General features: G+C 41.2%; 244 protein-coding genes, 22 tRNA genes, 3 rRNA genes, 2 pseudogenes and 2 riboswitches (1 of these 273 running past the window's edge). Of the genes and pseudogenes, 196 read left to right on the top strand and 75 right to left on the bottom strand.

All coding sequences use genetic code 11. From position 1 onward, the window contains the following. Positions 1 to 103: 103 nt before the first annotated feature. The 3 genes from NST09_RS15275 to NST09_RS15265 all read left to right on the top strand — a co-directional run bounded on the left by NST09_RS15275 (position 104) and on the right by NST09_RS15265 (position 3,317). Entirely contained in the window at positions 104 to 607 is a 504-nt protein-coding gene (locus tag NST09_RS15275; protein ID WP_265582767.1) for a hypothetical protein, read from the top strand. Positions 608 to 823: 216 nt separating this feature from the next. Beyond that, positions 824 to 1,390 carry a TetR/AcrR family transcriptional regulator gene (locus NST09_RS15270; protein ID WP_046526624.1) on the top strand — a complete coding sequence of 189 codons (567 nt, stop codon included), beginning with the start codon at positions 824 to 826 and terminating at the stop codon, positions 1,388 to 1,390. Between the two features lie 58 nt (positions 1,391 to 1,448). Beyond that, a complete protein-coding gene (locus NST09_RS15265) occupies positions 1,449 to 3,317 on the top strand; it encodes an alpha/beta fold hydrolase (protein ID WP_342493085.1) in 1,869 nt (622 codons plus the stop codon). Positions 3,318 to 4,688: 1,371 nt separating this feature from the next. On the opposite strand, the gene NST09_RS15260 is transcribed toward NST09_RS15265, so the two are convergent. After that, a complete protein-coding gene (locus tag NST09_RS15260; RefSeq protein WP_116306178.1) occupies positions 4,689 to 5,333 on the bottom strand; it encodes an NAD(P)H-dependent oxidoreductase in 645 nt (214 codons plus the stop codon). Between the two features lie 83 nt (positions 5,334 to 5,416). On the opposite strand from NST09_RS15260, the gene NST09_RS15255 reads away from it, so the two are divergent. Both NST09_RS15255 and NST09_RS15250 read left to right on the top strand, forming a co-directional pair. Next, the gene (locus NST09_RS15255; protein WP_342493084.1) at positions 5,417 to 6,349 is read left to right on the top strand and encodes a WYL domain-containing protein; all 933 of its coding nucleotides are present in this window, start codon (positions 5,417 to 5,419) and stop codon (positions 6,347 to 6,349) included. 183 nt (positions 6,350 to 6,532) lie between these two features. Continuing rightward, positions 6,533 to 8,539, top strand: coding sequence for a DUF6270 domain-containing protein (locus tag NST09_RS15250; RefSeq protein WP_342493083.1), 2,007 nt, complete (start codon positions 6,533 to 6,535; stop codon positions 8,537 to 8,539). 123 nt (positions 8,540 to 8,662) lie between these two features. Here the strand turns inward: NST09_RS15250 and NST09_RS15245 are convergent, their stop codons facing one another. Next, on the bottom strand, positions 8,663 to 9,877 hold the full coding sequence (locus NST09_RS15245) for a DUF418 domain-containing protein (RefSeq protein WP_116306172.1): 1,215 nt from the start codon (positions 9,875 to 9,877) through the stop codon (positions 8,663 to 8,665). A gap of 236 nt (positions 9,878 to 10,113) precedes the next feature. Here NST09_RS15245 and NST09_RS15240 point away from each other — a divergent pair, with 236 nt between their 5' ends. The 10 genes from NST09_RS15240 (at position 10,114) to NST09_RS15195 (ending at position 19,481) form a co-directional block, all read left to right on the top strand. Next, positions 10,114 to 10,809 carry a response regulator transcription factor gene (locus tag NST09_RS15240; protein ID WP_008347003.1) on the top strand — a complete coding sequence of 232 codons (696 nt, stop codon included), beginning with the start codon at positions 10,114 to 10,116 and terminating at the stop codon, positions 10,807 to 10,809. Beyond that, on the top strand, positions 10,796 to 12,103 hold the full coding sequence (locus NST09_RS15235) for a HAMP domain-containing sensor histidine kinase (RefSeq protein WP_135226253.1): 1,308 nt from the start codon (positions 10,796 to 10,798) through the stop codon (positions 12,101 to 12,103). Before NST09_RS15240 ends, NST09_RS15235 begins: the two co-directional genes overlap by 14 nt. Before the next feature lie 38 nt (positions 12,104 to 12,141). Further along, positions 12,142 to 12,570, top strand: coding sequence for a phosphate-starvation-inducible protein PsiE (psiE, locus tag NST09_RS15230; protein ID WP_041091858.1), 429 nt, complete (start codon positions 12,142 to 12,144; stop codon positions 12,568 to 12,570). Positions 12,571 to 13,060: 490 nt separating this feature from the next. Then, positions 13,061 to 13,972 (top strand): alpha/beta hydrolase, encoded by a 912-nt coding sequence (locus tag NST09_RS15225; protein ID WP_116306166.1) that lies wholly within the window; start codon positions 13,061 to 13,063, stop codon positions 13,970 to 13,972. Between the two features lie 71 nt (positions 13,973 to 14,043). Then, positions 14,044 to 14,946, top strand: coding sequence for an alpha/beta fold hydrolase (locus tag NST09_RS15220; RefSeq protein ID WP_116306163.1), 903 nt, complete (start codon positions 14,044 to 14,046; stop codon positions 14,944 to 14,946). 139 nt (positions 14,947 to 15,085) lie between these two features. Continuing rightward, positions 15,086 to 16,039, top strand: a complete 954-nt coding sequence (locus NST09_RS15215; protein WP_007500381.1) for an iron-siderophore ABC transporter substrate-binding protein — start codon at positions 15,086 to 15,088, stop codon at positions 16,037 to 16,039. A 70-nt stretch (positions 16,040 to 16,109) separates the two neighbouring features. Continuing rightward, positions 16,110 to 17,126 (top strand): iron ABC transporter permease, encoded by a 1,017-nt coding sequence (locus tag NST09_RS15210; RefSeq protein WP_007500383.1) that lies wholly within the window; start codon positions 16,110 to 16,112, stop codon positions 17,124 to 17,126. After that, a complete protein-coding gene (locus NST09_RS15205; RefSeq protein ID WP_035389316.1) occupies positions 17,119 to 18,156 on the top strand; it encodes an iron ABC transporter permease in 1,038 nt (345 codons plus the stop codon). Before NST09_RS15210 ends, NST09_RS15205 begins: the two co-directional genes overlap by 8 nt. Positions 18,157 to 18,177: 21 nt before the next feature. Next, entirely contained in the window at positions 18,178 to 18,897 is a 720-nt protein-coding gene (locus NST09_RS15200; protein ID WP_136944527.1) for an IucA/IucC family C-terminal-domain containing protein, read from the top strand. A 125-nt stretch (positions 18,898 to 19,022) separates the two neighbouring features. Next, entirely contained in the window at positions 19,023 to 19,481 is a 459-nt protein-coding gene (locus tag NST09_RS15195; RefSeq protein ID WP_025207927.1) for a hypothetical protein, read from the top strand. 120 nt (positions 19,482 to 19,601) lie between these two features. Here the strand turns inward: NST09_RS15195 and NST09_RS15190 are convergent, their stop codons facing one another. Then, complete coding sequence (locus NST09_RS15190) at positions 19,602 to 20,480, bottom strand: endonuclease (RefSeq protein WP_017367997.1); 879 nt, start codon at positions 20,478 to 20,480, stop codon at positions 19,602 to 19,604. A gap of 173 nt (positions 20,481 to 20,653) precedes the next feature. Between NST09_RS15190 and NST09_RS15185 the strand changes: the two genes are divergently transcribed. Continuing rightward, positions 20,654 to 21,889 (top strand): alanine--glyoxylate aminotransferase family protein, encoded by a 1,236-nt coding sequence (locus tag NST09_RS15185; RefSeq protein ID WP_029575456.1) that lies wholly within the window; start codon positions 20,654 to 20,656, stop codon positions 21,887 to 21,889. Positions 21,890 to 22,052: 163 nt separating this feature from the next. Continuing rightward, entirely contained in the window at positions 22,053 to 23,246 is a 1,194-nt protein-coding gene (locus NST09_RS15180) for an MFS transporter (protein WP_342493082.1), read from the top strand. A gap of 48 nt (positions 23,247 to 23,294) precedes the next feature. Here NST09_RS15180 and NST09_RS15175 read toward each other — a convergent pair whose 3' ends face one another. Both NST09_RS15175 and NST09_RS15170 read right to left on the bottom strand, forming a co-directional pair. Then, positions 23,295 to 24,452, bottom strand: coding sequence for an oxalate decarboxylase family bicupin (locus NST09_RS15175; RefSeq protein WP_046526534.1), 1,158 nt, complete (start codon positions 24,450 to 24,452; stop codon positions 23,295 to 23,297). 64 nt (positions 24,453 to 24,516) lie between these two features. Continuing rightward, entirely contained in the window at positions 24,517 to 25,689 is a 1,173-nt protein-coding gene (locus NST09_RS15170) for a helix-turn-helix domain-containing protein (RefSeq protein ID WP_342493081.1), read from the bottom strand. A 317-nt stretch (positions 25,690 to 26,006) separates the two neighbouring features. Between NST09_RS15170 and NST09_RS15165 the strand changes: the two genes are divergently transcribed. From NST09_RS15165 to yunB, 4 genes are all read left to right on the top strand, one after another. Then, complete coding sequence (locus NST09_RS15165) at positions 26,007 to 26,858, top strand: DUF72 domain-containing protein (RefSeq protein ID WP_007500400.1); 852 nt, start codon at positions 26,007 to 26,009, stop codon at positions 26,856 to 26,858. 63 nt (positions 26,859 to 26,921) lie between these two features. Then, positions 26,922 to 28,295: a bifunctional UDP-sugar hydrolase/5'-nucleotidase gene (locus NST09_RS15160; protein WP_017358910.1), complete on the top strand. Its 1,374-nt coding sequence runs from the start codon at positions 26,922 to 26,924 to the stop codon at positions 28,293 to 28,295. A gap of 67 nt (positions 28,296 to 28,362) precedes the next feature. Beyond that, entirely contained in the window at positions 28,363 to 28,668 is a 306-nt protein-coding gene (locus NST09_RS15155; RefSeq protein WP_007500404.1) for a DUF1805 domain-containing protein, read from the top strand. A gap of 69 nt (positions 28,669 to 28,737) precedes the next feature. Further along, positions 28,738 to 29,508: a sporulation protein YunB gene (gene yunB / locus NST09_RS15150; protein WP_017367991.1), complete on the top strand. Its 771-nt coding sequence runs from the start codon at positions 28,738 to 28,740 to the stop codon at positions 29,506 to 29,508. 78 nt (positions 29,509 to 29,586) lie between these two features. Here the strand turns inward: yunB and NST09_RS15145 are convergent, their stop codons facing one another. Next, complete coding sequence (locus NST09_RS15145; RefSeq protein ID WP_008346848.1) at positions 29,587 to 30,051, bottom strand: DUF2691 family protein; 465 nt, start codon at positions 30,049 to 30,051, stop codon at positions 29,587 to 29,589. A 223-nt stretch (positions 30,052 to 30,274) separates the two neighbouring features. Between NST09_RS15145 and NST09_RS15140 the strand changes: the two genes are divergently transcribed. Beyond that, the gene (locus NST09_RS15140) at positions 30,275 to 30,505 is read left to right on the top strand and encodes a hypothetical protein (protein WP_008346846.1); all 231 of its coding nucleotides are present in this window, start codon (positions 30,275 to 30,277) and stop codon (positions 30,503 to 30,505) included. Positions 30,506 to 30,586: 81 nt separating this feature from the next. On the opposite strand, the gene NST09_RS15135 is transcribed toward NST09_RS15140, so the two are convergent. Beyond that, complete coding sequence (locus NST09_RS15135; protein WP_234805353.1) at positions 30,587 to 31,531, bottom strand: M23 family metallopeptidase; 945 nt, start codon at positions 31,529 to 31,531, stop codon at positions 30,587 to 30,589. Positions 31,532 to 31,854: 323 nt separating this feature from the next. Here NST09_RS15135 and lipA point away from each other — a divergent pair, with 323 nt between their 5' ends. After that, positions 31,855 to 32,751 (top strand): lipoyl synthase, encoded by an 897-nt coding sequence (gene lipA / locus NST09_RS15130; protein ID WP_008360456.1) that lies wholly within the window; start codon positions 31,855 to 31,857, stop codon positions 32,749 to 32,751. Between the two features lie 39 nt (positions 32,752 to 32,790). Here lipA and NST09_RS15125 read toward each other — a convergent pair whose 3' ends face one another. Then, complete coding sequence (locus NST09_RS15125; protein WP_007500413.1) at positions 32,791 to 33,426, bottom strand: YhcN/YlaJ family sporulation lipoprotein; 636 nt, start codon at positions 33,424 to 33,426, stop codon at positions 32,791 to 32,793. A 120-nt stretch (positions 33,427 to 33,546) separates the two neighbouring features. Between NST09_RS15125 and NST09_RS15120 the strand changes: the two genes are divergently transcribed. The 3 genes from NST09_RS15120 to NST09_RS15110 are packed head-to-tail and all read left to right on the top strand — an operon-like array spanning position 33,547 to position 35,068. Then, positions 33,547 to 33,822, top strand: coding sequence for a YutD family protein (locus tag NST09_RS15120; protein ID WP_003213192.1), 276 nt, complete (start codon positions 33,547 to 33,549; stop codon positions 33,820 to 33,822). A gap of 19 nt (positions 33,823 to 33,841) precedes the next feature. After that, positions 33,842 to 34,276 (top strand): DUF86 domain-containing protein, encoded by a 435-nt coding sequence (locus NST09_RS15115; protein WP_017358913.1) that lies wholly within the window; start codon positions 33,842 to 33,844, stop codon positions 34,274 to 34,276. 21 nt (positions 34,277 to 34,297) lie between these two features. After that, positions 34,298 to 35,068 carry a TIGR01457 family HAD-type hydrolase gene (locus NST09_RS15110; RefSeq protein ID WP_008346835.1) on the top strand — a complete coding sequence of 257 codons (771 nt, stop codon included), beginning with the start codon at positions 34,298 to 34,300 and terminating at the stop codon, positions 35,066 to 35,068. Positions 35,069 to 35,110: 42 nt separating this feature from the next. Here NST09_RS15110 and NST09_RS15105 read toward each other — a convergent pair whose 3' ends face one another. Beyond that, positions 35,111 to 35,611, bottom strand: a complete 501-nt coding sequence (locus NST09_RS15105) for a phosphatidylglycerophosphatase A (RefSeq protein WP_024719755.1) — start codon at positions 35,609 to 35,611, stop codon at positions 35,111 to 35,113. A 113-nt stretch (positions 35,612 to 35,724) separates the two neighbouring features. Between NST09_RS15105 and yutH the strand changes: the two genes are divergently transcribed. The 6 genes from yutH to NST09_RS15075 all read left to right on the top strand — a co-directional run bounded on the left by yutH (position 35,725) and on the right by NST09_RS15075 (position 43,395). Beyond that, positions 35,725 to 36,765 (top strand): spore coat putative kinase YutH, encoded by a 1,041-nt coding sequence (yutH, locus tag NST09_RS15100; RefSeq protein ID WP_035389301.1) that lies wholly within the window; start codon positions 35,725 to 35,727, stop codon positions 36,763 to 36,765. A 74-nt stretch (positions 36,766 to 36,839) separates the two neighbouring features. After that, positions 36,840 to 37,808: a D-glycerate dehydrogenase gene (locus tag NST09_RS15095; protein WP_079920602.1), complete on the top strand. Its 969-nt coding sequence runs from the start codon at positions 36,840 to 36,842 to the stop codon at positions 37,806 to 37,808. A 222-nt stretch (positions 37,809 to 38,030) separates the two neighbouring features. Further along, positions 38,031 to 39,332, top strand: coding sequence for a homoserine dehydrogenase (locus NST09_RS15090; RefSeq protein WP_039963829.1), 1,302 nt, complete (start codon positions 38,031 to 38,033; stop codon positions 39,330 to 39,332). Then, a complete protein-coding gene (gene thrC / locus NST09_RS15085) occupies positions 39,332 to 40,393 on the top strand; it encodes a threonine synthase (protein ID WP_008346825.1) in 1,062 nt (353 codons plus the stop codon). The genes NST09_RS15090 and thrC overlap by 1 nt, the downstream gene beginning before the upstream one ends. Further along, on the top strand, positions 40,390 to 41,322 hold the full coding sequence (thrB, locus tag NST09_RS15080; RefSeq protein ID WP_336750283.1) for a homoserine kinase: 933 nt from the start codon (positions 40,390 to 40,392) through the stop codon (positions 41,320 to 41,322). The genes thrC and thrB overlap by 4 nt, the downstream gene beginning before the upstream one ends. 102 nt (positions 41,323 to 41,424) lie before the next feature. Continuing rightward, entirely contained in the window at positions 41,425 to 43,395 is a 1,971-nt protein-coding gene (locus NST09_RS15075) for a S9 family peptidase (protein ID WP_342493080.1), read from the top strand. Between the two features lie 44 nt (positions 43,396 to 43,439). Here the strand turns inward: NST09_RS15075 and NST09_RS15070 are convergent. Then, a pseudogene (locus NST09_RS15070) lies at positions 43,440 to 43,739 on the bottom strand (NifU family protein). A 121-nt stretch (positions 43,740 to 43,860) separates the two neighbouring features. Between NST09_RS15070 and NST09_RS15065 the strand changes: the two are divergent. Together NST09_RS15065 and NST09_RS15060 are read left to right on the top strand one after the other, a co-directional pair. Further along, on the top strand, positions 43,861 to 44,190 hold the full coding sequence (locus NST09_RS15065) for a YuzD family protein (RefSeq protein ID WP_008346819.1): 330 nt from the start codon (positions 43,861 to 43,863) through the stop codon (positions 44,188 to 44,190). A 100-nt stretch (positions 44,191 to 44,290) separates the two neighbouring features. After that, a complete protein-coding gene (locus NST09_RS15060; protein WP_017367979.1) occupies positions 44,291 to 44,521 on the top strand; it encodes a hypothetical protein in 231 nt (76 codons plus the stop codon). A gap of 48 nt (positions 44,522 to 44,569) precedes the next feature. Here NST09_RS15060 and NST09_RS15055 read toward each other — a convergent pair whose 3' ends face one another. After that, positions 44,570 to 45,637: an NAD(P)/FAD-dependent oxidoreductase gene (locus tag NST09_RS15055; RefSeq protein ID WP_342493079.1), complete on the bottom strand. Its 1,068-nt coding sequence runs from the start codon at positions 45,635 to 45,637 to the stop codon at positions 44,570 to 44,572. 255 nt (positions 45,638 to 45,892) lie between these two features. On the opposite strand from NST09_RS15055, the gene NST09_RS15050 reads away from it, so the two are divergent. The 3 genes from NST09_RS15050 to erpA all read left to right on the top strand — a co-directional run bounded on the left by NST09_RS15050 (position 45,893) and on the right by erpA (position 47,690). Then, complete coding sequence (locus NST09_RS15050) at positions 45,893 to 46,129, top strand: YuzB family protein (protein ID WP_008346813.1); 237 nt, start codon at positions 45,893 to 45,895, stop codon at positions 46,127 to 46,129. A 270-nt stretch (positions 46,130 to 46,399) separates the two neighbouring features. Further along, positions 46,400 to 47,254: a diaminopimelate epimerase gene (gene dapF, locus NST09_RS15045; protein ID WP_007500427.1), complete on the top strand. Its 855-nt coding sequence runs from the start codon at positions 46,400 to 46,402 to the stop codon at positions 47,252 to 47,254. A 73-nt stretch (positions 47,255 to 47,327) separates the two neighbouring features. Beyond that, positions 47,328 to 47,690 (top strand): iron-sulfur cluster insertion protein ErpA, encoded by a 363-nt coding sequence (gene erpA, locus NST09_RS15040; RefSeq protein ID WP_008357254.1) that lies wholly within the window; start codon positions 47,328 to 47,330, stop codon positions 47,688 to 47,690. A 117-nt stretch (positions 47,691 to 47,807) separates the two neighbouring features. Here erpA and NST09_RS15035 read toward each other — a convergent pair whose 3' ends face one another. Continuing rightward, a complete protein-coding gene (locus NST09_RS15035; RefSeq protein WP_217816343.1) occupies positions 47,808 to 48,224 on the bottom strand; it encodes a hypothetical protein in 417 nt (138 codons plus the stop codon). Positions 48,225 to 48,426: 202 nt separating this feature from the next. On the opposite strand from NST09_RS15035, the gene NST09_RS15030 reads away from it, so the two are divergent. Continuing rightward, positions 48,427 to 48,633 (top strand): hypothetical protein, encoded by a 207-nt coding sequence (locus tag NST09_RS15030; protein WP_008346803.1) that lies wholly within the window; start codon positions 48,427 to 48,429, stop codon positions 48,631 to 48,633. A 46-nt stretch (positions 48,634 to 48,679) separates the two neighbouring features. Here NST09_RS15030 and yumC read toward each other — a convergent pair whose 3' ends face one another. Next, positions 48,680 to 49,678, bottom strand: coding sequence for a ferredoxin--NADP reductase 2 (yumC, locus tag NST09_RS15025; protein WP_008357239.1), 999 nt, complete (start codon positions 49,676 to 49,678; stop codon positions 48,680 to 48,682). 390 nt (positions 49,679 to 50,068) lie between these two features. Here yumC and NST09_RS15020 point away from each other — a divergent pair, with 390 nt between their 5' ends. From NST09_RS15020 to NST09_RS15005, 4 genes are all read left to right on the top strand, one after another. Beyond that, positions 50,069 to 51,286: an NAD(P)/FAD-dependent oxidoreductase gene (locus NST09_RS15020; RefSeq protein WP_162149727.1), complete on the top strand. Its 1,218-nt coding sequence runs from the start codon at positions 50,069 to 50,071 to the stop codon at positions 51,284 to 51,286. 135 nt (positions 51,287 to 51,421) lie between these two features. Further along, the gene (locus tag NST09_RS15015; protein ID WP_008346797.1) at positions 51,422 to 51,547 is read left to right on the top strand and encodes a YuiA family protein; all 126 of its coding nucleotides are present in this window, start codon (positions 51,422 to 51,424) and stop codon (positions 51,545 to 51,547) included. An 81-nt stretch (positions 51,548 to 51,628) separates the two neighbouring features. Further along, positions 51,629 to 51,949, top strand: coding sequence for a YuiB family protein (locus NST09_RS15010; protein ID WP_003212933.1), 321 nt, complete (start codon positions 51,629 to 51,631; stop codon positions 51,947 to 51,949). Between the two features lie 99 nt (positions 51,950 to 52,048). Next, positions 52,049 to 52,693, top strand: coding sequence for a 3D domain-containing protein (locus tag NST09_RS15005; RefSeq protein ID WP_017358926.1), 645 nt, complete (start codon positions 52,049 to 52,051; stop codon positions 52,691 to 52,693). Positions 52,694 to 52,733: 40 nt separating this feature from the next. Here NST09_RS15005 and NST09_RS15000 read toward each other — a convergent pair whose 3' ends face one another. Further along, positions 52,734 to 53,210, bottom strand: coding sequence for a divergent PAP2 family protein (locus NST09_RS15000; RefSeq protein WP_008346791.1), 477 nt, complete (start codon positions 53,208 to 53,210; stop codon positions 52,734 to 52,736). 326 nt (positions 53,211 to 53,536) lie between these two features. Between NST09_RS15000 and NST09_RS14995 the strand changes: the two genes are divergently transcribed. Both NST09_RS14995 and NST09_RS14990 read left to right on the top strand, forming a co-directional pair. Next, positions 53,537 to 55,027, top strand: a complete 1,491-nt coding sequence (locus NST09_RS14995) for a leucyl aminopeptidase (RefSeq protein ID WP_008346787.1) — start codon at positions 53,537 to 53,539, stop codon at positions 55,025 to 55,027. A gap of 139 nt (positions 55,028 to 55,166) precedes the next feature. Then, entirely contained in the window at positions 55,167 to 56,495 is a 1,329-nt protein-coding gene (locus NST09_RS14990) for a Na+/H+ antiporter family protein (RefSeq protein ID WP_008345907.1), read from the top strand. Positions 56,496 to 56,542: 47 nt separating this feature from the next. Here the strand turns inward: NST09_RS14990 and NST09_RS14985 are convergent, their stop codons facing one another. From NST09_RS14985 to NST09_RS14975, 3 genes are all read right to left on the bottom strand, one after another. After that, positions 56,543 to 57,139 (bottom strand): biotin transporter BioY, encoded by a 597-nt coding sequence (locus tag NST09_RS14985; RefSeq protein WP_041091835.1) that lies wholly within the window; start codon positions 57,137 to 57,139, stop codon positions 56,543 to 56,545. Positions 57,140 to 57,255: 116 nt separating this feature from the next. Next, positions 57,256 to 58,392 carry an alanine dehydrogenase gene (gene ald, locus NST09_RS14980; RefSeq protein ID WP_008345903.1) on the bottom strand — a complete coding sequence of 379 codons (1,137 nt, stop codon included), beginning with the start codon at positions 58,390 to 58,392 and terminating at the stop codon, positions 57,256 to 57,258. A 110-nt stretch (positions 58,393 to 58,502) separates the two neighbouring features. Further along, a complete protein-coding gene (locus NST09_RS14975) occupies positions 58,503 to 59,732 on the bottom strand; it encodes a PucR family transcriptional regulator (protein ID WP_007500450.1) in 1,230 nt (409 codons plus the stop codon). A gap of 407 nt (positions 59,733 to 60,139) precedes the next feature. On the opposite strand from NST09_RS14975, the gene NST09_RS14970 reads away from it, so the two are divergent. The 8 genes from NST09_RS14970 (at position 60,140) to NST09_RS14935 (ending at position 71,514) form a co-directional block, all read left to right on the top strand. After that, entirely contained in the window at positions 60,140 to 60,433 is a 294-nt protein-coding gene (locus NST09_RS14970; protein ID WP_003213769.1) for a WXG100 family type VII secretion target, read from the top strand. Positions 60,434 to 60,528: 95 nt separating this feature from the next. Beyond that, complete coding sequence (locus NST09_RS14965) at positions 60,529 to 60,768, top strand: EsaB/YukD family protein (RefSeq protein WP_008345897.1); 240 nt, start codon at positions 60,529 to 60,531, stop codon at positions 60,766 to 60,768. Positions 60,769 to 60,782: 14 nt separating this feature from the next. Further along, entirely contained in the window at positions 60,783 to 62,096 is a 1,314-nt protein-coding gene (gene essB, locus NST09_RS14960; RefSeq protein ID WP_007500453.1) for a type VII secretion protein EssB, read from the top strand. Between the two features lie 51 nt (positions 62,097 to 62,147). After that, positions 62,148 to 66,623 (top strand): type VII secretion protein EssC, encoded by a 4,476-nt coding sequence (essC, locus tag NST09_RS14955; protein WP_342493078.1) that lies wholly within the window; start codon positions 62,148 to 62,150, stop codon positions 66,621 to 66,623. Further along, positions 66,620 to 69,517 (top strand): type VII secretion protein EsaA, encoded by a 2,898-nt coding sequence (gene esaA / locus NST09_RS14950; protein ID WP_008345891.1) that lies wholly within the window; start codon positions 66,620 to 66,622, stop codon positions 69,515 to 69,517. Before essC ends, esaA begins: the two co-directional genes overlap by 4 nt. Beyond that, positions 69,498 to 69,995 carry a type VII secretion protein EssA gene (gene essA / locus NST09_RS14945; RefSeq protein WP_017367967.1) on the top strand — a complete coding sequence of 166 codons (498 nt, stop codon included), beginning with the start codon at positions 69,498 to 69,500 and terminating at the stop codon, positions 69,993 to 69,995. Before esaA ends, essA begins: the two co-directional genes overlap by 20 nt. Positions 69,996 to 70,092: 97 nt before the next feature. Beyond that, complete coding sequence (locus NST09_RS14940) at positions 70,093 to 70,836, top strand: (S)-benzoin forming benzil reductase (RefSeq protein WP_342493555.1); 744 nt, start codon at positions 70,093 to 70,095, stop codon at positions 70,834 to 70,836. A gap of 144 nt (positions 70,837 to 70,980) precedes the next feature. Continuing rightward, the gene (locus NST09_RS14935; RefSeq protein ID WP_216099122.1) at positions 70,981 to 71,514 is read left to right on the top strand and encodes an HD domain-containing protein; all 534 of its coding nucleotides are present in this window, start codon (positions 70,981 to 70,983) and stop codon (positions 71,512 to 71,514) included. Here NST09_RS14935 and NST09_RS14930 read toward each other — a convergent pair. After that, positions 71,511 to 72,995, bottom strand: coding sequence for an alpha/beta hydrolase (locus NST09_RS14930; protein ID WP_216099121.1), 1,485 nt, complete (start codon positions 72,993 to 72,995; stop codon positions 71,511 to 71,513). The two genes, NST09_RS14935 and NST09_RS14930, sit on opposite strands and share 4 nt — an antisense overlap. Before the next feature lie 180 nt (positions 72,996 to 73,175). Here NST09_RS14930 and NST09_RS14925 point away from each other — a divergent pair, with 180 nt between their 5' ends. From NST09_RS14925 to NST09_RS14885, 9 genes are all read left to right on the top strand, one after another. After that, on the top strand, positions 73,176 to 73,412 hold the full coding sequence (locus NST09_RS14925) for a YuzF family protein (RefSeq protein WP_003213721.1): 237 nt from the start codon (positions 73,176 to 73,178) through the stop codon (positions 73,410 to 73,412). A 184-nt stretch (positions 73,413 to 73,596) separates the two neighbouring features. Further along, entirely contained in the window at positions 73,597 to 74,700 is a 1,104-nt protein-coding gene (locus tag NST09_RS14920; protein ID WP_008345881.1) for an AI-2E family transporter, read from the top strand. Between the two features lie 68 nt (positions 74,701 to 74,768). Further along, the gene (locus NST09_RS14915; protein WP_008345880.1) at positions 74,769 to 74,990 is read left to right on the top strand and encodes a spore germination protein; all 222 of its coding nucleotides are present in this window, start codon (positions 74,769 to 74,771) and stop codon (positions 74,988 to 74,990) included. 101 nt (positions 74,991 to 75,091) lie between these two features. After that, on the top strand, positions 75,092 to 75,313 hold the full coding sequence (locus NST09_RS14910) for a spore germination protein (RefSeq protein WP_008345878.1): 222 nt from the start codon (positions 75,092 to 75,094) through the stop codon (positions 75,311 to 75,313). A 94-nt stretch (positions 75,314 to 75,407) separates the two neighbouring features. Further along, the gene (locus NST09_RS14905) at positions 75,408 to 75,656 is read left to right on the top strand and encodes a YueH family protein (RefSeq protein ID WP_008345876.1); all 249 of its coding nucleotides are present in this window, start codon (positions 75,408 to 75,410) and stop codon (positions 75,654 to 75,656) included. Positions 75,657 to 75,683: 27 nt separating this feature from the next. Continuing rightward, complete coding sequence (locus tag NST09_RS14900; protein ID WP_007500468.1) at positions 75,684 to 76,091, top strand: YueI family protein; 408 nt, start codon at positions 75,684 to 75,686, stop codon at positions 76,089 to 76,091. A 60-nt stretch (positions 76,092 to 76,151) separates the two neighbouring features. Beyond that, positions 76,152 to 76,703, top strand: a complete 552-nt coding sequence (locus NST09_RS14895; RefSeq protein WP_008345872.1) for an isochorismatase family cysteine hydrolase — start codon at positions 76,152 to 76,154, stop codon at positions 76,701 to 76,703. Between the two features lie 17 nt (positions 76,704 to 76,720). Next, entirely contained in the window at positions 76,721 to 78,190 is a 1,470-nt protein-coding gene (locus NST09_RS14890; protein ID WP_007500472.1) for a nicotinate phosphoribosyltransferase, read from the top strand. A 140-nt stretch (positions 78,191 to 78,330) separates the two neighbouring features. Further along, positions 78,331 to 79,557 carry an HDOD domain-containing protein gene (locus tag NST09_RS14885; protein WP_017358938.1) on the top strand — a complete coding sequence of 409 codons (1,227 nt, stop codon included), beginning with the start codon at positions 78,331 to 78,333 and terminating at the stop codon, positions 79,555 to 79,557. Between the two features lie 36 nt (positions 79,558 to 79,593). Here NST09_RS14885 and NST09_RS14880 read toward each other — a convergent pair whose 3' ends face one another. Beyond that, entirely contained in the window at positions 79,594 to 79,947 is a 354-nt protein-coding gene (locus tag NST09_RS14880; RefSeq protein ID WP_019744042.1) for a hypothetical protein, read from the bottom strand. 505 nt (positions 79,948 to 80,452) lie between these two features. On the opposite strand from NST09_RS14880, the gene degQ reads away from it, so the two are divergent. From degQ to NST09_RS14850, 6 genes are all read left to right on the top strand, one after another. Next, positions 80,453 to 80,593 carry a degradation enzyme regulation protein DegQ gene (gene degQ, locus NST09_RS14875; RefSeq protein WP_003213123.1) on the top strand — a complete coding sequence of 47 codons (141 nt, stop codon included), beginning with the start codon at positions 80,453 to 80,455 and terminating at the stop codon, positions 80,591 to 80,593. A gap of 151 nt (positions 80,594 to 80,744) precedes the next feature. Then, positions 80,745 to 81,668 (top strand): polyprenyl synthetase family protein, encoded by a 924-nt coding sequence (locus NST09_RS14870; RefSeq protein ID WP_017367962.1) that lies wholly within the window; start codon positions 80,745 to 80,747, stop codon positions 81,666 to 81,668. Further along, a complete protein-coding gene (gene comX / locus NST09_RS14865) occupies positions 81,646 to 81,816 on the top strand; it encodes a competence pheromone ComX (RefSeq protein WP_017358941.1) in 171 nt (56 codons plus the stop codon). Before NST09_RS14870 ends, comX begins: the two co-directional genes overlap by 23 nt. A gap of 13 nt (positions 81,817 to 81,829) precedes the next feature. After that, positions 81,830 to 84,136, top strand: a complete 2,307-nt coding sequence (locus NST09_RS14860) for an ATP-binding protein (RefSeq protein ID WP_035389261.1) — start codon at positions 81,830 to 81,832, stop codon at positions 84,134 to 84,136. Positions 84,137 to 84,216: 80 nt separating this feature from the next. Then, the gene (locus NST09_RS14855; protein WP_007500477.1) at positions 84,217 to 84,858 is read left to right on the top strand and encodes a response regulator transcription factor; all 642 of its coding nucleotides are present in this window, start codon (positions 84,217 to 84,219) and stop codon (positions 84,856 to 84,858) included. Positions 84,859 to 84,881: 23 nt separating this feature from the next. Next, positions 84,882 to 85,271, top strand: coding sequence for a hotdog fold thioesterase (locus NST09_RS14850; RefSeq protein ID WP_008345855.1), 390 nt, complete (start codon positions 84,882 to 84,884; stop codon positions 85,269 to 85,271). Between the two features lie 90 nt (positions 85,272 to 85,361). On the opposite strand, the gene mnhG is transcribed toward NST09_RS14850, so the two are convergent. Genes mnhG through NST09_RS14815 form a run of 7 tightly spaced genes read right to left on the bottom strand, consistent with a single transcriptional unit; the run spans position 85,362 to position 91,138 of the window. Further along, the gene (gene mnhG / locus NST09_RS14845) at positions 85,362 to 85,736 is read right to left on the bottom strand and encodes a monovalent cation/H(+) antiporter subunit G (protein WP_003213369.1); all 375 of its coding nucleotides are present in this window, start codon (positions 85,734 to 85,736) and stop codon (positions 85,362 to 85,364) included. Further along, entirely contained in the window at positions 85,720 to 86,001 is a 282-nt protein-coding gene (locus NST09_RS14840; protein ID WP_008345849.1) for a Na(+)/H(+) antiporter subunit F1, read from the bottom strand. The genes mnhG and NST09_RS14840 overlap by 17 nt, the downstream gene beginning before the upstream one ends. Then, complete coding sequence (locus NST09_RS14835) at positions 86,001 to 86,480, bottom strand: Na+/H+ antiporter subunit E (RefSeq protein ID WP_008345848.1); 480 nt, start codon at positions 86,478 to 86,480, stop codon at positions 86,001 to 86,003. The genes NST09_RS14840 and NST09_RS14835 overlap by 1 nt, the downstream gene beginning before the upstream one ends. Positions 86,481 to 86,486: 6 nt before the next feature. Beyond that, positions 86,487 to 87,965 (bottom strand): Na+/H+ antiporter subunit D, encoded by a 1,479-nt coding sequence (locus NST09_RS14830; RefSeq protein ID WP_265786131.1) that lies wholly within the window; start codon positions 87,963 to 87,965, stop codon positions 86,487 to 86,489. Next, positions 87,958 to 88,299, bottom strand: a complete 342-nt coding sequence (locus tag NST09_RS14825) for a Na(+)/H(+) antiporter subunit C (RefSeq protein WP_003213576.1) — start codon at positions 88,297 to 88,299, stop codon at positions 87,958 to 87,960. The genes NST09_RS14830 and NST09_RS14825 overlap by 8 nt, the downstream gene beginning before the upstream one ends. After that, positions 88,299 to 88,730, bottom strand: a complete 432-nt coding sequence (locus tag NST09_RS14820) for a Na(+)/H(+) antiporter subunit B (protein ID WP_008345843.1) — start codon at positions 88,728 to 88,730, stop codon at positions 88,299 to 88,301. Before NST09_RS14820 ends, NST09_RS14825 begins: the two co-directional genes overlap by 1 nt. Continuing rightward, on the bottom strand, positions 88,727 to 91,138 hold the full coding sequence (locus NST09_RS14815) for a Na+/H+ antiporter subunit A (RefSeq protein ID WP_342493077.1): 2,412 nt from the start codon (positions 91,136 to 91,138) through the stop codon (positions 88,727 to 88,729). Before NST09_RS14815 ends, NST09_RS14820 begins: the two co-directional genes overlap by 4 nt. A 219-nt stretch (positions 91,139 to 91,357) precedes the next feature. Here NST09_RS14815 and NST09_RS14810 point away from each other — a divergent pair, with 219 nt between their 5' ends. Continuing rightward, a complete protein-coding gene (locus NST09_RS14810) occupies positions 91,358 to 91,567 on the top strand; it encodes a hypothetical protein (protein ID WP_019744044.1) in 210 nt (69 codons plus the stop codon). A 70-nt stretch (positions 91,568 to 91,637) separates the two neighbouring features. Here the strand turns inward: NST09_RS14810 and NST09_RS14805 are convergent, their stop codons facing one another. The 7 genes from NST09_RS14805 to malK all read right to left on the bottom strand — a co-directional run bounded on the left by NST09_RS14805 (position 91,638) and on the right by malK (position 100,628). Then, complete coding sequence (locus tag NST09_RS14805; RefSeq protein WP_008345838.1) at positions 91,638 to 92,975, bottom strand: 2-hydroxycarboxylate transporter family protein; 1,338 nt, start codon at positions 92,973 to 92,975, stop codon at positions 91,638 to 91,640. Between the two features lie 179 nt (positions 92,976 to 93,154). Then, positions 93,155 to 94,114 (bottom strand): ABC transporter permease, encoded by a 960-nt coding sequence (locus tag NST09_RS14800; protein ID WP_008345835.1) that lies wholly within the window; start codon positions 94,112 to 94,114, stop codon positions 93,155 to 93,157. Beyond that, positions 94,115 to 95,161: an ABC transporter permease gene (locus NST09_RS14795; RefSeq protein WP_331832597.1), complete on the bottom strand. Its 1,047-nt coding sequence runs from the start codon at positions 95,159 to 95,161 to the stop codon at positions 94,115 to 94,117. After that, a complete protein-coding gene (locus tag NST09_RS14790; RefSeq protein ID WP_024719725.1) occupies positions 95,154 to 96,689 on the bottom strand; it encodes an ABC transporter ATP-binding protein in 1,536 nt (511 codons plus the stop codon). Before NST09_RS14790 ends, NST09_RS14795 begins: the two co-directional genes overlap by 8 nt. A 159-nt stretch (positions 96,690 to 96,848) precedes the next feature. Further along, complete coding sequence (locus NST09_RS14785; RefSeq protein ID WP_342493076.1) at positions 96,849 to 97,931, bottom strand: BMP family protein; 1,083 nt, start codon at positions 97,929 to 97,931, stop codon at positions 96,849 to 96,851. Between the two features lie 395 nt (positions 97,932 to 98,326). Further along, the gene (locus NST09_RS14780; protein ID WP_035389249.1) at positions 98,327 to 99,034 is read right to left on the bottom strand and encodes a response regulator; all 708 of its coding nucleotides are present in this window, start codon (positions 99,032 to 99,034) and stop codon (positions 98,327 to 98,329) included. Continuing rightward, positions 99,027 to 100,628: a malate sensor histidine kinase MalK gene (gene malK, locus NST09_RS14775; RefSeq protein WP_342493075.1), complete on the bottom strand. Its 1,602-nt coding sequence runs from the start codon at positions 100,626 to 100,628 to the stop codon at positions 99,027 to 99,029. Before malK ends, NST09_RS14780 begins: the two co-directional genes overlap by 8 nt. 185 nt (positions 100,629 to 100,813) lie before the next feature. Between malK and NST09_RS14770 the strand changes: the two genes are divergently transcribed. After that, entirely contained in the window at positions 100,814 to 101,371 is a 558-nt protein-coding gene (locus NST09_RS14770) for a YufK family protein (protein WP_017367952.1), read from the top strand. A 43-nt stretch (positions 101,372 to 101,414) separates the two neighbouring features. On the opposite strand, the gene NST09_RS14765 is transcribed toward NST09_RS14770, so the two are convergent. The 3 genes from NST09_RS14765 to NST09_RS14755 form a co-directional block, all read right to left on the bottom strand. Next, positions 101,415 to 101,825, bottom strand: a complete 411-nt coding sequence (locus NST09_RS14765; RefSeq protein ID WP_057079135.1) for a thiol-disulfide oxidoreductase DCC family protein — start codon at positions 101,823 to 101,825, stop codon at positions 101,415 to 101,417. 18 nt (positions 101,826 to 101,843) lie between these two features. Then, entirely contained in the window at positions 101,844 to 103,745 is a 1,902-nt protein-coding gene (locus NST09_RS14760; RefSeq protein WP_342493074.1) for a transglycosylase domain-containing protein, read from the bottom strand. A 108-nt stretch (positions 103,746 to 103,853) separates the two neighbouring features. Continuing rightward, positions 103,854 to 105,032, bottom strand: a complete 1,179-nt coding sequence (locus tag NST09_RS14755) for an MFS transporter (protein WP_342493554.1) — start codon at positions 105,030 to 105,032, stop codon at positions 103,854 to 103,856. 218 nt (positions 105,033 to 105,250) lie between these two features. Between NST09_RS14755 and kapD the strand changes: the two genes are divergently transcribed. Further along, a complete protein-coding gene (kapD, locus tag NST09_RS14750; RefSeq protein ID WP_025207898.1) occupies positions 105,251 to 105,868 on the top strand; it encodes a 3'-5' exonuclease KapD in 618 nt (205 codons plus the stop codon). Here the strand turns inward: kapD and NST09_RS14745 are convergent. After that, a complete protein-coding gene (locus NST09_RS14745) occupies positions 105,865 to 106,257 on the bottom strand; it encodes a kinase-associated lipoprotein B (protein WP_017358956.1) in 393 nt (130 codons plus the stop codon). The two genes, kapD and NST09_RS14745, sit on opposite strands and share 4 nt — an antisense overlap. 93 nt (positions 106,258 to 106,350) lie before the next feature. On the opposite strand from NST09_RS14745, the gene NST09_RS14740 reads away from it, so the two are divergent. Further along, on the top strand, positions 106,351 to 106,527 hold the full coding sequence (locus NST09_RS14740; protein WP_008345810.1) for a hypothetical protein: 177 nt from the start codon (positions 106,351 to 106,353) through the stop codon (positions 106,525 to 106,527). Here the strand turns inward: NST09_RS14740 and NST09_RS14735 are convergent, their stop codons facing one another. Next, positions 106,528 to 107,820, bottom strand: coding sequence for a HAMP domain-containing sensor histidine kinase (locus NST09_RS14735; protein ID WP_057079139.1), 1,293 nt, complete (start codon positions 107,818 to 107,820; stop codon positions 106,528 to 106,530). A 133-nt stretch (positions 107,821 to 107,953) separates the two neighbouring features. Beyond that, positions 107,954 to 109,129: a MalY/PatB family protein gene (locus tag NST09_RS14730; protein WP_342493073.1), complete on the bottom strand. Its 1,176-nt coding sequence runs from the start codon at positions 109,127 to 109,129 to the stop codon at positions 107,954 to 107,956. Positions 109,130 to 109,212: 83 nt separating this feature from the next. Here NST09_RS14730 and NST09_RS14725 point away from each other — a divergent pair, with 83 nt between their 5' ends. Further along, positions 109,213 to 109,473, top strand: a complete 261-nt coding sequence (locus tag NST09_RS14725) for a DUF1871 family protein (RefSeq protein WP_025207895.1) — start codon at positions 109,213 to 109,215, stop codon at positions 109,471 to 109,473. On the opposite strand, the gene NST09_RS14720 is transcribed toward NST09_RS14725, so the two are convergent. Then, entirely contained in the window at positions 109,470 to 110,294 is an 825-nt protein-coding gene (locus NST09_RS14720; RefSeq protein WP_148779653.1) for an alpha/beta hydrolase, read from the bottom strand. The genes NST09_RS14725 and NST09_RS14720 overlap by 4 nt on opposite strands. A gap of 178 nt (positions 110,295 to 110,472) precedes the next feature. Between NST09_RS14720 and NST09_RS14715 the strand changes: the two genes are divergently transcribed. The 3 genes from NST09_RS14715 to yugI all read left to right on the top strand — a co-directional run bounded on the left by NST09_RS14715 (position 110,473) and on the right by yugI (position 112,759). Then, positions 110,473 to 110,973 (top strand): Lrp/AsnC family transcriptional regulator, encoded by a 501-nt coding sequence (locus NST09_RS14715; protein WP_007500517.1) that lies wholly within the window; start codon positions 110,473 to 110,475, stop codon positions 110,971 to 110,973. After that, positions 110,974 to 112,167 (top strand): aminotransferase, encoded by a 1,194-nt coding sequence (locus NST09_RS14710; protein ID WP_035389238.1) that lies wholly within the window; start codon positions 110,974 to 110,976, stop codon positions 112,165 to 112,167. 199 nt (positions 112,168 to 112,366) lie between these two features. Further along, positions 112,367 to 112,759, top strand: coding sequence for a S1 domain-containing post-transcriptional regulator GSP13 (gene yugI, locus NST09_RS14705; protein ID WP_008345795.1), 393 nt, complete (start codon positions 112,367 to 112,369; stop codon positions 112,757 to 112,759). A 69-nt stretch (positions 112,760 to 112,828) separates the two neighbouring features. On the opposite strand, the gene NST09_RS14700 is transcribed toward yugI, so the two are convergent. Then, positions 112,829 to 113,065 carry a DUF378 domain-containing protein gene (locus tag NST09_RS14700; RefSeq protein ID WP_008345792.1) on the bottom strand — a complete coding sequence of 79 codons (237 nt, stop codon included), beginning with the start codon at positions 113,063 to 113,065 and terminating at the stop codon, positions 112,829 to 112,831. 144 nt (positions 113,066 to 113,209) lie between these two features. Between NST09_RS14700 and NST09_RS14695 the strand changes: the two genes are divergently transcribed. From NST09_RS14695 to NST09_RS14675, 5 genes are all read left to right on the top strand, one after another. Further along, a complete protein-coding gene (locus NST09_RS14695; RefSeq protein WP_017358962.1) occupies positions 113,210 to 114,373 on the top strand; it encodes an iron-containing alcohol dehydrogenase in 1,164 nt (387 codons plus the stop codon). Between the two features lie 119 nt (positions 114,374 to 114,492). Beyond that, positions 114,493 to 115,665: an iron-containing alcohol dehydrogenase gene (locus NST09_RS14690; RefSeq protein WP_008345787.1), complete on the top strand. Its 1,173-nt coding sequence runs from the start codon at positions 114,493 to 114,495 to the stop codon at positions 115,663 to 115,665. 126 nt (positions 115,666 to 115,791) lie between these two features. Continuing rightward, positions 115,792 to 117,147: a glucose-6-phosphate isomerase gene (locus NST09_RS14685; RefSeq protein WP_041091820.1), complete on the top strand. Its 1,356-nt coding sequence runs from the start codon at positions 115,792 to 115,794 to the stop codon at positions 117,145 to 117,147. 115 nt (positions 117,148 to 117,262) lie between these two features. Further along, positions 117,263 to 117,481: a spore germination protein gene (locus NST09_RS14680; protein ID WP_008345782.1), complete on the top strand. Its 219-nt coding sequence runs from the start codon at positions 117,263 to 117,265 to the stop codon at positions 117,479 to 117,481. Positions 117,482 to 117,510: 29 nt separating this feature from the next. Continuing rightward, on the top strand, positions 117,511 to 117,912 hold the full coding sequence (locus tag NST09_RS14675) for a YugN-like family protein (protein WP_008345780.1): 402 nt from the start codon (positions 117,511 to 117,513) through the stop codon (positions 117,910 to 117,912). Here the strand turns inward: NST09_RS14675 and NST09_RS14670 are convergent. Next, positions 117,909 to 118,895, bottom strand: a complete 987-nt coding sequence (locus tag NST09_RS14670) for a potassium channel family protein (protein ID WP_224558664.1) — start codon at positions 118,893 to 118,895, stop codon at positions 117,909 to 117,911. The two genes, NST09_RS14675 and NST09_RS14670, sit on opposite strands and share 4 nt — an antisense overlap. A gap of 126 nt (positions 118,896 to 119,021) precedes the next feature. Here NST09_RS14670 and NST09_RS14665 point away from each other — a divergent pair, with 126 nt between their 5' ends. From NST09_RS14665 to NST09_RS14640, 6 genes are all read left to right on the top strand, one after another. After that, positions 119,022 to 119,246, top strand: coding sequence for a hypothetical protein (locus NST09_RS14665; RefSeq protein ID WP_008345775.1), 225 nt, complete (start codon positions 119,022 to 119,024; stop codon positions 119,244 to 119,246). Positions 119,247 to 119,327: 81 nt separating this feature from the next. Continuing rightward, a complete protein-coding gene (locus NST09_RS14660; RefSeq protein WP_024719711.1) occupies positions 119,328 to 120,002 on the top strand; it encodes a zinc metallopeptidase in 675 nt (224 codons plus the stop codon). 48 nt (positions 120,003 to 120,050) lie between these two features. Next, positions 120,051 to 121,343 (top strand): hemolysin family protein, encoded by a 1,293-nt coding sequence (locus tag NST09_RS14655; protein WP_007500537.1) that lies wholly within the window; start codon positions 120,051 to 120,053, stop codon positions 121,341 to 121,343. 135 nt (positions 121,344 to 121,478) lie between these two features. Further along, complete coding sequence (locus NST09_RS14650; protein ID WP_025207889.1) at positions 121,479 to 121,880, top strand: secondary thiamine-phosphate synthase enzyme YjbQ; 402 nt, start codon at positions 121,479 to 121,481, stop codon at positions 121,878 to 121,880. Positions 121,881 to 121,894: 14 nt separating this feature from the next. Further along, positions 121,895 to 122,926, top strand: coding sequence for a nitronate monooxygenase (locus NST09_RS14645; protein ID WP_224558663.1), 1,032 nt, complete (start codon positions 121,895 to 121,897; stop codon positions 122,924 to 122,926). 24 nt (positions 122,927 to 122,950) lie between these two features. Next, positions 122,951 to 123,199 (top strand): hypothetical protein, encoded by a 249-nt coding sequence (locus tag NST09_RS14640; RefSeq protein WP_017358966.1) that lies wholly within the window; start codon positions 122,951 to 122,953, stop codon positions 123,197 to 123,199. 21 nt (positions 123,200 to 123,220) lie between these two features. Here NST09_RS14640 and NST09_RS14635 read toward each other — a convergent pair whose 3' ends face one another. Further along, positions 123,221 to 123,961, bottom strand: coding sequence for a protein-glutamine gamma-glutamyltransferase (locus tag NST09_RS14635; RefSeq protein WP_008345763.1), 741 nt, complete (start codon positions 123,959 to 123,961; stop codon positions 123,221 to 123,223). Positions 123,962 to 124,117: 156 nt separating this feature from the next. On the opposite strand from NST09_RS14635, the gene NST09_RS14630 reads away from it, so the two are divergent. The 5 genes from NST09_RS14630 (at position 124,118) to NST09_RS14610 (ending at position 133,350) form a co-directional block, all read left to right on the top strand. Then, the gene (locus tag NST09_RS14630) at positions 124,118 to 126,109 is read left to right on the top strand and encodes a methyl-accepting chemotaxis protein (protein WP_008345759.1); all 1,992 of its coding nucleotides are present in this window, start codon (positions 124,118 to 124,120) and stop codon (positions 126,107 to 126,109) included. Positions 126,110 to 126,235: 126 nt separating this feature from the next. Next, a complete protein-coding gene (locus tag NST09_RS14625; protein ID WP_008345758.1) occupies positions 126,236 to 128,224 on the top strand; it encodes a methyl-accepting chemotaxis protein in 1,989 nt (662 codons plus the stop codon). A 176-nt stretch (positions 128,225 to 128,400) separates the two neighbouring features. Then, positions 128,401 to 130,377, top strand: a complete 1,977-nt coding sequence (locus tag NST09_RS14620; protein ID WP_007500548.1) for a methyl-accepting chemotaxis protein — start codon at positions 128,401 to 128,403, stop codon at positions 130,375 to 130,377. A 369-nt stretch (positions 130,378 to 130,746) separates the two neighbouring features. Next, the gene (locus NST09_RS14615; protein WP_017367940.1) at positions 130,747 to 132,735 is read left to right on the top strand and encodes a methyl-accepting chemotaxis protein; all 1,989 of its coding nucleotides are present in this window, start codon (positions 130,747 to 130,749) and stop codon (positions 132,733 to 132,735) included. Positions 132,736 to 132,825: 90 nt separating this feature from the next. After that, positions 132,826 to 133,350: a type 1 glutamine amidotransferase domain-containing protein gene (locus NST09_RS14610; protein WP_008344162.1), complete on the top strand. Its 525-nt coding sequence runs from the start codon at positions 132,826 to 132,828 to the stop codon at positions 133,348 to 133,350. A 55-nt stretch (positions 133,351 to 133,405) separates the two neighbouring features. Here the strand turns inward: NST09_RS14610 and NST09_RS14605 are convergent, their stop codons facing one another. Continuing rightward, a complete protein-coding gene (locus NST09_RS14605) occupies positions 133,406 to 134,395 on the bottom strand; it encodes a Gfo/Idh/MocA family oxidoreductase (RefSeq protein ID WP_008344161.1) in 990 nt (329 codons plus the stop codon). A gap of 200 nt (positions 134,396 to 134,595) precedes the next feature. Between NST09_RS14605 and NST09_RS14600 the strand changes: the two genes are divergently transcribed. From NST09_RS14600 to NST09_RS14585, 4 genes are all read left to right on the top strand, one after another. Next, positions 134,596 to 134,988 (top strand): DoxX family protein, encoded by a 393-nt coding sequence (locus NST09_RS14600; RefSeq protein WP_008344160.1) that lies wholly within the window; start codon positions 134,596 to 134,598, stop codon positions 134,986 to 134,988. 65 nt (positions 134,989 to 135,053) lie between these two features. Next, positions 135,054 to 136,196 carry an AI-2E family transporter gene (locus NST09_RS14595; protein ID WP_007500555.1) on the top strand — a complete coding sequence of 381 codons (1,143 nt, stop codon included), beginning with the start codon at positions 135,054 to 135,056 and terminating at the stop codon, positions 136,194 to 136,196. Between the two features lie 127 nt (positions 136,197 to 136,323). After that, on the top strand, positions 136,324 to 137,157 hold the full coding sequence (locus NST09_RS14590; protein ID WP_024719699.1) for an undecaprenyl-diphosphate phosphatase: 834 nt from the start codon (positions 136,324 to 136,326) through the stop codon (positions 137,155 to 137,157). A 171-nt stretch (positions 137,158 to 137,328) separates the two neighbouring features. Further along, entirely contained in the window at positions 137,329 to 137,802 is a 474-nt protein-coding gene (locus NST09_RS14585) for a hypothetical protein (RefSeq protein WP_008344156.1), read from the top strand. A gap of 40 nt (positions 137,803 to 137,842) precedes the next feature. Here the strand turns inward: NST09_RS14585 and bioB are convergent, their stop codons facing one another. From bioB to NST09_RS14570, 3 genes are all read right to left on the bottom strand, one after another. After that, on the bottom strand, positions 137,843 to 138,838 hold the full coding sequence (bioB, locus tag NST09_RS14580) for a biotin synthase BioB (protein ID WP_052320649.1): 996 nt from the start codon (positions 138,836 to 138,838) through the stop codon (positions 137,843 to 137,845). Positions 138,839 to 138,986: 148 nt separating this feature from the next. Beyond that, complete coding sequence (locus NST09_RS14575) at positions 138,987 to 139,337, bottom strand: hypothetical protein (RefSeq protein WP_003213146.1); 351 nt, start codon at positions 139,335 to 139,337, stop codon at positions 138,987 to 138,989. A 243-nt stretch (positions 139,338 to 139,580) separates the two neighbouring features. Then, complete coding sequence (locus tag NST09_RS14570; RefSeq protein WP_007500560.1) at positions 139,581 to 139,958, bottom strand: helix-turn-helix transcriptional regulator; 378 nt, start codon at positions 139,956 to 139,958, stop codon at positions 139,581 to 139,583. Between the two features lie 160 nt (positions 139,959 to 140,118). Between NST09_RS14570 and NST09_RS14565 the strand changes: the two genes are divergently transcribed. The 18 genes from NST09_RS14565 (at position 140,119) to NST09_RS14480 (ending at position 151,389) form a co-directional block, all read left to right on the top strand. Further along, positions 140,119 to 140,358 (top strand): helix-turn-helix transcriptional regulator, encoded by a 240-nt coding sequence (locus NST09_RS14565; protein ID WP_035389219.1) that lies wholly within the window; start codon positions 140,119 to 140,121, stop codon positions 140,356 to 140,358. Positions 140,359 to 140,376: 18 nt separating this feature from the next. Beyond that, on the top strand, positions 140,377 to 140,529 hold the full coding sequence (locus tag NST09_RS14560; protein WP_008344135.1) for a hypothetical protein: 153 nt from the start codon (positions 140,377 to 140,379) through the stop codon (positions 140,527 to 140,529). Continuing rightward, positions 140,507 to 140,701, top strand: a complete 195-nt coding sequence (locus tag NST09_RS14555; protein ID WP_234717158.1) for a hypothetical protein — start codon at positions 140,507 to 140,509, stop codon at positions 140,699 to 140,701. The genes NST09_RS14560 and NST09_RS14555 overlap by 23 nt, the downstream gene beginning before the upstream one ends. Positions 140,702 to 140,803: 102 nt before the next feature. Beyond that, on the top strand, positions 140,804 to 141,208 hold the full coding sequence (locus NST09_RS14550) for a RusA family crossover junction endodeoxyribonuclease (protein WP_216942723.1): 405 nt from the start codon (positions 140,804 to 140,806) through the stop codon (positions 141,206 to 141,208). Then, positions 141,205 to 141,411, top strand: coding sequence for an XtrA/YqaO family protein (locus tag NST09_RS14545; RefSeq protein WP_216942721.1), 207 nt, complete (start codon positions 141,205 to 141,207; stop codon positions 141,409 to 141,411). Before NST09_RS14550 ends, NST09_RS14545 begins: the two co-directional genes overlap by 4 nt. A 124-nt stretch (positions 141,412 to 141,535) precedes the next feature. Beyond that, positions 141,536 to 142,054: a sigma-70 family RNA polymerase sigma factor gene (locus tag NST09_RS14540; protein ID WP_216942718.1), complete on the top strand. Its 519-nt coding sequence runs from the start codon at positions 141,536 to 141,538 to the stop codon at positions 142,052 to 142,054. A 152-nt stretch (positions 142,055 to 142,206) separates the two neighbouring features. Beyond that, entirely contained in the window at positions 142,207 to 142,854 is a 648-nt protein-coding gene (gene terS / locus NST09_RS14535; protein ID WP_007500563.1) for a phage terminase small subunit, read from the top strand. Positions 142,855 to 142,862: 8 nt separating this feature from the next. Then, positions 142,863 to 144,164 carry a PBSX family phage terminase large subunit gene (locus tag NST09_RS14530; RefSeq protein WP_161630747.1) on the top strand — a complete coding sequence of 434 codons (1,302 nt, stop codon included), beginning with the start codon at positions 142,863 to 142,865 and terminating at the stop codon, positions 144,162 to 144,164. Continuing rightward, the gene (locus NST09_RS14525) at positions 144,161 to 145,618 is read left to right on the top strand and encodes a phage portal protein (RefSeq protein WP_213406959.1); all 1,458 of its coding nucleotides are present in this window, start codon (positions 144,161 to 144,163) and stop codon (positions 145,616 to 145,618) included. The genes NST09_RS14530 and NST09_RS14525 overlap by 4 nt, the downstream gene beginning before the upstream one ends. 35 nt (positions 145,619 to 145,653) lie before the next feature. Further along, a complete protein-coding gene (locus tag NST09_RS14520; RefSeq protein WP_046344355.1) occupies positions 145,654 to 146,745 on the top strand; it encodes an XkdF-like putative serine protease domain-containing protein in 1,092 nt (363 codons plus the stop codon). 22 nt (positions 146,746 to 146,767) lie between these two features. Then, positions 146,768 to 147,691 (top strand): phage major capsid protein, encoded by a 924-nt coding sequence (locus tag NST09_RS14515; RefSeq protein WP_008344119.1) that lies wholly within the window; start codon positions 146,768 to 146,770, stop codon positions 147,689 to 147,691. Positions 147,692 to 147,704: 13 nt separating this feature from the next. Next, positions 147,705 to 148,088 (top strand): DUF3199 family protein, encoded by a 384-nt coding sequence (locus tag NST09_RS14510; RefSeq protein ID WP_007500574.1) that lies wholly within the window; start codon positions 147,705 to 147,707, stop codon positions 148,086 to 148,088. Further along, complete coding sequence (locus NST09_RS14505) at positions 148,085 to 148,441, top strand: YqbH/XkdH family protein (RefSeq protein ID WP_017367938.1); 357 nt, start codon at positions 148,085 to 148,087, stop codon at positions 148,439 to 148,441. The genes NST09_RS14510 and NST09_RS14505 overlap by 4 nt, the downstream gene beginning before the upstream one ends. After that, complete coding sequence (locus tag NST09_RS14500; RefSeq protein WP_050826548.1) at positions 148,438 to 148,935, top strand: HK97 gp10 family phage protein; 498 nt, start codon at positions 148,438 to 148,440, stop codon at positions 148,933 to 148,935. The genes NST09_RS14505 and NST09_RS14500 overlap by 4 nt, the downstream gene beginning before the upstream one ends. A gap of 4 nt (positions 148,936 to 148,939) precedes the next feature. Continuing rightward, positions 148,940 to 149,395: a DUF6838 family protein gene (locus NST09_RS14495; RefSeq protein ID WP_041091933.1), complete on the top strand. Its 456-nt coding sequence runs from the start codon at positions 148,940 to 148,942 to the stop codon at positions 149,393 to 149,395. Then, entirely contained in the window at positions 149,382 to 149,594 is a 213-nt protein-coding gene (locus NST09_RS14490) for a hypothetical protein (protein ID WP_008344108.1), read from the top strand. Before NST09_RS14495 ends, NST09_RS14490 begins: the two co-directional genes overlap by 14 nt. A gap of 3 nt (positions 149,595 to 149,597) precedes the next feature. Further along, positions 149,598 to 150,944, top strand: a complete 1,347-nt coding sequence (locus NST09_RS14485) for a phage tail sheath family protein (protein WP_041091932.1) — start codon at positions 149,598 to 149,600, stop codon at positions 150,942 to 150,944. Position 150,945: 1 nt separating this feature from the next. Further along, complete coding sequence (locus tag NST09_RS14480; RefSeq protein ID WP_003213309.1) at positions 150,946 to 151,389, top strand: phage tail tube protein; 444 nt, start codon at positions 150,946 to 150,948, stop codon at positions 151,387 to 151,389. Positions 151,390 to 151,666: 277 nt separating this feature from the next. Here the strand turns inward: NST09_RS14480 and NST09_RS14475 are convergent, their stop codons facing one another. After that, on the bottom strand, positions 151,667 to 151,723 hold the full coding sequence (locus NST09_RS14475) for a putative holin-like toxin (RefSeq protein WP_229200408.1): 57 nt from the start codon (positions 151,721 to 151,723) through the stop codon (positions 151,667 to 151,669). Between the two features lie 184 nt (positions 151,724 to 151,907). Between NST09_RS14475 and NST09_RS14470 the strand changes: the two genes are divergently transcribed. The 21 genes from NST09_RS14470 (at position 151,908) to NST09_RS14370 (ending at position 168,359) form a co-directional block, all read left to right on the top strand. After that, entirely contained in the window at positions 151,908 to 152,348 is a 441-nt protein-coding gene (locus tag NST09_RS14470) for a phage portal protein (RefSeq protein ID WP_008344099.1), read from the top strand. 41 nt (positions 152,349 to 152,389) lie between these two features. Then, entirely contained in the window at positions 152,390 to 152,527 is a 138-nt protein-coding gene (locus tag NST09_RS14465; protein WP_138826864.1) for a hypothetical protein, read from the top strand. 55 nt (positions 152,528 to 152,582) lie between these two features. Then, positions 152,583 to 156,587: a transglycosylase SLT domain-containing protein gene (locus tag NST09_RS14460; RefSeq protein ID WP_342493072.1), complete on the top strand. Its 4,005-nt coding sequence runs from the start codon at positions 152,583 to 152,585 to the stop codon at positions 156,585 to 156,587. Further along, on the top strand, positions 156,580 to 157,248 hold the full coding sequence (locus NST09_RS14455) for a LysM peptidoglycan-binding domain-containing protein (RefSeq protein WP_008344093.1): 669 nt from the start codon (positions 156,580 to 156,582) through the stop codon (positions 157,246 to 157,248). Before NST09_RS14460 ends, NST09_RS14455 begins: the two co-directional genes overlap by 8 nt. 11 nt (positions 157,249 to 157,259) lie before the next feature. Then, positions 157,260 to 158,270: a hypothetical protein gene (locus NST09_RS14450; protein ID WP_060781339.1), complete on the top strand. Its 1,011-nt coding sequence runs from the start codon at positions 157,260 to 157,262 to the stop codon at positions 158,268 to 158,270. Further along, complete coding sequence (locus tag NST09_RS14445; protein ID WP_017358996.1) at positions 158,267 to 158,533, top strand: DUF2577 family protein; 267 nt, start codon at positions 158,267 to 158,269, stop codon at positions 158,531 to 158,533. Before NST09_RS14450 ends, NST09_RS14445 begins: the two co-directional genes overlap by 4 nt. 14 nt (positions 158,534 to 158,547) lie before the next feature. Further along, complete coding sequence (locus NST09_RS14440; protein ID WP_024719684.1) at positions 158,548 to 158,970, top strand: DUF2634 domain-containing protein; 423 nt, start codon at positions 158,548 to 158,550, stop codon at positions 158,968 to 158,970. Continuing rightward, positions 158,963 to 160,009 (top strand): baseplate J/gp47 family protein, encoded by a 1,047-nt coding sequence (locus NST09_RS14435; protein WP_060781338.1) that lies wholly within the window; start codon positions 158,963 to 158,965, stop codon positions 160,007 to 160,009. Before NST09_RS14440 ends, NST09_RS14435 begins: the two co-directional genes overlap by 8 nt. After that, complete coding sequence (locus tag NST09_RS14430; RefSeq protein WP_116306111.1) at positions 159,996 to 160,919, top strand: YmfQ family protein; 924 nt, start codon at positions 159,996 to 159,998, stop codon at positions 160,917 to 160,919. Before NST09_RS14435 ends, NST09_RS14430 begins: the two co-directional genes overlap by 14 nt. Before the next feature lie 11 nt (positions 160,920 to 160,930). Then, the gene (locus NST09_RS14425; RefSeq protein ID WP_116306108.1) at positions 160,931 to 161,314 is read left to right on the top strand and encodes a phage tail protein; all 384 of its coding nucleotides are present in this window, start codon (positions 160,931 to 160,933) and stop codon (positions 161,312 to 161,314) included. A gap of 15 nt (positions 161,315 to 161,329) precedes the next feature. Further along, positions 161,330 to 162,208, top strand: a complete 879-nt coding sequence (locus tag NST09_RS14420) for a hypothetical protein (protein ID WP_342493071.1) — start codon at positions 161,330 to 161,332, stop codon at positions 162,206 to 162,208. A gap of 10 nt (positions 162,209 to 162,218) precedes the next feature. Beyond that, a complete protein-coding gene (locus NST09_RS14415; RefSeq protein ID WP_017367928.1) occupies positions 162,219 to 162,548 on the top strand; it encodes an XkdW family protein in 330 nt (109 codons plus the stop codon). Further along, positions 162,545 to 162,721, top strand: coding sequence for a phage portal protein (locus NST09_RS14410; RefSeq protein ID WP_017367927.1), 177 nt, complete (start codon positions 162,545 to 162,547; stop codon positions 162,719 to 162,721). Before NST09_RS14415 ends, NST09_RS14410 begins: the two co-directional genes overlap by 4 nt. Before the next feature lie 209 nt (positions 162,722 to 162,930). Continuing rightward, the gene (locus tag NST09_RS14405) at positions 162,931 to 164,136 is read left to right on the top strand and encodes a hypothetical protein (RefSeq protein ID WP_342493070.1); all 1,206 of its coding nucleotides are present in this window, start codon (positions 162,931 to 162,933) and stop codon (positions 164,134 to 164,136) included. Positions 164,137 to 164,657: 521 nt separating this feature from the next. Further along, positions 164,658 to 165,974, top strand: coding sequence for a hypothetical protein (locus NST09_RS14400; RefSeq protein WP_223255587.1), 1,317 nt, complete (start codon positions 164,658 to 164,660; stop codon positions 165,972 to 165,974). A 13-nt stretch (positions 165,975 to 165,987) separates the two neighbouring features. After that, on the top strand, positions 165,988 to 166,308 hold the full coding sequence (locus NST09_RS14395; RefSeq protein ID WP_136944509.1) for a hypothetical protein: 321 nt from the start codon (positions 165,988 to 165,990) through the stop codon (positions 166,306 to 166,308). Next, a complete protein-coding gene (locus NST09_RS14390; protein ID WP_039170001.1) occupies positions 166,308 to 166,448 on the top strand; it encodes an XkdX family protein in 141 nt (46 codons plus the stop codon). Before NST09_RS14395 ends, NST09_RS14390 begins: the two co-directional genes overlap by 1 nt. Positions 166,449 to 166,484: 36 nt before the next feature. Next, positions 166,485 to 166,697, top strand: a complete 213-nt coding sequence (locus NST09_RS14385) for a BhlA/UviB family holin-like peptide (RefSeq protein WP_017367922.1) — start codon at positions 166,485 to 166,487, stop codon at positions 166,695 to 166,697. Between the two features lie 12 nt (positions 166,698 to 166,709). Beyond that, a complete protein-coding gene (locus NST09_RS14380) occupies positions 166,710 to 166,973 on the top strand; it encodes a phage holin (RefSeq protein WP_116306105.1) in 264 nt (87 codons plus the stop codon). Between the two features lie 19 nt (positions 166,974 to 166,992). Continuing rightward, on the top strand, positions 166,993 to 167,811 hold the full coding sequence (locus tag NST09_RS14375; protein WP_116306103.1) for an N-acetylmuramoyl-L-alanine amidase: 819 nt from the start codon (positions 166,993 to 166,995) through the stop codon (positions 167,809 to 167,811). A gap of 101 nt (positions 167,812 to 167,912) precedes the next feature. Further along, complete coding sequence (locus tag NST09_RS14370) at positions 167,913 to 168,359, top strand: biofilm-forming protein (RefSeq protein WP_116306101.1); 447 nt, start codon at positions 167,913 to 167,915, stop codon at positions 168,357 to 168,359. A 59-nt stretch (positions 168,360 to 168,418) separates the two neighbouring features. Here the strand turns inward: NST09_RS14370 and NST09_RS14365 are convergent. Together NST09_RS14365 and NST09_RS14360 are read right to left on the bottom strand one after the other, a co-directional pair. Beyond that, positions 168,419 to 168,491, bottom strand: a tRNA-Ala gene (locus NST09_RS14365). A gap of 72 nt (positions 168,492 to 168,563) precedes the next feature. After that, a complete protein-coding gene (locus tag NST09_RS14360) occupies positions 168,564 to 169,121 on the bottom strand; it encodes a GbsR/MarR family transcriptional regulator (protein WP_008344054.1) in 558 nt (185 codons plus the stop codon). 207 nt (positions 169,122 to 169,328) lie between these two features. Between NST09_RS14360 and betB the strand changes: the two genes are divergently transcribed. Together betB and NST09_RS14350 are read left to right on the top strand one after the other, a co-directional pair. Beyond that, on the top strand, positions 169,329 to 170,798 hold the full coding sequence (gene betB / locus NST09_RS14355) for a betaine-aldehyde dehydrogenase (protein WP_041507663.1): 1,470 nt from the start codon (positions 169,329 to 169,331) through the stop codon (positions 170,796 to 170,798). Between the two features lie 27 nt (positions 170,799 to 170,825). Continuing rightward, a complete protein-coding gene (locus tag NST09_RS14350) occupies positions 170,826 to 172,034 on the top strand; it encodes an iron-containing alcohol dehydrogenase (protein WP_008344050.1) in 1,209 nt (402 codons plus the stop codon). A gap of 40 nt (positions 172,035 to 172,074) precedes the next feature. On the opposite strand, the gene NST09_RS14345 is transcribed toward NST09_RS14350, so the two are convergent. Beyond that, positions 172,075 to 172,554: a DinB family protein gene (locus NST09_RS14345; protein ID WP_035701118.1), complete on the bottom strand. Its 480-nt coding sequence runs from the start codon at positions 172,552 to 172,554 to the stop codon at positions 172,075 to 172,077. Positions 172,555 to 172,759: 205 nt separating this feature from the next. Between NST09_RS14345 and NST09_RS14340 the strand changes: the two genes are divergently transcribed. Continuing rightward, positions 172,760 to 173,290, top strand: coding sequence for a hypothetical protein (locus tag NST09_RS14340; RefSeq protein ID WP_017359006.1), 531 nt, complete (start codon positions 172,760 to 172,762; stop codon positions 173,288 to 173,290). Between the two features lie 11 nt (positions 173,291 to 173,301). Then, on the top strand, positions 173,302 to 174,849 hold the full coding sequence (locus NST09_RS14335) for a flotillin family protein (RefSeq protein WP_007500611.1): 1,548 nt from the start codon (positions 173,302 to 173,304) through the stop codon (positions 174,847 to 174,849). A gap of 31 nt (positions 174,850 to 174,880) precedes the next feature. Here the strand turns inward: NST09_RS14335 and ftsW are convergent, their stop codons facing one another. The 3 genes from ftsW to NST09_RS14320 are packed head-to-tail and all read right to left on the bottom strand — an operon-like array spanning position 174,881 to position 177,848. After that, positions 174,881 to 176,023: a putative lipid II flippase FtsW gene (gene ftsW / locus NST09_RS14330; RefSeq protein WP_342493069.1), complete on the bottom strand. Its 1,143-nt coding sequence runs from the start codon at positions 176,021 to 176,023 to the stop codon at positions 174,881 to 174,883. Further along, positions 176,020 to 177,174, bottom strand: a complete 1,155-nt coding sequence (rodA, locus tag NST09_RS14325; protein ID WP_342493068.1) for a rod shape-determining protein RodA — start codon at positions 177,172 to 177,174, stop codon at positions 176,020 to 176,022. The genes ftsW and rodA overlap by 4 nt, the downstream gene beginning before the upstream one ends. Positions 177,175 to 177,188: 14 nt before the next feature. Further along, positions 177,189 to 177,848, bottom strand: a complete 660-nt coding sequence (locus tag NST09_RS14320; protein ID WP_281215768.1) for a DUF1232 domain-containing protein — start codon at positions 177,846 to 177,848, stop codon at positions 177,189 to 177,191. Between the two features lie 149 nt (positions 177,849 to 177,997). Between NST09_RS14320 and NST09_RS14315 the strand changes: the two genes are divergently transcribed. Beyond that, on the top strand, positions 177,998 to 178,552 hold the full coding sequence (locus tag NST09_RS14315) for a GNAT family N-acetyltransferase (protein ID WP_210552188.1): 555 nt from the start codon (positions 177,998 to 178,000) through the stop codon (positions 178,550 to 178,552). Positions 178,553 to 178,792: 240 nt separating this feature from the next. Here NST09_RS14315 and thiT read toward each other — a convergent pair whose 3' ends face one another. Next, positions 178,793 to 179,368, bottom strand: coding sequence for an energy-coupled thiamine transporter ThiT (gene thiT / locus NST09_RS14310; protein ID WP_210552187.1), 576 nt, complete (start codon positions 179,366 to 179,368; stop codon positions 178,793 to 178,795). Between the two features lie 97 nt (positions 179,369 to 179,465). After that, a riboswitch (TPP riboswitch) is annotated at positions 179,466 to 179,568 on the bottom strand. A gap of 391 nt (positions 179,569 to 179,959) precedes the next feature. On the opposite strand from thiT, the gene NST09_RS14305 reads away from it, so the two are divergent. The 24 genes from NST09_RS14305 to NST09_RS14190 all read left to right on the top strand — a co-directional run bounded on the left by NST09_RS14305 (position 179,960) and on the right by NST09_RS14190 (position 187,294). Continuing rightward, positions 179,960 to 181,508: ribosomal RNA gene (locus tag NST09_RS14305) — 16S ribosomal RNA — on the top strand. A gap of 182 nt (positions 181,509 to 181,690) precedes the next feature. After that, positions 181,691 to 184,621: ribosomal RNA gene (locus NST09_RS14300) — 23S ribosomal RNA — on the top strand. A gap of 61 nt (positions 184,622 to 184,682) precedes the next feature. Further along, positions 184,683 to 184,798, top strand: a 5S ribosomal RNA gene (gene rrf, locus NST09_RS14295). Together the 16S, 23S and 5S rRNA genes form the textbook arrangement of a ribosomal RNA operon. A gap of 562 nt (positions 184,799 to 185,360) precedes the next feature. Further along, positions 185,361 to 185,436: transfer RNA gene (locus NST09_RS14290), tRNA-Val, on the top strand. A gap of 33 nt (positions 185,437 to 185,469) precedes the next feature. Further along, positions 185,470 to 185,545 (top strand) — tRNA-Thr (locus tag NST09_RS14285). A 37-nt stretch (positions 185,546 to 185,582) separates the two neighbouring features. Continuing rightward, positions 185,583 to 185,658, top strand: a tRNA-Lys gene (locus NST09_RS14280). A gap of 7 nt (positions 185,659 to 185,665) precedes the next feature. After that, positions 185,666 to 185,748, top strand: a tRNA-Leu gene (locus NST09_RS14275). Between the two features lie 30 nt (positions 185,749 to 185,778). After that, a tRNA-Gly gene (locus tag NST09_RS14270) sits at positions 185,779 to 185,850 on the top strand. Between the two features lie 12 nt (positions 185,851 to 185,862). Further along, a tRNA-Leu gene (locus NST09_RS14265) sits at positions 185,863 to 185,948 on the top strand. Positions 185,949 to 185,959: 11 nt separating this feature from the next. After that, a tRNA-Arg gene (locus NST09_RS14260) sits at positions 185,960 to 186,036 on the top strand. Positions 186,037 to 186,043: 7 nt separating this feature from the next. Then, positions 186,044 to 186,120: transfer RNA gene (locus NST09_RS14255), tRNA-Pro, on the top strand. Between the two features lie 8 nt (positions 186,121 to 186,128). Then, positions 186,129 to 186,201 (top strand) — tRNA-Ala (locus tag NST09_RS14250). A gap of 26 nt (positions 186,202 to 186,227) precedes the next feature. Next, a tRNA-Met gene (locus NST09_RS14245) sits at positions 186,228 to 186,301 on the top strand. 4 nt (positions 186,302 to 186,305) lie between these two features. Then, a tRNA-Ile gene (locus NST09_RS14240) sits at positions 186,306 to 186,382 on the top strand. A gap of 7 nt (positions 186,383 to 186,389) precedes the next feature. Beyond that, positions 186,390 to 186,482 (top strand) — tRNA-Ser (locus NST09_RS14235). A gap of 22 nt (positions 186,483 to 186,504) precedes the next feature. After that, positions 186,505 to 186,581, top strand: a tRNA-Met gene (locus tag NST09_RS14230). Positions 186,582 to 186,596: 15 nt separating this feature from the next. Beyond that, positions 186,597 to 186,673: transfer RNA gene (locus tag NST09_RS14225), tRNA-Asp, on the top strand. Positions 186,674 to 186,689: 16 nt separating this feature from the next. After that, positions 186,690 to 186,762, top strand: a tRNA-Phe gene (locus NST09_RS14220). 24 nt (positions 186,763 to 186,786) lie between these two features. Further along, positions 186,787 to 186,862, top strand: a tRNA-His gene (locus tag NST09_RS14215). Positions 186,863 to 186,873: 11 nt separating this feature from the next. Beyond that, a tRNA-Gly gene (locus NST09_RS14210) sits at positions 186,874 to 186,947 on the top strand. Positions 186,948 to 186,963: 16 nt separating this feature from the next. Continuing rightward, positions 186,964 to 187,040, top strand: a tRNA-Ile gene (locus tag NST09_RS14205). Between the two features lie 6 nt (positions 187,041 to 187,046). Then, positions 187,047 to 187,121 (top strand) — tRNA-Asn (locus NST09_RS14200). A 3-nt stretch (positions 187,122 to 187,124) separates the two neighbouring features. Beyond that, positions 187,125 to 187,215: transfer RNA gene (locus tag NST09_RS14195), tRNA-Ser, on the top strand. Positions 187,216 to 187,222: 7 nt separating this feature from the next. Then, a tRNA-Glu gene (locus NST09_RS14190) sits at positions 187,223 to 187,294 on the top strand. Between the two features lie 76 nt (positions 187,295 to 187,370). On the opposite strand, the gene NST09_RS14185 is transcribed toward NST09_RS14190, so the two are convergent. The 3 genes from NST09_RS14185 to NST09_RS14175 all read right to left on the bottom strand — a co-directional run bounded on the left by NST09_RS14185 (position 187,371) and on the right by NST09_RS14175 (position 189,725). Further along, on the bottom strand, positions 187,371 to 187,847 hold the full coding sequence (locus tag NST09_RS14185) for a tryptophan-rich sensory protein (protein ID WP_008342900.1): 477 nt from the start codon (positions 187,845 to 187,847) through the stop codon (positions 187,371 to 187,373). An 87-nt stretch (positions 187,848 to 187,934) separates the two neighbouring features. Next, positions 187,935 to 188,669 carry a TraR/DksA C4-type zinc finger protein gene (locus tag NST09_RS14180; RefSeq protein ID WP_116307311.1) on the bottom strand — a complete coding sequence of 245 codons (735 nt, stop codon included), beginning with the start codon at positions 188,667 to 188,669 and terminating at the stop codon, positions 187,935 to 187,937. A 117-nt stretch (positions 188,670 to 188,786) separates the two neighbouring features. Continuing rightward, positions 188,787 to 189,725, bottom strand: a complete 939-nt coding sequence (locus NST09_RS14175; protein WP_116307309.1) for a 1,4-dihydroxy-2-naphthoate polyprenyltransferase — start codon at positions 189,723 to 189,725, stop codon at positions 188,787 to 188,789. 383 nt (positions 189,726 to 190,108) lie between these two features. On the opposite strand from NST09_RS14175, the gene NST09_RS14170 reads away from it, so the two are divergent. From NST09_RS14170 to menC, 6 genes are all read left to right on the top strand, one after another. Continuing rightward, entirely contained in the window at positions 190,109 to 191,527 is a 1,419-nt protein-coding gene (locus NST09_RS14170) for an isochorismate synthase (protein ID WP_116307307.1), read from the top strand. Further along, positions 191,520 to 193,262, top strand: a complete 1,743-nt coding sequence (menD, locus tag NST09_RS14165; protein WP_217816455.1) for a 2-succinyl-5-enolpyruvyl-6-hydroxy-3-cyclohexene-1-carboxylic-acid synthase — start codon at positions 191,520 to 191,522, stop codon at positions 193,260 to 193,262. The genes NST09_RS14170 and menD overlap by 8 nt, the downstream gene beginning before the upstream one ends. Next, the gene (menH, locus tag NST09_RS14160) at positions 193,247 to 194,077 is read left to right on the top strand and encodes a 2-succinyl-6-hydroxy-2,4-cyclohexadiene-1-carboxylate synthase (RefSeq protein ID WP_217816456.1); all 831 of its coding nucleotides are present in this window, start codon (positions 193,247 to 193,249) and stop codon (positions 194,075 to 194,077) included. The genes menD and menH overlap by 16 nt, the downstream gene beginning before the upstream one ends. 14 nt (positions 194,078 to 194,091) lie before the next feature. After that, positions 194,092 to 194,910 (top strand): 1,4-dihydroxy-2-naphthoyl-CoA synthase, encoded by an 819-nt coding sequence (menB, locus tag NST09_RS14155; protein ID WP_008342913.1) that lies wholly within the window; start codon positions 194,092 to 194,094, stop codon positions 194,908 to 194,910. 70 nt (positions 194,911 to 194,980) lie between these two features. After that, the gene (locus NST09_RS14150; protein ID WP_336750553.1) at positions 194,981 to 196,441 is read left to right on the top strand and encodes an o-succinylbenzoate--CoA ligase; all 1,461 of its coding nucleotides are present in this window, start codon (positions 194,981 to 194,983) and stop codon (positions 196,439 to 196,441) included. Next, complete coding sequence (gene menC / locus NST09_RS14145; RefSeq protein ID WP_008342917.1) at positions 196,428 to 197,552, top strand: o-succinylbenzoate synthase; 1,125 nt, start codon at positions 196,428 to 196,430, stop codon at positions 197,550 to 197,552. Before NST09_RS14150 ends, menC begins: the two co-directional genes overlap by 14 nt. Before the next feature lie 105 nt (positions 197,553 to 197,657). On the opposite strand, the gene NST09_RS14140 is transcribed toward menC, so the two are convergent. The 4 genes from NST09_RS14140 to NST09_RS14125 form a co-directional block, all read right to left on the bottom strand. After that, the gene (locus NST09_RS14140) at positions 197,658 to 197,849 is read right to left on the bottom strand and encodes a hypothetical protein (protein ID WP_008342920.1); all 192 of its coding nucleotides are present in this window, start codon (positions 197,847 to 197,849) and stop codon (positions 197,658 to 197,660) included. A 25-nt stretch (positions 197,850 to 197,874) separates the two neighbouring features. Then, positions 197,875 to 198,033 carry a DUF1540 domain-containing protein gene (locus NST09_RS14135; RefSeq protein WP_008360682.1) on the bottom strand — a complete coding sequence of 53 codons (159 nt, stop codon included), beginning with the start codon at positions 198,031 to 198,033 and terminating at the stop codon, positions 197,875 to 197,877. Between the two features lie 68 nt (positions 198,034 to 198,101). Next, on the bottom strand, positions 198,102 to 199,148 hold the full coding sequence (locus NST09_RS14130; protein ID WP_169476099.1) for a cytochrome d ubiquinol oxidase subunit II: 1,047 nt from the start codon (positions 199,146 to 199,148) through the stop codon (positions 198,102 to 198,104). 22 nt (positions 199,149 to 199,170) lie between these two features. Next, positions 199,171 to 200,502, bottom strand: coding sequence for a cytochrome ubiquinol oxidase subunit I (locus NST09_RS14125; protein WP_035391038.1), 1,332 nt, complete (start codon positions 200,500 to 200,502; stop codon positions 199,171 to 199,173). A 175-nt stretch (positions 200,503 to 200,677) separates the two neighbouring features. Between NST09_RS14125 and NST09_RS14120 the strand changes: the two genes are divergently transcribed. Continuing rightward, positions 200,678 to 200,920 carry a type B 50S ribosomal protein L31 gene (locus tag NST09_RS14120; protein ID WP_017358374.1) on the top strand — a complete coding sequence of 81 codons (243 nt, stop codon included), beginning with the start codon at positions 200,678 to 200,680 and terminating at the stop codon, positions 200,918 to 200,920. A gap of 77 nt (positions 200,921 to 200,997) precedes the next feature. On the opposite strand, the gene NST09_RS14115 is transcribed toward NST09_RS14120, so the two are convergent. Continuing rightward, positions 200,998 to 201,990: a zinc ABC transporter substrate-binding protein gene (locus tag NST09_RS14115; protein ID WP_025207846.1), complete on the bottom strand. Its 993-nt coding sequence runs from the start codon at positions 201,988 to 201,990 to the stop codon at positions 200,998 to 201,000. Between the two features lie 213 nt (positions 201,991 to 202,203). Here NST09_RS14115 and NST09_RS14110 point away from each other — a divergent pair, with 213 nt between their 5' ends. After that, the gene (locus NST09_RS14110; protein WP_019743673.1) at positions 202,204 to 202,770 is read left to right on the top strand and encodes a carbonic anhydrase; all 567 of its coding nucleotides are present in this window, start codon (positions 202,204 to 202,206) and stop codon (positions 202,768 to 202,770) included. A 1-nt stretch (position 202,771) separates the two neighbouring features. Here the strand turns inward: NST09_RS14110 and yidD are convergent, their stop codons facing one another. Then, entirely contained in the window at positions 202,772 to 202,996 is a 225-nt protein-coding gene (yidD, locus tag NST09_RS14105; RefSeq protein WP_008342933.1) for a membrane protein insertion efficiency factor YidD, read from the bottom strand. Positions 202,997 to 203,124: 128 nt separating this feature from the next. Between yidD and NST09_RS14100 the strand changes: the two genes are divergently transcribed. Both NST09_RS14100 and NST09_RS14095 read left to right on the top strand, forming a co-directional pair. Next, positions 203,125 to 203,598 carry an S-ribosylhomocysteine lyase gene (locus NST09_RS14100; protein ID WP_008342935.1) on the top strand — a complete coding sequence of 158 codons (474 nt, stop codon included), beginning with the start codon at positions 203,125 to 203,127 and terminating at the stop codon, positions 203,596 to 203,598. A gap of 123 nt (positions 203,599 to 203,721) precedes the next feature. Then, positions 203,722 to 204,159, top strand: coding sequence for a FixH family protein (locus NST09_RS14095; protein ID WP_008342936.1), 438 nt, complete (start codon positions 203,722 to 203,724; stop codon positions 204,157 to 204,159). Between the two features lie 8 nt (positions 204,160 to 204,167). Here NST09_RS14095 and ytzI read toward each other — a convergent pair whose 3' ends face one another. Next, positions 204,168 to 204,314, bottom strand: a complete 147-nt coding sequence (gene ytzI, locus NST09_RS14090; RefSeq protein ID WP_017358370.1) for a YtzI protein — start codon at positions 204,312 to 204,314, stop codon at positions 204,168 to 204,170. 131 nt (positions 204,315 to 204,445) lie between these two features. Between ytzI and NST09_RS14085 the strand changes: the two genes are divergently transcribed. The 4 genes from NST09_RS14085 (at position 204,446) to NST09_RS14070 (ending at position 206,113) form a co-directional block, all read left to right on the top strand. After that, positions 204,446 to 204,883 carry a Dps family protein gene (locus NST09_RS14085; RefSeq protein ID WP_007501934.1) on the top strand — a complete coding sequence of 146 codons (438 nt, stop codon included), beginning with the start codon at positions 204,446 to 204,448 and terminating at the stop codon, positions 204,881 to 204,883. Between the two features lie 124 nt (positions 204,884 to 205,007). Further along, positions 205,008 to 205,199, top strand: a complete 192-nt coding sequence (locus NST09_RS14080) for a hypothetical protein (RefSeq protein WP_008342942.1) — start codon at positions 205,008 to 205,010, stop codon at positions 205,197 to 205,199. Between the two features lie 157 nt (positions 205,200 to 205,356). After that, the gene (locus NST09_RS14075) at positions 205,357 to 205,761 is read left to right on the top strand and encodes a phage holin family protein (protein WP_039964161.1); all 405 of its coding nucleotides are present in this window, start codon (positions 205,357 to 205,359) and stop codon (positions 205,759 to 205,761) included. Positions 205,762 to 205,804: 43 nt separating this feature from the next. Continuing rightward, positions 205,805 to 206,113, top strand: coding sequence for a hydrolase (locus NST09_RS14070; RefSeq protein ID WP_342493067.1), 309 nt, complete (start codon positions 205,805 to 205,807; stop codon positions 206,111 to 206,113). 29 nt (positions 206,114 to 206,142) lie between these two features. Here the strand turns inward: NST09_RS14070 and NST09_RS14065 are convergent, their stop codons facing one another. Next, entirely contained in the window at positions 206,143 to 206,925 is a 783-nt protein-coding gene (locus NST09_RS14065) for an AIM24 family protein (protein WP_008342947.1), read from the bottom strand. Positions 206,926 to 206,947: 22 nt separating this feature from the next. Next, a complete protein-coding gene (locus NST09_RS14060; protein ID WP_342493066.1) occupies positions 206,948 to 207,601 on the bottom strand; it encodes a TerD family protein in 654 nt (217 codons plus the stop codon). Positions 207,602 to 207,847: 246 nt separating this feature from the next. On the opposite strand from NST09_RS14060, the gene ytkD reads away from it, so the two are divergent. Continuing rightward, positions 207,848 to 208,324, top strand: a complete 477-nt coding sequence (gene ytkD / locus NST09_RS14055) for an RNA deprotection pyrophosphohydrolase (RefSeq protein ID WP_008342951.1) — start codon at positions 207,848 to 207,850, stop codon at positions 208,322 to 208,324. Between the two features lie 30 nt (positions 208,325 to 208,354). Here ytkD and NST09_RS14050 read toward each other — a convergent pair whose 3' ends face one another. From NST09_RS14050 to NST09_RS14040, 3 genes are read right to left on the bottom strand one after another with little or no spacing between them, the layout of a single operon-like run. After that, complete coding sequence (locus tag NST09_RS14050) at positions 208,355 to 209,149, bottom strand: ABC transporter permease (protein WP_342493065.1); 795 nt, start codon at positions 209,147 to 209,149, stop codon at positions 208,355 to 208,357. After that, positions 209,136 to 209,906: an ABC transporter ATP-binding protein gene (locus NST09_RS14045; protein ID WP_017367905.1), complete on the bottom strand. Its 771-nt coding sequence runs from the start codon at positions 209,904 to 209,906 to the stop codon at positions 209,136 to 209,138. Before NST09_RS14045 ends, NST09_RS14050 begins: the two co-directional genes overlap by 14 nt. Positions 209,907 to 209,921: 15 nt before the next feature. Next, positions 209,922 to 210,923: an ABC transporter substrate-binding protein gene (locus tag NST09_RS14040; protein ID WP_081114384.1), complete on the bottom strand. Its 1,002-nt coding sequence runs from the start codon at positions 210,921 to 210,923 to the stop codon at positions 209,922 to 209,924. A gap of 173 nt (positions 210,924 to 211,096) precedes the next feature. On the opposite strand from NST09_RS14040, the gene NST09_RS14035 reads away from it, so the two are divergent. From NST09_RS14035 to NST09_RS14010, 6 genes are read left to right on the top strand one after another with little or no spacing between them, the layout of a single operon-like run. Next, a complete protein-coding gene (locus NST09_RS14035) occupies positions 211,097 to 211,825 on the top strand; it encodes a carotenoid biosynthesis protein (RefSeq protein WP_017358367.1) in 729 nt (242 codons plus the stop codon). Continuing rightward, on the top strand, positions 211,794 to 212,540 hold the full coding sequence (locus tag NST09_RS14030) for a lysophospholipid acyltransferase family protein (RefSeq protein ID WP_017367904.1): 747 nt from the start codon (positions 211,794 to 211,796) through the stop codon (positions 212,538 to 212,540). Before NST09_RS14035 ends, NST09_RS14030 begins: the two co-directional genes overlap by 32 nt. Then, a complete protein-coding gene (locus tag NST09_RS14025; RefSeq protein ID WP_265785005.1) occupies positions 212,525 to 213,652 on the top strand; it encodes a glycosyltransferase in 1,128 nt (375 codons plus the stop codon). The genes NST09_RS14030 and NST09_RS14025 overlap by 16 nt, the downstream gene beginning before the upstream one ends. After that, a complete protein-coding gene (crtI, locus tag NST09_RS14020) occupies positions 213,649 to 215,130 on the top strand; it encodes a phytoene desaturase family protein (protein WP_342493064.1) in 1,482 nt (493 codons plus the stop codon). Before NST09_RS14025 ends, crtI begins: the two co-directional genes overlap by 4 nt. Positions 215,131 to 215,156: 26 nt before the next feature. After that, positions 215,157 to 215,951, top strand: a complete 795-nt coding sequence (locus NST09_RS14015; protein ID WP_144624987.1) for a prolyl oligopeptidase family serine peptidase — start codon at positions 215,157 to 215,159, stop codon at positions 215,949 to 215,951. 39 nt (positions 215,952 to 215,990) lie between these two features. Beyond that, positions 215,991 to 216,233, top strand: coding sequence for a DUF2584 domain-containing protein (locus NST09_RS14010; RefSeq protein WP_017358362.1), 243 nt, complete (start codon positions 215,991 to 215,993; stop codon positions 216,231 to 216,233). A 40-nt stretch (positions 216,234 to 216,273) separates the two neighbouring features. On the opposite strand, the gene pckA is transcribed toward NST09_RS14010, so the two are convergent. Continuing rightward, positions 216,274 to 217,860, bottom strand: a complete 1,587-nt coding sequence (gene pckA / locus NST09_RS14005; RefSeq protein ID WP_019743681.1) for a phosphoenolpyruvate carboxykinase (ATP) — start codon at positions 217,858 to 217,860, stop codon at positions 216,274 to 216,276. Between the two features lie 226 nt (positions 217,861 to 218,086). Next, positions 218,087 to 218,221, top strand: a riboswitch (SAM riboswitch). A 195-nt stretch (positions 218,222 to 218,416) separates the two neighbouring features. Between pckA and metK the strand changes: the two genes are divergently transcribed. Beyond that, positions 218,417 to 219,619: a methionine adenosyltransferase gene (metK, locus tag NST09_RS14000; RefSeq protein ID WP_008342973.1), complete on the top strand. Its 1,203-nt coding sequence runs from the start codon at positions 218,417 to 218,419 to the stop codon at positions 219,617 to 219,619. Between the two features lie 148 nt (positions 219,620 to 219,767). Continuing rightward, a complete protein-coding gene (gene asnB / locus NST09_RS13995; RefSeq protein ID WP_017358361.1) occupies positions 219,768 to 221,666 on the top strand; it encodes an asparagine synthase (glutamine-hydrolyzing) in 1,899 nt (632 codons plus the stop codon). Positions 221,667 to 221,807: 141 nt separating this feature from the next. Here asnB and NST09_RS13990 read toward each other — a convergent pair whose 3' ends face one another. Further along, positions 221,808 to 222,323 carry a gamma carbonic anhydrase family protein gene (locus tag NST09_RS13990; RefSeq protein WP_008342977.1) on the bottom strand — a complete coding sequence of 172 codons (516 nt, stop codon included), beginning with the start codon at positions 222,321 to 222,323 and terminating at the stop codon, positions 221,808 to 221,810. Between the two features lie 45 nt (positions 222,324 to 222,368). On the opposite strand from NST09_RS13990, the gene NST09_RS13985 reads away from it, so the two are divergent. The 3 genes from NST09_RS13985 to NST09_RS13975 all read left to right on the top strand — a co-directional run bounded on the left by NST09_RS13985 (position 222,369) and on the right by NST09_RS13975 (position 225,255). Further along, complete coding sequence (locus tag NST09_RS13985; protein WP_007501904.1) at positions 222,369 to 223,148, top strand: alpha/beta hydrolase; 780 nt, start codon at positions 222,369 to 222,371, stop codon at positions 223,146 to 223,148. 29 nt (positions 223,149 to 223,177) lie between these two features. Then, positions 223,178 to 224,257, top strand: a complete 1,080-nt coding sequence (locus NST09_RS13980) for a tetraprenyl-beta-curcumene synthase family protein (protein WP_019743684.1) — start codon at positions 223,178 to 223,180, stop codon at positions 224,255 to 224,257. Positions 224,258 to 224,478: 221 nt separating this feature from the next. Then, positions 224,479 to 225,255 (top strand): sporulation protein, encoded by a 777-nt coding sequence (locus NST09_RS13975; protein WP_035391053.1) that lies wholly within the window; start codon positions 224,479 to 224,481, stop codon positions 225,253 to 225,255. Positions 225,256 to 225,274: 19 nt separating this feature from the next. On the opposite strand, the gene NST09_RS13970 is transcribed toward NST09_RS13975, so the two are convergent. Both NST09_RS13970 and NST09_RS13965 read right to left on the bottom strand, forming a co-directional pair. After that, the gene (locus NST09_RS13970; RefSeq protein ID WP_035391055.1) at positions 225,275 to 225,853 is read right to left on the bottom strand and encodes a class I SAM-dependent methyltransferase; all 579 of its coding nucleotides are present in this window, start codon (positions 225,851 to 225,853) and stop codon (positions 225,275 to 225,277) included. Continuing rightward, positions 225,850 to 226,815, bottom strand: coding sequence for a TIGR01212 family radical SAM protein (locus tag NST09_RS13965; protein WP_017358356.1), 966 nt, complete (start codon positions 226,813 to 226,815; stop codon positions 225,850 to 225,852). Before NST09_RS13965 ends, NST09_RS13970 begins: the two co-directional genes overlap by 4 nt. A gap of 152 nt (positions 226,816 to 226,967) precedes the next feature. Here NST09_RS13965 and NST09_RS13960 point away from each other — a divergent pair, with 152 nt between their 5' ends. Both NST09_RS13960 and NST09_RS13955 read left to right on the top strand, forming a co-directional pair. Beyond that, positions 226,968 to 227,243: a YtzC family protein gene (locus NST09_RS13960; RefSeq protein WP_342493063.1), complete on the top strand. Its 276-nt coding sequence runs from the start codon at positions 226,968 to 226,970 to the stop codon at positions 227,241 to 227,243. Between the two features lie 140 nt (positions 227,244 to 227,383). Continuing rightward, positions 227,384 to 227,716: a hypothetical protein gene (locus tag NST09_RS13955; protein WP_144684188.1), complete on the top strand. Its 333-nt coding sequence runs from the start codon at positions 227,384 to 227,386 to the stop codon at positions 227,714 to 227,716. A gap of 35 nt (positions 227,717 to 227,751) precedes the next feature. Here NST09_RS13955 and NST09_RS13950 read toward each other — a convergent pair. Next, a pseudogene (locus tag NST09_RS13950) lies at positions 227,752 to 227,930 on the bottom strand (IS1595 family transposase); the annotation flags it as partial. 186 nt (positions 227,931 to 228,116) lie between these two features. Here NST09_RS13950 and NST09_RS13945 point away from each other — a divergent pair. The 5 genes in view from NST09_RS13945 to NST09_RS13925 are tightly spaced (at most 21 nt apart) and all read left to right on the top strand, a layout consistent with a single transcriptional unit that may run on beyond the window. Next, positions 228,117 to 228,296 (top strand): hypothetical protein, encoded by a 180-nt coding sequence (locus NST09_RS13945; RefSeq protein ID WP_008342991.1) that lies wholly within the window; start codon positions 228,117 to 228,119, stop codon positions 228,294 to 228,296. 17 nt (positions 228,297 to 228,313) lie between these two features. After that, on the top strand, positions 228,314 to 228,706 hold the full coding sequence (locus NST09_RS13940; RefSeq protein ID WP_017358353.1) for a GntR family transcriptional regulator: 393 nt from the start codon (positions 228,314 to 228,316) through the stop codon (positions 228,704 to 228,706). Then, positions 228,699 to 229,577, top strand: a complete 879-nt coding sequence (locus tag NST09_RS13935) for an ABC transporter ATP-binding protein (RefSeq protein ID WP_007501894.1) — start codon at positions 228,699 to 228,701, stop codon at positions 229,575 to 229,577. The genes NST09_RS13940 and NST09_RS13935 overlap by 8 nt, the downstream gene beginning before the upstream one ends. Continuing rightward, positions 229,571 to 230,566, top strand: a complete 996-nt coding sequence (locus NST09_RS13930) for an ABC transporter ATP-binding protein (RefSeq protein ID WP_017358352.1) — start codon at positions 229,571 to 229,573, stop codon at positions 230,564 to 230,566. The genes NST09_RS13935 and NST09_RS13930 overlap by 7 nt, the downstream gene beginning before the upstream one ends. A 21-nt stretch (positions 230,567 to 230,587) precedes the next feature. Continuing rightward, on the top strand, positions 230,588 to 230,686 hold the 5' portion of the coding sequence (locus tag NST09_RS13925; RefSeq protein ID WP_236810031.1) for an ABC transporter ATP-binding protein. It continues 600 nt past the right edge of the window; 99 of the gene's 699 nt are visible here — the first part of the coding sequence; it begins with the start codon at positions 230,588 to 230,590; the stop codon falls past the right edge of the window.

Raw genomic sequence — 230,686 nt, 5'->3', positions numbered from 1 at the left:
AATTAATGAATAAATCCGGAGAGCGTATAGCTACACTAAATAAAAGTGGTCGAGTATTCAGAAAATAAAAATTGTACATAAAAGAATGAAAGGAGAATGAGAAATGGTTCACCTAGATTATTTACAAAGTGAATTCAATATTGATTTAATTAATGATTCCTTTGACGAGTTACCTCTAAGCCTTCATATTCAACTCGAAAAAGAAATGTATCAGTTTAATGATCAAGGCAATTTAAATCCTCAATATTTTAATAAGGTTTATAATGTTGCAATAAGTATATTTGATGAACTTTTTGGGGAGAACGATTTATTGTTCGTCGTCACAATTGTTCGAAGCGAGCATTCATTACAGAGGCCGATAGGAGTATATAGTAAGTATTCAAAAAAAATTAATAAATATAGACTCAATGTAAAAAATTCTAAAGATGAGAATGGAAAAGTCATTCAATATTCTTTAGAAACAAAAAAACAGCATATAGAGTACAAGAAAATAATCAAGGCAATATGTAATCAAGATTTTAAAAGTATGGCTCCGAGGTTCAATGACAAATATAGTAGTTATCCTGAAATATTCTTTATAAATAAAGATTTTATTTATTTTATTTAAAGATGAGAGAAAGCATGAAAAATTTAAAACAAAGTATAGTACTTTACTGGTAGGAGAAGATTATAATTAAAAGAAACTCTCTTATTGTTAGTTTCCTCATTTGCGTTTGACCGCATTGAGAAAACTTTTTCATCAAACTCTTTTCTAAATGATCATAAATACTTGCAACATATAATTTAGTACTGTATAGTTCTAATTATGACAAAGATAAAATTAATGAATCAAAAACGTGTACTTGAAGTGGCTGCAACATTATTTTTGGAAAAAGGGTTTGCTTATACAAGTATGGATGAATTAGTTCGTGTAAGCAAAGTATCAAAGTCTAATGTGTACTATCACTTTTCTAATAAGGAAGAATTATTAGAAGGGGTCGTTGATTATTGGATTGATATGTATCAATCTGCAATGGATGACGTACTGTCTCAGACCCAATTTTCAGTTGAAGATCGTATTCAACTGTTTTTAAAGCAATTATCACAAGGCGTTCAGTCGAGAGAGTATAAGGGCGGCTGTCCATTTATTACTCTTTATATTCAAAGTCCTGCAAAGGCCACACAAATAAAAGAAAAAATAGGCCTTTTTTTCACAGGATTACAAGAGAAAGTTTCTCTATTACTGAAACAAGGTGTAGAGAACGGGGAATTCAGAGATTCGATTCAGATTGATGAGGTGGCATCCCTTTTTATGACAAATCTTGAAGGAGCGTTATTTATTTCAGAAACATTGAAGGATGCCACTGTCATCACAAAAACAGCAGATCATTTATTTAACTTGCTTCGATAAAGAAGCATTTTTTTTACATCAAATTAGTACTGAATAGTACTAAAAAAGGAGATTTCACATGAAAACAGTATTTTTAACGGGTGGAACAGGCTTTATCGGAAAGCAATTAGTCGAAGAATTAGTCAAAGAGGATGTGAACATTCTTCTTTTAGTAAGGTCAAAAAGTAAAGCAACACGCATTTTTCAAGAAAGAGGCATTTTAAAAGAGGCAGTGATGCACTTTGTTGAAGGTGATTTGACGAAAGTCGATTTGGGTCTAAGTGCTGAAGATCAGGAGAGGGTATTGAAAACGGATGTGATCATTCACGCAGGAGGCCCTATGGATATTCAAGCGACAAGTAAAGAGGCAGCTTCCGTCTTTTTAAATGGCGCCAAATATATTGGTGAATTAGCTAAAAGTATTCATCAATCGAAGGGCTTGCAGCAATTTATTCATGTTGTCGGTTATATGAGTCCCTTTGATGATCAAAATAGCAAGATTGCCATCGACGTGTTTGAAGAAGGAAACGATTACTTGAAAATAAAAAATCCTTATGAGAGAACAAAGTTTTTAGCAGATCTTTATATTCGTCAGCAGGCATCAGCAGTAGGTTATCCGCTTTCTGTCATTAATCCGCCAACTGTCGTTGGTAGTAGTCAAACAGGGAGTACAGAGCAAATTGCAGGATTGGGTTTGCTTGTAAAGAGTATGCGAAGAGGGCTCATGCCGGTGATTCCTGGAGGTAAGGACTATCGGTTACCACTTATTTCAAACGATGAGTTTGCGAAGTGTATTGTACAGGTTTTCAAGTTGGAGCAGCCGGCTATTCAAACATATACACTTGTTGAAGACAAAGAGCACGATCAGAACGTTGCTGGACTATTAAGTATGATGTCAGAAAGTATGAATATGAAGGCACCAAACATCTCTGTCCCAATGCCACTGATGAAAGCTATCATGAAGAGTGGTGTAAGTAAACTCACAAACATTCCTTCTGACGGATTGAATTTTATGACAAAACGAACGTTTTCAAATGTTTCAGCGAAAAAAATAATGGGAGAAGATTGGTTTAAGAAGACGAGTGTCATGACATTTTTCCCTGCTGTAGTAGCTGATCTAGATTATCGAATGATGGCTCAAAATGGTGAGCACCAACATTTATTTAAACGAACATTATGCGATAATAACACCCTTTACCAATTACAAGGAGAGGGGAAGCCGTTTATTTTATTACATGGTTTATTGAGTGATGGAGAAGATTTATTTCCTTTAGCACAAGAGCTTCATGAGAAAACAGGTCAACCTGTATGGATCTTGGACCTTCCTGGTTTGGGGCGTTCTCCATTTAAACGAGCGAAACATCTTCTAGACATCTATTTAAATGTAGTGAAAAAAGTAATAGAGAAAGCGACGAATGGTGCACATCTAATCGGTCATTCATTCGGTGCGTATATTCTTCTAGAAGCTTTAGCACAAAATTACATAGATAAGAAGTATTCCATCACTTTACTTCAGCCGCCTGTTGCTAAAAAAAATGCTAAATCGCTAAATGTTCCACAATGGATGAACAAATGGTCATTAAAATTAGCAACTCCTAAAATGATAGAGCGTTATGTATTAAGAAATGGTTTGTTTGAAAGCACGGAGAGCATCCCTAAACATTATATTGAAAAAATCAGAAACAGCTTTACTTCTCCTAGAATTTTAAATACGACGGTTCAGCTTAACCATTTATTACTGAAAACCGATCAGGGTGACTTTAAAGAAGTCACAAAGGATAACTTACACATGATTTGGGGGGAGTATGACAGAGGCTATTCTGCGCCATCACATCTTGGGAAGGTTGATTTTGTTCCGTATGGCCACCATTTCCCTCTTAGCCATCCGAGTGAAACGGCAGCATTAGTTATAAAAAATAGAATACTAGCAGATGAGAGTGTAGGATAAATAAAAAGTTTGTAGTCATTCAGATCAATCGTATCCTTTGCCCATCAACTGAAAGGTTTTGTAAAACACCCCAAAACGAAAAATGAGATTTATATGACAAGTAATCACAATTTATGTTTTTGGGGGAGTTGTTATTAGCTTGATGGTGAGTGGGCGCAACCTTCAAAACACTACCAAGCTTCTGACGGCTTAATATGTTATAAGACGTATAACAAATATAAAACTCCATTGAATGCTTGTTTGATGAGTGGATGGGGGCATTTGAAACAATTAACAAAAATGAAGTGGCATTTGCAGAAGAGATGTATTTGTAATCCTCGAGTTGAAGAGCCTAAGTGGTCACGAATTAAAAAAATAACATATGTCAGTATACATGTATATAGAGATATGTTATTTGTGTTTTTGTGTTATAATCCAAATATAAGTGATTTAACATAATACTCGTTAATCTGGAATTATGTTAAATGACTCATACTGTATTTTATTAAACAAAACCATTGCAATGAATTAGAGCATTAAATAAAAATTATCCATAAAGCACAGCATAATAGATTAAACAAAAGTATTGCAATTAATACACATCTGCTCTTGTATTTCTGGTCGTTTTTCATCGATAAAGGGCGGGGAGAAGGCGCGAGCATGGCGGTAATAAACGAAAGATATACTCTAGGCGCAACAAATAATTACAAAATGATGCCTTTACAGTTTGTTTTTTGAGTTAAAGACGAAGAGAAGGCGTAATCAAGGCGGTAATAAACAACAAATAACATATATTGAGACTTGTGAGCCTTATCCGATGAGGTCTTCTAATTAGAGAAGGCGGAGGACAAACAAAAAAATGGCCCAATTAAGGACCATTTCACGAAGATTAGCTTACTTGATAGATTAGAGTTATTAAACTCACAATCAAGTGAGCCAAAGCTATCACGATTAGAATAATTGTGAATAGCTTCATGTTTTTCACCTCCTTTGAGGTGGAACGAGCTTGGGCTACGGCAATAGCCTAGGCTCTTTTTTGATTATACCTTAAAACATCCATCAATTGGTGTGTTTTATGTAATATTGCTAAAAGCACCTGTGGCATTAGGCTTGACAAGGAATTGATGATCGTCCGTTTAGAGCATTGGCACTTGAAATGATAGAAAACAAACAATTTTTGAGAGAATGTTCAAATGACTTGTTGGAAATGAAAATAGCTTAGGGTGATATGGATATGGCATTGTGGGAAGGACAATTTTATCACTGTGTGAATCAAGAATAAAAGTATGAACGTGAATAACAAACAATTTGGTCGAAATGGATAATTGTAAAAAAAGACCCAAAACGTTGACAACATACGTTTTGGGTCTTTTTGTTTTTGAAAAATAGAAGTTAACGAGGTGCATAAAACGCATCTAAGGTTTTCGTCATATCATCAGATGCAGATTGTAAGATCACATCTTGCTCTAAAATCGCTGTCCCTTGTGCCCGGACAATATGAAATTGTTGAAAGCCCATCAAGTTTTGGAATATTTCTTTTAGGTAGTAATGTGAAAATTCCAGAGGTGTGTATCGATCGTGATTTGTGAAAATTGAGCCACTTGCTTGAAGCAAAAGTACACGATAATCGTCAGTCATCAGACCAACTGAACCATCTTCTGTATATTTAAACGTTTCTCTCGCAATAAAGATATTATCTATATAATCTTTCATTCGTGACGTCACATTGAAATTATGAACAGGTGATACAATTACAATTCGATGATGTGCTTTGAATTGAGTCAATAGAGCAGATGAAGCAGCGGCGATTTTTTCTTCGGCAGCTGTTAATGATTGTTCAGATGCTTGCTTATCCCAAATTCCTAGCAGCTGGTCTATTTCGATACGAGGAATTTCAGTTCCATATAAATGTAAAATGGTTGGTTCCTCATGAGGAAATCTTTCTTTAAACTGCTTTAAAAATAGTGTTTGCAGTTTGTTTGAATAACTTTCTCGATGAGTGAAATCTGGGTGTGCGTTAATGATTAGTGTTTGCATATACATGCTCCTTTTCTTTTGATAAACTGAGTATAAAATATAAAGGTGACAAAGCATGTCACCTTTTTCAGAAGGAAAATCAAATGAAAAAATCAGAACGCTTAAACCAAGAGCTTATTTTCTTAAGTGATAAATATTCATTTCAATTAAAAGATTTAGAAACTGAATTTGGCATTTCTAAACGTACGGCTTTAAGAGATATGGAAGAGCTAGAGTCCATGGGCTTAGCTTTTTATGTTGAAAATGGCAGACATGGAGGATATCGGCTCGTGAATCAATCTCCATTGGTTCCGATCTATTTTCAAATAGATGAAGTTCAAGCCATTTTTTTCGCTCTTAAAGCCTTAGATCTGTTGTCAGCAACACCGTTTAAAAAGTCTTACTCACAGATTCGTCAAAAACTGTTTGCTACAATGTCTGATGAGAGAAAACATCGGATCACGGAGATTTTGGATGTGATTCATTACTATCATGTCGCGCCAGTGAGTGAACAAAATCATTTGGATTTGATATTGCAGGCAATGATGGAAGATCAAATCGTGAAGATGACATACACTCAATATGAACATAAAAGGATCAGGCTACAATTTCTTGAGTTGTTTTATCGAAATGGAATTTGGTTTACCGAAGCATTTGATGTTCAGAATAAAAAGTGGGGCGTCTACAGATGTGATTGTATGACGGACATGATGATCGAAGAAGAAACGAAAGACACTTTTACGAAGGAAGAATTAAAAGCACTGCAGCTCGAGTACGAAAAAACTTATCATGATATCTCTTTTAAATGTCGATTAACGGAACAAGGGAAAGAGAAGTTTTTGAAGAATCATTATCCGAATATGAGATTGGAGACCATTGATGATATACCTTATATAGTGGGTGGGTACAACCAAGAAGAATTATCGTATATGACTCACTATTTGATCTCATTTGGGAAACATGTGAAAATTGAATACCCCGATGAATTAAAAGAGAGTTATTTGACTCAATTGCAAGAAATGATGGATCAATATTAAAGTTGAACTTCTACAGAAAAGGCGAACTGCTAAAGTTCGCCTTTTTTCTTTAATAAAAGTTAATGTTAAATTATTCTTTATCATGTAAAATAAAACTAGTTAGGAAAGATTACATATGCTTAAAAGACTGGTTTTAAATCAGTTTTGGACCAAATAATAACCGATATGAGGGGTAATTTCATTATGCATGCAAATATAATATCGTATATTTTTGACAAACAAACTGGCGATATGGAAATGAAAGTTAAATGTGATACATCAAATAATAACATGACATTGCTGTGGCAGAAAAGACAAAGTAGTAGTAATTTGAATTTGTATGGTGGAGTGTACTTTCATAGTTCTATAAATAATGGAATTGCAATCTTTAAAATGAACGTAAATGAAATATTAGATATCTCTACCTTTCATGATAAAGAAATCATTTGGGACTGTTTTTACGTAAATGGAAATGAAAAAGTTGGGGTGAATTTTTCTGAGGTTCATTCTAATTTTGAATATCATATTTTTGAAAGAGATTTGTATAAAGTAGTACCATTTATAACAAAAGGCGCTAAAACGCTGGCGTTATTTATAAGGACTGTAGAGATTAAAAGTAATATTCATCTTTTAGAAATTCAAAAAGATGGGGTAAAAGGAATAGTGGAACTGGAATCAAAGGAAATAGATATCCAACAGTTCCAAACATACTTATGCTTGCGTAAAAGAGATCATAATTCTTTGACAGAATATACACAAGAGGTCTCCACAAAACTTTTTTATATAGATAATAAGTATCAAATTGAAGGCGATTTTAAAGAATTCTTTCATAGTATAACCAACCAAACATCATGGGATATATTTGTGAAAGTCGAAAGTTCCAAAAATAAAATTTATGTGGCAGCAAATTTCGAACAGCTCACTTCTATAAGAATAGATTTTCATGATTTGTTTTATTCTATAAAAGCCTTACAAACTCTTCAACAAAATATAATTACGTTACAAATTAAACAGAAAGAGTTTGCTTCCTTGGTTTCTTCTGTTTCAGAAAATGAAGATGTTTTTTATTTCAAAGGGGATTTACCGAAAATTGGAGGTGAAAAGAGGTACAGCTTAGTTAGTAAACTCCGTGGGAAAGTAGCTGATAACTTTGAATATTTCAATGAATTTGAAAATGAAATATCAACGGATGATAATTTAACTTTTGATATCAAAGTTTCTCTTGCTGAATTGATTCCCAATTTTAAAGACAAGGATATATGGGATTTGTTTATCAGATGTAGACAAGATGGTGAGTTTTGTTATGATATACCTTTATCGTCTAATAGCAAGCAGAAAATAATGTCGACTAATAAAAAAGTTACTTTATTTGTAAATGGTTCACATTCTTATTCAGTTTGGGTAAATGTTGATAGAGGACCTCGAGATAATCTAACAAACATTGCAATATTAGGTACTTGTTATAGTCGAAATGCTTTTAATACATCAGATTTTTTCAATCCATACTACAAAAAACTATACAAATGTTCTTATACTCAGTTCCATTCAAATATTATGAGTATAGTATCTGATCCAGTAGTGTTTGATGAAACTGAATTTCTTGATTGTGGATTAAAACCTTCAGACATTAGTTATATTAGATCAGATTTTCAAAAAGATTTTTTTGAAAACTTATTAGAAAGTAATGCAGACTATTTAATAATAGATTTTTATGTTGATGCTTGTAGAGAAGTCATTCAAATTAAGGGAAATGCAAATATCACATTAAATTACTTACTTCCTCGAACAAAATACTTTAAACAAATTAAAAATAAGCCTGTCATATCTCATACCAATAATGAAATGTATTTAGATTTATGGAAAGAAAAACTTAAAGTATTTGTTCAAAGACTTCTTGAAATAATGCCGGCAGATAAAATAATTTTAAATAGAGGACGGTTAACATCAAAATATTTAGATTCAAACAATAAAATTAATGATTTCCCTAATCAAGATATTATAAAGAGGAACAATATATTATGGGATAGAATGGATCATTGCTTAATAAATTTGATACCAGAAATAAAAACAATTGATATGCGTGATACGTCTTTTATTGGTCATTATAATCATCCATTTGGCAAAAGTTATGCACATTATGAAAGTGGATATTACAAAGAGTTTTTGTCGAAATTAAATGAGATAGTCTTAATGGATAAAAGTAATCAATAATGGAAAGTAATATCTTTTCTAATCATTCGCAGTGTTAAACTAGACATATTAGAAAATGACAACTATGAAAGCAAAAAAACCGATTTTCTCAAAGGGATGATCGGTTTTTTATTATTTGCGAGACTATTTTTTAATTGAGGATGAATGTACTGTAAATGCTTTAGAAATTTGTTTTACCTTTCCATACGTCAGCTGCCGCCAAATATATTCCATCGGTCCATACTTAAACCGCTTTAACCAAAACGTACTGAAAAGCACAAGGAAGACATACACGCCAATAGCCATGAAGAACGTACCAGCCGGCTGAAGATGATCGACAAGACCCGCTCCATACTTTAGAAATAGCAAGGTTCCAATGATCGAGTGAAGCAAATAACAGGTTAGTGACATCCGTCCGACTTTTGTAAAGACCATCAAAGCACCTCGCAGCTGAGGAACGTGTAGAAATAGCATTGCGAGTGTACTCATATAGAACATACTGCCAGTTAATCCTCCGTTTTGTTCAAGGGCAGTGGCCATGTTAACCCAGAGTGTATTTTCAAAAGGATTGACCGCCGTAATGATCGTACTGCCTTGGGTGATGAGAAAAGCGATTGTACAAATGATCCAAATGCGATTCCAAATTGCTTTTTTCGCCTCCATGTTTTTGAAAAACTCCATTTTCACAAAATACACACCAAGTAAAAACATGAAGAACATAGAATAGACAGTGAAAAATGAACTGGAAGCCATTGTCACCATATCTGCCCACCGGTCACCAATAGATGCTAAATAAGTCAGACTGTTGTGGCTGATTAATTCAAAATCGGCAAAGTCTGGCTTGCCTGATGATCCTGTACTGATGGTATTGAGCAGCATTGTGAAAAGAGGCGTGAGCAATTGAATCACAAAGAGTGTGATCAGCCAGTACAGGATGGTTCTGGCTGTGCGTTTGTAAAAGAAAAGCAATAAAAAGCCCGCGACAGCATAATAGGTCAAAATATCACCAATCCATACAAACGTGACATGCAGAAGACCAATCCCTAAGAGAATGGTTAATCTGCGAGCAAACAGCTTGTTCGGACTATCCACCTTCTGAGTAGCTCGATCCATAAATATCATAAAACCAACCCCGAATAGAAAAGAAAATAACGTAATGAATTTCCCCGAGGCAAACCAATTCACAATGTGGTGAAATACATCATTAGACTCCATCTCAAATCCCTTGACCGAATCCACAATCAAAAAATAGTTGACCAAAATAATCCCCATTAAGGCGAATCCTCGTACGATGTCCAAGAAATGCACCCGTTCTTTAAGACTCATTGGTTGTCCGTGTTCTACCTTGCTTACATTCATATTAATGCTCCTTTTCATGTATTGGATCTAAAGATAGATCCTTCAATGAATCAATATACAGGTCAATTCTTAATCATTTATGAAGATCCAATTTTTTGAAAATAAATGTGACAACTTGATGGCAATTGATCATATTCATAAACACTTAAGATTTATGGTGTATCTTTTCACATAGCTAGATGATATATAGTAATAACATATAAGAATGAAGTCATGGAGGATGAGGTGAGAGAGATATGACCCATCGAATATTAGTTGTAGAGGATGATCAGGATATTAGTGACCTGTTGCAGGAATCTCTGACACGTACAGGGTATGAGGTGTTGAGAGCCATGAATGGCAAGCAGGCATTGTATGTTGTAGATGATTCGCTTGATTTGGTGATTTTGGATGTCATGATGCCAGGTATCTCCGGTATAGAAACGTGCCAGCAAATAAGAGCCTCCTCAAACGTTCCCATTTTATTTCTGACAGCCAGATCAAGTACATTGGATAAAACCGAAGGATTACTCGCTGGCGGAGATGATTATATGACAAAACCTTTTTCAGAAGAGGAGCTTCACGCTAGGGTCATGGCGCAATTGCGCAGATATACCATCTATCAGGAAAAAAAGGAACAGGAAGAAACCTATTTAGTTGGCGGTAGCCTGAAGGTGAGTGAGGAATTTAATGAAGTGTGGAAAAATGGGCAGCAAATCAAGTTATCTGATTTAGAATATCGGATATTAAAACTGCTCATGAACAAACGAAACAAAATATTTTCTGCTCAAAATATTTATGAAAGCGTGTGGGGCCAGCCTTATTTTTATTGTTCAAACAATACGGTCATGGTGCATATCCGAAAGCTGCGTGCCAAAATTGAAGATGACCCGGCTCGTCCCGTGTATATCAAAACAGAATGGGGGAGAGGATACCGGTTTGGCACATCGTAAATATACGCTGACCAAAAAGCTGTCACTGCTCATTTTGGTCGCTGCTATCGTAAGTGGTGTTGTCTTTTTGACACTGCAAAAGATCACCGATCACCTGATTGAAGGATATTTAAGTTCGGATGAGTACTATAAGGAAGAATCTGCTAGATACATTCAAACATTCAGCCGCTACGTTTCAGAACATGAGCTGACTTCAACGGATCGAAAAGCATTCGGTGAGTGGGTGAAAAAAGAAGATTATATTAATCTCACTGTTTACAAGGATGAAGTGCTTCAATATGACTCGATTTACTCTGTCGCTGATGAATCGGCCTATGGAAAAGAAAAGGTGACCGACTACGCAAAGCGTCATTCTTACCCGGTTCAATTTAGCGACGGAGAAGGTAGGGTTATGGTAGACGGGTTTTACTCCTCTCGATATCACGATCTCGCCTTTACACTAGAACTGCTTGGTGCAACACTCATTTTTCTCCTGATTGTGCTTGTTGGCATTCGCCGAAGCCTACGTTACTTGCAAACGATCCGTGAAGAGATTCATATTCTTGAAGGCGGTGAGCTCGATTATGAGATGACAGTGAAGGGGCATGATGAATTGGCCATGATTGCAAAGAGCATTGAGGATTTAAGAACAGCCTTTTTGGACAAGCTTCAGGCTATTGATGATCTGCAGGAAGAGAGCCGCAGCTTGGTGACCGAAATGTCGCATGATATGAGGACCCCGCTGACATCACTCATCATGAATCTGGAATTTGCCAAAAAAGAGGAGGCTCTAGCGGATACCCGCAAGGAGAAGTATATAGCGAGTGCGTATGGAAAAGCCCTGCAATTAAAGAATCTGTCTGACAATCTATTTGCCTATTTCCTGCTAGATAAAGAGCACGAGTCAGAGCTTGAAACCGTTGCAGTGAAAGAAGTGATTTATGATCTTCTATCAGATCAGGTCGCCCTGCTGCATCAGGAGAATTTCACGGTCCATATTGTAGGCGAAATGCCGGATAGCTATATTAATGTGAATGTCGAGGAGCTTGGCAGAGTATTTGATAATGTGATGTCTAACTTACGTAAATACGCAGATCCTGAAAAGGACATTCAGATCACTTTTTTATCCGACCAAGATGTCTTTGAAATCCATGTGAGCAATGCGATAAAAAAGACAGACATCATACCGGAAAGCAATGGACTCGGGGAACGAAGCATCAAGCGGATGATGTCCCGAATGCATGGACAGTTTGAAAGTGTAGAAAAACACGATACCTACTACATCGTACTGCGATTTTGGAACACCAAAATGTAGAGAGCAAAAACAACATCATGGAATGGGGAAACAATCTGATGAAACGATTCAACAATTTCCAAAAGGTACCTGATCTTCTGCAAGCCCTTCTGAATATCTGCCTGTTCTTTCTAGCGATTGCGCTAAGCGTACTCTTAATTAGTGAAACATGGTACATCGTGCAATTCGTCTATAAAACATTGTTTAACAAAGGAGAAAGCTATTATGGAATGCTTGGCGAGCTGCTGATCTTCTTTATGTATTTTGAATTTATCGCCTTAATTATTAAATACTTTAAATCCAACTTTCATTTTCCGCTTCGCTATTTTATTTATATAGGGATCACAGCGGTCATCCGTTTGATTATCATTGATCATGAAGAGGCGGTATCGACGTTCTGGTGGGCGCTGGCCATACTTGCAATGACCTGTGCACTCTTTATTGCGAGCAAAAGAGATGCTGCTCAAGAGCATGAGGAAGTGAAGTAAGGAAGAAGAAGGACGAGTGGTCAACACTCGTCTCAGCGTGTAGACAAACCCCCGCATTCGGTGTCAGTCCTGCGCTCCGGTGCTCACGAATGTCAAATTCGCTCTGCTCTGGTGCTCGTCCTTCCTAGGGCTGCAAAGGTTTTCTATCACGCTGAAAAGAAGACAAAGGGCTAAAATCAAGTTCATTTTAGCCCTTTGTCAACAATCTGGGACGAGTGGTCAATACTCGTCTTTTTTGTGTTTAAATGAACAGTTTTTGAATATGTGTTGATTAATGAACAATGATTGAAAGATTGACAATTGATGATGATGTATCTAGAAAATATAATATAAATAGACAGGTGTTCATAAATGAATAGATGTATAGAAAAAGTATTCTGTCCAAAGCAGTTAACGGATTCACAAGTTCTTATGTTATGCTTTAGAAAAAGAGAAACCATTCTTTTCCTAGACATTGATTGTCATCATTCTATCTATAGGGGTCGATCGTATGCGAAGTATTCAAAGTTTGTTTGTTGAATGGTTACTTGTACTTACAAAGAAGAAACTAAATGTTGAGGGGTATTTAGAAGAACGAAGAATGGCGAATCAATTACCTTATGTGCTGCCTGAGAAGTTGAAAAAGAAATATCACATCACCAAAAGCAGCATGTTTTCAGTCGATACGTACATGTTGAAATCAGATGTGCAGCCAGATGATCATCAGGTGCTATTTTTACATGGAGGAGGCTATATTGAGCAGCCGCTCGTATGGCATTGGCGTTTCTTGGATCGATTGACGAAGCAATTAAATAGTACGGTGTATGTGCCAGTTTATCCAAAAGCACCGAATCATCAGTATATGGATGCAATCGAGAGTGTTCTCCCAGTTTACCAAGCTCTTTTAGAAAAAGGAACACCAGAAAAAATCGTCATCATGGGTGATTCTGCTGGCGGCGGTTTATCGCTCGCCTTTGCTCAATACTTAGCAAAAAAAGGTCTCCCGCAGCCTGGAAACATGATTCTATTATCACCATGGCTTGATGTGACATTAAGTCATCCTGATATCGCTAAAATGGTTCCAAAAGAGCCAATGCTCAACCTAGATTTACTGATCGAGTCGGGCAAAACCTATGCAGGTGATACAGATGAAACACATCATTTGATCAGCCCGATCTATGGAGAAATCAAATCGTTAGGACGAATTTCTGTTTTTATTGGCACTCATGAATTCTTTCTCCCAGATGCCCGGAAATTCAAAGAGATGGCAGACAAGCAGGGTGTTCCCATCAACTATATCGAATACCCAAAAATGAATCACGTCTTTCCTGTCTTCCCTATTCCCGAAGCGAACCAAGCGTTAAAACAAATTGTCGCTATTATTGAGAGCGAGACTTTCCCTTTGAGGGATATGACAAAATAGGATGCGAACATGAGAATGGCCAGCAATGCTCTAGTCATTCTCGTTTCTAATTGGAGGATCAAAAGTTAATTATGAACGAAACAGAACCGTTCTCATTTACAAGTATGCAGGAAGTAGCTCCTGTAGCTATTCCAGAAAGACAGTTCATTCAATCACATGACGGCATACGTCTTGCTTATTATCCGTTTTTATCAGAAACAAACACGCAGACCAATGTGATCATCATTCATGGCGGAGGCGCTCACAGCTTGGCTGGTTATGAGCATATTGCCTATACATTGCAACATGATTTTCACGTGAATGTGTTTTTGCTGGATTTGAGAGGTCACGGACATTCTGGAGGAAAAAAGGGAGATACACCCAAAGTCACTGACGTATGGCAAGATATTTCGCAAGTTGTGGATGTCATCAAACAGCAGCACGAAGGAGCACTTTATCTTTGTGGTCATTCCTCTGGAGCTGGATTGCTGCTTCAATATCTATCTTGGGGTGAAAAAAGAAAAGTAGACGGTTACTTTTTTATTGCTCCTGAATTTGGCTACAAATCTGACACAGCGAAGTCTAATCAAGTCCCTTTTGCCACAGTTCAAGTTTGGAAATTTGTGCTATCTGCGATGACAAAAGGAAGGCTGATGGGGCATTCAGAAGCTGTACGATTTCACTACCCAGCATGGGTAATTGCACAAGATCCACTTCTTTTAACAGGCATCACCATCAATATGGCTCTTGCCTTAACGCCATCTGCACCTCAAAAACAATTTGCAAGGCTGGACCAGCCTTATGGCATGTTTGTTGGAAGCGAGGATGAGTTATACGACGTAGACAAATTTCATCCGTATCTGGCGCTTCCAAATCAGCAGGTGAAAAATCAATCTGTTTACCAAGTGATAGAAAACCATACTCATTTGTCCATTTTACTAGAATCGGGAAAAAAGATTGGGCATACAATCCAAATGTGGAAAAGTTCCAATTAACCTGAACAACTAGTCAACACTCTACCTTTTTCTTAAAAATTTACATTGACACCATCCTTTTCTATGATAAAATCATAGTGTGATAATGAGAATCGTTATCAAACGATGTGACTACATATAGAATGGATAGGTGAGGTACATGTTCAAAAAATCTTTTTGGTCGCTATTAGTTGTGCTCTCCATCGTATTACTTGCGGCTTGTGGCAGTAATAGCAGTGAAGGCAAGTCAGATAGTAATGAGAAAACAAGAACCGTTGAAAGCGCTATCGGTTCAACTGAAATTAAAGGATCGCCTAAACGTGTGGTGACGTTGTATCAAGGAGCAACGGATGCAGCCGTCGCTATGGGCATTAAACCAGTGGGTGTTGTAGAATCTTGGCTTGAAGCACCTACGTATAAATATTTAAGAGATGATTTAAAGGGTGTCAAAATTGTTGGGCAGGAAACACAACCAAACTTAGAAGAAATTGAAAAGCTGAAGCCAGATTTGATCATTGCATCAAAAATCCGTCACGAGCAAATTTTTGATCAGCTGAAAGAAATCGCTCCAACTGTTGCAACAGAAACAGTGTTCACTTTTAAAGACACAGTGAATTTAATGGGTGAAGCGTTAAACAAGCAAGACAAATCAAAAGAATTGCTGACGAAGTGGGATGACCGTGTCGCTGACTTCAAAGAAAAAGCAAAGAAAGACATTAAAAACTGGCCAATGAGTGTGTCTGTGGTGAACTTCCGTGCAGATCATGCAAGAATCTATCAAACTGGGTTTGCAGGTTCAATTTTAACAGAGCTAGGCTTTGAAGGTCCTAAAAATGTCAAAGATAAAAAGCAAGATATCATTACACTTACAGACAAAGAGAGCATTCCACAAATGGATGCAGATGTGATCTATTACTTCATGGATGATCAGGATAAAGCAGTTGAAAAAGCATATAAAGAGTGGACAAGTCATCCTTTATGGAAGCAGCTTGACGCAGTGAAAGCGAAACAAGTGCATAAAGTCGATGAAATCACTTGGAACATGGCTGGCGGTATCACCGCTGCAAACATGATGCTTGATGATATTTATGATCGTCTAGGGCTTGATAAATAAGTGTAGCAGAGGAGAAAATGTGAAAAACCATTTTCTCCTTTTTCCATAACAGATTGAAAGCGGGAATCAGATGAGAAGTTTATTAAAAAAGGATTCGAGCAAGGCACTGCTATTTGCTGGATTCATCGTATTGATGTTGGTCTTTTTTATGCTCAGTATTTCTCTTGGGCAAACCTCAATTTCCCTCAAAGCCACCATCCATGCGTTTCTTCAGTTTGATGAGTCAGATCCAAACAGTGTCATTGTCATGACATCCAGATTATCAAGAGCTTTAATTGCGACGGTTGTTGGATCAAGTCTAGCGATTTCAGGTGCACTCATGCAGGCATTGACGAGGAATCCGCTGGCTGCACCAGATCTTTTAGGTATTAATGCAGGTGGACTCTTTTTTATTGTGATTTCGATTGTTTTCTTTTCTACCGAGTCGTTAACAGGTTATATGTGGACGGCCTTTTTAGGCGCTGCCATTGCAGGTATGCTCGTCTTTCTTCTAGGCTCCATTGGAAGAGACGGACTGACACCGGTCAAAATTGTACTCGCAGGTGCTGCGATATCTGCTCTGTTTGCGTCCTTTACTCAAGGACTTTTAATCGTCAATGAACAGTCCATTCAAAGCATCCTGTTCTGGATGGCTGGTTCAGTGTCAGGAAGAAGTATAGATATGCTGCTGCCTGTGCTGCCTTATATTCTAGGGGCGACTGTGGTGGCGCTGCTTCTTGGCCGCTCGATCAATGTCCTTTTATCGGGTGATGATATTGCGAAAGGGCTTGGCCAGCGTACGCTTCTTTTGAAGATGACGATGGGGGTACTTGTTGTCTTTTTAGCAGGTGGTTCCGTCGCTGTCGCAGGATCCATTGGATTTGTTGGTTTTCTTGTGCCGCATATTGTGAAAAAGCTTGTTGGACCTGACCACCGCTGGGTACTGCCGTATTGTGCCGTTGTAGGGGCGTCGCTTTTACTTGTCGCAGATCTTGCCGCTCGTTTTCTGATCATGCCGCAGGAAGTACCGATTGGTGTCATGACGGCGGTAGCTGGAGCGCCTCTATTTGTTTATCTCGTGCGCAAGGGGTTGAAGACAGGTGGCTAAAACATATACAGTGCGTTCAAAGGGCGGGCGCATTTCATTTCAATTTTCAAAGCGGACGTTTTTAATTTTACTATTATTGACAGGTATTGCCTTTGGTTTATTTATTCTGAGCCTTTGTATGGGCAGCCGGTTTATTCCGCCTACGGATGTGCTGCTGCATATCTTCGGACAAGGCGAGGGAAATACGTTTGTATTAAATACGTTGAGGATTCCAAGGACCCTGCTTGCGGTTTTAGTGGGAGCGGCACTTGCGGTATCGGGGCTTATTTTACAAGGTCTCATTCGAAATCCGCTTGCATCGCCTGACATCATAGGAATTACGAGCGGTGCGTCGTTTGGCGCCATTATGTTCATCGTCTTTTGGATGGGCACTGTGCCTATTGCTTATCAGTCGTTGTGGGCCATTGCAGGCGCTTTTGCGGTATCATGCCTGATTTATTTGCTTTCATGGAAAAAAGGCGTCAAGCCGATCACGCTCGTCTTGATGGGGATTGGGATTTCTGCCATTATGAAGGCGTGTGTGACGTTTACTCTTGTGCTCAGCGATACGATGACCACGACCAAGTCATACATCTGGCTGACGGGCAGTTTATATGGTTCTACAATGAAGGACGTCATCGCAATGCTTCCTTGGGTATTGATGATTTTACCGATTGTCATGGTGCTGGCAAGAACGATGAATGTGAAGGAGCTTGGAGATGATCTTGCAACAGGTCTCGGAGTCAAGGTTCAGGCGAAGCGGTTATTCTTTCTACTGATGAGTGTGACATTAGCCGGTATTGCCGTTGCATTCGCAGGTGGTATTGAATTTGTTGGACTGATGGCGCCACATGTGGCAAGGATGATCATCGGTCGTTCCTTTATTGCGCTTGTTCCAGCATCTGCGCTTGTTGGAAGTATTCTCGTGATGCTGGCAGATTTAGTTGCGAGAACGGCTTTTCTTCCGTTAGATGTTCCGGCAGGCGTTTTTACGGCGGCAATTGGTGCACCGTTCTTTATTTATTTGTTATATCAACAGCGAAATCGCTAAACGAAAGATGGGGGTTTTGATATGAGGCCAGAGTGGGTTGAGAGAGAATTACTTGATTTCGGGGTACACATCACAAATGGACCAATGACATCTGATCGCACACTTGCTGCGCTTTTTTCAGAAGCATCTATCAGACGTTTATTAGAAGCTGAAAAGGAAGCGATGCATGCCCCGAATATAGCAGTGGCGGCATCCATGTTTTCAAAGCGCTATGCCTATTTAGTTGTTAGTTCTACTTTGTACTTGATGACGATGTATGATGCTGTCTATCGGTTTTCACCAGAGGCGTGTGTCTTTAGAGAAGATCGTAAAATTGAGCTAGATGAAACGCTCTGTTCTTTTGTTCAGTTAGAAGGAGATCGTCATGAGTGGAGAGAGCAGGTCGTCCGCACGCTATTTACGCAGTGTGTCACACCTCTTTTAGATGTATTGAAACGTACTTCAAGACTTCCGTATTCAATTTTATGGGAAAATGTAGCGGTACGTATCAATTCTCTTTACCGTAGCATGATGCGAGAAACGGAAGAGCCTAAAATGAAAGAGCGCATACGGGAGGATTATTTGTTTCTGAAGAAGGCGTCGGGTGATCTTTTCGGAGCGAAGCAAAATCCTTTCCAGCACAGCTTAAATTTAGATGAAAGTTTGCTAGACACATCAAATCGAAAGACTTGCTGTATGTATTATAAGCTTGAGAAAAAATCAGAGAGCCTTGATTATTGTCTCGTCTGTCCGCTAAAGTAAAAAAACACCTTATGCAAGGTGTTTTTTTATTAGATTAGATTTTTCTTAAATATTTATATGTAAATTTAAATATGATATTTATGTTATATTGTTTCATTATATCATCATTTATGGAAGGAACTGATATGAAAAAAATTATCATATATATCATCTTTATTTTCATCATCATCATTGGCTTGTTCTTCATTCAACCACTTAAAAACCACATCTCTTTTCTTAAAGTAAAAAGTACAAATCTTACTGAATTAAAGGTGGGAGAATTGAAGTTGGGATTAATAAAGAGAAACTATAGTGAAAACGAGTGGATTAAAACTTCAAATTCAAATTATTTTAAAGTGAATAATAGAAAAGAAATAGTGGCAATCTCTTTAGAAAATAATCAAAGTAATATAAACAACACAATAAATATTCATTCAACTAAAAAAGATATCTATGATTATTTAGGTGAAAATTATTATCGTAGAAATGACGATCAGGGATATGAAATTTTAGGCTATAAGGATTCAAAGCATGATATCAAAATAGAATTTTTCTGTTTAGATCGCAATGTAGAAAGAATTATTATTAGTAAATTGGGGGAATAAACATAACATAATGATCAGAATCTTTATAAGATGAGAAGTGTGTTTGATGTTGTATGATCCTCTTTTTTAGAGATATTAATGGAAAGAGGCACTGCTTGCTCATAGCAGTGCCTCTCTTTTTTATTCCCAAATATCGCTTACCCATTCAGGGTGATCAATGAAAGGATTGCGATTGTGCTGGTACGTTTGATAGATGATTTCGTTACGATTCCGTTCGATTTGATCGACTGGATCTTGCTTGTGCCATTTCAATAGGACAGACATTTTGCCGTGAAGAGGGGCGCTTCCATTATTCACTTTGTTGTTCAATTCTAAATCTGGGAAACGGTCATCACCTTCATATCGGACGGCCATATAAAAGAGCATTCTTGCTACATCTCCTTTCACCCGGCTATGAGGTTCAAATGAGTCGCTGTCGTAGAAGTTACCCGGCGCTCCCTTGTATTCATTTCCGCCTATATCAAAATCTAAATTTCCTCGTGTGCTATTCGTTTGTACGTCTGTTGCCCGAAGGTGATGGAGATCTGTACCAGGTCCCTGGCTCGTCCCAAAATTGCCGTGAGATTTAGCCCACACATGCTCCCGGTTCCACTGTCCCACGTTTCCTCCATTTGCTTGCTTAGACCTGGAGATACCGCTATAGAGCAAGAGCACATTGCTTGGATTTTTTGGATCTTCATCCGTTTTCTTTAATGCATCCCAAACCTGGCTGTAGGATAGCTGCGTATGATCATCAATAATATCGTGTAATGCTTTCTTAAGAGCAGGCCCAGATTTGCCAGCAGCAGATTGGTAATAGGAATCAATTTGACTTGAAGCGGTTGTTTTGGCATGTTGAGCAGATGTTTCGGTTTGTAGCTGTAACGGGGAAAAGGTGATGGTTTGACTCGGTTCATTCAGAGTAAAGCCTTGAGCATTTGCAGCGGGAGGCAGCGGAGCGGCAAATGTACCGAAAATCATGATTCCGGCGGCCACAGTTCCAAATAAAGATCTTTTCATTCTATTTCCTCCTTCATAGGGAATGTATACTCTTTAGTTCTATCATATTGCCATAAAGAAATAAATGGATTTATCGTAAATTTTATGTAATCAATTCGTAAGAAAAGAGATTGCTATTTTATCAGCATTGCTGTATAAGTGGGCATATAAGGATGGACACAGCAAGGGAGAGGATGGATAACGTGAAAGAACTACACACACCTACTAGAACCATTATGACACCAGGACCTGTCGAAGTAGATCCGAGAGTCCTTCGAGTGATGAGTACACCAATTCTTGGTCAATTTGATCCTGCATTTACAGAGATCATGAACGAAACGATGACCTTATTACGATCACTTTTTCAAACAGAAAATGAATGGGCTTATCCAATTGATGGGACGTCCCGCTCAGGACTTGAAGCTGTGCTTGCCAGTGTGATCGAGCCCGGAGATGTGATGCTCGTTCCGGTCTTTGGACGCTTCGGTCATTTGCTGATTGAAATTGGACAGCGCTATGGTGCTGAGGTACATACAATGGAATGTGAATGGGGAACGGTTTTTAAGCAAGACGACATCATCGTAGAGATGCATCAAGTCAAGCCGAAAATTGTTGCGATGGTTCATGGTGAAACATCTACCGGAAGATTACAGCCGCTTGAGAAAATTGGTGAAGCATGCCGAGCGCTTGATGCGCTTTTTATTGTAGACGCTGTGGCGACAATTGGTGGAGTCGAGGTCAAGGTAGACGAATGGAAAATCGATGCGGCAATTGGGGGCTCGCAGAAATGCTTGTCTGTTCCATCAGGGATGTCACCGATCACATATAATGAACGAGTGGCAGACGTCGTACAATTGAGAAAGAAAGTCGAAAAAGGGATTGCAACACAGGACGAACTGCAAAAACAGGTAGACATTTCTCCAATCAAAAGCAATTACTTTGATCTAAGCCAGCTGCAAGATTATTGGAGCCCGAGGCGGCTAAATCATCATACAGAAGCGACAACGATGCTTTATGCACTGAGAGAAGGGGTTCGACTTGTGCTAGAGGAAGGTCTGGAGGAACGTTTTCAGCGCCACTTGTTTCATGAAAAGGCTTTAATGGCAGGACTTGAAGCGATGGGGCTTGAATTATTTGGTGATCCAGACTGCAAAATGCCGGTCGTGACGTGTATCGTCATTCCAAGTGATATCGACGGAGAAGCGGTCCGGGCTGATCTTCTTCATCATTTTGGAATTGAAATTGCGAGTTCATTTGGGCCGCTTGCAGGACGGATATGGAGAATTGGCTCAATGGGCTATAGCTGCCGAAAGGAAAATATTCTATTTGTTTTAGCTGGCCTTGAAGCCATCTTGATGAAATATGGCGCAGCCATCAATTGTGGCGCCGGGTTACAGGCGGCTCTTTCCATCTATGAACAAGCTGAATAAAAAAGGGATACTCAAAATACTCGCCACCAGCGGGTATTTTTTATTTGGGAAAAAACGCTGTTTTTTGAAAAACTAGACTTATAGAGAGCGATATCGCTATACTGAAGAAGTTCTTATCATTTTTGTCATCATTTTCATTTATTTTGAAGAAAGAGGTTTTAATATGAAAAAAATGGGCAGATTGTACATTCTAATGCTCAATATTTTTATTGCCATGCTTGGATTTGGTCTGATCGTTCCTGTCATGCCAAGTTATATTGAAGCCTTTGGCGCAACTGGGAAAACACTTGGTTTCCTCGTTGCTGCAACTGGCCTCACACAATTTGCTTTATCACCCGTCGCTGGAGCGCTGACTGATCGGTTTGGACGCAGAAAATTGATTATTGCCGGGATTGCCGGCTTTACGATTGCCCAGTTTATTTTTGCATTTGCCGATCAGCTTTGGATGCTGTTTGTGTCACGGTTTTTAGGCGGAGCTGCTGGTGCGCTGCTGATGCCCGCCATGTTTGCCTACATTGCTGATATCACAAGTGAAAAGGATCGAGGGAAAGGAATGGGGCTATTTAGTGCAGCAATGACGTTAGGTTTTGTCATTGGACCGGGTGTTGGGGGTTATTTGGTTGAGTTTGGGATTGCTTTTCCTTTCCTCATCGCTGGTTCTTTTGCAGCCCTGTCGACGCTGTTGTCTTTCTTGTTCTTACCTGAAACCTTAACAAAGGAAAAGCAGGAAGAAGCACGATTGAATAAAGAGCTTCATTTCAATCCTTTTACGCAGATGATTCAGGCTTTAAAAACGCCATACGGTTTTTTGTTTATCTTGGCTTTTGTTTTGAATTTCGGAATCATTCATTTTGAATCGATTTTTGGCTTATATGTGGACCAAAAACATGGCTTTACACCGAAGGATATTGCATTTGTCATTACGGTAGCTGGACTTGCGGGTGTCATCGTTCAAGGTGCTTTAGTAAATCCATTTGTGAAACGATTTGGCGAAATGCGTGTCGTCCGTTATGCCCTTTTAGCTGCGGCATGTATGCTGATCGCCTGCCGCTTTGCTCCTTCCTTTTGGCTCATTTTTACGGGCTCCATTTTGTTTTTATCGGCCACCTCGTTTGTTCGTCCAGCTCTTAATACATTACTTTCTAAAATGGCAGGGAATCAGCAGGGGGTAGCAGGCGGCCTCAATACCTCCTTTATGAGCCTTGCGAATATCGTCGGGCCAAGTCTTGCGGGTATTTTATTTGATGTGAATATTGAGCTGCCATTTATGTTTGGAACGCTGGTGCTTTGTATGAGTTTCATTGCTTCTATTTTATGGGCGAAAAAAGCGCAGCAACATTCCCATGCCGTATCGTAAAGACAGCATAGAAAAAACCGATCAGCACAAATGGATCGGTTTTTTTCGTCATCGCTCATACTTCACGACTGGTGATTTTTCTTTATGCAACGCATGAATCAATGCATCGTCTACATGCAAATGCTCCTTCACTAATTGAGGAGGGGTTAAGGCCATCCATTGGTTCAATGAAATATCAGCAAATCGATCGCTTTTAAACATTTCTAGAAACCAAAGGCTCGTTTGCCCAATATTTTGTATGTAATGTCCCATCCCGAAAGGAACATAACCAACATCACCTGCTCTGTAATTAAAGGTGCGAGCTGTCCCGCCTGCTCCAAAAACCGTCATTTTGGCTGTACCGGTTAAATAGTATTGCCACTCATCATTATTCGGGTGCCAGTGCATTTCTCTCATCCCGCCAGGTTTTACCTCCACAAGTGCAGCAGCAATGGTTTTAGATACTGGAAAATTGCGTGAGTCGACGATTCGCACGGTTCCACCAGAGGTCACGATTGGTTTTTGACGAAGGAGCTGGTGGGTAAATGGCGGTTTGATGCCGCCGTATGGATCAGAGACTGTTTGGTTTTCAATGGATGCCGGTGAAGAGCCTTGAAACATATAGCGCTGTTTATGAGGAATGCGGTCAAACAGCTTGATTGGCACGCCGAAATTAGCAGAAAGAATGTCTTTTGGTGTATGAGCAAACCAGTCTGTGATGGTGAACGTATCAAATTCAGAAAAAGCACCATCATCAAACACAAGGAGAAACTCACAGCCATCCTCAAGACCTTGAATGGAGTGCGGAATACCGGGCGGGAAATACCACAAGTCTCCTTCTTCTACATCAGCGATCATATTCCGTCCTTCTGCATCTACAGATGTGATCCGGGCTTTGCCTAAAATCATATATGCCCATTCCGCCTGCTTATGCCAATGAAGCTCACGAACACCTCCGCGCGTAAGCCGCATGTTCACACCAGCAATTGTTGTTGAAACAGGCAGCTCTCGCTCAGTAATTTCCCTCGACCAGCCGCCATGATTCAAGTGCATATGTGTATCAGAATAGGAAAATTTTAAATTAGGAATCGTCCCCGCATCCGTTTTAGGGGGAACGAACATATCTGGATTCTCCATATCGCGCAGAACGTCTCGCGGGCCTAAATCGGTTGCGCCGGCTCCATCGTCTCGAATCGGTTGCGGGATGTGACGAATCTCCTCATCCATTTGACACCACTCCTTGTCATTCACATTTCTCCTCCAAAATATATGAGGCGTAAGAAAAAAAGATTCAATACGAATCGGATGAAAGGTGCTTTTGAATCCGCAAAGCTAAGCGCAAGCGCAATGTTGCGTCAGGATCTTTTAGGCTGATCTGAAGCAGTTCTTCACATTTCTCTAGTCGATATATCACGGTGTTGCGATGAACAGATAAACGCTTGGCTGTTTCTGAAATATGGCAATGTGTTTCGACATAAACAGATAAGGTGTGGAGAAGGTTTGGATCGACTTGTGGTTGTTCATATAATGGGTGGAGATATCGCTCATAGAATGTTGTTAAATCTTTTGCTGGGATGAGCTTCAGTAAATCTGACACATCTTTTGCTTGATAGAACTGAATATATTCAGCTCTTAATGAGAGCTGGCCTGATTGCAGAGCATGGACAGCTTCACTGAATCCTTTTGGCAGATCGGTGATGAGATAACCGCTTAAGCTCACACCAAAGGAAATGGTGGCATTCACATGTTGTTTAATAAGGATCTGCATTTGTTTTAAAAAAGAGCAGATCGATTTGTTCATTGCCTGCCACCCGCCAGTCTCTTCTATAAGGAAGATGCCGATATCTCCTTTGACAAAAAGAAAGGCGGGAAATGGACAGTGCAAAAGGGTGCTTTCAAGTAAAGCAAACACATCATCTACAAGGGTTTGCTGCTTAAGGAAACAAGAGAAATGACTGCTCTGATCAAGTTGACAGACGATACATAGATAGGGAATCGTTGTGTTTAATCCAAACATGCGTGTTAGGCGGGTGACATCTTGCTCTGAGGAAATCGTGCCCTCCATCCATTTGCGAAACCATTCATTTTTGGCTCGCTCTGTCGATTGCTTGATGGCATGTTGTTTGATGCGTGAAATGGACATGGCATTTACAGCTTGTTCAATTATCAAATGCAGCCCCATGTCGTCTTGAGGATGAATGAAGGCGGGAACGACTAAATAATCATAAGCTTGTTCGTTTATATAGATAGGAAAAACAGAAACGCTTTCTTTTGAATGAACCATAGAAAAATAATCCTGCTGCGTACTGTGAAACGAGCGGAGCATTTGTATCCAATCTGGGTTTGTCATACCTTGGGATGAGGTGAAAAGAATACGTCCATACTGATTGATCAAATAGACAGGCTGATGAATTCTTTGGGCCACTTTTTGCAATGCTTCAACATGATGATCGACAATGTTCATATCCACTCATTCTCCTTTTTTTAGAGCTGAAGCCTTTGGTGAAGATGAATAAAAAAATGGACAATCGCTGTCAAAGTCTCTGATATCAATATTATGTTATCAGCTTCATTCAATTTAGATAGAAAGTTGTGATGTAATATCACAAAAAAGATGGCAGGGCAAAATCACGTCACATCAGTCATCTTCATTCAGAAAAATGGGTAAATATGATATGTTGTAGACAGAAGAATTTCTTTCAGAAAGATGGGTATCCCAAGAAACAAAGACTTTCAATGGGAAAATCCGTTTAGACAAGCAAGTGGCAAGAGGTGAGATAGATGATTTATATCGGATTAACTGGCTGGGGCGATCATGACAGTCTGTACCCGCCGAGAATCGGCAGCTCTCAAAAGCTGTTTCACTACGCATCAACGTTTCCCATTGTGGAACTGGATGCAAGCTTTTATGCTGTTCAGCCTGAGCGGAACCATGAAAAATGGATAAAAGATACGCCAGACGCCTTTCAATTTGTTGTGAAAGCATATCAAGGAATGACTGGGCATCAAAGAGGCGAGATCCCGTTTGCTTCAAAGGAAGAAATGTTTGACGCCTTTATTCTTTCACTGACTCCTCTCATTCGAGCAGGGAAACTGGCGATGGTTCTGTTTCAATTTCCACCATGGTTTGATTGCAAAAAGGAGCACGTCCACTATTTAAGATGGTGTAAGGAGAAGATGGGGGACATTCCTTGTGCACTCGAATTCCGAAACCGAACTTGGTTTTCAGACGAGTTTTATGAACAAACCTTATCCTTTATGGAGAAAGAAGGGTGGATTCATTCCGTCTGTGATGAACCGCAAGTCGGAGAAGGGTCTATACCGCCAGTCATAAAAGCCACACACCGTGACAAAACATTGGTCCGTTTCCACGGAAGAAATAAACAAGGCTGGCTTCACCCGGCAGATCATGAGAACTGGCGTGAAGTTCGTTACTTATATTTATATAATGAAGCTGAACTAAAGGAATGGAAAAAGAACCTCGACATCCTGCATCAGCAGTCGAAAGATGTATATGTCGTATTTAATAATAACTCAGGCGGAGATGCGGCGACGAATGGCCAGCAAATGATTGATTTGCTGGATTTGACGTATTCAAGCTTATCCCCGAAGCAGTTAGATTTATTTAGTTAAACGAGAGCTGCGGCTTTCAACTTGAACGAGACGGTTCAGTGACAACTTGAGGGAGAGATCAACATGCTGCAGAAGCTATGGTTATATCATACAAACGACTTGCACAGCCACTTTGAAAATTGGCCAAAAATCGCAGCTTATATTGAAGAAAAGCGTCAAGTTCACGATCAGATGCTCTTATTTGATATTGGCGATCATATGGATCGAGTAAACCTTGTATCAGAAGCGGATTATGGAAAAGTGAATGTCAAACTTCTCAATCAGCTTGGCTATGATGGCGTCACAATTGGTAATAATGAAGGCATTACGTTGCCTCATGAGCAGCTCGACCAATTGTACAAAGACGCGCAATTCCCGGTGATTTTATCTAATTTATTTGAAAAAGGCAAAAGACCATCGTGGGCAAAGCCTTATGAAGTGATCACGTTGAACAATGGACTGAAGATCGCCGTCTTAGGGGTGACCATTGCGTATACACCTGTCTATGAAAAGCTGGGCTGGGACATTACAGACCCATTTGAGAGCATACGGGAGATGCTGCAAGAAGTGAAAGGACAAGCCGATGTCATTGTTCTTCTTTCCCATCTAGGCATCATCCATGATCGAGAGGTAGCCCATGACTTCCCGGAAATCGACATCATCTTAGGCTCACATACGCATCATCTTTTAGAACAGGGCGAAATGGATAATGGCGTTCTTCTTGCATGTGCTGAAAAGTATGGGCATTATATTGGCTGTGTCGAGCTGACCATTGACACAGCGAGTAGCGAGCTCATCGAGAAAAAAGCGACGGTGCAATCAGTGGACCAGCTGATCAGCGAATCCGATGAAGCGATCATGACTTTACAGAAAGCAGAAAGACGAGCGAAGTCACTCATGCAGGAAAAAGTGACATCCATTAAATCAAAGCTCGAAACAAAGTGGTTTGATGACTCCCAGCTTCCGCAACTTTTAACAGATGCCATTAAAGAATGGTGCGAGGCAGATATCGGCATGATGAATGCAGGGATGGTGCTTGATTCATTAGAGGCTGGCATCGTCACTAGAGAAGACATTCACCGGATATGCCCGCACCCCATTAATCCAATCCGGGTGACGCTTACTGGGAAGCAATTGATCGAAACAGTTTCTCGTGGCTGTGAAGAAAAAATGGAACAACTGCGCATCAAAGGCTTTGGCTTTAGAGGCGAACTGATGGGGAAAATGCTATACAGCGGTTTGACTTATTCATTAGAAGAGGGCGAAACCAAACGAGTAAAAGATGTCTATGTAAACGATCAACTCGTCAAAGAAGATGATTCCTATACGGTTGGCACAGTGGATATGTATACACTTGGTTCTCTTTTTCCTCATATACGTGACCATGAACACATCGAATATTTTATGCCGGAATTTTTACGTGATGTCCTGAGCTGGCGATTGAGGGACGCAAAGTGAAATCCGCTCCAGCCTAACAACACTTGCCCTCCCTTCACATAGATTGTGTTGAAGGGAGTGAAGGGATATGGTGAATTTAACACCTATTACAATTGATGGCCATTCCTTTACAGCCGTCACCGTCAAACTGCCAAAGACCAATTTCATGGCAGTGACAAATGAGCATGGTTATATTATGTGCGGTGCACTTGATGTCGGGCTCCTAAATGAAAAGCTTGCAGATAGAGGAATCATCGCAGGAAGAGCAGTCGGTGTAAGAACTATCGAGCAATTGCTGGATGCACCTTTAGAATCTGTGACATATGCCGCTGAGTCACTCGGCATTCATGCTGGCACAATTGGAAGAGATGCATTATTAAAAATGGTGAAATAAAATGTACAGATGATTCCTATCCCCCCGCCTGTCTGCATACACTTGTAATGGAGAAGGGGGGATTTTTTATTGAGATTAAACCGCCGTTATCGCCCCTATAAAAAGGGCCCTCTGCCATTTCGTTATGTCATGCTGCTTGCCGTATTATTTTTTGTGCTCTCAACTGTCATTAGCCTATTCTTCATCAATCGTTCCATTAAACCAACGTTGATTCACATTGCTGAACTAGAAACAGAACGAATCGCCAATCATCTCATCCAATATTCTGTTCAGGATTTTGCAGATGATCAGGAGAATATGAAGGATATGGTTGTGATGAATACAAGTGAGAACGGAAAAGTGACAACTATCGACTTCAATGCGCAAGCAACATCGAAAGCAATGGCTGACCTGTCACGTCACCTTCAAAAAAATCTAGAGGACATTGAAAAGGGGAATTTTCAAAAAGAGGCAAAAGAAGCATTAAAGGATCAAACAGATGGACATGACGGCATTATATATAACATTCCGCTTGGGCAAGCGTCCGGAAATGCACTTATCGCCAACCTAGGACCAAAAGTACCTGTACGATTTAGTGTTATTGGTGACCCGCATACAGACGTTGAAAAAAACATCAAGCCATATGGCATTAACAATGCCTTGATTGATATTAGTGTGCTCATTGAGGTGAAGGTGAGAGTCATCATCCCATTCGCCTCAGAAACCATCGTCGTCAAAAACTCCGTGCCTGTCTCCATCCAAGCCGTTCAAGGAGACGTCCCAGATTATTATAATGGCAGCGGAACAAATTCAGGCGCTCCATCAATTGTTCTGCCGGAAAAAAAGGAGAAGAAAGAATAGCAGCCCAATGGACGAATTGGGCTGTTTTTTTCATACGCTGTCATTGCATATAGCGTTTTTGTGATGCACGTTTTATTGTTACGAAACAGACAGTCTTGTCCTTGCATCATTTTCATCGGTGATATAGGTCACGTCTTCAAATCCACATTCAACTGCATTCTTGTATAGCCATTCGAGTGTTCCCTTATTTTTGCAATAGATCGTGACATAGGAGCAATCGGCTACTAAAAGAACAAGCTCGCATTGGCTTTCAATAAATTCTTCATAGGTCTTAATATGAGACAATGTCCCTTTTGGATATGCTTGTAAATCGGCGAAAATCATATAATACGTCTTGTTTTCAATGAGGTGTTTGAGTTCTATACCGTCCATTTCTGTTTTACCTTCAGGAAAAAGTTCTTCATCTTTTTCGCCATCAACTAGTATATTCGAGTCTTCGGTATCGATTCGCCAGCTGAATTTGGTGATGTCGATCGGTTTTAGCACTTCTCCAAGGAAGACTCCGTATTCATTTGGAATGGTAAAGGTCATTCCTCTTTTCAAAAAAACAGCCCCCTAACTCTTTGTGAAATAATTATTCATTGGATGCGATGCTTAGACTTTTTTTATGTGATCTGTTCATCTTATCCTAATTAACCACTTGATTCCATACTGAATCACGTGCCATGATAAATGTTCATTGTTTTCCTTTTTGAATAGTGTAGCTATCCTGAAGGCTGTTTTTCACGATCGTCTGTTAAGAAAGTGAGAGGAGGATTTGATTGATATGAAGAAAATTCATGTAAGCGGATTTTGTTTTTTGGTTTTTGCCATTGTATTTAGTGCTAAATATATGTCAGCATCGATATTATTAGCTGGGAGTGACAGTTTGAGTGTCGACTTATTTAGAGGGATGTTTGACATGATTCCACTAGAAGTAACAGTTGTGTATCTCCTTTTTTTCATCATGGGTATTCTTTTTTTAGTTTTAGGATTGAAAGAAAAGCATAAGCAGTAACAGTAGACAAGTGATGACCGGGGAAATGTTGATACATATCAAAAGGAGAAGCAAGCGGTATCGCTAAACTTCTCCTTTTATTTATCGACGTTTCCGCTCGGCTCTTTCCCATGCCCTTAAATGAGGGTAAGGATCAAACGACCATTCAGTTCGTCCATTGTCTTTATACATGCCGTAATGAAGGTGTGGCGGGAATTTTCCTGCTGTGCCAGGTGGACCGTAACCGGAGCTTCCGACTGATCCGATGACTTGACCAGGTTCTACAATCTGCCCAGCTTTGAGTCCTTTTGCAAAGCCATTTAAGTGGGCAAAATAATGATAATGATTATGAATATCTCGAATGCCGATCCGCCAGCCGCCAAAGCGATTCCAGCCTTTCATTTCAATCACGCCGTACGATGTCGCACGAACAGGAAGACCGTAATGAGCAAAAAGATCAGTGCCTTCATGAATTCTTCTGCCTCCAAAGCCTCTCGCATCACCCCATGTACTCCTGTAGCTGTAGTCAGCGCCAACCGGAAGAGGAAACGCGTGCTTTCCAAGGTCAAGATGGCCGTAATGCTGATAGAGCTTCATAAAAGATGAAATAATTCCAACGGTTTGATCACGTCCGTAATAATCCCACAGCGCGATTTTTAATTGGTCGATGCTGCTGCCGTAATGGAGCAAGTATTGAGCAAACGTGAACAGGACATCTTCATCGTTATCGATTTCTGCTTTTCCATCCCCATTACCATCAAGCCCAATACCGTCGAACACTTTAATGCTTAATGGAGAGGTATCCTGCTTATTGGGGTTTTCTGGTCCTATCCACATTTCCCGGGGAATGTAGATGCCAATCACACCTGTTTGTTTTGGTAAATCTCTTCTGCTTTTGCGTATATTGTGTTCATACTGATCAACCGCAGCAAGTACATACCACGGGACCTGTGTGGTGATGGCGATCTTTTCATACAGTGCCATTCGCTGTTTTAATTCATCTGGCTGTTTGTTTGCCCCTTGTGCATGGACTGATGCGGGAATCATTGAAAGAGCGATGATGATCGCTAAAACCACTTTCACAAACGTCCATCTCCTTTCTTCGAACATATCTTCTACCGTTTAGTGTGGTTTGATCACGTTATTTCATAAGAAGAAAATGTTAGTAATTTTCTTCTGTTATTTTAGGAGTCTTTTGGGTATTTTTGCAGCTCATTCCCTTGTTGTTCAATCTGTACTATGTTAAAGTGTCTAAAGAAAAGGCCTTAGGCCGAAGATTCAATTTTTTGCGGCAACAGCTGCATCCATCGTATATAGCAGGAAGATGATTGTATATGCACCTTTAACGAATTCATATGGAGATGATGGAATTGGCAAAGAAGGAAGAGCACGTTAGAAAACCGGACTGGCTTAAAATTAAGCTGAATACGAATGAAAACTATACCGGTTTGAAAAAAATGATGCGGGAAAACAACCTGCATACCGTTTGTGAGGAAGCGAAATGTCCGAATATTCACGAATGCTGGGCAGTGAGAAGAACTGCTACATTTATGATCCTCGGATCTGTTTGTACGCGCGCATGCCGTTTCTGTGCGGTGAAAACCGGACTTCCTACTGAATTAGACTTGCAAGAGCCAGAACGCGTGGCAGATTCAGTGGCTTTGATGAATTTAAAGCACGCTGTTATAACAGCGGTTGCAAGGGATGACCAAAAAGATGGCGGAGCAGGCGTATTTGCTGAAACTGTTCGTGCCATTAGAAGAAAAAGTCCATTCACAACAATTGAAGTTCTCCCTTCAGACATGGGTGGCAATTATGATAATTTGAAAACGTTAATGGATACACGCCCTGATATTTTAAATCACAATATTGAAACAGTACGCAGGTTAACACCAAGAGTTCGTGCACGGGCTACATACGATCGTTCATTGGAATTCTTGCGTCGTGCAAAAGAAATGCAGCCTGACATTCCAACGAAATCAAGCATTATGATTGGACTTGGTGAAACGAAGGAAGAAATCATTGAAGTTATGGATGATCTTCTTGCCAATAACGTTGACATCATGGCAATTGGTCAGTATTTACAACCGTCGAAAAAGCATTTGAAAGTGCAAAAATATTACCATCCAGATGAGTTTGCAGAGCTGAAGGAAATTGCTATGTCTAAAGGCTTTAGCCACTGTGAAGCTGGACCGCTTGTCCGTTCTTCTTATCATGCAGACGAACAAGTAAACGAAGCGTCTAAGAAGCGTCAGGCGCAAGCATAACAAAGAAAACGCCAGAGCTCTCTGGCGTTTTTTCTCGTATTAATTTTGGCCGTAAGGTGCGTTTCGTCTCATGGTCCGATCGGAATTCGTCATGCCATTGGCATCTTCTTTCGTTGAAATATCTCCGCCTTGAGGAGAGTATTTCATTTGTTGAATCGTTTTTGTTAAAATTTGATCAAAATCACGTGAATTGGTTTGAAGACGTGAAAAATTGGCAATGGATTGAAAGTGCTCTGGGTTATCAGAGACGTACACATGATAATAACGAGGGAGAACAGAAACCGCTGTTTTTTTCACTTGATCGGCTGATTCATCTCGGTTTTTGTTGCCTGTTCGATACACAATGAGGGCATCCTCGTCTGTGACAAGTGTTGCTGCATCCTTTATATTTGGCAGCTGGATGGCTAAACTTGTAATCACGTGGGCAAGGTGCTCACGATTTAAAGCAGGGGTTCTTTCCTTTTGATCGGTTACTTGCTGGCGCTGATAACGAACATAGCCTGCTCGATTCGTATCTGCTTCTGGCATGTTGGAATTATTTCCTTCATGACGATCAGACAGGCGGATTGTCTTGCTGGAAGAATCTTCATCCACTTGCCGGTTCATGCCTGATTGAAAGCCGCACCCGCCTAAAAGCATGCATAGGAGAATAGTGGCTGTCAGTTGTTTCATCATAAATGTGACCTCCTTTTTTCTTTAGCTTCGGCTAAATCGGAAAAAACATGCTTTAGCAATTGATGGAGTTGTTCCAATGAATTATCATTAAAGGTGGATCGTTTAAAAAGAGGTGAGAAGATGATCGTCATTCAGAATGCTACCTTTGATCTTGTCAGAGATATCAAAGACGGCTTTGATGAGGAAGCGTTTAAAGCAAGGTACTCAGATATTTTAAATAAGTATGATTATATTGTGGGGGATTGGGGCTACAACCAGCTTAGGCTGAAGGGGTTCTTTGATGACCAAAACCAAAAGGCCACATTCGATACAAAAATCAGTACACTCGATGAATACATTTATGAATACTGTAATTTTGGCTGTGCCTATTTTGTCTTAAAGCGGATTAGAAAATAACGCAAAGGGGAGCGTCATGATGTATTTCGTAGATAGAAAGAAGATTGAAGAGACATTACGTTTTTTTGAGGAGCAATATAATTTGATGCGCAGTCATCAAACATGGTCAAGCCCTTTAGAAAAAAAAGCGCTAGAACGAATTGTTCATTTGCTCGTCGAATGTATTCTTGATACAGGAAATGATATGATTGACGGCTTTATCATGCGGGACCCAGGAAGCTATAACGACATCATGGATATTCTTGTGGACGAAAAAGTTGTACCAACAGAAGAAGGCACTCACCTGAAAAAACTGGTCTCGTGCCGTAAAACACTTGTTCAGCAATACCAAGAAGTGGTTCATCAAGATTTGTTGCAGGTCATCAGTGAGGTAGAACAGGCGCTGCAAGTCTTCCCGAATCGAATTCGCACTTACTTGGAGCAGGAGCTTGGACCAGTATCAGCGTTTAAATAAACCATTGGAGTTGTAAGCAGCATGAAATACAAAGGCTATTTAATTGATTTAGACGGGACGATGTATAAAGGAACAGAAAAGATTGAAGAGGCGGGGCAATTTGTTCACAAGTTAAATGAGTTGAACATCCCTTATTTGTTTGTCACGAATAACTCTTCACGCACACCGAAGCAAGTAGCAGAGAAACTGGTTTCATTCGATATTCCAGCAACGGAAGAACAAGTCTTTACAACAAGTATGGCGACGGCAAACTATATCGCAGAACAAAAGAAAGATGCCTCGGTGTATGTGATCGGAGAAGAAGGCATTCAGCAGGCCATCGAAGAAAAAGGCTTGTCGTTTGGTCAAGAAGACGCTGATTTCGTTGTCGTTGGAATAGACCGCGGTATTACATATGAAAAACTAGCGGTAGGAGCCATTGCGATCCGTCAAGGTGCACAATTTGTTTCAACAAATGGAGATATTGCCATTCCGACAGAAAGAGGGCTGTTACCTGGAAATGGATCGTTAACATCTGTGCTGACGGTTACAACAACAGTGCAGCCAACATTTATCGGAAAGCCAGAGTCTATCATTATGGAACAGGCCATGCGGGTGCTCGGGACAGATGTGTCAGAGACGCTCATGGTGGGCGATAATTATGATACCGATATTATGGCAGGGATGAATGCAGGGATGGATACACTGCTTGTCCATACAGGCGTCACGACAAAAGAGCTGCTTCAGAAATATGACAAACAGCCAACCTATGTCATTGATTCATTATCTGAGTGGATTGAACGATTATCTTAATGAAAAGAGGACAAGCGTGAGACGCACGTCCTCTTTTGTGTTTTATTCTGCATTTCTCGCACTATGTGCCAGTCTGCTTGATGCTGCCGCAGCAATAGCACCGACAATGTCATCTAAAAAGGTGTGGCATTCGCCTGAGGATTTATCGTTGAGTTTCCCAAGAATCCCTGGTTTTTCTTTATCGATATATCCGTAATTCGTAAAGCCGATGGAGCCATAAATATTAACGATGGCAAAGGATAAAATTTCATCCACACCATATAGACTTTCATCTGTTTCAAGAATGGATTGCAGCGGTTCTGTCAGCTTTTTTTGCTCAGCGAGAACATCTAGTTCAACGCCTGTTAAGATGGCATTTTGGACTTCACGTTTTGCGATGACACGTTCCACATTGTGGATGCACTCTGTCATGTCTAAGCCAGGATGATATTTTTCCTGCAAAAAGAAGACAAGGTCTGCTATATCTTGAATGGTTACGCCTCGTTCTTGTAAACGGCGTCTTGCTGTTTTTTCTACTTCGTTCATCTCATGATGATGCGGCATGTTCCTCACCCAATCCTCGTAATTTGTCCACAACGTGTGAAAAAGCTTCGGATAGTAAATAGTATTCATAAATCCCTCAACCTGCGACTACGATATGATAAGAGACTGATTTTATGAACGCAGGTGAAATCATGAAAGAAACCATTTATCACACATTTGGTATTGATGTGCGTCAATTTATGCCATATGGCAGTTATCAGAGCTTTCAAACGGCGAAAGCTCTCTTCATCATTGTTCCCGTGTCTCATTTGCGAGAAGAAGAACTCACAGAGCTTTATCATATCAGTCAGTATTTACTGAATGACGGTGACCCATACGTTGCCGTGTTTGAATTAACAAACGAAGAGAAACCGACTTTTACCCATGGAAAAGAACTGTACGCTCTATTAAAGGCAGCACCGCGGGTTACAAGCCGCTCATTTCAGCACGCATCAGAGCTGGCGGCCTTTCATGTCAGGGGGAGAGGGTTTCCTTATGAGGTGTCTGAAACAAAACGTGTCGGAGCTTGGAAGGAATTATGGGCAAAACGGTTAGACCAGCTGGAAGGCTTTTGGATGCAGCAAATGCATCAAAAACCACTTGAACGATTTGAAAAGAAATTCATTGAATCCTTTCCGTATTATCTCGGATTAACGGAAAATGCCATTCAATATTTAGTGGATACAGAGCTTGATGATGAACCGAAAGAATGTGATTCAGGTACTGTTTGTCATCAGCGCTTTTCACGTATGACCTGGCCACATGAGCAGCCGCTTCGTTTACCTGTTGACTGGGTATTTGACCATCCAACAAGAGATATCGCAGAATATTTAAGAGAAACCTTTGTCCAGCATAAGGAGGATTTAATTGAAGAGGGATTTTCCTTTTTGCAGCAATATGAGCAGGTTACGCCTCTTTCATCATTTTCAAAGCGTCTGCTGTACAGCCGTCTTTTGTTTCCGCTTCATTATTTTGAAATTGTCGAAGGTTATTATATGTCAGGAGAAAATGAAAAATCTTATTATGAAGAACGATTAGATTACGTTTTAAATGATGCGAACCGCTACGAATATTTTCTCAAGGTGTTTCAAGAATTGAGTGCTATGCGCAGCGGTGGGCATCTCATTCCTCCTGTTGGATGGATTCATCAATCCGCTGATTTGAAGTTTCAGTGAACAGACGAAACGTCTCTTTTCTCTTGAGGCGTTTTTCGTTATGCTTAAAGAAATCAACCAAAGGAGTGTTCTTCTTGACGAAACCTTATGTCTATATCACAAGAAAGCTTGATGAAACAACACTTACACCATTAAAAGAAGTCGCTCATATTGATATGTGGACGAGCGAGGATGAGCCGTGTCCAAGAGAAGAGTTAGAAAAACAAGCGGCTCAAGCAGATGGGCTGCTCACGATGCTGTCAGATCAAGTAGATGAGGCACTTTTATCAAATGCTCCAAATCTAAAAGTGGTCGCGAATCTCGCGGTCGGTTATGACAATATTGATCTAAAGGCAGCTAAAAAGCACGGGATCACGGTATGTCATACACCGGACGTCTTAACAGAATCAACGGCTGATTTAGCCTTTGCGCTTTTGATGGCGTCAGCAAGACGAATTGTCGAAGCGAGTGATTGGATTAAGGATGGGAACTGGACAGGCTGGGGGCCGCTTCTTCTAGCCGGTGCTGATGTTCATCATAAAACGTTAGGGATTGTCGGAATGGGCAGTATTGGAACCGCACTGGCCAAGCGGGCAAAAGGTTTTGATATGAATGTTCTTTATCATAATCGTTCAAGAAAGCCAGAAGCAGAAGCACAGCTAGGTGTGACCTATGCCGCATTTGATGAGCTGCTTACGCAGTCTGATTTCATCGTTTGTTTGACGCCTTTAACGCCTGAAACGAAAGAAATGTTTAATAAGAAAGCATTTGAGCAGATGAAGAACACGGCTTACTTCATCAACGTTTCCAGAGGGCAGACGGTAGACGAAGATGCTTTATATGATGCTGTCACGACAGGAAAAATTGCAGGAGCAGGTCTGGATGTATTTAGCAAGGAGCCAGTCAGCCCAGATCACCCGCTAACGACATTACCAAATGTGACAGTGCTTCCTCATATCGGAAGTGCAAGTGTTGAAACGAGAAAAAACATGATGCATTTATGTGCTGAAAATATTGCGCTTGTCCTGCAAAATCAGCAAGCCAAAACGCCAGTTCAGGCGTAATCTCAAGCTTCCCGGCTTCGGGAGCTTTTCTCACAAAAATATTTTGAAAATATAGAATCTTGATATAAATAGCTGTTAAGCGGTTTCATTCTCATATTCTCTTATTTTATTACCTTGTCAAAATGAGGATACCCCTTTATAATGTGTGTACATTGAATGTCTGTGTTAGGTTAACAAATGTCTTTTTAGAGAGGACATTTACGGAGAAAGGTGGAATTTCAGGTGAAGGCAATTCGAGTTGGACTACTAGGATTAGGAACAGTGGGGAGCGGTGTCGTTAAGATTATTCAAGATCATCAGGATAAATTAATGCACCAGATCGGCTGTCCGGTATTAATACAAAAAGTGCTTGTGAGCAATCCCGATAAAAAAAGAGATGTGGATGTGGCAAGAGAGGTCTTCACAACTGAAGTATACGATGTGATTCGAGATCCAGAGGTCGACGTCATTATTGAAGTGATGGGCGGCATTGAAAAGACAAAACAATATTTAATAGATGCACTAAATGAGAAGAAGCATGTCATTACAGCCAACAAGGATTTAATGGCGCTATATGGCACAGAGCTTTTACATGTAGCAAAAGAAAACGGCTGTGACCTTTACTATGAAGCGAGTGTCGCAGGTGGGATTCCGATTTTGCGTACACTAGAGGAAGGTTTAGCCTCTGACCGCATCACAAAAATGATGGGAATCGTGAACGGGACAACGAACTTTATTTTAACAAAAATGAATGTCGATAAAAGTGCGTATGAAGATGTATTAAAAGAAGCGCAGGATCTTGGCTTTGCAGAAGCAGATCCGACGGCGGACGTAGAAGGACTAGATGCGGCAAGAAAGATGGCCATCCTGGCAAGACTCGGCTTTTCCATGAATGTAGACTTAGAGGATGTGAAAGTGAAAGGCATCTCGGACATCTCGGATGAGGACATTAATTTCAGTAAACGTTTTGGCTATACAATGAAGCTGATTGGAATTGCCCAAAGGGATGGAGAGAAAGTGGAGGTCAGCGTACAGCCAACTTTACTTCCTGATCATCACCCGTTATCTTCTGTCAACAATGAATTTAATGCTGTCTATGTTTACGGAAGTGCTGTCGGAGAAACGATGTTTTACGGACCTGGAGCAGGCAGCCTACCAACGGCAACAGCTGTTGTCTCTGATTTAGTCGCTGTTATGAAAAACATGCGTCTTGGTGTGAATGGCAGTGGATTTATTGCACCGCAATTTGAGAAGAAAATCAAATCATCATCCGAAGTATTTGCTCAGCAATTTTTAAGAATACATGTGAGAGATCAAGTCGGAGCTTTCTCCCGCATTACATCGATTTTTTCTGAAAGAGGCATCAGCTTTGAAAAGATCCTTCAGCTTCCTGTCAAAGGGCATGATGAGCTGGCTGAAATTGTGATTATTACACATCAGACATCAGAAGAAGATTTCTCAAATATCCTGCAAACATTAAACGATCTCGACGTGGTGGTTCAAGTGAAGAGCACGTACCGAGTAGAAGGGAACGGTTTAAGCTGATGAAGTGGAATGGACTCATTGAAGAATTTCAAGAATTCTTACCAGTAAACGAACAAACACCTAAACTAACATTAAATGAAGGAAACACACCGCTGATTCATCTCGCAAAGCTTTCCGAAAAACTGGGGATTGAACTTCATGTGAAAACAGAAGGCGTCAACCCTACAGGTTCTTTTAAGGATCGCGGGATGGTCATGGCCGTCGCAAAGGCAAAAGAAGAAGGTAATGATACGATCATGTGTGCATCGACAGGGAATACGTCTGCAGCAGCGGCAGCTTATGCGGCGCGCGCTGATATGAAATGTATTGTCATCATTCCAGATGGAAAAATTGCCTTCGGTAAGCTGGCGCAGGCTGTCATGTACGGAGCAGAGATCATTGCCATTGACGGCAACTTTGATGATGCACTTAAAATTGTCCGCAGCATCTGTGAAAAAGCACCGATCGCACTTGTTAACTCCGTCAATCCATACCGAATTGAAGGACAAAAAACAGCGGCATTTGAAATCTGTGAGCAGCTAGGCTCCGCACCGGACGTACTGGCGATTCCTGTTGGGAATGCGGGGAATATTACAGCGTACTGGAAAGGCTTCAAAGAATATCATGAGAAAAAAGGCACTGGACTGCCAGTCATGCGTGGTTTTGAAGCAGAAGGTGCTGCAGCCATCGTTCGAAATGAAGTCATTGAGCAGCCAGAAACAGTCGCAACAGCCATTCGCATCGGAAACCCTGCAAGCTGGAAGCAAGCTGTAGCAGCGGCAGATGAATCAAACGGGAAAATTGATGAAGTGACAGATGAAGAAATTCTTCATGCCTATCAATTGATCGCACGTGAAGAAGGTGTGTTTGCAGAGCCAGGCTCTTGTGCATCAATTGCAGGTGTACTCAAACAAGTGAAATCTGGAGAAATTAAGCCAGGCAGTAAAGTCGTCGCTGTACTGACAGGAAACGGATTAAAAGATCCGAATACGGCGATTGATATTTCGCACATCAAACCGGTCACACTGGATGCAGATGAAGATCAAATTCTGGAACATTTAGAAAAGGCCGCACGCGTATGAGTAACGCCTCCATGCTTTTTTCAATCACAGTACCGGGAAGCACTGCCAACTTAGGACCAGGCTTTGACTCAGTCGGAATGGCGCTCAGCCGCTATTTAAAGCTATCGGTCTATGACCATGATAGCTGGCTGTTTGAAGCAGAAACAGATGTCGTGTCTGGTATTCCATCAGGCACCGATAACCTGATCTACCAAACAGCTAAAAAGGTCGCAGATGACTTTGGAAAAACACTCCCGCCTGTTCATGTCAAAGTGTGGAGTGATATTCCATTAGCAAGGGGGCTGGGCAGCAGCGCTGCTGCCATTGTCGCCGCTATTGAGCTCGCCAATCAGTTGCTTGAATTAAAGATGACCGATGATCAGAAGCTCTTTTTTGCAAGTGAGGTAGAAGGTCATCCAGATAATGCGGGTGCCTCTTTATTCGGTGGTTTACTCATCGGTCTTCATGAAGAAGACAAGACACATGCCGTTAAAGTGCAGCATGTGGATGTAGATGTCGTCGTCGTGATTCCTTTTTATGAAGTGCTCACAAAGGATGCCCGTGATGTCCTGCCAGAGGATTTTTCCTATAAACAGGCCGTGAGTGCGAGTGCAGTGAGTAACGTCCTTGTCGCCGCCTTAATAACGCAGAACTGGCCGCTTGTAGGGGAAATGATGAATAAAGATTTATTTCATCAGCCATACCGCACGATGCTTGTCCCAGAGCTATCAAAGGTGGAGCACGTTGCTTCATTAAAAGGCGCGTATGGAACGGCATTAAGCGGTGCTGGGCCGACTATTTTGACCTTAGTGGAAAAAGGGAAGGGAGAAGCGCTGAAAAAGCAGCTTGCCCAAAATTTCCCGCATTGTGAAGTGGATGTACTGACGGTGCCGGTAGAAGGTGTCGTCGTCGAGCATCATTCTGTGAATCAAATGAAGAACGTGCTGTGAAGACGCACGTTCTTTTTTTATCCTTGTTTTTCATAACAAAAGCAGGGATTATTATTTAGAGAAGCGAACTATTTTTGATACATAAAAGGGGGAGATCTATTGATGAAGAAATTGATAACAGCAGAGGATTTAACACAAATTGTGTCTGTTTCTCATCCAGTTTATTCACCAGATGGAAAAAAGGCTGTTTTTACAAAAGTATCGGTGAATGAAAAAAAGGATGATTACAATATTCATTTATGGGTTCGAGATGAAGAGACAGGGGAGTTGTCTCAATGGACATTTGATGATGGAAAGCATCATCAACCAGCATGGTCAAAAGACGGAAAGCAGCTTGCGTTTATTTTGCAGAAGCCAAAGGAAGTCCCTCAGCTCGCACTCATTCAGAGCGATGGCGGCGGCATTCGTACCTTAACGAATATTCCTTACGGCGTATCTCATCCTGTATTTTCACCGGATGGAGCGTTCATTTATGCAGCGGTCTCATTAAAACAAGAAGAATCTGTTCATGATGAAAAAAAGGAAGAGTGCGATGACTTTGCTCCGGCAGTATATGATGATTTGACTTATAAAGCAGATGGCAGAGGTTTTTTAGACGGGCGGCTGACGCAAATTGTACAAATCGATGTCTGCTCAGGGGAGGTAGAGACGGTTACGAGTGAGCAGCAGCATCATGTGAATCATGTCGTCTCTCCTTGCGGGAAGTGGCTCGCCTATATTCAATCCAACCCGCAGACGTTTTACATAAGTGATATCTGTCTCCTGTCATTAGAGGACGGTACATCCAAGAAAATCACCCAATCAACAGGCGCTTACTCGACCGTATCATTTTCTCCAAATGGAGAAAGCCTTTTGTACATTGGACATGAACGTGAATTTCAGAATGCAACCTTCCCATCATTGTGGCTGCATGACCTGAAGGAGAAAAAGACCGTTCAATTATCAGAAATGCTCGATATGTATGTAGGAAACTGTATGGCAGGGGATAGTGTTATGGGTGAGGCCAATCAGCTTCCACAATGGACAAAGGATAGTCAGGGGTTTTATGCGCTTGTTTCTGATCAAGGGAGTACCGGAATTTATTATTTCTCTATTGAGGGCTTAGCCTATCCCGTTCGTTTAGAGGCAGAACATGTGACGAATTTCAGTCTTCATCCAGATGAATCAAAAATGCTGATCAGCCGTCTTTCACCTGTCTCGCCTAGTGAGCTGTATGAGCTGACTTTAGGGGAATCCTCACTCAAGCAAATCACGTTTGAGCATGATGACTTTCTAAAGGAACATGTCATATCCGAACCTGAACCAATTTCTTTCCAGTCAAAAGAAGGAGACGTTGTACATGGCTGGTTGATGAAGCCTGCTCAGATGGAAGAGGGGAAGACATATCCACTAATCTTAGAAATTCATGGCGGGCCGCATGCGATGTACGGTCATACGTATTTTCATGAATTTCAAATGCTCGCCGCTGAAGGGTATGCGATTGTGTACATCAATCCTCATGGCAGTCATGGATACGGACAGATGTTTACGGATCGGGTAAGAGGCAACTATGGAGACGTTGATTATGAGGATGTCATGCTGGCTGTTGATCATGTGCTCGAAGCCTATGACTTTATTGATGAAACAAGGCTTGGCGTAACGGGCGGCAGCTATGGCGGTTTTATGACCAATTGGATTGTCGGACAGACCGACCGTTTCCGTGCAGCTGTTACACAGCGTTCCATCTCAAATTGGATTAGCTTTTATGGCATCAGTGATATCGGCTATTTCTTTACAAAATGGCAGATTGATGGGGATATTTATGACTCTGTTGATAAGCTATGGGATCGTTCGCCGCTAAAGTATGTAAAACAGGTGAATACACCACTTCTCATCCTGCACAGTGATGAAGACTACCGCTGCCCAGTCGATCAAGGAGAACAGCTTTTTGTGGCATTGAAGGAACTTGGAAAAGACACGAGATTAGTCAAGTTTCCCAAGGCTTCTCATGATTTATCGAGAAGCGGCCACCCTGGGCAACGTATTCAAAGACTGACCTTCATTCAAGAATGGTTTAGAGAGAAGTTATCCTAATTAAAAAACGGCCCAGTAAGGGCCGTTTTCATGTCATATATGAATTAGAAAACCTGTTCAACTTCTACAACGCCAGGTACTTCTTCTAATAATGCGCGCTCAATACCGGCTTTCAATGTAATGGTTGAACTTGGGCAGCTGCCGCATGCACCAAGAAGGCGTAATTTCACAATGCCATCTTCAATGTCTACAAGCTCACAGTCTCCACCATCACGTAATAGAAATGGACGAAGTTTGTCCAGTACTTCCTGTACTTGGTCTTTCATTTCGACTTCAGTCATTAGATATAATCGCTCCTTTCACAACATATCACCATTATATTCATCTGGACGATAAAAATCTATTGATTGGTTTCAAAGTTTCCTTCTCATTATAGCACAATCTCATCTTGAAACAAAAAGTGATTTTGACTTTTTTCATACAGAAAATTCAGCTAAAATAAAGAAAGAATAGGGGGCTTGTCAAATGAACAAAACCGTTGACCTTTATGTATATGGAAGAGATGTCCTGTGCGCTAGTTGCGTGAATCTGCCTTCTTCAAAAGATACATTTGAGTGGCTAGATGCAGCATTAAAACGAAAATATCCAAATCAGCCGTTTCGCATCACATATATCGATATTGAGCACCCGCCTGAAAACGAACGCCAAAAAGAATTGTCTGAACGAATTCTTGATGATGAATTCTTTTATCCACTTGTCCTTGTTGAGGATCAGATTGTTGGAGAGGGCAATCCAAAATTAAAAGATATTTATCAAGAAATGGAGAAATACGGGTACGAAGAGAGCAGTGAATGAGCTGTTCTTTTTTAGGAAAATAAACAGAACAAACGTTCCTTTTTTAGGTTGATTTAGAACGTTTGTTCTTATATAATGAGATGAAAGGAGCGTGAGCATCATGAATTATTTACTAAAACAATCTCTTCATCAACAAATACCGATTGATATGATTTATATGAAGAAAAATGGAGAGTGTTCGAAACGAAAAATCATTGTACATCGTCAAACTGAACAGTTCATACAAGCGTATTGTTTATCGAAGAAGACGATCAGAACGTTTCGTAAAGACTGCATTCTTGCGCTTGCTCCTATCAAAGTGAACCATCCATCGGTACATGCCGTTTCATAATAAAAGCTCCTTCATTAGAAGGAGCTTTGAGAAAAAATTCACATCATTTTATCCATTGTGATGCTTGTACATCCAAAGAAGTCCAGATTTTAAGAGTCTTGGAACACGACCAACAAGTGGACGATCCGCCACTAAGCCAAAGCCGGCTTTTTTCCCTAGAGAGCCGAGTACGCCTTTTAACTTAAACTGCGGGTAAGCCTCAGGAAGCGGCTCATTTTTCCAGCGTTTCTGTAGAGATTGCACAATTTGCTCTGCCTGTGCCTCGGCAAGCTGTGCACTTGGTGCATGCGGCAAGCTTGCGCAGTCACCTACGACATAGACATGCTCATCTCCAGGGACATTGTGATGAGGAGTTAAGACGACACGGCCCTGTGCATCTTTTTCAACATCCATATCTCGCACGACTTTACTTGGCTGAATTCCTGCTGTCCACACGATGACATCTGCTTCAATTGCATCGTCATGGTTGTACACAACTCCTTCTTCAACCTTTGTAATATTGGCGCAGTTAATGATCTTTACATCGTTTTCTTCAAACCATTTTTGTACATATAAACTTAATCTTTTTGGGAAACTGGAAAGAATCAGTTCTCCGCGGTCAAAAAGAATGATGTTTAAATCAGAGCGGCTTTCACGCAGTTCACTGGCTAGCTCTACCCCGCTAAGTCCAGCACCGACAATGCCAACTGTTGCACCTGCGCTCAAATTGTTTAATTTGTTATACGCAAGTCTTGACTGATCAATGGTTTGAATGCTGTATGTATGTTCTTTCGCCCCAGGGACATTGTGATACTTGTCCTCACAGCCGAGTCCGATTACCGTATCATCATATGGAATCGGTTCACGGTCGCTAAATAAGATCTGTTTGTTTTCAATATCAATTTTTTCTACTTCCCCGTATTGAATATCCAGCTTCGGATGCTCTGGAAAAGATACTCGAATGTGATGATCAGAGATCGTTCCAGCAGCAAGTGCATAATATTCTGTTTTTAAACAGTGGTAAGGATTTCGATCAATTAATGTGATAGTAACATCATCAGGTAATTGATTTGGCAATAAGCGGTGGAGAACCCGCATATTCCCGTAACCTCCGCCGATCAAGACTAAATTTTTCATGACGATTCTCCTTTTCCCCCTAGACATTGAAAAACACTTATACTAAAAAACTTTAAGTTAAAATACCAAATAAAATTATATCGAATTTACTGTGAAACCACAATAATTGTTTCAAAATAACCTACATATTCATTACTTAGTCCTAAATAGTAAAACATTTTACGAGGAATAGGCGTAACGATTTATTGAAGCTCATGTTTTGACTAATAGAAGGAATTTCGGTAGGATAGTAAGGCAAATGTGAGGTGAAGCACAGTGTTTCCACTGATCGAATTTTGTGTAAGTAATCTTGCACAAGGGTCTCAAGAAGCAAAAGAGAAACTTGAAAAAGACCCAAACTTAGATGTAATGGAATACGGTTGTTTAAGCTATTGCGGCAAATGTATGGACTCCCCATTTGCCCTTGTGAATGGAGAATTTGTTTCTGGAGAAAATGCAGAGCAGCTAGTCGAGCGTATTTATGCTTTTATAGAGGAAAACGACATGTTTTAAATGCACCACATGGGTCATGAGGTGCATTTTTTTCATATATTCAGTTTCCGTTTTTTAGGGGAAAATGTAGAAAGCGCATCCAATATGTTATGCTAATAAAATATCATCAAAATGAAGCATCACACGAGAGAAAAAGAGACATATGCATAATAAAAGCCCTTTGCCATGGCAGCAAAGAGCTTCTATGTATGAAAAACGGGGGATGATAAGATTGTCTCCTGAATCGACTCCTTTTATACTATAAAGAAACAACATTTTTGGAGGACGCTCATGACATCATTTCAATTCACGAAAATGCACGGACTAGGAAACAATTATATATACGTCAATCAGATGAAGGAACAGCTTCCAGAAGAGCAGCTGTCAGAGATAGCGATCCGCGTTTCTTCTGTTTATACAGGTATCGGTTCAGACGGAATGATCCTCATTTGCCCATCAGATGTTGCGCCTGTGAAGATGCGCATTTTCAACAATGATGGATCAGAGGGGAAAAACTGCGGTAACGGTCTGCGTTGCGTGGCAAAATATGTGTATGAGCATCAAATCGTAACAGACACAACGTTCCAGATTGAGACATTGTCAGGACTCGTTGAGGCGACCGTTCATGTGCAGGATGGTCACGTTCAGTTAGTGACAGTAGATATGGGAAAACCTCGTTTTGAAAAAGAAGCGATGCCAATGCTTGGTGAACCGGCCAGTACAACGATTAATGAACCGCTTGATTTTGGCACAACGACCTTAAATGGAACAGCTGTTTCAATGGGGAATCCCCATATCGTTTTCTATTTAGAAGACATTGAACAGGCGCCGCTCGATTCGCTTGGGCCAATCATTGAAAAGCATGACATGTTTCCAGAAGGCGTCAATGTAGAATTTGTGGAACGAGTCAGTGAAACAGAACTGCATTTTCGCGTGTGGGAAAGAGGATCAGGGATTACGCAAGCGTGCGGAACAGGAGCATGTGCTGCGGCTGTATCAACGATTGTCAATGGACATGCGAAAAAAGAAACGGATATGACCGTTCATCTAGCTGGCGGAGACCTCATCATTCGCTGGAAAGATAATGACCATGTGCTGATGACAGGACCTGCTGAAACAATTTGTGACGGCACATTCTATCTCTAAACCATTTATTTGAGAAAAGGCAACATCACGTTTATAATTGAAAAGAAACATCCAGTCAAAAGGAGGGATGATCGTGAGTACACCAGTAACGATTACAGAAGCTGCTGCATTGCAGATTAAAGATATGATGAAAGAACATGAAGAAGAAAATGCGTTCCTGCGAGTGGGCGTAAAAGGCGGCGGCTGCAGCGGTCTTTCATACGGGATGGGCTTTGACCATGAAGTCTCAGAGAAAGACACACAGTTCGAACAGCACGGCATCAAGGTCCTTGTCGACTCCGAAAGCCTTGACATCATGAACGGCACCATCATTGATTTCAAACAATCACTAATGGGCGGCGGTTTCACGATTGACAATCCGAACGCGATTGCGTCATGCGGATGCGGTTCTTCGTTCAGAACAGCCACAAATACCGGTACGCCGGAAGAGTGTTAATATCTGACCATGGATAAAGATGAGTCTTCTTGTTTGTTTGCTTTATGAACAAGAAGGCTTTTTTTGTTTTATTAAGAAAGACAAATATAAAAGAGACACTCATTCAGCGTCTCTTTCTCAAATGGCTTCTTCTATTTTCATTAGTTCTTTATCCAAGACATCCACCAAATCTTGGGTGCTAAACATATAGATCACCACTTCTTTATTGCCATCTTCCACATGAACTTCAACCTCAATTTTCATCTTGGCTCGTTCTCCAAGATAAACCACTTCAAAGATGCCCATTCTTTTTGTTTCATTGTTTTTATTCATTTTTCGAACGTTGGTGAGTATCTGTTTGATTTCTTGATCACTCAAACCAGCATCTAAAATCGAAGTAGACACATGTGTTAAAAAAGGTTCTAGCTGATCAACATCCATATTCAATCCGGCAGCGAATTGAGCATAATGTTTGTTATAGTCTTTTGCAAACACTTCAACTGAACCGCCAATCATCAGTAACAAGCTCAAACTAATCATGAAACGCTTTATCATCTTTCCACCTATCCTTCATGACAATCTTCTCCTTCTTATATCGGTTGAACCAATCAAACCTTCATTCATTCCATTCCTTCTTAAACAATTTGTAAATCGCTCAATTTTGTTACAGCTTGTCCTCACAACTGGCTATTTCCACTCGAAAAGAGTATCATGAGAACCAAACATAAACTGTCATCAGAAAAGAGGTTGCTGAGGTTTGAGTGAACAAATCAATTGCAGGAACTGTCATGAACTGATTCCGTATCGGTCAAAAACATGTCCATCTTGCGGGATAGACAAGCCGCTTCCGAAAAAGGAACGTGTGAAGGATCGGGTGATTTTGGTTGTGGCAGGAATTGTTGTGGTGCTACTTGCTGCAATGGTACTTGGAATGGCGAATGCCTATATTGGGATTTTTAAATAAACAAAAAAGGAGTTCCGCAGATGGGACTCCTTTTTTTGATCCGTTCTTATTTATTTTCAAATAAGCTTGTGGAATGAAGCGGCTGTACACGGGCTTTCGGATCCATGTAAGCTTTGGCGTTGTTCACAGCAGTTGGTGCTTCACCAAATCCGCTTGCGATTAATTTGACTTTTCCTTCATACGTACAGATGTCTCCTGCCGCATAGAAGCCTTCGATGTTGGTTTCCATTGTGGATTTGACCACGATAGAGTTCTTTTCGATTTCAAGGCCCCATTGTTTGATTGGTCCAAGGGAGGAAACAAAACCGAAGTTGACGATCACGTCGTCCACATCTAGTACTTGCTTTTTATCGCCTTTGACTTCTTCAAGCACAATTTGTTCGATGCGGTCTTCTCCAATGAGCTCCGTTGGGACAAATGGTGTCAGCACATTGACTTTCGAGTTGTGCAAGTTTTCTACACTGTGCTCATGTGCACGGAATTTATCACGGCGGTGAATAATCGATACTTCTTTTGCGATTGGCTCAAGCATCAGTGCCCAGTCGACCGCAGAGTCTCCGCCGCCAAGAACAGCGACACGTCTGCCAGCGAATTGGTTCAGATCATTGATGAAGTAATGCAGGTTGCTTCCTTCAAATGATTCTGCTGCATCTAGCTCAAGCTTTCTCGGTTGGAATGCACCGTTACCAGCTGTAATGATGATCGTTTTTGAATAATGAACCTCTTGATTCGTAACGAGTTTGAAGATACCGTCTGCTTGTTTTTCAACCGTTTCCACAGCTTGCTCTAAGCAAATGGTTTGATCAAATTTATCCATTTGTTCCTTTAAATTATCAACTAATTCTTGTGCGCGGATTTTTGGGAAACCAGCCACATCATAAATGTATTTTTCAGGGTAAAGAGCGGATAGTTGACCGCCGAGCTGAGGAAGGCTTTCAATGATTTTCACACTTGCCTGTCTCATGCCTCCGTAAAACGCAGTAAACAATCCGACTGGGCCGCCCCCGATAACGGTAATGTCATATACCTTAGAATCTTCTTGCATTCCTTAATCCTCCCAAATGAAAATTGTTATCACTATATCATATCATACCACATATCGTCGTTTGACTTGTTTTGAAAAACTTGTCGTTTTTTGATGCCGATGCTGTGAAAAGGGGAAAAAAGAGAGAAAGACCGTTTATCCTAAGGATTTTCAGTTTAAAGCCTTGAAAAAAGGAGCAGAACTCGCTATTATTGTTAAGGGAACTAAATATTAATTTTTTATGAATTTTTGTCGGATACGGTCAAATGCTTTCGTTTTTTGTAGGTGAAAGTTCAGATTTTCACATACTTATTTTTTTGTTTAAATTTCATAAAATGCCGCAAAGCGGTTGAGAATAACGATATGTAATTCTTTATCCGTTTTACAGCAAATTTAAAAAAGGTGGATGTGATTCCAGTGAATAAACCGAAAATCGTTGTATTAGGTGCAGGTTATGGCGGATTAATGACTGTAACAAGATTAACAAAACAGCTTGGCACAAATGATGCGGATATTACTCTTGTGAACAAGCACAATTATCATTACGAAACAACATGGTTACATGAAGCAAGTGCAGGTACTCTTCATCATGACCGTTGTCGTTATCAAATCAAAGATGTGATTAACAGTTCCCGTGTCAACTTTGTACAAGCAACAGTTGAAAGCATTAATAAGGAAGAGAAGAAAGTTGTGACATCAGATGGCGAACTTTCTTATGACTACCTTGTTGTTGCGCTTGGTGCTGTTCCTGAAACATTTGGTATTGCAGGACTGAAAGAATATGCATTCTCAATCTCTAACATTAACTCTGCTCGTCAGCTTCGTGAGCATATTGAGCTTCAATTTGCGACTTATAATACAGATGCTGAAAAGCGCCCAGAGCGTCTAACTATCGTTGTCGGCGGTGCAGGCTTCACAGGTATTGAGTTCCTTGGTGAGCTTGGAAACCGTGTACCTGAGCTTTGCAAAGAGTATGATATTGATCAAAAAGACGTGCGTATTATCTGTGTAGAAGCTGCACCAACAGCTCTTCCAGGATTTGATCCTGAATTGATCGACTATGCGATGAACTACCTTCAAGGTAAAGGTGTTGAGTTCAAAATCGGTACAGCGATCAAAGAATGTACGCCTGAAGGCATCATTGTTGGAAAAGACGATGATACAGAAGAAATCAAAGCTGAAACTGTTGTATGGGCTGCTGGTGTACGTGGTAACCCAATCGTTGAAGAAGCTGGATTTGAAAACATGCGCGGCCGCGTAAAAGTGTCTCCAGATCTTCGTGTACCAGAAAATGAAGATGTATTCATCATCGGTGACTGCTCATTAATCATCAATGAAGAAATTAATCGTCCATACCCACCTACTGCACAAATTGCGATGCAGCAAGGTGAAACAGTAGCGAAAAACCTTGCAGCACTAGTAAAAGGTGGCACGCTTGAAAGCTTTAAGCCAGACATCAAAGGAACAGTTGCTTCTCTTGGTGAACACGACGCTGTAGGTGTTGCGTTTGGTAAAAAACTTCAAGGAACAAAAGCTTCTGCAATGAAAAAAATCATCGACAACCGTTCATTATTCATGGTTGGCGGACCAGGACTTGTTCTGAAAAAAGGAAAATTCAAGTTCTTCTAAACCGATATAGACAAAAACGTGTATCCCTGTGGTACACGTTTTTTCATGTTTGACGGAATATTTTCTCACTTGGTACTGGACAGAAAAATATGTTATGATGAATTATCAGAAAATTTAGATTAAGGAGTGAGCAATATGAATGCACAAACGAAAGAAAAAAAGTCAACTTGTCAGTATTGTTCAGGAAAAGGATATTTTCAGTTATTGCTCGGCGGATCAGAAACATGTGAGGAATGTAAGGGGACAGGAAAGAAGCATTAATCTTACGGCTTTTTCCATTGATTGACTTCATCTCTATTTCCAAGTTAAACTAATGATGGGATATTTGGGGGTGGAGATGAAGTGATCAGTTTACCAGTCGTTATCATTTCAGTTATTTTATTTTTCGTGTTATTCTTCGGCATTGGCTTTTTGCTGAATATGCTGCTGAGAATGTCATGGATTATGGCAATTTTATATCCAATTGTATGCCTTTTCATTATCAATAATCAAAAGATGATCGCTTATGTAAGAGAACCAGGCATTGCTTTTTCCGGGATAGGAGACCGCATCGTTTCTCTTGCTGCGGCAGATATCATCATTTTATTAAGTGGTCTAATTGGTGCCATTGCCTCAGGTTTTGTCATCAATGCCCTTCGTAAAAGAGGCTATCAAATGTTTTAACTCACTTGTCTACACGCAAGTGGGTTTTTTTGTTTCTCCTTTGCATAGTTTCCATTTTGTTTGGAAACAAATAGATGGGTAGAGGAGTGACAAATAGAAATGAAAACATGGATGAAACGATTGTTCATGACAGGTCTGTTTATGCTTGCCTTGATGACAAGCTTTACGGGCATATCTGGCGTAGAACCAAGTGATCTCGCTGCATGGGTGAAAGAGACCGATGCCGGTAAGCACGTATCTTCTTTTTTAAAGCATCCAAAAAGGCAGACGATGGCGGTGAAAAGTGATGATTTGCGTGCTGTTTCTCTCGAAGAAGCATTTAATTGGAACGATTATCCGAAGCAAAAGGTTGTCGCCACAGGTTATACAGCAGGAGTAGAATCAACAGGTAAGACGAAAGAACATCATGCATATGGCATTACATATTCAGGCGTCAAAGTAAAACGTGATTTATATTCAACCGTGGCAGCGGACCCATCTGTCTTTCCGATAGGAACTGTCCTGTTTATCCCCAATTATGGCTATGGTGTAGTCGCAGATACTGGGAAAGCGATTAAAGGTCATAAGCTTGATTTATATTATGAAACGGTTGATGATGTGTATAGAGAATGGGGTAAAAAGGTGCTGGACGTTTATGTGATTAAAAAGGGTGAAGGGACGCTGACAGAAAAAGACTTAAATCAGTTGAATGAAGCAGAATCGATGCAAGTGTTCCGGCAGCAGTTTCAAGCCAATAAAGAATAAAAAAGCTTTGGATCTCAAAAGGTCCAAAGCTTTTTCGTTTCTACATGAAGTAATAATCTAAGATGAGTGTGAGCAAGATTCCTGTTAAGCCGCCGAAGAAGACTTCAATCGGCTTATGCCCAAGAAGCTCTTTCAATTTCTTTTGCTTCTCTTTTTCTTCCGCATTTGGGAAGTTCTTTGCCTCGGCAACAAACCGGTTAAAATCTGTGACCAGTTTGTTCAGGACAGTTGCCTGTTCTCCTGCCTGTCTGCGAACACCTGTCGCATCAAACATTGTAATAATGGCAAAGATGGCGGAAATGGCAAAAATAGATGTTCCTAGCCCGTGCTCTAAAGCAACTGCTGTTGAGAGTGCTGTTACTGCTGCGGAGTGTGAACTTGGCATTCCGCCTGTGCTTGTAATGAGCGACCAATCTAGTCGTCTAGAAATGATAAATTGAATCGGTACTTTTACAAATTGTGCAAAAAAGATGGCTGCAAGGCTGGCAAGCAGCGGGAAATTCGTCAGTACGCTCATGAACAAGAAACATCCTCTCTTTAAGAAAAAATAACGTGCGAAATGATAAAGTATTTACCCTAGTAAGATAAAAAAATGATGGCAGTAAGAACTGTTGCCAAGTCCATGTTCATTATAACATTAAAGAAAGTAGATGTGGAACGAGGAGACCATGGACAGGCTGCTATGGATCGCTGCCGCTTTTTCATGATGCCCTTCCGCGTGCCAAAATATAAATGTTCTTCAAGGGAAGACAGGCTGGCAATGATCGTATCAGCACATAAATTTTGATATAATAGAAGTTCCAATGTGAAATATGGAGTTCATTGAAGGAGCGTGTGATAAATATGTTTTTCTCGACAAATGAGTTGCAACATAAAGATACACTGGCCATCGGACTTTTTCAAAAGAGCCAATTATCAGGAAAAGCAAAAGAAATGGATGAGTTACATGGAGGAAGAATCACTGAATTATTAAAAGAAGGCGATATTTCGTCTAAGCGAAATCAGCTTTCGAAATTTTTCCCATCCCCTGAAACCGGCATTAAACGCATTTATTTTGTCGGGCTTGGGAAGGAGTCAGATTACACGTTTGAAGAGGCAAAGGAAGTGTTTGCGCATTTATTTAAAAAGCTTCATCAAGATAAAAAGCAAGCAGTTTCGGTTTTGCTTGATACATTTACAGGAAAGGATCTGCCTGTTCAAGATGCAGCCCATGCCCTTTCTGAAAGCTGCCTTTTAGCTACATATGAATTACAAGATTTTAAACATAAAACGAATGAACCGGATCGCTTTATCGAATTTGTTTATGCAACAACGGATCATGATGCTGCAGAAATTCAGGCAAGTCTGAAAGTGGGCGAAGTCTACGGACAATCGGTCAATTCGGCTCGTACACTTGTGAATATGCCGCCGAACATGCTCACGTCCTCTGATCTTGCATCCTATGCGGCAGAGCTTGCTTATAAATATGAATTCGAGATTGAAATTTTAGATAAAGAACAAATGGAAGAGCTCGGAATGGGCGGTATTCTAGCCGTTAATAGAGGCTCAACAGAACCACCGAAGCTAATTGTATTGAAATATCAAGGCAAGGAAGAATGGACAGACGTCATCGGTCTTGTCGGTAAAGGCATTACGTATGATACAGGCGGGTATTCCTTAAAGCCAAGAGCAAGTATGGTGGGGATGAAAACAGATATGGGCGGTTCAGCCTCTGTTTTAGGCGCAATGGAAATCATCGGTGAACTTCGTCCAGAGCAGAATGTCATTGCGGTCATCGCCTCAACAGATAATATGGTCTCAGCAGATGCGATGAAGCCAGATGACGTCATTGTCTCACTAAGCGGCAAAACAATCGAAGTGCTTAACACGGATGCAGAAGGTCGTCTTGTTTTAGCAGATGGTGTGACCTATGCGAAGCAGCATGGTGCCTCTGTGCTTGTGGATGTTGCGACATTAACAGGCGGTGTCATTGTGGCACTTGGGAATGAAACAACAGGCGTAATGACCAATAACGATGAACTGTATGCCCAGTTTAAAGAGGCATCAGAAGAATGCGGGGAAATGATTTGGCAGCTGCCAATCACCGAAAAAGATAAAAAACGAGTAAGAAACAGCAAAATGGCTGATCTGAATAACTCACCAGGTCGTGATGGTCATGCGATCATGGCAGGTGCATTCATTGGGGAATTCGCTGAAGACACCCCTTGGGTTCACTTAGATATTGCAGGAACAGCCACGACAGAAAAGCCTTCATGCTTTGGACCAACAGGAGCAACAGGTGTGATGGTCAGATCATTAGCAACATTTGTGGAACGATTTGAACCGAAGAAATAACGATGGAAGCTCTGCCAACTGGCAGAGCTTTTTATGTAGGACATACGCCATTTGACGAAGTAAATTTTCTATGGTAACATACGTTGGTACTTTAATTATCTACTACATTAGTAAACTAAAGGATTTCGGAGGTTTCACCATGAATGCAGTTGTTTTAGCGGTTGTTTTAATGTTGATATTAAGCTTGCTGCGGGTCAATGTCGTGATTGCGCTGGCACTTGGCGCTTTAGCGGGCGGACTTGCAGGTGGATTAGGTCTAGGGGGAACAGTTCAAGCGTTCACTGACGGTCTTGGCGGAAATGCGACAGTGGCGATTAGTTACGCACTATTAGGTGCATTCGCAGCTGCATTGACGAAAACGGGTCTTCCTGATGCCATGGTCGAAGGAGCTGTGAAGCTTCTTGGAAAAGAAGGCGATTCAAGAAGAAAAACATTATCAAAAGTGCTCATTATTCTGGTCATTTTGATCGTATCTTGTTTTTCTCAAAACGTTGTTCCTGTTCATATTGCCTTTATTCCGGTCTTAATCCCGCCATTATTAAAGGTGTTTAACGAGCTTCAAATTGACCGCAGACTGCTAGCATGTGTGATGACTTTCGGACTTACTGCACCATATATTTTACTTCCGGTCGGTTTTGGACAGATTTTTCACGGAATGCTTCGTGACAACATGAAAGATGCAGGTTTAACAGTGAATTTAGCAGACATTCCGTATGCGATGCTGATTCCTGTAGGCGGCATGGTTCTTGGCTTGATCGTTTCACTCTTTGTCTATCGTAAGCCAAAAACATATGAAAATCGTGACATTACGGATGTAGAAAAATCAGCATATACAAAAAAGAGCTTATTCTTTGCTGGGCTTGCGATCCTTGTATCACTTATTGTTCAGTTATATCTCTCTCAAAGCCTTGGAGTCGAAGGGATGATCTTCGGTGCGCTTGCAGGCTTGCTTGTCTTGTTTGTAACGGGAATGATGAAACGCGATGAAGCAGATGCGCTGATTACATCTGGCATGAACATGATGGCATTTATCGGATTTGTCATGCTTGTTGCAGCTGGATTTGCCAATGTTTTAACGAAAACAGGAGATATTGAATCTCTCGTCAAGGCATCTTCTCAATTTATCGGAAACAGCCAAAGCTTAGCGGCCATTTTAATGCTACTGGTGGGTCTGCTAGTGACAATGGGCATTGGCTCATCATTTGCAACGATTCCGATTATTACGACGATCTTTGTACCGCTTTGTTTACACTTAGGGTTCAGCCCAATGGCGACTATTGCGATTATTGGTTCAGCTGCGGCGGTAGGAGATGCAGGTTCACCTGCAAGCGACAGTACACTCGGACCAACATCTGGACTGAATATGGATGGACAGCATCACCACATTTGGGGTACATGTGTCCCAACATTCGCCTTTTATAATATCCCGCTCGTCTTGTTCGGCTGGCTTGCGGCAATTATGCTATAAATGAAAAAAGGTTCCTTACTCATAGAGTAAAGGAACCTTTTCTGATATTAGGAAGCTGTTTGTTCTTTTCGAAAGGATGTGGCTTTTGAAACAGATCGATAAATTTTAGGTGCCAGCATCGCAAGGAGGATGGTCAGTGCATAGTCTTTTACCATAAACCACATCATGAAGAACCATGTGGTTTGATAAGAGATTGGTGCGTTCAGCCATACATTTAATGCGATGTATGTATAAGTTGTCCCGATCACATACATCACGGTCGTTCCTGCAATGGCTGCAAATAAAAAGCGGCCAAAACCAGGGTTTTGTCTTTTTTCAAGAATGAATCCGGCAAGCCAAGCAGCAGGAATGTATGATAACACAAAGCCACCGCTTTTTCCTAAAATAACGCCGAGACCCGCCGAGAACTGTGCGAATACAGGTGCACCAGCGATCCCAACAAGAGCATAGACAATCATGGCCAATGCGCCAAGTCGTCTGCCCAGCAAAAGACCAGCAAGCACACAAAAAAACGGCTGCATCGTAAGTGGGATTCCGCCGACCTGTAAAAATGGCACAATGGATGTGATATTGGCTCCGATAGCCATGAGCGCAGCAAACATCCCGACGAGCACAAAGTCAGCTGTTCTTGTCTTCTTTTGCATGATATTTCCCCCTGTCTTATCTGTACAAATAGATTAAGGGGAAGAGGTTCTTTTGTCAACTCATTTTTATTTTAGGTTAACAATAAAACCCGCCCCTGAAAAGGGCGGACTAGATATTAAGCTTCGGTCATGGAAGAGGTTTCAAGGGCTTTACTAACAGGCACATAATCATAGCCGAGATCACGAGCGACAGCTTCATAGGTGATATGTCCGTTCATCACATTGACGCCTTCAGCAATCGCCTTGTTTTCTTTGATCGCTTTTGCAGCGCCTTTATTTGCAATCTGCAGTGCGTATGGGACCGTGACGTTTGTTAAAGCAACTGTCGATGTTCTCGGAACCGCTCCTGGCATATTGGCAACAGCATAATGTAAAATGCCGTGCTTTTCATAAGTAGGCTGATCATGTGTTGTAATATGATCGATTGTTTCCACAATCCCGCCTTGGTCAATGGCTACATCGACAATGACAGAACCAGGCTTCATTTGTTTCACCATTTCTTCTGTGACAAGGGTTGGTGCTTTAGCACCTGGGATGAGAACCGCACAAATGAGCAGGTCTGCCTCGCTCACTGAATCTGCAATGTTAACAGGATTAGACATTAACGTTTTCATTTGATGGCCAAACTGATCGTCCAGCTGACGTAATCGTTCTGCATTTACATCAATAAGGGTGACATCTGCGCCAAGTCCGATCGCCATTTTCGCTGCATTTGTTCCAACGACACCGCCGCCAATAATGGTGACTTTCCCCCTCGATACTCCTGGCACGCCGGCGAGCAAAATGCCTTTTCCGCCTTTTGGCTTTTCTAAAAATTGAGCACCAATCTGAGCAGCCATTCTACCTGCTACTTCAGACATTGGCGTTAATAGAGGGAGTGATTTTCCGTCCGTTACCGTTTCATAAGCAATGGCTGTTACACCTTTTTGTTTTAATGCTTCAGCCAAGGAGGGCTCTGCTGCAAGGTGCAAGTACGTAAATAAGATCAGACCTTCTCTGAAATATGAATATTCTTCTGGTAATGGTTCTTTTACCTTCATAATCATATCAGAAGATGCCCACACATCTTTCGCTTGATCAAGAATCTCTGCACCAACAGATACATAATCGTCATCAGTGAATCCGCTTCCAAAACCAGCGTTCGTTTCAATTAAAATCTGGTGTCCAGCTGAAAGCAATTGAGATGCTGCTCCTGGTGTTAATGCGACACGGTTTTCATTGTTCTTAATCTCTTTCGGAATGCCGATGATCATATCAATTCCTCCTATGCTTATCTATTGATATTGTATGTCTAGTGTATCCTGAAAGTTTAGAAAATTCTTCGGTTGAATGAAAAAATTAAAAAACGCCTCTTTGTGAAATTTCACAAAGGGACGTTTTTTAGCTTCATATCAAGATAAATAGTCATTTTCTCATTCATGTTTTTTAAATCAATTTCTGCAATGTCCGTAATCCGCTTCAGTCTATAATTCAATGTGTTGATATGAATATTTAACTGCTTTGCGGCGATATTGGCGTTGCTGTCACAATCAATAAATCGTTCAAGGGTCTCGACAAGGTTGGAATGATGCCTGAGATCGTAATCCTCAAGCTTTGATAAAGAGTAACTGGAATAAGACGATCCCTTTCGTTTTTCAGCCAGCACATCTAAGTATTGATAAATTCCCAGTTCAGAAAAGCTGTTTAATCGTTCTGTTTCCACAGGAAAGCGTTCTTTTGTTTTTAAGACGGCCAGTGCTTCTTTATAGGATGGCTGAATATGAGTAATGTGATCGTAAATTCCACCAATGGCCGCTTGAACGTCATGGAGCTGATACCGATCAGACAACTGCTTTAGCATGCCGCTTGTGAATTGTTTAATATCTTGAAGCGGATGTTCTGTTTTTGGCGAGACAAGAATAATGAATTCGTTAAAATCAACAGTCGTTAACAGCACCTGCACTTGCTGCGTTGTTTCAAGCAGATAGGAGAGCTTCTTTTCCGTATCTTCTGTCAGTTCATCACGAAGGCGAAAAATAATAATCGCATACGTGTCTGGACACCTCATCCCAAGCCTCAAGAAGAGATCAAGCATCTCATCCTTTTCATGAATATGTCCTGTGAGCATCTTCCAAAATAGCTCCTGATTGCGTTCTTCTGTTTTCGTTTTTCGAATTTGTAAATTGAGTAATTTGTTTTTCACGGCATGTGCTGCCATCTTGAGAAGGTCCATTTCTTCATCTGAAAAAGGCTGCGTGGATTCAATTGCCCAGATAAAACCGAGCACCTCTTTGTCTTTCCATATGGAAATGGCAACCCTGCTGGATAGACCGACTTCTGCAATTTGAGGTACGCGAAGCGGTTCATCTGTTTTAAGGAGTGTAGGAATGATACCGTCTTTCCAAAGCCGATTAATGACTTTTTCCGGTACACGGCGGGAGATAATGGTTGAAGTTCTGGCGGGATCAGTGAAATCATTATGTGTGCTATAGGCTAATAATCGATGATGAGTATCTTCTATAGTAATAGGGCAATTGAGCACATCACTAATTTGGTCTGCCACATCCTCTAAACGATCAAGGCTATACTTAAATGGATCTGTCTTTTTTGTCATAAAAAACCCCTGCTTTTTCGAATATTTCACGTACTTACATTATGAAGAGAATCAGGTACGTAAATCAACAAGAAAATGCCATAATCATTAAAAAAACAAAAAGCTTGAGAAATGAGCACATTGGTCATGCGTTTATCACAAAAAGAAATAGTACAATAATAATGTAGTAAAAAATCAATAGGCGGAAAGGTTCATCGAAGTGCACGCCCTTTTATTAAGAATATATGACCAAAAAATTGTTAAATACTAGATAAAGAGCGAAAAAACAGTAATTCTATAGACTCATTTTGTAAAATAAAAACAGATTTGTTTGACTGTGTATCATTTCTGTTTTTATAATAATAACGTCAAAAAATAAGTGGATTAGCCCATTATATGGCGGCTATGCACGGGAGGTAATGAGGAATATGTCAGGAATTATTCGCGTAACCCCAGAAGAACTAAGAGCGACCGCTAAGCAATATGGTGTTGAAAGTCAAGAAGTGTTAAACCAAGTTGATCGTCTAAATAGAATGATCTCTGACCTAAAAGGAATGTGGGAAGGTGCTTCTAGTGAAGCATTCGCTGATCAATACGAACAGCTAAAACCTTCATTCATCAAAATGTCTGATCTATTAACAGATGTCAGCAATCAGCTTGATCAAACTGCAAATACACTTGAAAGCACTGACCAAGACATCGCTAGCCAAATTCGCGGCTAATCAAAGGGATTTCCTTTCTAAGTGTGAAAAGCAGAAAAAGCGCCGAGTCTGTCAGTTGATGCCGGCGCTCTTTCTATTTTGTGAGGTGGAAATTTGTGTATATCGATATTACCATCGACTTAAAAAACTATGATGGCAGTGTGTTTGATTTGAGACTATCAAATTATTTACATATTAAACAAGTCATCCATATCGCCTGGCAGGCAAAACAAATCTCACTACCTAAACGAGATGGCGGATGGGTGCGTGTAGTCAATAAGAAAGCTGTGTTTTCAGGCGAATATAAGCTGTCAGACTGTGGAATCACCACAGGAGACAGGCTGGAAATACTATGAAAGGACTTTTGTAAATGGCAGATAAAAAGAGTTCCTATTTAGAAGAACAATTAGAAGCAGTCATGAAAAAAGAGGAAGGCACTTACACCTTCATTTTTCAAAGAGAGACAATTAAACTCTTAGACGGTTTAGAAGCGGCACCGATTAAAGACATCAATCCTTCATTTAAAAAAGAGATCCAATTAACCGAAGGTGAGGTCATCATTTCGATTCAACCGCCTCCTGCCTATCAGGAATTTCGTTTCATCCATGCAAAGGATGAAAAAAGCAAATGGATTTTTTCATACCAGCTTGTCGATGCAGTGTGCAAACACGACGTGAAGCGGCTGCATCCTATTGTTTCTCCTGAAAACATTGTTTTTCATCAAGGCTTAGCGCCTGCATTTTTGCATTACGGGGTCAAAGAAAGCATCCCGCCATATGAAACCGACCAACAACGTTTGTTAAAAGAGGTCAAAGCCGTCATTCTTCGAGTGGTGGACCATGAATATCAGTTTCAAGAATATTTGGCTTATCATGATACGTTGAAATTATCTGAGCAGGCAAAGGAAATAAGTGATACACAGTCGCTGGAAGAATTGTCTGCTTTGATTCAACAAAAAATAGAAGCCATCGAAGCAAAAGAAAAGACGCTCTTAACCATTCCAAAAAAGAAATGGAAGATTGAACGATACATTGGACTTGGTCTCCTTGTTCTTTTGATTCCTGCATTGGTGTATACCATTTACACGTTCTTTTTCGCCATGCCGAAACAAGAAGCGTATGTGGAAGCGAACAAATATTATCTCAACAAACAGTACAGCCAAGTGGTGGATACGCTCGAAAAATACAAAGCCGATCAAATGCCAGTCTCTCTTCAATATGAACTGGCCATTTCGTATGTGCAAACGAATCAAGGGAATCTATTGCTTGACCAGCACAAAAAAGAAATCACGGATACGTACACATTGCAGACAGACCCGCAATACTTCCTGTTCTGGATTCATATTGGACAAGGCAATAGCAAGGAAGCTCTGGATATTGCAAGGGTGCTCGGGGACGACCGATACATATTTACAGCACTCGTCGCCTACCGCAATGAAATTCAAAATGACGACAGCCTATCTGCTGAAGAAAAACAAAAACAGCTAGACCCAATCATTAAGGAAATGGCGAAGTATGAAGAAAAAGAAACAACGGAGACGAGCACCAATGACTCCTCAGATGCAAGCCAAACAGATGAAACAGCTGAACAAAAAGAGCAGTCAAAAGCCGATCAGGAGAAAAAAGAGAAAGAATCTGATGCAAAAAAGAAAACCTCTCAGACGAAAAAAGATGAGAAAAAATAATTCTTTCGATACAACTGACAGTTGGTGCTGTCCGATGAGGAGGTGGAGCGTTTGAGTCTTCTATGGGTTTTTTATGAGGAAGATTATCAAACCGTCCGTTTAGATGAGCAGTTCAACCGGGAAGCTGTGATTGGACCTGAAATAGAGCATACAGTAACGATTCCTTCCCTTTCGTTTGATGAAGGATTGATTCGTTTATCTCCAGATGAAACGAATGACGGCTTTTCTCTTTATCAGGGCGAAAAAAAGAAAGGTCACTTACTTCCACATGAACCATATCAGGTTGGTTCACTCACACTCATGTTGATGGATTCACATCATGATCAAACCATTTATTACCTAGGAAATAGAGTCGAAGTGACTATTTCAAGTGAAGAAATAGATGAAGCGGATGTGTGGAAAGAACAAGCTCATTCAATGTTTCAAGATGCCAAATCCTTCACGTTGGAAAAAATAGAAGGCACTTGGTATGTCATTCCCCAAGATGAAACGATCTATGTGAACGGGAAACAGCTGCACGGTCCACAGCAGCTTCTTGCTGGAGATGAGCTGTTTTGGAACTTTTTGACGCTGTCATTGAAAGATGATGATTTATTGCAAGTAACAGCATTTGAACCATTTCAAACACGTTTAGAAAAAACAAGGCCGCCGAGTACCGAAACGAAACAAAAATATCCTTTATACAGACGAACACCGCGTTTGATTTACGATCTGCCAGATGACCGGGTGTCTTTCAGCTTTCCTTCACAGGAGAGTGAAAATAACGGCAGAGGACTTTGGCTTGTAGTTCTCCCGCCGCTTGTCATGCTGATTGTCATGGGGATCGTGGCCCTTGTACAGCCGCGCGGCATCTTTATTGTCGTGTCGATGGCGATGTTTATTATGACGTTAATTACATCGTCCGTTCAATATTTTAAAGAGAAATCACAGCGCAAAAGACGAGAAGAGAAGCGGCAACGTGTTTACTCTCTTTACTTAGAAAATAAGCGGAAAGAGCTGCAAGAGCTGTATGACCGTCAACAATTTATTTTAACGTATCATTATCCGTCTTTTGAACAAATGAAATATTTGACGTCAGAAATCAGCGGGCGTATTTGGGAAAAGACGCTTGTCAGTGATGATTTTTTACAGTTGCGTCTAGGGACAGGTGCAGTTCCTTCAAGTTATGAATTATCGACGAGCGGCGGCGATATGGCCAATCGTGACATCGATGACTTAATGGAACAAACACAGCATATGCAAAACGTCTATCGCGAGGTAAAAGATGTACCGATTACGTTCGGTCTTGCGGACGGTCCAACCGGATTAATAGGAAAACCGGCAATTGTCAAAAATGAGCTTCACCAGCTTGTCGGTCAGCTTGCTTTCTCGCACAGCTATCATGATTTGAGATTTGTTTTTATCTTTAATGAACAGGAGTATGAGAACTGGGAATGGATGAAATGGCTGCCGCACTTCCAACTTCCTCATACATACGGGAAAGGGTTTATATACAACGAACAAACACGTGATCAGCTTTTGTCTTCTATTTATGAAATTTTACGAGAGCGTGATCTGGAAGAGGAAAAAGAGAAAAAAATCTTTACGCCTCACTTTGTGTTTATCGTGACAAACCATGAACTCATTGCGGAACACGTGATTTTAGAATACCTAGAAGGCAGCCGGACGGATTTAGGCATCTCAATTATCTTTGCGGCAGAAACAAAGGAAAGCTTGGCTGAAAATATTTCAACGCTTGTTCGTTACATTAACGAAGAAGAAGGAGATATTCTCATTCAGCATAAGAAGGCCGTACGAATTCCATTTCAGCTGGATGCACATGAGCGAGCGGACAATGAGCTGTTTGCCAGAACCTTAAGAACATTAGATCATCAAGTCGGGATGACCAACTCGATTCCAGAAACGGTTTCCTTCCTTGATCTGTTTCATGCCAAACAGGTAGATGACATTGGCATTCGCGAAAAATGGCTGACATCTGAAACAGCAAAGTCATTATCTGTGCCTATCGGTTATAAAGGAAAAAACGATATTGTCGATCTGAATCTGCATGAAAAAGCACATGGCCCACATGGTCTATTAGCAGGAACAACGGGATCAGGAAAAAGTGAGTTTTTACAGACGTATATTTTATCCTTGGCTGTACACTTTCACCCGCATGAAGTGGCGTTCCTGCTCATTGATTACAAAGGGGGCGGAATGGCGCAGCCGTTCCGAAATATTCCGCACTTACTTGGTACGATCACAAACATTGAAGGCAGCAAAAACTTTAGTGAAAGAGCGCTTGCCTCTATTAAAAGTGAACTGAAGAAAAGACAGCGCTTGTTTGATCAGTATCATGTGAATCATATCAATGACTATACGAAACTCTATAAAGAGAAAAAGGCGGAACAGGCGATGCCTCATTTGTTCTTAATCTCTGATGAGTTTGCTGAATTAAAAAGTGAAGAGCCAGATTTTATTAGAGAGCTTGTCAGTGCCGCGCGGATTGGACGGAGTCTCGGTGTCCATCTCATTTTGGCGACACAAAAGCCCGGCGGGGTCATTGATGATCAAATTTGGAGTAACTCCCGCTTTAAAGTCGCATTAAAGGTACAAGATGCATCAGACAGTAAGGAAATTTTGAAAAATAGTGATGCAGCGTCGATTACCGTGACAGGTCGTGGATATTTACAAGTGGGGAACAATGAAATCTATGAATTATTCCAATCGGCTTGGAGTGGTGCACCGTATATGGAAGATGGCTACGGATCAGAAGATGACATCGCCATTGTAACGGACACTGGACTGATCCCATTATCAGGGGTAAGTACAGAGCCAGCTGTGAAAAAAGAGACAGTGACGGAAATTTCCGCTGTTGTGGATGAAATTGAACGTATGCAGCAGGAGCTTGGAATTGAAAAGCTTCCGAGTCCATGGCTTCCACCGCTTGAAGAGCGTATTCCAAAAACACGTTATGCATCAAGTGAAGAGCACGTCTTCCATTTCGCTCTTGTCGATGAGCCAGATCAGCAAAGCCAGCATCCACTTTCTTATCAAATGATGGAGGATGGAAATATTGGCATCTTCGGTTCATCCGGCTACGGCAAATCACTTGCTGCAACAACACTGCTCATGAGCTTCGCAGAAAGATATTCACCTGAAGAATGGCATGCATATATTTATGACTTCGGTAACGGCACCTTGCTACCGCTTGCCAAACTTCCGCATACGGCTGATTATTTCTTAATGGATCAAATGAGAAAGATTCAAAAGTCGATGAAGCGTCTTCGTGAAGAGGTTGAATATCGCAAGCGTTTATTTAGACAGCAGGAAATGAGTCATATCAAAATGTACAATGCGTTGAATGAGAAAAAGCTTCCATTCATATTTATCGTGATTGACAACTTTGACATTGTGAAAGACGAAATGCATGAGCTCGAATCTGAATTTATTCAGTTAAGCCGTGATGGACAATCGTTAGGCATTTATTTCTTAATCACAGCGACTCGTGTCAACGCAGTCCGTCAATCTCTTATGAACAACTTGAAAACAAAGATTGTCCATTACTTAATGGATCAAGGAGAGGCATACTCCATTATTGGCAGACCGAAATTCAGCTTAGAGCCAGTTCCAGGACGAGTCATTATCAACAAAGAAGAGCTTTACTTTGCACAAATGTTCCTGCCAGTTGAAGGAGAGAACGATCTCGAATTGTTTGAGCATTTAAAACAAGAGATCCAGCTTCTAGATGCTCGCTTTGAATCAGCTGAAAAACCAAAACCTGTACCAATGCTTCCTGATAAGCTGACCATTTGGGAGCTAGAGAGTCGCTTAGAAGAACAAAAACAGCCGTATGACATTCCAGTCGGACTAGATGAGGAATCTGTTGCACCTGTTTACTTTGACTTGAAGAAGAATAAACACTGCCTCATCATCGGTCAAACGCAGCGAGGGAAAACAAATGTGACCAAACTAATGCTTGATCAGCTATTAGTAGCAAAACCTGAGAAGCTGGCCGTCTTTGATTCGATTGATCGGGGGCTCTCTCATTATGCAAAAGAAGAGAACATTGATTACCTTGAAACAAAGGATGATATCACAGAATGGGCAGAGGAAATAGATCGTTTATTCAAGGTGCGTGAAGAGATGTACGTCGAAGCTGTGCGCCGGGGAGAGACTGATCAGTTGTCGTTCTCTCAAATTGTGCTTGTGATTGATGGCATTACGCGTTTTCAGCAGACAATCGATCCACGTCTTCAAGATCAATTGGCTGATTTCATGAAGTCATATGCACACTTAGGCTTTAGCCTGATCGCGTCAGGAAATCATACCGAATTCAGTAAAGGCTATGATGCACTCACAAACGAAATCAAACAAGTTCGTCATGCCATGTTACTGATGAAAAAATCAGAGCAAAACATCATACCGCTTCCGTATGCAAGACAAGAACCAGAGATTCAGCCAGGATTCGGATATTTGGTTGAAAACGGGAAAGAGAAGAAAATCCAGGTTCCTTTATGTGCGGTAGAAAGGAAGAGTGTTCAATGACAGAGCAGCAAAAAAGCTCCATCAAAATCGTGTCGACCATGATACTGATTCTCGTCTTGCCGGTTCTATTTTTCCATCTCATTGGGGATGATCCGGCAAAACAGAAAAAGAATGCCACACGTAACATTGCCGTGGTCAATGAAGATATGGGGGCGAGCGAAAGTGAAAATACCGCTCGTTTTGGACAGGATGTGGTGGCGGCATTATCAGAGCGTCCAGATTACACATGGACAGTCGTCAATCGAAGTGCGGCAGAAAATGGCCTGAAAAATAGAAAGTACGATGCAGTTCTCTATATTCCATCTGACTTCTCTAAAAATGTGCTGAGCTATGATAAGGATCATCCAGAGAAGGCATCTATCCAATTCTCAATCCAAGATCAGCTCAATGCAGTGAATAAAGAAAAAGTACAAAGAGAGCTAGAAAATGCTCAAAAGAAAATGAATGAACAAATGTCGACTTTATATTGGAGTTTTGTATCACAGGAAATCGGCAATGTCAGAGAAGAGTTTGAGCATATTGTTGGTAAAGAGGTCGAATTCCAAAACACGATGTACAACTTCTATAAGCCAAATTCAAACAAACTATCTGATGCCGTCCAGCAGCAGAAGAAACAAATAGAAGAACTAAAAAATGCGATGGCCGACTCACAAAAACAGTATAAAGACGGTTTAAGTACAACAGAAGAAGCGAAAAGCCAGCTGAAGGATTTCGTAAAAGTAGTCGATCAATATCAGCAGTATCAAGACAAACAAAAGGATCTCTTGATCAAAGCGCAATCGACAAGCAAAAAACAAATCCAGCAAGGACTCAAACAGCTTGCGGAGATTCAAAACCAAAACGCCCGCAGCTTTAGCGATCAAATGGGCGGACTCAAAACCGATATCAATGGGGTCCAAAGTCAGCTTAAAACAACGGACAGCGCAATTCAATCTGTTCAAAGGGCAAGAGAAGACGTAATTCCTAAGCAATCGTCGGGATTAACGGACCTTGTGAAGGCGTCTCAAGAAGAACTATTGAAGAATTATGAAGGTCAATACTTAGAGGCCTATAAAAGTAAGATCATCGCCTTGCAGAATAAGCTAGAGACAAAAAGGCAAGAGTTAATGAACGCGCCCGAGCAGCCAGCTGATCCTGATGATGACGGGCAATCAGATCAAGATAACGAGAACCCAGAAGAGATTGGCATTAACTTAGATGATGAAACAAATGAACTCTCGCAAATTTCATCGGAAATGAACGATCTAGCTGATCAATTAGAAGATCAGACTGCACCTCCTACTAATGAAGATGATAAAGAGAGTGAAAATGGCCAGGATGCTGTTCAGCCAGATAACAGCGGCACGAATCAATCAAAAGACGACCTGAAAGCACTGTCTAATCGTTTAGAAGAAGTGAAAAAGAAGATTCAAGAAAAAGCGGCCGCTCATAACGACCAATTGAAAGACAAAGTAAGTCAAATGAGTAAGGAGCTTGAAAGCCTCACGAAAAAAGTAGAGAAGCTTGAAAAGATGATTCTAAGGTTACAAGATCGATATAACGTCATTCCGAATGAAATCAAAAATCAGGAATCCTCTATTTTAAACAAAGTGCAAGAGCTGAAACGAGTAAACTCGCCGATTGGCAACACTGTGAATACGAAAATATTTGATCAAGAGTTTAAAACAAATTCAACAAGCACCAAAAAGTTAATGGAATACTCCAATCAACTGTCTCAGCTAGAGATGATGCTTGGGAATCTATATCAACCAACAAACAACTCATCTCTACTAGACACAAAAGGAGATGAAATCCAGTCCATCCTTGCCATCAAAAAAGAAGAAACGGAAAACTGGGATACACTCAAAAATCAAATGCTGACGTCAAATGATGATGTGTCTACCTTTATTGATGAGATGCAAAAATTCTCAGATGGCTACGCAGAATACATTTCGACTCAGCAGGCAAGCATGGAACAGGAGTTAAATGCCATTTCTGAAAGTGCGGACACAGTAGCTGAACAAATGGCTGATCAAGGAGATGCGGTGTATACGGCAGACCTTGCGGGCAGTTCGATTGTTGTGAGTGCACAGGATTCAATTGGTCAGGAAGTGCTTCGTCTTTCTGAAAATATGAGTTCGTTAACCGACCGCCAAAAAGGGGTGGCGGATTATACGAATAATATTGAAGAAAGTGTCACAACCGTTCAAGAAAAAGCAGATACGTTGAACGAAAACTGGAGTAAGAATGTCAATTCTACGAAGCTTGTTCAACAAGATTTGAAGGGTATTTTAGGCAACACTTTAGACGATCAAGGCAACAGCAACTATGTGTATAACCATTTAGCCAATCCGCTGAAAATTAGCGGCGATGTGCCAGAAGAAAAAACGCAGACTGTACCGCCAGTAGTCATTTTGGTTATTGTCATGATCAGCAGTTTGTTGATTGGCTTTTTTAGCTCGTACTATGCGTCAGCGCCAATGCTGGTCAAAGGTGCACTGTTTGGTATTTTAAATCTGTTAGTCGGGCTCATGATCAGCCTGTTTGGACTCAACATTTACAAACTAGCTGATGACCAAGCCATTCAATGGTCCATCTTTACGATTTTGCTGCTAGTGGCATGCTCTGCCTTTATTCGCACAGCTTTCCTTTTCGGTTCAATTGCCGGATGGATGGCAGCAACGGCGCTTATATTCTTCTTTGTTGCACCGTTAATTGATTTGGTCATGCCAAACTTCCATTTTACAAATCCAGTGACAGACGTGTATCTGTCTATCCAATATGGAAATGGAGACAACTTCGGTATGGGCATCACAGGGCTACTGATTTTAACGATATTGTTCATGGTCATTCCACTAGTGAAGAAGCTATGGAAAGACAAAACAGAGGAACGTGATGTCACTCATGAGGCTTAATCTATTCGTCAAAGGGATGGCACTTGGTGTCATATCCCTTTTTCTCCTCAGTCCTGCTGCTTTTGCTGCTACAGGTGAAGATACGGATACGAATGTCAAGCCGAATGAATATCAAGAAAAGAACCTCAATATTAATTCGAGTATATTGAGGGATCAAACGAAATACGAACAAAGCAAAACAACATCTAAAGTCAAAACGGACATTCACTTTGCTGACCCGCCTAAGACCTCTGGTGGTCAACTTTCGCCACAAATTTTTAGTGATCTGAAAGAAAATCCGCCTAAAACGCCAGCTCGTATGATGAAAGAGATGAATATCTCTTTCAGCGATTCGGCTGTATCAACGCCTTCTGGCGATGATCATGAAAAGCAGAGATCGGCGCTTCTGCCAATCATTTTTGGCATCTTGATCGCCTGTGGCATCATTGTCATGATCATTCTGATTCCAAAAGTGAATGTGAAGACGGAAAAGAAATAGCCTGCCTTTTGAAAAGGGCAGGCTTTTCTTTATGCAGATTGCTTGATGTGATACCGATTCACTATTTAAAATAGTGTTATCAAGGGAGGAGATTGTCATTCGAATTTCAATCGTCACAGGCGGATCAAAAGGATTTGGTTTAGCACTTGTCAAACAGCTACTTTCACGTGGGGATAACGTGTATACCGCTGCAAGAAGTGAGTCGCCACTATCCCACCCACACCTCACGCATTCACAGGTTGATCTCACTGATGAGGAATCGGCTGCAAAGTGGCTTCAGGGCATCTTGTCCTCGCAAACTCTCGCAGACGCTGATGACGTCTTGCTTGTCAATAATGCAGGAATGGTCACTCCTATCAAGCGTGCAGGGCAAGGCGGAGAAGATACGCTTCATCAGCATTATACGCTGAACCTTGTCATCCCTGTTTTGCTCAGCCATGTGTTTGTGAGGGAGACACAATCCTTTGAGGGGAAGAAAACCATCGTGCATCTTTCTTCTGGGGCAGCTAAAAACCCGTACAAAGGATGGAGTGCCTATTGCAGTTCAAAAGCAGGGCTTGATATGTTTATGAGGACTTTACATGAGGAACAGCAGGACGAAGCATATCCTGTCACCACGTTTTCCTTTTCACCCGGTACGATTGATACGGATATGCAGGGAGAGATTCGGAAATCCTCCAAACAGGACTTTGAACAAATTGAGCGGTTTCAGCAATTACATGAAACAGGTACGCTAAAGAGCCCAGATGAAGTGGCCGGTATTTTACTAGACCTACTAGCAGATGACCCAGCTAGCGGTTGTGTATACGATGCCCGTGAGTATGAAAAAAAGCAGTCATAACGGCTGCTTTTTTCGTATTGTACAAGCAAAGATAGCTTATCGAGCATAAGCTAATTTTGAGACTCATCGGAAATATGACAGAACATTTGAGTTTCTTTTCAGAATATGTTAGGATGCTAAAAATATAGATAAGGAGGGGTTTCCATGAGAAAGGTTACATTAATGGATGTTTACACCCATCCAGTCGCTCAAAAATATTTAAATCGTTCAGGAAAAGCCCACGCCATTGCTTGTGCTTATCACGCATTAAAACTGGCGATGCAGGCGGGGATTAACCCGGATCTTGCTGTGAAAGCAGCACTCTTGCATGACATCGGCCACTATGAATGGTATACAGCAGGCGGAGAATGGGATTACGAGACATATAGACGAAATGATATTCATGCCATTAAAGGGGCAGAGCGGGCACATAAACTGCTCATACGGCTCGGCGAGGAACCAAAAGCAGCCAAAGAGATTGCCCTTGCGATTTTGCTTCACACAGATTCATATTTGCCAGAGGGCGACCTGCATAAGGACACACTCCAGCAAATTGTGAAGAAAGCAGATGAAATGGACGAAGAGCCTGGTGGACACCATCATTACAGACAAATAGATGAATCACTTGCGCTCAAAAAAATTGCTGATTTGGATGAGAAGGTGCAGCAGGCGCTTCAGCCCATGAAACGCTCTGTTTAATATGGAATATCTCCATGAATCGTTCCGTGCTGATCCACATACAATGTGCGGATCACAGTACGGTTAAATGCCGACGTCCCTGACGCAGTAAGACCTGTGTAATGAACCGTGACGGAATAAGCACCTTCTTTTTTCAATTGAACGGCAGATGAAGAGCTCGTTTTCAGTGGATGATCCTTCTCGGCATCTTTAAAATAAGTGGTCTCTACAGTTTTGCTTAATCGTTTAATCAGCTTGCTCGAATGTGTCGATGCATCTCCTGATTTCGCTGCAGCGATTTTGATTTCTTCATTCAATGGTGAATCAAAGGATACAAGTAGCAAATAAGGATCCTTTTTTCCTGAATTTGATCGAATCGTCCATTTTCCTGGAACGGGTTTATTGATTTGCACATGGTGTGAATAGGCGCCTTCATATGGGAATGATGATTCGGATGTCGTCAAATTGGTTAAGACATCTCCATTTGGCGCAACGATTTCCGGATTGGCTTCCTGTCTTTCATTTAACCACTGAATCGATAGGCCATTCGTTCCTTCCTCTACATAGAACGCTTCTGTTTTATCCTTTTCACTTTCTCCACCTTTCACATAAACGTTTGTATTTAGCTCCGAAGAGACTGGTTCTTGCTCTTGTTCGTCTTCACTTTCAGCGCTTGTGGTACTTGCACGCAGCTGTGCCTGAAATACGGGGAACATGCTTGTGCCGTTTTTGATCGAAAAGTGATCCCATTTTCCTGTTAAAATATTGTTTGCATATGCTAGCTTTGTGCTGCTGACCGTCACAGCGCCATCGTTTGCACCAAAGCTTTTTAAATACATGCCGCCTAAATAAAGCACTCCGCCAAAGGTTCCCCAATCTGAACCAGAATAGGTTACATACTTATGAGGGAACGTCTCCAGCTGGTCGGTTTCACTTCGAAAAGCTGCCATCATCCCGGTTTGCAGAGAATAGAGCGCGTCGCTCTTTTGTCCAAGGATTTGCGCAAGCCAGCTTCCGCCTTTGCTATAGGCTAAATCCGCAAGCGGCGTCCCATAGTGTGGAGAGCCAAGTGTGATGACTTTCTCTACATATGGATGAGCGTTGTAATACACGAGGGCAGCCTGCGTATCCACTCCGCCTTTACTATGACCGATTACGATCAGTTTTCTGCCGAAAAATTCATAGATTTCTTTTAACTTTTCTGCTAATAGTTTCCCATTCTTTTTCATGTCCTGATCTGGATACAAATCTATGAACGCGCTTTCGTATCCGTTCAGAACAGCTTGTTTTGCCATATCGTTTCGATCAGACCATGTGGAGGAAGAACTGTTTATGCCATGAACAAAAACAAGTGGGGGTTTTGACAGGTCTTTTTGTACCGGTTCTTCTCCTTTAAACCACTTCCCTGGTGTACCAGGTGCATCTCCAATTGTGCCTGCGTGCGCATAACTTGCAGAGGATAGTAAGAGCATGACAGCAACGATACAGATTAATTTTTTCAAGATCATTCACCTCTTCAAATAATTTAAGATGTTGGCAGCACCAATCTATTATACTTCTAAAAATTGTAAAAAAATACGAAATGTAAAAATACGGTAATAATGTTGTGGGTTTGCTGAGTGACACTCACATGGGTCATTGCATACGCTGTGGGTAAATACACAAGTAAAGGGGCAGGTAGCATGGCACAACAAGGAAGTCCACAGCTTGTTTCATTAGTTGATCCATATGTTTATCAAACATTGCAGAAAGTAGTCGGTATGAGATTGATTGTTCAAACAGTGAAAGATACAGTACGTGGAAAGTTGAAGGAAGTGATGCCGGATCATATTGTGATTGAGGCGGGGGCAAAATCAGTGTTTTATGTGCGGATCCAGCAAATCGTGTCGGTGATGCCTGATCACAGTGAAAGAGTGTAGCAAGCAGACGCACAGGTGTCTGCTTTTTTCAATGCTTACAGAATGTATATCTGGAAAAAGTGCATGATATACCAATTGTTCTTTTTTTTTCAAAAAATATGGTTCTAAAACAAGAAGCAGTTGACAGAAGGTGGGTTGAATAGTAGTTTTTTAATAAGGTCAATACGTAACAGGAGGAGCATCTTTGTTAAAATCTAAAGTTCATTTTTGGACATTCCAAATATTACTGGTTTTACTGATTGTGTATGTATCAACAAAAGTTTCGTTTTTATTTCAGCCGATCATTTTATTTGCTTCAACGTTGTTTGTTCCTATTTTACTGGCAGGTATTCTCTTTTTCATCTTTAATCCGATTGTACGATTTTTGTCGAAGAAGATACCTAGGACGCTCGCCATTCTGATTATTTATCTCCTATTCATCGGGCTTATCACGTTTGTTGTCAATGCTGCTGGACCTGTCATTGTCACGCAGGTGGGTGGACTTGTCAAAAGCTTCCCGGGGTATGTCACGGACATGCAGAAATTTATCAACGATTTCTCGCATTCTAAAACATTTACGTGGATGATGAACCAAGATTATGTGTCTGTTTCGAAGTTTGAACAGTCGATCGTTTCGACATTAAAAGATTTACCGGAAAATATTGCTTCCAGTATGTCGGCGGTGTTTGGCGTGATTGCGAATATTGCTCTCGCTGTCATTACCGTTCCATTCATTTTATTTTACATGCTAAAAGACGGGCATAAGTTTCCGGACAAGCTCGTTCAATTTTTGCCAATGCCTTACCGTAAGGAAGGATTGAAGATTTTTAAAGAATTAAACGATACGCTTGCTGCTTACATACAAGGGCAAATCGTTGTTTGTTTATTTGTCGGAGTTGCTTGTTTTATCGGATACTTATTAATTGGTGTGAAATATGCGCTCATTCTCGGCATCATTATTGCGGTGACAAACGTCATTCCATATCTTGGGCCATATCTTGGTGCGGCACCAGCTGTGCTCATTGCTTTTCTTGATTCGCCTGGAAAAGCGGTTGTGACTGTTATTGTCATTCTTGTTGTTCAGCAGATCGATGGAAACGTCATTTCTCCATTGATCATTGGAAAACGTCTCAACACACATCCGTTAACAATTATCTTGCTATTAATTGGGGCAGGAAGTTTTGGCGGAATCCTTGGCATGATTTTTGCTGTTCCTGTCTATGCGCTGCTGAAAGCCATCACACTCAATATTGTCAGATTGGTTCAGCTGCGTCAGCGCTCTCGAAAAGAACAGCATTTAAACGTTTAGGGCAGATGCACAACTTTTCCCTTTTTGCATAACATAACTCACATAAGCGAATAGGGAGGAGAAGGAAGATGCCTGCGATTGTTGGACCCATCCATATTGAGTCTTTAGGCGGAAACGGCTCGGCTACTTTTGGTGACGTTCTCGCCATTGCCCCTTTGGCTGTAGATCACTCGACCGGTGGAGCGGGAGCTTTTAATTCAGGTGATTATATGTCCCTGACAAGCGATCCGAATGCCACCATGCTTTGGGACTTTACACTGTTTGGCCAGCCTCAATCATTTAATGCATAAAAGACAGCTGATCATAGGACATATCAGCTGTCTTTTTTATGTTGGATAGACACGTATTGTTCCGCTAGGCATATGATGAGGGTAGTAAAGGTGGTGGAAAGATGCCAGCAATTGTTGGACCCATTCATATTGACCGTGTCATAGGAAACGGTTCTGCACATTTCGGCGATGTGTTTGCCATTTCGCCAAAAAGTGTGGATCATTCCGCTGGTGGTTCAGGCACCTATAATGCAGGAGACTTTGTTCAATTTTTCAACAATCCGAACGTCACATTTGTGTGGGATTCAAACCTCATCAGCCAGCAAAAGAGCTTTAACGCATAGCCAGCTTTGAAAGGGTCTCCTTTTCAGAAGCTGTCTTTTTTTATGGTACAATGGATAGAAGAAGGAAGAAGAAAAAGGGGGGAAAACACATCAAATGAAAATAAGAAAAGCGCATCTGACAAGCGGGCAACCAACAACCTACAATGTATATTTACATGAAAATAAAAAAGAATATAAAACGCTTGTCGCTGTACCTGATATGGAATGGAGTATTTCTATCGCGTATGAAGACGAAAAAACGCAGCTTGAGCAAGCACTAGAACAATCTTTAAACAAAAGAGTAGAAATAGACGAAGCCCGTGAACTTGCACAAAAAATTGTGCACTGGGTCACAGAAATGTAAATTCAGAAACCAGGAGTGAACACAGCAATGAAAGAAGAATCCGTAGACTTTTATTTGCAGCAAGGGATATTTGGACATGCTGAAACAAAACCCGATGAACGAAGAATGTTTCTCGGCTCATTAAGAGAACGTGCTCTTCTCGCTCTGACAAAAGGGCAAGTATCGAGACATAAATCGTATCAAGAGGTAGAGCAAGTATTGAAGGCAAACCGAGAGGCCACTGTTCTTTTAAATGGTGAATTGTCATATGCTTCTTATTCTCCATATGTCAAAATGGCAAATGCCGCTGGTTGTTCTTTTAAAGTGGTCAACCATCACGAGTCACATTCACCTTTTGGTCTTGTGATAGAGGTGCCGCATGCGATCAATCAAGAGCACATCTATATAGAAGATGAGCTTTTTCAAAAAGCTTTTTCTCGTGAATCTGTTGAATAGGTTTCCCTAGTGAAATGAATAAGCTATAATGATTCAAAAGAGCATATGGGAGAGATGCGGATGGGCAAAGCATTGATTTGTATTGATTATACAGTTGATTTTGTTGCAGACGATGGAAAACTGACGTGCGGAAAGCCTGGACAGGCGATTGAGTCGAAGATCACAGAGATCACTTCTTCATTTATTGATGAAGGACACTTTGTTGTTTTTGCCGTCGATCATCATGAAGAGCAAGATCCATATCATCCAGAGACAAAGTTATTTCCGCCCCATAATATTCGCGGGACAGAAGGAATTGAACTTTACGGAAAACTAAGTTCACTATTTCACACGTCAACACATTTAAATCATGTCTATTATATGGAAAAAACAAGATACTCTGCTTTTGCAGGCACTCAATTAGAAATGAAACTACGCGAGCGTGGCATCACTGAACTTCACCTAGCCGGAGTGTGTACCGATATTTGTGTACTTCATACAGCTGTTGATGCGTACAATAAAGGCTTTGAACTTGTGATTCATGAGAATGCCGTGGCGAGTTTTAATGAAGCGGGGCACGAGTGGGCACTTTCTCACTTTGAGCATACGCTTGGTGCGAAAGTGGTTAAGTAAGGGAAGGAGAATGGAAGTTGGAGCATCGGTTTATTGACGACAGTTTATCACTACATACAGATCTTTATCAAATTAACATGGCAGAAACGTATTGGAGAGACGGCATTCATGAGAAGAAGGCAGTCTTCGAACTCTTCTTTAGAAAGCTTCCATTTGACAACGGCTTCGCTGTATTTGCTGGTTTAGAGAAAGCGATTGAATATTTATCGGACTTCTCCTTCACCGAGAGCGACCTTGCATATTTAAAAGATGAACTCGGTTATAAAAGCGATTTCATTGAATACTTAAGCGGATTGTCTTTTACAGGGACACTTCATTCAATGCGAGAAGGAGAAATTGTCTTTGCGAATGAACCTATTATGCGCATCGAGGCAACACTTGTTGAAGCGCAGCTAATTGAAACGGCACTGCTCAACATCGTGAACTTCCAGACGCTAATTGCAACAAAGGCGGCTCGTATTAAAGGAATCATTGAAGATGAGACAGCATTAGAATTCGGAACAAGACGTGCGCATGAAATGGATGCAGCGATGTGGGGAGCAAGAGCAGCACTGATCGGCGGATTTCAGGCAACAAGTAATGTCCGTGCAGGGAAACGCTTCAATATTCCCGTATCAGGCACCCATGCCCATGCCCTTGTACAAGCATATCGCGACGAATATACTGCATTTAGAAAATATGCTGAAACACATACGGACTGTGTCTTTTTAGTGGATACATATGATACGGTCAGATCAGGCATTCCAAATGCGATTAAGGTAGCGAAAGAATTCGGAGACAAAATCAACTTTATTGGGGTCAGACTTGATAGCGGAGACCTTGCCTACTTGTCTAAAAAGGCGAGAACGATGCTGGATGAAGCTGGATTCCATGACGCCAAGGTCATTGCATCAAGCGATCTTGATGAACACACCATTATGAACTTAAAAGCACAAGGTGCAAAAATTGATGTATGGGGTGTTGGAACGAAACTGATTACCGCATTCGATCAGCCAGCTCTTGGTGCTGTATATAAGCTTGTATCGATTGAAGAAAACGGTCAGATGAATGACACGATCAAAATTTCTTCTAACCCAGAGAAAGTGACAACACCAGGCCGTAAACGAGTGTATCGCATTATCAATCAATTGAATCATCACTCTGAGGGAGACTACATTGCCCTTGAAGAAGAAGATGTTCAAAGTGAAGATAAGCTGAAAATGTTCCATCCAGTTCATACATTTATCAGCAAATTTGTGACAAATTTTGTGGCAAAGGACCTTCATGTCCCAATTTTTGAACAAGGGAAGCTGGTGTATGATAATCCAGATATCCAAACGATTCAAGCATATGTGCAGGACAGTCTCGGACTCTTCTGGGAGGAATACAAACGAATCAGCAAACCAGAAGAATACCCAGTCGATTTGAGTCAAAAATGCTGGGATAATAAGATGCAGTTTATCCATGATGTGAAAAATAAAATCAAAAAAGAGCTTTATGAAAGCTGATTACCCCGGGAAAGGAGATCATCAAGCCAGATGGTCTCTTTTTTTTCATGTTGGACGATTCAAAATGAACCTTATGGGCAATCATTTGGTATACTGAAGGCACATCTTGTTTGTCATTGCATAAAGGAGGAATGGAGCAGTTGAGGGTGTTTGTTGCAAGGCAGCCTATTTTTAACAGAAAAGAACAAGTCGTATCATACGAGCTGCTTTATAGAGATAGTGAAACCAATACATATAGCGCTGAAGATGGTGATCAAGCGACAACGGACCTCATTATCAATAGTTTTTTAAACATTGGCATCGAAACACTGACAGAAGGAAAACGATGCTACATCAATTTCACCGAAAGCTTGCTTTCGTCTGATCTGCTCACTTATTTTGATCCACATCAGCTTGTGATCGAAATATTAGAAAATGTACCGATTACCCCGGCACTTATTATGAGATGTAAGCAATTAAAAAAGTGGGGATACACGATTGCGCTCGATGATTTCTTTCTGAGCGGAACACATTTTCATGACAAGTTACTCGATGAACTCCTCTATTGCATTGATATTTTAAAAATTGATTTTCTGAAAACAACATGTAAAGAACGAAGAGACATTTTACATACATATAAAAAGTATCGACTTCGATTCCTTGCTGAAAAGGTAGAAACGCGAAAAGAATATGAAGAAGCGTTAGAAGCTGGCTTCCATTTGTTTCAAGGATATTTCTTTAGTGAGCCGCACGTCATTTCGGGACGAGCCTTATCGACTAGCTTCCACGCATACCATCAGCTATTGAATGAGCTGAGCAAGGAGCAGCCGAATATTCAGACCGTGACGCATTTTATAGAAAGTGATCTTTCTCTTTCATATCAATTATTAAAAATGCTGAATTCTGGCGGCATGAGACGTCTTTATCAAATCAAGAGTATTCGTCAGGCGATTATCCTGCTTGGGTTTAATGAAATACGGCGATGGATCTTTATCCTTTCATTTAAAGAACTAAATGTCCAAGCCAACTCAAGCCAAAAGGAAATCATCAAAATGTCGTTCATTCGTGCCAAAACGTGTGAACTCATTGCTAGTCGGACTGAACGAGAGCATCCCGCTTCTTATATGCTAACAGGTATGTTTTCACTCATTGATACGCTTGTCAGGGCGGACATTACTGAACTTGTGAAAGAACTGCCTCTTTCGGATGAAGTAGGTGAGGCACTGCTTGGCTATGAAAATGACTATTTCCTTGTGTTAGACGTTGCCAAACGTATTGAACGAAATGAATGGGATGATGAGATGTTAGGTGGAAGTCTCCCTAAGCAGGAAGCCTACGGCTGTTATATAGAAGCCATTGAATGGTGTCATAAAATGTTTGAATCTTAAGAAAAGCCGCTCCCACTAGAGCGGCCTTTTTCTTTGTTATCCCCACTGTAAAAGTAGAAAAAGCCTGCTGGAAGAGAGGGATAAGTAGATGCGGATGCCTTCTGGACTAAAGCGGATATCGATATTGCTTTTCACCCCAATCTGCTTCAGCATTCGAATCACACTTGCGGTGTCAGCACGTTCAGCAGCTTCCATGATTCGCTGTCCAAACGAAAGCGAACCGGAAATCTGCTGTGTAATGAGGGATGCATCAGCCACGAGACGGGTTGATTCCTTTGCAGCCTTTTGAAACGCATGAGCATCTACTGGAGGAAAAGTCATAGGTGTTCGCGGGTATGCGTTCCCCATTGCGGGAACCTGCAAAGGCGGATAAGGAACATAGTAAAACACATGGTCACCTCTTCTCTCATTGAAGTGAATTTGGACGGATATCTGTTCTAAATGTATGAAGAAAATCCGAATAAAGAATCAAAATGATCTTTCTACCTTTGCATATTCATCATAAAAATAGGTACTTTTGCGGTCAATTTCGGTGAATGTCGCCAAAAAATTGCGGTGTCTACAGTAGAGCCTGTCGTCTGACCTATAACATGAAAAACCGAGGAAATAGAGGGGATCGTATGTTCTGTATCGTGAGAATTGTGACGAATGATGCCTGTTCATGTCGCAAAAATGACATATTTCCTTTGAAATTGAGATAAAAGTATCATTTGAAAAGTCTGAAAATGATGAAAAAAGACCTATTGAATTTTGCGGTATCACGCACACATTTTGTGCATACTTTTCGGTGAAAAAATACTCAATAGCATTTACACTGTTAGTAACAGATCAAATACTTATGACCCAATCAACATACACAAATACATTGATCTTCCAAAAAAGGAGAGTGGAATCGATGGAAAAGTATGAAATCGAAGAACTTAAACAACTATTATGGAAACTTGAAAACGAAATTAGAGAAACAACGGCTTCTCTTCATAACATTAACAAAAGCATTGATCAATACGACAAATATGAATATGTGAAAATTTCTTAAAGACTTGATAACCATCAAGTCTTTTTTTTATCCAAATACATACAAAAAAAGGATATATTATTATATAATTGTTAAATAGTGATGTCAGTGGACATTTGCTTATTTCTTTTTAGTAAAATAAGAGGCGAGAGGGTGAGGATCAAGATCGAGTATGCTAAACTATCTAGAGAATACAAAAATCAAGCAGAAAATGTCTGATTTTATTCAACATGCAGTCAGGCAAAATGATTTACAAAAGCTGCTTCTCGAATTTACAGATATAAAGAATGAATTTCCTTTTGGACAATTGGCTTACCAACATTATGAGGCATTTGGCGGACAAGACGAGCAAGCGATTACAAAACTGGCAGCAGGGATTGAACTTCTCATCTTATCTGCCGATATATTAGATGATATTGAAGATCAGGATAATGATTCGTATCCTTGGATGAAATGTCAGAGCGGAATTGCGATTAATGCGGCGAATGTTCTCTTTGCATTGAGTTTTGATGTGTTTTCAAAGCTTGATCATGGAGCGAAGCTTTTAAACAATGTATATTCTTATTCCATTCAGTCAATGCAAGGGCAGCATATAGATATGACACTGGAGCCAGAGAATGAGCAGGATTGTTTAAATATCATGAAATTAAAAGCAGGGTCACTGTTTGTGTTACCTTGTGTGTTAGGTGTTGTTTTGGCAACAGGTTCTTTTGAAAAGAAGGTAGAAGAATATGCTTATTACCTAGGAATGGCGGAACAGCTTGAAAATGACTATCTAGGTCTTTTTAATAAAGATAATATTGACTTTAAAAGAATGCAAACATTACCGCTAGTTTACTTGAAAAATGAATTTAATCCATCTAGTTCAGACTTGCTCAGTTATTTTCAATCAAAGGATAAGAGTGCCGGCTCTGAAGAATTAAAGGATAAATTAAAAAAATCTGGTGCTCAACAATATGTATTTATTATGAGAAACCTTCTCAGAAATAAGTTTAAAGAAGCATTCAAGAAACTACATTTAGAGGCTTCAAAAAAGAAAAAACTGATACTTTTTTTAATTGGAGATGGAGAAGATGAAAATTCAGGAATTGGTTAGTTATTTAGTGGAGAATCCTTCAACATTAAATCAAATCGCTAATGGGAACGCATCATTGCTTCACGTTGATCAAGAAACTGCAAGTATTATTGTTGACGGATTCCAGAAAGAAGACGTTATTAAAGCAATCATATGGGCAACTGCTTGAGTAGATAAATATTATGAGAAAGTTTTACTCTAAGTTAACAGTTATATTAGTTATCCTTAGCTTCATCTATGTGATTTACATCTCTTATATCAACGTATTTAATATTTTTGTTGGAGCAGCTGTTAAGGAAAATAGTCACGGTCAACTTGAGGTAGTGGATGTCGATAATTTTACAGATAGCTATCTAGCTGGAGTTAGGAAAGGCGATATCATACTTGAAGTGAATGGGAATAAAAAACCAGTTGAAGAAGTTAAAAGAGGTTTTTTAGCTAATGTTAAAAGTTTAGTCGTTGATAGACATGGTGATAAAATTGATTTAGAGAATGTAAGGTTATTGAGTCAAGCGAATCTGTTTATTTATCTAATACCAGTCATTCTTTATTCCATCTGTCTATTTTGTATATTTATGATTTTAAAAATGAATAAAGCAAACCAAAAAGAGTCAGCTTATATTTTAGCTTTATTTCTTTTGGCGGTGTCTATAGGTTATGTAAGTTCTGGTGGTTCTGGAAAAGGAGAGGCTATCAGTCGTATTCTTGTAATCGTTACAATGAATATTGTACCTCCACTATATATGCACTTTATGTATCAATATTTAAAAGAATTAGGAACAGAAATTATTCGTCGTCGAGTTCTTTTTTATTTGTATCTAGTTCCAGTGACTAACGTTTTATTAGTTTTATTCTATAAAAATAAAGCAGGACCAGTAGATCTATTAGCATATGTCAATTTACTTTCATTTTTTGTTCTGGCTTTCCTTTCGATTATTATCACTATAAGGGCTGCTAAAAAATTGAAAGACAATGAAGTCAGCAATGTACTTCGAGCATTTGCACTCATTTTAATCTCAGCATTCAGTCCATTCATGCTATTTTTTATCATTCCTTATTTTTTTGGTATATATTTTATTTCACCGTATGTTGTTGCATCGTTTGTTCTTTTAATTCCTTTTTTCTTAGTCTATCAATTTATGTCAAATAAGCTATATAATGTTGATTTCTTTATGGGAAGGATTAAATACTACGGTTTTTTAGCAATTACACCAACAATACTAGTGGTTGTTCTTTTTGATTTTATTCAAAAGCCAAATGCAAATTTCTATACAGTGAAATTTACGATTATCACGTACATTCTTATGCTTACCGTCTTCTACTTTAAAGAAATTATCGATTTCCGTTTTCGATTGAAGCGTTTTTCAGAGAAGCATAATTATCAGGATAGTATATTTAAATTCACACAGCTTATTCGTGAGGCGTCATCACTTCATCAAGTATTGTATCATTTAAAATACACCATCTTAGAAGTACTTGTTGTGAACAAAGCCTTTGTGCTTGAAGTGAAGGCAGATGGACAAATTGTTGAAATTGATGAATCAATAGAAGAAAGCCAGCTATGGAAAGAGTATGTGGATCAATTTCAAGATATTTTAGGTGAAGTTGGTAAAATCATCGGGTTGGATAAAGGATTCATGATGAAAATTGGTGAGCGGGGCGGTCACTCGTTTGTGATTTGCTGTTTATCTAATTTACGGACACCTAAGCTGACCCGCGATGAAATTTCATGGCTGAAAACATTGGCATTTTACACAAGTGTCAGTTTAGAAAATGTCGTTAAGATCGAAGAACTGATGGAGCATCTTGAGGATTTGAAACAGCGGGAAGCCAATCCCGCCTGGCTGAAGAAAGTCATGTTCGCCATGGAAGAAAAGCAGCGTTCAGATTTAGCGAGGGATCTTCATGATTCTGTGCTGCAGGATTTGATTTCACTGAAGAGACAGTCCGAGATGTTCTTAACCAATTTCCAAAACAACCAATGCCCAACATCTATTGAAAATTCATTGATCTCATGGAATGAACAAATGTCTAAGGTGATTCAAACCACGAGAGAAACATGTCATGAACTTCGGCCGCAGCTCCTCTATGATTTGGGGTTAGTGAAGGCAATTTCGAAGCTGACTTCGCAAATTCAAGAGGAAGCGCCATTTCATATTAGGCTGAATACAACCCGCTTTGATAAAGAACTGGACATTGATATTGACTCACAGCTGAATATTTACCGGATTGTGCAGGAGCTGTTATCCAATGCGTTGAAGCATTCTAAGGCCAGCCAAGTCTTAGTGATGCTCATTTGTATTAAAGATCAAGTTGTTCTCCATTATGAGGACGATGGAGTCGGATTTGATGCAAGCCAGCTTGATCAGCACACGATGAGCATGGGTCTTTCTGGCATAAGGGAACGAGTCAAAGCTCTAAATGGAAAGCTTCAAATTCACACAGCACCTGAAAAAGGGCTCAAGGTGAAAATTGAAATGGAATTGTAACGATTTCTTAAGGAATAAGACTTGGCATCTGCCAAGTCTTTTATATAAAATGGAAGTGAGTGATTTAAAGGGAGGAAGACATGAAGAAGATATTGGTCATTGATGATCATCCGGCTGTCATGGAAGGGACAAAAAGCATATTAGAATCAGATCAGCAGCTATCAGTCGATTGTTTAAGTCCTGATGCAGAAGGCGCCTTTTTAAAGACGCATGACTTTTCCATCTATGATGTGATCTTGATGGATTTAAATCTCGGGGATATCAATGGAATGGACATTGCCAAACAAATTCTAGAAACGAATCAACAAGTGAAAATTATCATTTATACAGGATATGAAGTAGATGATTATTTCGAAGAGGCCATTCGAGCTGGATTGCATGGTGCAATAAGTAAAACAGAGACAAAAGACAAAATTATTGAATACATACACCGCACATTGCAAGGAGAAGTTGTCATTCAGCTATCCTATTTAAAGAAATTAATTTCACAGCAGCAAGAGAAGCCAGAACAGGCGCAGCAGACGGATCATGAGCTGTTAACAGAGCGTGAATGTTTAATCTTAAGAGAAGTGGAAAAAGGGTACACAAACCAAGAGATCGCCGATGTGCTTCATTTGAGCAAACGCTCGATTGAATACAGTTTGACCTCCATCTTTAATAAGCTGAATGTTGGATCTCGAACAGAAGCGGTGTTAATTGCAAAATCGGAAAGTGTGCTGTAAACGTGTGAAGGGAGAGGGCCTTGATGGATGTGAGTGGTTCAAATACACTGCTTGAGGCACTGGGGATTGAGATTGTGGAATGCAATACGTCACGATGCGTGGCGACAATGCCAGTTGATCACCGAACAAAACAGCCATTTGGATTACTGCATGGAGGAGCATCAGCTGCTCTAGCAGAAACAGTGGCAAGCATGGGTGCTGCTGCTCATTTAGACTTAACTCAGCAGGTTTGTTCAGGTATTGAAATCAATGCCAATCATTTAAAATCTGTACGTGATGGAGTGGTGACAGCTACAGCTGTTCCTGTACATGTAGGACGGCGTACAATGGTATTCCAAATCGATATAAAAGATGATCGAGACCGTCATATCTGTACGTCAAGATGTACACTCGCTGTCATTGATCGCATATAAAAAAGCTCCCGGTGCAGCGGAAGCTTTTTTTAATACCCTTTTATGAACATGCAGGTAAAGTGAACAAGACCTGAATGTCAGGTTCTTCATTTATAAATAAGAGTCTTCTTTTCGTTTAATGACAAAGTTACGGAAACCGCCATAATCATCTTGGACACTTCGTTTGTCCATTTTCACACCAGTGTTGTAAGCGGCTCTTCCGATCAAATGAGCGCCGACTGGTGCGGTCAGAAAGATAAAGACAATCCCAAGCAGGATTTTCGCAGAGATGATCCCTGCAAGAAACCATTCATGAAAGAATACACCAACTAAAATGAGAACAACACCAAGTGTCGATGCTTTTGATGCAGCATGCATACGTGTGTAAACATCCGGCAGGCGAAGGACACCAATGGCTGAAATCAAACAGAGGATAGCGCCAAGCAGAATAAAGAAAATCACAATAGCTTTAGCGATGACGATCATTTTCAATCACTTCCCCTTTCTCAAGGAATTTGGAAAAAGCGACAGTGCCGATAAAGGCAAGAATACCGAGCAGTAAAATAATTTCAAAGAACGTAGTGGTTTTCAGTAAGATAGACACGATGGCTGTCATCCCAATTAAATTGATTCCTATCGCATCAAGCGCACTAACGCGATCTGGGATAGAAGGTCCTTTGATGACCCGTATGACAAAAAGCAAAGTAGACAGCGCAAGAATTCCAAGTGACATTTGCAAGATCAGTTCCATTACTTACCGCTCACCTCCTGAATCGCTTTTTCAAATGATACCCGAATATCGTGGATGGCTTTTTCAGCATCTTCAATATCCATCGCATGAATATATAAAATCGAGCGATCATCGGAAATATCGATGACCAGTGTACCAGGTGTTAATGTAATCATATTGGCCAGTATGGTGATTTCCCAATCTGTTTTTAAATCTGTACGAAAGGCGAAAATACCAGGCTTGATTTTAAGCTTTGGAGATAACACCGTCTTGAGTACACTCAAATTAGCAAGAAGTAGCTCTCTGATAAAAATGATGACGAGCTTGAAAATCGCATAAAGGGCATAGCCGTAAAAACGTTGCGGGAAGAATCGCCGCAGCATAAAAATGGCGATCATCCCTAGTGCAAAGCCTGATACAAAGTCTGCAGCTCTGTATGTATCATTCATAAACATCCATGTAAAGGCGAGGAGAGCGTTTAATAATATTTGAAAGGCCATGTTCATCTACTCCTTCAGCACAGCTTGAATATATTTTTCTGGTGTTGAAAGCATTTCCGCAGCTTGATTGATATAAGGTGCAATGAATTCTGTGCCTAATCCAATCGCAAGCGATAAGACAACAAGCAGTACCCCAGGATACACCATTCCTCTAATGGATGGCTTTCTTCTTCGCATATCCTGTTCCTCTCCCCAAAACGCGAGCATGAAAATCCTCATAACAGAATAAAGGACAAGAAGACTGGACAGTAAAACAAGGATAGAGAACGTCATGTACCCAGCAGAAAACCCACCTTCAACAATTTTCAGCTTGCCAACAAATCCACTTAGCGGAGGAATACCCGCAAGTGATAAAGCCGATATGAAGAACATCCAGCCGAGTAGAGGCTGGGATTGAATCAGCCCACCCATTTTTTTCAGATGGTTGGTTCCAGCATACACAAACAGTGCCCCTGCGAGCATAAATAGAGCTCCTTTGATCACCATATCGTGAATGAGGTAATAAATGGCGCCTTGAAGTGATGCCGGTGTATTGGCCGCAATCCCGAACAAAATGACACCAACAGCTGTGACAATGTTATAAATCACAATTTTTTGCACATCAGAATAGGCGATAGAGCCAATGACACCGAATATAACCGTTAGAGCGGCCAGCCAAGCCATAAGTGTATGTGTAAAACCTGTATCATGTATAAAGATAAGTGTGAAGACCCTGGCAATTGCATATAGGCCGACCTTTGTCAGCAGTGCACCAAACAAAGCTGAAATCGCTGCTGGCGGAGCATGATAAGACCCTGGCAGCCAGAAATAAAGCGGGAAGACCCCAGCTTTTAAGCCAAATACAATCAGGAACAGAATGGCAATCACGGTGATTAACCCTGTTTGCCCAGATTCAGCTATTTTCACACTTAAATCAGCCATGTTCAGTGTGCCTGTGACTGCATATAAACACGCTACGCCAACAATAAATAATGCCGATGAGATAATATTAAACACAATGTATTTCAGTGATTCACGAAGCTGGGGCTTTGAACCACCCAGAACAATGAGCATATAAGATGCCATCAGCAACAATTCAAAGAAGACAAACAGGTTGAAAATATCTCCCGTTAAAAAGGCACCACTGACGCCAGCTAACAAGAATTGGACACCAGAATAATAGAAAAGCCGCTCTCTTTCTTTCCCAATCGTTTGAAAGGAAAAAAGAACTGTGACAAGTCCAACAATGGAAGCGGTCAGCACAAGAAGCGCAGCAAACTGATCGGCCACAAGGGCAATGCCAAACGGTGCTTTCCAGCCGCCCAAATAAAGGGTTTGTATGCCGTTTGTGAAAATCGTTTGGACCAAATAGACATTACAGATAATGGCTAAAAGAGATGCAAACACACTAAAGCCTCTCGACAGCATGGTGTTTTTATTCATAAAGATCAATAATGTAGCAGCTAGTAATGGTATTAATATAGGCAGGATCACGAGATTATTCATGCTGATCATTTCCTCTCATTTGATCCATGTCATCTGTTCTCAGCTCTTGGAAGGCACGGAAGGCCATCACGAGCAAAAAGGATGTTACACCAAAAGCAATGACAATGGCTGTTAAAATTAATGCTTGTGGCAATGGATCTACATAGGATGTGAGCCCCTCTTTCAAAATAGGAGGTGCTCCCTTTTTTAAGCCGCCCATTGTTAATAGAAGCAAATGGACGCCGTGACTTAAAACGGCAGTACCGACGATGACCCGCAGAAGGCTTTTTGAAAGCATTAAATAGGTCGCTGCCATAAAAATGATTCCGACGATAATAGACATTAGAAATTCCATTATTCCTTCTCTCCAATCGTTTGAATAATGGTCATGGTGACACCAACAACAACTAAATACACACCGATATCAAACAGGACCGCTGTCGCCAGTTCTGTTTTCCCTAGAAACGGCAGTTGGAAATAATCGAATGCATGGGATAGGAAAGGTGCTCCGAACAGAAAAGATCCCATACCTGTTAGGATGGCAACGAGCAAACCGACACCAGCCACATAAATAAAGTCAAATGGTAAAATGCGTCTGACTGTTTTAAGGTCGTAGGCTAAAAGCAGAAGAACGACAGCACCAGCGCTCATCAAACCGCCAATGAATCCTCCGCCAGGATTGTTATGTCCTGCAAGAAATAGGTGAAGTGAGAAAAGCAAGATGATGAATGCTGTAATTTTAGTTGTGACTTGTAAGAGCATATCATTCGTATCAATCTTTCTCATCGCCGTACGCCTCTCTTCCGTTTTCCTTGTGCTTTTACCTTCAATAATCCATAAATACCGAGTGCCGCAATGGCCAGCACTGTAATCTCAAAGAGTGTATCAAAGCCCCTGAAATCGACAAGAATGACATTGACAATATTGTCTCCGCCAGCCAGTTTGTAGCTGTTTTCAATGAAGTACGTTGAAATTGTGTCAAGAGATTGCTGGCTTGTTGAAGCGAAAGCAAGACAGGTGACAACGACTCCAACACCTAATGAGATGATCAAATTTGTTAATTTAAATCTTCGTGTTTTTTGCTTCAGGCTCAGCTTTGGCAAATGATAGAAGCAAAGTAAAAACAGCGCGACAGAAATGGTTTCAATAATGAGCTGTGTCAGCGCAAGGTCAGGTGCTCTGAAAATCACGAAGAATAGTGACAGTGTGTAGCCCATAACACCTAGCGCAATAATAGCTGTTAAGCGTGAACGAGCAAATACAGTCGTGACTGTCGCTGCGACCATCACAAGTGAAAGGATGACTTCGTACGTGCCGATTGATGCAGCGTGCTCAGTTTGAAATGAGAAGGCTTGCTTGTAGAACATCACGCTGCCAAGCACGATAATCATAAACCCAAATACATAGACAAGATAGTCACGAAGGAATCCTGTCATATAGCTGTTTGTTAGGCGGTAAGCCCCTTTTTCTACACCTATAAGTGAACGATCATACAAAGCGTTAAATGACCATTTTTCCTTAAATATGTTGTACATTGGGCGCCATTTTGACAGCGTTAAATAGCCAATGGTACCGAGCGCAACTACACCAATTGTCATGTAAAGCTCTGGCTGGAATCCATGCCACGCTTCAATTTTTACTGCAAAGCGGCTTCCTGTTTGAATGGCTTCTGGAATGATCGCTTGAATGGCAGGTTCAATGACAGAATAGGCAAGAATATTAGGGAAAAAGAAGAACGTGACCACAAGTGCAGCTAAAATAATTGGCGGGATCAGCATACCAATCGGTGCTTCATGCGGTTTTTTCTCCAATTGATCGATATTCAGACGGCCTCTAAATGTTTTGAAGACGATCATCATACTGTAGATGAACGTGAACACACTAGCGAGCCAAGCGATAGCAGGGAAGACAGCCCCCCATGTTGAAACATCCGTAAAGCTGATGTCAGAAATCCGGATCATACTTGTGAAAAATAGCTCTTTACTTAAAAATCCATTAAATGGCGGGAGTCCAGCCATCGAGAATGTACCAATTAACGTAATTGTAAAGGTAATTGGCATGATGGTCATTAATCCACCTAATTTGCGAATATCACGTGTACCTGTTTCGTGATCGATAATCCCTGCTGCCATAAAGAGACTACCTTTAAAGGTCGCGTGGTTAATGAGATGAAAAATAGCAGCAAGAACGGCTGCGCCAAAAAAGGCAGGGTTGTTTTCATGAATGGCAGCTGCGCCTACTCCGAGCATGAGCATAATCATACCAAGTTGACTCACTGTCGAGAAGGCCAGAATGGCTTTCAAATCATTTTGCCGAACGGCGTGGAAAGATCCCCAGAATAGTGTGATAAGTCCGACAATCGAAATGGTCCAAAACCACACCTCTGATATAGCAAAAATCGGACTAAAGCGGGCAACCAGATAAATACCGGCTTTGACCATAGTAGCAGAATGTAGATAACTGCTTACAGGGGTTGGTGCTTCCATGGCATCAGGCAGCCAAATATAAAATGGGAACTGCGCTGATTTCGTGAAGGCCCCTAGTAAAATGAGAACCATCGCAGGGATGAAATAAGGTGATGCCATAATGAGCTGAAGCTGATTGACTGCTTCGCGAATACTGAATGAATCAGTGATCAGGTAAATGAGGATGAAGCCGCCAAGCATAGCCAATCCGCCAAACACAGTAATAAGCAGTGATTTGGTTGCTCCGTAACGGGAACGCTCACGCTTATACCAATACCCAATTAAGAGGAAGGAAGAGATACTTGTTAGCTCCCAGAACAAATAAAGTACGACCATGTTGTCAGAGAGAACAACACCAAGCATAGCGGTCATAAACATTAATAAATACGTATAGAAAGAGCCAAGCTGTTCTTTTTCCTTTGATAAGTAGAAAATACTGTACAGTACCACAAGTGCACCAATACCTGTGATGAGTAAAGCAAATAACAGGCTGAGACCATCTACATACACAGTGAAATTCATCCCTAGAGAGGGAATCCATTCAGCTTGTGAGAATAACGTTCGTCCATTCGAGGTGATCTGGAGCATTTGGATGAAATAGGTAAATAAAAGAATAGGCAAGATGAGAACAAACCATCCTGTATGTATACGCCTTACGTATTTAAAGAGAAAAGGGACGACAAAGGCAAGTAAAAAAGGTGATAGGATGGCGAAGTGAATAAGCTGCAAGAAAATGAACCTCCTTTGATCAATATAAATTCACGTTCTAAAGAACTGGTAATTAAAATTATAGCGTAAATACAGACATAGTGCATTGGTTTGAACTGATTTACGGCAAATTGAAATTGTTTTGAGTTCTTTTGACCACAAAAAATATTTTATCAAAAATGAAACTCGTTGTATATTGTTTTGTATTTCGTACATGCTTTTCTTAAAGGAGCTGATCAAATGAAACGAAAGATCGCCATCAGCTTAAGCATATTCTGCACGATTTTAGGAGGAGCATTCTTGATTGAACGAAATGATCAAAAAAGGTGGCAGGCTGGGAGTGAATGGCCACTATTTTCTGAACAACTCCTCCATATGACCTATCCGCAGGCGAAACAGTATCCTTTTCAGCCTCGGGAGTATATACGAATTGTATTAGCTGATGAATGAGGATGTATGGGAGAAAAGAAATATAAAAAAGCATGTCCCTTATGAAAGGGACATGCTTTTTGTTTCTTTTTTAAGTAAACATTCTGAGTAAGATTGTTGCGCAAATAACGGTTGCTGCTCCGCCAAGACGTGTAGAGACTTGAGCGAAAGGCATAAGGCCCATTCTTCCAGAAGCTGAAAGAATCGCAACATCACCAGTACCGCCTAATCCACTGTGACAGCCCGTCACAATGGCAGATTCAACTGGATACATGTTCATGAATTTACCAACAAAGTAACCAGAACCAACCATGCCTAGAACAACAGCAATACATACACATACGAAAGGAATCGAAATAACAGTGGCCACATCATCAAGTGGAATGTATAGAATTCCTAAACCAACCATTAGAGGCCATGTAAAGCTTTTCGATACAAACTTGTAGAACTGCTGTGAGCCGTTTTGCAAATGCTGAGGCATCACGTTTAAGTATTTGATTAATGCAGCAAGAACAATCATTAAGATTGGACCTGGAATATGAACAAAACTTTCTAATAAGCCGCCAAAGATAAAAGTTGTACATGCAACAAGCACACCTGCACCCATTAAGCTGAAGTCAACTTTAGTATCCATTTCAGGCTGTTCAAAGATTTCATTTGCTTCTTTTGATTTAACAAGTCGTCCATTCCCGTTTAGTTCAGGACGTTTTTCACCAAGCTTTTTCATTGCGCCAGCACAAATGATGGCAATGACGTTCCCAATAACAGCAGCCGGAATCAATTGAGAAATTAATGACTCTGCTGATACACCAAGAATTTGTGAATAAGCAATTGATAATGGCAATATTCCTTCACCGACACCACCGGCAATAATCGGTACAATGATAAAGAAGAACGAATGATGCGGTGTGTAACCAACTAGAAGCCCCACTAGAATTCCAGCAGCCACAGCTGTAATTGTACCTGCAACAAGAGGAACAAACATACGAATAAGGCCTTGTACTAAAACAGTTCGTTGCATCCCAAGAATACTACCTACTACAAGAGCAGATATATAGAAGTATAGGAAGTTCGACGTTTTCATCAGAGACGTAACCGCTTCCAACGAGTTTGGATTCAGAACATGAAAAAAGACCAGGAACGATGGTACGAATAAAGAAAGAATCGCCGGTCCACCAATATCTTTTAAGATTGGAATACGTTGTCCTACATCTCCTAGGAAAATCCCCAAAATCATAATAACAGCGAAACCACCAAGCATATTTGCTGGAATTTTATTAAAATAAGCGGCAGTTAAAATAATCGCTGCAAGTACTATATACACAGGTAGATCAATAACACCAATTTTCCAAGAAAGAATTTTTCGGAAAACGCTTTTATTATTGTCAGAATCGTTTGTAATCGATTTCAATTGTTGTGTATTAGCCACATAAACACCCCCAAATGCTATTTGTCTCAATTGTAGAAGATTCTGTGACACTCATCTATTTATTAAACTAAATTAAGTGTAATAAAAGTAAAATAAACGGGGGTTTTGTCGTTTTTATCATACAAAAATCCCCTGAAGATAGTTTGTCCTTCAGGGGATTGATCATACATGGTATTTATTTATCGTTTTCCTTTTAAATAAGGGGTACCAAGTGCTTTTGGTGCGTCTGCTCGTCCAATGAAGCCAGTAAGAGCTAGGATCGTCAGCACATATGGTGCGATGAGCATGTACACGTTCGGGATATCTTGGAACAGCGGAAGCAGAGAGCCAATGATGCTTAAGCTTTGTGCAAATCCAAAGAATAAAGCAGCGCCCATAGCGCCAAATGGGTGCCATTTCCCGAAAACAAGGGCGGCTAACGCAATGAAGCCTTGTCCTGTAATGGTGGCGTGTGAGAAATCAAGAGCGATGGTCGATGCATACACAGCTCCGCCAAGACCGCCAAATAGACCACTAATGAAGACGCCGATATAGCGCATTCGGTATACCTTGATTCCCATTGTATCAGCTGCCATTGGATGCTCTCCGACTGCACGAAGTCGCAAGCCAAACGGCATTTTAAATAAAACAAACCAAGCGACAACCGCAAGAACTAATGCGAGAATGGACGTATAATACACATCTTTAAAGAAAATATCACCAATGATCGGAATGTCACTTAAAAGGGGAATATCTCCTTTATAGAAAGGTTCTGTGATTTTATCCGTTTGTGCTTTTCCATAAATCAGTTTGACAACAAATAGCGTAGCACCAAGGGCAAGCATGTTAATCGCAACACCACTGACCGTTTGATCTGCTCTGAACGTAATCGTGGCCACAGCGTGAATGAGTGAGAACACGCCGCCAATGGCCATACCAACAAGTAGACCGAGCCACGGGGTCAAGGCACCAAACGTATCAGCAAACATTAAGTTAAAGATAATACTAGAAAATGCTCCGACGACCATCAAACCTTCAAGACCGATATTGACGACACCTGATCTTTCTGAAAAGACGCCTCCAAGAGCGGTTAAAATAAGTGGTGCAGCATAAACGAGTGTAGCTGGGACGATGATTTCAAGAATTTGCAGAAATCCCACTTATTTTCCCCCCTTTTTCTTCAATTGTTGAATGACAAGACGGATGATATAGCTTGAGGCAACGAAAAGAATAATGATCGCAATCACAATATCAACGACCTCAGTCGGTACGCCAGATTCAAGCGGCATGTTTAAAGCACCGACTTTCAATCCACCAAGCAATAATGCCGCTAAGACGACACCAACAGCTGTATTTCCGCCTAATAAGGCAACAGCGATTCCGTCAAAACCAACGCCAGTGAATGATCCTTTAATCGAAGCATATTCAAATGTTCCGAGTCCTTCCATCGCACCTGCAAGACCTGCAAAGGCACCAGAAATGAGCATCGCATAAATGATGTTGCGTCGAACGTTCATCCCAGCATAATGAGAGGCCTGCTGGTTCATCCCAACTGCGCGTAATTCAAACCCTTTAGAGGTTTTCTGGATAATAATCCACATGACAACAGCCGCAATAATGGCAACAAAAATCCCATTATGCATTCTAGAGAAATCAGTGATCTGCTCAAAAAAACCAGATCGAAGGGAAGCTGTTGCATCAATTTTTTCTGTTTTATCTTTATTGTTTGTTAAGACATTTGAGATTAAATAATTTGTGACATGAAGGGCAATGTAGTTCATCATGATGGTGACAATGACTTCATGTACGTAAAAACGAGCTTTTAAAAATCCGGGAATAAAGCCCCATAATGCACCAGCAGCAGCTGCTGTGATCAGTGCAAGAGGCAAATGGATATACATAGGGGCATGGACAGTTGTGCCGATCCATACAGCAGCTACCCAGCCAATCAGCATTTGACCTTCTACCCCGATATTAAAGAGGCCTGTCCGAAATGCAAAGGCAACAGCAAGTCCTGATAAAATATAAGGCGTGACTTGTCGGATGGTTTCTCCCATATAATAGGTTTCACCGAATACGCCATTCCAAAGGGCGCTATAACCTTCGATGACACTATAACCGCTTGCCAGCATAATGATGGCCCCAACGAAAAGACCAAGTACAATGGCGATAAGCGGAATCAGCAGATTTGTTAAGCGATTAGACATTTGCTTCTTTCCCCACTTCCTGTTGCGTACTTCCAGCCATTAACAGACCAAGTTCTTGCTCTGTTGTTTCTTTTGGATCCACAATGGCAATAATGCTGCCTTCGAAAATAACAGCAATCTTATCACTGACATTGATAATTTCATCAAGCTCAAAGGAGATGAGCAGAACAGCTTTGCCTGAATCCCTTTGTTCAATCAGACGTTTATGAACAAACTCAATGGCTCCGACATCAAGTCCACGTGTCGGCTGTGCGGCAATTAATAAATCAGGATTTCGGTCCACTTCACGGCCAATAATGGCTTTTTGCTGGTTACCGCCTGATAGCGCACGTGCTTCTGTATATTCACTAGGCGTCCGTACGTCGTATTCAGCAATGATTTGTTTTGCTTTTTGATAAATATTTTTCATATTCATCAAGCCAAACTTCGAATATGGACGCTGATAATACGTTTGTAAGGAAATATTTTCTCCAATTGAAAAATCAAGGACAAGTCCGTGCTTATGACGGTCTTGAGGAATATGTCCGATACCAGATTCTGTGACCTTACGAGGCGGGAGATTTTGAATGGCTTTCCCGTTTAGCATGATCGTGCCAGATTCTGATTTTTTCAGACCTGTAATGGCTTCAATTAATTCAGATTGACCATTTCCGTCTACACCCGCAATTCCGACAATCTCACCGGCTTTCACTGATAAATTGAGTTGTTTCACAGCTTCAATTCCTCGCGCATCTTTGACAGTGAGATCTTGAATTTGCAAGACTTCTTCAGCAGGGGAGGCTGCTTTTTTGTCTGTTTTAAATGAGACTTCGCGGCCGACCATTAAACTGGCAAGCTCGTCTTTGTTTGTGTGTTCCACATCAAGTGTACGAATACCTTGCCCTTTTCGGATAATGGTCACACGATGACAGGCATCCATAATTTCTTTAAGCTTGTGGGTAATTAAAATAATGGATTTGCCTTCATTGATTAAGTTTTTCATAATTTGTATGAGTTCTTTTATTTCTTGAGGTGTTAAGACGGCTGTTGGTTCGTCGAAGATCAAGATGTCAGCGCCGCGGTATAGTGTTTTTAAGATTTCTGCTCGCTGCTGCATACCGACTGAGATGTCAGATACTTTAGCGGCAGGATCTATTTTCAGTCCATAACGGTCAGAAAGTTCCTGCACTTGCTGAATGGCTTGTTCTTTGTCAATCTTTCCAAATTTCTTTGGCTCTTTTCCTAAAATGATGTTTTCAGCCACAGTAAATGTATCAACTAGCATAAAATGCTGATGGACCATTCCAATGCCTAAATCACTTGCATCATTTGGACTTGAGATTGTAACCGGTTTTCCGTGTACCTTGATTTCACCTTTTTCAGGCTGATACAGTCCGAAAAGCACGTTCATAAGCGTTGATTTTCCAGCGCCGTTTTCACCAAGCAGCGCATGAATTTCGCCCTTTTTTAGCTGCAGCGTAATGTTATCATTTGCTACAATGCCAGGGAATTCTTTGCGTATATTCAACATTTCAATGACATAATCCACAGGTTTAACCGCTCCTTTTTTAGGGTGCTGATGAAGATAAAAACTAGCAAAAGAAAAGCTGCAAAACAAGGCTGCAGCTTTTCTTTTACCACCTTTTACGAATAAAGAGGAGGTAAAGGAGAGGCAAGGGGATAAGGCGTGCTTATCCCCTTGCACAAATTAAGCTTTAAAATCTTTTAGTTCATCACGTGTTGCAGGGATTTTCACTTCACCCTTGATGATTTTTTGTTTCCATTCTTCGACTTTCTTCAATACATCTTTATCAAGATTCTCTTGAGATGGAGAGATGTCAACGCCGCCTTCTTTCAGACCGTACGTGATGACTTCGCCACCAGGGAATTTACCTTCTTTTGCTTTTGTTGTTAAGTCTTGTACCGCTGTGTCTACTTTCTTAATCATAGAAGTAAGAGTGACACTTTGTTTTGTTCCAGGTACTTTACCTTCGTCATACTGGTCTTTATCAACACCAATGACCCACACTTTGCGGTCAGGATCAGCTTTTTTCAGGTTTTTCGCTTCTGTGAAGACACCAGTTCCAGTTCCGCCTGCTGCGTGGTAAATGACGTCAACGCCAGATTTGTACATACTTTCAGCTGTTGCTTTACCGATGTCTGCTTTATCGAATGCACCAGCATATTTCACTTCAACTTTTGCTTTTGGATTAGCTGCTTCAACGCCTGCACGGAAACCAACTTCGAATTTTCTGATTAATTCAGAATCAACGCCGCCAACAAAACCAATTTTGTTTGATTTTGTAGAAAGAGCCGCTGCAACACCTACAAGGAATGAACCTTCGTTTTCGTTAAATGTAATGCTTGCTACGTTGTCTTTTTTTACAACTGCATCAACGATGGCAAAGTGGTTTTTCTTACGTTGATTCGCAATTTCAGTAATAGAATCTTGCATTAAGAAACCAATTCCGTAAATCAAATCAAATTTCTCACGAGCAAGTGTGTTTAAGTTTGTTGTATAGTCAGCGTCTGATTTAGATTGTAAGTAATCAAAGCCGCTTTTACCTTTTGTTAAATTGTTGTCTTTCCCAAATGCTTGTAAACCTTCCCAAGCAGATTGGTTAAACGATTTGTCATCGACACCACCGACATCAGTTACCATTGCAACAGTGAATTGATCTTTATCTTTTTTGTTTTCACCGCTGTTTGAGCCAGAGTTGCCGCATGCTCCAAGGATGGTTCCTGCTGCTACGACTAAGGACAATGCAAGTCCAATTTTGCGCTTCTTCAAAACATAACCCCCTATAAAATTTAAAAGTTTCAGAAAAGTCTCGCGAAAAAAGACCGACTCTTGCCTTCTCCTATCCTTCTGAAAAGGGTATTTTATCCTGCATTCTTTTAAAATTGATGGAAACAGGAGAGAAGATGTAAGACATCAGACTTATATCTCGTTGAACTAATCAATCATAATTTATCATTTCCCATCGAATAAATAAATAGAAATTTGTTTTATTTTAAAAAAAATGTTAAAAGGCTAAATTCGATGTCTTTTTATGTGCTGAAATATGATATAATGCCGCTTTTATGATGTGCTCTACTACAGTGAAACCGCTGATATCAAGGGGTTTGTGACATCGTATGCCATAAAAAAACATCTGGCCTTTGTGAAAGGTCAGATGTGTCAAATTAAAGATATTGCTGTATCAAATTCATGTTGCTTGTATTCAGTTTATATTGGAAAACAGGGCGGCCGATTGTCCCGTATGCCATCTCCACATCAACCACTTCGATATCCTCAAGAAATTTCAAGTATTTTCTAATCGAAACTTGGGAGATTTCTGTGTGATTGGCTAGGTCTTCGGTCGTGAAAGCCTGCTGACCGAATGATTGAATGCTTGTCCAGATGAGTTTGAGTGTGCTCTTCGTTAAGCCTTTTGGCAGCAGGACTTTTTCCGCCTCTGCTTTTTTATGAAAAAGCTTCGCGTCTAAATCATTTTGAGAGATGCTGTTCATCGTTTGGTATAGGGCATGTTTTCTTTTATATTCTGCCAGTGCTGATTGGAAGCGTTCGAACTCAAAAGGTTTGATTAAATAGTCGACAGCTCCGTTTCGCATCGTTTGCTGTACGACATCCACTTCATTTGCAGCTGAAATGACGATGACGTCAACGGAATGCTTTTGCTCACGAATTTCTGATAATAGGGCGAGCCCATTTTGTCCAGGCATATAAATATCAAGCAATACAAGGTGAATGATTTCTGATTTTAAGATGTCTAGTGCCTTTTGAAATGAGGTGGCAATCCCTTTTAATTCAAATCCTTCTATTTGGGTCAAGTAGCGTTTATTCAGCTCCCCGACCATTGGGTCATCTTCTACGATCAACACATTAATCATGTGAATCCTCCTTTTGTTTATATGGAATACGGAGACTAAAGGTCGTTCCTTCTCCTTTTTCGCTTGTGACGATCATATGTCCGTTCAGTTTTTTGATGCTTTGGTCAACAAAGTAAAGGCCAAAACCTCTGTCTTCTCCTTTTGTTGAAAAGCCTTGATCAAACATGATGTCCTGTTCTTCTTTTGTCAGACCGACACCTGTGTCTGTAATTTCAATATGAAGCTGCTCTTGGACATATCTGAATGAGATGGAGATATTTTTGTTCTCTGTATGAGAAACGGCATCGAGTGCGTTATTTAACAGATTACCGATGACCGTAATAAGGTCATGTGTGACTGCTGGGTCCTCCGAGTTTGGTACCTGTGTACTGCAATTGACTTCTAAAGCTGCGCCTTGTTCTCTGATGTAGCTTTGTTTTCCTAGTAAAAACCCGGCTAAGACAGAGTTTTTCACATGGTTGATGATTTCATTTGTTTCTGTCTGCTGATAAATCGCAATATCTTTAATATAGGTGCCAAGGTCATCATAGTTCTTCAGCTGAACCAATCCTAAAATGACATGGAGCTTGTTCATAAATTCGTGTGACTGGGCACGAAGCGCATTGGCATACATCTTCACCCCGCTCAGCTGCTCAGCCAGATGTTTGACTTCTGTTTTGTCACGGAAGGTTGCGATCGCTCCGACAATTTCTCCTTTTACCGTAATCGGCACCTCATTAAAGACCAGCTCCAGTCCGTTCATTCTGACATCGCGATCAAGCAGCGGTTTCCGTGTTTCGATTACTTGCTTTAAGCCGCTTGAAGGAAGAAGGGCCTGTACATCTTGTTCTCTAGGGTCAACCATAATGCCCATATTATGAAAAAGACGTTTAGCTTCTGCATTTGCCAGCTTGATTTTACCGTGCTGATCGACGGCAAGAATGCCTTCTTTTGTTGACTCTAGCATAGCGCTTCGTTCTTTTAATAAGGTGGCAATTTCATCTGGCTCTAGTCCAAACATAATCTTCTTTACTTTACGTGCCACAATGAGTGCGCCGATCATGCCAGATAAAAGGCTAAGCGATGTGACAAAGTAGAGCGGGAGCAGGCTTTGATGAATAATTAAATCAATTTCCTTTAATGTAATCCCAACTGCCACAGCCCCGAGCTGCTTGCCATCTTGGTTATAAACAGGAACAAAGGCACGCATGGACTTGCCAAGTGTTCCAGATGCGGTACTAATATGTTCTTTACCCTGTAATGCCGGTTTTTCATCACCGCCAGCAAATCGCTTCCCAATCTTTTGCGGATTTGGATGTGTTTTGCGGATACCGTTCATATCCATGACGACAACGAATTCGGTTTTGGTGATACGCTGCACATTGGTTGTATATTTCCGTAGTGCTGTATATGATTGATCTTTTTCCAATGATTTCGCTGTGATCGGAGCCTCTGCGACCATTTTGGCAGTGGAGAGGGCGATATCACGTTCCTGCTGATGAATATTTTTGGCTGTTTCTGACCAGATCGTAAAGAATGTGATACAGAGGGAGATCAGGACAACAATACAGACAAAGATCGTCAGCCGTGTTTGTAGTCTTAAAGTTTTTTTCACGAGTATACCCCTAACGTGCAATTTTTTCGTAATAGTAATACTTTAACGGGAAAATGTAAGTTTGTGAAGGAATGTACGTGCAAAATCACAAATTTGATTTAGATTCCAGTTTACTTGGAAAGCATCTTGTCAATCCGTTTTAAGTGAGCCATAATAAAAATGAGCTTATGAGAAAGGATCTATTTATGAAAAATACATATTTGACTGGATATTTTCCGCTGATTTCGATTTTGCTATTCAGCTCTGCCTTTTCTATTTTTACAGTAGGTATCACGACTGACTTCTTGACCCAAGCAGGGATTTTAAAAGGAATGCTGGAATTTTTCTCTGAACAGGGCATTCGTCTTGCTTTGTTTGCCGCATTTGCACTTGTTTATTTTATGATTTTATCTGCTTTAAAACTCATTGCAGATACGGTGTTAGAGTTGGCGCTGCTCTTTTTTGCAAAGGACCCTGAAGGGGAGAACTTAAAGAAAATTCGGATTGCATCGGTTGTCTATTTGTTTGCCAGCTTACTTGCATTTCTATTGACGCAGCAGCTTATTTTGCTTGTTGGGCTTTTTGTTTTAGCAAGTCTCGTCTATTTTATCTGGGTTGTGGTACGCATTTATCAATCACTTTCCATGCTGAATTTAATTGGGTTTATGATGTTTAATCTGCTGTTTTGGGCCACGTTTTTGATTGGCATTTTGTACTTATTTATTAAGCTTTATAACAGTGTGATGGCGAGTCTGCCAGCTTAATCAGACGAAAGAAAGCATCCTCCGATGATGGAGGATGCTTTTTTTATGGAAGAAACCGCTTCTGAATTTCTGGTGTAGGCATCATACAGGATGTTTTTTGACCAAACCATTTATAGCGATTCTTTGCAATGAGCTGATAAAACCAGTCACGGATTGGACGAGGGATCGCGAGGAGTAAATAGCTCCATCTGTATATCCCTTTTAAATGCCGTGCGGCTTTTAAGATGCCTGTTGACTTCATATAAAGGGTCCCATTTTCAATATAAATGAATGAATTGAACTCATCTAAAGGCAAGCTGTTTTCTTTTAAAACACGCTGCCCTGTATCTGATTGTAAAGAAGCAAACATCATCCGCTCATTCGGGTCGCGCTTGATGATAAACTGAACAGCACCACTGCACACGTTGCAGACACCGTCAAATAAAATGAAGTGAGAGGGTTGTGTTGAATGCATTGCAATCAAACCTCCTGTTTATCTAGCGTATTGCATAGTTTGTTTCCAAATACGTAAGTGCGGGCTTGAACTATAAATAGATTCAACGGTTCCTCTATCTCTTCCGACCCATACACCCATTGTGTATTGATCTGTCAAGCCAACAAACCAAATGTCTTTGTAGTCATTGGATGTCCCTGTTTTTCCCCCAATGTAAGGAGAATTGAAATTCGCCTTTTTCCCTGTTCCACTTTTCACAACAGATGCAAGCAGCTTGCGCATTGTTTCATTTGTACGCTGAGAGTAGATTTGCTTCGGCGACTCTTTCCACTTGTAAAGGGTTTTGCCGTTTAAGTCTGTGACCTTTGTAATGGAGTGATTTCGCGTATAGGCACCTTGATTGCCAAACACGGTATATGCATCGGTTATTTCTAGCGGCGAGAAGCCTTTTGTAAATCCTCCAAGTGCAGAAGGGAGGCGGTAATCATCTGCGACAATATGTTCGAATGAAAACTTTTCTAAATAGCTGAAGCCTTTTTTGACACCGACTGTATCAAGCATACGAATCGCTGGTGTATTGTAAGAATTCTTAAAGGCTGTTTCAAGTGTTACAGTTCCATACGTTTTATGATTATAGTTTTGCGGGCAATATCCGCTACTGCAAAACTTGCCGGCACTGATTTTGCTTGATGCCGTGGCACCGGTTTGATCAATATAAGGGCCATAATCTAACAGCGGCTTAATTGCGGAACCTGGTTGTCTTTGCGCTTGATAGGCGTAGTTGAAATCAAACTTTTTATAATTCTTCCCGCCAGCAAGTGCGACGATTTGGTGGGTTTGGTGGTTAATGACTGCTGAACCGCCTTCCACACCTTGATAAGGCAATTGTGCATTGAGCTGATAAACCGCTCTTTGTTGTAAGGAAGGGTCTAGTGCTGTATAAATCTTCACACCATCTTGAAGCAATGCACCAACCTTTTCTGATAATTCTTTTTGAATTGCTTTTTTTGCGCCAGCTGTTTTGGCTTTTTTCAATCGTTTTGTAAAGCCTTCCTGATCAGACACCAGATCGGTAAATTCTTCATTAGCATATGTCACATAGTCAGGATAAAGATTTTTCTTTTCACTTAAGGACAAGCTGATTTTTTCTTTCACCGCTTTTTTGTATTGCTTCTTAGTAATTACACCATCTTTTTCTAAAATACCAAGTAGCCGTTCCTGGCGTTTCTTTGTATGTTTGAATTGTTTCAATGGGTCATACAGCGTAGGGTTGTTAGGAATCGCAGAAATAAATGCCATCTGTGCAAGTGTCAAAGAACTAAGCGGCTTATCAAAATAGTAATTAGCCGCAGAACCGACACCGTAAACCCCGTTACTGAAATAAATCGTATTTAAATAGCTTTCGAGAATTTCCTCTTTTGTAAATTTTCGCTCGAGCTCATAGGAATAGAGCAGTTCTGTAAACTTTCGGCTGAATGAACGTTCATGACTTAAATATAAATTACGGGATAACTGTTGTGTGATGGTGCTAGCGCCTTGGCTAATGCCATGGTTTTTCACATTTGCGGCAAGTGCACGAATCACGCCCATAAAGTCAATGCCTTTATGGTCATAAAAGTTGCGGTCCTCTGATCGGAGGAACAGCTCCTTGACGGAATCAGGAATTTTATCGTACTTCACGAAAACACGGTTCTCATCGTTTGATACGATCTCAGAGATAAGAGAACCATCTCGATCATACATATAACTGTTTTGGGAAAAGTCTACCTTCTCCAGCTTGATTTTTTGATCAAGCACTTCGTTAACAGGTTTTACACTTGCGGCTTCTTCCTTTGATAGATAAAAAGTCAGAACAAATAATGGGATGAGGGCAGCAAGTAATAACCAACCAATGATTGCACGAAACATGAGGTCACTCACTTTCTTCGGATTTCTAGCCATATCGTACCATTCTTTTGCGATTACGAGAAGGTTATTTTTAGAAAAGAATAGACGTGAAGTCTAGTAAACAAGGCATTTAGACAGAAGAAAAGAGTATCTGATGATGGATCAGACACTCCTCTCTTTTGTCTTTGATTGTGAGCGGACCGCCCATAAAAATAATGCCCCGAAAAGGAAAATGCCGGCGGTGACATAAAAGACAGCTGGAATTCCGTAATGACTCGCCACAATACCGCCTATGACGGGTCCGACGACATTTCCAAGAAAGCGGAAGCTGACATTGTAACCAAGCACTTCTCCTTGCATAGAGGCAGGCGCTTTGATGCGAATATAGGCCGTCGTACAAGGAATGATGCCGCCTAGTGCCATCCCGTATAAGAAACGGAAGATCACTAACATCCCGTAGGAATCTGCCATCGCTTGCGGGATGAATAAAATGGAGGAGAGGATGAGAAGGGCAAGCAGCACCTTATCGTGACCAATACGATCTCCAAGGTCTCCCCATTTCCGTGTAAACAGCAAATTGCCAAGCCCTGTTGCAGAAAACGCCAGCCCTGCATAAAAGGCAAGATTGACTGGGCCGTGTAAATCATGAATGTACAAGGCTAAAAGCGGCTGAATACTAAAGTTCCCGACTTGCGTAATAAATGTGAGAAGCATGGTGACGACAAGTAAAGGCTGTTTGAAAATATGGACAAGGACGTCCTTCCGTGAGTAAGAAACCCGTTTTGCTTCTTTTGAACGGATCGGCTGTTCTTTCACACCGAAGATAATGGCAATCGCTGACACATATATGACAGCAGCTGTTAAGAAAAATGTATAAATGAATCCGACACTGTCTGCCATAAATCCACCCATTAATGGACCGAATAATCCTCCGGCGACATTACTCATCTGCATCGTACCAAGGGTCTTACCGGCTGTTGCCTTTTCGGTCTGTGCAGAAATCAGTGCCATCGAAGTCGAAATAAAGCCTGTCACAAGCCCCATGAAAAGCCTTAACGCAAATAGTTGATAAACGGTTTGAACAAGCCCCATTAATAAAATGCTTGTTGCAATCCCAATGCCGTTAATGAGCAAAATCTTTTTATAGCCATGCCGGTCACCAATCCGTCCCCAAATTGGAGAAATGAGAAAGGCTGTTAAAAACGTAACCCCAAAGACATAGCCGCTCCATCTTTGAACAAATTCATTCGAATAACTGCTATCAAGAGACTCTATGTAAAGTGATAAAAAAGGGACGATCATTGTAATGCTGGCAGATACAAAAAAGTTCACAAACCACATGATGTACAAGTTTTTCTTCCTGTTTGTGATAAAGACCACCTTCTTTATTTATTTCGTGTTCCTTAATAATTATAAAGGAAAATAAACGATCTTTCATCTGATGAATAGGTTGGGCATAGTGAATCTGCATTATTTTCACGAAAATGAAGTGATTTCAAAGTCCGTCTTAATATAATAGTAGCAGGATGGAAAACAGACGAGAAAGTGGGGTGAGACTGATGGAACAGAAGACGCTGCTAGTGGTCGATTTTGAATTTACGATGCCTGATGGGAAATATCATCCGCAAAATTTTTTCCCGGAAATCATTGAAGCCGGTGTCGTTAAAGCATCAAATGAAACGATCATAGACACATTCTCAAGCTATGTCAAACCGAAAAAGTTCCCGAAGCTGACAAAGCGCTGTAAATCGTTCCTTGGCATTACGCAGCAGGATGTAGAAAGCGGGATTTCTTTTGAGACGTTTATCGAGAAGCTCGTGTCACTCGATGGGGGAGAAGACTGTGAGATTATCACATGGGGAAATATGGACATGAAGGTACTGAAGCAAAACTGTATGCTCAATCATATTGGTTTTCCTTTTAAGGGGAATCAAAGGGATCTGGCTTTTGAATATAAAACCTTTTTTGGGGATAGAACACTCACAGGACTTCGGAAAGCAGCTAAGGAGTACGGCAGTGAAGGAGCTGGTAAGCATCATAAAGCACTTGATGATGCCATGACCACTTATCAGCTGTTCACCCTTTTTGAAAAAGATCGATCCTATGTGGAAAATCCGCAAACAACCAAAATTGGTGAACTTATTGACTTCTCTCACTTTTTTGATTCGGCAGATTAGCGGGCGTCTTCTGGAAAATAATCTTTTTCAAGAGAAGAGAGGCACGCTCTTGATTTTTCAGCCCACTTGGAATCATCCGCACTGAGCCCTTTTTTCAATTTGTCTACGGCGTCTTTCAGTGATACTTGATAATCAGGTATGTCGCCATCATAAGGCTTGACCATATGATGAGGGATGTTCGTCTGTTCCCTAAAGGCCAAAGCCCGTCTTTCCTGAAAAAAAGGTACGTCCGCTTCTTTTGGATGATGCAGGTCACCTTGAGTGGGGTGTGTTAAAACCGCTTTTACTTGAACGAGATAAGTAGATGGTTTAACGGCTGTCACTTCCCCAATGTAAACACCTGTTTTGTAAAAACCTTTCACGATTTGTCCAATCTGAATGTCCGTCATATGAAATTCCTCCATTTCCTTCGCATAAGAAGGTATTTCCTTTCTTTTAGCCAATATAGTGAAGTAAACGAGCAAAAGGGGGAAGAGCGGAACATGTCGTTCATCATATTCTTTCTACTGTATTTTCCTGAAGATAAAAGGGAGTATATCCCTGCGGCAATCACGACGGTGCTTTTCTTTGCTGCTGCATTTATTTGCTTTCGTCTGATCGTTCGTGCTTCTAAGAAGCAGGAGCAGATCGATGAAAAAAGGACAAAAAAAATGGATTGATCATTTTCTTCTTGTATCTTCAGGAAACTTCACGGTGACTGTTGTACCAGACTGCAATGAGCTTTTGAAACGAATCGTTCCATGATGATTTTCAATGATGGAAAATGTCACTGTCAACCCAAGCCCTGTTCCTTTATTTTTCAATGTGTAATAGGGTTCACCAAGCTTTTTCATTTGGCTTTCTGACATGCCTACACCGTTATCAACGAAATAAAGGCAGATTCGATGATTTTCTTTTGAAGCAAACAGTTCGATTTTACCTTCGTGTTCGGGCGCTGCTTCAATTGCATTTTTGATTAAATTAATCATGACTTGTTTGATTTTCGTTTCATCACCTTGGATGTATAAGTCTGGTTCAATCGATTGATGAATCGTGACCGACTTAAAATTCGCATAGGATGTCATCAGCGATGCACACTCTTCAAGTAATTTAGATAAATTGAGAGACTCAATTTGATAATAATTTTGTTTCGCAATATCAAGATAGCTCGTAATAATATCCTGCGCACGGTCAAGTTCAGATAAAACGAGATTTTTATAATCTTTATTGGTTGACGGCTCTTTCGTATTGTCACTTGAAAAGAGCAGTTGGATAAATCCTCTCACCACCGTCAGTGGATTGCGGACTTCATGGGCGACACTTGCTGCAAGTTCACTCACAATCGTCAGTTTCTCTGATTGGACAAGCTGTGTTCTCATTTGCGCATTCTCTTTCACAAACTCAATGGAATAAATACTCAGCACAAGGAAGAATATGTAGTAAAGAGTTGAGAAAAATAATTCGAGCAGCTTTTGTTGCATAATGAATGCAGGGCTGTACTCTATTAAGCTGACCACAAGCAGTCCAATGTAAATAAACATCCCTTTTGATAACGCAATCATGACTCCGTATAACAGCTTTCTCTGCTTAGAATATTGGCGCCATTTCCGGTAAAGCAGGAAAGGAATGAGAAAGTAAATCGGTACAACAATCAATCCAACCCATAAAAAAGAGCCATACATCACGAACTTTACGGTTGAACTAACTAAGATAGCGACGATTCCGGCGGTATATCCCCCGTATAAAATAGCCAGTACAAGGGGAATCGATTGAAGCCCAGTCTGCAAATCTAAAATCGAACCAACTGGATACATAATACATAGTGCTGATGAAATGGATGCAAATATGGTGATGAGCAGTTTATTCGTTTTAGGGAAATGAGCAGGGGTCCGGCTTAGCCATAGTGCATGATATAAAAAGATTGGAAATAGAATAAAAGATACATGGAGCAGAAAATCCTTGAACATTTCCATTTAAATGCTCTCCTCGTAAATAATTGTAATTCCTCTCATTATATCATTTCATGTACAAAGTAGATATGATAATAGGAGGGTTTTTTTCTTTAAAAAGAACACCCGTTAGGATGTTCTTTTGATAGAAATGGTTTTATTCGGATGATTGAGTGAATGCTTGATGAAGGCGCTTCAGACCTTCTTTCACTGTTCCGGCAGGACAGCCTAGATTCATTCGAATAAAGCCGTCTCCTTCGTGCCCATATACGTTTCCGAGCTCTAGTATGACCTTGCCCTTTTTCAGCAGATTACGTTTCAATTCTGCTTGAGTGAGCTCATAATCACGAATATCCAGCCACAATAGATAAGAAGCATCTGGTTTCATATAACGCATGATCGGCAGATATTCATCAATATAATCCATTGCGATCTTCATATTATTTTCGAGATAAAGAACAAGTGAATCAAGCCACTCATCTCCGTGGCGATAGGCCGCCTCCATGGCAGGAATCGCAAAGGCATTCAGTTTAGACAATCCATTTCTTTGCACTTCATTGGTGAAAAGGGTTCTTTTTTCTTCATCAGAAATGATAATGGCAGATGCCTGAAGACCAGCTAAATTAAATGTTTTACTCGGTGCAATACACGTTACTGTGATGTTAGCTATCTCATCAGAAAGGCTGGCAAAAGGCACATGCGGCTGCCCGTAAAGCATCAGATCGGAATGAATTTCATCTGACACGACGGTGACACCGTACTGTACACATAAATCTCCTACACGCTTTAATTCCTCTTTTGACCAAGCTCTCCCTGAAGGATTATGCGGATGACAAAGAAACATCAGCTTTGCTTCTGGCCTGCTTAATTTCTTCTCTAAATCATCAAAATCCATCATGTAACGGTTGTTTTCTATTTTTAAAGGGTTGGTTGAGACGATACGTCCGTTTCTTTCAATCATTTGATAGAAGGGCGTATACACCGGTGACTGAATGACCACTTCATCATTCGGAGCTGTAAAGGCTTGTACCGCAAAACTAAGTGCTGTCACGATACCTGGTGTGAAGGTGACGGCATCTGTTTGTATCGTCCAACCGTGTCTTCTTTTGACCCAGTCAGCTACTGCTTGCTGCGTATCCTGATCCTGAAATGCATATCCGAATACGCCGTGATCTAATCGTTCTTTTAAAGCATCAAGCACGACTTGGGGCGCTTTAAAATCCATATCTGCTACCCACATTGGCAGCGCATCTGTTGTCAGGAATAAAGACTCTGCTTGATCCCATTTGACTGATTTTGAACCTTTACGTATGATCTGTTCGTCGAAATTCATGAAACCCACCTCTAGCCGTTTTTCAACCATTCTTGGTTGTGCTAAAATAAACATCACAAAATTTATTATAAGCGGTGATCCCCATGAAAGATAGTCAAGCTGTAGAAGAGATGATTCAAATCATTAAGGCATGGGACCCTTTTCAGTATGGAGAGGACTTTTACGAAACGGAGCCTGCTGACGTCATCAGTGCCTTATACGACGCAGAAGACCCGTTATCTTTCGCGAAAGACATTCAAGCCATTTACCATCACTCATTTGATCAGCTTCTTCCGATGGAAAGCTGCCAGCATATCGCAAATCAGCTTTTTATCATAAGAGAAAGTAGCTCCTGCTCGTTTTAAGACAGGCTGAAATGACCAATTTGATCAGACACAAAGACCGGATTTTCCTCAGGGATGAGGTGCCCGGTTTTTTTTAATGCGTGAAAGGTTGAATGCGGCAGATCTTTGTGAAGTCTTTCGCCAATTTGAATAGGAACGATCCGGTCTTCCTCCCCCCAAATCAGAAGGACAGGTGTCTCCATTTTCTTTAAGACATCTGACGCTAAATCACCTTCCCTATGCCGAATCAAACGAAAAATACCTCTAAAAATTTGGTCATCTGAAAAAGGCTTTAAATATCCGTCTACCATCTCTTGATCAATAATCGAATGATCATGCACAACAGAGGTTAAATTTTTCATAATACCTTGCTTGAACAACTTTCTTTTTAAATAGAGATAAAAATAAGGAATATATGTGCTGTAAACAAGCGACTTTTTGGATTTATTCATATACCCTGAACTGCATAAAAGAACAGCTTTTTCAAATAAGTCGGGACGCTCAGATGCAGCATATAAAGCAATTTGTCCCCCCATGGAATGCCCCACGAGGATCGCATGCTGAATCTGCAAATAACCAGCTAGTTCAATAATGATTTTTGCCATGTTGCGATAGCTGTAAATGAACGTATTCGATTTTTCGGACTGCCCGAATGGAGGCAGATCAATCGCAATTAAATTGAAGTCTTGTTTCAGAAGCGGGATGAGCTTTCGATAGCTGAAGGTAGATGAGAAGAGGCCGTGAATCAAAATTAATGTCTTCTTACCTTCATTTGGATAGTGTTCGTAATAGATATCTAAACCGAATTTACTTTTCATATAGGATGGCTGTACAATGTCCACACTCATCAACTCCGATATTTGATACTCACTCTCTGTTAGGTGACTGTATTGTACCCTAAAAAGTGGATTTTAAGCTACGATTAGAATCTTTTCCCTGCTTAGCATAATGGGAAAAACGTGCTATAATGTTCAGAAGATTTTTTAAAACTAGCTTTTTACAATCAGAGGTGTGAAATCAATGAAACTAACCGAAAAAGAAACTGAAATATTAGAGATTTTAGATGAAAACAGCCGCGCCGATTTAAATACAATTGCAAAAATGGCAGGTGTGACATCAGAAGAAGCAGAAGCCATTATTCAAAAGCTCGAAGATCAAAAAGTCATTATTGATTATTCGACCATGATTGACTGGCGAAAAGTAGACGGACACGAAGGCGTTACAGCGATGATTGATGTGAAAGTGACTCCAAAAAGAGGCGTCGGTTTTGATGAAATTGCTGAACGCATTTACAGGTTCCAAGAAGTGGAGTCCGTGTATTTAATGTCAGGCGTGTATGATTTATCTGTTGTGATCAGAGGAAGATCCATGTCTGATATCGCCCGCTTCGTATCTGAAAAATTATCGACACTTGATTCTGTTGTTTCAACCACTACCCACTTTATTTTGAAAAGATATAAGCATGATGGGAAAGTCTTTGAAACAGGGGACGATGACAAAAGAATCGTGGTGTCTCCTTAAATGAAAAAGTCTTATTTATCTGAAACGGTACAAAGCATTCAGCCGTCAGGTATTCGGAAATTCTTTGATTTGGCAGCCACAATGGAAGGGGTTATCTCCCTCGGGGTCGGCGAACCGGATTTCGTGACAGCTTGGAATGTGAGAGAAGCCAGTATTATGTCTTTAGAACAAGGACTGACCTCTTATACAGCAAATGCTGGGCTGCTCTCTTTGCGAAAAGAATTGAGCCATTATTTATATAAGCGGTTTCACATTGAGTACAGTCCTGAAGAAGAACTCATTATTACGGTTGGCGGCAGCCAGGCGCTTGATTTGGCCTTTCGCGCCATTTTAAACAACGGGGACGAAGTAATCATCCCAGAGCCTTGTTTCGTCGCATATGGGGCTCTGACGACACTTGCGGGCGGTGTACCGGTTTATTTAAGTACATCGGCTGAAAAAGATTTTAAAGCCGATTCTGCTGATCTTCGTACGAAGCTGACGCCGAAAACAAAAGCCATCTTGCTATGCTCTCCATCAAACCCAACAGGGTCTGTTTACTCGAAAGAAGAGCTTGAAGATATTGCTCAGTTTGCAAAGGAGCATGATCTTTTAATCATCACAGATGAGATTTATGCTGAGCTGACGTACGATGAAGCTTTTACGAGTGTCGCGGCGATTCAAGATATGAAGGAAAGAACGATTTTGATTTCAGGCTTTTCCAAAGGGTTCGCTATGACGGGGTGGCGCTTAGGCTATGTGGCAGCACCGCCAGTCCTCCGTGATGCCATGCTGAAAATACATCAATATTCTATGATGTGTGCACCAGCTATGGCACAATATGCTGCAGAAGAAGCATTAAAAAATGGACTTGAAGATGTGGAGAAAATGAAGAAAAGCTACAGAAGACGCCGTAATTTGTTTGTCGGCTCTCTCAATGAACTTGGACTCACTTGCCACCAGCCAAACGGAGCGTTTTACGCTTTCCCGTCCATTAAAAGCACAGGCATGACTTCAGAACAATTTGCCGAGGAGCTGCTGCTTAGCGAGAAAGTAGCAGTTGTCCCTGGAAATGTATTCGGCCCAAGTGGTGAAGGACATATTCGTTGTTCATATGCGTCATCACTCGATCACTTGCAGGAATCACTTTCAAGAATCCAGCGTTTTTTGCAGAATAGACAAGTGCAAGAAGAGGCACCTGCTATCTTAAAATAAAAAAAGGCATCAATCCAACTGGACTCATGCCTCTCAAATTAGGGGGGGAATACTAGAAAGCATTCTTGTTTTCAGGTATTCCCCCTTTTGAACGGATCTAAACCCAATTAAAAAATATTTTGCGTAAAAGACCGTTCTGTGATATAGTTTTTAATTGCGTATAAACGAATATTAAAACATTTATTTAGGAGTTGTTATCATGGCGACAAAGTTTGAAGTAGGCAGTGTTTACACTGGTAAAGTAACAGGATTACAAGCGTATGGTGCGTTTGTTGCATTAGATGAAGAAACTCAAGGGCTTGTGCACATTTCTGAAGTGACACACGGTTTTGTAAAAGACATCAACGAGCACCTTTCAATTGGTGACGAAGTACAAGTGAAAGTTCTTTCTGTTGATGAAAATGCTGGTAAAATCAGCCTTTCTATCCGTGCAACGCAAGAAGCACCTGAAAGAAAAGAAAGCAAACCAAAGAAACAAAGACCACAGCAAGTGAAAGAAGAAGCTGCTGCACCACAAGGTTTCAATACACTGAAAGATAAACTTGAAGAGTGGATTGAGCAATCAAACCGTAAAGACCTTATCAAGAAATAAAAAAAGCACCGCTTCAAACGGTGCCTTAGGCTGCCTCATAGGCAGTCTTTTTTTATGTCTTTTTCATTATTAGCGGACCTCTGGATTTGGCTCGTCACGGCGGACAGCTTCTTCACTAGGTTTGAACAACAGACCAAGATTGACAAGGCCTGCAATTCCAACAAGACCATAAATAATACGTGATAATGCAGCACCTTGACCGCCAAAGATCGCTGCTACTAAGTCAAATTGAAAAAAGCCGATTAGTCCCCAGTTAATAGCACCGATAATCGTGAGCACGAGGGCAATACGCTGAATAGCACTCATCGTGATTCCTCCTTTCGCTACAGTATCAATACATTTATATTTTGCAGATTTTTAGCCAAACTATGCGTAAGAAAATGGATGAAAGCAAATTACTTTACTTTTGGAATGAAAGAGGCGCATAATGTAGCGCGAGGAGGAGATCACATGGATCGATTTACTTATTGGAACCCAACGAAATTAATTTTTGGAAAGGGAGAAGTATCAGCCCTTTCAGATGAACTAAAACACTACGGAAAAAACGTATTGCTTGTATATGGTGGAGGCAGCATTAAACGAAATGGCCTTTATGACCAAGTTGTCAGCATTTTAAAAGAATCAGGAGCTGCAATCACTGAGCTTGCTGGTGTTGAGCCAAACCCGCGCTTAACAACAGTTAGAAAAGGGGTTGAGCTTTGCAAAGAGAACCAAATTGATTTTATTTTGGCAGTCGGCGGCGGTAGTGTCATTGACGCAACCAAAGCGATCGCAGCTGGTGCGAAATACGATGGAGATGCTTGGGATATCGTCACTCGTAAGCATGTCCCAATGGAAGCCATCCCATTTGGTACAGTATTAACACTTGCCGCGACAGGTTCTGAAATGAACTCTGGCTCCGTCATCACAAACTGGGAAACAAATGAGAAATACGGATGGGGCAGTCCAGCTGTCTTCCCTAAATTCTCTATTCTTGACCCAGTCAATACATTTACTGTGCCAAAAAACCATACGATTTATGGCATGGTCGACATGATGTCTCACGTGTTTGAACAATATTTCCATCACACGGAGAATACACCTTACCAAGATCGTATGTGTGAAGGACTTCTTCGTACGGTCATTGAAACAGCACCAAAGCTGATCAATGATTTGGAAAACTATGAGCTTCGTGAAACGATTTTATTCACAGGCACCATTGCACTGAATGGAATGCTTTCAATGGGCGCACGCGGAGACTGGGCATCTCACAATATTGAGCATGCGGTATCCGCGGTGTATGACATCCCTCATGCAGGCGGACTTGCGATCTTGTTCCCGAACTGGATGAAACATGTCATTCAAGAAAACCCAGGTCGCTTCAAGCAATTAGCAGTGCGTGTATTCGATGTAGACCCTGCGGGCAAAACAGACGAAGAAGTTGGCTTAGAAGGAATCGAAAAACTTTCTGCTTTTTGGACAAGTTTAGGAGCACCAAACCGTTTAGCTGACTATGACATCAACGATGAGAAAATTGATTTGATTGCAGACCGTGCAATGGCACGTGGTGAATTTGGCCAATTTAAAAAGCTGAACAAAGAAGATGTTCTAGCTATTCTAAACGCTTCTTTATAATCGAACATGGAAAAGATAGCTGCTTTTAAGCAGTTATCTTTTTTGAGTTCTGCATGTACATATGTTACAGTAGTCTTTCATGTTTTTGGATATATATGTTTTAAGGAGATGTAGAACAGATGGAGAACTTTATTTACTATAATCCAACGAAATTAATGTTTGGAAAAGGACAACTAGACGGACTAAAAAGCGAACTCGCTCGTTATGGAAAGCGAGTGCTTCTTGTATATGGTGGAGGCAGTATTAAGAAAAATGGTCTTTATGATAAGGTCATCAGCGCTTTAAATGAAGCAGAGGCTGACGTATTTGAACTGTCAGGAGTTGAACCGAACCCTCGTCTCACTACAGTGCAAAAAGGGATCGACATTTGCCAAAATGAGAACATTGATTTCTTATTAGCAGTTGGTGGGGGAAGTGTCATCGACTGTACAAAAGCCATTGCAGCTGGAGCTGAATATGACGGGAATGTTTGGGATATTATTTCAAAGAAAACGACCGCTCAAAAAGCACTGCCATTTGGCACAGTATTGACACTTGCAGCGACAGGCTCAGAAATGAACCCGGATTCTGTGATCACGAACTGGGAAACAAATGAAAAATACGTGTGGGGCAGTTCAGTCACGCACCCTGCTTTTTCAATTTTAGATCCTGAGCACACATATTCTGTGCCAGAGAATCAGACGGTGTATGGCATGGTTGATATGATGAGCCATGTATTTGAACAATACTTCCATAATGTCAAAAATACGCCTCTACAAGATCGGATGTGTTTTGCTGTTCTTCAAACAGTCATCGAGACAGCACCAAAGCTACTTGAAGACTTACAAAACTATGAGCACCGTGAAACCATCCTTTATGCAGGAACGATTGCTTTAAATGGCACGCTGCAAATGGGCTATTTTGGAGACTGGGCATCTCATACGATTGAGCATGCAGTATCAGCAGTCTATGACATACCGCATGCAGGTGGACTTGCGATCCTCTTCCCAAACTGGATGCGTCATACACTCGATCATAATGTCGAACGTTTTAAAAACCTCATGTTGAACATGTTTGACATTGAGACAGAAGGAAAATCGGATCGTGACATCGCATTAGAAGGAATCGACAAGCTGTCAGCCTTCTGGACAAGCCTCGGTGCACCGAGTCGTTTAGCGGATTATGATATTGGTGAAGATCAACTGGACAAAATTGCTGACATCGCAGCAAAAGAAATGGAATATGGTGGTTTTGGTAACTTTATGAAACTTGGCCGTGATGACATTTTAGCGATTTTGAAAGCTTCTCTATAATTTGGATGGCCGCTTCTCTTCATGAGGAGCGGCTTTTTGCTGCATCAATGACGATCACTTGATTTCAATAGCTAGTTCCGCTAAAGTGAAAGGGACAGAACTAACGTAATGGAGGGCTTACAAGCGATGACACATATTCAATTTGACTACTCGAAAGCGTTACCTTTCTTTCAAGAACATGAGCTTACATATTTAAAAGATTTTGTGAAGGTGGCCCATCATAATATTCATGAACAAACGGGTACTGGCAGTGATTATTTAGGCTGGGTTGACTTACCGAAGCAATATGATCGCGAAGAATTTGCCCGCATTCAAAAAAGTGCAGAAAAGATTAAATCTGATTCTGATGTATTACTCGTTGTTGGAATTGGTGGTTCTTATCTTGGCGCACGTGCGGCCATTGAGTTTTTAAACCATTCTTTCTATAATAGTTTGCCAAAAGGCAAACGCAAAACACCGCAAATCATCTTTATTGGAAACAACATCAGTTCTTCTTATTTAACAGATGTAATGGATCTGCTAGAAGATGCCGATTTCTCCATTAATGTGATTTCAAAATCTGGTACAACAACAGAGCCAGCCATTGCGTTCCGTATCTTTAAAAAGCTCCTTATCGAAAAATATGGTGCTGAAGAAGCGAAAAAACGCATCTATGCGACAACTGACAAGGCACGCGGGGCACTCAAAACATTAGCAACTGAAGAAGGCTATGAATCATTTATCATCCCTGATGACGTCGGCGGACGCTATTCCGTCTTAACAGCAGTTGGTCTATTGCCAATCGCTGTAAGCGGTGCAGACATTGATCAAATGATGGAAGGTGCTGCGAAAGCAAGTGAAGACTTCGCTTCATCTGAGCTCTCAGAAAATGCGGCTTATCAATATGCGGTTGTCCGTAATGTTCTTTACAATAAAGGACGGACAATTGAAATGCTGATTAACTATGAGCCAGGCTTACAATACTTTGCAGAATGGTGGAAGCAGTTATTCGGAGAAAGTGAAGGAAAAGATGAAAAAGGAATCTATCCTTCATCTGCCAACTTCTCAACGGATCTTCATTCACTTGGTCAATATGTACAAGAAGGAAGAAGAGACTTGTTTGAAACCATCGTGAATGTAGACAAGCCACGACATGAACTTGTCATCGAAGCAGAAGAACAAGACCTTGATGGGTTAAACTATCTTGCAGGAAAAACGGTTGATTTCGTCAATAAAAAAGCATTTGAAGGCACAATGCTTGCTCATACGGATGGAAAAGTACCGAACCTGATTGTGACGATTCCTGAAATGGATGCTTATACATTCGGATATCTCGTGTACTTCTTCGAAAAAGCATGTGCGATGTCTGGTTATTTACTAGGCGTCAATCCATTCGACCAGCCTGGAGTAGAAGCGTATAAAGTGAACATGTTTGCTTTATTAGGAAAACCGGGCTTCGAAGAGAAAAAGGCAGAACTTGAGAGCCGTCTCAAACAATCATAAGAATAAAAGGCACATCTTTTCATAAGGTGTGCCTTTTTTTATGTTCTCATGGTGTCAGTGCAAGCCTCCCTAAGCTCTGTACATAGAATAATCAATGGAGGAGGTTGATGAAGCGATGAGAACAAATCATATTTATATCCATGACATTTCAGGGCAGGCCATCGTTAACTTTGGGAATGTTGGGCGGATTTGTCCAATGAGTGCTACGAAAGAAACATCAGGAGCGGGCAGTGCAAACGAGACAAATGCATCATCCAGCCAGGCCTTATTTGATGCTGCTTTTACAAACAATGTGCAAATCACGAAAGGCAAATGTATGAATTCCTCTCTTTAACGAACCCTATACAAAAAGGAGGGTTCTGTATGATTCATGTACCATCTAGGCTAACTGGTGAAAGCTTTTCACTGTACCATTTAGAAGAAAACATGAAGCCGCTCGGATATGTCATTAATGGGAATTGGGATTATGATCATGGATATTTTGATTATAAAATTGACAACCGTGACGGCTATACCTTTCTCAGAGTTCCGTTTACAGCCGAGAAAGGACAGCTGGATCAGCCAGGCGTTGTGGTGAAAATGGGACATCCATTTCTCTTAAAGCATGTCTATCAAGATAAATTAGATGACCATGCGATGGTTGGAAATGTAGGGGCATCTTTTAACCAATTCCAAGAACCGAAAGAGAAAGACGGAGATGTGTCAAAGGCTTATGCCGAAATTGGCTTTTCACTCGTCAAAGAATTAGAAGATGCACTGCTTTAAAAGCTGATCAGCTCATCCTCTGGATGAAGCTCATATCCAAAAGGAGGATTCATCATGGGTCCTTCTTTTTTTTGTACGCCTACAATGATGACATGGTGCTCTAGAAAGTGATGAAGTGCCGTTAAGAATGTCTCTCCAGCTAATGAAGCCGGTACTGGAATGATGGTGATCTGTTTATGGAGGGTCATGTTTCTTTTGATTTTTAACGCCATGAGCTGTTCTTTTAAAAGAAAATGCTCCACCATTAAATGATTCACGGCATCAGAAGTGTGGATGACTTGATTGGCTCCAGCCCGCTCAGCATTTTTCACATAGCGATCGGTTAAAATTTCAATTAAACAATATAACGAAGGATTTAATCCTTTTGCCGCAAGCAAGGTTAAGACACTCTGCATATCAGCCGTCACTTCATTTTCATGCTGGTCGGCGGTAATCATCAATGTATCAGCACTCATAATATTTGCTCTGCGAAGTGTGGCATCCTCTGTACCATGGCCTTTAATAAAATGAACATTCTCTAAAAGAGGTCCTTCCTTTAAGGAATCATCAATGAGTACAATCGGCATGGCGGGATCAATGGTTTGAAACGATTGAAGCAGTTTGTTCGTTTTCTCATTCCAGCCGACAATGATGAGATGTCCCTTCCCCTTGAAAGTCACCTTCCCCTCTACATAATGGTGCTGTTTGCTAAATACAGCGGCAGCAAGCGTGGCAAAATAAGCCGTTACAAAGCTTGCCCCGATCAGAATCAGCGCCATACCTGCGATTTGTCCGGGCATGGTTTGCGGCACAAAATCACCATAGCCTACCGTCGCGACTGTAATGAGAGCCCACCAGATCCCATCAAAGATCGTATGATACTGCTTTGGTTCAAGTATGACGATTAATTGTCCAAAAAAGAGAAGCAAGAAACAGATGATGATCGCAATGCGAACATAAAGAGGCCATCTTAGCCAGGTAATGAAGATACGGTTTGATTTCATCGAACTCGTCCTTTCAGGGAGACTGCTAATGTCAGTATGCCCGATTAGGAAACAATTTTTCATCATCGTCATGTATTGAAATAGAACCCATATCTTAAAATAAGAGAGAAGAAGGAGGGAATGCGAATGTCGTTTGTTCAAAAGACCGTACTTCTTTTTATCGGCGCACACTTTTTATCATCTGCGGTGATTTTACTCGTGTTTGATTTAAATGCGGTGAACCATTTCATGAATGATTTCTCGTGGCTTCGTTTTTTTCAAGACCTATATGGAACGGTGACATTTTATACAGCATGCATCGGAATGTTCTTCTTTTTCATTGGTGTAGTGATTCCCCTTAAAAAGACCTAGTGCTTTTTGCTGTACACGTTACATAAAAGTCATTAAAATTGTAAATAAATATATAAAATAAAAAGGAAGCTGATGAGCATGCTGTTTTTTTATTTTTTAACATTTGCCGCATTGGGATTGTCTTTTTGGGCACAATTTAAAGTAAAGAATAATTTTGAAAAGTATTCAAAGGTTGAAGCTGCCAGTATGAAAACAGGTGCTGAAACCGCTCGATATATTTTAGATCGCAACGGGTTATACGACGTACCCGTTGAACCGGTAAGAGGAACTTTGACTGATCATTACGACCCGACGCAGCGTGTGGTTCGTTTATCTGAACCAGTGTATTATGGCCATTCCATTTCGGCCATTTCAGTCGCATCACACGAGGTTGGACATGCCTTGCAGCATCAGGAATCCTATGGTGCGCTTGTCTTGAGACATAAGATCTTCCCTGTCGTGAACTTTGCATCTGGTGTTGCCCCGCTTCTTTTCCTAGGTGGATTATTGCTCGGCAGCCTTAACTTAATCGGGCTTGGGATCGTTTTGTTCTCAGCTGCTGTGTTCTTTCAGCTAGTGACATTGCCTGTTGAGTTTAACGCAAGTTCTCGTGCAAAGAATATCATTGTTTCAGAAGGAATCATTAGAAGCAGTGAAGAAAGAGGCGTGAACAAGGTGTTAAATGCTGCAGCTCTTACGTACGTAGCAGCGGCCCTTGTCTCCCTGTTTGAATTGCTCCGTTTTGTAATGATCTTCCTAAATGGCCGTAATGATTAATTGACGCCAGAGGAGGTGAGCCCTTACCCGTGTTAGGTAAGGGTTTTTTTGTATATTTTAAACGTATTTTTAGTCCTATTACTCATTGCTGCGACAGCATTTTTTGTTGTCACTGAATTTGCGATTGTGAAAATTAGAGGCTCAAAAATCAATCAGCTGATTGAAAGCGGTGATAAGAGAGCCATTCATGTTCAGAAACTGACAACCAACCTTGATGAATATTTATCTGCCTGTCAGCTTGGTATTACCATCACGGCATTAGGCTTAGGGTGGTTAGGGGAGCCGACAGTGGAACATTTCCTGCATCCGCTTTTTGAAAAGGCAGGGCTTCATTCCGCTTTGACAGACATCATATCGTTTATCATTGCCTTTGTGATCATTACGTTTTTGCATGTTGTCGTTGGGGAACTTGCTCCCAAAACGATTGCCATTCAAAAGGCAGAAGCCGTCAGTCTTGTGACGGCAAAACCTCTTATTTTTTTCTATAAAGTCATGTACCCGTTTATTAAAGCATTAAATGGGGCTGCACGAGGCATTGTGAAATTATTTGGTTTTCATTCTGTCAAAGAACATGAAGTGGCGATCAGTGAGGAAGAATTGCGTCTCATCCTTTCTGAAAGCTACGAAAAGGGCGAGATCAACCAATCTGAATACAAATATGTCAATAAAATATTTGAATTTGATAACCGAGTGGCGAGAGAGATCATGATCCCGCGCACAGAAATCTCTGCCATTGAAATTGAACAGAGCCTGGAAGACGTGACGCATTATATGCTGAACGAAAGGTATACACGTTATCCTGTCATTAAAGAAGACAAAGATCATGTCATTGGTGTGATCAATAGCAAAGACGTATTTAAAGCAAGTTTTCTCAATCAAGAGGTGTCCATTGAAGACTTAATGCGCCCTGTCATTCGTGTCATTGAAAGTACACCGGTTCAAGAACTGCTGATTTTGATGCAAAAGGAACGGATTCATATGTCGGTGCTTGTAGATGAATACGGCGGAACAGCAGGTCTCGTCACAGTTGAAGACATATTAGAAGAAATTGTGGGCGAGATTCGAGATGAATATGATCAAGATGAGACCCCGCATATTGTGAAAAAAGGTGACTTCCACTATGTCATGGATGGAAAAGCCTTGATCGATGAAGTAAATGATTTATTGGATTTAGCGATTGAAAATGATGATGTTGATACAATTGCCGGCTGGATGATGACGCATAAAATTGATTTTGACATTGGAGATATCATTGAAGCAGAAGGCTGTGAATTTAAAATTGTCGATGCAGAAGATCATCATATTCGAACCATAGAAGTAAAAAAGGTTCACTTTTCCTAAAAACCTCGGAGCTATTGACGAGGTTTTTTTGCTTGGTAAACTTTAGGTAAGAAGATTTGTTTCTGCCAACCGGCAGTGATTGGTTTCACATAAAAAGGGTATGGTTTTATAGACATGATCAAAAGGAGCAGAGAAATGAAAAAAATCAACGTACAAACAGACAAACACGATGACATGATAGACATTACCCATGAAGTTCAGCAATATGTCCGGGAAACTGGAATTCAAAACGGAACGGTTATGGTCTATTGTCCACATACGACGGCTGGAATCACCATTAATGAAAATGCCGACCCAGACGTCAAACGAGATATGCTGCGCCGGCTTGACGAAGTCTTTCCGTGGGAACATTCAAAAGATCGTCATATGGAAGGCAATACAGCAGCGCATATGAAAGCTAGTTATATGGGAGCATCTCAGCACGTTCTTGTCCATCATGGTGATCTTGTGCTTGGAACGTGGCAGGGAATCTATTTTTGTGAGTTTGACGGACCGAGACATCGTCACTTTTATGTACAGGTGTCATCTAACGAGTAAGGGCGGGGGAGAAGATGGGAGAATTCACAGCGTTACTTCAAATTGAACATGGCATCATTCAAGCACCAATGGCAGGAGGAGCGGTGACGCCGCAGCTTGTCGCCGCTGTTTCACAATATGGCGGTCTCGGTAGCTTAGCAAGTGGTTATGTACAGCCAGAAAAGATGAGGCAGCAAATCAGACAGGTCAAACAGCTGACATCTCGTCCATTTCAAGTGAATGTGTTTGTCCCTGAACCCATTTCAGAAACGAAAACAGAAGATGTATCATTTTGGACAGACCGGCTGCCTGTCATACAAGAAGCACAGATGATCCCTAGAGAAGAAGAATTATGGAAGGACTATGAACAAAAAATCAACATTCTTCAAGAAGAAGAAGTCCCAGCTGTGTCGTTTACATTTGCCTGTCCAAATGAACAAACAATTCATCATCTGAAACAAAAGGGGATCTTTCTCATTGGAACAGCTACAACAAAAAAAGAAGCACTGCTTTTAGAAGAAAAAGGAATGGATGCCATTGTTCTTCAAGGAAGCGAAGCAGGAGGGCACCGAGGCACCTTCTTACCTTCAAAGGGAGATGCTCTGCAGGGACTTTTCTGCCTGATCACTGATGTCAAGTCTGTCTGTCATATCCCATTGATCGCCGCTGGAGGGATCACAGACCGGACCACTATGAAAGCAGCACTAGCACTTGGAGCAGATGCGGTTCAAATAGGGACACGATTTTTAGCGAGTCAAGAAAGTGCTGCGGCAGATGTGTACAAAAAGGCGCTGTTACAGGCAGAAGGCAGTGAAACAGCGATGACACGGCTTTTCTCTGGAAAAAAAGCAAGAGGTATTGTCAATCAGTGGATGGAGGAAGAAAGACGAAATGAAGACCGGGTTCTTCCCTATCCCATACAGCACGTATGGACAACACCGATGCGAAAAGCGGCAGCTGCTGCAGGAAACCGAGAACAAATGGCTCTTTGGGCAGGTCAGGGGGTTGGCCGTATTCATTCCATTTTAACCGTTGAAGAAATCATGCATGAACTCACGCAGATATAATTTGATAATGGGTGGTGTGACAGGATGGAAATCTTAAAACATTCATATCGGAAAAAAGGACAAATTGAATTTCTATTTGATGATTTTCCGCACTCCCCTGCCGTCCTTACCCCCATTCGTCATTACTATTTCGTTCGTTATGTCAAATGGAATCAGCACGACCCTCCAGTCACAAGAAACGATCTAGAAGAAATGGAAATCCTAGCAAACACAATGCTTGGCACGCTCCATGATTACCGCAAACGCAAGGCATACAAAGGCCCCTTGTCATAACCTATAGACAAGAGGCCCTTTTTAGCTACCAAACATTTGCCTGAGATAAATAACATCCATTCTAGTAGTCTGCGGCAGTAAATAAGCGGACTGAACAGCCCCTGGCCGTCTTCTGGCATTTAATTTATCGATAATCTCTGCAGCTGTTAAGATCCCAAGCCCATGCCCATAATATTGATCTTCCCCTAAGTAAATCACATTTTCTCCGCGCCATTGAGACTGTTGATAGCTAAACTCTGGATTCTCGAAATATAGGCAATCCCCATAAATAAAATCATTTCCGCGCTCTGTATAAATGGATAATGTATCATAGTGCCAGTCATACAGCGTTAAACTTCTAAGTCTTCGATTGAACTTCTCGTCTCCTACCGTTTGCAGGACTCCCATATAAAACACAATGACAATCGCTGTGGCACATTCAAAGGCATATTTTGAGCCATTTTCAAAGATGTCTTTAATCCCCGTAGATGGCTCGACTTGATAGCGCAGTTCTAACGCTCCGGCCTCTGATACACGCCAATAGGCGTCATTCGCACGGGACCTTTGAAAGATAGCAAATGAGGCACCGCTCTTGTTCAAATCTCTTGCCGCATTCATGATATTCGATCGTAAAGTCACCTCAAATAACAAATCAGATGCCTGCCTATAACGGAACGTATCATTTGAGGCTTGTAATTGCATCAAAATGATCCGCTTTTGTCCTTCTAGCTGAAACGATGCCAGCTGCTCATTTGTCACTGGCTGTCCTGAAAGGATAATCATATGAAAAGCGCCCCCTTTTGTATTAGCGTATGCGGGATGCTTGGGCAAGGAATCAATTTGTGAAAATAAACAAAAAGGCATCCTTTTTATTTGAAAAACATGAAAATAATATGAAGCTGTCCGATATAAAACATAACGTTTAAAAGGAGGAAAAACATGAAAAGTATCATAAAATGGTTGAAAAAACCATCGATTTCTAAAAGGCTGATTATTTCATTCACACTTGTTCTCGTCTTGCCTATCATTACACTCAGTACGATTTCATATCAGATTGCCAAAGAAGAATTAGATCATGAAATCATGTACGGAGCCAACGCAAGAGTCAATGAGCTGAATGACATGATCGAGCAAAAGCTTTTGAATAAGGAGAACGCAGTCAAACTGTTTACCGAAACATCCAGTGCTGCAGACTTTAAAAAGAAAAACCAGGACGAACTGTATGAGCATTTTGAGATATACAGTAAAATCAATGAAGATGATGTAGTTGGATTTTATGCAGCAAGTAAAAATCGTGATTTTATTCAGTTCCCTAAAGTGGACATGCCAAAAGGCTATGATCCAACAACTCGTGATTGGTATAAAGCGGCGATGCAGGACGAAAAAGGCGAACCTGTGGTCACCAATCCATACATCTCTGCCACAACAAACGGCATGGTTGTCACAATCGCTCAGCGTCTGAAGGACGGGTCGGGAGCCATTGGGATTGATATTGATGTTCAAGATATCGTCGATAAAATCAAAGATATTAAAATTGGACGAGAAGGATATCCAATTATTGCAAATAAAAACAAACAGATTGTAGCTCACCCAGAAGAAAAATCAGGCTCTGCAGTTACAGAAAATATTTCATCAATCCTTTACAGCGGCAAAGAAGGAACATCAACTTATGAGAATAAAGGAGAGCAAAAACGCCTCGTTTTTGTGACAAATGATTTAACAGGTTGGAAAATTGCTGGAACGATGTTTGTATCAGAAACAGAAGAAGCAGCACAGCCAGTTTGGAATTCTGCCATTATTCTTTTAATTTCTTCTTTTATCCTTGGCGGTATCGCTATCTTCTTTATCGTTCGCTCCATCACAATTGGACTTAGAAGGCTTGTTGATTTCTCAGAAAAGGTGAGTGAAGGGGATCTAACGGAAACCCTCGAAACCAAATCGAAGGATGAAATAGGAGACCTCACAAGAAGCTTTAGTAAGATGAGTGAATCTTTGCGTGAAGTTATTCGAGCGGTCCAGCAATCTGTCGACAATGTGGCTTCAGCTTCAGAAGAGCTGACTGCTAGTGCCAGCCAAACAAGTCAGGCGACAGAGCATATCACCATGTCGATTGAACAATTCTCAAATGGGAATGAAGCACAAAATGAGAAAGTCGAATCTAGCACGAATCAGCTTGTCGCAATGAATGAAGGATTACAAGGTATGTCACAAACTTCATCAGAAGTGACTGCTGTCTCCATTCAATCGACAGAAGCGGCTGGACAAGGCGGACGTATCGTTGAAAGCACAGCGAATCAAATGAAACATATCGACACATCTGTACAAGAAGCAGAACAAGTCATGAAAGAATTAGAATACAAGTCTAAAGATATTACGAGCATTTTAAATGTCATTAATGGCATCGCAGATCAAACGAATTTACTTGCACTCAATGCAGCCATTGAAGCAGCAAGAGCAGGTGAATCAGGGCGCGGCTTCTCTGTCGTAGCAGAGGAAGTCAGAAAACTAGCGGTCCAATCCGCAGATTCAGCGAAAGAAATTGAAAAGCTGATCCAAGAAATTGTGTTGGAAATTTCCAAATCTCAAGAGATGTTCAAAGCTGTTAACCGAGAAGTAAATGCAGGACTTGGGATGACAGAAGAAGCAAAAGAAAGCTTCCAAAACATCTATGAGGCGGCAGAAGGTATGTCGAAAAAGCTCACTCAATTAAATGATACAGCGGTTGACCTATCAAGCGGATCAAAACTTGTGTCACAAGCTATGCAGGAAATGCGTCAAGTTTCAAGAGAAAGTGCGGCGAACATTCAAGATATTGCGGCATCTGCTGAAGAACAATTGGCATCTATGGAAGAAATTTCGTCCTCTTCTGTCACACTTGCCAATATGGCTGAGGAGCTAAAAGAGCTGACAAGTCAATTTAAAATTGATTAAAAAACGATGAAAAAATATCCAGAATTGTCTGGGTATTTTTTTTATTTTTAAACGTCATTTCCAGCCCTCTAAAAATAAACCTTTCATCCGATAATAACTTTAGAGAAGTAAAGGGGGAAAGAGAAAATGGGAAAAATGATCCAATGGTTCAAAAAACCATCCATTTCTAAAAAATTAGTTATTGCCTTTTTGGTAGTCCTCATACTGCCAACCGTCGCACTCACAATCAGTGCATTTTTTACATCAAAAACAGAGTTAGACAAACAGATTATGGGCAGTGCGATGAGTCAGGTCAATGCATTTGATACCTTAATCGATGAGAATATTGGGAACAAGGCAGAGGCTGTGACCCTGTTTACAGATGATCTCAAAGCGGTTAATCTTCAAGAAAAAAATAGAAAAGCTACCATTAAAGAATTGCAGCAATACGGAAAAATTAATGAAAAAGATGTCTCAGCCATTTATGCAGGTTCAGAAAAGGGCTTGTTCATGCAATACCCAGTTCAAAAAATGCCTGAAGGCTATGATCCGAGAGAGCGTCCGTGGTATCAAGAGGCCATGAGTGCTGATGGTAAACAAGTCATCACGAAGCCATACGTCGCAGCATCTACAGGTAAAATGGTCATCACCATTGCCCAAAAAACGAAAGATGGCTCAGGGGTAATTGGTCTTGATATGGAAATTGACAGCCTCATTCAAAAGCTAAAAGAAATTAAAATAGGTCAAAAAGGATATGCTTTCATCATGGAGAAGGATAAAACCGTGCTAGCAGATCCAACCCAAAAGCCAGGAAGCAAAGTCAATGAGAATTTGGCGAACATTATTTTTAAAAACAAACAAGGAAACGGCAGCTATACACTCAATGGAACAGATAAAAAGGTGGCGTATGTCACCAATGAACTAACCGGCTGGAAAATCGGCGGCACGATGCTCGTATCAGAAGTAGAGGATGCAGCTAAACCCGTTTTCAATACTGCCATTATTGTGTTCAGTGTGACACTGATCGTAGCAGGAACCCTCATCTTCTTTATTGTCCGCTCTATTTCAAGTAGATTATCCAATCTTGCCCGTTTCTCGAAAAAGGTCAGCGATGGTGATTTACGTGATAAACTTCAGATTCAATCAGATGATGAAATAGGACAAGTTGGTAAAGGCTTTAATACGATGATTGACTCATTAAGATCCCTCATTGGCGCCGTCCAAACCTCTGTTGAAAATGTCGCTTCTTCATCAGAAGAACTGACCGCAAGCGCAGGACAAACAAGTAAAGCAACAGAGCATATTACATTAGCCATTGAACAATTCTCTACTGGTAACGAAAGCCAGAATGATAAAGTGGAATCAAGCTCAGAAGAGTTAGAAGAAATGAACAGAGGCCTTCAGCACATGAATGAGTCGGCTGAATCGATTACCGCTTCATCCATCAAATCAACAGAGATTGCAGGAGAAGGCGGACAGCTAGTGGAAAAAACCGCTTCTCAAATGAACGTGATTGATCAATCAGTGAAAAAAGCAGAGAATGTCATCAGTGCGCTGGAAAGCAAATCAAAAGATATCACCCAGATTCTTGGTGTCATTAATGGCATCGCAGATCAAACGAATTTACTTGCGCTGAATGCAGCGATTGAGGCAGCAAGAGCTGGCGAATCTGGTCGAGGCTTCTCCGTTGTAGCAGAAGAAGTAAGAAAACTTGCTGTTCAATCTGCCAACTCAGCGAAAGAAATTGAAAACTTAATCAAAGAAATCGTTCAAGATATTGATGTATCACAAGAAGTATTCACAGCAGTAAATCAAGAAGTTCAATCAGGCTTAAGCTTTACTGAACAAACGAAAGTCAGCTTCCACAATATTTTCGACATGACCAAAGAAATCTCAGATCAGCTCCAAACAATGAATCGAACAGTTGTCCAGCTGTCAAAAGGATCTGCACATGTTTCTGAGGCTGTCCGTGAGATTGCAGACGTATCACGTGAAAGCTCCGCCAATATTCAAGACATTGCCGCTTCAGCTGAAGAACAGCTGGCATCAATGGAAGAGATCAGCTCATCCTCTGCCACCCTTTCTTCAATGGCAGAAGAATTACGTGATTTGATTAGCAAATTTAAAGTTGAATAAACAAAATGAAAAGAACCTCCAGCTAGGGGGTTCTTTTTTGAACTGAACATAACGAAAGAAATAGGTAAATATGCTTATTTTGGTGAGTTTTCGAGCATTACACCTTGAAAAATAATCCGTATTACCTAAAAATAGAGGGGGATGATCCCAAATCATAAACCAAAAGGAGTAGAGTCATGAAAAAAATCAACTTTTTTAAGCACTTTACGATGTCAAAGAAATTAATTACTGCATTCTTAGCGATTCTCCTAGTGCCCATTCTTGTGTTGGCCGCATTTTCCTATGAAGTGGCGTCTAAGTCTCTCAATGATGAGATTATGTCTAGCGCTGCAAATGGTGTGAATCAATTAAATGAATTGATCAATAAAGATGTACAGCCTAAAATTGATATTGTTTCATATTTATCTAAATCGGTGAAAAAAAAGGAACTGGCCTCTAAAAATAAGGATTTACTTAAGGTGAAATTAGAGCAACTATCGGAAACAGACGACGATGTCGTAGAAGTATTTGTTGCAGATCAGAATGGTAAACTAACTGAATATTCCGAGATTCATAAAGGCAGTGCCAAAAGCGCAAAAAATGAACCATGGTTTCAACAATCAATGGGAGATGACAAACTCATCATTTCAGATCCTTTTACAGACAAGTCATCAGATGACCTGCTCATCACAATATCAGAACAGTTAGCAGATGGTTCTGGTGTCATTGGTATAAATGTACGATTGAACACGATTGTGAAAGATACAAACAGCATCAAAATTGGTCAAGAAGGTTATGCGTTTGTCGCTACCTCAGACCAACGTTACATTGCTCATAAAACGGAAAAGGCCGGGACGAAACTGACAGGCGATTTCATCGAAAAGATGTATCACAATAAAAAAGGAAGTTTCGAATATGAATTTAACGGACAGCCGAAGCAAATGTTTTATGACACAAATGAAGCGACAGGCTGGAAGCTTGCGGGAACAATGTATGTCAACGAAGTGAAGGAAGCCGCACAGCCAGTGCTTGACTTAACCATGATCATCCTAGCTGCTGCGATTGTCATCGGTGGAATCGCGATTTATTTTATTATTAAATCGATTCGAAAACCACTCATAGAGCTCTCTGAATCTGCTGAGAAAATCAGTCAGGGGGATCTCACCCAGCATATCGAGGTGCGCACACACGATGAAATCGGCAAGCTTGCACAGAGCTTTAACGATATGTCGGCAAAGCTGAAACAAGTCATTCAAGCCGTCCAGAATTCAATTGAAAATGTGGCTGCCTCATCTGAAGAATTAACAGCTAGTGCAGGACAGACAGCCCAAGCAACTGAGCATATTACCTCATCTATTGAACAGTTTTCAAACAGCAATGAACATCAAAATGAGATGATCGAAAAAAGCTCTGTCCAGTTAAACGACATGGATCGAAGCTTATCACATATGGTCAACACGACTTCTCATATGATGGAATCATCTATCGAGTCTAGCAAAACCGCTCAGGCTGGTGGAGAGCTCGTTCAAAAAACAGCAGGTCAAATGCAAACGATTGAACAAGCAGTGAAAGAAGCGGAGCTTGTGATTGCAGGGCTAGAACAGAAATCTAAGGACATTACAAGCATTCTTGGAGTTATCAACGGCATTGCAGATCAGACGAACCTCCTTGCTTTAAATGCAGCGATAGAAGCCGCACGTGCAGGTGAGGCAGGAAGAGGCTTCTCTGTGGTCGCTGAAGAAGTTCGCAAGCTTGCAGAGCAATCAGGCAGCTCTTCAAAAGAAATTGAAAGTCTGACGAACGAAATCGTAGATGAAATTGAAAAGTCGCAGAAGATGTTTAGACAAGTAGCAGGTGAAGTTCAATCTGGATTAAACATTACAGATGAAACGAAAGTGAGTTTTGAGAAAATCACCCATAAGACATCAGAAATGACAGAACAAATGAAACAAATGAATGGATCAGCCCAAGAACTTTCTCATGGCTCAAACGATATTTCACAAGCAGTCAATCAAATCAAAGAGCTTTCACGTGAAAGTTCCGCAGGTTTCCAAGATATTGCGGCTTCAGCAGAAGAACAGCTGGCATCAATGGAAGAGATCAGCTCATCTTCCGCCACTTTATCCCAAATGGCAGAAGAACTGAGAGAGCTCATCAAACAATTTAAAATATAAGAGTCATAGTGGAACACCTGACGTTTTGGCGTCAGGTGTTTCAGCGTGTAGACAAACCCTCGCATTCGGTGTCAGTCCTGCGTGCTGGTGCTCACGAATTCAAATTCGCTCCGCGCCAGTACTCGTCCTTCCTAGGGCTGGAAAGGTTTTCTATCACGCTGAAAAGAAGAAAAGGGCTAAAATCAAATTCATTTTAGCCCTTTGTCAATAATTTGGAACACCTGACGTTTTGACGTCAGGTGTTTTTCCGTTTTTTGCACATAATTTGGGTATTTTGGACTTATCTAGACTTTAATAAATTAAAAAAGTAAAGAACCTAGTAGTACTTCCGATATATATACTATCTTACTAAAAGGAGTTTTCTTTTTTATGAATTTCATACAGTATTTCAAAAAACCATCTATATCAAAAAAGCTCGTTTTCTCTTTCTTATTTATTCTTTTATGCCCAATTATCGTATTGGCATTCTCTTCATATCATACGGCGAGCACCTCTTTAAATGATCAAATCATGCAAAGTGCAAAGGAAAATGTAGAACAGCTGGACAAAAACATTACGAAGGTTGTGAAAGTAAAAACAGACGCAGCCGATTTCTTTAGCAAATGGATTACGAAGAAAAAGCTGGGGCAAAAAGGAACGACTGATATTCAAGGGCGCTTTGAGCAATTCATGAGCATGAATGATGACACAGAAGGCATCTTTGTTGCTTCAAGTGATGGAAAAGTGTTCTCAAGATATCCAAATCAAAAAATGCCTGCTGATTATGTCGCAACTGAGCGGGATTGGTACAAAGATGGCTGGGCGAAAAACGGTGAGCTGTCTGTTTCCGCTCCATACCCAACCGCATCAACTGGTACACTTGTTGTGACGATTTCTAAAAAACTAGAGGACGGTTCTGGTGTTATTGCCATGAACCTGGACATTGCGAATCTAGTAAAAGAGTCTAATAGTATCAATATTGGTAAAGAAGGTCATGCTTTTATCGGAAGCCCAGATCGAACATACGTGGCACATCCAACGAAAAAAGCAGGAACAAAATTAACAGGTGATTGGGTAGACAAGCTTTATACACAAGACAAAGGTTCAATGAGTTATATGTTTGAAGGGAAAGAAAAGCAAATGGAGTTCACAACAAACAAAGCGACTGGTTGGAAAATTGCCGGTACAATGTTTGTCAGTGAAGTAGAAGAAGCGGCGCAGCCAGTCTTCAACATGGCGGCCATTATATTAGCTGGTGCGCTCATCATTGGCGGTATTCTCATCTTCTTTATCATCCGTTCTATTACAAAACCACTTTCCATGCTTGTCTCCTCTTCTAAGAAGATTAGCGAAGGAGATTTAACAGAGAAAATTGATGTCCGGTCAAAGGATGAGATTGGTCAGCTCGGTACAAGTTTTAATGAAATGAGTGAGTCACTCAGAGATGTGATCCAAGCTGTACAGACATCTGTTGAAAACGTGGCGTCATCGTCGGAAGAACTGACGGCAAGTGCAGGTCAAACGACAAAAGCAACCGAACATATTACATCATCCATTGAAACATTCTCGAACGGAAACGAAAATCAAAGTGAAATGGTGGAACAAAGTGCAGCCCACTTGAAACAAATGAACGAAGGGCTAAATGAAGTTGCACAAACATCTGATGTCATTACAGAATCATCGGTTCAATCAAAAAAAGTCGCAGAAACAGGCGGACAGCTTGTTGAACAGACAGTTGGCCAAATGAAAACGATTGATCATTCAGTGAAAGAAGCTGAAAGTGTGATCAACGGATTAGAGCATAAATCAAAAGATATCACCAACATTTTAGGTGTCATTAACGGTATAGCAGATCAAACGAATTTACTGGCTCTGAATGCAGCCATTGAAGCAGCACGTGCGGGCGAGTCAGGCAGAGGCTTCTCGGTTGTAGCAGAAGAAGTCCGTAAGCTGGCGGTTCAATCATCAGATTCTGCAAAAGAGATTGAAAAACTCGTCAAAGAAATTGTCTCTGAAATTGAAACGTCTCAAAATATGTTCAAATCTGTGAATGAAGAAGTAAAAAATGGTCTATCAATTACAGACCAAACAAAAGAAAGCTTCTCACAAATCAATCAGCAAACGGCAGAAATTGCGACAAGAATCAATGAAATGAATACGACAGTTCGTGAGCTTTCAAAAGGATCTGAGCAAATTTCTAAAGCAGTGAATGAAATTGCAGATGTATCGAGAGAGAGTTCAGCAAGTATTCAAGATATCGCGGCATCAGCAGAAGAACAGCTGGCATCAATGGAAGAGATTAGTTCTTCTTCGACGACGCTTTCCCAAATGGCGGAAGAATTGCGTGACTTAATTAAAAAATTCAAGATCAGTGAATAATAGAAAGTGGTTCTCCTCAAGGGGAACCGCTTTTCTTTTTAAGAGATGATCTCGTACAATAGAGGAAATCCGAAGAAAAGGAGAGATGTTATGCGTTTATCAAATAAGAAGGTCATTGCGTTAGTCAGTGATGATTTTGAAGATTTAGAGCTATGGTATCCCGTTTTGCGATTAAGAGAAGAGGGGGCAACTGTCCATCTCGTAGGCGAAAAAGCAGATCATGAATATATCGGGAAGTACGGAGTGCCGGCTGTATCAGATGCAGACTTCTATTCCATTCAAGCAGATGATTATGATGCGGTTCTCGTTCCTGGGGGATGGGCGCCCGATAAACTGCGCCGATATCCAGAAGTATTAGACATCGTTCGTACGTTTGATGCAAAGGGCAAACCGATCGGACAAATCTGTCATGCCGGCTGGGTGCTCATTTCAGCTGGTATCCTGAAAGGTAAAAAAGTAACGAGTACACCTGGTATTAAAGATGATATGACGAATGCTGGAGCAGAATGGTTTGATGAAGCGGTTGTGACAGATGGTCATATTGTATCTAGCAGACGCCCGCCGGACCTTCCGCCATATGTGAAAGCATTTGCCGATGTATTAGCGGCAAACTAGATTCACATGAACAAACAAAGGGCTGTAAAACGCCCTTTGTTCATTCAATGCCTCATTACATTTGTCTGTCGGCTGGATAGATAATGCCCATTTGTCTTCTCGCCTCGTCCATGACGGACATGGTTTGAACAGATAAGGCAAATGTATTGATTGGAGACTGCCCCTTTTTTTGCTTGATGCATTGAATGAAGTGATCGATTTCATAATACATAGCCGGTTGATCATCTTTAATAGAAATATCGGTTTGCTGTCCATTCCGATCATGGATGATGATACGAGAAGGGCGATGGAATTGATCAATGACCATCGTGGCATCCTCCCCTTGAATTTCAGCAGATACATGAGATGTTGAGATTTTTGAATGGAAAAGAAGTGCTTGATGTCCTTCATATTGTAAAAGTAATGAACCGCTCCCATCTACTCCAGAAGAAAGTGTATAGCCTCTCGCGGTGATTTGATGTGGCAGCCCGAATAAATAAATGATGGGAAAGACAAGATACACGCCGATGTCCATTAAGGAGCCATTTGATAATTCCGGCTTAAAAGCGTTTGGAATCTCACCGTTTCGGTAGGCATCGTATCTTGAGGAATATTTACAGTAATGAGCGATCACTTGCCGAATGGGGCCTAGTTGATCAAGATGCTGCTTGATTTGAAGAAAATTCGGCAGAAATGTGGTCTTCATCGCTTCCATTAAGCACACCTGATATTTTTTCGCAGCAGCAATCATTTCTTCAGCCTCTTTACGGTGAGAGGCCAATGGTTTTTCACATAATACATGTTTTTGATGCGCCATCATCAGCATCGCTTGCTCTTTGTGAAGGGCGTTTGGACTTGCGATATACACAGCATCAAACGCATCACTTGCCGCCATTTGCTGTAAATTAGTAAAGACGGTATCAATGCCATACTTGTTTGCAAATGCCTGTCCTTTTTCAGCAGACCGAGAATAGACGGCCGTACATGTAAAATCCGCCACTCCTTCACCAGCCTGTAAGAATCGATCTGTAATCCAATTCGTTCCGATGACAGCAAATCGAATCATCACATTCCCTCCTTCTGCTTTTCTCTGATTATACATGCTTTGAAAGCGTTTGTATGAAAGAATCTTCTTTTTTATTGAAAAGCGGATGAAACCTTTACCTTAGCTGATGCGTCTTACATAAAGAAAATAAATGTACGAAAAGTGGATAGTTTCCTCCTTCATTCGGGTAATACTTGAGAAGGAGGGAGGAGGAAACGAACATGAAGCGCATCCTACATATAGGAAGTACATACGCATTCGCGCTTTTATTTATAGCAGCCGGTGTTTTTCATGTGATAGAGCCAAGCGGCTTTGCCCGCATGATGTCTGGATGGCCATTTCCCTATGGTATCATTTATGCCACCGCATGCTTGGAATGGCTGTTGGCCGTATTACTGCTTCTTCCAAACGTAAGGATTGTGGCAGCAAAAATGATCGCTGTCTATCTGGTGCTCATTTTCCCTGCGAACCTATTTGCTGCGAGAGAAGGGATTCCATTTCCAGGGCAAGAGAGCACAGAACAAGCCTTGTTATGGATGAGATTAATCGGACAACCGATTTTGATTGGATGGGCCATGTCCATTGCGAAACGTGAAAAAAAGCTAAAACAATGATCACAAAATGATGATCAAGTAGTGTACAATTTACTAATAAAATAGCCCGTGTTTGGAGGAAAGATATGAATTCTATGCAAATGTGGAGCAGTCGATTTAGAAAATTTTTTCTTGATAACAAGTTTGTTCTCTTTTTACTCATCCTGCTATTAATAGGGTTGAATATCCTTGTTTTCATGAAAGCATCTTTTATTTTCACACCGCTCATTGTACTCATCAAAACCATTGCCTTACCGATTATTTTAACGGGGGTTGTGTATTATTTATTAAATCCAATTGTGAATTTATTAGAGAGATTTAAGGTCAAACGGATCTTTTCGATTTTGCTTTTATATATCGTCATTATTGGGATCATTACTGTGACCATTGTATCTATTATTCCTTTTTTACAAGCACAAACGATGAGTCTGTTTCATAATCTGCCAAAATACGTTGATACGGTAGAAGAACAGATTAGACAATTAACTGGAAGCAACTTTATTAGTCAAGTGCAGAAAACGATGAACTTTAACGTCTCTGAATTGGTGAGTAAAGCGTCAAGTCAAGCGACGAAGATTTTGGAAAGTACTTTTACTGGAGTCGGCACTTTCTTAGGGGCGCTTACTGAAATTATCATCTCGATCGTGACGGTTCCGTTCATTCTGTTTTATCTATTAAAAGACGGCAAAAAACTGCCTGACTATTTCTTGAAATTTATCCCGAATAAGTTTAGAGACCATACTCATATCGTGCTTCACGAAATGAACCATCGTCTAAGTTCTTATATACGCGGGCAGATCATTGTCAGCTTCTGTATCGGTATTCTTCTTTTAATTGGCTATATGATTATTGGACTTGACTATGCGCTGCTGCTGGCGATTATTGCGGCATGTACAAGTGTAGTGCCATACCTTGGTCCAACCATTGCGATTACACCAGCGATTGTGATTGCGCTTGTGACATCACCAGTGATGCTTTTAAAACTCATCATTGTCTGGACAGTGGTTCAGCTCATTGAAGGGAAATTCATTTCTCCTCAGGTGATGGGGAAAAACCTTCATATCCATCCGATTACGATTATTTTTGTTCTATTAACAGCAGGTAAATTGTTCAGTGTCGTCGGCATCATTGTTGCGATTCCGACGTATGCCGTTCTGAAAGTGATCACGACCCACCTGTTTGATTGGTTCAAAATGCGATCCAATTTGTATAAAGAAGAAAAGGTTTGATGTCATAATCTTTTTTAGAAAAAAATATAGTATCATAAAGACGAGCTTTCGAAAAAGGAAGCTTGTCTTTATGTGGACATAGATGTTTGGCCAGTTCAAAAGATCAGAATTGAAAGGAAAGAAAATCATGAATCTATGGGATTTATTCGTGGCACTGGTTTTAGGAATTGTCGAAGGATTAACAGAGTATGCACCTGTCTCGTCTACAGGGCATATGATCATTGTTGATGATCTTTGGCTAAAATCAAAAGACATCATTACGCCAGAGGCTGCAAACACATTTAAAGTCGTGATTCAGTTAGGTTCTATTTTAGCTGTCATGATCGTGTTCAAAGATCGTATTTTGAACTTGTTAGGCTTAAAGAAAAATATCACAGAAGAACAAAAACGCAGCGGACATAAGCTGACCATTGCTCAAATTGCTGTTGGACTCGTCCCAGCCGTCATTTTAGGATTCTTATTTGAAGATTATATTGATAAATATTTGTTTGATGTGAGAACGGTCGCCGTCGGTTTGATTTTAGGGGCTGTGCTGATGCTTGTCGCTGATTGGATCAATAAACGTAAAACAGAAACAAGCTCTGTGGATAATATGACGTACAGACAAGCGCTGTATATCGGGTTATTTCAATGTTTAGCACTATGGCCAGGCTTCTCGCGTTCAGGTTCTACAATAGCAGGTGGTGTTATTCTTGGTCTGAATCACCGAGCGGCGGCTGACTTTACGTTTATTATGGCCATGCCGATTATGGCGGGAGCAAGCCTCTTAACACTTGTTAAAAATGCCGAATATTTAACAACAGACATGCTTCCATTCTTTATTGTGGGCTTTGTGAGTGCGTTTATTGTGGCTCTCTTTGTTGTTCGATTCTTCCTAAAACTGATTAATAAAATCAAACTTGTGCCTTTTGCGATCTACCGAATCATCCTAGGTCTGATTTTATTTATCCTGTTTATGTAATGATGGAAAACTACTCTTTTAAAAGAGTAGTTTTTTTGTTGTTTTGCCCTTTTAAACAGTAAAAACAGCCTCTTAATTGGTAGAAAAAGAAGTTTTTTCTTAAATTAGTGTTTAAGTGACAAAGAAAAGGGTAGTACATAAACATACCAATTAAAGGAGGAGTTAGAAATAATGAGGAAAACAAGTAAATTTTTTGTTAGCTCTGTGATTGCTACGTCAATGGTTGCTGTCCCTTTATCTCTTACGACTTTTGGTCAAAAGGCTGAAGCTGCTACGACAACAGGTGTCGATGGAAGTGTCTCGATTGATCCAGTAGCCATTGCCGATAAAATTGAACAAGCAGTAAAATCATCTCAAAATCGTGATGGATTTGTAAAAAATGCGGCATACAGTGCATTTTATGAAGCAGGTCAAAATTACAACGTAGTTGTTCAAAACTTAAGCCAAGATCATGATTTTAGCGGACTGAACAATGTTGTCTATTATGATAGTGTTGAATATGACGGCATTACGTTTGGTATTTGGGTATTTGAAGATGGTACGTTTGTCAACAATGGTGACGGCGGCTATATTAACTGGACTTTTGTTGGCAGCTTTGACCGCGAAGAAGGAAGCGGTACTGTCGATTTCCATAAAAGATTCTAATCTCAACGTCAAAAGTCTGCCGATTCATCGGCAGACTTTTTTAAAGCGCACATTCTTCTATTTCAAAACCTAAATCTTCAATGATGTGATGATCGGTTTGAACTTGCTGTCCTTTTGTCGTTAAATAATCGCCTACAAAAATAGAGTTCGCTGCATATAATGCTAGAGGCTGAAGCGTTCGTAAATTAAACTCTCTTCCCCCAGATACTCGAATTTCCTTAGCCGGGTTGATAAATCGCATCAGTGCCAAAACCTTCAACGCTTTGATCGGATGTGTGCGTTCTTGATGTTCAAGAGGCGTTCCTTCAATTGCATGGAGAAAGTTGACGGGAATCGAATCCGCATCAAGGGCTCTAAGCGTAAAAGCCATTTCGACAATTTGCTGATTGGTTTCGCCCATCCCAATAATAACTCCTGAACATGGTGACATCCCTGACTGTTTGACCTTCTCAAGGGTCGATACGCGGTCATCATACGTATGGGTCGTTGTAATTTGAGCATGATGATCTTGATGTGTATTGAGATTATGATTATACCGATGAACACCCGCTTCCTTCAGCCGCTTCGCTTTTTCTTCATTTAATAACCCAAGGCATGCACACACCTTTAAAGGCATCGTCTCAGTAATTTCCTTTACTGCTGCGGTGACTTCATCTAATTCACGGTGCGAAGGTGCTCTCCCGCTTGCTACGATACAATAAGTCCCTGCTTTTCTTTTTAACGCCTCACGCGCACCGGCCACAATGGTTTTTTGGTCAAGCATTGTATACCTCTCAACAGGAGCTGTTGAAATCACCGATTGTGAACAATAACCGCAGTTTTCAGGACAATATCCGCTTTTGGCGTTAAAGATCATATTTAACTTCACCTTTTTTTGAAAAAAATGAAATCTCACCTGATAAGCTGCATGCATAATAGGTAACAACTCTGCGTCGTCTGCTTCAAGTATATTTAGACCTTCTTCCATCGTAATCGGTTCATGATTGATGGCTTTCTTCACGATCGTTTCCCAAGACAAAGACGTTATTTTTCCCATCATAAGCCCCTCTCAATATGTAAACTTATTTTTATTAAAAGTTAACATAATAGATAGAGATTGGCAAGCACTGGTAAGCAGCTTAAAAGTAAAAACTCAAAAAGGCGATGAACATGTAGTCATCGCCTTTTCATATGAAAAAAATCGCTTAACGAACAGTAATATAGTTAATGACGAGCTCACCTAGTGAATTATAGTAAGAAACTGTAACAGAACCGCGTTGTACAGCACGGATCCAAGTGAAATTTGGAGCAGTTTGGTCTAATTGAATGGCATACGTTGCGCCTGATACAGAAATTTGGCTAGCTGGAAGTGAGACAGCAATTGAAGAACCTACAGTAAGTGTGCGGTTCACTGTAATCACTTTATTCATAATAGGAGCTTTTGCTATAACTGGTTCTTTAGGCTGTGCAGCTGCATGAGCACCTTCAGTTTGGAAGAACGTAAGAGCACCTAAAGCAGCTAAAGACAATGTACAAGCTTTCATTAATTTTTTCATCGGTAACACTCCTTTTTTTGGTATATACATATATTAATAATAATAGAATTATATGTCAATCAAAATAAGTGGAAAAATGAGTATTTTTGGTGAAAATTGTCACATATTATGTAGGGGAAGACGATTTTACCCAAAAAACACATGATTTTTTATTCATATGTCATTCTTTTTTAGGAGGAAAAAGAGACATAAAAAAAGCTGGGTATCTACCCAGCTATGTGATGCTTTATAAAAAGAGATCTTTTATTTGTCGTCTGTCTGTTTTGGCTGACGGCCTTTTTGTTTCTCTTTCTCTCTAATGTAGTTAATAAAGTCGATGGTTTGTCTTCGTGCTTCTTCAGAAAAATCGGAGGCAGCTTTAAACGCAATTTGCAAATCAGGATCATCTGCAAGATCGTCATCAGAGGCGTTTTTGTCTTTACCTGTGAGAAGATAATCTGTTGAGACCCCGTATAACTCGGCGATTTTCACAATCATTTCACCATCTGGCTTTCTCAATCCATATTCCCAGTTAGCATAGGTTGACATCGCCTTTAATCCGAGTTTTTTGGCAACGGTAGACTTACTCCATCCATGTTTCTCTCTTAATTCAGTTAGAATCTTTCCAGTCAAATTATCCATCGGAAACACCTTTTTTTCATATTATGTGTAAATTTTATCATGAATTACACGGAAAAGATAAATAAATACACAAAAAGAATAAAAATTTGATTGACTTACTCGTTTTGTGTATATTATCATAATAAATATAACTTACACATAATGAGTAAGAGGTGGAAACATGAAACTTGAAAATTTACGAGAAGAACGAATATTACAAGGAAAAACACAAACGTATATGGCGAAAAAACTTGGATATAAGTACACGAGTGGCTATGCAAATATAGAAAGGGGCCGAACAAAGCCCAGCTTAGAAATAGCCAAGCATATTGCAGATTTGCTAAATATCGGTGTTCAAGAGCTTTTTTTTGGTCAAAAGTTACACAAAAAGAGTAATAGTCGTAAGGAAGACCGTTCTTAAAAAGGGGAGACAAACAGAATGAATATCGAACATCCGATGGTGACACAAATGAATGATTTCGGCTATCCAAAACGTTACTGGCCATATGAAATGTCCCGAAATGGTTATCGATTAGAGGACGAGAACCGTGAGAAAGGATTTGATGATGATGAGACATCAGATGACATTTGATGCCCGAAAAGAAGCACAGCATTGCCTAGTACAAGCTGGCGGCTGGATCACTTTTCATCAAAAAGAGCCGATTTTTGCTTTCCCCACGGCAGAAGAAAAACGCACATACATGACCCTCATGGCAGAAAAAGCCGTTGATGACAAGAAGAAGGAAAGGAAGAATGCGACATGAATCGATTGAAGCAAATCATGACATTCCTGAAATGTTTGCTCAATGCGGGTCAAAACGAACAAGACATTCGGCAGTGGGCGAAGGATGACGGGAGATCGTAGCATGGTCCTTCATTTTATCATTGAAAAAGAACATTTATGCACAAAAGAGACATTGATAAACAGAATTCAAACAGCCGCTAAAGCGCAATGCAAAAGCAAAATAAAAGGCGCATTATCACTCGACATTCGCTCATTTTACAATATGCCCATTGATCTAGCGAACAGCCAAGACACGCGTACATCTGCTGAAAAAGGCTTGATACGCCCGGTACACATCAGCATTCTTCAACCAAATTTGCAGTATATACAAGAAGCAATTCATGCCATTGCCGATGACGCCTCTTTACAGATTGTAGAATTAAGAGTTTCACAGTTTTATAGCATGCGTCCTCGAATGGAAATCATTTTAAATACGATGGGTGATGATATGAGATCCTCACCACCAAATAAGGAGACAAGCATATGAACGAGCCAATACAAATCATGATTCAAGAAAACCAGACATTTGTCGGTGAAATGGAAAAAGGGAAGATTCAAGTCATTGTGTTAGATGGAAACGTAGGAACGGCTTATATGATGGATGTACCTGAGCATGGAAAAACGATTATTCAAACAGCAAAAGGACATTTTGCAAGAGTCGATCATGAGATTGGTTTTAAAATCAGCTAGTCTGATGAACAAGAACAACTGAATAAGTCCAAGACGGGAAGCCTGCGGACACTGATCAAGACCCTATAAAAAGGGGCTGATTGGTGTCCGTTTTTTATTTTCTTAAAAAAGGGAGAGAGCACAGATGCAAGATTTACTGATCGAATATAAAAGAAGTTTAAAAGATGCCAGAAAACGATATGAACAATTGAAAGACAAAGAAGAGAAACAGATGTCAGATCAGGACAAACATGATCAAAAAATGATCGCCAGTATGGTCAGTGATTTAGAATATGTGGTGGAATGGCTTCAATTCGGTAGAGAGCCGGGCGCACGCAGAGGATTAGATAGACGGTCTGTGTATCAGCGCACCATTCTTGCTAATCAAGAGGTATTAGAGGCTTTATCACATGAATACACCCTCATTCAAGAGAAAGAAAGAGAGGTAAGTGAGCGTGACAAAAGGCGAATCGATGAAGCTTTGTCTGTTTTAACAGATCGAGAGAAAGACGTGTTTTTTATGCACACAACACAGGGTCTGTCATTTAGCGAGATTGCGATTATGCTAGATGTAAAAAAAGGAACAGTCCAAAAACATATGGAAAGAGCTCGGACCAAAATGTCCAAAAAAGTACAAGAACGCCTATTCAAAGCAGCTGAATAGGCGTTTTTTCTTTCATCACATCAATCTTCAAAAGCTTGTCTTACAGTTGCCACCTATAGTTAGAAAGACCAAACGAATGTTTGCTAGCCCGGCACAAATGATTCCTCTTCAGGGAATCATTCGAACTAAAAGGAGGCGGCAGGTGAATGTAAATGAAAGATAAACGGATAGAGGCTAAGCAGGATTATATGAAAGGGATGACGTACCAGCAGCTAGCGGATCATTACAATGTCTCCATCCATACTGTCAAATCATGGAAAAGACGATACGGCTGGCAAAGACAAAAAACACCGTCAAAGCAGGCGCACTCGATCTTTCATCAATTTCTTTCAGATGAAACGATTGAAATCATGGAAAAAATGGATGGGCGCACATCTCTTGATATCATCTGGGATCAAATTCAAATTCAATACGCAGCCATTATTCGAGCGCAGCGCATCATGCATGTAGCAGATCAAGATGACATGATCAAAGAACTGAAAAAGGCGACGTACTTGCCTTCTTCATTAGAGGAAGAAACAGGCGAAGGCATTCATCCAGAGCCAGAGATCACGGCAGAGGAATTTTCGTTTCAATTTTCATGGGATCGGCATGCTACTTTTTTAAATGCCCAATCTCGTGCAATGGGAGAACTAAGACGGCTGATTAAACAGTTTGAAGAGCTCGCTCATGCGAAAGATGAACGAAGATTAAAGCTGAAGCAAATTGAGCTGACAATCGAAAAAACAAAAAAAGCAGTTCGTGAGGAAAAAGAAGAAGATCTTCATATCATGATCAAAAGAAAAGAGGACGATTCATGACGCCGTTGATTGAAAAAGAAGTCAATCCTCACTTTGAACACTTTTTGTTCGATTGGAATCAAAAGTTTCAGTTTTTAGTAGGCGGTTATGGCTCCTCCAAAAGCTATCACATTGCTTTAAAGCTGATTTTAAAACTGCTTGAGGAAAAACGGACAGCACTTGTCATTCGAGAAGTGTATGATACGCACCGGGAGTCGACCTACTCTCTTTTACAAGAAATCGTCAGCGATCTTGGCATCGATCATCTAGTAAAGTGCCGCAGTTCACCGCTTGCTCTCACTTTTCGCAATGGGAGCAGCATTTTATTTAAAGGACTGGACAAGCCTGAGAAATTGAAGTCGATCAACAACATCTCAATGATTTGGATTGAGGAGTGTTCCGAGGTTTCATATGAAGGGTTTAAAGAACTGCTTGGAAGGCTGAGACATCCAGTTTTACCTCTTTATATGATGTTATCGACGAATCCCGTTGGTCAGGATAATTGGACGTACAGACATTTCTTTCGAGATGAACAGCTGAAACGATTTGTCCTTGATGACGAAACCTTATACAAACAGCGAACCATCGTGATAAAAGATACGTACTATCACCACTCAACAGCAGAAGACAATCTATTTCTTCCTAAAAGCTATGTCAAGCAGCTGGATGAGCTGAAAGAATACGATCCAGATCTTTATCGAATTGCAAGGAAAGGATACTTCGGTATCAATGGCACAAAAGTGTTTCCACAATTTGAGGTCAGACAGCATGCCGACGTATTAGAAGCAATCGGGCAAATTGAAAGACCGCTGAAACGTGCGGGGATGGATTTTGGATTTGTCGAATCCTACAATGCGCTCATTCGGTTAGCTGTCGATCATGAAAAAAAGTACTTATATATTTATTGGGAATATTACGACCGCGGGAAAACAGATGATGAAACAGCTGTTGATTTGAAAGAATTTGTTGAATCAAAGGAACTGATTAAGGCAGATGCAGCAGAGCCTAAAACGATTCACTATTTTCGGCAACGCGGATTTCAAATGGTCGCTGCGCATAAGTTCCAAGGGTCACGTTTGCAATATACAAAGAAAATCAAACGATTTAAGAAAATCATTTGTTCCGATGCTTGCCCTTATACCATCTATGAACTTCAATCACTAACCTATAAGGCAGATAAGAACGGCCGCTTAGAGGAAGATGAATTTCAAATCGATCCACACACATTATCTGCCATTTGGTATGCGCTAGATGATTATGAGGTGACCGATTTGAAACAGACTGCTTCAGAGCGTGTCCGTCCAAACCGAGAGAGGAGGTCCATACAATGAAACAATTAAAAGCAACGATTATGAAGGCCAACATGTCTGATCATACAAAACAAATGTATGAGGATGAATTTTCATACGAAAAAGATGACATTGTCCCCCCGCCCTACCATATCAATGAATTAAAAAGCATGGCAGAATACTCAACGATTCTTCAGCAATGTATAGATGCGTATCGAACAAACATTTTAGGTTTTGGATTTGGGGTGGAATACGCCTTTGATTTTAATGCGGAAGATGTGAAACCGGTCAAAAAGAAGACAGCCGAGAAGGAATGGACAAGACTCGAAGAGTTTACGAAATACATGAACTATGATGAGTCTGCTGACGTGATTCTTGGTTATGTCCTAGAAGACCGGGAGAAAACAGGAAATGGCTTTTTAGAGGTGCTGCGGGATGGACAAGGAAAGCCGGCAGGAATCGAGTATTTGGATGCACTCCATATCCGCATTTGCAAGCTGAGTGAGCCAGTCGACGTCGAATTCCGCTACACAGAAAACGGCGAATTAAAGACGATGAATCGCAAGAAACGATTCCGAAAATATGTGCAGGTCATCAATGAGAAGAAAGTCTTTTTCAAGGAGTATGGTGATCCGCGCATATTAAATTATGAAACAGGCAAGTACGATGATGCTACACCAGAACCACTTCAAGCAACAGAAGTCATCCATTTTAAAATTGGCAGTGGGACGTATGGGATTCCTCGCTGGATTGGCAACATCGTCAATATGTATGGCGCACGAAAAGCAGAAGAGCTGAATTATCTTTATTTTAAGCAAGGACGGCATGTACCTGGTGCCATCATTGTCGAAAACGGCATGCTGTCAGAGACTTCTTATCAGCAGCTACAAGATTATATGGATGATATTGAAGGGTCTGATCATGCGCATAAGTTTTTATTGCTTGAAGTAGAAGGGCTTCCGACAGAAAAAGGATTAACAGGTGAAGAAGATGTATCAAGTGTCAAAGTGAACTTTAAATCCTTGGCGGAAATCCTACAAGAGGATGCGCTCTTTTTAGAATACGATGAAAAGACGAGAAACAAAATCCGCTCCGCTTTTCGTCTGCCGCCTATTTACACAGGAGAGTCACAAGATTATAACAAGGCCACAGCAGATACCGCGCGAAAAACAACGGAGGAGCAAGTGTTTCAGCCAGAGCGGCATCTTATTACAGGGAAGCTCAATACTCTTTTTCTCCCGGATTTAGATATATGGCATGTCCGCTTTCTATTAAATGGTCCTGACTTTAGAGATCCATTAGAGATAGCAAAGGTTCTGACACCATTTATTCAGGCTGGGGCAGTATCGCCAAATGATTTACGAGATCTTGCGGGGCGTATTCTTGGTAAGACGTTAGAGGAATGGCCGGAAGAATTCTACCACCGACCTTTAGAAAGCCGCATAAAAACAGCTGATGGGCTGTCTCCATCCGAGTCAAACCAGCTGAAGAAATAGAAGGACGTGAGCTTTTTTTGAAAGGGGGTGAACATATGCCAAGGGAATTAAAAAACGCAAAAATTACACATGTTTCCTATGTGGACAAGGCCGCCAACCAAAAGAAATTTTTCTTGATGAAAGCAAAGAAAAAGCAGCCTGACTTTCAAAAAGAAGTCAGTGTCCTGACGAAGGCAGAGGATGCCCATCGCCTCGTATATGGCGTCGTGTATGAACCCAATACACCTGATGCACATCAAGACTTTATGTCGGCCAAAGAAATTGAAAGAGCAGCACACGGTTTTATGAAAGATGCCCGTCACATTGATAAACAGCATGATTTTCAAGATGGTGTTGGCGAAGTCGTCGAATCATACATTGCCCCAGCGGATTTTGAAGTAGGCGGGGAGCTGATTCAAAAAGGATCTTGGGTACTTGTGACAAAGGCATCACAAGATATTTGGGACCAAATTCAGCAAGGCCATATTACAGGCTACTCAATGGCTGGAACAGCAGACATCATCGCAATAGAGGAACACGATCAGCTCCTATCTCAAGAAACGAACGAGAGAGGGCTTTTTTCTTTGCTGAAAAATTTCTTTTTGAAAGAGGAAGGTGCAAATATGCCACAACAATTTTGGAGCGTTTTAGATCATCTGCTGGAAACGTTGCAGTCAAGTGATGGTGATGAGTCTAGCGTAAGAGCGGCACTTGAACAATTGATTCCAATTGTGCAGGATGTGTTGAAAACAAATGATGTCCTCCATACGATTGGCGAAAGACCAGCATCCGTTCAAAAGCAAGATGCCGGATTAACGACTGATCAAGTACGCGAACTAGAAAAAGCAAAAATGGCCATCGACAACGTTTTACAACAAGCGGATAAACAAGGGACAGATCAAACTGGTGAAGAAGAACCTGTACAAAAAGTGCTGGAGCAAGTGGTTGCGCCAATTCGTCATCAGCTCTCTTCCTTAGAGAAATCAGCAGGCAGAGAAAAAGCAGCGATTCAGGAAGTGCTTCAGCAACAGCTACTGCCTATTTCAGAGCGGATACACATGCTTGAAAAAGCGCGGGGCATTTCTAAACAAACAAATCACGATACACAAAATGATATGACAAAGCCCATATGGGATGGCTTACTATAAGCCTAAATAAGGAGGAAAAAGTGTGAGAAATCAAGAGTTGATTCGCAAGGCTGAAATGACACTTGCCAGCTTAAAAACAGGCGGTCTCATGAACGCAGCCCAATCCAACACATTCATTAGAATGATGCAAAATACACCAACCGTTTTAAATGACGCACGTATCATTCCAATGGAAAGTGATTCACAAAAAATCGAAAAAATCGGCTTCGGTCAGCGCATTTTACGCCCAGCAGAAGAAGGCAAAGCGCTTGATGCAAAAGACCGTGTTGTCCCAGCGACAAGCACTGTCCAGCTCAATGCAAAAGAAGTCATTGCTGAGATCCATATGACGTACGACAGCATTGAAAACAACATTGAAAAAGACGGGATTCAGCAAACCATTATGCAAATGCTGGCGGAACGAGCGGCAGTCGATATTGAAGAACTGATCGTCAACGGTGATACAACATCACAAGACCCATTTTTAGCTCAAATGGATGGCGTACGAAAACAGGCAGTTTCTCATATTGTCGATGCAAATGGAGCGGAAATTAGCCGTCAAATGTTCAAACAAGCCTATAAAGCGATGCCGTCAAAATATTTACGTGTACCTCAGGATTTCCGTTTTTATACATCCCCAAGTTTAGAGGTCGAGTGGAAAGACCAAGTAGCAAACCGTCAGACAGGTCTCGGAGATGCGGCGATTCAAGGCGGACTTTCTTCTGCATTCGGTGTTCCGGTCAAAGGTCTTGCCAATATGCAGCCATATGATGAAGAAGGAACAGACGTATCAGATATTTTACTGACACACCCGAAAAACATTATCGTAGGGTTTTCTCGCAATATTCGTATTGAAGTAGAAAAAGATATTCGCAGCCGTAAGTTTATCATTGTTCTGACAGCGAAGCTCGACAGCAAATTTGAGGAAGAGGATGCTGTAGCCAAAGTCATGAAAGTGAAAGAGTAGGTGACAGCAGGCTATGATCATTTCTGCTGAGGAACTACAAGCCTATTCTGTATTTGATCGCGTGAAAAATCGTTCTGTAGAGAGACTAGCGGCAGATATTATTGAAGCAGAAGCAGCGGTATTTCAAATGGTCGGGCACGATTTTACACATGAAAAATATCAGCCCATTCCTGAAAAAGCAAGGATCGCCTTATTAAAAATGGCCCAGTATTTTGCCATGCTGAATGATGACGAATCCATGATGAAAGGCTTGACTTCAGAAAAAATGGGTGATTATTCATATGCAAAGGCAGCGGACAAAGTGAAAGGCAGACCTTATGTGTATGCCCTTCTTGTTGATTATATTGAACCTTCATTAACTGGCGGCAGCGCCAATTTAAAGGTGAGATCATTATGAGCTATGATTCTCTATTAACGGATCGCTGTGATCTTTTTCACTTAGAGAATGAGGAGGCAGTCCGCGGCAAATTTGGTATACCAGCAGGAGATCTGCAGACGGACCTCACTTATCCTGATACACCAAGTATGAGAGATGTGGCTTGCTATGTTGTAGAAAAAAGCCAGTCACTCGTGCAAGAAGAACCGAATACAGTCATCTATCAGTCCTATCTCGTCCATTTCCCTTTAGCAAGCGACATTCGTTTGCATGACAAGATGGTGTGGAACGGCATCTCACTCAAGTTGCAGCAGCCAAAAAGAGTGAAAAATCATCACATGGAAGTGATGGCCGTCAGAAAGGAAAACCTATGAAAATTGATGGACTTGACCGGCTGCTATCCCAGCTCCAACAGGCAAATAGTGTCGGCTTAACGGCGCAATATCAAGAGTGGTTACAGGAAATGGGCTTACAGTTTTTAGACATCATTCAAGATGAAATCATCAAAGAAAAGGCTGTTGATACAGGCCGTCTCCTCAATTCCTTTCAAAAAGGTGACAAGGAGAATCACTTTCTCACTTCCCGAGGCGGGCTCACGCTAGAAGTAGGGACACAGCTTGATTATGCCTCTTACGTGAATGATGGACATGCCATTTCTTCAAATGGAGAACGAAGATGGGTGCCAGGCAGATGGGCCGGCAGCCGCTTTGAATATGATCCGAATGCCAGTACTGGCATGATGCTTTCATCTCAATGGATTGAAGGAAATGGGTACTGGGATCATGCCGTCATGCTCTATGAACAAATGTTTGAACACTCGTTGGATCGAAAGCTTCAAAGCTGGATCGATCGACATTTTGGGAGGTGATGGAATGAATCAAGAAGTCGGGGCAATCATGCATTATATATACACACACTTTCCTGTGAAAATGTATGATCGTCTTCTGCCAGAGCGTTTCCAAGTGCCATCTGTTTATGTGCCGCCAGTGACTGTCATTAGTGGTCCAGATACAGTGTCTACTTTTATGAAATCTTATTCGCTACAAGTGAAAGTGTTTCATATGGATACAGAAAAAGCGCATGATGCGGCGGAAACAGTCGTCGATGCATTGCTTGCTGATCGTCAAATCATTCAAATGATCAGTGAAGATGGAGAGGTGCTTGATGATTATGTCCGCATAAAAAGAGTGGAAACAAGAATCATAGATCAAGGTGTAGCAGCGATTGTCCTGACGTGGGATAGCAGCTATTGGTACAACCGAGATAAACAGCCAAGCCTAGAAGATATCAATTTTTCAGATGGGGTGATCAAACGTGAGCAAGACTAAAAAAACACAGCTCGATCAAACAGCGGGCGAAGAAAAAGAATTTGGCTTTTCATTTGAAGCCTTAAAAGAGCACAGCAAGGATCTTTTTGGGGTAAAACCAGAAATCCTTGAAGGTGCTCTTTTTTATATCAAACATCAACCAATTACAAAAACAGAAGCAAAGAAGCACATTGATGCTTTTTTGTCCAAGGAGGTTTAAAGGATGAACGGAGGCACTTTTACACCAGGTACAGAGAAAAAGCGTCCTGGCATTTACTTTAATTTTAAAACAACAGCAGAGCAGCGAATTACTTTAGGCGAGCGAGGAACAGTTGCACTTCCTCTTGTCATGAGCTGGGGAGAACCAAAAACTTTTATTTCCGTTTCCGATATGGAAGACTTAAATAAAAAGGTCGGGCTCAACATTGATGATAAGTCACTTCTTCTTTTCCGTGAAGCGAAGAAAAAAGCGCAAACGGTCTTGCTTTACCGTCTAAACGAAGGAGAGCCAGCCAAAGCGGAAATCGCAGAAAACTTTGTGGTCACAGCCAATTATGGTGGTCAAAAAGGAAATGAGATCACCATTCAAGTAGCAGAAAATGTACTCGACAGCACAAAACGTGACGTCATCACCTATCTTGGAACAGATATTGTCGATAAACAGGTGGTCAAAGATGTCAAAGATCTTGTGAAAAACAAATACGTTCAATTTTCTGGAGAAGGTGAAGCGGTCATTACTGCTGGCGCGGCTTTAAGCGGCGGGAAAAACGGTGTGGCAAGTGTCGCAGATTATACAGCTTTCCTAGAAGCAGCTGAAACGGAATACTTTGATGTCATTGCACTCCCAGTCGATAATAGTGAGCAATTAAAAGCAACATTCGCGTCATTTATTGAGCGTTTACGTGATAAGCAAGGACGTAAGGTGCAAGGCGTTGTGGCTAACTATGCAGCTGATCAAGAAGGAATCATCAATGTCACAAGCGGTGTTGTTTTAGAAGACGGAACAGAACTGACGCCTGCTCAAACAACAGCTTGGGTCGCAGGAGCAAGTGCAGGAGCGACTTTTAATCAGTCACTGACCTTTGTTGAATACGAAGGCGCAGTCGATACATTAGAGCGTCTTGATAATGATCAAGTAGAATACCGTTTATCACAAGGAGAGTTTCTTTTCACTTTCGATGCAAGAGACCGCACGGTGAGCGTTGAAAAAGATATTAACTCTTTGACAAGCTTCACGGTTGAAAAGAACCAGCAAATGGCGAAAAACAAAATCATCCGTGTGCTAGATGCAATCAACAATGATTTAACATTTGAACTGAAAAATTTGATTAAATTACGCAAAGCCAATGGCAATGACATTCCAGCATCAGACGATGGTGTGCAGCTTGTGAAAACACTGATTACACAGTATCTCACACAACTTCAAGATGGAAGCGGCATTACAGGCTTTAACTCAGAAACAGACATCGTCATTGGCCTCAATGAAGATCGTGATGGATTTATCATCGATTTAGCAGTACAGCCAGTAGACGCAGCAGAAAAATTCTATTTCAATGTGGAGGTGAAGTAAGATGGCTTTTAAAGCACAAAATACAATCTCAGGTAAAGAAGGTCGTCTTTTCTTAGAAGGTGAGGAACTTGCCTTTATCAAAACGTTTGAAGCAAACGTGGAGAAAAATAAATCAGAAGTGAACGTAATGGGCCGCCGAATGACTGGCCATAAAACAACTGGGGCAAACGGAACAGGAACGGCAACATTCTATAAAGTTACGTCACGTTTCGTTCAACTCATGCTCAACTATGTGAAAAAAGGGGAAGATCCTTATTTCACTCTTCAAGCGGTAATTGATGATAAATCATCAGGCCGAGGCACAGAGCGTGTGACATTATTCGATGTCAACTTTGATTCAGCTAAAATTGCTGGACTAGATGTCGATTCAGAGGCACTTGAAGAAGAAGTTCCATTTACATTTGAAGACTTTGATCTGCCTGAAAAGCTGAAGAATTCTTTCTAAGAAATGTGGAGGAAATTAGCTAATTAATTAGCTAAATAAAAACCAAATATGCTATAATGCAAATGTAATGAAAAATGAATGCATTTGTAATGCACATTGCATTCAATGACACACAAAATGATGTTTACATGCAAAGCGATTTGCATACAATAAAAAGAAGCCAGGATGCGCTAACATCCCGGCAATGTACAATGAGGCCCTTCAAGGGGCTGGCTTATCAATTAGATAGTTTTAAGGATAGACTTTCCCTTTCACCTACCAAAGCTCAAGGGGGAGTCTATTTTTTGTTTATATACGTCAACAAAGCAAGGATAAACATCCCGAATAAAAGCATTAGGGAAATCGCTTGGAACGTTGACATGAGCATCACCCCCTTCCTATCGGGGATGAGCCAGACACCCTTGAGCAAGCCGTTCAATTGTACGAGTTATATTATACATGAAAAGATTGGAAAGCACATTCAAAAAATGGATGTGCTTTTTTGCATTCAAAAAACAAACAAAAGGGAGTTTTTAAACATGAGCGAAAAACAAACATTTGATCTTTCATTTTTTATGCCAGGACAAACAGTAGAAGCAGAAGAGGTCAAAGTACCAATTTCTAAGCGTTTTGTTGATAAAAAAGGGAATGTCATTCCTTTTGTCTTCAAAGCGATTACTACGGAACGTATTGATGAACTGGAAAAAGAAAACACCACGTTCAAAAATGTCAAAGGCAGAGGCCGTGTGAAAGACTTAGACAGCCAGCGCTTCTACGCACGAATTGCCATTGAATCGACGATTTATCCAGATTTCCGCTCAAAGGAATTAAGAGAAGCCTACAGCACACAAGATCCAGTTGAAGTTGCAAAACGTGTTTTATCTGTCGGCGGTGAATACGCAAACTGGTTAAACAAAGCCATTGAAATCAACGGATTTGAAGACGAAATTGAAGATTTAGAAGACGCAGCAAAAAACTAATAAAAGATGGGGATAAGGAAGCGGTGTTTTTATATTACGCCATGCATGAGCTTCACTATTCCCCATCAGAACTTCTCGATTTATACGATGCACCAAGACAATTTAAGGCATTCTTATTCGGACTCATCAGTTACAAACTCGACATGCTAGAAAAAGAAGCAAAGAAAGGAGGGAAATAAACTGGCGAAGCTCACTGCACGATTTGAATTAGAAGACAAAGTATCAAAGAAGCTGTTGCGCATTCAAAAACGTTTTCAAACGTTTGAGAAGCAGCTCAAACCATTTAGAAAACCGGTGAAAATAAGCCTGGAAATGGATGAAAAGAAGCTAAGGAACCTCAATTTATCGATGAGAAGGTTTTCTGTATTATCCATGAAGCTAGATCAAGGAATCTATCGTGATCTCAAATCATTAACAAACCAGCTGAACATGATACCGAAACAGATGATCATATCAATTCAAGCAAAAGGACTAGATGTCATTAAATCAAGTATAGATCGGCTGAAACAATCACAATCAAGTCCAATCCTGCTGACGTTCAAACTGAATGATCAGTTGTCAGGAAAAATGTCATCAATCAAAAAATCAATCCTTCAGCTCATGAACAGAACGTACTATATGAGATTAAACATGGTTGACCAAGCCACCGCTGCCATTCAACGAATCAAAAAGACACTCAAAAGCTTGACAATGGCTAAACACGAAATCAGAGTATCTGTTCAAGACAATGCAAAGAGTAAGTTGAAAAAACGAGATCAGGCAGAGTCAGTTGTGAAAGAACAAAACATAAAAAAAGAACCTGAGGCTGTTAGTCCGTCGGTTAAAACGGATGAACCTAAGCAGGGTTGGCTCCAGAGTCTTGCTAATAAAGGATTAAGTGAAATTGAAAAATATGCAGGTGATGTTGCAGACAAGGTGAAAGAAAAATTAAGTCCTAGAAAGTTTTGGGACGAAAAGGCACTTCCTTGGGTTGAAAATAAAATGGAAGAGTACAAGCAAGATGTAATTGGAAGAATAAAAGAGAAGATTAAATTTAATCCTGAAAAAAAACTAGATGAATTGGTGACCAATGTATTAGATCGTCTCTTTGGTGCAGGTGATCAATCGAATGGAAGTAGCACTCCAACACCAACAACAGCGCCGACAACAGCGCCAACAACAGCGCCAACAACAGCGCCAACAACAGCGCCGACAACAGCGCCAACAACGGCACCAACAACAGCACCAACATCCACACCATCAAATTCAGCTCCCAATAAGAAATCTAAGCCGCGAGGTGGTAAAGGTTTGTTTCGCAATAGTTGTTGTTCCTGTTGTGCAAGAGGTTTAAGCAGGGGAGGATCTACTAAAACCAAAAATAGAAATGGTCAATCACCAAGACAACCTAGAAATCCAAATGCCACAACAAGAACCGAAATGAATAGAAGACCTCCAAGTAAATTAGGGGATGCGTTGAAAAATATCGGTAAAGGGAGCGGTAAATTATTAAAGAAAGTACCTATTCTAGGCAGTGTACTTAGTGCAACAAATCTAATTGGTATGAAAAAAGAGAATGCTGGTGAAAAAATCGGTGCGACTGGAGGAGGAATCGCCGGTGGAATGGCAGGTGCTGCAGCAGGTGCTGCTATTGGCAGTGTAGTTCCAGGGGTAGGTACAGCCATAGGCGGCTTAGTAGGCGGCATCGCTGGAAGTATGGGTGGAGAATCTATCGGTGAAACAATTGGAAAATGGTTTGATGGCGGTGGATTTGAGAAGATTGGCCAAAAGGCCATTGAAATCAAAGATCAAATTGTTGAAGTGTGGTCTACAGTTGCGGACTGGTTTATACAAAATGTGTGGACACCATTAAGCAGCACGGTTGGCACAGTAGCAACCACAATCTGGTCAAGTCTAGTCAATGCATGGACATGGATACAAGAAACATTCAGTGCAGTTGCGGGCTGGTTTATCGAAAATGTGTGGACACCGTTAAGCGATACAGTTATTACGGTAGCAACCACGATCTGGTCAAATCTAGTCAATGCATGGACATGGATACAAGAAACATTCAGTGCAGTTGCGGGCTGGTTTATTGAAAACGTTTGGACACCGCTAAGCGACACAGTCGTTACGGTAGCAACCACGATCTGGTCAAGTCTAGTCAATGCATGGACGTGGATACAAGAAACATTCAGTGCAGTAGCAGGCTGGTTTATTGAGAATGTGTGGACACCGCTAAGCAGCACAGTTGTCACAGTCGCTACGGGGATTTGGACAGCATTATCAAATGCGTGGAAAACCATTCAATCAATTTTTGGAGCAGTATCCTCTTGGTTTATGAACAATGTATGGAATCCGCTTGTAGAAACGGTTGGAACCATCAAAGATAGCATTGGGAAGAAGTTTGAAGAAGCGTATAAAGTGGTGACAGATATATGGGATGGATTATCCAAATGGTTTAAAGATAATATTCAGACACCGATCGTAAAAGTGGCAGGTGCCATAAGTGATGGTTTTTCTAAAGCATTTAACTGGGTTAAAAAGATTTTTGACAAAGCGGGCGATGGCATTAATTTTGTAGTAAAACATTTATTTGGAGATCCTGATAAAAAAGCCACAGGCGGCTATATCACCCAGCCGACCTTATCATGGATTGGTGAAGCAGGTAACGAATTTGTCATTCCAACTCAAAATAACCGGGGCCGTGGGAAGATGTTGCTTGCACAAGCTGCTTCTCATCTTGGAATGTCTGTTGTGCCAAGCAGCAGCGGAGCAGCAAGTCCAGTTTCTAGCTCTCCAGCTCCAATAACGCCAAATGCTCCAGCAGCTCCAACTGCTTCTGCCGGTTCAATTGGTGGAACGGTTTCAATGAATGGAAACATCCAATCTGCCAGCATAGGTGAGCAATTTAATCATGATTTTGAACAAGGGCTGAATCAAAAGGTGGTTTCACTTGATCAATGGAAGCAAAAAAACATTCAGCAGCCATTTAATCAAATGACATCAGATTCAGGAAAGTACGGACAACAAACGGTATCGGCATTTGCTACTAGCCAGCAAATGACACCAACAGGAACTGACAGCTTTTTGCAAAGTCGTGTAAAAGCACCATACCAACAAGTGATGACAGCATCACCAACTTGGGGTTCTGGAACTGTTAGTGGCTTTGCAACAGGTCAAAATGCCACATCAATTGGCACAAGCCAATACGTAGACCAACACGTCAAACAACCATTCCTGCAAGCCAAACAAGAATCACCAGGATGGGGTTCAGGAATGATCGACGCCTTCAATAGCGGCATGCGTTCAAAAGCAAGTGAAGTCACACAAGCTGCCAAAGAAATGGCGAAGAAAGTGGAACAGGCGTTTAGAGAAGAACTAGACATTCATTCTCCTTCACGTGTCATGATGAGTCTAGGGAAATTCGCATCGATTGGTGTCGTCAAAGGGCTCGATTCAGTTGATGTGAAAAAGTTTGCTGAAAATCAAGCGGGTTCATTAATCGGAGCGTTCAGCGGTATGGGTGCTTCAGGTCTTAGTGTTCAGCAATGGCTCATGGCAGCTCTGATGGCCACTGGTACATCGATGAGCTGGCTTCCAGGTCTTATGACAATCGCTCAGCACGAATCAAATGGTAACCCGAAAGCCATCAACTTGTGGGATTCCAACGCCAAGAAGGGAACGCCTTCTAAAGGGTTAATGCAAACCATTGGACCGACCTTCCATTCCAATAAAGGAAAGGGCATGAATGATATTTGGAACCCAATTCATAATGCCGTAGCAGCCATTAACTACATTAAGGGCAGATATGGAACAGTCTTCAATACACCGGGATTACGGAGTATGAGAAGAGGCGGTCCTTATAAAGGCTACGCCAATGGCGGTCTGATTACTCAGGAGCAGGTAGCTAGAGTCGGTGAAGGAAACAAACGCGAATGGATTATTCCAGAAGAAAGAGGCATTCGCGGGAGATATTTATTGACGCAGGCAGCAAAGGCACTTGGGATGCAAGTCTATGATCCATCAAATGCATCTGCTCCTTTACCAGAATCACAGATGCAGCAAGTCACCTCAGCACAGTCAGCTGGGACTGCAACAACGTCTGGTAATAAACAAATCACCATCCAGTTCAATGGTGATCAGCATTTCCATAATGGACAGGATCAGCAATCGCTTGTCGAAAAAATTAGACAAATGCTTGTAGACGAACTGGAAGTAGAGCTTCAGACAGGAACGAAAGGGGTCGTGATCGATGGGTAAATCAGTGTATCAATTGTGGATTTCCCAAGGCAAGGAGAAGTTGCGATTCCCTGTGCTTCCATCCGAACTTGAGATCACAAATAATGTACAAAATGAAACAGTGAAGGTCTCCTCCTTTGGAGAACTCACTTTTATTGATGTACCATCGGCTAAACAAGTATCATTCACCTCATTATTTCCTAAGAAATATTCGCCAATTGCTGAATATAAAAGCATTCCATCACCAGAGAATGCAATAGCGAAAATTGAACGAATGATGCGTTCAAAGAAGTCTGTGCGACTGATTGTGACAGGGACTAAAATCAATATGACGTGCAGCATTGAGAGCTTCACTCACAAGGAAGGGTCTTATGACATAGGTGATCGTGAATTTACGATCGAGTTAAAGGAATATAAAACCGCATCGCCTAGGAAAATCAAACGAAAGAAAAAAGCGAAACAAACCAAAAAGAAAAGACCCTCAAAAACACCACCAAAATTGTACACTGTTAAAAAAGGAGATACTCTTTGGGCCATTTCAGGCCGTTTTTATGGCGATAGTACAAAATGGCGGCGTATTTGGAATGCCAATAAAGCAGCGATGATCAAACGAAGTAAACTCAATATTAAACAGCCGGGATATTGGATTTTTCCAGGGCAAAAATTGAAAATACCACAATAGGGGGGCTGACATTGATTGAGCTTTTTGCCATCAGAAGCGGTACGATGTATGAGCTTGTCACAGAGAGTGTGACACTTCAGGGGCAAAGGTATCAGGCCCCTCGCTCTATTCAGGCGAACATTATCACAAAGCAAGGCAGTCAAACATATTACCGTGTCTCAGAAGGAGACACGGTTCTTTTTAAATGGAAAGGAAAAGAGCTGTTCAGAGGCATCGTGTTTTCTAGGACGCCTGTTGAAGGAAAGCTGACCTTTACCGCATACGATATGCTCCAATATTTAGTGAAAAACCAAGATGTATATGTTTTTTCAAATCAACGGGCAGATCAAATTTTGAGGCGGATCGGGGCAGACTTTCAAATCCCTATGACATCCATCGTAAATACAGGACATGTCATGAAGTCTCTCGTTTTTAAAAATGACACGAGTTTATATGACATCATTTTAAAAGCATTGAAAGAAACGAAGCGGCAAACCGGTAGAAATTATCAAATTTATTCTGCTAAAGGCAAGATGGGGCTGAGAGCTTGGCCCGACCCAGAGGACGTGTGGGTCATTGAATCAGGCGTCAACCTCATCGGTTATCAGTACAGCACCTCCATTGAAGAGACAGCAACACGTGTGAAGATGCGCACGTCTGTAGACGAACAGGGGAAGAATAAGAAAAAAGGTAGCAAATCAGATATTGTGGTGATCGAACAGGACAAAGCGGGTCAGAGTCAGTACGGCATTTTACAGCATGTGGAGACGGTCACGGGTCAAATCAACCAGCCGCAGCTTCAAAAAAGAGCGAAAGTACGCCTAGTTGAAAAAAAAGGCGTCAAACAAGAAGTGAAAAGCATACAAGCACTCGGAATCCCTGAACTGCAAAGCGGTTTGCCAATCTATTTGAAAATCCCTGAAATCAACATCAAAAAAACTTACTGGATCGATCAAGACAAGCATGAATTCAATGGAGTGAAGCACACCATGACAATTGACGTCGTTGAGAAAAATTCCATGCCAAAGGGTGATCAAGCATGAGATTAAGTGAAGCAATTAAACGCCTCGCTGTCAATGCAGTAGATGCAGCTTCTCCAATTGATCTGGTGATTGGAGAGGTCACAATGGCTTCGCCTCTTCACATCCGATTAAATGAAAACAGTAAGCTGATCATTCCAGAAGAACTGCTTATTTGGCCTAAACGCTTAAATAAGGGTGAGGATGATGAGTTGAAAAGGGGAGACAGCATTATGGTACTCGCAATGGCAGGAGGGCAGTCCTTTTACATCATCGACAAATTGTAAGGGAGGTGATGAATGTGGCACTTTCACCAGAGGAAGAAATCGAGGAAACAGAAGAAGACGAAGAGGTAGAAACCTCGACGACGTATCGCATAGATTTTGAAAATGGTAGGCTGACAAATGAAGCCATTACAGGCATTGAAGCGATCCGTCAATTTATTTATATGACATTGCGAACAGAGCGCTATGCACATCCCATTTATAGTCACGACATTGGCACTGAAATTCAGGAGCTATTGACCGATACAGAAGCAACAGATGAATACAAAGAAATGGAGATTCCAAGATTGCTAGAAGAAGCATTGGTCGTTGATGAGCGGATTGATCATATTGAAGAGATAGAGGTCACGAAGCAAAATGATGCCTTTCAAGTCAAACTAGCCATTGTCACAGATGAAGGCACATTAGAAATAGAGGAGGTGATGGAGGGAGATGTTTGAGGAGCAAACGTATGAGGCGTTGATGGAAAGAATGCTGGACAGGCTGCCAGATGACATAGATAAAAGAGAAAACAGCGTTATTTGGAATGCCTTGGCACCTGCTGCTGCTGAACTGGCTCAGTCGTATATTTGGCTTGATCAAGTGTTTGAGCTTGTCTTTGCTGATACAGCACAGGGGGAATTTTTAGATAGACGAGCAGCAGAAGTGGGGATTGAGCGAAAGCCAGCCACCGCAGCGGTGTGGTCCGTAACCATTCAACCAGAGAACGTAAACATTCCAGCAGGATCAAGATTCTTCATTGAAGACGTTTATTTTCAATTTTCAAAGGACGGTACACTAGAATGCGAGACAACAGGTACAGCCGGCAATGGGCAATTAACAGGTCAGCCGCTGCTATCGCTTGATACCATTCCGGGTCTAGAGTCGATGATCATGAAGGAATTGGTGATACCAGGGCAAGAGGAAGAAGATGATGCGTCATTATACGATCGGTATTTAATACGCGCAAGGCGAGAGGCTGTCAGTGCCAACAGAGCACATTACAAAAAGTGGGCCGAGGAAGTGGTTGGTGTCGGCAGAGCGAAAGTGTTCCCGCTATGGAATGGAGAGGGAACGGTCAAAATTGTCATCACAGATGGCAATCTAGATGTAGCCTCTGAGCTTCTTGTCAAAAGGGTCCAGGAGTATATTGACCCTGTACCGGGAGAAGGAGAAGGGCAAGCTCCTATTGGTTCAAAAGCAACCGTGGAAAGTGCCAAGTGGCTAGATATTGACATAGAAGTGTCCGTCGAACTTCAGATGGACTGGACACTTGAAGGTGCGCAAAAAGAAATAGAAGAAAAGGTCAAAGCACTGTTAAAATCAATCGCATTTGAAAAAAGTACGATTCGAATGTCCGCCTTAAATGATATCTTGTACCATTCAGAGAGCGTGTCCGATTATGCAAATGTCTTATTGAATGGGGAGTCAAAAAACTTAGTATTACAGGACATTGAGATACCACGTCTGAGGCAGGTGAAGGTTATTGAGCAAACTTGATGAAATGAAAAACTACTTGCCGCCTTATTTCACAGAGATTTATGATGTGGATCATTTACTAAAAACGGAGGCGCCAGAGTTTGAACAATTGGACGAATCCATTTTTGATGTAACGGATCAGTTCTTCCCCTTAACAGCGACGTGGGGATTGAATCGGTGGGAAAGAATGCTCAAGGTGCAGCGAGAGTCAGATGATTCAATTGAGCTGCGCAGGGCACGATTACTCAATATGATGTCGAACATTCCACCAATTACGTATCTTTCATTAGAGAAATCAGTGAATCGATTTCTTAAAAATCCAAGTGCGATCATCCGTCTTACAGTCAACCGTTATCATTTTGCATTGCGTGTCAACCTGGATGACCTGCAAAACACAAGATATATCGTCGAAATACTCGAAACGTTAAAGCCAGCACATTTGGCGTATACGTTCACCGCCAGTCATCATACCGATGTTCATGAAACAAATGATCATCACCAGCGGCTCACACTGCGAAGCAGAGTGGGCTTTTTCGATCATATTCCAATTTTACTCAATGGTGAATTCGTATTAAATGGAACGTTCTATCTTAGCGGGATACGAGGTACTACGGAGGTCCCAGCTCGTTTTCGGCATTCATTAAAGATGAGAATGCCGCTTCAACAAGAGAAAGAAACAGCATATCGTCTGAATTATGTCATGACTGGAGCATCGTATGAAACGAAGCAAGCAGCTACGCTGACTTTGCGTGCAAAGAACCAGCTTTCACATCACGCGAAAAAGAGGATGACGTTCCGCTTACCAGTACATGTTCAAAATGAACAAGGCGGCAGTTTACTGATCAAGGAGCATTACTGGATTCTCGATGGATCCGTTCCGCTTGATGGATCAAAAATGCTGGCAGCAACTTCTAAAAAAATAGACTTATAAGGAGGATCACAATGGCTGATCAATTAACCGTAACCACACTATATGCACGTCAACAAATGGCAAAGGCACGAGCAGAAGGAACAAAACTCACAAAAGTCGTCAAAATGGCGTTCGGCAATGGAGGAACAAAGGATGGAAAACCGATCTCTCTTGACGGAACCGAACAAGCACTCAAAAAAGAACTGGTTCAAAAAAATATTGATTCATTTACCTTCATGGAACCGGCAAAAATCCGCTACACCTGCACCATCGCTGAAGGAGAACTCGCAGGCGAAGTCATCAATGAACTAGCCCTTGTCGACGAAGCCGGCAAATTCACTGCCATCCGCACCATGACAGATAAACAAAAAGACGGCGACATCGAATTTGTTTTTGAGATTGATGATATTTATTAATGGAGGGGAAAAGAAGTGGACATAAAATCACCTTTACCGTTTGAAACCTCTGACAAAGCCCATGCCAACTTATTTAACAGGATGGTCAACACACTTGTGGAGAATGACAATGCGCTCAGTCAACAAATAGCAGGGATCACGAATGAAAGCTTGTTTATTTTAACAGGCGACCAAGCCATTCAAGATGCATCAGTCAGTGGTGAGGAATATCCAATTGGCATTACGTTTATGGATATTGGCCAAGCCAATGATACGGGATATCCTACGAGATATGGCTTTGTGAAGAATGAGAAGATCAGTAATTTTCGATTTGTACAATACTATTATGGCACTGGAAACGAAGCTGGTAATTATTTTGATAGTACTGGAATTTGGTGCAGGCATTGGTGGACGGGATCGGGGTGGACCGACTGGCATAAACTCTCTGGTTTTCTTCATACGAATATTGGCACAACTGGTAAGCAGCTGCTTAATAATGCAGAGCGACAAAAAATCCTTTTTAATCGAAAAATAAAAGATAGTCACAATCATTTTGATATAAAAAATAGTCGTTTTATTTGTCCGGAAAACGGTATGTATCTAGTAAACGCTGGAGTCTATATTGAGACGGTTCAAATGTATGCAAATTTTGAGCTGTCTATTTTTTTAAATGGTAAAAATTATAAAAATATATCTCATTATAGACATCTCCCTGCCACACCCTCTGAAACGGCAAAACTTGATATAGGTTTATATGGGGCTGCGAATGTGCCAGCGAATAAAGGAGATTACATTGAAATTTACATGTATATAGGATATGCGGGAAATTCCAATCGTTATGTATCTGATAATTCAGGCTGGTACAACTATTTCGATATTTCGGAAATAGGTGGACGAAATTTCCCAAGAGTGTAGGAGGATTCAGATGATTTTATATGAAGCCATTAAGTATAAATACCCCGATGCGGACCCGCAAAAAGATTTTGAACTAAGAAATGATGGCGATGGTTCGTATTTAAACGAGTGGCATCTAGATGTGCCAAAGCCAACGGTAGAAGAGTTGAAAAAATGGTGGGAGGAATCCCAAGCCAACCCGAGGTATGAACCACCTCTTCCACTAGATTATCTAGCACAAGAAGTAGCCAAAGAAAAGCTAGTGAGAAAACAGCTTGAACACCAATGTGATCTTTTAACAAATGAACTAAAGGCGCTGAAAAATGAGATCCTCTTCATTAAAGGAGGGAGTGAAACATGAATTATTGGGTTATGGCATTATATTTCCAATGGGTGACACCTGAATTAGTTAAAGAAGCAGTTGAATTAGGTGATTGTTCGATGGAAGATCTAAATGCAGGATACGAGCAAAGGATGCTCACTTTAGAGCAGTTGCAAGAAATAAAACAAGCATCAAGAGTGAAAACTGAATAGAAATAAAAGGACCATACCTGATTTTTCAATGACATGTTCAAAGCACTACTTGAGAACGATATTAGAGCAGTTCTTAAAACATACAAATGATGCGAGAATACAGCAGCTAATACAAAAAAGCAGAAATGTGATGATTCACAGAGTGATTAGATAACATTATATAGTGGAAGGAAGCGTATAGTGATAATAGATTTGAAAGGAGAATGATCATGGAGATTAAGACACCACGTACTTTTAAAACAACTGATAAAGCCCATGCTGATCTATTTAATGACATGGTTGAGGCTTTTCTTGACAATGATGTGGGTCTATTAGAGTCAATCAATCAACATATGAAAGATATAAATCCACATGCATCTGAAGCAGAAAAGAAAAAATGGAACGATTCTCAGGGCTATAAAATTACAGCGGATAATGGAAGTCATTTAATTAATGTGCGAGCTGATACTAGGATTTTTGATATGATAAAAGGAAAAGGAACGTGTACTTTTTATGCAGCTTCTGGAGTCGAAGATTCCCCATCAAATCTTTCATTGAGAGGATTACAGACAGTAGGCCAAGATAACATTGGTACTGGCTTTGCTGTAGATATTACTGGTAATGCTTATAGTTTTTACTATAATGCTGCAGATACTACTATTAACTGGACAAAGCTCCCGTCAAATGCTGAAAGAAATAAATGGAATGATGGGCAATTGTCTAAGATTACTTCAGATAATGGAGGGGTGATTCTATCTGTTTCAGATGGTGAAGATTTACTTGAAAAGGTTGTTTCTTTAGGCCCGAAGCATGGTACATTTTATGCCACAGGTAAAGCATTAAACAGCCCAACTACAAGATCATGTCGTGGTATGTATCATTTTACTTCTCAAGATAGTAATGGAAAAGGTACATTTGGATGGGTCATAGCAATAGATTATAACAATTACATGTATACAAATTATCTTGATTTAAATTTGGGGTGGCAAGGCTGGAAACGTGTTTTAACAAAGGAGGATATGGATAATACTTCTTTTGTTGATACGTATGATCTCGATAATTCTTCTGTATCAGCCGTTGAAAATGTTCCAACAAAACTTAATTTTGGTGATACAAGATCAGACGATTTAGGAGAGTATAATCGTTCGCGAGCTGAAATTACACTGAAAAATAATGGTCTGTATTTAATTAGGCTTTATCTTAATAGCAATAACATTCCTGTTGGATCAGATAGCATTTTGTCATGTTATGTGAATGGTACAGAATTTCAACGATTAGGTAATTGGAATCCTGTTATCTCATCAAGTATATGTGTATTGTACCTTCAACAAAAGTTTAAAGCGGGGGATAAGTTAACATTTTATATTACACCCAAAAACACTGGAAGAACTATTACAGTAAATAGGGCTTATGTTACTTTGTCACAGCTAAGATAGGATTATTTGAAAAATAAAGTGTGTGTGCAAATCGGTGGAAGCTGTCGTTCAAAACTTAATGACGTTCACTTTTACTAGATTCTATTTTATGTGTTCAATACAACAAAGGAACGAGAACAGAAACGCAATGCACAATACATGTTGTTAAAATTATTGGGTCAAATTGCAGGAAGAAAGAATGAGTTTGACTCTGTTGTTTTTACAATAAAGGAAGGGAATAGACCCATGCAATCGATCCACTTTATTGGAGTGGCGTCAATCATAGGTAAGGGCAGACGTGACAAATTAATATTATAAAAATCAGGATATTTAAAAAATATGTACTTAATATTGTTCTAATGACTTGAATCCTAATGAATTCATCACGTTTGGTTCCAAATCTAAGAACGAAGTGAAATAACTGATTTTTATCATAACATCACCTAATTCGTAATGTTTTTTGGAAGGAGAATAAGATCATAAAAACACCTCAACCTTTTAAGACGAGCGATAAAGCTCATGCAGATCTCTTTAACGATTTAGTGAAAATTTTAATTGAAAATGATCAGGAACTACTAGAACAATTCAACCTTCATACGAGAGATCCAATTCGTCACGTATCTGGTTCAGAAAAGAAAAAATGGAACGAATCTCAGCTATATAAACTGACAAATGATAACGGGTCCCAATTGATCAATATTCCTGCTGGTGGCAGTATCTATGAGGGAATTAAAGCGCTAGGGGCTTGCTCATTTTATGCGCCAGGTGGTTCTGGAGTAGTCGATTCCCCAGCTATAGGCAATGCTGCACTAAGAGGCTTTCAGTTTGTAGGTCAAAATAATATTGGCGTAGGAATTGCAATTGATACATCAGGCAACTCATTTTGTTTTTCCTATCATGTGAATGACATCGGAATCAACTGGATGCAAATGCCGACTCAAAATGAAAAAAACAAATGGAATGCAGGACAATTGTCTAAAATTACTGCTGACGATGGAAAAGCTTTTGAAAGAATTAATGCAGATGATCCTAGTATTTTAGATAAGCTGATAAAATTGCCGGGAGTTCATTCATGGTACATTCATGAAGCACATCCAGATCTTCCGACAAGAAGTTCAATGAGGGCGTTGTCTGTTTTTAGTGAAAATACCTATGGATGGGTCATCGGTGCAAACAATACAGGAGATGTCTATATTAACCGTTCAACAACTGATGTAACGGGTACACAACAAGAGTGGAGCGGTTGGAAACGTCTTAATGACCATAACCTATTAAATTCAAAGGGATTAAGACTTTCCATGTCAATAGGAACTGATATTTTAACGCTGCCATCCGGCTTTTACTTTGCAGTAGGATCTAATGTTGTAAATATGCCTGTCGATAATGATTCTTCTTGGTTTAATATTGATATCTTAGAAACGGTAAATGGTAGAAAGACTATTCATGTCATTAGAAGTTATGACAACACTCATTGGTTTGGTACTGTTCATACAGATGGTGTCTTTAAAGGTTGGAAAAAATTAGTGACTGATGCTGATTTTGAAAGTGTCAAGTGGCTAGATGTCACACTAGTCAATGGTTCCTCTATTGGAGACAGAGCGGTCCAATATGTTAAATGGGGGAACTTATTATTGTTGAGGGGTCACCTAATAGCAAATAGAGAAGTGATCTGTGGAAGTATTCCAAATACAGGATTACCCGATAAAGGCATAGTAGTATCAGTTCCCGTATCAGGTACAACGGGTCATAGTAAATTATATATCTATAATACAGGAGAGCTAAAACTAACTGGTTTACATGCAGTGAATAACAGTGCAGTAACTGGCTACTATTTAGACATGGTTGTTCCATTAAATTAAGGAAGTGATACAAATGATAGAAGCCTATGAATACAATCAGCAAAATGAATTGATCAGACCTATCGAAGTGTTCGAAAGGGATGATGATGGAAATTATATTATTCCAGAGCAATGCACAACAATTGCACCACCCAATAATCCTTCTTTTTATAAGGCTGCATTTGATGTGAAAAAACAACAATGGTATGAATCAGCGACCCAAGAGTATAAAGACAGCTTAAAACCGGCCCCTCTCCCGCCAAGTGATATAGAACTTTTAAAGAAACAAAATGCTTTGTTATCAAAACAATTAACGCAGCTATTAGCTATGCAAAAAGTAGGTGCTTCAGATTGATGTTTCCAACTGTAGCGGATATCAAACAATTCTGGGACTGGCAGTGTTACGGCCCAGAGGACATTGCATTTTATGTAAGCATTGGCTGGATCTCGGCAGAAGACTATCAAAATATAACTGGAGAAATATACAAAGCCTAATGGCTTTATTTTTTTGCCGGAAAGAAGGTGATTCAAATGGAAGTAGATGTCGTTCAAAACTTAATGACACAAGGCCCATTCGCCGTTCTTTTTTGCTGGATTCTGTTTTATGTTCTCAACACAACAAAAGAACGAGAAAACAAACTCAATGAGCAAATCGAGGCGCAAAATGATGTGTTAGCAAAGTTTAGTGAGAAGTATGACGTCGTGATCGACAAGCTCGATAAAATTGAACGGAATTTAAAATAGGAGGAAAACATCATGAAAACATTCGACAAAGGCACTGTGATTCGCACAGTGCTTCTTTTTATTGCGCTTATCAACCAAACGCTTGTCATGTTTGGACAAACAGTGCTGCCGATTAGCGAGGAGCAAGTGCAAACCGTAGGAGAGGCACTATATGTGGCAGGTTCCACAATTTTCACTATGGTCACTGCCATGATCGCTTGGTTTAAAAATAATTATGTGACCTATAAAGGTCAATTGCAAAAAGATGCCCTGAAACAAAGAGGGTTAACAAAATAATTCTTAAAGGAGAAACAATATGGTGAAGATCATTCAAGCACTCATCCCAAAACAGAATCGCAACAGACCAGGAAACAGGATGAAGCCGCTCTATATTACGGTGCATAATACATCGAACACTGGACGGGGGGCTGATGCGGCAAATCATGCAGCATTTGTTGCTCGGGCAAGTACCGGGGTTAGCTGGCACTACACGGTCGATGATCAGGTCATTTATCAGCATTTACCTTTAAACGAAAATGGCTGGCACGCAGGAGATGGCAGGGGAACCGGCAATATGAAATCAATTGGAATTGAAATTTGTGAAAATGCAGGCGGTGACTTTGAACAAGCCGTTAAAAATGCCCAATGGCTCATTCGAAAACTGATGGGGGATTTAGGAATTCCTTTATCAAACGTGGTGCCGCATAAGCATTGGAGCGGGAAAGAGTGTCCGCGTAAGCTGTTAAATCGTTGGGATGGCTTCAAGGCTGGTATTGCATCAGCATCAAGTCAAATGACAACAGCTAAACCGGTGAAAGAAACATCTATCAAAACCATATCAACGAGATCAACATCTAAAATCAACAAGGTCAAAAAAACATACAGTTTGCCCGCAGGTATTTTAAAAGTGACGAAGCCTCTTACGAAAGGGCCAGCTGTAAAAGCCGTACAACAAGCCCTAGCATCGATTTATTTTTATCCTGATAAGGGAGCGATCAACAATGGAATAGATGGGTATTACGGGCCCAAGACTGCAAATGCAGTGTCTCGATTTCAAATGATGCATGGGTTAACCCCAGATGGCATTTATGGTCCAAAGACCAAAGAAACATTAAGAAAGGTCATAGAAAGTTAACACATATGGAATGGATCAACCCTTATTTGTTATAAAAAGTAAAATAAAGACATTTTTGGTGTTATTTGTTGTATAATGGTGAAAATGAATGGAGGGGTTGTATGAAGCGGATAAGTGTAATGATGTCTCTTTGTTTCATTGTCATGTTCCATTTTAATATGGAAAAGGTTGCAGCTAAGACCATTTATCGAGAAGTAGAAGTTGATTTCATCATGACGGAACAGGAAAAAGATCTGTGGGTACCAGGAGGCCAAAATAATCCTGAACAATATCCATCTACTCACGGCTACCAATTTTCTATACTAAATGCAGAGGGGTGTACTTTAGAGGTGACACTCTACAGAACATCCTTATCAGGAACGGATTTTCCGTCATCAGTCAAAGAGTATACAGGTAACCAATATGATCTAAGTGCAACAGACCGAATTTTATCAAGTGGGCGCTACATTTATAGACCCCACGGTATTAAACTGACCAAAAAAGAAGGCTGCGGGGATATTGAGATAAAAGGAGTCTTTGGTTATCAAATTCAAGAACCAGACAAATAATCTTTTATGAGTAAAATCAAATGAAAAAGCCTATCCATCATTGGATAGGCTTTTGATAATGGAGCATAGCGGGATCGAACCGCTGACCTCTACGCTGCCAGCGTAGCGCTCTCCCAGCTGAGCTAATGCCCCGATGTGTTACGACATAACTTATTATAATCAATCCTCCTGTAAAATTCAAGCTGTAAAACACAAACACCCCGGCTATTTTTCTTTCTGATCAATCGGAATATAGTCAAAGATGTCTCCCGAATGAACCGAGTGGGCTAATCGTCTAAGCCAGTCATAATAGGCTTTTGAGCTTTCAAGCTGTTCAATGAGCTGTTTCGCTTCCTCTCTTTCATGTTCCTCCGCCTGATCATCACGAGTTACATCTTGAAGGCGTTCTTGCGCTTCTTCAATCGCTGCTAGATTAACCTCGACCTCTCGTTCCCATTTTTGCGGGAAGAAGTTCATGAAAAACTTAAAAAAGTCTTTCTCAGCAACAAAGCTGTGTTTTCTTCGGCCACGGTGAAAGGTCTTTTTGACAATATTCATGTCTTGCAGTTTTTTCACACCGGTACTCATACTAGGCTTACTCATTTGCAGCTCTTCACGCATTTCATCCAGCGTCATTTCCTCATTTAAATACATCGTCCCATATAAAATACCCGCACTTCTAGTAATGCCATAGAGATCCATTGTTTCAGCGATGGAATCAATGACGAGATCTTTAGCAGCTAAAATGCGTTCTTCTGCTTGTGGCTGTTCCTGCTTTTTCATCTTGTCCCTGCTTTCTATTAAGTGGATTCAATACGTTCAAAAAAATCTTTATGGACTATATGTTAACGAAAGAATGCAAAATGTCAAAATAAAAGAAGCATATCCACCCTTTGACAGAAAAATTTGAACATGTTAAGTTAATTATGTTCAAAACGTTAAATTTTTATTTAACAAACTTACCAAAGAGAATCAGAGGAGGTTCCTTCTATGAGTCAAACACTATTTATCGATGGACAATGGGTTGGCGCTAAGAGTGGCGACACAAGAGATATTATCAATCCATTTAATCAAGAAGTGATCGCGACAGTCAGTGAAGGATCAAGAAATGACGCGCAGTTAGCCATTAAGGCAGCAAGAAAAACCTTCGATCAAGGTGATTGGGCAAACATGCCTGGACTTGAAAGAGGAAATATTGTGTTTAAAATTGCGGAATTGATTAGACGAGACCTTGATGAATTAGCCAAATTAGAATCACTTGATACGGGTAAAACATTAGAGGAAAGCAAAGCAGATATGGACGATATTGCGAATGTATTTCAATATTATGCCGGTCTTGCTGATAAGGATGGCGGGGAAATCATTGCATCGCCTATTCCAAACTCAAAAAGCGAATTAGTCCGAGAACCTGTCGGTGTATGCGGTCAAATCACTCCTTGGAACTATCCATTGCTTCAAGCGAGCTGGAAAATCGCTCCTGCCCTTGCAGCTGGAAATACAATCGTACTAAAGCCAAGTGAAATTACACCATTAACCACGATCAAAGTTTTCAAACTTATGGAAGAAGCGGGTGTTCCAGCAGGCGTTGCCAACTTAGTGCTTGGACCTGGAGCAACTGTTGGAGATGAGCTGGCTGTCAATGACCAAGTCGATTTAATTTCATTCACAGGCGGTATTGAAACAGGTAAGAAAATCATGCAGGGAGCCAGCGGGAATGTGAAGAAAATCGCCCTTGAGCTCGGCGGGAAAAACCCGAATATCGTCTTTCAAGATGCTGATTTAGACGTAGCGGTTGACCAGGCAATGAATGCTGTGTTTTTCCATGCAGGGCAAGTGTGTTCAGCAGGTTCACGCTTGTTAGTGGAAGAATCTATTCACGATGAATTTTTAGAAGAACTGGTGAAGCGTACGAAAAAAATCAAGCTAGGCAACGGCTTTGATGAAGGAACCCAGAGCGGACCGCTCATCTCAGCTGAGCATCGAGAAAAAGTAGAAAAATACGTCAGCATCGGTTTAGACGAAGGCGCAACATTAGAAACAGGTGGGAAACGACCTGATGCAGAGGAGCTTCAAAAAGGATTCTTCTACTTGCCGACGATTTTCTCAGGCTGTACATCAGACATGCGAATTGTTCAGGAAGAAGTGTTTGGACCAGTCCTCACTGTCGAATCCTTCCGATCAGAGGAAGAAGTCATCGAGCTGGCAAATGACACGATTTATGGTTTAGCAGGAGCGGTGTGGTCTTCTGATATTGGCAAAGCCGAACGAGTGGCTCGTCAATTAAGATTAGGCACGGTATGGATCAACGACTTCCACCCTTATTTTGCCCAAGCACCGTGGGGTGGGTATAAACAATCAGGTCTTGGGCGTGAATTAGGACGTACGGGCCTTGAAGAATATACGGAACTAAAACATTTATATCGAAATACAAAACCAGAAGCGGTTCATTGGTTTAAATAAATATCACTTATCTGGAGGAGATTCTATATGACTTTAAATATGAAAATTGAAAGCATGCAAAAATTCCATACGTTTGAAATTCCGACTGTCATCAAGCACGGCATTGGGGCAGTGAAACATGTTGGGGAAGAAGTGAAAGCATACGGCGTTTCAAAGGTATTGCTTGTCACAGATCCTGGTATTTATCAAGCAGGTGTTGTAGATCCAGTGATTGCTTCATTAAAAGAAGCGCAAGTTGATGTGGTTCTATTTAATAAAGTAGAACCAAACCCGCCAGTCCGTTTAGTGAATGAAGGATCTGCGTTATATGAAAAAGAAGGCTGTAATGGTTTAGTCGCAGTAGGCGGCGGAAGCTCAATGGATACAGCGAAGGCTATCGGTGTGGAAGCGACTCATGAAGGATCAGTTCTTGATTACGAAGCGGCTGAGGGGAAAAAACCGCTTGAAAATAGAATCCCTCCGTTAACCACAATTCCGACAACAGCTGGTACAGGTTCAGAGGTCACGCAGTGGGCAGTGATCACTGACGAAGAAAGGGAATTCAAATTCAACACAGGTGGACCGCTCATTGCAGCTCACCTAACAGTGATTGATCCTGAGCTTCATGTATCTATGCCGCCGCATGTGACGGCAATGACGGGTATCGATGCGCTTGCGCACGCGATCGAATGCTATACGATGAAGTTTGCTCAGCCAATTACAGATGCGGTAGCGCTCATGGCCATTGAATATGCTGCTCATTATATTCGCCGTGCCTTTGCCGATGGAGAGGATTTGGAAGCAAGATATGGTATGGCACAAGCTGCGATGCTTGCCGGACTTTCCTATGGCAGTGAATCAGCTGGCGCAGCCCATGCGATGAGCCAAACGCTTGGAGGGATTATTCCAGTCGCACATGGCCAATGTGTAGCGGCAATGATGGGACCTGTCATGGAATATAACTGGAAAGGGTACCCAGAGAAATTCGCTCGAATTGCGCAAGCATTCGGTATTGATACAAGCAGAATGACAACAGAGGAAGCTGCAAAAGCAGCAGTGAATTGGATGTATGATTTAGTGGAAGACCTAGAAGTTCCTTCATTAGAAGAACAAGGTGTACCAAAAGATATGATCGACCGTTTATCTAAAGAAGCAATGAAAGATCCGCAAACAGTTGGAAACCCAAGAGACCTGAACGAAAAAGCATACAACTGGATTTACGCTCGTTGCTTTGATTTAACACCTAAAACAGTGTAACAATGAAAAAAGGCTCCCAAAAGGGAGTCTTTTTTACATCTTATAGCTGTTCTTTAATTTCTTTAATTTGATGAATATGGCGCTTTTCATGTGCGCCGATAAAATCAAGGTATTGCTTTAATGAAAGTTCTTCAAATACAGGATGTGCAATCACGCGTTTGAAATCTTCCTCTATAAACGTTGATAAAATTTGATTTAATTTCTCACGAGCTGTATCAAGCTCATCTTTTAAATGTGTAGGTGTCACATGCTTGCGCTCTGGTTCAACAATACTAGGCGCGGTGGCTTTTCTTGAACGATCCTCTGCCATTTCCACCGGCTTTGGCTCATATTCTTTAATCGGTGCTTTTTTCCCCTCGGCAGCTAGATGTTTTGCTGCAACTAGGTCCATCTTCTTTAAATGATCTGCAACTTCTTGAATACTCCAAGTATCATCAGATAATTTTTGATTTAATTGTTCTTCGCTCAATCCTTGCAGCTCCTGCCACAATTCTTGTCTTGCTTCATGTAATAAACTCATTTCTCTCACCTCAAGATCAAATTTTATCATACTGGTACAAGACAATCATTCTTTAGCTATCCGAGAAATCCTTTAATGAATTGTGATGAAAATTGAAACCTTTACAAAAGTGGTTCGTATTACCTGTTAGAAGGAATACACTTGGATGTGAGCATAGTCTAAATGAATGAAAGGCTGCTCATTTCATAAAGAAAGGGTGAGGAAGATGGATGTGTTTGGGCTGCCTCTTCAGACGCTGTACTTATACATATTGATGGTATCAGGAATCCTGACGCTTGTTTTCGTCTTTTTTGGCGATGTATTTGATGGATTGTTTGAAGCGATTCCTGTCCCGTTCCTTCAACCAACATTGATCCTCGCATTTCTTACCTTTTTCTCGGCTGGAGGATTTATCTCTGAAAAAACAGCAATTGTAGGAAGTGGACTTGGCGCCGTATTATCTGCCATCCTCGCAGTGGTTCTCGTTACTTGTTTAAATGTATTTGTCTTAGTCCCGCTTTCCTCTGCTGAAGAATCTCTTTCATATACGGAGGCCGACCTAAAAGGAAGAACTGGGGAGATCATTGTATCTGTACCAAAAGATGGGTTTGGAGAAGTGCTGTTAATTAGTAACAGCGGAAAAATCTCAAAGCCTGCCGTCAGTTTCGACGAAGAGGAGATTCCATATGGAACCCGGGTGCTGGTCGTCGAAGTGAACAAAGGCGTGTTATCTGTTATACCAAATGAAGAAATCTAGGAGGGAATGCTATGCCAGGAACAACCATATTAATTATTATTGGAATTGTGCTTGTGATTCTCATTGCACTTATTGGTGTATTTGTTTCGAAATACCGGACTGCTGGTCCAGATGAAGCATTAATCGTCACAGGAAGTTACCTCGGAAGTAAAAATGTCCACGTGGATGAAGGTGGAAACAAGATTAAGATTGTAAGAGGTGGAGGTACCTTTGTACTCCCTGTTTTTCAACAAGCAGAGCCGCTCAGCTTACTATCTAGCAAGCTAGATGTTTCAACGCCTGAAGTCTATACTGAGCAGGGTGTACCGGTCATGGCGGATGGAACGGCGATCATTAAAATTGGCGGATCAATTGAAGAAATCGCCACTGCTGCAGAGCAGTTTTTAGGGAAAACAAAAGAAGATCGTGAAAATGAAGCAAGAGAAGTACTAGAAGGACACCTTCGCTCCATTTTAGGGTCAATGACAGTTGAAGAGATTTATAAAAACAGAGAGAAATTTTCTCAAGAAGTACAGCGTGTCGCTTCTCAAGATCTAGCGAAAATGGGTCTTGTCATTGTATCGTTTACAATCAAAGATGTCCGTGATAAAAATGGCTATTTAGAATCACTAGGTAAACCTAGAATTGCTCAAGTGAAACGCGATGCAGATATTGCGACAGCAGAAGCAGATAAAGAAACACGTATCAAACGTGCAGAAGCAGATAAAGATGCGAAAAAATCTGAGCTTGAGCGTGCCACTGAAATCGCTGAAGCAGAAAAAATCAATGAGCTGAAAAGAGCAGAATTCAGACGTGAACAAGATACAGCAAAAGCAAGCGCTGACCAAGCGTACGATCTTGAAACAGCTCGTAATCGTCAGCACGTAACTGAACAAGAAATGCAAGTCAAAATCATTGAACGTCAGAAGCAAATTGAATTAGAAGAAAAAGAGATCCAGCGTCGTGAGCGTCAATACGATTCTGAAGTGAAAAAGAAAGCAGATGCGGACCGTTATGCTGTTGAGCAGTCGGCTGCGGCGGAAAAAGCGAAGCGTCTTGCAGAAGCAGATGCGAAGAAATACAGCATTGAAGCAATGGCAAAAGCAGAAGCAGAGAAAGTTCGGATTGACGGGCTTGCCAAAGCGGAAGCCGATCGTGCAAAAGGGGAAACAGAAGCAGAAGTCATTAGGTTGAAAGGACTTGCGGAAGCAGAAGCGAAAGAGAAAATTGCAGAAGCATTCGAACAGTATGGTCAAGCGGCGATTCTTGATATGATTGTGAAAATGCTACCTGAATATGCGAAACAAGTATCTGCTCCACTTTCTAACATTGATAAAATTACAGTTGTTGATACAGGTGGTAACGGGGAAGGCAGCGGCGCCAACAAAGTGACCAGCTATGCGACAAACCTTATGTCCAGTCTTCAAGAAAGTCTGAAAGCTTCCTCTGGAATTGATGTTAAAGAAATTATTGAGAATTTCTCTGGCAAAGGCAATGTGAAACAAAGCATCCAAGAACTGACGAATGAAATCAAACAGCCAAGAAAAAAAGAAATCGCTGATCGTCAAATAGAAGAATAAAAATCAAAAGACACCTTCTGATAGAGGGTGTCTATTTTACTTGGGGCACATGCCGGTGTCTTTTGATAGATGAAGAGAGATTCACAAGAATGCCTGCAGATATCATCATGAACACCAATGAAGATCCGCCGTAGCTAATAAAGGGAAGAGGAATGCCTGTAATGGGGAGAAGCCCAAAGACAGCTCCGAGATTAAAGGCTGCTTGAATCATAATTTGAAAAGTAAGCCCGATCGTTAATAGTTTTCCAAATGGATCTTGTAAACCTTGAACGATTCGAACGGCGCGATATATGATGAGTAGGTAGGCACCCATCACAAACACCAGCCCCATGATTCCCAGCTCTTCACTAATGATGGCCATAATAAAATCTGTATGGGCTTCAGGAAGAAACCCTAGTTTTTGAATGCTTCCGCCTAAACCATTCCCGGTCAGTCCTCCTGAATCTATGGCGAGATAGGAATGGATCAGCTGATAACCATCTCCATCCTCATACATGAAAGGATCACGAAAAGAAGTGATCCGTTTCAAACGATAAGGAGCGGTCACAGCAAAAAAAGTGATCCCTGCCGCAGCCGTCGAACCTAGTAGAATGAGGTGGCGTGTTTTAAGTCCAGCACATAATAAGACGATACCGCAACTCAATAAAATAGAAACTGCTGTACCTAAATCTGGCTGTTTTAAAATCAATAAAAAAGCTAGACTTAAAAGAAGAAGTGGAGGCAGTACTCCTTTTTTAAAGGATGTAATGTACGCTTGTTTCCTTGCATATACATAGGCAAAATAGATGATCATCACTAATTTCACAGCCTCAGACGGCTGGATGATCAGAGAGCCCAATTGAATCCATCGCTGTGAATTGTTTTTGACAACACCAATTCCAGGAAGCAGGACAAGGATAAGACATAACAATGACAGCATCACAAGCCACCGAATCCATTTACGGTAAGCTTGATATGGAACCAGGGCCGCAGCGATGAAAAAGAAGAACCCAATCAAAAGCCATTGCCACTGTTTCATGAAGAAGTAGCTACCCTGTCCATATTTTATTTCGCCTAAAGGATAACTCGCACTGTACACCATCAGTAATCCAAAGAAACAAAGACAAACAATCGTCCCAGCAAGAATGTGGTCGATTTTTTTTAGGTGAGAAAGAATCAATGACATCACCTTCAATCCCAGTTACGTCCAAACATGTAGGATGAGGACCTCAGATTGACACTAAACACAAGGCCAATGGCGATCATATTGGTTAAAAGCGCACTGCCCCCATAGCTGATAAAAGGAAGGGCAAGGCCAGTCACAGGCATTAGCCCTACTGTCATCCCTACGTTTTGGAAGACTTGAAAGACGATCAGCCCAACCACCCCAGCACATATATACAGCCCATAAAGGGTATTCGCATGCATAGCCACATGAATCATTCGATAGACCATCATAAGATATAAACAGATCAATAGGGAGGCGCCGATAAAACCAAACTCCTCACCAATAACTGCAAATATAAAATCTGTGTGGGCTTCAGGGATATTTCCCCCTTGTACTTGATTTCCATTTGTATAACCGCTTCCTGATAATTGTCCTGACCCAATGCCAAGCATTGCTTGTTTCAGTTGATACCCATATGTCGAATCAAATTCATCTGGGGAAAGCCACCCATAAATGCGATCAAGCTGATGAGGTTTAATCACTTTTGTAAAGTGCTCAAAATGTTCATTGTGCAAGTAGGTCAAAAATGCAAGAAGCCCGAGAAAAGAAGCGATTAATGCAGCGATCATCTTACTTGAAATTCCTGACACAAGCATCAGTGTAAAAGCTATAGACAAGATCACAAGTGCAGTTCCCAAATCTGGCTGAATTAAAATCAGGAAAAAAGGAACAGCGGTCCAGCATATAATTTTCATTGTGGGAATCATGCTTTCTTTAAATGCAAAGCGCTGATGTTTGTATCGATTTAAAATAGCCGCTAACAGAAGAATGACAAAAATTTTCATAAATTCTGATGGTTGCACTTTCATGGGCCCCAAGTTGATCCATCTTTGGGAGCCATTTTGATTCGTGCCAAAAAAATGAACGAGAATGATGAGGAAGAGACCACCTGCAAATAATCGAAAAGATAACCGCTCAAGCAGTTCATAATCAAAGTAAGCAACTGCCGCCATAAGGCCAAAACCGACGATATACCAGAAAACTTGTCTTTTGACGAAATAAAACATATCTTGCGTTTCATACTGTCCCGATCCGCTATACACAGCCAGCAGGCTGATCACAAAGAAGCAAATGACAGTGAATAATAATGCGAAGTCAATGCTGTTCTGTTTTTTCATGTCTCCGTCACCTGCTATGACCTATTTGTCAGCTGGTTTAATACGACCTGCACCGCTGCAGCGTCATCAATATAGCCGATCGGAAAAATATAATCTGGTATTAAATCAACGGGCATAATGAAGTAAAGTAATGCGCCTCCCATCAACATCAATTCTCGAGAAGTACCCCGTGCGCTCATGAACGAGCTGTACATGCTTTTCAATTGATCAAGAAATGGCCCAACACCGCTTATCGTGTCTATCTTTTTTTCAAACTTTGCTGAGATCGTTTCTTTTCCCTCGTCTGATTGACTATAGGTCTCATATTCATTTAACTTCTGTTTCAATTCATTCTCGCTGAACGTTCCGTCATAGACATCATGATCTTTCAGCGTTCGCTCAATCTCTCCGACCGCTTGAATAAACGTATCACCGTGAATTCTTTCGTTTTTAATTGAAAATCCAGCCGTGATCAATAGATGATCTAAAGAAATGTGTAGAGCATCTGAAAGCCGCTGTAAATGGTTCAAAGTCGGTTTTCTTTTTCCGTTCATGATTCTAGACAGTGTCGCTTTATCAATTTCTGTTTGTGTGCTCAGTTCTCTTAATGAAAGAGAACGTATTTGCAGTTGTTCTTTTAAAAACTGCCGAAGCTCAGTTGTTTTAAATTCCATCTCTTTCTTCACCCTTTTCATAAAGTTCAACTCTTTAATAGAAGAAGTCGTACCCAATATATAGAGATGTTGACAAAATGTCAACGAATATCCATTAGGGATTGAATTTTATAAAATAGCAACTTATCATATGAAACATAGAGTAGAAAATGGCTAAAAGGGGTGTGCAGATGAAGGTTAGACATGCAGTACATAATGATATTCCTAAAATTGCCGAAATTCATGTGAAGAGCTGGCAAACGACTTATCACGGCATTATTTCACAAGAGTATTTAGATGCTTTGAATGTAGAGGAGCGGGAAGAGAGCTGGAGAAGCAGGTCGCTTGAAGGCACGTTTGTCGCAGAGGATGCTGACGGAATATTTGGTTTTGCTTCCTTCGGAAAACAGCGTGATGAGAGATATTCAATATATGATGGTGAGCTTTATGCCATCTATTTGTTGCAGAGAAAACAGAAATCAGGATCGGGTATGGCTTTGATTGCAAAAGGTGTGGATTATTTAATAGAGAAAGGCTATCAGAATATGCTGCTCTGGGTATTTGAGCAAAATTCAGCGAAGCAATTTTATCAAAAACTTCAACCTAGTTTTGCCGTCACCAGCCAGTTCGAGCTGGCTGGTGAGAACCATGAGGAAATAGGGTATGGATGGGAACTGTCTGTACTAAGTGATCATGTTCAACAAATTATATCGTCAGCTTCCAATAATAATGAGAGAAAAAAGTAAAAAGGGTGGCGAGTAAAATATAAGATATAAAAGGAGAAGCCTCTACTTTCCCTTTCGCACCTGCTATTTTTAATGCCTCATAGAAACTGGCCAAAAAGTAGGCGAGACTGAGGATGTAACAGCACAGCATAATGGAGTAAGGATTCATTGTCGTACCTCCAGCATGAAATCTTCTACTATTAATAGATTCAATAGAGCAGCAAATTATTCATAAAAAAATAACCCGCTGAAACAGCTGGGTTATTTTTGTCGAGGAAAAACCAAACGAGACGCACTAGGGATGAGTAAACAAAGAACAATACTACAAATGATAAATGAAGGAACCATATATGTGCTGTTATAAACTAATGAATACACCCATCCTGGTGTTCCTTTTGGTGCATATTGAGAAAAGAAAACTACGCCTGAAATAAAGAACGTCAGCAGCCTGAAAAAACTGGCGACAAATACAGCTAGGATAATATAGAAGAATTGTTTCTTTCGCTTTTTATCCTGAATGGCTTTTTTAATTGATCCTGAGAATAGCCCGCTTAAACAAATCACAACAGATGCGACAAAGTAATCTAGAAATCCTTGTACAGGTGTAGCAATAATAGGATTGTTCATCAGCTGCAGTCCTGCGATTAACACACCGATGATAAATCCAGCAGACACGCCCCATCTAATGGACATGAGAATGACAGGAATCATGATCAGTGCAATTGACCCGCCGTTTGGCATTCTTAAAAAGAGACCTGATAAATAATCTAAAACAAGTGCAAGAGAAGTCATGATGGCGATCTCCATCAGTCGTACTAATTGATTTGATTGCTGCATAAAAAAATCCCCTTTTCACGAATTGTGCAAGGAGAGACCATGTCAGGATGAGTATGTGATTCATAGAAAAACATATCGGCTTGAATACAATGCATGTATGCAAGTGATTCCACATTCCTACTTCAGTATTAACTGACAGGTTCAAAGGGTCAGAACAACGAATTGTTCACTCTCAGCACGAAGCTCCCCCTGCGGTTATTAAATTTCAATCTATTATAAATATACTAAAGACCTACAGGATCAACAATAGTGAATTACGGAGTTAAGCCCTTTTTGTACGAATATATAGGAAGAGATCAGGAAAAATAAATTATTTAGAAAAAATACTTGTTTCTTCTTTTAAAAGGTGTTATATTTGTATTCGCCGCTGAAACAGCGCGGTTGAGAAATAACATTCGAGAAAAAAGTTGTTGACTTCATCTTGATAGAATGTTATATTAATAAAGTCGCTTCTGAGCGATAACGAAGATGATCTTTGAAAACTAAACAAGACAAAACGTACCTGTTAATTCGAGTTTTTATAAAAAAATCCTATGATACATCATAGGTAGTCAGTCAAACTGGCGAAAAGCAAAACTTCGGTTTTGTACTTTTTCGGAGAGTTTGATCCTGGCTCAGGACGAACGCTGGCGGCGTGCCTAATACATGCAAGTCGAGCGGACAGAAGGGAGCTTGCTCCCGGATGTTAGCGGCGGACGGGTGAGTAACACGTGGGTAACCTGCCTGTAAGACTGGGATAACTCCGGGAAACCGGAGCTAATACCGGATAGTTCCTTGAACCGCATGGTTCAAGGATGAAAGACGGTTTCGGCTGTCACTTACAGATGGACCCGCGGCGCATTAGCTAGTTGGTGAGGTAACGGCTCACCAAGGCGACGATGCGTAGCCGACCTGAGAGGGTGATCGGCCACACTGGGACTGAGACACGGCCCAGACTCCTACGGGAGGCAGCAGTAGGGAATCTTCCGCAATGGACGAAAGTCTGACGGAGCAACGCCGCGTGAGTGATGAAGGTTTTCGGATCGTAAAGCTCTGTTGTTAGGGAAGAACAAGTGCAAGAGTAACTGCTTGCACCTTGACGGTACCTAACCAGAAAGCCACGGCTAACTACGTGCCAGCAGCCGCGGTAATACGTAGGTGGCAAGCGTTGTCCGGAATTATTGGGCGTAAAGGGCTCGCAGGCGGTTTCTTAAGTCTGATGTGAAAGCCCCCGGCTCAACCGGGGAGGGTCATTGGAAACTGGGAAACTTGAGTGCAGAAGAGGAGAGTGGAATTCCACGTGTAGCGGTGAAATGCGTAGAGATGTGGAGGAACACCAGTGGCGAAGGCGACTCTCTGGTCTGTAACTGACGCTGAGGAGCGAAAGCGTGGGGAGCGAACAGGATTAGATACCCTGGTAGTCCACGCCGTAAACGATGAGTGCTAAGTGTTAGGGGGTTTCCGCCCCTTAGTGCTGCAGCTAACGCATTAAGCACTCCGCCTGGGGAGTACGGTCGCAAGACTGAAACTCAAAGGAATTGACGGGGGCCCGCACAAGCGGTGGAGCATGTGGTTTAATTCGAAGCAACGCGAAGAACCTTACCAGGTCTTGACATCCTCTGACAACCCTAGAGATAGGGCTTTCCCTTCGGGGACAGAGTGACAGGTGGTGCATGGTTGTCGTCAGCTCGTGTCGTGAGATGTTGGGTTAAGTCCCGCAACGAGCGCAACCCTTGATCTTAGTTGCCAGCATTCAGTTGGGCACTCTAAGGTGACTGCCGGTGACAAACCGGAGGAAGGTGGGGATGACGTCAAATCATCATGCCCCTTATGACCTGGGCTACACACGTGCTACAATGGACAGAACAAAGGGCTGCGAGACCGCAAGGTTTAGCCAATCCCACAAATCTGTTCTCAGTTCGGATCGCAGTCTGCAACTCGACTGCGTGAAGCTGGAATCGCTAGTAATCGCGGATCAGCATGCCGCGGTGAATACGTTCCCGGGCCTTGTACACACCGCCCGTCACACCACGAGAGTTTGCAACACCCGAAGTCGGTGAGGTAACCTTTATGGAGCCAGCCGCCGAAGGTGGGGCAGATGATTGGGGTGAAGTCGTAACAAGGTAGCCGTATCGGAAGGTGCGGCTGGATCACCTCCTTTCTAAGGATATATGGAGCAGCGTACGTTTTTCGTCTTGTTTAGTTTTGAAGGATCATTCCTTCAAACATGTCTCTAGCGAGACAGGATTGTTCTTTGAAAACTAGATAACAATAAGTAATACATTCACATTGAATGCAATGCAAAGTTCATCACACATAGTGATTCTTTCTAAAGTAAGAAATGGTTAAGTTAGAAAGGGCGCACGGTGGATGCCTTGGCACTAGGAGCCGATGAAGGACGGGACGAACACCGATATGCTTCGGGGAGCTGTAAGCAAGCTTTGATCCGGAGATTTCCGAATGGGGAAACCCACTGCTCGTAATGGAGTAGTATCCATACTTGAATACATAGAGTATGAGAAGGCATACCCGGGGAACTGAAACATCTAAGTACCCGGAGGAAGAGAAAGCAAATGCGATTCCCTGAGTAGCGGCGAGCGAAACGGGAACAGCCCAAACCAAGAGGCTTGCCTCTTGGGGTTGTAGGACACTCTATACGGAGTTACAAAGGAACGATATAAGCGAAGAGGTCTGGAAAGGCCCGCCAAAGAAGGTAACAGCCCTGTAACTGAAATGTTGTTCTCTCCAGAGTGGATCCTGAGTACGGCGGAACACGTGAAATTCCGTCGGAATCCGGGAGGACCATCTCCCAAGGCTAAATACTCCCTAGTGACCGATAGTGAACCAGTACCGTGAGGGAAAGGTGAAAAGCACCCCGGAAGGGGAGTGAAATAGATCCTGAAACCGTGTGCCTACAAGTAGTCAGAGCCCGTTAACGGGTGATGGCGTGCCTTTTGTAGAATGAACCGGCGAGTTACGATCCCGTGCAAGGTTAAGCAGAAGATGCGGAGCCGCAGCGAAAGCGAGTCTGAATAGGGCGCATGAGTACGTGGTCGTAGACCCGAAACCAGGTGATCTACCCATGTCCAGGGTGAAGTTCAGGTAACACTGAATGGAGGCCCGAACCCACGCACGTTGAAAAGTGCGGGGATGAGGTGTGGGTAGGGGTGAAATGCCAATCGAACCTGGAGATAGCTGGTTCTCTCCGAAATAGCTTTAGGGCTAGCCTCAAGGTAAGAGTCTCGGAGGTAGAGCACTGATTGGACTAGGGGCCCCTACCGGGTTACCGAATTCAGTCAAACTCCGAATGCCGATGACTTATCCTTGGGAGTCAGACTGCGAGTGATAAGATCCGTAGTCGAAAGGGAAACAGCCCAGACCGCCAGCTAAGGTCCCAAAGTATACGTTAAGTGGAAAAGGATGTGGAGTTGCTTAGACAACCAGGATGTTGGCTTAGAAGCAGCCACCATTTAAAGAGTGCGTAATAGCTCACTGGTCGAGTGACTCTGCGCCGAAAATGTACCGGGGCTAAACGTATCACCGAAGCTGCGGACTGTTCTTACGAACAGTGGTAGGAGAGCGTTCTAAGTGCAGTGAAGTCAGACCGGAAGGACTGGTGGAGCGCTTAGAAGTGAGAATGCCGGTATGAGTAGCGAAAGACGGGTGAGAATCCCGTCCACCGAATGCCTAAGGTTTCCTGAGGAAGGCTCGTCCGCTCAGGGTTAGTCGGGACCTAAGCCGAGGCCGAAAGGCGTAGGCGATGGACAACAGGTTGATATTCCTGTACCACCTCCTCACCATTTGAGCAATGGGGGGACGCAGGAGGATAGGGTAAGCGCGGTATTGGATATCCGCGTCCAAGCAGTTAGGCTGGGAAATAGGCAAATCCGTTTCCCGTGAAGGCTGAGCTGTGATGGCGAGCGAAATTTAGTAGCGAAGTTCCTGATTCCACACTGCCAAGAAAAGCCTCTAGCGAGGTGAGAGGTGCCCGTACCGCAAACCGACACAGGTAGGCGAGGAGAGAATCCTAAGGTGATCGAGAGAACTCTCGTTAAGGAACTCGGCAAAATGACCCCGTAACTTCGGGAGAAGGGGTGCTTCTTAGGGTGTTAAAGCCCCGAGAAGCCGCAGTGAATAGGCCCAGGCGACTGTTTAGCAAAAACACAGGTCTCTGCGAAGCCGTAAGGCGAAGTATAGGGGCTGACGCCTGCCCGGTGCTGGAAGGTTAAGAGGAGCGCTTAGCGTAAGCGAAGGTGCGAATTGAAGCCCCAGTAAACGGCGGCCGTAACTATAACGGTCCTAAGGTAGCGAAATTCCTTGTCGGGTAAGTTCCGACCCGCACGAAAGGCGCAACGATCTGGGCACTGTCTCAACGAGAGACTCGGTGAAATTATAGTACCTGTGAAGATGCAGGTTACCCGCGACAGGACGGAAAGACCCCGTGGAGCTTTACTGCAGCCTGATATTGAATGTTGGTACAGCTTGTACAGGATAGGTAGGAGCCTTGGAAACCGGAGCGCTAGCTTCGGTGGAGGCATCGGTGGGATACTACCCTGGCTGTATTGACCTTCTAACCCGCTGCCCTTATCGGGCAGGGAGACAGTGTCAGGTGGGCAGTTTGACTGGGGCGGTCGCCTCCTAAAATGTAACGGAGGCGCCCAAAGGTTCCCTCAGAATGGTTGGAAATCATTCGCAGAGTGTAAAGGCACAAGGGAGCTTGACTGCGAGACCTACAAGTCGAGCAGGGACGAAAGTCGGGCTTAGTGATCCGGTGGTTCCGCATGGAAGGGCCATCGCTCAACGGATAAAAGCTACCCCGGGGATAACAGGCTTATCTCCCCCAAGAGTCCACATCGACGGGGAGGTTTGGCACCTCGATGTCGGCTCATCGCATCCTGGGGCTGTAGTCGGTCCCAAGGGTTGGGCTGTTCGCCCATTAAAGCGGTACGCGAGCTGGGTTCAGAACGTCGTGAGACAGTTCGGTCCCTATCCGTCGCGGGCGCAGGAAATTTGAGAGGAGCTGTCCTTAGTACGAGAGGACCGGGATGGACGCACCGCTGGTGTACCAGTTGTTCTGCCAAGGGCATCGCTGGGTAGCTATGTGCGGACGGGATAAGTGCTGAAAGCATCTAAGCATGAAGCCCCCCTCAAGATGAGATTTCCCATTCCGCAAGGAAGTAAGATCCCTGAAAGATGATCAGGTTGATAGGTCTGAGGTGGAAGCGTGGTGACACGTGGAGCTGACAGATACTAATAGATCGAGGACTTAACCTATATTCTAATGTGAAAAATGAACATTGTTATCTAGTTTTGAGAGAACATTCTCTCCATCAGGTTTGGTGGCGATAGCGAAGAGGTCACACCCGTTCCCATACCGAACACGGAAGTTAAGCTCTTCAGCGCCGATGGTAGTTGGGGGTTTCCCCCTGTGAGAGTAGGACGCCGCCAAGCTTTTCAAAGGATCAGTTCCAGTCGGAACTGGTCTTTTTTGTGCTGTTTGAAAGAAGATCACCTTGATACATATGTGGTATAAATCAGGTTGTTTTAATTCACTATAAGCGTGGAGATGCTCTAAATCAACGTGAAAGTCTGTGAAGCATGTTCGTTCATTTTTAAGTATGGAGAAAAGTAATAGAGAGAAAGAATAGCAGGTGTATAGATGCCTGATACAAATTCATTCATTTAAATGGAGTTGTATAAGTCTATTTTATTGAAATCAAAACATTCATTGCGTTTAACAGTTGAAATAAAGAAATATCTATATCATTAAAGTATAAAAATTGAAAGGCTGCTGATATTTTTAAAGGATTTACTCGTTTTTAAAGAGAATATAGAGAAGAGAAATACAGCTGTTAATCGTTGAATTGAAGCCGTTTTAACTAGTAACATAAACATCATCTGTTAAAAGAAATACGTCATGAAAAATGAAATAAAATTTTTTTAATATAGCCTTTACAAATGAGTAAAACCTGTATATAATAATCTTTGTCGGATCGAGAGATTCCTACATAGTGGAGGATTAGCTCAGCTGGGAGAGCATCTGCCTTACAAGCAGAGGGTCGGCGGTTCGAGCCCGTCATCCTCCACCATATTTATTCTTACATAATGTTAGGATAGATAAAGCCGGTGTAGCTCAACTGGTAGAGCAACTGACTTGTAATCAGTAGGTTGGGGGTTCAAGTCCTCTTGCCGGCACCACTTTCATATGGTAAGATAGACAAGTCGCTTTAAAAGCGAGCCATTAGCTCAGTTGGTAGAGCATCTGACTTTTAATCAGAGGGTCGAAGGTTCGAGTCCTTCATGGCTCACCATTTTCATGCGGGTGTGGCGGAATTGGCAGACGCGCTAGACTTAGGATCTAGTGTCTTTATGACGTGGGGGTTCAAGTCCCTTCACCCGCATTGCCAAACAACATAAAGAAATCCTGTAATGCGGAAGTAGTTCAGTGGTAGAACACCACCTTGCCAAGGTGGGGGTCGCGGGTTCGAATCCCGTCTTCCGCTTATACCATCCACGCCGGGGTGGTGGAATTGGCAGACACACAGGACTTAAAATCCTGCGGTAGGTGACTACCGTGCCGGTTCAAGTCCGGCCCTCGGCATTATAAAATAAGCGCCCGTAGCTCAATTGGATAGAGCGTTTGACTACGGATCAAAAGGTTAGGGGTTCGACTCCTCTCGGGCGCGCCATTAAGATCGGGAAGTAGCTCAGCTTGGTAGAGCACTTGGTTTGGGACCAAGGGGTCGCAGGTTCGAATCCTGTCTTCCCGACCATCTTTTATGGGGCCTTAGCTCAGCTGGGAGAGCGCCTGCCTTGCACGCAGGAGGTCAGCGGTTCGATCCCGCTAGGCTCCACTTTTTAAAAGATTATTTTATATCATGGCGGTGTAGCTCAGCTGGCTAGAGCGTACGGTTCATACCCGTGAGGTCGGGGGTTCGATCCCCTCCGCCGCTATAAAGGACCTTTAGCTCAGTTGGTTAGAGCAGACGGCTCATAACCGTCCGGTCGTAGGTTCGAGTCCTACAAGGTCCACCATCTATACGGAGGAATACCCAAGTCCGGCTGAAGGGATCGGTCTTGAAAACCGACAGGGGTGTCAAAGCCCGCGGGGGTTCGAATCCCTCTTCCTCCGCCATATTTTTAAAAAATGATATCATCGCGGGGTGGAGCAGTTCGGTAGCTCGTCGGGCTCATAACCCGAAGGTCGCAGGTTCAAATCCTGCCCCCGCAACCAAATTTTTTCTCTATTGGTCCGGTAGTTCAGTTGGTTAGAATGCCTGCCTGTCACGCAGGAGGTCGCGGGTTCGAGTCCCGTCCGGACCGCCATTTTAAATGAATACATGGCTCGGTAGCTCAGTTGGTAGAGCAACGGACTGAAAATCCGTGTGTCGGCGGTTCGATTCCGTCCCGAGCCACTTTTACAAATAAATATCAGTATGGCGGTTGTGGCGAAGTGGTTAACGCACCAGATTGTGGCTCTGGCACTCGTGGGTTCGATTCCCATCAATCGCCCCATACATATTTTTGCGGGTGTAGTTTAGTGGTAAAACCTCAGCCTTCCAAGCTGATGTCGTGGGTTCGATTCCCATCACCCGCTCCATTTGCATATCGTTCATGGGCCTGTAGCTCAGCTGGTTAGAGCGCACGCCTGATAAGCGTGAGGTCGGTGGTTCGAGTCCACTCAGGCCCACCATGACTTTCCGCAGTAGCTCAGTGGTAGAGCTATCGGCTGTTAACCGATCGGTCGTAGGTTCGAATCCTACCTGCGGAGCCAAATGGAGAAGTACTCAAGTGGCTGAAGAGGCGCCCCTGCTAAGGGTGTAGGTCGCGCAAGCGGCGCGAGGGTTCAAATCCCTCCTTCTCCGCCATTTTTCTGGCCCGTTGGTCAAGCGGTTAAGACACCGCCCTTTCACGGCGGTAACACGGGTTCGAATCCCGTACGGGTCATTTTTTAAAGAGGTCTAATAAAGATCTCTTTTTTATTTTCTGCAAAATGAAAGACCGCCATCATAGCGGTCTTTTTTTACATATTCATGGAATAGATCGTATAAGACAAGTATGTCGCAAAGAATCCCCATAAAACATAAGGAATCAATAAAATTGGGACAACATTGCTTAGTTTACGTGAGACGATGACAAGCGCAAGTGCTGTTAGTGCTACAAGCAGGCAGTCGATCGTAGCTGCAAATAAATCTTTTTGTGTAAATTGAAAAAAGCTAAAGGCTTGATTGAATACATAATTTAAAAGAAACAGAATCCAAAATGGTAATGTGATTTTTTGAAAACCATACTTTGCATAAATGATGGCGGCAGATAACGAAATGAGGGCGAATAAGACAGCCCAGACCGCACCGATGACACCACCACTAGGTGTCCATTCAGGTTTATTTAGTGCGTCATACCATTCCCTGTCGATAGGGAACAGGAACCCTGCAATAGAAAATAATGCGTATGTAATAAAGAAGACGATAACCGCCCAAATGATACTTTTTTTAGCCATCCAGAAATCTCCTCCCAATCAATTCACTCTTCAACTTATTTCCCAATTATTACATGATATAAACATCAAGCCCCCAATATGTGGGGACTAATGATTTTTTTTAGTATAAGGTTCTTCTTCATATGGCTTCAAGTCACCAAACACCGTCATGACGCCTTCTTCATCTAATGCTTCTTCATAAGCTTCGTGTGCTTTATTTGGATAGACCTTGCTTGCTTTTCCTTCAATATCAGCAGCTGCAAACCCTTCGTAGTCTTCCACATAATCTTCATCTTCTGATTGTGTATACACATCATCGTAAGTCAATGGAGGAAATTCCATATCGGATGGGGTATCAGAGTTTCCATAGCGTTCTACATCTTGGTAGGCATCTTCGCCATCATATGCAGCACTTTCTTCATTTTCAAATTGCCCTGAGGGCGGACTTAATAAGTCCTCTTCAATGGGTCGGTTTTGTGAAACGGTCTGTTCTTTTGAATGCTCTGTGCATGTGATGGCGGTGGGAAGGGCTTCTAAGCGTTCTTTAGGAATAGGGGCTTTACACACTTTACACAAACCATAAGAGCCGTCTGCCATTGCTTGGAGTGCTTCATTGATATCGGACAGATGCTCATGTTCCAAACTGTTTAAGGCAATGTCTTTTCCGCGTTCGAATAGTTCTGTCCCTTGGTCGCCAGGGTGGTTATCATAGGCTGACAGTTCGCCCACTGAATCATAAGGAAATGATACTTTCTGTTCATCGTCATGGCTTTTGGCTTCAATTTCTTGTTTTTCATCGAGAAGTCGCTGCTTCAACAGATGTAATTCGTTTTTAGACAACAAAGCGATCACCCTTTCATATCAAACATATTGTTAGTATGAGCAAATTTTTATGTAAGACTTGTGCCAATTTGAAGCAATTTTTCAATAAAAAACGCCTGCGGCTGCAGGCGTTTCGTGTTATGCGAGATAGTATTGTAAGATCAATGCGATCGTTAACAGGAAACCAAAAAACGTATTGGTTTGTGCTGTCGACTTCATGGCATTCATTAATTCAATTGGTTTTTCTTTTTGCTTAAATTCTTTAATGGCTGTATAAGCTTTTGGCACACTGAGTAAGACAAGAAGGCTCCAAAGACCCACGATATCCATAAAGATATAAACAAAAATGAGTACATATGAGATCACAAACATGGAAAGTAGGATGTTGACGGCCGCTTTACGTCCAGCTAGGATAGCAAGTGTCTTTCGTCCATTCTCTTTATCACCGTCTAAATCACGGATATTGTTCGACAGTAAGATGGCACCAACTAAAATAGAGATAGGTAATGAAACGAGCACAGCTTTTGATGTCAATGTTCCTGTTTGGATATAGAAACTAATTAAAATGATGCCTAGTCCCATAAAAGCACCTGATACAAGTTCTCCAAATGGTGTATAAGCAATTGGTACAGGGCCACCGGTATAAAAATAGCCTGCTGCCATACAAATTAGTCCTATGAGTGCAATCCACCAGCTAGACATCATGCAAATATAGATCCCAAGTAATAAAGAAAGCGCGAATAAGGCATAAGCGAGGCCTAAAACTGTTTTTGGTTTTACACCGTTTCTCACGATCGCTCCGCCGATACCGACAGATTTCTCATTGTCCAATCCGCGAACATAATCAAAGTACTCATTAAACATGTTCGTTGCAATTTGGATAAACATCGATGCAAATAGCATAGCTAAAAATAGCCCAACATGTATTTGACCACTCGGAAGTGCTAGGACAGTTCCTAAAGTAACGGGAATAAATGCCGCTGTTAATGTATGCGGTCGTAGTAAATTCCACCAAATCCGCCAGTTTTTATCAGGCTTAATTGGTGAAAGCTGATCTGATATCGATTGATGCTGCATAAAATATACTCCTTTAAATAAAAAAATACGTACACGTCCAAATTCCAGTTTAGCAAAGTTCAAAAAGGTGTCAATATATTGATGCGATGAAACAAGAAAAAGATGTTTGCTAATCGTTCCCATCTAGAGAGAAAGCTTGATCTTCGAACAGGTCTTACCATTTTTTAAGGGATGTTCTCATTTCAATAAGCGGGAGCGAAAAAATCTTGAAAGCGTGATATAATAAGGATTCGAGGTTTTAAAAGCTGTTTTCTTTACTAAGTTCATCTGTTAAGGTTTATAATAGAAAAGCAGGTCATTCGACATACTCGAATGTTCATGTATTTTTTTACATGATGGTTTTATTTTTATATGTTATTTCATGGATTTTGGAGGAATGTATCATGGTGACAACAGTGCAAAGTACTTTCCGGCAGGAAGCGCTTGCGACATTAGAAGAAGCGAATAACGTCAACCATGCTGTTTTGATAAGCTACTCCAGAAGAGTTGACGATCTGGATCCTCTTGCCTTTTTCCAAAGCGGCGAAGCGGATTTTTTAGGCGAGCGGTTTTTTTGGTCTGATCCAGAAAGCCAAATGATATTTTCTGGACTTGGCAGAGCGGCCGTGATTAAATCATCAGAGCAAGGCAAAGAACGATTCAATATCGTCCATCAAGAATGGGAGCAGCTGAAACAGCATATGTTCCATTTTCATGATGAGAAGGAGTTAAAGCAAGCGGCAGTTGGTCCGCTTTTATTTGGAGGATTTTCATTTGATCCATATGAAGAGAAGGCGCGTCACTGGGAAGCATTTGGCGAGGCTCATTTTTTTGTGCCATCGATGATGCTGACTGTTTCCAAAGAAGGCACGTTTCTAACGATCAATCAATGGAACGAGGTGGACGGGAATGTTCATCAGCTCATTCAAGAGTTAGAACAGAAAGCTTCTAATTTTGATGCATTGCCTGTCAGAAATCATGGACAAGCTGAGCTTGTTCATATGGAAGAGTTAGATGTCCAGGAATGGATGAAAGCAATCCATGAAGCGACAGAACACATTCGTGTGAACGAATATGAAAAGGTTGTTTTAGCAAGAGAAGTCTTGCTTCACTATAAAAATCAAATAGAACTCGCTCCACTATTAGCAGAATTACTAAAACATCAAACAACGAGTTATGTATTTGCTATAGAGCAGGGAAGACAAGCATTTGTCGGGGCGACGCCTGAACGTTTAGTGAAAAAAAGCGGTGGTGAAGTCTTTTCATCGTGTTTGGCAGGTTCCATTGTACGTGGTCAAGATGAAGTAGAGGATCTGGCACTAGGTGAGGAACTGCTTCATGATGAGAAAAATTTGATTGAACATCAAATTGTCGTGAATATGATTGAGCAGGCATTTGAAGCAAACTGCCATCATGTGCATAAGCCAAATCAACCAAGTCTTTATAAAACGAAAAACATTCAGCATTTATTTACACCCATTGTGGGAGAAATCAAAAGCAGCTGTTCACTCTTTTCATTAATTGAACAGCTTCATCCAACACCAGCGCTTGGAGGATATCCTAAGGAAAAAGCGGTAGAGGTGATTCGTGAAATCGAACCGTTGAAACGCGGTTGGTATGCGGCGCCAGTGGGATGGATTGATTCTAAGGACAATGGAGAATTTGCTGTCGCCATTCGATCAGGTCTTATTGAGGAAGACCAAGTTCGTTTGTTTGCTGGATGTGGAATTGTAGAGGATTCCCTTGCAAAACAAGAGTATGAAGAAACGCAAGTGAAATTAAGACCAATGCTGTCTGCTCTTGGAGGTCGTCCTATTGAATAATCAAATCATGACAAGATATATTGGCAGATTAATGGATGAATTTGTGCAAAGTGGTGTGAAGGAGGCAGTTGTTTGTCCTGGCTCCCGTTCAACACCGCTTGCGATGCTCGCTCTTGCTCATCAAGAGATCAATGTCCATGTGTTAGTGGATGAACGGTCTGCTGCTTTTTATGCATTGGGTCTTGCGAAAGCGAGCCAAACACCAGTGCTACTCATTTGTACATCAGGTACGGCAGCAGCTAACTTTTACCCAGCTGTTGTCGAGGCACATTATTCTCGGGTACCACTGATTGTTTTAACTGCTGATCGGCCGCACGAATTGAGGGAGGTTGGGGCACCTCAAGCGATTGATCAGCAATTCTTATTCGGTAAGTTTGTTAAATGGTTCACAGACTTAGCTTTGCCAGAAGAAAGCCAAACGATGCTGCGGTATGTCCAAACTGCTGCTGCTAGGGCAAGTCATGTGTCTATGCAGGAGCCAAAGGGACCAGTTCAAGTGAATGTGCCGCTGAGAGAACCATTGCTACCTGACTTGTCTATTGATCCTTTTGATAGAGAAGAAGGAGCTGCGAACAAAGTTTTAGCAGCAGGTCAAGCTCGCCCGGATGATCGGGTTATGTCAGAATTAGTGTCTATCATGAACAAAGCGGCAAAAGGAATCATTGTTGCTGGTGAACTTCACTCGGTGGAAGAGCAGGCGTCAGTGTTACGTCTTGCAAAAGCTTTGCATCTGCCAATTTTAGCTGACCCGCTTTCTCTTTTGCGAAATGGACATGAAAGTGAAGAATACATTATAGATGCATACGATTCTTTGTTAAAAGATGAGGCATTGCAGCAGCATCTCTTGCCTGAAATGGTCATTCGTTTTGGACCGATGCCTGTGTCTAAGCCTTTATTTAAGTGGCTGGAAAAGCATGCGGAAGTGAAGCAGATTGTCGTCGATGCTGCGGGTGGTTATCGAGATCCTGGTTTAAGCGCATCATACATGATTGAAAGTCATGTAGCCTCTTTTGTAGAAGAAGTCTTGATGAGAGCGGAAAAGCGTCAGGATACATCTTACTTACGACGCTGGCAGAGTGTCAATTCTTCTTTTAGAATGCATGCAAATCAATACAATGATGAGGACCTGACATTTGAGGGAAATGTCTATCGTCAGCTGCAGCACCTTTTGCCAAAAGAGAGTGTGCTCTTTATCGGAAATAGTATGCCTATTCGAGATGTCGATACCTTTTTTGAAACGCAGTCAAAACCGTTTCGGATGATGGCGAATCGCGGAGCAAATGGCATTGATGGTGTTGTGTCCACAGCTCTTGGAACATATGCAGCCTTGAAACAACCCATCACTTTAGTCATCGGTGATTTGTCTTTTTACCATGATATGAACGGTCTTCTTGCAGCTAAGCTAATGGACATTCCGCTCACGGTTGTGTTGTTAAACAATGATGGTGGAGGAATCTTTTCTTTCCTTCCGCAGGCATCCGATGAACCGTATTATGAAAAGCTCTTTGGTACGCCGACTGGGTTGAATTTTGAGTATGCATCAAAGCTATATGGGGGAACCTATTCGAAGCCGACAACGAAAGAAGAGTTAAAAGATGTGTACTTGGCGCATATCCAAGAACCAGGGCTTCATTTAATTGAGATTGAAACTGACCGGCATTCTCGCGTGGGCAAACATCGCCAAATGATGGACGAGATATTGAGGGAAGTGAAAAAAGAATGCCTTCACTCATAATACGAATGCACGATGGTGTGTCGTATGAGGTGATAGACCATAACCCATCTGCTGAAAATGCCACGTTATGTTTACATGGCTTTACAGGGAGTGCAGCTTCTTGGGCTTTTTTAAATACTTATACAGAAAAACATACGAGGTTGATTCAGGTCAGCTTGCTTGGACATGGCCGCACAGACTCACCAAAGAGTATAAGAAGATATGCAATGTCCCAGCAGCTGGCAGATCTTGCTAAAATTTTAGATCAATTAAAGCTTCACAAAGTGAACATTCTCGGATATTCTATGGGAGGGCGTATTGCTTTATCATTTGCCTCCCGTTATCCAGAACGTGTAAACAAGTTGATTCTTGAGAGTACATCTCCAGGGCTGAACTCTTTTAAAGAGCGGATGGCGAGGCTGAATCATGATCATCAGCTAGCTCAAAAGATCAGACATGAAGGATTAGCGCAGTTTGTGGATTTTTGGGAGAACATTCCGCTGTTTGCTTCGCAGAAATCCTTGCCAGCGGACAGGCTAACGCAACTGAGAGAGGGAAGGCTAAAAGCCGATCCTAACGGGCTGGCTCGCAGCTTAGAAGGTATAGGAACCGGTTCACAGCCGTCTATGTGGGAAGCATTAAAGCAGATAAAACAGCCTGTTTTACTCATTTGCGGAACACTTGATAAAAAGTTCTGTGACATCGCCAAACGTATGCAGCAGGAGCTTGAATACAGTCAATTCACAGTAGTAGAGCATGCCGGGCATACAGTTCATGTGGAACAACCACATTTTTTTGGTAAAATAGTAAGTGAGTTTATTTTATCGCAAGATTAGAGGAGGAAATATTGATGGCTATTGAATGGCAAACTGAGCGTCAGTATGACGAAATTTTATATGAAACATATAATGGGATTGCAAAAATCACCATTAACCGTCCGCATGTACATAATGCATTTACACCAAAGACTGTAAGTGAATTAATTGATGCATTCTCACGTGCTCGCGACAATTCAGATGTTGGTGTCATTGTCCTTGCAGGTGCTGGAGGAAAAGCATTCTGTTCAGGTGGAGACCAAAAAGTACGCGGTCATGGCGGCTATGTAGGAGACGATCAAATTCCACGTCTAAACGTCCTAGACTTACAGCGTTTAATTCGTGTCATTCCAAAACCAGTTATTGCGATGGTTGCGGGCTATGCGATTGGCGGCGGGCATGTGCTTCATGTCGTGTGTGACCTTACCATTGCAGCAGACAATGCGATTTTTGGACAAACAGGACCAAAAGTGGGCAGCTTTGATGCTGGTTATGGATCTGGCTATCTTGCACGTATTGTGGGTCATAAGAAAGCAAGAGAAATCTGGTACTTATGCCGTCAATACAATGCACAAGAAGCGCTTGATATGGGACTTGTCAACACAGTTGTACCATTAGAGCAGCTGGAAGAAGAAACAGTGAAGTGGTGTGAGGACATGCTAGAAAAGAGCCCTACTGCTTTACGATTCTTGAAAGCTGCATTTAATGCGGACACAGATGGATTAGCTGGTATTCAGCAATTTGCAGGAGATGCGACCCTTCTTTATTACACAACAGATGAAGCAAAAGAAGGACGCGATTCCTTTAAGGAAAAACGGAAGCCAGACTTCGGTCAGTTCCCTCGTTTCCCTTGATTCAATGATATGGATGAAAACAGCTTAGTGCATCAGACTGAGCTGTTTTCTTTTATGAAAAGGAGGTGTCATGATGAAGCAACCGAATTGGCTGCTGCACCGTGCGTATTTAACGCCAGACCGGGTCGCACTCATTTATCAAGACAAAGAGTGGACATTTCGTGATTTAGCGAATGATGTAGACCAACTTGCAAATCGACTGACACGTGCATCTTTTAAAAAAGGGGATACGGTTGCGATTTTAATGAACAACCATCCTCACATGGTCATGCTTGTTCACGCTTGTTTTTTATTAGGCTTCAAGATTGTGTTATTGAACAATAAGTTAACAAAAGCAGAGAGACGTTTTCAGCTGAAAGATGCGAAAGTCATGGCTTTATTAACAGAGCCTGCATATGAAAATGAGCATCATGGTGATTTACCTGTTTATACAATAGAGACTTTACCTGATGCAGATCATGATATGGAAAAGAAGGTCTTACATGATATTGATTTAAATGAGACGGCGACGATTATGTATACATCTGGAACGACAGGACGCCCTAAAGGGGTGGAGCAAACGTTTGGCAATCATTTTCATAGTGCTGTTTCCTCGGCATTGAATTTAGGGATCAGGGAGGACGACCGCTGGCTCATTGCTTTGCCTCTTTTTCATATAAGCGGTTTATCCGCTATATTTAAATCTGTCATATACGGTATGACTGTCGTGCTTCATCAAAAGTTTGATGTCGATGAAGTCAAGAATGCTATTGAACAGCATCGAGTGACGATGTTGTCAGTTGTACAAACCATGCTGTCCCGTTTATTAAGTGGACTTGAAGAATGTCCATCATCTTTGCGCTGCCTGTTGTTAGGGGGAGGTCCTGCACCTTATGCGATGCTTCAAGAGAGTAAGGAGAAAGGATTTCCTGTGTTTCAATCGTACGGTATGACGGAGACCTGCTCGCAAATTGTGACGCTTGCGCCTGAATTTAGTGTGGAAAAGCTTGGATCAGCGGGAAAGCCCCTTTTTGGGTGTGAATTAAAGATTCAAGATGAGAACCGTCCGTGTCGTCCTTTTGAGCATGGTGAAATCATGGTAAAAGGTGCAAATGTCATGAAAGGCTACCTTTATCGTCAAGAGGCAACAGCTGCTGCATTTGAGCAGGGCTGGCTGAAAACGGGTGATATTGGCTATGTAGATGAGGACGGATTCTTATTTGTGCTTGATCGGCGGTCAGACTTAATTATTTCTGGCGGAGAAAATATTTATCCAGCAGAAATTGAAGCAGTTCTTTTAACACATCCAAATGTAAAGGAAGCCGGAGTGACGGGTATGTATGATAAAAAATGGGGAGAGGTACCTGCTGCCTTCCTTGTGACAGATGAGCAGATTCCGGAGAATGAGCTCTATGCTTTATGTCAGTCGCAATTAGCCAAGTATAAATGGCCCGCCGCTTTTCACTTTGTGGATGAGCTGCCAAGGAATGCGTCGAATAAATTGCAGAGGCACAGACTCAAATCAAAGGGGTTTTTAGATGATTCAAATTGAACGTGTGATCTTATATCATGTCACGATGAAACTCAAACAGCCATTTACAACGAGCCTTGGGACCATTTCAGAGCGTGAGTTTATTATTGTCGAGGTCAAAGATCAAACAGGATTAACTGGATGGGGAGAGGTATCTGCCTTCTCTTCTCCGTGGTATACAGAAGAAACCATCGAGACCTGCTATCACATGCTGAGGGCATTCTTTATCCCGAACGTGCTGACCCGATCTTTTACACATCCTTCGGACATACCAGACAGCTTGTACCATTTTAAAGGCAATAGAATGGCCAAAGCGGGAATTGAGGCAGCTGTGTGGGATATTTATGCGAAGCGAGAAAATAAGTCCTTACGTGACGTCTTAGGCGGTACTAGAGATAGAATTCCATCTGGTGTCGTTGCGGGGTTAGGACCAATAGATGATATGATTCAGCAAATAGAGCAGTTTGTTGATCAAGGCTATCAGCGTGTGAAAGTGAAGATTAAGCCGGGACAAGATATTGGACTTCTACAAAAGATAAGAGAGTCTTTCCCTCACCTTCCGTTAATGGCGGACGCAAACTCTGCTTATGAATTAAAAGATATTAGCAAACTGAAGCAGCTCGACGATATTCGTTTATTAATGATTGAACAGCCTTTAGCCGCAGATGACATTGTCGATCATCGGCATTTGCAAAAGCATTTAAAAACACCAATCTGTTTGGATGAAAGTATTTGTTCTTTAGATGATGCGAGAAAAGCTGTAGAACTTGGAAGCTGTCAGATTATTAATGTGAAGCCTTCACGAGTTGGAGGGCTGACTGAAGCTCTTAAGATTCATGCGTTCTGCAAGGAGCAGCAGATTCCGTTATGGTGCGGGGGAATGATTGAAACAGGCATTTCTCGCGCGCAAAACGTGGCACTTGCATCACTTCCGCAATTTACGATTCCTGGGGATATTTCAGCATCGTCGAAATATTGGGAGCAGGATATCATTTTTCCTGAAATTAAAGTTGAAAATGGGTTTATTGAGGTGCCTCGTTCTCCAGGTATGGGCGTAGAAGTTGATTATCAAGCGCTTCGTTCTTTCTCAGATAAAATTGATGTGTTTACAAAACATGATTTTGTGAAATGAAAACGAATGAATCGCCATTTGCACCATCCATAGAACCACTGTATAGTTGAGGGAAGTTTTTCCTTCCTGTCTGAACAAAAAGAAAGAGCGGTCATCCGCTCTTTCTTACTCTTCTACAAGCCCGCTGTCGTAAGCAAGCTGTCCAATATACTGATACATGTCATTGGGCATGTCGGAAACATGTCCGTATTCATAATCCCAAAGATTTAAAAAGGAGTGAGCTGCTTGATAAAATGCAGCCTCGTCCGCGTCCTGAATTTCTTCAAGAAACGTTTGAGCAAGCCGATCGTTTTTCAAAGCGAAGCGCCTCCTTTAATGAGACTTAAAGGTCTTGAGGTTTAAATGTTTTACAGTCAGTTTCTTCACTTTTCTCAGCCGTATTTCCTGTATGGCTGACGACATAAATTGCATCTGCACCACAACGATTTCCAGCATTCCAGTAGGAACAGTTGTTTACTTCACAAAGGATTTTTTGACTCATACAGATGACCTCCTTTTGAGTATGTCTTTCATCTATAATGTAACCGAAGTAAGGGGCGTTCATTCATGTTAATCTTCCTGACGAATATAACGCTTATCTTTCATAAACAATTTCCAGAAGAAGTAGAACCCAGGGAAGAGGATGATAAACCCTACAATATACGTAATAAATAATGCCCTAAATGTGACGGGATCTGTAAACCCAGACATGATGGTAATATCAGGATAGGCCATATAGGGCAAATGCGCATGTCCATACACATAGCTTGCTAAGAAATATTGAATTGTAATGGCGATAACCGCTAAACGTGGTCTCCCTTTCCGATGTTTAAAGCGACTGTTTGGTAAAAATAGAGCCAAACCTGCAAGCAAAAACATGAGTAGAGAAACAAGAAGGATCGGGATGTTCTGCATCATTTTTGTGAACAGCCAATTGGCCTCACTTCTCAGTGTGAGCATGATAAAGAAAGCCATCATGAGAGAAAGAGGACCCGTAATCAGTGCTCCTCTTCTATAAATGTTATAAGCCTCATCTTCGTTTGCAACATTAGAAAAATCAGCTAAAAGCAAAGATGAGAGAAAAAGGGTACTGAAAATCGCAAAACCTACGAAAGAATAGACATTTGCGCTTGTAAAGACCAATCCTAAATCTAATGAGTAGACATTATTCTCCTGAAAGATGAATCCACCATGTGTAATGGGGAGAACCATGATGAGAATGGACGGAATAATAAAGCCGCTAATTCCTGAAATATATGTAACGGCTTTTCTATATTTTTTAGGCAGTGAATGAGAGAAGACGAGAAATCCGCTTCGCAGTGCAAGAAGCAACAAAATAATGCTGCCGGGTATTAATAGAACAGTGCCTAGCACAAATGTTGCACCTGGAAACAGGCTAAACAAGGCAACGACGATGGCTACAATGAACACGTTAGTTACTTCCCAAGTTGGAGAAAGATACTTATTTGCGATATTTGCGGCCTTTGTCTGCTCTTTGTTCATGTAAATCATTGACCAAAATCCTGCACCGAAATCCATTGATGCCATCACTGCATAGATAAACACGAATCCCCATAAGATGGTGATTGCAATGAGTGCATCAGTTGTTACATCCATTTGCATCAAGATCGCTCCCTTTTTAAGATTCTGTTAACCGTAAGTCTTCTTCAATTGAATGTTTTCTAAAGTAGTACGTCAGTACAATCACAGTTGCGATGCCTAAAATGAGATAGACAATGGCAAAAAGGATGAAAAGTGTACCGATAGATCCTGATGATGTGACGACTTCAGAGGTTTTGAGCATTCGATAAATCACCCATGGCTGACGGCCTGTACAGGCAAAGATCCAGCCAAATTCAATCGCCAAGAGACTAAGGGGCCCGCCAAATAAATAAAGGACAAGCAGCCATTTTGGGTAATGTTCGCGTTTTAAAATTTTGCGGTAAAACAGTGCTAACACAGCAAAGAAAATGAGCAATGAGCCGATAATGACCATTCCATTAAATAATGTGTGAATAAATAAAGGCGGCCACTCGTCCCTAGGAAAATCATTTAACCCTTTAACCACAGTATCAAAGCTATTTCCTGCAAGAAAACTAAGCGCCCAAGGGATTTCGATAGCTCCTTTGATTTCTTGCGTATTGGCATCAGTAAAACCGCCAATGGCCAGAGGCGCATGGGATTGCGTTTCAAATAAACCTTCAGCACCCGCTAATTTTTCAGGCTGATATTCATACAGAAGCTGAGCTGATTCGTGACCGTTTAAGGCTGTGAGAAAAGAGAAAAGTCCGCCTACAATCAGTCCAAGAAAAAGGGCTTTTCGATGAAAGGTATAGAGCTTTTCGTTTTTTCTTGTTTTCAACATTTTAAATGCAGCGACAGAAGCAATGACAAAAGCGCCTGTTGTAAAAGCAGACAGTACTACATGTGTAGCAGTTACAACAAAACTAGGATTGAAAAATGCCTTCCAAGGTTCGATATTCGTTATTTCTCCATTGACCATTTGAAAGCCAGCGGGTGTTCCTTCAAAAGCATGTACGTTTGTAATGAGAATCGCTGAAGCTGCTGCACCAATGACAACGAAAATAACGGTAATGATGCGCATGGCTGGTGATAAACGATCTGCTGCGTACACATAAATAGACATAAATAATGCTTCAATAAAGAAAGCATAAATTTCTATTTGAAATGGCAGTGACATGACCTTTCCGATGACCTCCATAAAACCAGGCCATAGAAGGGCAAGCTGCGTACCAGCAATGGTACCGGTTGGAATGGCGACCCCTAACAGAACAGCCTGCGCTTTTGTCCATCGTTTGGCCATGATGGCATAATGCGGGTCCTTCGTTTTTTGAAAGATGAGTTCAGCTAACAAAATCATTAGCGGGATGCCTACGCCAAGCGAGGCATAAATAATATGGAAGCCCATTGTTGTGCCGAACAGACTTCTAGCTAAAACGAGATCAGTCAATTTTTTCTCCGCCTTTCTTATCGCATCTCTTTTTATGGTGTTTATTATTCTCCACCATTTTTAGATTATTCTTCCTGACTAAGAAAGCTTGTTTTTTGACAAGTTGTAAAAGAGGGAGTAGAATATAATTATAAAACGTAATCGTTACGTTTTAATGATGAAGGGAGTTTTGACATTGAAAAGAGATATTCATCCAACCTCACATGAAGTTGTATTTATGGACGTAAACAGCGGTTACCGCTTCTTAAGTAGATCAACAAAGACATCACATGAGACCGTAGAGTGGGAGGATGGGAAGACTTATCCTGTCATTAAAGTAGAGACAAGCTCTGATACGCATCCATTTTATACAGGACGCCAGAAATTTGGAGAAAAAGGCGGCAGAGCGGAGCAGTTTAAGAAAAAATATCAAATGTAAACAAAGAAACACACCTGATCATGGTGTGTTTTTTTGTGCAGTAAAAAACCCCGGCTGATCGCACGGGGTTCATGAATTCATTCAACATTTAAAGCTGTTTTTAATGTGTTTAAATTTTGTTTCATTAAGCTGACATAGCTTTCACCATTTTTAGCATCATCTTCTGTAATGGATTCTAGATTTTTCAGTGTAAGGCTTTTTGCCCCAATTTCACTGCGAATCGTATCTGATACTTTACTGCTGACGTTATTTTCAAAAATGACATACTTGATGTGATGCTTTTCTGCCTGTTGTACGATATTTTCAAGCTGTTTTTGGGAAGGCTCTTCAGAAGCAGAGAGTCCTAGTACACTGATTTGCTCAATGCCATAGCGCTTTTCCCAGTAGCCGTATGCTGCGTGAGAAACAAGAATTTCTTTATGTTTTGCTTTAGATAACGTTGTTTTGAATTCCTGATCTAACGATTGTAATTCTTTTTTTAGTGATTCATAGTTTTTTGTGTATTCGTCTTTATGATCTGGATCTAGTGAAACAAGTGTGTCTTTAATGTTTTTTGCCATTTGCTGTGCATAAACAGGGTCTAGCCATGCATGGGGATCTTTATCTCCATGGTCGTGTCCATCATGGTCATGATCTTCACCTTCATGATCGTGATCATGGTCCTCACCTTCTTCATGAGCATGTTCTTCTTGTGTTGATAATAGCTTGATTCCTTCGGCTGCTTTCACTGTTTTCACGCCTTGGTCTTTTAACGTAGAAGCCGTTTTATCAGCAAATGCTTCAGCGCCTGTTCCGCTGTAAATAAAGGCATCTCCTTCAGCCATTTCAACCATCGTTTTTGAACTTGGTTCAAAGCTGTGTGCATCTGCATTGGCAGGATACACACTTTGAGCGTTCACGTGAGAGCCGCCGATTTTTTCAGTGAAATCTTGAATAGGGAAGATCGTCGTGTAAATGGTTAATTTCCCGTCTGCTTTTCCTTTTGAAGCATTTGTCCCCGCACTGCTTGAGCAAGCGGCAAGACCGACCGCTAATAAAGCAGCTGTTAAAATAAAAAAGATTTTTTTCATCTAAGAATGTCTCCTCTCAACCTATTAGATAGAAATGATTACGATTTAATGTCCTGAGTTATTGTATCGTAATAATTACGATTTGAAAAGAGGAAAATAAAAAATTTTCATCAGAAGATGTTTCCTCTAAAAAAATAGACGTCAAAACGTGACGAAATTTAAAACATTGTGCTATATTTATTTTTAAAAAAAGAAAAAGGAATGGACAAACTTATGAAACTTTTAGACGAAATCATCGAGTACAATCAACAATTTTGCGAAGAGAAGCGATATGAAGAGTTTACAACAACGAAGTTTCCACAGAAAAAAGCTGTCATTCTATCATGTATGGATACAAGACTTGTTGAACTGCTTCCTCGCGCCATGAACATGAAAAATGGCGATATTAAAATTGTCAAAAGTGCTGGCGCTCTTGTTTCTCACCCATTTGGAAGTATTATGCGAAGCATTTTAGTGGCTGTTTATGAATTGAATGCTGACGAAGTTTATGTGATCGGGCACCACGATTGCGGGATGAGTAAAATAGACAGCCAAACCCTATTAAATAAAGCCGTTGAGCGCGGTATTCCCGAAAAACGAATTGAAGTACTGGAATACTCAGGAATCGATTTTCAACAGTGGCTCAAAAGCTTTAGCTCAGTTGAAGATAGCGTGAAGGACAGTGTGTCTGTCGTTAAAAATCATCCGCTTCTTCCATCTGATGTGCCTGTGCATGGTCTAGTGATTGATCCTGGGACAGGTAAGCTTGACTTAGTTGTCAACGGTTATGAAGAAAAGTAAGTTATTTTTCCTTTTTAGGTGGGACTGGATCCATGCCTCCAGGATGCAGCGGGTGACATTTTAAAATTCGCTTGATTGTGAGCCAGCCGCCTTTTAAAGCGCCATGCGTTTTGATCGCCTCTAGCCCGTAGTTTGAGCAAGTGGGGTAAAACCTGCAGCTCGGCGGTGTCAGAGGGGAAATGCATTTTTGATAAAAGCGAATGATGCCGATAAAAATTTGTTTCATAGAGGTTCCTCCTTGTCTGTCTTTTCACAGTATAAGAAAAAAGGACAAGGAAGGGAAGTTTTATAAACTAAACTGGTCGGAACAATATGTTATAATATAGGAAATTGCAATTATAGGAGTGGTGATTAATGCCTTCAGTTGAAAGCTTTGAACTTGACCATAATGCTGTAAAAGCACCTTACGTTCGTCATTGCGGCGTTCATAAAGTGGGATCAGATGGAGAAGTGAACAAATTTGATATCCGTTTTTGTCAGCCAAACAAGCAGGCAATGAAACCTGATACGATTCATACATTAGAGCATTTACTTGCGTTTAATATTAGAACACACTCAGAGAAATACGATCATTTTGATATCATTGATATTTCTCCGATGGGCTGCCAGACTGGCTACTATTTAGTTGTCAGCGGTGCACCGACACCAAGAGAGATCGTTGAACTGCTTGATGCAACATTCAAAGATGCAGTGGAAGTAACAGAAATTCCTGCTGCAAATGAAGAGCAGTGCGGTCAAGCGAAGCTTCATGATCTTGAAGGAGCAAAACGTTTAATGCGTTTCTGGCTGTCTCAGGATCAAGAAGAGCTATTAAAAGTATTTGGATAATCAGTAAGATGATGAACCGGACATATTGAATGTCCGGTTTTTTATATGAAATGAAATGAGAGCTGTTAAAATAGGGGATATTTGTTAAAATGGACATGTCAGTAAAAAAAGGGGGATACACGAATGCGGAAAATGGTAGGAATCATTTTGATGCTCGCATTACTTAGTGCATGTGGAAACTCGGCAGCGAGCAATGACAAGGGAGAAGTGCCTGAGCTATTAGAAGTCAAACTAACAGGGCCGGAGCAAGTGGAGAAAAATGAAAACGTTATCGTAAAAGCAGCTGTCACATATGGTGATACGCCTGTTGATGATGCAGATGATGTTGAATTTGAAGTGTGGAAAGATGGCGACAAGGATAACAGCAAGATGATTCAGCCAAAGAAAAAGGAGAAAGGTGTATATGAATTGCATACAGCTTTCAAACAAGATGGCCTTTATATCATACAAGTCCATGTGACAGCTAAACAGCAGCATAATATGCCGAAGACAAACATCCATGTAGGTGATGTGAAAAAAGAGAGTTCATCTACTGAAGAAGAAGATACCTCACATCATTGAAAGCGGTTTTATTTTGGGTTAGGACGTTGGTTTGGTTCAGCATCCTGTGGTGAATCGACTTTATGCTTGTAATCATAAGCCTTTGATGTCGTCCACAGTGATAAAAAGACAACGATTGAGATAATGATAAAGCTGATAATCCCAAGTAACAGCATCTAACTCCCTCCTTATTTCCATATTAACATATATTTCATGCGGTCAAAATAGAAGAAAATGATGGCAGGTTTCAGTATAATAAAAAAAGGGTAATCCCATACTAAACGCAACTACATAAGGAGGAATCAACATGTCTGAAAAATTATTAAACGTCGTCAATAAACAAGTAGCAGATTGGACTGTGCTTTACGTAAAATTACATAACTATCACTGGTATGTAAAGGGAAAAGATTTCTTTACACTCCATGAAAAATTTGAGGAATTATATACAGAAACAGCCACTTATATCGATGATTTGGCTGAGCGTATGCTCGCATTAAATGGACAACCTGTTGCGACAATGAAAGAGTGCTTAGAAATTTCTAGCATTCAAGAAGCGGAAGGCAATGAATCAGCCGAGCAAATGGTGAAAAATCTGTATGATGATTTCTCTAATATTGCAGAAGAACTTAAGCGAGGCATGGAGCTGGCTGCAGAAGTTGGCGATGAAACAACAGGTGATATGCTGCTTGCGATTCATCAATCCATTGAAAAACACAACTGGATGCTAAAAGCATATTTAGGATAAGCGAATGTGAAAGGAATGTCGATCATTAAACAGATCGGCATTCTTTTTTTATGGATTTGTGACAGACAGCCCATTGAATTGATGGGGCTTTCAGCCGAAGAGAAAAGGGAAGGGAGGGGAGAAAATGTCCTCAATTGCAGGAATGATGAGCCAGCAAGTGGCGAGTATTCAAAAAACACTCAATATCAGTTTATTGAATTCACAGCTTGCCACGAACACAGCACAAGCTATGGTGATGCTCGATCAAGTGCAGCAGCAGCCTCAAGCTGTTCAGCCCAAAGATTCAGACGCTACGTTTATTGATGTCAGAGTTTAACCAAGAAAGCCGCCGTCACAGGCGGCTCTTTTTATGCGCTTCACGAATTTTTTGCACAGCTAACCATGCCTTTATTTTTTGTCGTCCAAGCTATTCATCAAATGCGGCATATACTATTGAGGTAAGAAGTTCCACTATGAAAGGATGTTGATGCCAAGTGAGCAAGGATTTAGGCATCTTTTCGTTGTTTACAGTCAGTTTGTCGGCAATGGGCTTTCTGTTTGGTGGAGCAGGATATTTACTCATGATATTAGTAACACTAATGGCTATTGAATTAATTTGTTCAAGCCTAAGGGAATCTGTGACTGGACAACTTACGATGAAGCGTTTTTTAACCAGGCTTGTTCGAAAGGTTGTGACGATTTCTTTAATATCCATGGCACATTTCTTCGATGTCATGCTGAAGACTGGGGGGACAATTAAGGATTTAGCGCTCATCTTTTATATTATTTATGAATCGTACCAGATTGTCTCAACAGCCAGAGCTCTCGGAATTCCTATTCCACAGTTGTTTATTGATGTGTTAGACATGATGAAAAATAAATTGCGCAAAAAGCCGTAATTTCTTCATATCTGGTCATACTAAAGGAAAAAGGATGAATCAGATGGCGAGACACACATACTATGTATCCGTTCAAGACGGATCGATCTCACAGCACAGAGATGCGGCTGCTTGGCAATTTCAGATAGAAGCAGAAGATGACCAAATCTTGCAGTTAAGAGAGTATTTTGATGAACAGTATATGACAGATTGGAAAGGTTTCTTTCGGGCGCATGTTCCATTTCTTGAATATCATTATGATAGTCCAAATGACGAAATGGATAGGAAAAGAAAAGAGATTTACTCGATGATTCATGATCTCGGTAACGAAGAGACAAAGAACTTTATTGAGACGAATGGACTGATGAATTGAAAAAGCATGTAGAGACATTCTACATGCTTTTATTTTCGAGGCTGTAAGATGCCGCCGATCAGATCACTGATTCCGCCTCTATTTTCCTGCTGTGAGTTGGTGATTTCGTGTGAGGTACTCTGACTCTGGGGTTTGTACCGGTTATCATCTATCCCGACCCGCATTCCAGATGTTCGTTCAGATGGCTGGATAATCACAATTTGGTCCTGTTCATGAAATTCAAACAAGTAGGATTCGCCTGATGTTTGTCCAATGAACGTTTTCCAGTTCACATCTAATTTGACTTTCGGTGCTTTGCCCGTCCAAGCGACAATGGCGTCAGGATCTACACGGCAAGGTGCTTTTAAAATCAGCGGGTTTCCATTTGTTTTGATGGCAACCTGCGCCCCGTGACCTTGATACGAGAGCTTTGAAGTAAATAGCCCTTTTTGTGATAAAATCCCAACGCCTACTGGTGTCACGCCATAGTGACATTCTTCAGTAAAGGCAAGTAAATCTTCACTTTCCACGCTAACATGTTGCCAAGGACCGTTCGGCTCAAGATTGATGACAGTCACATGCTCGCTAGAATCAGCCAAGTAGCAAGTGCCTTGTCCACTCACTTCCATCATCTCAAGGTTTTCACCTGTTAACTTTCTGCTAATATGATTAAATACTTGGCTGACCATATTTCCTTTATTCGTCCCAAGTAATCGTTTACGGTATTGAAATGTACCTTGATCGGCAATCATAGCGCCTTTTTTGGCAAAAAAGATCCCGTTGCCTTCTGCTTGTAAGGTCAGTTCTTCGATCGTGTTGAAATGAAATCCCATTTGTGCCAGCTCCTTTCCTTTGTCAAGATGTGAATCCGTAGATGCGGCATAGGTCGTTTAAATCAAGGATCGTACCTTGTCCGGTAGCGGTGATTTTCCATTCGTTCTCAACTCTCGTTAGTTCAGCACAAATGATGGATGTACAAAATGAATAATCTTCTGTTAACTGAAAGGTACAAATCTCCTGTTGTGTGATTTGATCTGAAAGGCGCAAGTAGGCATTGGTCACCTGTCCGAAATGATGTGCCCGCTCGTGTGCATCATGTATGGTGGCAGTTACGACGATTTTATGAATATCGGGTGAGACTCTGCTTAGCTGCATAATGATGATCTCATTGTCCCGATGGCCTCCGCCGACCTGATGATCACCTAGATGGCGAACAGCTCCATCTAAGCTTTGCTGCTGATGATAATAGATCAGGTGTTTTGGAGACAGAAGCTTGTCCTCTTCATTTAAGAGAAACACTTGCGTATCTAAATCAATTGGCTGACCAGATAAGTCCCAGCCAAGTCCGATATGAATTTGATCTATATTTGGATTGTCTTTTGTTAAATCTAACTTTTGTCCTTTCATGAGGTGTTTCTTCACTGCCTCAAGAGAAGCGTCTTCTTTCTCATGTTGCCTCATTGGCCATGCTTTGTTATTTTCTTGTTTTGATCCATTTGTGATGCTCATGCTGGTTTCCTCCTCGTCTGTGTAGGACAAACACTTATTGATTTACGTCGTCATGGGCAAAAGGTTTCATGATTAAAATGGGATGAGGATGGAGATGATAAAAAGGTTTTAGCAAGAATACTTATTTTACATACAGACGAGATAGAAGCACTCGTTTGTTTCACTTTTCATAAAAATTCTTCAGAGAAATGTGATCTGTGGTATGATGTTTTACAAGAAGCAAGGACAGGATATGAGGGATTTCACATGCATGTATTTAAAGACTATTATCATAATACGGTCAAGCTCTCTTTTGAAGAGCAGCCTTTTTCAAGTCATCCTAAGCATGTTTGGGCTATTTGCCGCTATCAAGGAAAATGGCTACTTACTGAACATGAGGATCGAGGCTACGAGTTTCCAGGAGGGAAAGTAGAGCCAAATGAAGAAGCAGATCAAGCCGCTATACGAGAGATTCACGAAGAGACGGGTGCTGTTGTTCGTGAATTAACGTATATTGGTCAATATCAGGTGCTTGGCAGAGAGAAAGTCATTGTCAAAAATATTTATTTCGCCGATATTGAAAGGCTCGTCAAGCAGGACACGTATTTTGAAACGAAAGGACCCGTTCTTTTCGCAGACTTACCAAGATCCATCGCAAAAAATAAAAATTTCAGTTTTATTATGAAAGATGATGTCTTGAGACAAAGTCTTGCTTATTTAGAAAAGAACGGTTTGATTCGTTAAAAAAAGCGCAGGGACATGACCCTGTGCTTTTTATTTTTGCAGAAAACGGCGCTCCAGCCATTCAACAAGCTGATACATGATGGTGGCGAAGACGGCGATAATGAAAAGACTTAAGAACACGAGTGTAAAGTTGAAGACTTGAAAGCCATAGATGATCATATAGCCGAGTCCTTTTGAGGATACAAGGAATTCTCCCACAATGACCCCAACCCAAGAAAGACCAACATTGACCTTAATGGCAGAGATCATCGTTGGAATACTTGCTGGCAAAATGACCTCACGGAAGACCGTTCTTTTTTTTGCGCCAAAGGTTTTCATGACTTTTAAATAATTCTCATCGACTTCTTGAAAGGCTGTATAAATGACGATGGTGGTAATGATCACACTGATAATGGCACCCATCGCGACAATGCTGATCATGCCTGGTCCAAGGGCAACAATTAAAATGGGGGCGAGAGCGACTTTCGGCATCGCATTTAAAATAACCAAATAAGGATCAAGGACATTTGCAAGACGGGTGGACCACCATAAGGCGGCGGCTAATAAAATGCCGCAAAAAGTACCAAGTAGAAAGCCGAGCACTGTTTCAAATAGCGTAATGCTCATATGATTGATTAATGAACCATCTGATAATTTTTGTAAAAACAATTGGCAGACAGCAGATGGTGAACTGAAAATGAGCGGGTCAATCAGTCTGAAATGGCTCGCAAGCTCCCAAAGTGAAAAGAAACTGGCGAAAATGATCAACTGGTAGACTCGCGTCATGCGTTTTTCCATTCGAACTTTTTTTCGATAGGCTTCATGTAAAAGATCACTGTGTTTCAACTGTCTTCAGCTCCTTCCAAATCGTTTGAAAGAGCTCTTGGAAACTGGCTGTCTGTCTCGCTTCAAAAGGAGAGAGTGCCCTCAGATCATCGGGGACGGTAAACATTCGCTGGATAGAGCCGGGATGCTTTGAGAATAAGAAAATGCGATCACTCATCGCAATGGCTTCACCGATGTCATGCGTGACAAGAACAGCCGTTTTTTGGTAGTTTTTTAATGTGTGAAAGACGAGGTCTTCTAATGTCAGTTTCGTCTGGTAATCTAGTGCTGAAAATGGCTCATCTAGCAGAAGCAAGCCGGGATCAACTGCAAGCGTTCGGGCGAGAGCCGCACGCTGCCTCATCCCGCCTGACAGCTCCTTCGGGTATTTTTCTTCGACATCATTGAGTCCAAGCTTTGGCAGTAAGCTAAGGGCAGCTGAGGTGGCTTCATGTGAATCTTGTTTTGCAATTTTTAACCCGAGAATGACATTTTCCTTGATCGTTTTCCATGGGAACAAATAATCTTGCTGGAGCATATAACCGATTTGATGCTCCTGTTGATTCGGTTCTTTTCCTTCGATTAAAATTCGACCTTCAGAGGGTGGCGTAATGCCTGCGATGATGGAAAGCAAGGTTGTTTTCCCGCAGCCGCTAGGACCAATAAATGAGATGAATTCACCTTGAGTGATCTCCATATTGATGTGCTGTATGGCCGTTGTTTTTTCTTTTAAAGAGAAGTACGTGTGGGTCACATGGTCAATTTGAAGGAAAGACATGTGCTACCTCCTGTTCTATTTGTGATCTGTGACCTTCTTGGCAATGGATGTATCGACAAGTTGTTTGTACGGGATAAATTCCGGCAGTTCACCACTTGCCTTCATGATTTCCTGTAATTTGTTCCATTCCTCTTCATTTAGAAGGGGATCTGTTGCGTAGGAGTTCTGCTGCTTGTAGCGTTTAATGGCTGTTGATAAGACATCAAGGTCTGTATCAGGAAATTGAGATTGGATTGTCTTGGCAATCTCCTCTGGGCTCTTTGCTTTGACCCATTTTTGCGCTTTGTAAATGGCACGAGTAAAGGCTTCAGCTGTCTCTTTGTTTTCCTCTAAGTAACTCTTCTTTGCCATAAAGGTGGTATAAGGCACCTTGCCGGAAGCCTCACCAAAGGAGGCGGTAATGTACCCTTTGCCTTCTTTTTCAATTAAGGAAGCTGTCGGTTCGAATAACTGCACAAAATCGCCAGTTCCAGAGGAAAAAGCACCTGAAATGTTGGCAAAATCAATATTTTGAATCATGCGAAGATCCTGTTTCAAATCAATGCCTTCTTTTTTCAGGACATATTCACCGACCATTTGCGGCATGCCGCCTTTCCGTTGTCCGAGAAAGTCCTTTCCTTTCAATTGATCCCAAGAGAATTGATTGATTTTTTCCCTTGAAACAAGAAATGTACCGTCTGTTTGTGTCAGCTGTGCAAAGTTCATGACAGAGTCTTTCGTGTCTTGTGCTTCCACATAAATAGAAGATTCAGATCCGGTCAGAGCGATATCAGCGCCGCCGGATAAGAGAGCTGTCATTGTTTTATCGCCGCCCCAAGTGGTTTTTAATTCAACCTCTAAGCCTTCATCTTTGAAAAATCCTTCGGATAGGGCGACATAAAGCGGTGCATAAAAGACCGAATGGGTCACCTCGGCTACTTGTACGGTCTGCTCTTGGTCTTTTTTACAGGCGACAAATGGAATAAAGAGCAGGACAACGAATATGAATGCCAGTCTGACTTTAATGGAACGATTCAAGAGTAATTCGCCTCCTTTGTTCTAGATCACTAATTAAAGTATGTCAAAAGGGATTTTTGGTGAGTGCCTAGATGAAATAAGAAGCGCATTGTTTATTTATAGAACGTGTCTTTTTTTCTATACTAGAAGCATGAATGCTTTCTTGAATTTGGTAGAAATAAAGGAGCGGTTTCGTGTATAGATTGAGTTGGGTATTTGTTGGATGGTATGTAGTGGGTCTTATTTTAATGGTCTTTTTTGAAGTGCCGGCATGGCTTCAGTTTGCGAATGGTATCTTTCTTGTGCTTTACGCCTGCTGCGTCATTGAGATTGGACGAAATATCTACGGTGCATGGAGCTTTGTGATCGTAAGAGCAGCCATTGTGGGTGTGTTGACGTTTACGGTTGAATGGGTGGGAATCACAACTGATTTTCCTTTTGGGGCCTATGATTATTATCCGACGCTAGGATTTCTTGTGGCGGGAGTGCCTTTGACGATCGCTTTTGCATGGGTTGGTGTGTTTTTAAATAGTCTTTTTTTATCAAGACAACAATCGAAGTGGAAGCGAGCCGTCGAAACGGGTATATGGATTGTGCTGCTTGATCTCATATTAGATCCGGTAGCGGCTGAACGAAAGTTTTGGGTGTGGTATGACGGCGGAGGTTTCTTTGGTATCCCTTTTGAGAATTTTGTCAGCTGGGGTATCATTGGAGCAGGACTTTCATTTCTGTTCCCACTCGTTTCCATTGATCAGCAGGCATTGCGCTGGAATGGACGTATTTATCAGGCCATGGTGTTCTTCTTTGGTCTTTTAGCATTAAAGGGCGGGCTGGATGTCATTTTTTATTTAGCACTGATCATTGTCATCTTGTGTGAAGGAAGGGTTCGATTTGAAAGAAAGCGACAAAAACCGATCGTTTAGACGACTCTTTTATTTTTATCTTAAACGATATTTACTGAACAAACATTTTCGCTGTGTCATGATGAAAGGTACGGTTGACCCAAAGGAGAAACATCCTGTTCTTTATCTTGCTAATCACAGTTCATGGTGGGATGGACTGATCATTTTTCTTTTAATAGAACAAATGTCTGAGCTGGATCATGCCATGATGATGGAAGAGAAGCAGTTGAAGCAATATGCTTTTTTTCAAAAACTTGGTGCATTTCCAGTTCATAAAGAGAAGCTGAAAAGTGTCAAGCAGGCATTAATGACCGCAAAGGAGAAGATGGAGGCTGGCGGGGCTGTGTGGCTCTTCCCGCAGGGGAAAATTATGCACCAAGACATAAGGCCGCTTGAACTGGAAGGCGGAGCTTCTTTTTTAGTCAGGCAATTTGAGCAGGTCGTCATCAAACCTGTAACGCTACATTATACATTTAATCAATTTCAAAAACCGACGGTATCGGTTGAGTTTGGAGAAGATGTCCTAGTAGCTGGCGGATCACTTCGCAGTAAGGAAGTAACAAGTTTACTCGGAGACCTGCTTGAAACACAGTTAAACGCACATCAAGCACAGGTTATTGCTGATCCAGATTTTTCAACAAACGAACAATTTAGGCAGGTAACAAGGACAAGCCGGTCAACTAGTGATGCGTTTGATTCCTTTAAAAAGTGGGTGAAAACATGGCGGTCTTCTTAATTGTCATCAGTGTTTTGCTGCTCTGCCAATTGATGTTTACGATTTGGAATATGAAGCAATTTCCTGTACTCAAGCCGGCATCTCTTTCACCTGATGAACCCATTTCATTATCGATCCTCATTCCAGCGAGAAATGAAGAAAAACGGCTGGAAGCCTGCCTTCAGTCGATTGTTGATCAGCGTCTCCATCCGAAAGAGTTGATCGTGCTGGATGATCACTCGACAGATCAGACGAGAATGATTGCAGAGGGCTTCGCAGAGACATATCCATGGATTCGCGTGCAGTCAGGTCAAGTACTGAAACGAGGATGGCTTGGAAAATCATATGCTTGTTCCCAGCTTGCTGAGGCAGCATCTTCTGATTGGCTGTTATTTTTAGATGCAGATGTCCGCTTAAAACAAGGAGCTATTGAAGCGGTGTACAAGCAGTTATGCATACAAAAAACGGGCATGCTTTCAGGTTTCCCAGAGCAAAAAACGGGAACGCCTTTTGAGCATCTTGTCGTTCCTATGATGATGTTTACGATTGGCTGTCATCTGCCAGTGAAGTGGGTCAGAACATCTCAACATCCTGCTTTTGCCGCAGCACATGGCGGTTTTATTGCCATTGAAAAGAACTGTTATCACGAAATAGGTGGTCATGAAGCGATCAAGGATTCTCTTGTGGATGATATGGCTTTGGCTAAACGAGTAAAAGCGAAGGGCTTTCCGTTCACACTGGCAAGTATTCATTCTTTTGTCTACATGAGAATGTATGAGAGTGGACAGGAAGTATGGGAAGGATATCGGAAAAATTTGTTCCCGGGAGTGAATCGAAACATTGCTTTGTTAAGCAGTGTCTTTTGTTTATACTCCGTCCTTTATGTAGTTCCTGTTCTTTGCTTTATGATCGCACTGATTCATTTTGATGTGGTCAATCTCTGTTTAGCCCTTCTTTGCTACGGGCTGGGTGTATCCATTAAAGCGGTCATTGATATCGAAAATGGAAGAACGTCTACGATGGCCTTTTTATTGCCTGTCAGTATCATAAGCCTGATGGCCATTGGTTTTGCTTCTATGAAAATTGGGCTGAAAAAAGAAGGCTATGAATGGAAAGGAAGAAGGTACGAATGAAAAAAGTGATCATTATTGGCGGCGGACTTGGCGGGTTATCGGCTGCGATTCGCTTACAGTCACGCGGTTTCCAGGTCACCATTTTAGAAAAAGAAGCTGCATTAGGCGGGAAATTACAACGCCATCAAGCGTCTGGCTACTCTTTTGATTTAGGACCGAGTACCATTACAATGAAGGCGTATTTTGAAGAAGTATTTACCTCCTGTCATAGACGAATGGAGGATTATGTGACGTTTTATCCGATTTTCCCCCTTACTAAAAACGTTTTTTCAGATGGACATACGGTCGAGTTTACGCCAGATATTGAGCAAATGGAATCACAAATTGCAGTTTTTAGTCCAGAGGATGCAAAGCGATACCGGGCATTTTTACAGGAATCGAAGAAGCTTTTTCAAATGGCAGAGGATCAGTTTTTAAATCGTTTATTATTGAGCTGGAAAGATAAAGCGGATATCAAGTTAATGAAAGCCCTTCTTGCAGTTAAACCTTTTACATCCGTTCAGCGCTTGCTACGTCAATATTTTCGTCATCCTCATACATTGGCGATGTTTGGCCGGTATGCGACTTACATTGGCTCTTCTCCATACGAGGCACCTGCTATTTTTAATATGATGGCTTATTTAGAAGGAGAAAAAGGCATTTATGGTATTAAGGGCGGTACGTATCGTTTAGTTGAGGCATTTGAGACACTGGCAAAGGAATTGGGTGTCCAAATTCATCTCAATGAACGAGTCAAAAAGATTCATGTGAAGAATAAGCGAATCCAAGGAGTTGAAACGGATCAGCAGTTATATGAAGCAGATCAAGTCATTGCGGGGGCAGATGCACTGACTGTTTATCGCCAATTAATTGATGAAGAAGACCGCCCGAGCTTTGGAAATCAAAAACTGGCAAACATTGAGCCATCGTTATCAGGTTTTGTTCTTTTGTTGGGCGTCCCTAAAGTCTATGAACAATTGTCTCATCACAACGTGTTTTTTCCAGAGAATTATGAACAAGAATTCAAGGATATTTTTCAGAAAAAACAGCTTCCTCATGATCCGACGCTTTACATCTGTTATTCAGGTCATTCAGAGCCAGCTTTAAGCGGAGGGCCAGGACGAAGTAACTTGTTTGTATTGGCCAATGCGCCATATGTGACAAAAGAGCAAAATTGGGACATGCTAAAGGAGACATATGGCCAGCATATGAAAACAAAACTAAAGGAAAAGGGTCTCTTTGATCTTGACCAGCTTGTAGAATTTGAAGCGGTACAAACCCCGCTTGATTTACAGCAAAAAACGGGAGCGTATCATGGGGCCATTTATGGCATGTCGTCAAACTCATTCAAGCAGGCATTTTTTCGCATCAATAATCAATCAAAGGATATTGAAGGGCTTTGGTTTGTTGGCGGCACAAGTCATCCAGGCGGCGGCACTCCGATGGTGACAAAATCAGGACAGCTCGTCGCAGAAGCCATTATCAAGCATTTGACGTAACACCGAATGAAAAGGAGAGAATTCAAGTGATTGTGGAAAAGAGAAGGTTTCCGTCGCCACATCCGCATATTCACTTATATACAGTGACATATGAGGCCGATGGACTTCGAATGAAGGGGCTGCTCGCTGAACCGGCCGGAGAAGGTCTCTATGACGGTTTTTTATATTTACGCGGCGGCATTAAAAATGTGGGAATGGTTAGACCTGGCCGAATTGTGCAATTTGCTGCGCAAGGGTTTGTCGTCTTTGCGCCCTTCTACCGAGGGAATCAAGGAGGCGAAGGGAACGAGGATTTTGCCGGAGAAGACCGGAAAGATGCATTTGCTGCATTTCAGCTGTTGAAACATCATCAAAAGGTGAAGCGGGAGCGCATTCATATCTTTGGTTTTTCCCGCGGCGGAATTATGGGCATATGGACCGCTGTTGAAATGAAGCATGAGGCCGCTTCCTTTGTGACATGGGGAGGCGTAAGTGATATGAAGCTCACCTATGAAGAACGTGTGGATATGAGAAGAATGATGAAGCGTGTGATAGGAGGTCCTCCGCATAAGGTACCAGAAGCATATGAGGCTAGAACGCCTTTGAATCATGTGCACCAAATTGAAGCACCTGTCCTAATCATTCATGGGGAGCTGGATGAGAATGTATCCATTGAGCATGCGTATTTATTAGAAGATGCACTGCGTCAGCATGGTAAGTCTGTGGAAACATGGTATTTTCACGGATATCATCATTATTTCCCACCACAGCATAACCGGGAGATTGTCAGACGGCTGACGACATGGATGCACAGCCGAAAAGGCGGAAATGTGGTAAAATAAACGGTAGAAAGAAATATAGAAAGTAGGGGGATTTTCATTATGGGAATGCCTGTTGAATTTAATACAATGATTGTCACAAAAGGAAAAGAGACAAGAATTGAAGAAAATGTGTTTGAGCTCATGAAGGAAGGGTACCGCATTTATCCATTAAATATTCCGCTTGAGGTGCGTAAAACGAAAGACGGAGAAAAAACAGGAACAGCACATGTTGAAAAGCTGGAGCTCACAGACAATATCACGAAGGTGACGTATCGTCTTGTGTCATTGCATTCAACGAACTAAAAAAGCTGAGGGATTCATTCCCTCAGCTTTTTCCTTTTGATTAGACGAGTGGTCCGCCTTTTGCTTCAATATCACTTGCTGCATGGCTGAATTTTTTGAAGTTCTTTTTAAATTCATTTGCAAGGAAGTGTGCTTTTTCTTTGTAAGCCTCTTGATCGTCCCATGTTTTAGCAGGCTGAAGCACTTCATCTGGCACTCCTGGAATATGAAGCGGGATGTGTAATCCGAAGATGTCGTCAGTGATCATTTCAGCGTTGTCAAGATCTCCTTCGATCGCTGCCTGCACCATTGCTCTTGTATGAGCAAGATTCATTCGTTTGCCCGTACCGTAGCCGCCGCCAGTCCAGCCTGTATTCACAAGGAATACTTTTGCGCCGTGCTCATCGATTTTTTTACCAAGCATTTCAGCATAGACATGAGCAGGAAGTGGCAAGAATGGTGAACCAAAGCAAGTAGAGAACGTTGTTTCTGGTGACGTCACGCCACGCTCAGTTCCCGCTAATTTACTTGTGTAACCGCTCAAGAAGTGGTACATCGCCTGTTCTTTCGTTAAACGGCTGATTGGAGGTAAAACGCCGAATGCATCAGCTGTTAAAAAGACGATGGCAGATGGGTGACCTGCAATACTTGGTTTCACGATGTTATCAATCATTTCGATTGGGTAAGCCGCACGTGTATTTTCAGTAAAGAATGTGTCATCATAATCTGCTTCACGTGTTTCTTCATCAAGTACTACATTTTCAAGCACTGATCCGAAGCTGATGGCTTTGTAAATTTGGGGTTCTTTTTCTTCACTTAAGTTCACGCATTTTGCATAGCATCCGCCTTCAATATTGAAAACACCTGTGTTAGACCAGCCGTGCTCATCGTCTCCAATCAGCTTGCGGCTTGCACTTGCAGAAAGCGTCGTTTTTCCAGTACCTGAAAGGCCGAAAAATAAAGCAACATCGCCTTCTTGACCGACGTTAGCAGAGCAGTGCATAGATAAAATATCTTGTTCAGGAAGCAGGTAGTTCATAACAGAGAAAATGGATTTTTTCATCTCTCCTGCATATTCTGTTCCACCGATCAGAATCGTCCGTTTTTCAAAAGAAACGATAATAAACGTTTCAGAGTTTGTGCCATCTGTTTCAGGATCTGCTTTAAAGTGAGGTGCAGATAAGATGGTAAAAGGTTTTTCGTTTGATGATGGTGTTGATCCATCAGGTCTGATGAATAGCTGCTTTGCAAAAAGATTGTGCCAAGCGAATTCATTTACAACTGTAATGGGCATACGGTATTTTTCGTCAGCACCGGCAAAACCATCAAAGACAAATAGTTCATCACGTTCTTTTAAGTATGACACAACCTTTGTATATAAACGATCAAATGCCTCTTTCGAGATCGGCTGATTGACTTGACCCCAATCAATTTTATGTTCAGAGTTTTCTTCTTTTACGATGAATTTATCTTTAGGCGAACGTCCAGTGTAGGCACCCGTTGTGGCGCGGACAGCACCAGTTGAAGTTAAAACGCCTTCATTACGTGCCAAAATCTTTTCAACAAGTTTCGGAACAGATAAATTTTGGTGCGTATTTTCTAATGAGAGCAATGACTGCAAATCTTCTTTTAAATCCACTGAGTTCATAAAAAAACCCTTCCTTTACCGTTGAATTTGTTTGTTTTGATTAGTATAACACATTGATAATAATAGTCTATACTATTTAAACATTTTTGTGTGTGTTTTTTCATTTCTGCTATGAAAATATGCTTTTTGGTGATGCTAATAATGAGGTGAAAAAAAGGGGAGATAATTCCTATGAACCATTGACATGACGCAAGGGTTTAAGATAAGATATCTTATTGAACGGATACTCTTATCCCGAGTTGGTGGAGGGACAGGCCCGATGAAGCCCAGCAACCGGTTTCTTATGAAAAAGGCATGAACATGCTGAGAAACCAAGGTGCTAACCTGATGCAAGGTACAAGAACACCTTGAGCGATAAGAGTGAAAGGCATGCGATCTCAGACCCTTTCCTCGCAATGAAGGAAATGGTTTTTTTATTTTTGGGATATCATATGAACAAATTGCCAATAACATCTCTAATATAAACATGTTGAAATATAAGAGGGAACGAGTTCCGTATCATATTGGAGGCCTCATCTTGGGATGATGTGGTCTTGTACAGGAGGAAATAGCCATTATGAGTCAAAATCGTCGTTTATTTACTTCAGAATCAGTGACCGAAGGACATCCAGATAAAATCTGTGATCAAATTTCAGACAGCATCTTGGATGAAATTTTAAAGAAAGATCCAAATGCACGTGTTGCCTGTGAAACTTCTGTAACAACCGGTCTCGTATTAGTAAGCGGTGAGATTACAACGTCTACTTATGTCGATATTCCAAAGACGGTGCGTGACACGATTAAGGAAATTGGCTACACACGTGCGAAATATGGTTTTGATGCGGAAACATGTGCGGTTCTTACATCAATTGATGAACAGTCTGCTGATATTGCGCAAGGTGTAGACAAAGCGCTTGAAGCACGTGAAGGAACAATGACTGAAGAAGAAATTGATGCGATCGGTGCAGGTGACCAAGGTCTGATGTTTGGTTTTGCAAATAACGAAACTGAAGAGCTTATGCCACTGCCGATTTCTCTTGCACATAAATTATCTCGCCGTTTAACAGAAGTACGCAAGAATGAAACACTTGCATACCTTCGTCCAGACGGAAAAACTCAAGTAACAGTTGAATATGATGAACAAAACAAACCAGTTCGTATTGATACGGTGGTTATTTCTACACAGCATGCACCAGAAGTGACGCTTGAACAAATTCAAAGCGACTTAAAAGAGCATGTCATCCGCCCTGTCGTTCCAAGTGAACTGATCGATGAAGAAACAAAATACTTCATCAACCCAACAGGCCGCTTTGTTATCGGTGGACCTCAAGGGGATGCTGGTTTAACTGGACGTAAAATCATCGTTGACACTTATGGCGGGTATGCTCGTCACGGTGGCGGTGCTTTCTCTGGTAAGGATGCAACGAAGGTTGACCGTTCTGCAGCATATGCGGCTCGCTATGTAGCGAAAAACATCGTAGCAGCTGGTCTTGCAGATTCATGTGAAGTGCAGCTTGCTTATGCAATTGGTGTTGCACAGCCTGTCTCCATTTCAATTGATACATTTGGAACAGGAAAAGCCTCTGAAGAGAAATTAATTGAAGTGGTACGTGCAAACTTTGATCTTCGTCCAGCTGGCATTATTAAAATGCTTGACTTACGTCGTCCGATCTATAAACAAACCGCTGCATACGGACATTTTGGCCGTCATGACTTGGATCTTCCATGGGAAAAAACGGATAAAGCCGACACGCTTCGCAAGGAAGCATTAGGAGAATAACAACATACAAAACCGCTTATTTTAAGCGGTTTTCCTTTTGATTAAAAAAAATTCTACAAAAAGCGTAAAAATGTGAAACAAAATTGGACAAAATACTGTCTAATTATAGGTCTACTTTTAAGAAATAACATAACGTGGAGGCAATAATATGTGTGGGTTTGTTGGTGTATTTAATCACCGTCCATTGTCCGAAACTACTGAGCAGGAAGAGTTAATTAAGCAAATGAATCGTCTCATCGTTCATCGAGGTCCGGATGATGAGGGGTACTTTCATGATGAGCATGTAGGATTTGGATTTAGACGTTTAAGTATTATAGATGTTGAACACGGAAAGCAGCCGCTTTCTTATGAAGATGAAAAATATTGGATTATTTTCAACGGAGAAATTTATAACTATGTGGAGCTGAAAGAAGAGCTTGTGAAAAAAGGCTATACGTTCAGCACAGATTCTGATACGGAAGTCCTTCTTGCCACATATCGCCACTATAAAGAAGAAGCGGCATCGAAGCTTCGCGGCATGTTTGCCTTTTTAATTTGGGATAAAGAAGCGCAGTTATTATATGGCGCAAGAGATCCTTTCGGCATTAAACCGCTCTATTTTACACAAATAGATGACCAAGTGTACTTTGCTTCTGAACGCAAAAGCTTAATGGCTGTGAATGAGAACATTTTATTTGATGAGACTGCTTTGCAGCAGTACATGTCTTTTCAGTTCGTTCCTGAGCCAAATACACTTGATCAAAAAGTGCACAAAGTTGAGCCAGGTCATCAGTTTACACTGCGTCCAGGCCAAGACATTGCATTTAAGACTTACTGGAAAGTTCAATTCAAACCTGAACAAACACAAGAGCAGAAATTAGTAGAAGAAGTACGTGATGCTATCTATGATTCTGTAAAAGTCCACATGAGAAGTGATGTGCCTGTTGGTTCATTCCTATCAGGCGGGATCGATTCTTCTTTCATCGTGTCGGTCGCAAAGGAATTTCACCCTGAACTGAAGACATTCTCTGTTGGTTTCCAGCAGGATGGATTCAGTGAAGTGGATGTAGCAAAAGAAACAGCTGATAAGCTGGGATTGCAAAACTTTAGTGCTGTGATTTCTCCTGAGGAATATATGAATGAGCTTCCGAAGATCGTCTGGCATTTAGATGATCCTTTGGCTGATCCAGCGGCGATTCCATTGTATTTCGTAGCAAAAGAAGCGAAAAAACAAGTCACAGTTGTTCTTTCAGGTGAGGGAGCAGACGAGCTGTTCGGTGGATATAATATTTATCGTGAGCCGCTATCTCTAAAGCCTTTTGAATCTGTACCATCCATGCTGAAAAAGCTTCTTCTTCGTCTGGCTCGTTTAATGCCAGAAGGAATGAAAGGGAAAAGCTTTATCGTTCGCGGCTGTACGCCATTAGAGGAACGTTATATCGGCAATGCAAAAATCTTTGAAGAGCCAGTGAAGAAAAACCTCTTAAAGCAGTATGATCCGAACATCACGTATCGTGACGTGACGAAAACATACTTCGAGGAAAGTGCAGGCTACAGTGATATTAACAAAATGCAATATGTTGATATTCATACGTGGATGCGCGGGGATATCCTGCTGAAAGCAGATAAGATGACAATGGCGAATTCTCTTGAGCTTCGTGTTCCATTCCTTGATAAGGTCGTATTTGAAGCAGCTTCTAAAATTCCAGAAGAGCTGAAAACGAAAGACGGCACAACGAAATATTTATTGCGTAAAGCAGCAGAAGGCATTGTGCCGGACCATGTGTTAAACCGTAAAAAACTAGGTTTCCCTGTGCCAATTCGTCATTGGCTGAAAAATGAGATGAACGCTTGGGCGAAAGATATCATTAAAAACAGTCAAACAGATGAATACATTAACAAGGCATATGTTCTTGATTTATTAAATGATCATTGTGCTGGAAAAGCCGATCATAGCCGTAAGATTTGGACTGTCCTGATCTTTATGATCTGGCATAGCATCTATGTAGAGCGCAGCATTGATCCAGAGCAGTTGAATCACCAGCCGAAAGAAGTTATTTTTAGCTAATGAAAAAGGTTTTCAGCTTTGTGCTGAAAACCTTTTTTGTCATGATAGAAAGTGGTGGAAAAGGGTAAAATAACAAGCGGTACACAGTTATTGCTTAATATCCTGAAAAAAACATGATAAAGTGAAGATACATGTATGATGTTAACGCGATAAAAGGGAACGATAGTATTGTCCTTTTTCTACATATTCTCTGCGGATACGATCCATGTCTTGGATATCTTCATCTGTTAACTGGCGAACGACTTTGGCTGGACGGCCAAAAGCGAGTGAGCCTTTTGGGATAACTTTTCCTTGCGGGACAAGGCTACCTGCACCAATAAAGGCTCCTTCGCCAATTTCCGCACCATCGAGAATGATGGATCCCATGCCAATGAGGGCATTTTTTCGAATGATAGAGCTATGTAATGTGACTTGGTGTCCAATGGTAGCACCATCTTCAATCAGAAGTGTTTTTCCAGGACTTTGATGCAGACAGGATAAGTCTTGAATGTTGACGTTTTTTCCAATTCTCACAGGAGCTACATCGCCTCTAATGACCGTTTGGAACCAAACGCTTGAATATTCTCCAATTGTGACATCACCTGTAATGGTGGCATTTTCTGCAACAAAGACCGATTCATGAATCTCAGGTGTAAACTGATGATATGGATAAATCACTTTTTCGACTTCCTTTCTTAATACAACATTTGTGAGGTGTTTACTTTGTGGACTTGGCATGCTGAAAGACCGGTTGGTACAATTGTCATTGTACATGGTGCTAGTGAATATCATGGCCGATATAAATGGCTGATCGAAATGTGGCGAAATGCAGGCTATCACGTCGTCATGGGTGACCTGCCTGGGCAAGGGACATCGACACGTGCGAGAGGCCACATTCGTTCTTTTCAAGAATACATTGATACAGTCGATGAATGGATTGAACATGCGAAGTCGTTCAGACTTCCGACATTTTTACTTGGACATAGTATGGGGGGACTGATTTCGATTGAATGGTTCAAGCAGTATACCCATACGAAGATTGATGGCCTTATTTTATCATCACCTTGTTTAGGTCTGCAATTTAAACCGAAGAAGCTGATGGATTTTGCGTCAAAAGGGCTAAATGTGCTGGCGCCGTCTTTTAAAGTCGAATCTGGGCTGTCGATTGAACTTGCCACGCGGAATCAAGATGTGATAGAGGCAGATTCGAATGATTCGCTTTATGTGACGAAGGTGTCGGTTCGCTGGTATCGAGAACTGGTGAAAAATATCGATGCGGCGATGCAGCCTACGAATGTTTTTCGGTCGATTCCACTCCTGCTCATGCAGGCAGGCGATGACAAGATTGTAGATAAAACAAGAGTGATGAAATGGTTCAATGGCATTGAATCAACCAATAAATCATACCGTGAATGGGAAGGGCTTTATCATGAAATTTTTAATGAGCCCGAGCGAGAAGAAGTATTTAAGGCGGCAAGAGCCTTTACTGATCAATATATTTGATTGTGAGCTTAAGTTGGGGGTGGATTGATTTGTCAGTACCAGAACGTCCTTTTGCACTGATGACGAAGGTGTATAAAGATATTTTTCCGCTAGTTCATCAGGAGCTAAAAAAGTGGCGGGCTCATGCAGAAATGATTGAAAATGAAGAACTGAGAACGCAGGCACTAGCGAGCATATCCAGTAAAACCTTTCACTGTGAAGGCGGGGGAATTTTATCTCTTCTTGCAGGTGAAGCGAAGGAAACGTGTATTGAATTCATTGTGGCGTACCAAACGATTAGCGATTACTTAGATAACTTGTGTGACCGCAGTACATCACTTGATCCAAAGGATTTTCATATGCTGCATCAAGCGATGAGAGATGCACTCGATATTCATGCGGAGCTTAAGCCGTACTATCAATTCCGTGATGATCAAGAGGATCATGGATATCTGCATGCGCTTGTTAGGACATGCCAAAATGTGTTATCACGTCTAGCGCATTATCCGATCATTCAGCCCTATTTACATACGCTGTGTGATTATTATAGTGATTTACAAGTACATAAGCATGTGGTTCCTCATGAGCGTGAACCTCGATTAGAGTCATGGTTCCGCCAGTATGAAAAGGATTTACCGAAGATGGAGTGGTATGAGTTTTCCGCATGTGCAGGATCAACGCTGGGCATTTTCTGTCTTGTGGCTTATGCACTGCAGCCTGATTTTACAGAGAAGCAGGCGAAGCAAATTTACGAAAGTTATTTCCCTTATATCCAAGGTCTGCACATCTTACTGGACTATTTAATCGACCAAGAAGAGGACAGGCTGGAAGGCGATTTGAATTTTTGCTCGTACTACAACTCTCATCATGAGATGATGGATAGACTACAGCATTTTATTGAAAAAGCGGATGAACAGCTGAAAGGCATTCCACACGAGAACTTTCACAAACTAATCAATAGAGGGTTACTTGCGGTCTATTTGTCTGATGAAAAAGTGACAGCCCAAAAAGAGATGAACAAGCTGGCAAAGCGGTTGATCAAATCAAGCGGGAAAACATCGTTCTTTTTCTATATCAATGGCAGAGCCTATCGCACCTATCAGAAAATGCCTTGGATGAAATCTTCATAAAGGATAAAGTAAGCTCATCAGCTTGTAGAAAATGTTTTTCTACAAGCTTTTTGTTTTGAACTGTTTCGCTTGTATCCTCTTTTTTCATTACAATCCTCTTATTTGCTGCCGATATTATTCTTAGTGTACGAAAAATAGGAGAAAAGTATTGATATAATGAATCGAATCTACTCCTTATGACGTATATTTGTTGAAAAACTTAAAAAAGGGGAAGGTCGAATATGTCATTTTTTAAAAAGTTTGCAGCAAGTGTAGGAATCGGTGCAGCAAAAGTGGATACAATTTTGGAGAAAGATGCGTATGAACCGGGAGAAGAAGTAAAGGGAACAGTCCATGTGAAGGGCGGAAAAGTGCCTCAAGATATTCGCTATATTGATTTAAAGTTGAAAACATGGTACACCATTGTAAAAGATGATGAAGAGCAACGAAAACACACAACCATCCATTCTGTCCGAGTGACTGAATCATTCACGATTCAGCCTGCGGAAGCTCAGCAGTTTACATTCTCATTTCACCTTCCTCTTGATACACCAATGACTGTAGGTAAAGTAGAGGTGGCTGTTGTGACAGACCTTGATATTCAAGGTGGTATTGATAAATTTGATCATGACCGCATTTTCGTAAGCGCGCACCCTTGGGTGAATCGTGTGCTTGAGGCTGTCGGAAACTTAGGCTTTCACCTTCATGAAGCAGACTGTGAAGAAGCACCTTATTTCAGGCGCCGCCTTCCCTTTGTTCAAGAGTTTGAGTTCATACCGACTTCCGACTATTATCGTCAAATGCTTGATGAGTTAGAGGTGATTTTCTTCATTGATGAAGAGGGGCTAGATCTCATTTTTGAAGTTGACCGCAGAGCAAGAGGGCTGCGTGGCTGGCTGGAAGAAATGTATAATGACGGAGAACAGCTTGTACGTGTCCGCTTTACTCAATCAGAGCTTGCAGATGCAGAAGAGCTGGAAGTAGTGCTTGAAGAAATCATTGACCAATACGCTTATTAAATAAAAAAACTCAAATCCATTAAGAGGATTTGAGTTTTTTTTCGATGGCTACCACAAAGGGCGGATCGTTTTGAATATTCATGTATTGATAAGAGATCACCTGTACTTCTTCGTGATGGAGTGTTTTGCAATAATCAAGAAGGATGTCCTTCTCTTTTTTTCCTTCGGGATGACCGTGGTAAATCACAAGAACGATCAGACCACCAGGCTTAAGCCAATCCATGAGCTGTTTGATCGCTTCAATGGTCGTATGAGCCTGAGTCGTGACGGTTTTATCGCCTCCTGGTAAGTACCCAAGATTGAACACTGCACCAGATATGTGACCATAAGCTTCGGCTGGCAGATGCTCAGCAAGTTGTTCATGTCCGTCATGGATCAGGTGAACGTAAGGGTAGTGCTCACCAAGTCTTTTGCTTGTTTGCTCGATGGCTTCCTTCTGTACATCGAATGCGAAAACTTGTCCATCCTTCCCGACAAGGTCAGCTAAATAGCGTGTATCATGGCCATTTCCCATCGTTGCATCAATGACAATATCTCCTTTTTGACAAGCACGCTCTAACAGCTCTTTACTAAAAGGGAGCATCCGTTTTAAAATCATTTTGCCGCTTCTTCCAATCTGACGAAGCGTTTGCCTTGGTAGCTGTTACGTCTTTCAAGCTCAGCATTAATGGCATTGAGCACTTCCCATTTATTCACACTCCACATTGGACCTACCATTAATTCAATGGGACCATCGCCTGTAATACGATGAATAATCATTTCTGGGGGCAGGATCTCCAGCTGATCACAGACAAGCTGGACATATTCCTCTTGGCTGAGAAATTCTAGTTTGCCTTTCTCATATTGCTTCACCATCGGTGTTCCTTTTAACAGGTGAAGTAGATGAATTTTAATTCCTTGCACATCTAAATCAGCGACAGCTTTTGCTGTTTCCATCATCATATCTCGGTTTTCAAGAGGAAGACCGTTGATGATATGTGAACAGACTCGAATGCCATGTTTTCGCAGTTTTTCTACACCTTCTACGTAGCATTCATAATCATGAGCACGGTTGATGAGCATCGCTGTCCGCTCATGTACAGTTTGTAGACCAAGTTCAACCCATAGATACGTCCGCTCATTTAACTCAGCTAAATATTCCACGACGTCATCTGGCAGACAATCAGGTCTTGTGGCAATCGATAAACCAACCACTCCATCCAGGTTCATAACGGTTTCGTATTTTTCTTTTAAAACAGGCAGCGGCGCATGTGTATTTGTGTAAGCTTGGAAATACGCCATGTATTTTCCGTCTTTCCATTTTGTATGCATCCGGTCCTTGATTTCATTAAATTGAGTGATGAGATCATCCGCACGGTTCCCTGCAAAATCACCAGATCCTGCTGCGCTGCAAAATGTGCAACCTCCATGTGCGACAGTACCATCACGGTTTGGACAATCAAAGCCACCGTCTAATGCGACTTTAAATACTTTATGACCAAAGTGCTCACGCAAATGATAATTCCATGTGTGATAACGTTTTTCGCTGTTTGAATATAAAAAAGGGTTATGCTGATCCAAGTCAGTAACCTCCTTGCATAATAATAGGCATCCTTAAAGTTTAACAAAAATCACGAAAGAGGACAATTGAATCTGTCCAACATTTTCTTTAGTGAAAAAGCTTTACGTGGGCAAAATAGGCGAGAGCAATGATGAAATGGAGGAATGGCAAGATGGCAACAAGAAAATCAATCGATGAATTTGTCCAAAAAAGCACTGAGACTCTTGAGTTTGCAAGCGAACAGTTTGATTTGAGCTCTCGTCAAGAACATTATAACGAGGAAGAATTTTCAAAAGCGCAGCTCATGCTAGAGGATGCAGTGAATGAATTAGAAAAGTTAAAAGATGTCGCCAATGATCAGCAAAGAGAACGTTTAGACAGAACGCGTGTACAAATTCAAAGTCTGCAAAACCAAATGATTTTAGGTATTTCATGCGAGAACGAATGATGAACAGATCCTTCTTTTAAGGGTCTGTTTTATTTTTTGGCTGTTTTCGTTGTTTTTGGATATAAATTTGTCATAGGTTTTTATTCTGTTAAAGTATGTTATATAGAGAAATTGCAAATATCTTCAAAGGGGTAGAAGAAATGTGGGTGACTCTTCCTGATTGGTTTTGGGCATTATATTACTTGTTTTTCTTAGCAACATTAGGAACCGCAATATTCAGTGTTGTGAAAAATAAACAAAGGGGATTGTCCATTCTAACCATTGTATTTACTGTTACAATTCCGATGATTAGCCTGATAAATAGCATTGGTAGAGTAGAAGGAATGAATGAATTTGAACACTTATTTAGTCAATTGCGACAGGGGGCAGTTTGGTCTATCTTTACAGTTATAGGCTATATATTTTTATTAGTATGGTGGGTGCTAATCCTGTTCAAAAGCAAGTCCAAAAACAAAGGAATAGTATCTAATTAAAACATTGTAGAGACCTCAATATTAGGGGTCTTTTATTATGCACTTTGACACGCTAAAACAAGCATTTGCTCTACTCGTTTTTCAAATGCTACATTCTTTTCCTTATCAAGCCATCGGAAGTAGCATAGGTAGTTTTCCAAATATTTTGTTGCAACTCCTTAAAACGCTCCATCCACTTTTTCAGGCGATTATGAAAGTGATGAACGTGTTGAACACCCTAAACCAGAAGCAAACCTGACTTCACGAATGCTTTTGAGTAGTTTCGTAAATTTTATCTGGTTCGTCTGCCTATTTTTTTCTAGAGTCCCTTGACTTTTCAATCAAGTGTCTATATTGTATTAAGTGTACTATATCAACTAATACAATATAGACACTTAAACGTGAAGAAAGGTGTTTAACCATGAAAAAAGAAAAAAAACCAATCAATTTAAAGTGGATGGTGCTGGCTGTTGCGTTAGCATGTACATTTTTTTTCGTTCTCGTTTTCATTGGTTTTGAAGTTCAAAAAGATTTCATTCCAAATTCGGTCCCTTTAATGCAAGGACATGATCAAGCGATAGGACTGCAAAAGCATGAATGAGAAAAGAGGGAGCCATCATGATTCAAATAGATCCAAGAAGCGCTGCACCAATATATGAACAAATCATTGAGCAGTTAAAAATTTTGTGCTTAAAAGGCGTGATGAAACCAGGTGACAAACTGCCCTCTGTGAGAGAGCTTGCCACCATTATTATTGCGAATCCAAACACCGTCAGCAAAGCGTATAAAGAGCTTGAACGGGAAGGAATTATTGAAACATTAAGAGGCCGTGGAACGTATGTGACAGAAGGTGCACAGTTAAAGCTGAATGAAGGGAAGGTGTTAGAGATGAAGGAGCAATTAAGGCAACTCATTATTGAAGCTCATTATGCCGGTATTGATATTCATCAACTCAAAGAGTGGTTGGAGGAGATCGGCTCAAGTCTAAAAGGAGGAAACCAAGTTGATTGAGGTCAGAAATGTATCAAAGAAATTAAATGGACGTGAAGTACTCAGCAACGTTTCCTTCAAGATAGGCGAAGGAGAGATCTTTGGTCTGCTTGGTCGGAATGGCTCTGGTAAAACAACACTTCTTCGCTTGATTCAGCAAATCCTTCTTCCAGATGAAGGAGAGATTTATTTTAAAGATGTACTCGTAAAAGACCACCCGTTAGTGAAGCAAAATATTGTGTATATGCCAGTCGTAAATCCCTACTTTGACCGGTACAATTATGGACAGCTTGTGAAGCTGTTAAAACAACTGTATCCAAAGTTTGACGTGACATATGCCAATGAGCTTGTGAACCGGTATGAGATTCCGGAAAAAGTGAAATACCGTGAATTGTCGACAGGTTTAAAGAAACAGCTGTCTCTCATTTTAAGTTTTGCCATCAAACCAGCAGTCATTTTGTTAGATGAGCCGACAGACGGGATTGATGCAGTCACAAGAAATGACGTTCTTCAGCTGATGATTGACGAGGTGGCAGAACGACAAACAACGATTTTAATTACATCGCACCGTTTAGAGGATATTGAGCGTATGTGTAACCGAATCGGGTTTTTGGAAGGAAATCAGCTCACAAGTGTTATGGATTTAGATGAATTAAAGAATGACTACGTCAAAATCCAGATGGCATTTGAAGAGGATATGAACTTAAGTATTAGAAAAAAAGGCGTTGCCATCTTAGATCAAGCGGGTGTGTTCTATACAGCACTTGTACTCAAAACAGATGAAGAAGCAAAAGAGTATTTGAAATCGCTTGAACCAAAAGTCTGGCATGAACTGCCTGTAAATTTAGAAGAAGTATTCATTGCAAAGTTTGGAGGGAAACGCAGATGGTAAAGCGGCAATTGTTATATAAGGAATGGAAGCAGTCTGAGCTGACATTCATTTTAGTGATGCTTGTTGCGGTCTTTGCGACGCCATTATCCTTTTTAATGGGATACTCATCCTTTCAAACTTGTTTAAACGATCCGACTTGTACACCACTCGATAATTACTTTTATTATGATTTCGGTTCTGATATGTTTATCACCTTTTCATGGACGATGAGTTTAATTTTTGCAATTACCCAGTTGGGTTTTGAAAGAAATAAAGGGCAAATTGATTTTACTTTATCTTTGCCGTTTAGCAGAACGACCATTTATCACACAAAGTTTTTCCTAGGTGCCGGAATTATCACGCTTGTTCATGTATTGTCATATGTCTTTACTTATATACTCATTTTATGCATTCAACCACAATATACGATTGCGTTTAACAGTGGTTATTTGATTGCACTTGTGTCCACCTTAATGTTTTATAGTTTGTGTCTTGCAGCAGGTGCTTTAACAGGAAGCGCAATTAGTCAAGCCATTGTTACATTCAGTACATCAATTTTACCTTATTTATTAATTTGGCTACCGATGTTTCATTTAGACTATTTATTAAAAACGGATAGAAGTTGGGTTGATATCAGTTATGACTACTTTATTATGCCCATAGCTCCAATTACTTATATAACAGACCGTTTTCAATTTCGAAATTTAGTTGAAAATCCAATTTGGTTTACAGGTGTAGAATTCATCGTGCCAATTGTGATGCTAATCGTATTTTATCTCATTGGTTTGTTTAGTTTTATTAAACATCCAGTTGAACGAAATGGACGATTCTTTGTTTACCCTAAAATGGATAGGCCCATTCAGATATTGGTCATTGCCTTCGGTGTTCTAGGATTTGGCTGGGTTGGATTTTCTTCAGACAATTCCATTTTTGGTTATATCGCTGGCATGTTAATCGGTGGAGCTGTAGGCGCACTGACGAGTTATTTCTTAATCTATCGAAAAAGATAAACAGAGAGCAGGGGAGTAGAGATGATTCAAATTCAATCGTTAGATCATGTGTTTAAAATTGGGAAAAAGGGCAGGGAGAACGAGATTCCTGTGCTCAAAGACATTGATTTGTCTATTAAA

The sequence above is a fragment of the Bacillus sp. FSL W7-1346 genome, assembly GCF_038593335.1.
Classification (GTDB): Bacteria; Bacillota; Bacilli; order Bacillales; family Bacillaceae; genus Bacillus; species Bacillus altitudinis.
This window is presented reverse-complemented; position numbering and strand designations above follow the sequence as displayed.

Bases quoted from the DNA above. Each gene is read 5' to 3' on its own strand.
- NST09_RS14455 (WP_008344093.1), top strand. From the start codon at position 156,580: ATGGGTAAATCAGTGTATCAATTGTGGATTTCCCAAGGCAAGGAGAAG.
- NST09_RS14495 (WP_041091933.1), top strand. From the start codon at position 148,940: ATGAATCAAGAAGTCGGGGCAATCATGCATTATATATACACACACTTT.
- NST09_RS14595 (WP_007500555.1), top strand. From the start codon at position 135,054: ATGAATTCTATGCAAATGTGGAGCAGTCGATTTAGAAAATTTTTTCTT.
- metK (WP_008342973.1), top strand. From the start codon at position 218,417: ATGAGTCAAAATCGTCGTTTATTTACTTCAGAATCAGTGACCGAAGGA.
- menB (WP_008342913.1), top strand. From the start codon at position 194,092: ATGGCTATTGAATGGCAAACTGAGCGTCAGTATGACGAAATTTTATAT.
- NST09_RS14335 (WP_007500611.1), top strand. From the start codon at position 173,302: ATGCCAGGAACAACCATATTAATTATTATTGGAATTGTGCTTGTGATT.
- NST09_RS15185 (WP_029575456.1), top strand. From the start codon at position 20,654: ATGGATAACGTGAAAGAACTACACACACCTACTAGAACCATTATGACA.
- NST09_RS14410 (WP_017367927.1), top strand. From the start codon at position 162,545: ATGAATTATTGGGTTATGGCATTATATTTCCAATGGGTGACACCTGAA.
- NST09_RS15065 (WP_008346819.1), top strand. From the start codon at position 43,861: ATGAACAAAACCGTTGACCTTTATGTATATGGAAGAGATGTCCTGTGC.
- NST09_RS14320 (WP_281215768.1), bottom strand. From the start codon at position 177,848: ATGAAAAGGGTGAAGAAAGAGATGGAATTTAAAACAACTGAGCTTCGG.
- ytkD (WP_008342951.1), top strand. From the start codon at position 207,848: ATGCATGTATTTAAAGACTATTATCATAATACGGTCAAGCTCTCTTTT.
- NST09_RS14340 (WP_017359006.1), top strand. From the start codon at position 172,760: ATGGATGTGTTTGGGCTGCCTCTTCAGACGCTGTACTTATACATATTG.
- NST09_RS14425 (WP_116306108.1), top strand. From the start codon at position 160,931: ATGGCTGATCAATTAACCGTAACCACACTATATGCACGTCAACAAATG.
- NST09_RS14765 (WP_057079135.1), bottom strand. From the start codon at position 101,825: ATGCATTCAACACAACCCTCTCACTTCATTTTATTTGACGGTGTCTGC.
- NST09_RS15175 (WP_046526534.1), bottom strand. From the start codon at position 24,452: ATGGATGAGGAGATTCGTCACATCCCGCAACCGATTCGAGACGATGGA.
- NST09_RS14545 (WP_216942721.1), top strand. From the start codon at position 141,205: ATGAACGAGCCAATACAAATCATGATTCAAGAAAACCAGACATTTGTC.
- NST09_RS14990 (WP_008345907.1), top strand. From the start codon at position 55,167: ATGAATGCAGTTGTTTTAGCGGTTGTTTTAATGTTGATATTAAGCTTG.
- NST09_RS15135 (WP_234805353.1), bottom strand. From the start codon at position 31,531: ATGATTCCCGCATCAGTCCATGCACAAGGGGCAAACAAACAGCCAGAT.
- NST09_RS14675 (WP_008345780.1), top strand. From the start codon at position 117,511: ATGATTCATGTACCATCTAGGCTAACTGGTGAAAGCTTTTCACTGTAC.
- NST09_RS15225 (WP_116306166.1), top strand. From the start codon at position 13,061: ATGCGAAGTATTCAAAGTTTGTTTGTTGAATGGTTACTTGTACTTACA.
- NST09_RS14915 (WP_008345880.1), top strand. From the start codon at position 74,769: ATGCCTGCGATTGTTGGACCCATCCATATTGAGTCTTTAGGCGGAAAC.
- NST09_RS14375 (WP_116306103.1), top strand. From the start codon at position 166,993: ATGGTGAAGATCATTCAAGCACTCATCCCAAAACAGAATCGCAACAGA.
- kapD (WP_025207898.1), top strand. From the start codon at position 105,251: ATGGAACAGAAGACGCTGCTAGTGGTCGATTTTGAATTTACGATGCCT.
- NST09_RS14825 (WP_003213576.1), bottom strand. From the start codon at position 88,299: ATGGAATTTCTAATGTCTATTATCGTCGGAATCATTTTTATGGCAGCG.
- NST09_RS14970 (WP_003213769.1), top strand. From the start codon at position 60,140: ATGTCAGGAATTATTCGCGTAACCCCAGAAGAACTAAGAGCGACCGCT.
- asnB (WP_017358361.1), top strand. From the start codon at position 219,768: ATGTGTGGGTTTGTTGGTGTATTTAATCACCGTCCATTGTCCGAAACT.
- NST09_RS15215 (WP_007500381.1), top strand. From the start codon at position 15,086: ATGTTCAAAAAATCTTTTTGGTCGCTATTAGTTGTGCTCTCCATCGTA.
- NST09_RS14590 (WP_024719699.1), top strand. From the start codon at position 136,324: ATGAATCTATGGGATTTATTCGTGGCACTGGTTTTAGGAATTGTCGAA.
- thiT (WP_210552187.1), bottom strand. From the start codon at position 179,368: ATGCAGCAATCAAATCAATTAGTACGACTGATGGAGATCGCCATCATG.
- NST09_RS14505 (WP_017367938.1), top strand. From the start codon at position 148,085: ATGAGCTATGATTCTCTATTAACGGATCGCTGTGATCTTTTTCACTTA.
- NST09_RS14525 (WP_213406959.1), top strand. From the start codon at position 144,161: ATGAAACAATTAAAAGCAACGATTATGAAGGCCAACATGTCTGATCAT.
- NST09_RS13930 (WP_017358352.1), top strand. From the start codon at position 229,571: ATGGTAAAGCGGCAATTGTTATATAAGGAATGGAAGCAGTCTGAGCTG.
- NST09_RS14445 (WP_017358996.1), top strand. From the start codon at position 158,267: ATGAGATTAAGTGAAGCAATTAAACGCCTCGCTGTCAATGCAGTAGAT.
- NST09_RS14645 (WP_224558663.1), top strand. From the start codon at position 121,895: ATGGGAGAATTCACAGCGTTACTTCAAATTGAACATGGCATCATTCAA.
- NST09_RS14835 (WP_008345848.1), bottom strand. From the start codon at position 86,480: ATGGCCTTTCAAATATTATTAAACGCTCTCCTCGCCTTTACATGGATG.
- NST09_RS14615 (WP_017367940.1), top strand. From the start codon at position 130,747: ATGAATTTCATACAGTATTTCAAAAAACCATCTATATCAAAAAAGCTC.
- NST09_RS14565 (WP_035389219.1), top strand. From the start codon at position 140,119: ATGAAACTTGAAAATTTACGAGAAGAACGAATATTACAAGGAAAAACA.
- NST09_RS13960 (WP_342493063.1), top strand. From the start codon at position 226,968: ATGGCAACAAGAAAATCAATCGATGAATTTGTCCAAAAAAGCACTGAG.
- NST09_RS14740 (WP_008345810.1), top strand. From the start codon at position 106,351: ATGTCGTTCATCATATTCTTTCTACTGTATTTTCCTGAAGATAAAAGG.
- NST09_RS15110 (WP_008346835.1), top strand. From the start codon at position 34,298: ATGAAATACAAAGGCTATTTAATTGATTTAGACGGGACGATGTATAAA.
- NST09_RS13945 (WP_008342991.1), top strand. From the start codon at position 228,117: ATGAAAAAAGAAAAAAAACCAATCAATTTAAAGTGGATGGTGCTGGCT.
- NST09_RS15195 (WP_025207927.1), top strand. From the start codon at position 19,023: ATGAAAAAAATTATCATATATATCATCTTTATTTTCATCATCATCATT.
- NST09_RS14665 (WP_008345775.1), top strand. From the start codon at position 119,022: ATGTCGTTTGTTCAAAAGACCGTACTTCTTTTTATCGGCGCACACTTT.
- NST09_RS14510 (WP_007500574.1), top strand. From the start codon at position 147,705: ATGATCATTTCTGCTGAGGAACTACAAGCCTATTCTGTATTTGATCGC.
- NST09_RS14620 (WP_007500548.1), top strand. From the start codon at position 128,401: ATGAAAAAAATCAACTTTTTTAAGCACTTTACGATGTCAAAGAAATTA.
- NST09_RS14700 (WP_008345792.1), bottom strand. From the start codon at position 113,065: ATGAGTGCTATTCAGCGTATTGCCCTCGTGCTCACGATTATCGGTGCT.
- NST09_RS15005 (WP_017358926.1), top strand. From the start codon at position 52,049: ATGAAAACATGGATGAAACGATTGTTCATGACAGGTCTGTTTATGCTT.
- NST09_RS14110 (WP_019743673.1), top strand. From the start codon at position 202,204: ATGAAACTTTTAGACGAAATCATCGAGTACAATCAACAATTTTGCGAA.
- NST09_RS15250 (WP_342493083.1), top strand. From the start codon at position 6,533: ATGCATGCAAATATAATATCGTATATTTTTGACAAACAAACTGGCGAT.
- NST09_RS15245 (WP_116306172.1), bottom strand. From the start codon at position 9,877: ATGAATGTAAGCAAGGTAGAACACGGACAACCAATGAGTCTTAAAGAA.
- NST09_RS14635 (WP_008345763.1), bottom strand. From the start codon at position 123,961: ATGATTATCCTTTCAGGACAGCCAGTGACAAATGAGCAGCTGGCATCG.
- NST09_RS13970 (WP_035391055.1), bottom strand. From the start codon at position 225,853: ATGATTTTAAAACGGATGCTCCCTTTTAGTAAAGAGCTGTTAGAGCGT.
- NST09_RS14345 (WP_035701118.1), bottom strand. From the start codon at position 172,554: ATGAGTTTATTACATGAAGCAAGACAAGAATTGTGGCAGGAGCTGCAA.
- NST09_RS15240 (WP_008347003.1), top strand. From the start codon at position 10,114: ATGACCCATCGAATATTAGTTGTAGAGGATGATCAGGATATTAGTGAC.
- NST09_RS14470 (WP_008344099.1), top strand. From the start codon at position 151,908: ATGAGCGAAAAACAAACATTTGATCTTTCATTTTTTATGCCAGGACAA.
- NST09_RS14065 (WP_008342947.1), bottom strand. From the start codon at position 206,925: ATGGGATTTCATTTCAACACGATCGAAGAACTGACCTTACAAGCAGAA.
- NST09_RS14480 (WP_003213309.1), top strand. From the start codon at position 150,946: ATGGCTTTTAAAGCACAAAATACAATCTCAGGTAAAGAAGGTCGTCTT.
- NST09_RS15015 (WP_008346797.1), top strand. From the start codon at position 51,422: ATGAATGCACAAACGAAAGAAAAAAAGTCAACTTGTCAGTATTGTTCA.
- NST09_RS14745 (WP_017358956.1), bottom strand. From the start codon at position 106,257: ATGACGGACATTCAGATTGGACAAATCGTGAAAGGTTTTTACAAAACA.
- NST09_RS15160 (WP_017358910.1), top strand. From the start codon at position 26,922: ATGCTGCAGAAGCTATGGTTATATCATACAAACGACTTGCACAGCCAC.
- NST09_RS14850 (WP_008345855.1), top strand. From the start codon at position 84,882: ATGGATGTGAGTGGTTCAAATACACTGCTTGAGGCACTGGGGATTGAG.
- NST09_RS14795 (WP_331832597.1), bottom strand. From the start codon at position 95,161: ATGTCTAATCGCTTAACAAATCTGCTGATTCCGCTTATCGCCATTGTA.
- NST09_RS15210 (WP_007500383.1), top strand. From the start codon at position 16,110: ATGAGAAGTTTATTAAAAAAGGATTCGAGCAAGGCACTGCTATTTGCT.
- NST09_RS14080 (WP_008342942.1), top strand. From the start codon at position 205,008: ATGTCCTCAATTGCAGGAATGATGAGCCAGCAAGTGGCGAGTATTCAA.
- NST09_RS14380 (WP_116306105.1), top strand. From the start codon at position 166,710: ATGAAAACATTCGACAAAGGCACTGTGATTCGCACAGTGCTTCTTTTT.
- NST09_RS14555 (WP_234717158.1), top strand. From the start codon at position 140,507: ATGAGACATCAGATGACATTTGATGCCCGAAAAGAAGCACAGCATTGC.
- NST09_RS14570 (WP_007500560.1), bottom strand. From the start codon at position 139,958: ATGGATAATTTGACTGGAAAGATTCTAACTGAATTAAGAGAGAAACAT.
- NST09_RS15220 (WP_116306163.1), top strand. From the start codon at position 14,044: ATGAACGAAACAGAACCGTTCTCATTTACAAGTATGCAGGAAGTAGCT.
- NST09_RS15120 (WP_003213192.1), top strand. From the start codon at position 33,547: ATGATCGTCATTCAGAATGCTACCTTTGATCTTGTCAGAGATATCAAA.
- essA (WP_017367967.1), top strand. From the start codon at position 69,498: ATGTCACTCATGAGGCTTAATCTATTCGTCAAAGGGATGGCACTTGGT.
- NST09_RS14405 (WP_342493070.1), top strand. From the start codon at position 162,931: ATGGAGATTAAGACACCACGTACTTTTAAAACAACTGATAAAGCCCAT.
- NST09_RS14150 (WP_336750553.1), top strand. From the start codon at position 194,981: ATGATGAAGCAACCGAATTGGCTGCTGCACCGTGCGTATTTAACGCCA.
- NST09_RS15270 (WP_046526624.1), top strand. From the start codon at position 824: ATGAATCAAAAACGTGTACTTGAAGTGGCTGCAACATTATTTTTGGAA.
- NST09_RS14900 (WP_007500468.1), top strand. From the start codon at position 75,684: ATGAAAGAAGAATCCGTAGACTTTTATTTGCAGCAAGGGATATTTGGA.
- NST09_RS14905 (WP_008345876.1), top strand. From the start codon at position 75,408: ATGAAAATAAGAAAAGCGCATCTGACAAGCGGGCAACCAACAACCTAC.
- NST09_RS14585 (WP_008344156.1), top strand. From the start codon at position 137,329: ATGAGGAAAACAAGTAAATTTTTTGTTAGCTCTGTGATTGCTACGTCA.
- NST09_RS13955 (WP_144684188.1), top strand. From the start codon at position 227,384: ATGTGGGTGACTCTTCCTGATTGGTTTTGGGCATTATATTACTTGTTT.
- NST09_RS15165 (WP_007500400.1), top strand. From the start codon at position 26,007: ATGATTTATATCGGATTAACTGGCTGGGGCGATCATGACAGTCTGTAC.
- NST09_RS14760 (WP_342493074.1), bottom strand. From the start codon at position 103,745: ATGGCTAGAAATCCGAAGAAAGTGAGTGACCTCATGTTTCGTGCAATC.
- NST09_RS14560 (WP_008344135.1), top strand. From the start codon at position 140,377: ATGAATATCGAACATCCGATGGTGACACAAATGAATGATTTCGGCTAT.
- NST09_RS15105 (WP_024719755.1), bottom strand. From the start codon at position 35,611: ATGCCGCATCATCATGAGATGAACGAAGTAGAAAAAACAGCAAGACGC.
- NST09_RS14715 (WP_007500517.1), top strand. From the start codon at position 110,473: ATGAAACTAACCGAAAAAGAAACTGAAATATTAGAGATTTTAGATGAA.
- NST09_RS15170 (WP_342493081.1), bottom strand. From the start codon at position 25,689: ATGAACATTGTCGATCATCATGTTGAAGCATTGCAAAAAGTGGCCCAA.
- NST09_RS14985 (WP_041091835.1), bottom strand. From the start codon at position 57,139: ATGCAAAAGAAGACAAGAACAGCTGACTTTGTGCTCGTCGGGATGTTT.
- comX (WP_017358941.1), top strand. From the start codon at position 81,646: ATGAAAATTCAGGAATTGGTTAGTTATTTAGTGGAGAATCCTTCAACA.
- NST09_RS14870 (WP_017367962.1), top strand. From the start codon at position 80,745: ATGCTAAACTATCTAGAGAATACAAAAATCAAGCAGAAAATGTCTGAT.
- NST09_RS15255 (WP_342493084.1), top strand. From the start codon at position 5,417: ATGAAAAAATCAGAACGCTTAAACCAAGAGCTTATTTTCTTAAGTGAT.
- NST09_RS15180 (WP_342493082.1), top strand. From the start codon at position 22,053: ATGAAAAAAATGGGCAGATTGTACATTCTAATGCTCAATATTTTTATT.
- NST09_RS14680 (WP_008345782.1), top strand. From the start codon at position 117,263: ATGAGAACAAATCATATTTATATCCATGACATTTCAGGGCAGGCCATC.
- NST09_RS14780 (WP_035389249.1), bottom strand. From the start codon at position 99,034: ATGATTAATGTGTTGATCGTAGAAGATGACCCAATGGTCGGGGAGCTG.
- NST09_RS15125 (WP_007500413.1), bottom strand. From the start codon at position 33,426: ATGATGAAACAACTGACAGCCACTATTCTCCTATGCATGCTTTTAGGC.
- NST09_RS15075 (WP_342493080.1), top strand. From the start codon at position 41,425: ATGAAGAAATTGATAACAGCAGAGGATTTAACACAAATTGTGTCTGTT.
- NST09_RS13940 (WP_017358353.1), top strand. From the start codon at position 228,314: ATGATTCAAATAGATCCAAGAAGCGCTGCACCAATATATGAACAAATC.
- NST09_RS14115 (WP_025207846.1), bottom strand. From the start codon at position 201,990: ATGAAAAAAATCTTTTTTATTTTAACAGCTGCTTTATTAGCGGTCGGT.
- NST09_RS14670 (WP_224558664.1), bottom strand. From the start codon at position 118,895: ATGAAATCAAACCGTATCTTCATTACCTGGCTAAGATGGCCTCTTTAT.
- NST09_RS14100 (WP_008342935.1), top strand. From the start codon at position 203,125: ATGCCTTCAGTTGAAAGCTTTGAACTTGACCATAATGCTGTAAAAGCA.
- NST09_RS14995 (WP_008346787.1), top strand. From the start codon at position 53,537: ATGTTTTTCTCGACAAATGAGTTGCAACATAAAGATACACTGGCCATC.
- dapF (WP_007500427.1), top strand. From the start codon at position 46,400: ATGACATCATTTCAATTCACGAAAATGCACGGACTAGGAAACAATTAT.
- NST09_RS14690 (WP_008345787.1), top strand. From the start codon at position 114,493: ATGGAGAACTTTATTTACTATAATCCAACGAAATTAATGTTTGGAAAA.
- NST09_RS14130 (WP_169476099.1), bottom strand. From the start codon at position 199,148: ATGGATGTAACAACTGATGCACTCATTGCAATCACCATCTTATGGGGA.
- NST09_RS14540 (WP_216942718.1), top strand. From the start codon at position 141,536: ATGCAAGATTTACTGATCGAATATAAAAGAAGTTTAAAAGATGCCAGA.
- NST09_RS15035 (WP_217816343.1), bottom strand. From the start codon at position 48,224: ATGATAAAGCGTTTCATGATTAGTTTGAGCTTGTTACTGATGATTGGC.
- NST09_RS14610 (WP_008344162.1), top strand. From the start codon at position 132,826: ATGCGTTTATCAAATAAGAAGGTCATTGCGTTAGTCAGTGATGATTTT.
- NST09_RS14060 (WP_342493066.1), bottom strand. From the start codon at position 207,601: ATGAGCATCACAAATGGATCAAAACAAGAAAATAACAAAGCATGGCCA.
- NST09_RS14010 (WP_017358362.1), top strand. From the start codon at position 215,991: ATGGGAATGCCTGTTGAATTTAATACAATGATTGTCACAAAAGGAAAA.
- NST09_RS14895 (WP_008345872.1), top strand. From the start codon at position 76,152: ATGGGCAAAGCATTGATTTGTATTGATTATACAGTTGATTTTGTTGCA.
- mnhG (WP_003213369.1), bottom strand. From the start codon at position 85,736: ATGATCGTCATCGCTAAAGCTATTGTGATTTTCTTTATTCTGCTTGGC.
- NST09_RS14485 (WP_041091932.1), top strand. From the start codon at position 149,598: ATGAACGGAGGCACTTTTACACCAGGTACAGAGAAAAAGCGTCCTGGC.
- NST09_RS15060 (WP_017367979.1), top strand. From the start codon at position 44,291: ATGAATTATTTACTAAAACAATCTCTTCATCAACAAATACCGATTGAT.
- NST09_RS15260 (WP_116306178.1), bottom strand. From the start codon at position 5,333: ATGCAAACACTAATCATTAACGCACACCCAGATTTCACTCATCGAGAA.
- NST09_RS14135 (WP_008360682.1), bottom strand. From the start codon at position 198,033: ATGAGTCAAAAAATCCTTTGTGAAGTAAACAACTGTTCCTACTGGAAT.
- NST09_RS14360 (WP_008344054.1), bottom strand. From the start codon at position 169,121: ATGAAAAAGCAGGAACAGCCACAAGCAGAAGAACGCATTTTAGCTGCT.
- NST09_RS14315 (WP_210552188.1), top strand. From the start codon at position 177,998: ATGAAGGTTAGACATGCAGTACATAATGATATTCCTAAAATTGCCGAA.
- NST09_RS14025 (WP_265785005.1), top strand. From the start codon at position 212,525: ATGGCGGTCTTCTTAATTGTCATCAGTGTTTTGCTGCTCTGCCAATTG.
- terS (WP_007500563.1), top strand. From the start codon at position 142,207: ATGAAAGATAAACGGATAGAGGCTAAGCAGGATTATATGAAAGGGATG.
- NST09_RS15265 (WP_342493085.1), top strand. From the start codon at position 1,449: ATGAAAACAGTATTTTTAACGGGTGGAACAGGCTTTATCGGAAAGCAA.
- NST09_RS15000 (WP_008346791.1), bottom strand. From the start codon at position 53,210: ATGAGCGTACTGACGAATTTCCCGCTGCTTGCCAGCCTTGCAGCCATC.
- yidD (WP_008342933.1), bottom strand. From the start codon at position 202,996: ATGAAACAAATTTTTATCGGCATCATTCGCTTTTATCAAAAATGCATT.
- NST09_RS14070 (WP_342493067.1), top strand. From the start codon at position 205,805: ATGGCGAGACACACATACTATGTATCCGTTCAAGACGGATCGATCTCA.
- NST09_RS14520 (WP_046344355.1), top strand. From the start codon at position 145,654: ATGCCAAGGGAATTAAAAAACGCAAAAATTACACATGTTTCCTATGTG.
- yumC (WP_008357239.1), bottom strand. From the start codon at position 49,678: ATGCAAGAAGATTCTAAGGTATATGACATTACCGTTATCGGGGGCGGC.
- NST09_RS14435 (WP_060781338.1), top strand. From the start codon at position 158,963: ATGTTTGAGGAGCAAACGTATGAGGCGTTGATGGAAAGAATGCTGGAC.
- yutH (WP_035389301.1), top strand. From the start codon at position 35,725: ATGAACGCAGGTGAAATCATGAAAGAAACCATTTATCACACATTTGGT.
- NST09_RS14770 (WP_017367952.1), top strand. From the start codon at position 100,814: ATGAAAAATACATATTTGACTGGATATTTTCCGCTGATTTCGATTTTG.
- NST09_RS15115 (WP_017358913.1), top strand. From the start codon at position 33,842: ATGTATTTCGTAGATAGAAAGAAGATTGAAGAGACATTACGTTTTTTT.
- NST09_RS14095 (WP_008342936.1), top strand. From the start codon at position 203,722: ATGCGGAAAATGGTAGGAATCATTTTGATGCTCGCATTACTTAGTGCA.
- NST09_RS14910 (WP_008345878.1), top strand. From the start codon at position 75,092: ATGCCAGCAATTGTTGGACCCATTCATATTGACCGTGTCATAGGAAAC.
- betB (WP_041507663.1), top strand. From the start codon at position 169,329: ATGAGTCAAACACTATTTATCGATGGACAATGGGTTGGCGCTAAGAGT.
- NST09_RS14550 (WP_216942723.1), top strand. From the start codon at position 140,804: ATGGTCCTTCATTTTATCATTGAAAAAGAACATTTATGCACAAAAGAG.
- NST09_RS14170 (WP_116307307.1), top strand. From the start codon at position 190,109: ATGGTGACAACAGTGCAAAGTACTTTCCGGCAGGAAGCGCTTGCGACA.
- NST09_RS15155 (WP_007500404.1), top strand. From the start codon at position 28,363: ATGGTGAATTTAACACCTATTACAATTGATGGCCATTCCTTTACAGCC.
- NST09_RS14755 (WP_342493554.1), bottom strand. From the start codon at position 105,032: ATGTGGTTTGTGAACTTTTTTGTATCTGCCAGCATTACAATGATCGTC.
- NST09_RS14840 (WP_008345849.1), bottom strand. From the start codon at position 86,001: ATGGAACTGATCTTGCAAATGTCACTTGGAATTCTTGCGCTGTCTACT.
- NST09_RS14185 (WP_008342900.1), bottom strand. From the start codon at position 187,847: ATGGCTAAAAAAAGTATCATTTGGGCGGTTATCGTCTTCTTTATTACA.
- NST09_RS14830 (WP_265786131.1), bottom strand. From the start codon at position 87,965: ATGAATAATCTCGTGATCCTGCCTATATTAATACCATTACTAGCTGCT.
- NST09_RS14370 (WP_116306101.1), top strand. From the start codon at position 167,913: ATGAAGCGGATAAGTGTAATGATGTCTCTTTGTTTCATTGTCATGTTC.
- NST09_RS15275 (WP_265582767.1), top strand. From the start codon at position 104: ATGGTTCACCTAGATTATTTACAAAGTGAATTCAATATTGATTTAATT.
- NST09_RS14630 (WP_008345759.1), top strand. From the start codon at position 124,118: ATGAAAAGTATCATAAAATGGTTGAAAAAACCATCGATTTCTAAAAGG.
- NST09_RS14710 (WP_035389238.1), top strand. From the start codon at position 110,974: ATGAAAAAGTCTTATTTATCTGAAACGGTACAAAGCATTCAGCCGTCA.
- NST09_RS14085 (WP_007501934.1), top strand. From the start codon at position 204,446: ATGTCTGAAAAATTATTAAACGTCGTCAATAAACAAGTAGCAGATTGG.
- NST09_RS15190 (WP_017367997.1), bottom strand. From the start codon at position 20,480: ATGAAAAGATCTTTATTTGGAACTGTGGCCGCCGGAATCATGATTTTC.
- NST09_RS14385 (WP_017367922.1), top strand. From the start codon at position 166,485: ATGGAAGTAGATGTCGTTCAAAACTTAATGACACAAGGCCCATTCGCC.
- NST09_RS14735 (WP_057079139.1), bottom strand. From the start codon at position 107,820: ATGGAAATGTTCAAGGATTTTCTGCTCCATGTATCTTTTATTCTATTT.
- pckA (WP_019743681.1), bottom strand. From the start codon at position 217,860: ATGAACTCAGTGGATTTAAAAGAAGATTTGCAGTCATTGCTCTCATTA.
- NST09_RS14390 (WP_039170001.1), top strand. From the start codon at position 166,308: ATGTTTCCAACTGTAGCGGATATCAAACAATTCTGGGACTGGCAGTGT.
- rodA (WP_342493068.1), bottom strand. From the start codon at position 177,174: ATGAAAAAACAGAACAGCATTGACTTCGCATTATTATTCACTGTCATT.
- degQ (WP_003213123.1), top strand. From the start codon at position 80,453: ATGGAAAAGTATGAAATCGAAGAACTTAAACAACTATTATGGAAACTT.
- NST09_RS14860 (WP_035389261.1), top strand. From the start codon at position 81,830: ATGAGAAAGTTTTACTCTAAGTTAACAGTTATATTAGTTATCCTTAGC.
- NST09_RS15140 (WP_008346846.1), top strand. From the start codon at position 30,275: ATGAAGAAAATTCATGTAAGCGGATTTTGTTTTTTGGTTTTTGCCATT.
- NST09_RS14925 (WP_003213721.1), top strand. From the start codon at position 73,176: ATGGCACAACAAGGAAGTCCACAGCTTGTTTCATTAGTTGATCCATAT.
- NST09_RS14730 (WP_342493073.1), bottom strand. From the start codon at position 109,129: ATGAATTTCGACGAACAGATCATACGTAAAGGTTCAAAATCAGTCAAA.
- NST09_RS13975 (WP_035391053.1), top strand. From the start codon at position 224,479: ATGTCATTTTTTAAAAAGTTTGCAGCAAGTGTAGGAATCGGTGCAGCA.
- NST09_RS14350 (WP_008344050.1), top strand. From the start codon at position 170,826: ATGACTTTAAATATGAAAATTGAAAGCATGCAAAAATTCCATACGTTT.
- thrC (WP_008346825.1), top strand. From the start codon at position 39,332: ATGAAGTGGAATGGACTCATTGAAGAATTTCAAGAATTCTTACCAGTA.
- ytzI (WP_017358370.1), bottom strand. From the start codon at position 204,314: ATGCTGTTACTTGGGATTATCAGCTTTATCATTATCTCAATCGTTGTC.
- NST09_RS14600 (WP_008344160.1), top strand. From the start codon at position 134,596: ATGAAGCGCATCCTACATATAGGAAGTACATACGCATTCGCGCTTTTA.
- NST09_RS14855 (WP_007500477.1), top strand. From the start codon at position 84,217: ATGAAGAAGATATTGGTCATTGATGATCATCCGGCTGTCATGGAAGGG.
- NST09_RS14640 (WP_017358966.1), top strand. From the start codon at position 122,951: ATGGAAATCTTAAAACATTCATATCGGAAAAAAGGACAAATTGAATTT.
- crtI (WP_342493064.1), top strand. From the start codon at position 213,649: ATGAAAAAAGTGATCATTATTGGCGGCGGACTTGGCGGGTTATCGGCT.
- NST09_RS14415 (WP_017367928.1), top strand. From the start codon at position 162,219: ATGATTTTATATGAAGCCATTAAGTATAAATACCCCGATGCGGACCCG.
- NST09_RS14975 (WP_007500450.1), bottom strand. From the start codon at position 59,732: ATGACAAAAAAGACAGATCCATTTAAGTATAGCCTTGATCGTTTAGAG.
- NST09_RS14175 (WP_116307309.1), bottom strand. From the start codon at position 189,725: ATGCAGCATCAATCGATATCAGATCAGCTTTCACCAATTAAGCCTGAT.
- psiE (WP_041091858.1), top strand. From the start codon at position 12,142: ATGAAACGATTCAACAATTTCCAAAAGGTACCTGATCTTCTGCAAGCC.
- menH (WP_217816456.1), top strand. From the start codon at position 193,247: ATGCCTTCACTCATAATACGAATGCACGATGGTGTGTCGTATGAGGTG.
- bioB (WP_052320649.1), bottom strand. From the start codon at position 138,838: ATGGGAAAAATAACGTCTTTGTCTTGGGAAACGATCGTGAAGAAAGCC.
- NST09_RS14650 (WP_025207889.1), top strand. From the start codon at position 121,479: ATGAAAAAAATCAACGTACAAACAGACAAACACGATGACATGATAGAC.
- ald (WP_008345903.1), bottom strand. From the start codon at position 58,392: ATGATCATCGGCATTCCGAAAGAGATTAAGAACAATGAAAACCGTGTC.
- NST09_RS14045 (WP_017367905.1), bottom strand. From the start codon at position 209,906: ATGTCTTTCCTTCAAATTGACCATGTGACCCACACGTACTTCTCTTTA.
- NST09_RS14500 (WP_050826548.1), top strand. From the start codon at position 148,438: ATGAAAATTGATGGACTTGACCGGCTGCTATCCCAGCTCCAACAGGCA.
- NST09_RS14625 (WP_008345758.1), top strand. From the start codon at position 126,236: ATGGGAAAAATGATCCAATGGTTCAAAAAACCATCCATTTCTAAAAAA.
- NST09_RS14465 (WP_138826864.1), top strand. From the start codon at position 152,390: ATGCATGAGCTTCACTATTCCCCATCAGAACTTCTCGATTTATACGAT.
- NST09_RS14605 (WP_008344161.1), bottom strand. From the start codon at position 134,395: ATGATTCGATTTGCTGTCATCGGAACGAATTGGATTACAGATCGATTC.
- NST09_RS14725 (WP_025207895.1), top strand. From the start codon at position 109,213: ATGAAAGATAGTCAAGCTGTAGAAGAGATGATTCAAATCATTAAGGCA.
- NST09_RS14810 (WP_019744044.1), top strand. From the start codon at position 91,358: ATGAAACGAAAGATCGCCATCAGCTTAAGCATATTCTGCACGATTTTA.
- NST09_RS14695 (WP_017358962.1), top strand. From the start codon at position 113,210: ATGGATCGATTTACTTATTGGAACCCAACGAAATTAATTTTTGGAAAG.
- yugI (WP_008345795.1), top strand. From the start codon at position 112,367: ATGGCGACAAAGTTTGAAGTAGGCAGTGTTTACACTGGTAAAGTAACA.
- NST09_RS14820 (WP_008345843.1), bottom strand. From the start codon at position 88,730: ATGAGAAAGATTGATACGAATGATATGCTCTTACAAGTCACAACTAAA.
- menC (WP_008342917.1), top strand. From the start codon at position 196,428: ATGATTCAAATTGAACGTGTGATCTTATATCATGTCACGATGAAACTC.
- NST09_RS14395 (WP_136944509.1), top strand. From the start codon at position 165,988: ATGATAGAAGCCTATGAATACAATCAGCAAAATGAATTGATCAGACCT.
- NST09_RS14575 (WP_003213146.1), bottom strand. From the start codon at position 139,337: ATGAAAAAATTAATGAAAGCTTGTACATTGTCTTTAGCTGCTTTAGGT.
- NST09_RS14685 (WP_041091820.1), top strand. From the start codon at position 115,792: ATGACACATATTCAATTTGACTACTCGAAAGCGTTACCTTTCTTTCAA.
- esaA (WP_008345891.1), top strand. From the start codon at position 66,620: ATGACAGAGCAGCAAAAAAGCTCCATCAAAATCGTGTCGACCATGATA.
- essB (WP_007500453.1), top strand. From the start codon at position 60,783: ATGGCAGATAAAAAGAGTTCCTATTTAGAAGAACAATTAGAAGCAGTC.
- thrB (WP_336750283.1), top strand. From the start codon at position 40,390: ATGAGTAACGCCTCCATGCTTTTTTCAATCACAGTACCGGGAAGCACT.
- NST09_RS14935 (WP_216099122.1), top strand. From the start codon at position 70,981: ATGAGAAAGGTTACATTAATGGATGTTTACACCCATCCAGTCGCTCAA.
- NST09_RS15200 (WP_136944527.1), top strand. From the start codon at position 18,178: ATGAGGCCAGAGTGGGTTGAGAGAGAATTACTTGATTTCGGGGTACAC.
- NST09_RS15055 (WP_342493079.1), bottom strand. From the start codon at position 45,637: ATGAAAAATTTAGTCTTGATCGGCGGAGGTTACGGGAATATGCGGGTT.